The organism is Lactococcus sp. EKM203L (genome assembly GCF_011800585.1).
Taxonomy (GTDB): domain Bacteria; phylum Bacillota; class Bacilli; order Lactobacillales; family Streptococcaceae; genus Lactococcus; species Lactococcus lactis.
Genome location: NZ_JAALEQ010000002.1, coordinates 57,672 through 288,357, shown reverse-complemented (window position 1 = coordinate 288,357; position 230,686 = coordinate 57,672). Strand labels below are relative to the sequence as shown.

At 35.4% G+C, this 230,686-nt stretch carries 231 protein-coding genes, 5 tRNA genes and 2 riboswitches (1 of these 238 running past the window's edge); of the genes, 175 read left to right on the top strand and 61 right to left on the bottom strand.

Features of this window, described 5'->3' with window-relative positions; all coding sequences use genetic code 11:
* From cps2T to HFD15_RS04570, 18 genes are all read left to right on the top strand, one after another.
* Positions 1 to 989, top strand: the 3' portion of a protein-coding gene (gene cps2T / locus HFD15_RS04655) for a beta 1-4 rhamnosyltransferase Cps2T (RefSeq protein ID WP_025016598.1). Its footprint begins 220 nt before the window's first position; the window shows 989 of its 1,209 coding nt (coding positions 221-1,209); its start codon lies off the left edge, out of view; it ends in the stop codon at positions 987 to 989.
* Positions 979 to 1,917, top strand: a complete 939-nt coding sequence (locus tag HFD15_RS04650) for a glycosyltransferase family 2 protein (protein ID WP_058208239.1) — start codon at positions 979 to 981, stop codon at positions 1,915 to 1,917. The genes cps2T and HFD15_RS04650 overlap by 11 nt, the downstream gene beginning before the upstream one ends.
* Positions 1,918 to 2,727, top strand: coding sequence for an ABC transporter permease (locus HFD15_RS04645; protein WP_025016596.1), 810 nt, complete (start codon positions 1,918 to 1,920; stop codon positions 2,725 to 2,727).
* Between the two features lie 13 nt (positions 2,728 to 2,740).
* Positions 2,741 to 3,934 (top strand): ABC transporter ATP-binding protein, encoded by a 1,194-nt coding sequence (locus tag HFD15_RS04640; RefSeq protein ID WP_011675427.1) that lies wholly within the window; start codon positions 2,741 to 2,743, stop codon positions 3,932 to 3,934.
* Positions 3,912 to 5,303, top strand: a complete 1,392-nt coding sequence (locus tag HFD15_RS04635; protein WP_058208240.1) for a DUF2142 domain-containing protein — start codon at positions 3,912 to 3,914, stop codon at positions 5,301 to 5,303. The genes HFD15_RS04640 and HFD15_RS04635 overlap by 23 nt, the downstream gene beginning before the upstream one ends.
* An 8-nt stretch (positions 5,304 to 5,311) precedes the next feature.
* Positions 5,312 to 6,277 (top strand): glycosyltransferase family 2 protein, encoded by a 966-nt coding sequence (locus tag HFD15_RS04630; protein WP_058208241.1) that lies wholly within the window; start codon positions 5,312 to 5,314, stop codon positions 6,275 to 6,277.
* On the top strand, positions 6,267 to 8,033 hold the full coding sequence (locus HFD15_RS04625; protein WP_058208242.1) for a rhamnan synthesis F family protein: 1,767 nt from the start codon (positions 6,267 to 6,269) through the stop codon (positions 8,031 to 8,033). The genes HFD15_RS04630 and HFD15_RS04625 overlap by 11 nt, the downstream gene beginning before the upstream one ends.
* Positions 8,034 to 8,126: 93 nt before the next feature.
* A complete protein-coding gene (locus HFD15_RS04620) occupies positions 8,127 to 8,846 on the top strand; it encodes a glycosyltransferase family 2 protein (protein WP_032943221.1) in 720 nt (239 codons plus the stop codon).
* Positions 8,846 to 9,211: a DUF2304 domain-containing protein gene (locus tag HFD15_RS04615; protein ID WP_025016592.1), complete on the top strand. Its 366-nt coding sequence runs from the start codon at positions 8,846 to 8,848 to the stop codon at positions 9,209 to 9,211. The genes HFD15_RS04620 and HFD15_RS04615 overlap by 1 nt, the downstream gene beginning before the upstream one ends.
* Complete coding sequence (locus HFD15_RS04610) at positions 9,195 to 10,136, top strand: NAD-dependent epimerase/dehydratase family protein (RefSeq protein ID WP_025016591.1); 942 nt, start codon at positions 9,195 to 9,197, stop codon at positions 10,134 to 10,136. The genes HFD15_RS04615 and HFD15_RS04610 overlap by 17 nt, the downstream gene beginning before the upstream one ends.
* Positions 10,136 to 11,563 (top strand): lipopolysaccharide biosynthesis protein, encoded by a 1,428-nt coding sequence (locus tag HFD15_RS04605; RefSeq protein ID WP_025016590.1) that lies wholly within the window; start codon positions 10,136 to 10,138, stop codon positions 11,561 to 11,563. Before HFD15_RS04610 ends, HFD15_RS04605 begins: the two co-directional genes overlap by 1 nt.
* Positions 11,560 to 12,699, top strand: a complete 1,140-nt coding sequence (locus HFD15_RS04600) for a glycosyltransferase family 4 protein (protein WP_044009729.1) — start codon at positions 11,560 to 11,562, stop codon at positions 12,697 to 12,699. Before HFD15_RS04605 ends, HFD15_RS04600 begins: the two co-directional genes overlap by 4 nt.
* A complete protein-coding gene (locus HFD15_RS04595) occupies positions 12,699 to 13,544 on the top strand; it encodes a phosphorylcholine transferase LicD (RefSeq protein ID WP_058208243.1) in 846 nt (281 codons plus the stop codon). Before HFD15_RS04600 ends, HFD15_RS04595 begins: the two co-directional genes overlap by 1 nt.
* Positions 13,528 to 14,655 (top strand): glycosyltransferase family 1 protein, encoded by a 1,128-nt coding sequence (locus HFD15_RS04590; protein ID WP_174231350.1) that lies wholly within the window; start codon positions 13,528 to 13,530, stop codon positions 14,653 to 14,655. The genes HFD15_RS04595 and HFD15_RS04590 overlap by 17 nt, the downstream gene beginning before the upstream one ends.
* 1 nt (position 14,656) lies before the next feature.
* Positions 14,657 to 15,556, top strand: a complete 900-nt coding sequence (locus HFD15_RS04585) for a glycosyltransferase family 2 protein (RefSeq protein ID WP_058208244.1) — start codon at positions 14,657 to 14,659, stop codon at positions 15,554 to 15,556.
* A gap of 33 nt (positions 15,557 to 15,589) precedes the next feature.
* Complete coding sequence (tagD, locus tag HFD15_RS04580) at positions 15,590 to 16,000, top strand: glycerol-3-phosphate cytidylyltransferase (protein ID WP_032943240.1); 411 nt, start codon at positions 15,590 to 15,592, stop codon at positions 15,998 to 16,000.
* A 109-nt stretch (positions 16,001 to 16,109) separates the two neighbouring features.
* Positions 16,110 to 17,753: a surface protein gene (locus HFD15_RS04575; RefSeq protein ID WP_238785285.1), complete on the top strand. Its 1,644-nt coding sequence runs from the start codon at positions 16,110 to 16,112 to the stop codon at positions 17,751 to 17,753.
* Between the two features lie 8 nt (positions 17,754 to 17,761).
* Positions 17,762 to 19,141, top strand: coding sequence for a DUF2142 domain-containing protein (locus HFD15_RS04570; RefSeq protein ID WP_044009727.1), 1,380 nt, complete (start codon positions 17,762 to 17,764; stop codon positions 19,139 to 19,141).
* A gap of 67 nt (positions 19,142 to 19,208) precedes the next feature.
* Here the strand turns inward: HFD15_RS04570 and HFD15_RS04565 are convergent, their stop codons facing one another.
* The gene (locus HFD15_RS04565; protein WP_167593303.1) at positions 19,209 to 20,579 is read right to left on the bottom strand and encodes a GH25 family lysozyme; all 1,371 of its coding nucleotides are present in this window, start codon (positions 20,577 to 20,579) and stop codon (positions 19,209 to 19,211) included.
* 381 nt (positions 20,580 to 20,960) lie between these two features.
* Between HFD15_RS04565 and guaB the strand changes: the two genes are divergently transcribed.
* From guaB to HFD15_RS04490, 15 genes are all read left to right on the top strand, one after another.
* Positions 20,961 to 22,442, top strand: a complete 1,482-nt coding sequence (gene guaB, locus HFD15_RS04560; RefSeq protein ID WP_003129822.1) for an IMP dehydrogenase — start codon at positions 20,961 to 20,963, stop codon at positions 22,440 to 22,442.
* A 175-nt stretch (positions 22,443 to 22,617) separates the two neighbouring features.
* Positions 22,618 to 23,793 carry a ribosome biogenesis GTPase YqeH gene (yqeH, locus tag HFD15_RS04555; RefSeq protein ID WP_238785283.1) on the top strand — a complete coding sequence of 392 codons (1,176 nt, stop codon included), beginning with the start codon at positions 22,618 to 22,620 and terminating at the stop codon, positions 23,791 to 23,793.
* A gap of 69 nt (positions 23,794 to 23,862) precedes the next feature.
* Positions 23,863 to 24,366, top strand: coding sequence for an NUDIX hydrolase (locus HFD15_RS04550; protein WP_167593304.1), 504 nt, complete (start codon positions 23,863 to 23,865; stop codon positions 24,364 to 24,366).
* An 83-nt stretch (positions 24,367 to 24,449) separates the two neighbouring features.
* Complete coding sequence (gene hflX, locus HFD15_RS04545) at positions 24,450 to 25,694, top strand: GTPase HflX (RefSeq protein ID WP_010905219.1); 1,245 nt, start codon at positions 24,450 to 24,452, stop codon at positions 25,692 to 25,694.
* 44 nt (positions 25,695 to 25,738) lie between these two features.
* Complete coding sequence (gene yhbY, locus HFD15_RS04540) at positions 25,739 to 26,053, top strand: ribosome assembly RNA-binding protein YhbY (RefSeq protein ID WP_058208246.1); 315 nt, start codon at positions 25,739 to 25,741, stop codon at positions 26,051 to 26,053.
* Positions 26,054 to 26,099: 46 nt separating this feature from the next.
* Entirely contained in the window at positions 26,100 to 26,699 is a 600-nt protein-coding gene (locus HFD15_RS04535) for a nicotinate-nucleotide adenylyltransferase (protein WP_012897052.1), read from the top strand.
* Positions 26,692 to 27,282 (top strand): bis(5'-nucleosyl)-tetraphosphatase (symmetrical) YqeK, encoded by a 591-nt coding sequence (gene yqeK / locus HFD15_RS04530; RefSeq protein WP_017864046.1) that lies wholly within the window; start codon positions 26,692 to 26,694, stop codon positions 27,280 to 27,282. The genes HFD15_RS04535 and yqeK overlap by 8 nt, the downstream gene beginning before the upstream one ends.
* 45 nt (positions 27,283 to 27,327) lie before the next feature.
* A complete protein-coding gene (locus HFD15_RS04525; RefSeq protein ID WP_021469173.1) occupies positions 27,328 to 27,753 on the top strand; it encodes a GNAT family N-acetyltransferase in 426 nt (141 codons plus the stop codon).
* A gap of 165 nt (positions 27,754 to 27,918) precedes the next feature.
* Positions 27,919 to 28,278 carry a ribosome silencing factor gene (gene rsfS, locus HFD15_RS04520; RefSeq protein ID WP_003129832.1) on the top strand — a complete coding sequence of 120 codons (360 nt, stop codon included), beginning with the start codon at positions 27,919 to 27,921 and terminating at the stop codon, positions 28,276 to 28,278.
* Positions 28,279 to 28,378: 100 nt separating this feature from the next.
* Positions 28,379 to 29,113, top strand: a complete 735-nt coding sequence (locus HFD15_RS04515; protein ID WP_012897056.1) for a class I SAM-dependent methyltransferase — start codon at positions 28,379 to 28,381, stop codon at positions 29,111 to 29,113.
* A 50-nt stretch (positions 29,114 to 29,163) separates the two neighbouring features.
* Positions 29,164 to 30,333 (top strand): nucleotidyltransferase, encoded by a 1,170-nt coding sequence (locus HFD15_RS04510; protein WP_021723333.1) that lies wholly within the window; start codon positions 29,164 to 29,166, stop codon positions 30,331 to 30,333.
* Between the two features lie 69 nt (positions 30,334 to 30,402).
* Positions 30,403 to 30,828: a hypothetical protein gene (locus HFD15_RS04505; RefSeq protein ID WP_012897058.1), complete on the top strand. Its 426-nt coding sequence runs from the start codon at positions 30,403 to 30,405 to the stop codon at positions 30,826 to 30,828.
* A gap of 155 nt (positions 30,829 to 30,983) precedes the next feature.
* On the top strand, positions 30,984 to 31,700 hold the full coding sequence (locus tag HFD15_RS04500; protein ID WP_010905223.1) for a YebC/PmpR family DNA-binding transcriptional regulator: 717 nt from the start codon (positions 30,984 to 30,986) through the stop codon (positions 31,698 to 31,700).
* Positions 31,701 to 31,765: 65 nt separating this feature from the next.
* Entirely contained in the window at positions 31,766 to 32,407 is a 642-nt protein-coding gene (locus tag HFD15_RS04495; protein WP_010905224.1) for a GyrI-like domain-containing protein, read from the top strand.
* Complete coding sequence (locus HFD15_RS04490) at positions 32,404 to 33,063, top strand: uracil-DNA glycosylase (protein WP_003129839.1); 660 nt, start codon at positions 32,404 to 32,406, stop codon at positions 33,061 to 33,063. The genes HFD15_RS04495 and HFD15_RS04490 overlap by 4 nt, the downstream gene beginning before the upstream one ends.
* Positions 33,064 to 33,095: 32 nt before the next feature.
* Here HFD15_RS04490 and HFD15_RS04485 read toward each other — a convergent pair whose 3' ends face one another.
* Entirely contained in the window at positions 33,096 to 34,007 is a 912-nt protein-coding gene (locus HFD15_RS04485) for an NADP-dependent oxidoreductase (protein WP_039114525.1), read from the bottom strand.
* 149 nt (positions 34,008 to 34,156) lie between these two features.
* Between HFD15_RS04485 and HFD15_RS04480 the strand changes: the two genes are divergently transcribed.
* The gene (locus HFD15_RS04480) at positions 34,157 to 34,702 is read left to right on the top strand and encodes a TetR/AcrR family transcriptional regulator (protein ID WP_058208247.1); all 546 of its coding nucleotides are present in this window, start codon (positions 34,157 to 34,159) and stop codon (positions 34,700 to 34,702) included.
* Positions 34,703 to 34,812: 110 nt separating this feature from the next.
* Here the strand turns inward: HFD15_RS04480 and HFD15_RS04475 are convergent, their stop codons facing one another.
* Entirely contained in the window at positions 34,813 to 36,234 is a 1,422-nt protein-coding gene (locus tag HFD15_RS04475) for an MDR family MFS transporter (RefSeq protein WP_167593336.1), read from the bottom strand.
* 228 nt (positions 36,235 to 36,462) lie between these two features.
* Here HFD15_RS04475 and HFD15_RS04470 point away from each other — a divergent pair, with 228 nt between their 5' ends.
* The 5 genes from HFD15_RS04470 to dhaQ all read left to right on the top strand — a co-directional run bounded on the left by HFD15_RS04470 (position 36,463) and on the right by dhaQ (position 40,457).
* Positions 36,463 to 36,825, top strand: a complete 363-nt coding sequence (locus HFD15_RS04470) for a MerR family transcriptional regulator (protein WP_058208248.1) — start codon at positions 36,463 to 36,465, stop codon at positions 36,823 to 36,825.
* Between the two features lie 85 nt (positions 36,826 to 36,910).
* The gene (gene rpsU, locus HFD15_RS04465) at positions 36,911 to 37,087 is read left to right on the top strand and encodes a 30S ribosomal protein S21 (protein WP_003129844.1); all 177 of its coding nucleotides are present in this window, start codon (positions 36,911 to 36,913) and stop codon (positions 37,085 to 37,087) included.
* Between the two features lie 107 nt (positions 37,088 to 37,194).
* Positions 37,195 to 38,007, top strand: a complete 813-nt coding sequence (locus HFD15_RS04460; protein WP_021723338.1) for a Cof-type HAD-IIB family hydrolase — start codon at positions 37,195 to 37,197, stop codon at positions 38,005 to 38,007.
* Positions 38,008 to 38,196: 189 nt separating this feature from the next.
* Positions 38,197 to 39,393: a phosphoglycerate kinase gene (gene pgk, locus HFD15_RS04455; protein WP_012897069.1), complete on the top strand. Its 1,197-nt coding sequence runs from the start codon at positions 38,197 to 38,199 to the stop codon at positions 39,391 to 39,393.
* Positions 39,394 to 39,470: 77 nt separating this feature from the next.
* Positions 39,471 to 40,457, top strand: coding sequence for a DhaKLM operon coactivator DhaQ (dhaQ, locus tag HFD15_RS04450; protein WP_058208249.1), 987 nt, complete (start codon positions 39,471 to 39,473; stop codon positions 40,455 to 40,457).
* Here the strand turns inward: dhaQ and dhaS are convergent, their stop codons facing one another.
* Positions 40,458 to 41,000 carry a dihydroxyacetone kinase transcriptional activator DhaS gene (gene dhaS / locus HFD15_RS04445; protein ID WP_003131158.1) on the bottom strand — a complete coding sequence of 181 codons (543 nt, stop codon included), beginning with the start codon at positions 40,998 to 41,000 and terminating at the stop codon, positions 40,458 to 40,460.
* Positions 41,001 to 41,100: 100 nt separating this feature from the next.
* Between dhaS and dhaK the strand changes: the two genes are divergently transcribed.
* The 4 genes from dhaK to HFD15_RS04425 are packed head-to-tail and all read left to right on the top strand — an operon-like array spanning position 41,101 to position 43,774.
* Positions 41,101 to 42,093, top strand: a complete 993-nt coding sequence (dhaK, locus tag HFD15_RS04440) for a dihydroxyacetone kinase subunit DhaK (protein WP_023163701.1) — start codon at positions 41,101 to 41,103, stop codon at positions 42,091 to 42,093.
* A gap of 9 nt (positions 42,094 to 42,102) precedes the next feature.
* Positions 42,103 to 42,681, top strand: a complete 579-nt coding sequence (gene dhaL, locus HFD15_RS04435; RefSeq protein ID WP_167593305.1) for a dihydroxyacetone kinase subunit DhaL — start codon at positions 42,103 to 42,105, stop codon at positions 42,679 to 42,681.
* Positions 42,678 to 43,049, top strand: coding sequence for a dihydroxyacetone kinase phosphoryl donor subunit DhaM (gene dhaM, locus HFD15_RS04430; RefSeq protein WP_003131161.1), 372 nt, complete (start codon positions 42,678 to 42,680; stop codon positions 43,047 to 43,049). The genes dhaL and dhaM overlap by 4 nt, the downstream gene beginning before the upstream one ends.
* Before the next feature lie 14 nt (positions 43,050 to 43,063).
* The gene (locus HFD15_RS04425) at positions 43,064 to 43,774 is read left to right on the top strand and encodes an MIP/aquaporin family protein (RefSeq protein WP_167593337.1); all 711 of its coding nucleotides are present in this window, start codon (positions 43,064 to 43,066) and stop codon (positions 43,772 to 43,774) included.
* 38 nt (positions 43,775 to 43,812) lie between these two features.
* Here HFD15_RS04425 and HFD15_RS04420 read toward each other — a convergent pair whose 3' ends face one another.
* Positions 43,813 to 45,192, bottom strand: a complete 1,380-nt coding sequence (locus HFD15_RS04420) for a C69 family dipeptidase (RefSeq protein WP_058208250.1) — start codon at positions 45,190 to 45,192, stop codon at positions 43,813 to 43,815.
* A gap of 177 nt (positions 45,193 to 45,369) precedes the next feature.
* On the opposite strand from HFD15_RS04420, the gene HFD15_RS04415 reads away from it, so the two are divergent.
* From HFD15_RS04415 to HFD15_RS04395, 5 genes are all read left to right on the top strand, one after another.
* Positions 45,370 to 46,017 (top strand): TetR/AcrR family transcriptional regulator, encoded by a 648-nt coding sequence (locus HFD15_RS04415; RefSeq protein WP_058208251.1) that lies wholly within the window; start codon positions 45,370 to 45,372, stop codon positions 46,015 to 46,017.
* An 86-nt stretch (positions 46,018 to 46,103) separates the two neighbouring features.
* Positions 46,104 to 46,850 carry an ABC transporter ATP-binding protein gene (locus tag HFD15_RS04410; protein ID WP_167593306.1) on the top strand — a complete coding sequence of 249 codons (747 nt, stop codon included), beginning with the start codon at positions 46,104 to 46,106 and terminating at the stop codon, positions 46,848 to 46,850.
* Positions 46,847 to 47,989 (top strand): ABC transporter permease, encoded by a 1,143-nt coding sequence (locus HFD15_RS04405; protein ID WP_058208252.1) that lies wholly within the window; start codon positions 46,847 to 46,849, stop codon positions 47,987 to 47,989. The genes HFD15_RS04410 and HFD15_RS04405 overlap by 4 nt, the downstream gene beginning before the upstream one ends.
* Before the next feature lie 97 nt (positions 47,990 to 48,086).
* Positions 48,087 to 49,256 carry a class I SAM-dependent rRNA methyltransferase gene (locus tag HFD15_RS04400; protein WP_167593307.1) on the top strand — a complete coding sequence of 390 codons (1,170 nt, stop codon included), beginning with the start codon at positions 48,087 to 48,089 and terminating at the stop codon, positions 49,254 to 49,256.
* 190 nt (positions 49,257 to 49,446) lie between these two features.
* Positions 49,447 to 51,369, top strand: coding sequence for a fructose-1,6-bisphosphatase (locus tag HFD15_RS04395; protein WP_033899336.1), 1,923 nt, complete (start codon positions 49,447 to 49,449; stop codon positions 51,367 to 51,369).
* A gap of 79 nt (positions 51,370 to 51,448) precedes the next feature.
* On the opposite strand, the gene HFD15_RS04390 is transcribed toward HFD15_RS04395, so the two are convergent.
* Together HFD15_RS04390 and HFD15_RS04385 are read right to left on the bottom strand one after the other, a co-directional pair.
* A tRNA-Leu gene (locus tag HFD15_RS04390) sits at positions 51,449 to 51,534 on the bottom strand.
* 63 nt (positions 51,535 to 51,597) lie between these two features.
* Positions 51,598 to 52,875 (bottom strand): NAD(P)/FAD-dependent oxidoreductase, encoded by a 1,278-nt coding sequence (locus HFD15_RS04385; RefSeq protein ID WP_058208254.1) that lies wholly within the window; start codon positions 52,873 to 52,875, stop codon positions 51,598 to 51,600.
* Positions 52,876 to 53,015: 140 nt separating this feature from the next.
* Here HFD15_RS04385 and HFD15_RS04380 point away from each other — a divergent pair, with 140 nt between their 5' ends.
* The 5 genes from HFD15_RS04380 (at position 53,016) to HFD15_RS04360 (ending at position 59,035) form a co-directional block, all read left to right on the top strand.
* Positions 53,016 to 53,843: an NAD(P)H-hydrate dehydratase gene (locus HFD15_RS04380; protein ID WP_058208255.1), complete on the top strand. Its 828-nt coding sequence runs from the start codon at positions 53,016 to 53,018 to the stop codon at positions 53,841 to 53,843.
* 148 nt (positions 53,844 to 53,991) lie between these two features.
* Complete coding sequence (locus HFD15_RS04375; RefSeq protein ID WP_003131176.1) at positions 53,992 to 54,405, top strand: DUF1398 domain-containing protein; 414 nt, start codon at positions 53,992 to 53,994, stop codon at positions 54,403 to 54,405.
* 170 nt (positions 54,406 to 54,575) lie between these two features.
* Positions 54,576 to 56,411 carry an ABC transporter ATP-binding protein gene (locus HFD15_RS04370; protein WP_010905248.1) on the top strand — a complete coding sequence of 612 codons (1,836 nt, stop codon included), beginning with the start codon at positions 54,576 to 54,578 and terminating at the stop codon, positions 56,409 to 56,411.
* Positions 56,408 to 58,285, top strand: a complete 1,878-nt coding sequence (locus HFD15_RS04365) for an ABC transporter ATP-binding protein (RefSeq protein WP_021723426.1) — start codon at positions 56,408 to 56,410, stop codon at positions 58,283 to 58,285. The genes HFD15_RS04370 and HFD15_RS04365 overlap by 4 nt, the downstream gene beginning before the upstream one ends.
* Before the next feature lie 96 nt (positions 58,286 to 58,381).
* Positions 58,382 to 59,035, top strand: coding sequence for a YcjF family protein (locus HFD15_RS04360; protein ID WP_010905251.1), 654 nt, complete (start codon positions 58,382 to 58,384; stop codon positions 59,033 to 59,035).
* Positions 59,036 to 59,080: 45 nt separating this feature from the next.
* Here the strand turns inward: HFD15_RS04360 and HFD15_RS04355 are convergent, their stop codons facing one another.
* The 3 genes from HFD15_RS04355 to HFD15_RS04345 all read right to left on the bottom strand — a co-directional run bounded on the left by HFD15_RS04355 (position 59,081) and on the right by HFD15_RS04345 (position 60,915).
* On the bottom strand, positions 59,081 to 60,100 hold the full coding sequence (locus tag HFD15_RS04355; RefSeq protein ID WP_017864067.1) for a Gfo/Idh/MocA family oxidoreductase: 1,020 nt from the start codon (positions 60,098 to 60,100) through the stop codon (positions 59,081 to 59,083).
* Positions 60,084 to 60,251 (bottom strand): hypothetical protein, encoded by a 168-nt coding sequence (locus tag HFD15_RS04350; protein ID WP_003131184.1) that lies wholly within the window; start codon positions 60,249 to 60,251, stop codon positions 60,084 to 60,086. The genes HFD15_RS04355 and HFD15_RS04350 overlap by 17 nt, the downstream gene beginning before the upstream one ends.
* 187 nt (positions 60,252 to 60,438) lie before the next feature.
* Positions 60,439 to 60,915 carry an S-ribosylhomocysteine lyase gene (locus HFD15_RS04345; RefSeq protein ID WP_058208257.1) on the bottom strand — a complete coding sequence of 159 codons (477 nt, stop codon included), beginning with the start codon at positions 60,913 to 60,915 and terminating at the stop codon, positions 60,439 to 60,441.
* Between the two features lie 213 nt (positions 60,916 to 61,128).
* Here HFD15_RS04345 and HFD15_RS04340 point away from each other — a divergent pair, with 213 nt between their 5' ends.
* The 5 genes from HFD15_RS04340 (at position 61,129) to HFD15_RS04320 (ending at position 64,129) form a co-directional block, all read left to right on the top strand.
* A complete protein-coding gene (locus HFD15_RS04340) occupies positions 61,129 to 61,593 on the top strand; it encodes a GyrI-like domain-containing protein (RefSeq protein ID WP_010905253.1) in 465 nt (154 codons plus the stop codon).
* Positions 61,594 to 61,657: 64 nt separating this feature from the next.
* Positions 61,658 to 62,503: an aldo/keto reductase gene (locus tag HFD15_RS04335; RefSeq protein ID WP_021723425.1), complete on the top strand. Its 846-nt coding sequence runs from the start codon at positions 61,658 to 61,660 to the stop codon at positions 62,501 to 62,503.
* Between the two features lie 165 nt (positions 62,504 to 62,668).
* Positions 62,669 to 63,181 carry a cysteine hydrolase family protein gene (locus HFD15_RS04330; protein WP_021723424.1) on the top strand — a complete coding sequence of 171 codons (513 nt, stop codon included), beginning with the start codon at positions 62,669 to 62,671 and terminating at the stop codon, positions 63,179 to 63,181.
* Between the two features lie 118 nt (positions 63,182 to 63,299).
* Positions 63,300 to 63,848 (top strand): DUF6036 family nucleotidyltransferase, encoded by a 549-nt coding sequence (locus tag HFD15_RS04325; protein WP_003131191.1) that lies wholly within the window; start codon positions 63,300 to 63,302, stop codon positions 63,846 to 63,848.
* Positions 63,845 to 64,129 carry a hypothetical protein gene (locus tag HFD15_RS04320; RefSeq protein ID WP_003131192.1) on the top strand — a complete coding sequence of 95 codons (285 nt, stop codon included), beginning with the start codon at positions 63,845 to 63,847 and terminating at the stop codon, positions 64,127 to 64,129. Before HFD15_RS04325 ends, HFD15_RS04320 begins: the two co-directional genes overlap by 4 nt.
* 38 nt (positions 64,130 to 64,167) lie before the next feature.
* Here the strand turns inward: HFD15_RS04320 and HFD15_RS04315 are convergent, their stop codons facing one another.
* Positions 64,168 to 65,487, bottom strand: a complete 1,320-nt coding sequence (locus tag HFD15_RS04315; protein ID WP_012897088.1) for a LysM peptidoglycan-binding domain-containing protein — start codon at positions 65,485 to 65,487, stop codon at positions 64,168 to 64,170.
* Between the two features lie 343 nt (positions 65,488 to 65,830).
* On the opposite strand from HFD15_RS04315, the gene nrdD reads away from it, so the two are divergent.
* Both nrdD and nrdG read left to right on the top strand, forming a co-directional pair.
* Positions 65,831 to 68,074, top strand: coding sequence for an anaerobic ribonucleoside-triphosphate reductase (nrdD, locus tag HFD15_RS04310; protein WP_010905257.1), 2,244 nt, complete (start codon positions 65,831 to 65,833; stop codon positions 68,072 to 68,074).
* The gene (gene nrdG, locus HFD15_RS04305; RefSeq protein ID WP_025016575.1) at positions 68,071 to 68,676 is read left to right on the top strand and encodes an anaerobic ribonucleoside-triphosphate reductase activating protein; all 606 of its coding nucleotides are present in this window, start codon (positions 68,071 to 68,073) and stop codon (positions 68,674 to 68,676) included. The genes nrdD and nrdG overlap by 4 nt, the downstream gene beginning before the upstream one ends.
* A 108-nt stretch (positions 68,677 to 68,784) precedes the next feature.
* On the opposite strand, the gene HFD15_RS04300 is transcribed toward nrdG, so the two are convergent.
* Positions 68,785 to 69,291: a DUF2325 domain-containing protein gene (locus HFD15_RS04300; RefSeq protein ID WP_058208258.1), complete on the bottom strand. Its 507-nt coding sequence runs from the start codon at positions 69,289 to 69,291 to the stop codon at positions 68,785 to 68,787.
* A gap of 139 nt (positions 69,292 to 69,430) precedes the next feature.
* Positions 69,431 to 69,503: riboswitch (Fluoride riboswitch) on the top strand.
* Between the two features lie 78 nt (positions 69,504 to 69,581).
* On the opposite strand from HFD15_RS04300, the gene eno reads away from it, so the two are divergent.
* Entirely contained in the window at positions 69,582 to 70,850 is a 1,269-nt protein-coding gene (eno, locus tag HFD15_RS04295) for a phosphopyruvate hydratase (protein WP_058208259.1), read from the top strand.
* A 67-nt stretch (positions 70,851 to 70,917) separates the two neighbouring features.
* On the opposite strand, the gene HFD15_RS04290 is transcribed toward eno, so the two are convergent.
* Positions 70,918 to 71,005, bottom strand: a tRNA-Ser gene (locus HFD15_RS04290).
* Between the two features lie 143 nt (positions 71,006 to 71,148).
* On the opposite strand from HFD15_RS04290, the gene HFD15_RS04285 reads away from it, so the two are divergent.
* The 13 genes from HFD15_RS04285 (at position 71,149) to add (ending at position 83,914) form a co-directional block, all read left to right on the top strand.
* A complete protein-coding gene (locus HFD15_RS04285) occupies positions 71,149 to 71,982 on the top strand; it encodes an energy-coupling factor ABC transporter ATP-binding protein (RefSeq protein WP_167593308.1) in 834 nt (277 codons plus the stop codon).
* Between the two features lie 185 nt (positions 71,983 to 72,167).
* Entirely contained in the window at positions 72,168 to 73,034 is an 867-nt protein-coding gene (locus tag HFD15_RS04280; RefSeq protein WP_015425751.1) for an energy-coupling factor ABC transporter ATP-binding protein, read from the top strand.
* Positions 73,034 to 73,834 carry an energy-coupling factor transporter transmembrane protein EcfT gene (locus tag HFD15_RS04275; protein WP_004255779.1) on the top strand — a complete coding sequence of 267 codons (801 nt, stop codon included), beginning with the start codon at positions 73,034 to 73,036 and terminating at the stop codon, positions 73,832 to 73,834. The genes HFD15_RS04280 and HFD15_RS04275 overlap by 1 nt, the downstream gene beginning before the upstream one ends.
* Positions 73,835 to 73,857: 23 nt before the next feature.
* Entirely contained in the window at positions 73,858 to 74,469 is a 612-nt protein-coding gene (locus HFD15_RS04270; RefSeq protein ID WP_010905259.1) for a thiol-disulfide isomerase, read from the top strand.
* 209 nt (positions 74,470 to 74,678) lie between these two features.
* Positions 74,679 to 75,449 (top strand): 2,3,4,5-tetrahydropyridine-2,6-dicarboxylate N-acetyltransferase, encoded by a 771-nt coding sequence (gene dapD, locus HFD15_RS04265; protein WP_023189982.1) that lies wholly within the window; start codon positions 74,679 to 74,681, stop codon positions 75,447 to 75,449.
* Between the two features lie 136 nt (positions 75,450 to 75,585).
* Entirely contained in the window at positions 75,586 to 76,740 is a 1,155-nt protein-coding gene (locus HFD15_RS04260) for an N-acetyldiaminopimelate deacetylase (RefSeq protein ID WP_058208260.1), read from the top strand.
* A 122-nt stretch (positions 76,741 to 76,862) separates the two neighbouring features.
* Positions 76,863 to 77,981 carry a polysaccharide deacetylase family protein gene (locus HFD15_RS04255; protein WP_021723048.1) on the top strand — a complete coding sequence of 373 codons (1,119 nt, stop codon included), beginning with the start codon at positions 76,863 to 76,865 and terminating at the stop codon, positions 77,979 to 77,981.
* A gap of 141 nt (positions 77,982 to 78,122) precedes the next feature.
* A tRNA-Arg gene (locus tag HFD15_RS04250) sits at positions 78,123 to 78,196 on the top strand.
* A 304-nt stretch (positions 78,197 to 78,500) separates the two neighbouring features.
* Positions 78,501 to 78,574, top strand: a tRNA-Pro gene (locus HFD15_RS04245).
* 591 nt (positions 78,575 to 79,165) lie between these two features.
* Positions 79,166 to 79,777, top strand: a complete 612-nt coding sequence (gene rpsD, locus HFD15_RS04240; protein ID WP_004255752.1) for a 30S ribosomal protein S4 — start codon at positions 79,166 to 79,168, stop codon at positions 79,775 to 79,777.
* Between the two features lie 126 nt (positions 79,778 to 79,903).
* Entirely contained in the window at positions 79,904 to 82,042 is a 2,139-nt protein-coding gene (locus HFD15_RS04235; RefSeq protein WP_167593309.1) for a Tex family protein, read from the top strand.
* 96 nt (positions 82,043 to 82,138) lie between these two features.
* On the top strand, positions 82,139 to 82,582 hold the full coding sequence (locus tag HFD15_RS04230) for a SprT family protein (protein WP_010905264.1): 444 nt from the start codon (positions 82,139 to 82,141) through the stop codon (positions 82,580 to 82,582).
* Between the two features lie 273 nt (positions 82,583 to 82,855).
* Positions 82,856 to 83,914, top strand: a complete 1,059-nt coding sequence (gene add / locus HFD15_RS04225) for an adenosine deaminase (RefSeq protein WP_081042643.1) — start codon at positions 82,856 to 82,858, stop codon at positions 83,912 to 83,914.
* 31 nt (positions 83,915 to 83,945) lie between these two features.
* Here the strand turns inward: add and HFD15_RS04220 are convergent, their stop codons facing one another.
* The 3 genes from HFD15_RS04220 to HFD15_RS04210 form a co-directional block, all read right to left on the bottom strand.
* Positions 83,946 to 84,599, bottom strand: a complete 654-nt coding sequence (locus HFD15_RS04220) for a hypothetical protein (protein ID WP_033900404.1) — start codon at positions 84,597 to 84,599, stop codon at positions 83,946 to 83,948.
* 219 nt (positions 84,600 to 84,818) lie between these two features.
* Positions 84,819 to 86,501 carry a ribonuclease J1 gene (gene rnjA, locus HFD15_RS04215; protein WP_003131712.1) on the bottom strand — a complete coding sequence of 561 codons (1,683 nt, stop codon included), beginning with the start codon at positions 86,499 to 86,501 and terminating at the stop codon, positions 84,819 to 84,821.
* Positions 86,502 to 86,673: 172 nt separating this feature from the next.
* On the bottom strand, positions 86,674 to 86,904 hold the full coding sequence (locus HFD15_RS04210) for an RNA polymerase epsilon subunit (RefSeq protein WP_003131711.1): 231 nt from the start codon (positions 86,902 to 86,904) through the stop codon (positions 86,674 to 86,676).
* Positions 86,905 to 87,213: 309 nt separating this feature from the next.
* Here HFD15_RS04210 and tsaB point away from each other — a divergent pair, with 309 nt between their 5' ends.
* The 5 genes from tsaB to HFD15_RS04185 are packed head-to-tail and all read left to right on the top strand — an operon-like array spanning position 87,214 to position 90,172.
* Positions 87,214 to 87,939, top strand: a complete 726-nt coding sequence (gene tsaB, locus HFD15_RS04205) for a tRNA (adenosine(37)-N6)-threonylcarbamoyltransferase complex dimerization subunit type 1 TsaB (protein ID WP_167593310.1) — start codon at positions 87,214 to 87,216, stop codon at positions 87,937 to 87,939.
* Positions 87,893 to 88,462, top strand: a complete 570-nt coding sequence (gene rimI / locus HFD15_RS04200) for a ribosomal protein S18-alanine N-acetyltransferase (protein WP_010905268.1) — start codon at positions 87,893 to 87,895, stop codon at positions 88,460 to 88,462. The genes tsaB and rimI (HFD15_RS04200) overlap by 47 nt, the downstream gene beginning before the upstream one ends.
* Positions 88,459 to 88,929, top strand: coding sequence for a ribosomal protein S18-alanine N-acetyltransferase (rimI, locus tag HFD15_RS04195; RefSeq protein WP_012897153.1), 471 nt, complete (start codon positions 88,459 to 88,461; stop codon positions 88,927 to 88,929). The genes rimI (HFD15_RS04200) and rimI (HFD15_RS04195) overlap by 4 nt, the downstream gene beginning before the upstream one ends.
* A 2-nt stretch (positions 88,930 to 88,931) precedes the next feature.
* A complete protein-coding gene (gene tsaD / locus HFD15_RS04190) occupies positions 88,932 to 89,972 on the top strand; it encodes a tRNA (adenosine(37)-N6)-threonylcarbamoyltransferase complex transferase subunit TsaD (RefSeq protein WP_003131705.1) in 1,041 nt (346 codons plus the stop codon).
* Positions 89,972 to 90,172 carry a DUF4649 family protein gene (locus HFD15_RS04185; RefSeq protein ID WP_003131704.1) on the top strand — a complete coding sequence of 67 codons (201 nt, stop codon included), beginning with the start codon at positions 89,972 to 89,974 and terminating at the stop codon, positions 90,170 to 90,172. The genes tsaD and HFD15_RS04185 overlap by 1 nt, the downstream gene beginning before the upstream one ends.
* 40 nt (positions 90,173 to 90,212) lie before the next feature.
* Here the strand turns inward: HFD15_RS04185 and HFD15_RS04180 are convergent, their stop codons facing one another.
* Together HFD15_RS04180 and HFD15_RS04175 are read right to left on the bottom strand one after the other, a co-directional pair.
* Positions 90,213 to 90,503 (bottom strand): hypothetical protein, encoded by a 291-nt coding sequence (locus tag HFD15_RS04180; protein WP_023189972.1) that lies wholly within the window; start codon positions 90,501 to 90,503, stop codon positions 90,213 to 90,215.
* 99 nt (positions 90,504 to 90,602) lie between these two features.
* Complete coding sequence (locus HFD15_RS04175) at positions 90,603 to 91,391, bottom strand: hypothetical protein (protein WP_058208266.1); 789 nt, start codon at positions 91,389 to 91,391, stop codon at positions 90,603 to 90,605.
* 299 nt (positions 91,392 to 91,690) lie between these two features.
* Between HFD15_RS04175 and HFD15_RS04170 the strand changes: the two genes are divergently transcribed.
* The 7 genes from HFD15_RS04170 (at position 91,691) to HFD15_RS04140 (ending at position 100,323) form a co-directional block, all read left to right on the top strand.
* Entirely contained in the window at positions 91,691 to 92,740 is a 1,050-nt protein-coding gene (locus HFD15_RS04170) for a phosphate/phosphite/phosphonate ABC transporter substrate-binding protein (RefSeq protein ID WP_039114560.1), read from the top strand.
* 118 nt (positions 92,741 to 92,858) lie between these two features.
* Positions 92,859 to 93,599 carry a phosphonate ABC transporter ATP-binding protein gene (gene phnC / locus HFD15_RS04165; protein WP_010905272.1) on the top strand — a complete coding sequence of 247 codons (741 nt, stop codon included), beginning with the start codon at positions 92,859 to 92,861 and terminating at the stop codon, positions 93,597 to 93,599.
* Positions 93,600 to 94,412 (top strand): phosphonate ABC transporter, permease protein PhnE, encoded by an 813-nt coding sequence (gene phnE / locus HFD15_RS04160; protein ID WP_021722397.1) that lies wholly within the window; start codon positions 93,600 to 93,602, stop codon positions 94,410 to 94,412.
* A 14-nt stretch (positions 94,413 to 94,426) separates the two neighbouring features.
* Positions 94,427 to 95,236, top strand: a complete 810-nt coding sequence (gene phnE / locus HFD15_RS04155) for a phosphonate ABC transporter, permease protein PhnE (protein WP_010905273.1) — start codon at positions 94,427 to 94,429, stop codon at positions 95,234 to 95,236.
* 5 nt (positions 95,237 to 95,241) lie between these two features.
* On the top strand, positions 95,242 to 96,801 hold the full coding sequence (locus tag HFD15_RS04150) for a bifunctional UDP-sugar hydrolase/5'-nucleotidase (RefSeq protein WP_023189961.1): 1,560 nt from the start codon (positions 95,242 to 95,244) through the stop codon (positions 96,799 to 96,801).
* A 326-nt stretch (positions 96,802 to 97,127) separates the two neighbouring features.
* Positions 97,128 to 97,610, top strand: a complete 483-nt coding sequence (locus HFD15_RS04145) for a peroxiredoxin (RefSeq protein ID WP_017864087.1) — start codon at positions 97,128 to 97,130, stop codon at positions 97,608 to 97,610.
* A gap of 172 nt (positions 97,611 to 97,782) precedes the next feature.
* Positions 97,783 to 100,323, top strand: a complete 2,541-nt coding sequence (locus tag HFD15_RS04140; RefSeq protein WP_058208267.1) for a M1 family metallopeptidase — start codon at positions 97,783 to 97,785, stop codon at positions 100,321 to 100,323.
* Between the two features lie 38 nt (positions 100,324 to 100,361).
* Here the strand turns inward: HFD15_RS04140 and HFD15_RS04135 are convergent, their stop codons facing one another.
* From HFD15_RS04135 to HFD15_RS04125, 3 genes are all read right to left on the bottom strand, one after another.
* Positions 100,362 to 101,555 carry an MFS transporter gene (locus HFD15_RS04135; protein ID WP_058208268.1) on the bottom strand — a complete coding sequence of 398 codons (1,194 nt, stop codon included), beginning with the start codon at positions 101,553 to 101,555 and terminating at the stop codon, positions 100,362 to 100,364.
* A gap of 326 nt (positions 101,556 to 101,881) precedes the next feature.
* On the bottom strand, positions 101,882 to 102,355 hold the full coding sequence (locus HFD15_RS04130; protein ID WP_003131690.1) for a MarR family transcriptional regulator: 474 nt from the start codon (positions 102,353 to 102,355) through the stop codon (positions 101,882 to 101,884).
* Positions 102,356 to 102,357: 2 nt separating this feature from the next.
* Positions 102,358 to 103,635 (bottom strand): cation diffusion facilitator family transporter, encoded by a 1,278-nt coding sequence (locus tag HFD15_RS04125; RefSeq protein WP_058208269.1) that lies wholly within the window; start codon positions 103,633 to 103,635, stop codon positions 102,358 to 102,360.
* 274 nt (positions 103,636 to 103,909) lie between these two features.
* Between HFD15_RS04125 and HFD15_RS04120 the strand changes: the two genes are divergently transcribed.
* Positions 103,910 to 104,260, top strand: coding sequence for a PadR family transcriptional regulator (locus tag HFD15_RS04120; RefSeq protein ID WP_003131688.1), 351 nt, complete (start codon positions 103,910 to 103,912; stop codon positions 104,258 to 104,260).
* Positions 104,261 to 104,670: 410 nt separating this feature from the next.
* Here the strand turns inward: HFD15_RS04120 and HFD15_RS04115 are convergent, their stop codons facing one another.
* Positions 104,671 to 104,919 (bottom strand): bacteriocin, encoded by a 249-nt coding sequence (locus tag HFD15_RS04115; protein WP_012897166.1) that lies wholly within the window; start codon positions 104,917 to 104,919, stop codon positions 104,671 to 104,673.
* Between the two features lie 78 nt (positions 104,920 to 104,997).
* A complete protein-coding gene (locus tag HFD15_RS04110; RefSeq protein ID WP_226898150.1) occupies positions 104,998 to 105,324 on the bottom strand; it encodes a helix-turn-helix transcriptional regulator in 327 nt (108 codons plus the stop codon).
* Positions 105,325 to 105,411: 87 nt separating this feature from the next.
* Here HFD15_RS04110 and HFD15_RS04105 point away from each other — a divergent pair, with 87 nt between their 5' ends.
* The 4 genes from HFD15_RS04105 to HFD15_RS04090 all read left to right on the top strand — a co-directional run bounded on the left by HFD15_RS04105 (position 105,412) and on the right by HFD15_RS04090 (position 110,855).
* Positions 105,412 to 107,151 carry an ABC transporter ATP-binding protein gene (locus HFD15_RS04105; protein ID WP_017864090.1) on the top strand — a complete coding sequence of 580 codons (1,740 nt, stop codon included), beginning with the start codon at positions 105,412 to 105,414 and terminating at the stop codon, positions 107,149 to 107,151.
* 3 nt (positions 107,152 to 107,154) lie between these two features.
* On the top strand, positions 107,155 to 109,149 hold the full coding sequence (lmrD, locus tag HFD15_RS04100) for a multidrug efflux ABC transporter LmrCD subunit D (protein WP_081042644.1): 1,995 nt from the start codon (positions 107,155 to 107,157) through the stop codon (positions 109,147 to 109,149).
* A gap of 176 nt (positions 109,150 to 109,325) precedes the next feature.
* Positions 109,326 to 110,591, top strand: coding sequence for a UDP-N-acetylglucosamine 1-carboxyvinyltransferase (locus HFD15_RS04095; RefSeq protein WP_058208270.1), 1,266 nt, complete (start codon positions 109,326 to 109,328; stop codon positions 110,589 to 110,591).
* 45 nt (positions 110,592 to 110,636) lie between these two features.
* On the top strand, positions 110,637 to 110,855 hold the full coding sequence (locus tag HFD15_RS04090; protein ID WP_058208271.1) for a YdbC family protein: 219 nt from the start codon (positions 110,637 to 110,639) through the stop codon (positions 110,853 to 110,855).
* 26 nt (positions 110,856 to 110,881) lie between these two features.
* Here HFD15_RS04090 and HFD15_RS04085 read toward each other — a convergent pair whose 3' ends face one another.
* The 4 genes from HFD15_RS04085 to thiT form a co-directional block, all read right to left on the bottom strand.
* Positions 110,882 to 111,238: a DUF3397 domain-containing protein gene (locus HFD15_RS04085; RefSeq protein WP_015425786.1), complete on the bottom strand. Its 357-nt coding sequence runs from the start codon at positions 111,236 to 111,238 to the stop codon at positions 110,882 to 110,884.
* A 23-nt stretch (positions 111,239 to 111,261) separates the two neighbouring features.
* Positions 111,262 to 111,810 (bottom strand): biotin transporter BioY, encoded by a 549-nt coding sequence (locus HFD15_RS04080; protein WP_003131681.1) that lies wholly within the window; start codon positions 111,808 to 111,810, stop codon positions 111,262 to 111,264.
* Between the two features lie 110 nt (positions 111,811 to 111,920).
* Positions 111,921 to 112,397, bottom strand: a complete 477-nt coding sequence (locus HFD15_RS04075) for an aminoacyl-tRNA deacylase (protein ID WP_167593311.1) — start codon at positions 112,395 to 112,397, stop codon at positions 111,921 to 111,923.
* 92 nt (positions 112,398 to 112,489) lie between these two features.
* The gene (thiT, locus tag HFD15_RS04070) at positions 112,490 to 113,038 is read right to left on the bottom strand and encodes an energy-coupled thiamine transporter ThiT (protein ID WP_021722388.1); all 549 of its coding nucleotides are present in this window, start codon (positions 113,036 to 113,038) and stop codon (positions 112,490 to 112,492) included.
* 46 nt (positions 113,039 to 113,084) lie between these two features.
* A riboswitch (TPP riboswitch) is annotated at positions 113,085 to 113,184 on the bottom strand.
* A 581-nt stretch (positions 113,185 to 113,765) separates the two neighbouring features.
* On the opposite strand from thiT, the gene HFD15_RS04065 reads away from it, so the two are divergent.
* From HFD15_RS04065 to HFD15_RS03995, 15 genes are all read left to right on the top strand, one after another.
* A complete protein-coding gene (locus tag HFD15_RS04065; RefSeq protein ID WP_010905280.1) occupies positions 113,766 to 114,626 on the top strand; it encodes a MetQ/NlpA family ABC transporter substrate-binding protein in 861 nt (286 codons plus the stop codon).
* A gap of 143 nt (positions 114,627 to 114,769) precedes the next feature.
* Positions 114,770 to 115,630, top strand: a complete 861-nt coding sequence (locus HFD15_RS04060) for a MetQ/NlpA family ABC transporter substrate-binding protein (RefSeq protein ID WP_058208273.1) — start codon at positions 114,770 to 114,772, stop codon at positions 115,628 to 115,630.
* Positions 115,631 to 115,746: 116 nt separating this feature from the next.
* Positions 115,747 to 116,607 carry a MetQ/NlpA family ABC transporter substrate-binding protein gene (locus HFD15_RS04055; RefSeq protein ID WP_010905281.1) on the top strand — a complete coding sequence of 287 codons (861 nt, stop codon included), beginning with the start codon at positions 115,747 to 115,749 and terminating at the stop codon, positions 116,605 to 116,607.
* A gap of 18 nt (positions 116,608 to 116,625) precedes the next feature.
* A complete protein-coding gene (locus HFD15_RS04050) occupies positions 116,626 to 117,486 on the top strand; it encodes a MetQ/NlpA family ABC transporter substrate-binding protein (RefSeq protein ID WP_058208274.1) in 861 nt (286 codons plus the stop codon).
* Positions 117,487 to 117,589: 103 nt separating this feature from the next.
* Entirely contained in the window at positions 117,590 to 118,696 is a 1,107-nt protein-coding gene (locus HFD15_RS04045; protein ID WP_003131670.1) for a methionine ABC transporter ATP-binding protein, read from the top strand.
* Positions 118,696 to 119,391 (top strand): methionine ABC transporter permease, encoded by a 696-nt coding sequence (locus HFD15_RS04040; protein WP_003131669.1) that lies wholly within the window; start codon positions 118,696 to 118,698, stop codon positions 119,389 to 119,391. The genes HFD15_RS04045 and HFD15_RS04040 overlap by 1 nt, the downstream gene beginning before the upstream one ends.
* Positions 119,392 to 119,438: 47 nt before the next feature.
* Entirely contained in the window at positions 119,439 to 119,987 is a 549-nt protein-coding gene (locus tag HFD15_RS04035) for an ECF-type riboflavin transporter substrate-binding protein (RefSeq protein ID WP_012897180.1), read from the top strand.
* Positions 119,988 to 120,095: 108 nt separating this feature from the next.
* Positions 120,096 to 121,793 (top strand): ABC transporter ATP-binding protein, encoded by a 1,698-nt coding sequence (locus tag HFD15_RS04030; protein ID WP_058208275.1) that lies wholly within the window; start codon positions 120,096 to 120,098, stop codon positions 121,791 to 121,793.
* Positions 121,786 to 122,607 (top strand): energy-coupling factor transporter transmembrane protein EcfT, encoded by an 822-nt coding sequence (locus HFD15_RS04025; RefSeq protein ID WP_021722383.1) that lies wholly within the window; start codon positions 121,786 to 121,788, stop codon positions 122,605 to 122,607. The genes HFD15_RS04030 and HFD15_RS04025 overlap by 8 nt, the downstream gene beginning before the upstream one ends.
* A gap of 164 nt (positions 122,608 to 122,771) precedes the next feature.
* Entirely contained in the window at positions 122,772 to 123,065 is a 294-nt protein-coding gene (locus tag HFD15_RS04020; RefSeq protein WP_167593338.1) for a helix-turn-helix transcriptional regulator, read from the top strand.
* A complete protein-coding gene (locus HFD15_RS04015) occupies positions 122,989 to 123,768 on the top strand; it encodes an ABC transporter ATP-binding protein (protein ID WP_014570376.1) in 780 nt (259 codons plus the stop codon). Before HFD15_RS04020 ends, HFD15_RS04015 begins: the two co-directional genes overlap by 77 nt.
* Positions 123,761 to 124,711: an iron ABC transporter permease gene (locus tag HFD15_RS04010; RefSeq protein WP_058208276.1), complete on the top strand. Its 951-nt coding sequence runs from the start codon at positions 123,761 to 123,763 to the stop codon at positions 124,709 to 124,711. Before HFD15_RS04015 ends, HFD15_RS04010 begins: the two co-directional genes overlap by 8 nt.
* Position 124,712: 1 nt before the next feature.
* Positions 124,713 to 125,651 (top strand): iron ABC transporter permease, encoded by a 939-nt coding sequence (locus HFD15_RS04005; protein ID WP_058208277.1) that lies wholly within the window; start codon positions 124,713 to 124,715, stop codon positions 125,649 to 125,651.
* Between the two features lie 84 nt (positions 125,652 to 125,735).
* Entirely contained in the window at positions 125,736 to 126,677 is a 942-nt protein-coding gene (locus HFD15_RS04000) for an iron-hydroxamate ABC transporter substrate-binding protein (protein ID WP_003131659.1), read from the top strand.
* 61 nt (positions 126,678 to 126,738) lie between these two features.
* Entirely contained in the window at positions 126,739 to 127,644 is a 906-nt protein-coding gene (locus HFD15_RS03995) for a LysR family transcriptional regulator (protein ID WP_012897186.1), read from the top strand.
* A 57-nt stretch (positions 127,645 to 127,701) separates the two neighbouring features.
* Here HFD15_RS03995 and HFD15_RS03990 read toward each other — a convergent pair whose 3' ends face one another.
* Complete coding sequence (locus tag HFD15_RS03990; protein WP_010905287.1) at positions 127,702 to 128,883, bottom strand: MFS transporter; 1,182 nt, start codon at positions 128,881 to 128,883, stop codon at positions 127,702 to 127,704.
* A gap of 12 nt (positions 128,884 to 128,895) precedes the next feature.
* A complete protein-coding gene (locus HFD15_RS03985) occupies positions 128,896 to 129,714 on the bottom strand; it encodes an aldo/keto reductase (protein ID WP_039114578.1) in 819 nt (272 codons plus the stop codon).
* A 141-nt stretch (positions 129,715 to 129,855) separates the two neighbouring features.
* Here HFD15_RS03985 and HFD15_RS03980 point away from each other — a divergent pair, with 141 nt between their 5' ends.
* The 21 genes from HFD15_RS03980 to recA all read left to right on the top strand — a co-directional run bounded on the left by HFD15_RS03980 (position 129,856) and on the right by recA (position 156,254).
* Positions 129,856 to 130,203: a helix-turn-helix domain-containing protein gene (locus HFD15_RS03980; protein ID WP_003131654.1), complete on the top strand. Its 348-nt coding sequence runs from the start codon at positions 129,856 to 129,858 to the stop codon at positions 130,201 to 130,203.
* 25 nt (positions 130,204 to 130,228) lie between these two features.
* Positions 130,229 to 130,621, top strand: coding sequence for a VOC family protein (locus HFD15_RS03975; protein WP_058208278.1), 393 nt, complete (start codon positions 130,229 to 130,231; stop codon positions 130,619 to 130,621).
* A gap of 176 nt (positions 130,622 to 130,797) precedes the next feature.
* Complete coding sequence (locus HFD15_RS03970) at positions 130,798 to 131,499, top strand: phosphoglycerate mutase (protein ID WP_003131652.1); 702 nt, start codon at positions 130,798 to 130,800, stop codon at positions 131,497 to 131,499.
* Positions 131,500 to 131,672: 173 nt separating this feature from the next.
* Complete coding sequence (ahpC, locus tag HFD15_RS03965; RefSeq protein ID WP_003131651.1) at positions 131,673 to 132,236, top strand: alkyl hydroperoxide reductase subunit C; 564 nt, start codon at positions 131,673 to 131,675, stop codon at positions 132,234 to 132,236.
* Between the two features lie 65 nt (positions 132,237 to 132,301).
* Complete coding sequence (ahpF, locus tag HFD15_RS03960) at positions 132,302 to 133,831, top strand: alkyl hydroperoxide reductase subunit F (protein ID WP_021722378.1); 1,530 nt, start codon at positions 132,302 to 132,304, stop codon at positions 133,829 to 133,831.
* Positions 133,832 to 133,996: 165 nt separating this feature from the next.
* Positions 133,997 to 136,162 (top strand): penicillin-binding transpeptidase domain-containing protein, encoded by a 2,166-nt coding sequence (locus HFD15_RS03955; protein WP_058208279.1) that lies wholly within the window; start codon positions 133,997 to 133,999, stop codon positions 136,160 to 136,162.
* A gap of 138 nt (positions 136,163 to 136,300) precedes the next feature.
* Positions 136,301 to 136,897: a recombination mediator RecR gene (gene recR, locus HFD15_RS03950; protein ID WP_003131648.1), complete on the top strand. Its 597-nt coding sequence runs from the start codon at positions 136,301 to 136,303 to the stop codon at positions 136,895 to 136,897.
* A 116-nt stretch (positions 136,898 to 137,013) separates the two neighbouring features.
* Entirely contained in the window at positions 137,014 to 138,063 is a 1,050-nt protein-coding gene (locus HFD15_RS03945; protein ID WP_012897191.1) for a D-alanine--D-alanine ligase, read from the top strand.
* Between the two features lie 74 nt (positions 138,064 to 138,137).
* On the top strand, positions 138,138 to 139,460 hold the full coding sequence (gene murF, locus HFD15_RS03940) for a UDP-N-acetylmuramoyl-tripeptide--D-alanyl-D-alanine ligase (protein ID WP_021722376.1): 1,323 nt from the start codon (positions 138,138 to 138,140) through the stop codon (positions 139,458 to 139,460).
* A gap of 169 nt (positions 139,461 to 139,629) precedes the next feature.
* The gene (locus tag HFD15_RS03935) at positions 139,630 to 141,282 is read left to right on the top strand and encodes a peptide ABC transporter substrate-binding protein (protein WP_058208280.1); all 1,653 of its coding nucleotides are present in this window, start codon (positions 139,630 to 139,632) and stop codon (positions 141,280 to 141,282) included.
* A gap of 307 nt (positions 141,283 to 141,589) precedes the next feature.
* Positions 141,590 to 143,227: a peptide ABC transporter substrate-binding protein gene (locus HFD15_RS03930; RefSeq protein ID WP_023189938.1), complete on the top strand. Its 1,638-nt coding sequence runs from the start codon at positions 141,590 to 141,592 to the stop codon at positions 143,225 to 143,227.
* A 77-nt stretch (positions 143,228 to 143,304) separates the two neighbouring features.
* Entirely contained in the window at positions 143,305 to 144,216 is a 912-nt protein-coding gene (locus tag HFD15_RS03925) for an ABC transporter permease (protein ID WP_003131640.1), read from the top strand.
* A gap of 15 nt (positions 144,217 to 144,231) precedes the next feature.
* Positions 144,232 to 145,263 carry an ABC transporter permease gene (locus tag HFD15_RS03920; protein ID WP_003131638.1) on the top strand — a complete coding sequence of 344 codons (1,032 nt, stop codon included), beginning with the start codon at positions 144,232 to 144,234 and terminating at the stop codon, positions 145,261 to 145,263.
* Between the two features lie 2 nt (positions 145,264 to 145,265).
* Complete coding sequence (locus tag HFD15_RS03915; protein ID WP_003131637.1) at positions 145,266 to 146,315, top strand: ABC transporter ATP-binding protein; 1,050 nt, start codon at positions 145,266 to 145,268, stop codon at positions 146,313 to 146,315.
* A complete protein-coding gene (locus HFD15_RS03910) occupies positions 146,312 to 147,253 on the top strand; it encodes an ABC transporter ATP-binding protein (protein WP_025016563.1) in 942 nt (313 codons plus the stop codon). Before HFD15_RS03915 ends, HFD15_RS03910 begins: the two co-directional genes overlap by 4 nt.
* 229 nt (positions 147,254 to 147,482) lie before the next feature.
* Complete coding sequence (locus tag HFD15_RS03905; protein ID WP_015425810.1) at positions 147,483 to 149,054, top strand: peptide chain release factor 3; 1,572 nt, start codon at positions 147,483 to 147,485, stop codon at positions 149,052 to 149,054.
* Between the two features lie 263 nt (positions 149,055 to 149,317).
* Positions 149,318 to 150,961, top strand: a complete 1,644-nt coding sequence (locus HFD15_RS03900; RefSeq protein ID WP_012897199.1) for a DEAD/DEAH box helicase — start codon at positions 149,318 to 149,320, stop codon at positions 150,959 to 150,961.
* 363 nt (positions 150,962 to 151,324) lie between these two features.
* On the top strand, positions 151,325 to 152,236 hold the full coding sequence (era, locus tag HFD15_RS03895; RefSeq protein ID WP_058208281.1) for a GTPase Era: 912 nt from the start codon (positions 151,325 to 151,327) through the stop codon (positions 152,234 to 152,236).
* Between the two features lie 96 nt (positions 152,237 to 152,332).
* Positions 152,333 to 153,925, top strand: coding sequence for an asparagine synthase B (asnB, locus tag HFD15_RS03890; protein WP_010905297.1), 1,593 nt, complete (start codon positions 152,333 to 152,335; stop codon positions 153,923 to 153,925).
* Between the two features lie 193 nt (positions 153,926 to 154,118).
* A complete protein-coding gene (gene mutM / locus HFD15_RS03885) occupies positions 154,119 to 154,937 on the top strand; it encodes a DNA-formamidopyrimidine glycosylase (protein WP_021723369.1) in 819 nt (272 codons plus the stop codon).
* A 153-nt stretch (positions 154,938 to 155,090) separates the two neighbouring features.
* Positions 155,091 to 156,254, top strand: a complete 1,164-nt coding sequence (gene recA / locus HFD15_RS03880; RefSeq protein ID WP_023189932.1) for a recombinase RecA — start codon at positions 155,091 to 155,093, stop codon at positions 156,252 to 156,254.
* A gap of 12 nt (positions 156,255 to 156,266) precedes the next feature.
* Here recA and HFD15_RS03875 read toward each other — a convergent pair whose 3' ends face one another.
* Complete coding sequence (locus HFD15_RS03875; RefSeq protein WP_003131627.1) at positions 156,267 to 157,640, bottom strand: amino acid permease; 1,374 nt, start codon at positions 157,638 to 157,640, stop codon at positions 156,267 to 156,269.
* Positions 157,641 to 157,708: 68 nt separating this feature from the next.
* The gene (locus tag HFD15_RS03870; RefSeq protein ID WP_012897204.1) at positions 157,709 to 159,088 is read right to left on the bottom strand and encodes an amino acid permease; all 1,380 of its coding nucleotides are present in this window, start codon (positions 159,086 to 159,088) and stop codon (positions 157,709 to 157,711) included.
* A gap of 146 nt (positions 159,089 to 159,234) precedes the next feature.
* Here HFD15_RS03870 and HFD15_RS03865 point away from each other — a divergent pair, with 146 nt between their 5' ends.
* From HFD15_RS03865 to HFD15_RS03855, 3 genes are all read left to right on the top strand, one after another.
* A complete protein-coding gene (locus HFD15_RS03865; RefSeq protein ID WP_010905299.1) occupies positions 159,235 to 159,615 on the top strand; it encodes a YlbF family regulator in 381 nt (126 codons plus the stop codon).
* The gene (locus tag HFD15_RS03860) at positions 159,602 to 159,916 is read left to right on the top strand and encodes a YlbG family protein (RefSeq protein WP_003131624.1); all 315 of its coding nucleotides are present in this window, start codon (positions 159,602 to 159,604) and stop codon (positions 159,914 to 159,916) included. Before HFD15_RS03865 ends, HFD15_RS03860 begins: the two co-directional genes overlap by 14 nt.
* Before the next feature lie 229 nt (positions 159,917 to 160,145).
* On the top strand, positions 160,146 to 160,664 hold the full coding sequence (locus HFD15_RS03855; protein ID WP_058208282.1) for a hypothetical protein: 519 nt from the start codon (positions 160,146 to 160,148) through the stop codon (positions 160,662 to 160,664).
* A 64-nt stretch (positions 160,665 to 160,728) separates the two neighbouring features.
* Here the strand turns inward: HFD15_RS03855 and HFD15_RS03850 are convergent, their stop codons facing one another.
* The gene (locus HFD15_RS03850; RefSeq protein WP_010905301.1) at positions 160,729 to 161,322 is read right to left on the bottom strand and encodes a CYTH domain-containing protein; all 594 of its coding nucleotides are present in this window, start codon (positions 161,320 to 161,322) and stop codon (positions 160,729 to 160,731) included.
* A 216-nt stretch (positions 161,323 to 161,538) separates the two neighbouring features.
* Here HFD15_RS03850 and HFD15_RS03845 point away from each other — a divergent pair, with 216 nt between their 5' ends.
* The 4 genes from HFD15_RS03845 (at position 161,539) to HFD15_RS03830 (ending at position 164,872) form a co-directional block, all read left to right on the top strand.
* Positions 161,539 to 162,345 (top strand): DUF817 domain-containing protein, encoded by an 807-nt coding sequence (locus tag HFD15_RS03845; protein WP_021723375.1) that lies wholly within the window; start codon positions 161,539 to 161,541, stop codon positions 162,343 to 162,345.
* A 187-nt stretch (positions 162,346 to 162,532) separates the two neighbouring features.
* Positions 162,533 to 163,192 (top strand): GTP pyrophosphokinase family protein, encoded by a 660-nt coding sequence (locus tag HFD15_RS03840; RefSeq protein ID WP_025016557.1) that lies wholly within the window; start codon positions 162,533 to 162,535, stop codon positions 163,190 to 163,192.
* Positions 163,179 to 163,991 (top strand): NAD kinase, encoded by an 813-nt coding sequence (locus tag HFD15_RS03835; protein WP_003131619.1) that lies wholly within the window; start codon positions 163,179 to 163,181, stop codon positions 163,989 to 163,991. The genes HFD15_RS03840 and HFD15_RS03835 overlap by 14 nt, the downstream gene beginning before the upstream one ends.
* Positions 163,991 to 164,872, top strand: coding sequence for an RluA family pseudouridine synthase (locus HFD15_RS03830; RefSeq protein ID WP_017864117.1), 882 nt, complete (start codon positions 163,991 to 163,993; stop codon positions 164,870 to 164,872). Before HFD15_RS03835 ends, HFD15_RS03830 begins: the two co-directional genes overlap by 1 nt.
* A gap of 41 nt (positions 164,873 to 164,913) precedes the next feature.
* Here HFD15_RS03830 and HFD15_RS03825 read toward each other — a convergent pair whose 3' ends face one another.
* Positions 164,914 to 165,744: a peptidylprolyl isomerase gene (locus HFD15_RS03825; RefSeq protein ID WP_003131617.1), complete on the bottom strand. Its 831-nt coding sequence runs from the start codon at positions 165,742 to 165,744 to the stop codon at positions 164,914 to 164,916.
* 310 nt (positions 165,745 to 166,054) lie between these two features.
* Here HFD15_RS03825 and HFD15_RS03820 point away from each other — a divergent pair, with 310 nt between their 5' ends.
* The 3 genes from HFD15_RS03820 to HFD15_RS03810 all read left to right on the top strand — a co-directional run bounded on the left by HFD15_RS03820 (position 166,055) and on the right by HFD15_RS03810 (position 169,392).
* A complete protein-coding gene (locus tag HFD15_RS03820) occupies positions 166,055 to 167,488 on the top strand; it encodes an amino acid permease (protein WP_010905304.1) in 1,434 nt (477 codons plus the stop codon).
* Between the two features lie 114 nt (positions 167,489 to 167,602).
* Complete coding sequence (locus HFD15_RS03815) at positions 167,603 to 168,415, top strand: NADPH-dependent FMN reductase (protein WP_021723379.1); 813 nt, start codon at positions 167,603 to 167,605, stop codon at positions 168,413 to 168,415.
* On the top strand, positions 168,415 to 169,392 hold the full coding sequence (locus tag HFD15_RS03810; RefSeq protein WP_058208284.1) for an FAD:protein FMN transferase: 978 nt from the start codon (positions 168,415 to 168,417) through the stop codon (positions 169,390 to 169,392). The genes HFD15_RS03815 and HFD15_RS03810 overlap by 1 nt, the downstream gene beginning before the upstream one ends.
* A 95-nt stretch (positions 169,393 to 169,487) precedes the next feature.
* Here the strand turns inward: HFD15_RS03810 and lysS are convergent, their stop codons facing one another.
* Positions 169,488 to 170,972: a lysine--tRNA ligase gene (lysS, locus tag HFD15_RS03805; RefSeq protein ID WP_017864120.1), complete on the bottom strand. Its 1,485-nt coding sequence runs from the start codon at positions 170,970 to 170,972 to the stop codon at positions 169,488 to 169,490.
* A 198-nt stretch (positions 170,973 to 171,170) separates the two neighbouring features.
* Positions 171,171 to 171,989 carry a LysR family transcriptional regulator gene (locus HFD15_RS03800; RefSeq protein WP_021722006.1) on the bottom strand — a complete coding sequence of 273 codons (819 nt, stop codon included), beginning with the start codon at positions 171,987 to 171,989 and terminating at the stop codon, positions 171,171 to 171,173.
* A gap of 163 nt (positions 171,990 to 172,152) precedes the next feature.
* Here HFD15_RS03800 and HFD15_RS03795 point away from each other — a divergent pair, with 163 nt between their 5' ends.
* On the top strand, positions 172,153 to 173,148 hold the full coding sequence (locus HFD15_RS03795) for a YeiH family protein (protein WP_080703400.1): 996 nt from the start codon (positions 172,153 to 172,155) through the stop codon (positions 173,146 to 173,148).
* Between the two features lie 212 nt (positions 173,149 to 173,360).
* Here the strand turns inward: HFD15_RS03795 and HFD15_RS03790 are convergent, their stop codons facing one another.
* Positions 173,361 to 174,305 carry an L-lactate dehydrogenase gene (locus tag HFD15_RS03790; RefSeq protein WP_003131609.1) on the bottom strand — a complete coding sequence of 315 codons (945 nt, stop codon included), beginning with the start codon at positions 174,303 to 174,305 and terminating at the stop codon, positions 173,361 to 173,363.
* A 295-nt stretch (positions 174,306 to 174,600) separates the two neighbouring features.
* On the bottom strand, positions 174,601 to 175,422 hold the full coding sequence (locus HFD15_RS03785) for a LysR family transcriptional regulator (RefSeq protein ID WP_167593312.1): 822 nt from the start codon (positions 175,420 to 175,422) through the stop codon (positions 174,601 to 174,603).
* Between the two features lie 154 nt (positions 175,423 to 175,576).
* Between HFD15_RS03785 and HFD15_RS03780 the strand changes: the two genes are divergently transcribed.
* The 5 genes from HFD15_RS03780 to HFD15_RS03760 all read left to right on the top strand — a co-directional run bounded on the left by HFD15_RS03780 (position 175,577) and on the right by HFD15_RS03760 (position 180,974).
* The gene (locus HFD15_RS03780) at positions 175,577 to 176,551 is read left to right on the top strand and encodes a TDT family transporter (protein ID WP_167593313.1); all 975 of its coding nucleotides are present in this window, start codon (positions 175,577 to 175,579) and stop codon (positions 176,549 to 176,551) included.
* A 289-nt stretch (positions 176,552 to 176,840) separates the two neighbouring features.
* Positions 176,841 to 178,061, top strand: a complete 1,221-nt coding sequence (thiI, locus tag HFD15_RS03775; RefSeq protein ID WP_058208483.1) for a tRNA uracil 4-sulfurtransferase ThiI — start codon at positions 176,841 to 176,843, stop codon at positions 178,059 to 178,061.
* Between the two features lie 213 nt (positions 178,062 to 178,274).
* Positions 178,275 to 179,678, top strand: coding sequence for an MFS transporter (locus HFD15_RS03770; protein ID WP_058208484.1), 1,404 nt, complete (start codon positions 178,275 to 178,277; stop codon positions 179,676 to 179,678).
* A 160-nt stretch (positions 179,679 to 179,838) separates the two neighbouring features.
* Positions 179,839 to 180,444, top strand: coding sequence for an FMN-dependent NADH-azoreductase (locus tag HFD15_RS03765; RefSeq protein WP_015425833.1), 606 nt, complete (start codon positions 179,839 to 179,841; stop codon positions 180,442 to 180,444).
* Between the two features lie 95 nt (positions 180,445 to 180,539).
* Positions 180,540 to 180,974 carry an OsmC family protein gene (locus HFD15_RS03760; RefSeq protein ID WP_003131602.1) on the top strand — a complete coding sequence of 145 codons (435 nt, stop codon included), beginning with the start codon at positions 180,540 to 180,542 and terminating at the stop codon, positions 180,972 to 180,974.
* Between the two features lie 35 nt (positions 180,975 to 181,009).
* Here the strand turns inward: HFD15_RS03760 and HFD15_RS03755 are convergent, their stop codons facing one another.
* The 3 genes from HFD15_RS03755 to tyrS form a co-directional block, all read right to left on the bottom strand.
* Positions 181,010 to 183,052 (bottom strand): sodium:proton antiporter, encoded by a 2,043-nt coding sequence (locus HFD15_RS03755; RefSeq protein ID WP_021721997.1) that lies wholly within the window; start codon positions 183,050 to 183,052, stop codon positions 181,010 to 181,012.
* Between the two features lie 90 nt (positions 183,053 to 183,142).
* Positions 183,143 to 183,613, bottom strand: coding sequence for a hypothetical protein (locus HFD15_RS03750; RefSeq protein WP_010905310.1), 471 nt, complete (start codon positions 183,611 to 183,613; stop codon positions 183,143 to 183,145).
* Positions 183,614 to 183,735: 122 nt separating this feature from the next.
* Entirely contained in the window at positions 183,736 to 184,995 is a 1,260-nt protein-coding gene (gene tyrS / locus HFD15_RS03745) for a tyrosine--tRNA ligase (protein ID WP_058208485.1), read from the bottom strand.
* A 144-nt stretch (positions 184,996 to 185,139) separates the two neighbouring features.
* On the opposite strand from tyrS, the gene HFD15_RS03740 reads away from it, so the two are divergent.
* The gene (locus HFD15_RS03740) at positions 185,140 to 187,545 is read left to right on the top strand and encodes a transglycosylase domain-containing protein (protein ID WP_023188998.1); all 2,406 of its coding nucleotides are present in this window, start codon (positions 185,140 to 185,142) and stop codon (positions 187,543 to 187,545) included.
* A gap of 57 nt (positions 187,546 to 187,602) precedes the next feature.
* On the opposite strand, the gene pepA is transcribed toward HFD15_RS03740, so the two are convergent.
* Positions 187,603 to 188,670, bottom strand: coding sequence for a glutamyl aminopeptidase (pepA, locus tag HFD15_RS03735; protein ID WP_058208486.1), 1,068 nt, complete (start codon positions 188,668 to 188,670; stop codon positions 187,603 to 187,605).
* Between the two features lie 102 nt (positions 188,671 to 188,772).
* Between pepA and HFD15_RS03730 the strand changes: the two genes are divergently transcribed.
* The 7 genes from HFD15_RS03730 (at position 188,773) to groL (ending at position 194,231) form a co-directional block, all read left to right on the top strand.
* On the top strand, positions 188,773 to 189,057 hold the full coding sequence (locus HFD15_RS03730; RefSeq protein WP_012897223.1) for a hypothetical protein: 285 nt from the start codon (positions 188,773 to 188,775) through the stop codon (positions 189,055 to 189,057).
* Positions 189,058 to 189,098: 41 nt separating this feature from the next.
* Positions 189,099 to 189,416, top strand: coding sequence for a thioredoxin family protein (locus HFD15_RS03725; RefSeq protein ID WP_003131595.1), 318 nt, complete (start codon positions 189,099 to 189,101; stop codon positions 189,414 to 189,416).
* An 85-nt stretch (positions 189,417 to 189,501) separates the two neighbouring features.
* Complete coding sequence (gene ytpR / locus HFD15_RS03720) at positions 189,502 to 190,128, top strand: YtpR family tRNA-binding protein (protein ID WP_003131594.1); 627 nt, start codon at positions 189,502 to 189,504, stop codon at positions 190,126 to 190,128.
* Positions 190,129 to 190,290: 162 nt separating this feature from the next.
* Positions 190,291 to 191,631 carry a H2O-forming NADH oxidase gene (gene nox / locus HFD15_RS03715; protein ID WP_023188995.1) on the top strand — a complete coding sequence of 447 codons (1,341 nt, stop codon included), beginning with the start codon at positions 190,291 to 190,293 and terminating at the stop codon, positions 191,629 to 191,631.
* Positions 191,632 to 191,720: 89 nt separating this feature from the next.
* On the top strand, positions 191,721 to 192,110 hold the full coding sequence (locus tag HFD15_RS03710; RefSeq protein WP_167593314.1) for a single-stranded DNA-binding protein: 390 nt from the start codon (positions 191,721 to 191,723) through the stop codon (positions 192,108 to 192,110).
* A gap of 119 nt (positions 192,111 to 192,229) precedes the next feature.
* Entirely contained in the window at positions 192,230 to 192,514 is a 285-nt protein-coding gene (gene groES / locus HFD15_RS03705; protein WP_003131589.1) for a co-chaperone GroES, read from the top strand.
* Between the two features lie 88 nt (positions 192,515 to 192,602).
* Positions 192,603 to 194,231 carry a chaperonin GroEL gene (gene groL / locus HFD15_RS03700; protein WP_003131585.1) on the top strand — a complete coding sequence of 543 codons (1,629 nt, stop codon included), beginning with the start codon at positions 192,603 to 192,605 and terminating at the stop codon, positions 194,229 to 194,231.
* A gap of 45 nt (positions 194,232 to 194,276) precedes the next feature.
* Here groL and HFD15_RS03695 read toward each other — a convergent pair whose 3' ends face one another.
* The 3 genes from HFD15_RS03695 to yycF all read right to left on the bottom strand — a co-directional run bounded on the left by HFD15_RS03695 (position 194,277) and on the right by yycF (position 197,394).
* Positions 194,277 to 195,089 carry an MBL fold metallo-hydrolase gene (locus HFD15_RS03695; protein WP_003131583.1) on the bottom strand — a complete coding sequence of 271 codons (813 nt, stop codon included), beginning with the start codon at positions 195,087 to 195,089 and terminating at the stop codon, positions 194,277 to 194,279.
* A 168-nt stretch (positions 195,090 to 195,257) separates the two neighbouring features.
* Positions 195,258 to 196,700 (bottom strand): cell wall metabolism sensor histidine kinase WalK, encoded by a 1,443-nt coding sequence (locus tag HFD15_RS03690; RefSeq protein WP_012897229.1) that lies wholly within the window; start codon positions 196,698 to 196,700, stop codon positions 195,258 to 195,260.
* Positions 196,693 to 197,394, bottom strand: coding sequence for a response regulator YycF (gene yycF, locus HFD15_RS03685; RefSeq protein WP_003131580.1), 702 nt, complete (start codon positions 197,392 to 197,394; stop codon positions 196,693 to 196,695). The genes HFD15_RS03690 and yycF overlap by 8 nt, the downstream gene beginning before the upstream one ends.
* Before the next feature lie 177 nt (positions 197,395 to 197,571).
* Between yycF and tmk the strand changes: the two genes are divergently transcribed.
* From tmk to rsmI, 5 genes are all read left to right on the top strand, one after another.
* The gene (gene tmk / locus HFD15_RS03680; RefSeq protein ID WP_058208487.1) at positions 197,572 to 198,207 is read left to right on the top strand and encodes a dTMP kinase; all 636 of its coding nucleotides are present in this window, start codon (positions 197,572 to 197,574) and stop codon (positions 198,205 to 198,207) included.
* A gap of 132 nt (positions 198,208 to 198,339) precedes the next feature.
* Positions 198,340 to 199,200: a DNA polymerase III subunit delta' gene (locus tag HFD15_RS03675; protein WP_012897231.1), complete on the top strand. Its 861-nt coding sequence runs from the start codon at positions 198,340 to 198,342 to the stop codon at positions 199,198 to 199,200.
* Positions 199,201 to 199,251: 51 nt separating this feature from the next.
* Positions 199,252 to 200,034 (top strand): stage 0 sporulation family protein, encoded by a 783-nt coding sequence (ricT, locus tag HFD15_RS03670; protein ID WP_023188991.1) that lies wholly within the window; start codon positions 199,252 to 199,254, stop codon positions 200,032 to 200,034.
* The gene (gene yabA, locus HFD15_RS03665) at positions 200,027 to 200,353 is read left to right on the top strand and encodes a DNA replication initiation control protein YabA (RefSeq protein ID WP_011675472.1); all 327 of its coding nucleotides are present in this window, start codon (positions 200,027 to 200,029) and stop codon (positions 200,351 to 200,353) included. The genes ricT and yabA overlap by 8 nt, the downstream gene beginning before the upstream one ends.
* Positions 200,353 to 201,228 (top strand): 16S rRNA (cytidine(1402)-2'-O)-methyltransferase, encoded by an 876-nt coding sequence (rsmI, locus tag HFD15_RS03660; RefSeq protein ID WP_058208488.1) that lies wholly within the window; start codon positions 200,353 to 200,355, stop codon positions 201,226 to 201,228. Before yabA ends, rsmI begins: the two co-directional genes overlap by 1 nt.
* Before the next feature lie 76 nt (positions 201,229 to 201,304).
* Here the strand turns inward: rsmI and HFD15_RS03655 are convergent, their stop codons facing one another.
* From HFD15_RS03655 to HFD15_RS03580, 16 genes are all read right to left on the bottom strand, one after another.
* Positions 201,305 to 201,496, bottom strand: coding sequence for a hypothetical protein (locus tag HFD15_RS03655; RefSeq protein ID WP_012897234.1), 192 nt, complete (start codon positions 201,494 to 201,496; stop codon positions 201,305 to 201,307).
* A 1,028-nt stretch (positions 201,497 to 202,524) separates the two neighbouring features.
* Positions 202,525 to 202,857, bottom strand: coding sequence for a hypothetical protein (locus HFD15_RS03650; protein ID WP_023163756.1), 333 nt, complete (start codon positions 202,855 to 202,857; stop codon positions 202,525 to 202,527).
* Positions 202,857 to 203,168 carry a hypothetical protein gene (locus HFD15_RS03645; RefSeq protein WP_058225857.1) on the bottom strand — a complete coding sequence of 104 codons (312 nt, stop codon included), beginning with the start codon at positions 203,166 to 203,168 and terminating at the stop codon, positions 202,857 to 202,859. Before HFD15_RS03645 ends, HFD15_RS03650 begins: the two co-directional genes overlap by 1 nt.
* 248 nt (positions 203,169 to 203,416) lie before the next feature.
* Complete coding sequence (locus tag HFD15_RS03640) at positions 203,417 to 203,989, bottom strand: hypothetical protein (RefSeq protein WP_023163758.1); 573 nt, start codon at positions 203,987 to 203,989, stop codon at positions 203,417 to 203,419.
* Between the two features lie 13 nt (positions 203,990 to 204,002).
* Positions 204,003 to 204,317 (bottom strand): hypothetical protein, encoded by a 315-nt coding sequence (locus tag HFD15_RS03635; protein ID WP_023163759.1) that lies wholly within the window; start codon positions 204,315 to 204,317, stop codon positions 204,003 to 204,005.
* Positions 204,318 to 204,438: 121 nt separating this feature from the next.
* A complete protein-coding gene (locus HFD15_RS03630) occupies positions 204,439 to 204,588 on the bottom strand; it encodes a hypothetical protein (protein WP_023163760.1) in 150 nt (49 codons plus the stop codon).
* Positions 204,589 to 204,611: 23 nt separating this feature from the next.
* Positions 204,612 to 205,355: a hypothetical protein gene (locus HFD15_RS03625; RefSeq protein ID WP_167593315.1), complete on the bottom strand. Its 744-nt coding sequence runs from the start codon at positions 205,353 to 205,355 to the stop codon at positions 204,612 to 204,614.
* Positions 205,352 to 206,101 (bottom strand): phage replisome organiser protein, encoded by a 750-nt coding sequence (locus HFD15_RS03620; protein WP_167593316.1) that lies wholly within the window; start codon positions 206,099 to 206,101, stop codon positions 205,352 to 205,354. Before HFD15_RS03620 ends, HFD15_RS03625 begins: the two co-directional genes overlap by 4 nt.
* 11 nt (positions 206,102 to 206,112) lie before the next feature.
* Complete coding sequence (locus tag HFD15_RS03615; RefSeq protein WP_023163763.1) at positions 206,113 to 206,439, bottom strand: HTH domain-containing protein; 327 nt, start codon at positions 206,437 to 206,439, stop codon at positions 206,113 to 206,115.
* Complete coding sequence (locus tag HFD15_RS03610; protein WP_081199233.1) at positions 206,426 to 206,689, bottom strand: hypothetical protein; 264 nt, start codon at positions 206,687 to 206,689, stop codon at positions 206,426 to 206,428. The genes HFD15_RS03615 and HFD15_RS03610 overlap by 14 nt, the downstream gene beginning before the upstream one ends.
* Entirely contained in the window at positions 206,686 to 206,874 is a 189-nt protein-coding gene (locus HFD15_RS03605) for a hypothetical protein (protein WP_081200226.1), read from the bottom strand. Before HFD15_RS03605 ends, HFD15_RS03610 begins: the two co-directional genes overlap by 4 nt.
* 66 nt (positions 206,875 to 206,940) lie before the next feature.
* Positions 206,941 to 207,183, bottom strand: a complete 243-nt coding sequence (locus tag HFD15_RS03600; RefSeq protein WP_054247183.1) for a hypothetical protein — start codon at positions 207,181 to 207,183, stop codon at positions 206,941 to 206,943.
* A gap of 38 nt (positions 207,184 to 207,221) precedes the next feature.
* The gene (locus HFD15_RS03595; RefSeq protein WP_023163767.1) at positions 207,222 to 207,491 is read right to left on the bottom strand and encodes a hypothetical protein; all 270 of its coding nucleotides are present in this window, start codon (positions 207,489 to 207,491) and stop codon (positions 207,222 to 207,224) included.
* Positions 207,488 to 208,006, bottom strand: coding sequence for a hypothetical protein (locus HFD15_RS03590; protein ID WP_167593317.1), 519 nt, complete (start codon positions 208,004 to 208,006; stop codon positions 207,488 to 207,490). Before HFD15_RS03590 ends, HFD15_RS03595 begins: the two co-directional genes overlap by 4 nt.
* A 4-nt stretch (positions 208,007 to 208,010) precedes the next feature.
* Positions 208,011 to 208,205, bottom strand: a complete 195-nt coding sequence (locus HFD15_RS03585; RefSeq protein ID WP_167593318.1) for a DUF1655 domain-containing protein — start codon at positions 208,203 to 208,205, stop codon at positions 208,011 to 208,013.
* A gap of 245 nt (positions 208,206 to 208,450) precedes the next feature.
* The gene (locus tag HFD15_RS03580; protein WP_164976560.1) at positions 208,451 to 208,624 is read right to left on the bottom strand and encodes a hypothetical protein; all 174 of its coding nucleotides are present in this window, start codon (positions 208,622 to 208,624) and stop codon (positions 208,451 to 208,453) included.
* 152 nt (positions 208,625 to 208,776) lie between these two features.
* Here HFD15_RS03580 and HFD15_RS03575 point away from each other — a divergent pair, with 152 nt between their 5' ends.
* Both HFD15_RS03575 and HFD15_RS03570 read left to right on the top strand, forming a co-directional pair.
* Complete coding sequence (locus tag HFD15_RS03575; RefSeq protein WP_167593319.1) at positions 208,777 to 209,490, top strand: helix-turn-helix domain-containing protein; 714 nt, start codon at positions 208,777 to 208,779, stop codon at positions 209,488 to 209,490.
* Positions 209,491 to 209,546: 56 nt separating this feature from the next.
* Positions 209,547 to 210,746 carry a site-specific integrase gene (locus tag HFD15_RS03570; RefSeq protein ID WP_167593320.1) on the top strand — a complete coding sequence of 400 codons (1,200 nt, stop codon included), beginning with the start codon at positions 209,547 to 209,549 and terminating at the stop codon, positions 210,744 to 210,746.
* Between the two features lie 94 nt (positions 210,747 to 210,840).
* On the opposite strand, the gene mvk is transcribed toward HFD15_RS03570, so the two are convergent.
* Positions 210,841 to 211,773 (bottom strand): mevalonate kinase, encoded by a 933-nt coding sequence (mvk, locus tag HFD15_RS03565; RefSeq protein WP_047686423.1) that lies wholly within the window; start codon positions 211,771 to 211,773, stop codon positions 210,841 to 210,843.
* A gap of 304 nt (positions 211,774 to 212,077) precedes the next feature.
* Here mvk and mvaD point away from each other — a divergent pair, with 304 nt between their 5' ends.
* The 17 genes from mvaD to HFD15_RS03480 all read left to right on the top strand — a co-directional run bounded on the left by mvaD (position 212,078) and on the right by HFD15_RS03480 (position 230,664).
* The gene (gene mvaD, locus HFD15_RS03560; protein WP_023188990.1) at positions 212,078 to 213,034 is read left to right on the top strand and encodes a diphosphomevalonate decarboxylase; all 957 of its coding nucleotides are present in this window, start codon (positions 212,078 to 212,080) and stop codon (positions 213,032 to 213,034) included.
* Positions 213,021 to 214,010 carry a mevalonate kinase gene (locus HFD15_RS03555; RefSeq protein WP_021721904.1) on the top strand — a complete coding sequence of 330 codons (990 nt, stop codon included), beginning with the start codon at positions 213,021 to 213,023 and terminating at the stop codon, positions 214,008 to 214,010. Before mvaD ends, HFD15_RS03555 begins: the two co-directional genes overlap by 14 nt.
* Before the next feature lie 52 nt (positions 214,011 to 214,062).
* Positions 214,063 to 215,106, top strand: a complete 1,044-nt coding sequence (gene fni / locus HFD15_RS03550; RefSeq protein WP_033900479.1) for a type 2 isopentenyl-diphosphate Delta-isomerase — start codon at positions 214,063 to 214,065, stop codon at positions 215,104 to 215,106.
* Positions 215,107 to 215,263: 157 nt separating this feature from the next.
* Positions 215,264 to 215,884: a superoxide dismutase gene (locus tag HFD15_RS03545; protein WP_003131560.1), complete on the top strand. Its 621-nt coding sequence runs from the start codon at positions 215,264 to 215,266 to the stop codon at positions 215,882 to 215,884.
* A gap of 246 nt (positions 215,885 to 216,130) precedes the next feature.
* Positions 216,131 to 218,485, top strand: coding sequence for a carbon starvation CstA family protein (locus HFD15_RS03540; protein WP_058208490.1), 2,355 nt, complete (start codon positions 216,131 to 216,133; stop codon positions 218,483 to 218,485).
* A gap of 301 nt (positions 218,486 to 218,786) precedes the next feature.
* Positions 218,787 to 220,127, top strand: a complete 1,341-nt coding sequence (locus tag HFD15_RS03535; RefSeq protein WP_017864136.1) for a DEAD/DEAH box helicase — start codon at positions 218,787 to 218,789, stop codon at positions 220,125 to 220,127.
* Between the two features lie 3 nt (positions 220,128 to 220,130).
* Positions 220,131 to 220,715: a YdcF family protein gene (locus HFD15_RS03530; RefSeq protein ID WP_039114639.1), complete on the top strand. Its 585-nt coding sequence runs from the start codon at positions 220,131 to 220,133 to the stop codon at positions 220,713 to 220,715.
* 155 nt (positions 220,716 to 220,870) lie between these two features.
* Positions 220,871 to 221,617: a MurR/RpiR family transcriptional regulator gene (locus HFD15_RS03525; protein ID WP_010905323.1), complete on the top strand. Its 747-nt coding sequence runs from the start codon at positions 220,871 to 220,873 to the stop codon at positions 221,615 to 221,617.
* Between the two features lie 241 nt (positions 221,618 to 221,858).
* Positions 221,859 to 222,185, top strand: a complete 327-nt coding sequence (locus HFD15_RS03520) for a PTS sugar transporter subunit IIB (protein ID WP_003131553.1) — start codon at positions 221,859 to 221,861, stop codon at positions 222,183 to 222,185.
* 84 nt (positions 222,186 to 222,269) lie between these two features.
* Complete coding sequence (locus tag HFD15_RS03515) at positions 222,270 to 222,620, top strand: PTS lactose/cellobiose transporter subunit IIA (protein ID WP_003131552.1); 351 nt, start codon at positions 222,270 to 222,272, stop codon at positions 222,618 to 222,620.
* A gap of 90 nt (positions 222,621 to 222,710) precedes the next feature.
* Positions 222,711 to 223,442: a MurR/RpiR family transcriptional regulator gene (locus tag HFD15_RS03510; RefSeq protein WP_012897241.1), complete on the top strand. Its 732-nt coding sequence runs from the start codon at positions 222,711 to 222,713 to the stop codon at positions 223,440 to 223,442.
* A gap of 291 nt (positions 223,443 to 223,733) precedes the next feature.
* A complete protein-coding gene (locus tag HFD15_RS03505) occupies positions 223,734 to 225,071 on the top strand; it encodes a PTS sugar transporter subunit IIC (RefSeq protein ID WP_167593321.1) in 1,338 nt (445 codons plus the stop codon).
* Between the two features lie 81 nt (positions 225,072 to 225,152).
* The gene (locus HFD15_RS03500) at positions 225,153 to 226,589 is read left to right on the top strand and encodes a 6-phospho-beta-glucosidase (RefSeq protein WP_167593322.1); all 1,437 of its coding nucleotides are present in this window, start codon (positions 225,153 to 225,155) and stop codon (positions 226,587 to 226,589) included.
* A gap of 285 nt (positions 226,590 to 226,874) precedes the next feature.
* Complete coding sequence (locus HFD15_RS03495; protein ID WP_058208493.1) at positions 226,875 to 227,156, top strand: hypothetical protein; 282 nt, start codon at positions 226,875 to 226,877, stop codon at positions 227,154 to 227,156.
* A 157-nt stretch (positions 227,157 to 227,313) separates the two neighbouring features.
* Positions 227,314 to 227,384: transfer RNA gene (locus HFD15_RS03490), tRNA-Cys, on the top strand.
* Between the two features lie 133 nt (positions 227,385 to 227,517).
* Positions 227,518 to 229,482, top strand: a complete 1,965-nt coding sequence (gene ligA / locus HFD15_RS03485; protein ID WP_058208675.1) for an NAD-dependent DNA ligase LigA — start codon at positions 227,518 to 227,520, stop codon at positions 229,480 to 229,482.
* A 153-nt stretch (positions 229,483 to 229,635) separates the two neighbouring features.
* Positions 229,636 to 230,664 (top strand): diacylglycerol kinase family lipid kinase, encoded by a 1,029-nt coding sequence (locus HFD15_RS03480; protein WP_012897243.1) that lies wholly within the window; start codon positions 229,636 to 229,638, stop codon positions 230,662 to 230,664.
* The last annotated feature ends 22 nt before the right edge of the window (positions 230,665 to 230,686 follow it).

Here is a 230,686-nt window from a genome sequence, read left to right as displayed (position 1 = left end):
CACGTGTGATTGCTTATGATATTTTAGCCATTAATGCGGCACTTAAATATTGTAAAAAAGAAGAAATCAAAGCGCCTATTTTTTATATTCTTGGGAATACAGCAGGTGGATTTATTGGCCACTATGCCAATAAAATCCATAAACTTGGTGGAAAATTATTTGTCAATCCTGATGGATTGGAATGGAAAAGAACCAAGTGGGCAGCACCAATTCGTTCTTATTTGAAATTTGCTGAGAAAAAAATGGTGCGATATGCTGATTTGATTATTTCAGATAACGCAGGAATTAAAGAATATTTAACAAGTGAATATGGACAAGTTGAATCAGAAGTGATTGCTTATGGAACAGAAAAGTTCAAGTCCGATTTGACAGAATCAGAAACTCTGGTAAAATATAAAGTTAATGATTATTATTTGATTGTAGGGCGTTTTGTGCCTGAAAATAATTATGAAACGCTAATTAGAGACTTCATGAAAAGTTCAACAAAACGAGACCTTGTGATTATTACTAATCACGAAGGGAATGCTTACTTCAAAGAATTGCGCGAAAAAACGCAATTCGACAAGGATGCACGAATTAAATTTGTTGGAACAGTCTATAATCAAAACGAATTGAGATATATTCGTGAACATGCCTTTGCTTATTTACATGGTCATGAGGTAGGGGGGACAAATCCTGGATTGCTTGAGGCCATGTGGTCAACAGCGGTCAATGTTGTTTTAGGAGTCAATTTCAACCGGACGACAGCAGGCGATTCCGTCATTTATTTTGACAAGGAAAATTTACTGACAACTTTGTCAGAAGTTGAAAATTTGACCCCAGATGAAGGTCAAAGATTACACGAAAAAGCTCAGGCAATTATCGAAGAAAAATATACTTGGGAGCATATTTGTGCTCAATATGAGGACCTTTTCGCTCCAAAGTTTACTGATGAGTCTGAGCCTTTAAGAAAAATGGAGAACCTAGCCAGAGGCGGAGATGAGAGTTAATATTTTAATGTCAACCTACAACGGCGAGAAGTTCGTCGCTGATCAGATTGAGAGTATTCAAAAACAAACTTATACTGACTGGAATTTAATTATTCGTGACGATGGTTCAATTGATAGAACCTGCGAAATTGTTGATGATTTTGTCAGTAAAGACAACAGAATTAAATTAATTCGAGCTGAAAATGTTGGGGTGATTAAATCCTTTCATGAGCTTGTAACAGATAATAACAATGCTGACTTCTATTTTTTTGCTGACCAAGATGATTATTGGTTGCCAGAGAAGCTGTCAGTAATGCTAGAAGAAACTAAGAAACATGATAATAGTAAACCGGTTATGTATTATACAGATTTGAAAGTTACTGACAGAAACCTTAATGTGACTTCGGAATCCATGATACGCAGTCAGTCTGACCATGCAAATACAAAGCTTGTTCAAGAATTGACCGAGAATACGGTCACAGGCGGAGCGAGTATGATTAATCATGAGCTTGCACAACTTTGGCAAAGCACAAATGATATTATTATGCATGATTGGTATTTGGCAATTGTAGCAGCTGCACTCGGTGAGTTGGTTTATATTGACCAACCTACTCATCTTTATCGTCAGCACGATTCTAATGTTTTGGGAGCAAGAACCCTCTCAAAACGGATAAAAAAATGGATACACCCAAACTTATGGTTTGAAAAATATTGGTGGCTCATTACAGCCAGTCAAAAACAAGCTCAAAAATTACTGACAGAAAATTTGTCACTAATGTCGGAAGATGACAAAGCGCTTGTGACAGCTTATGTCAATATTTTAGCAGAACCGAAAGCAAAGCGTCGTCAAATTCTTGAACAATATGATTTACGTAAAAATAAAAATTATCATACAAGAATTTTTCGAACACTTATCATCACAAAATTTGCATATAAAGGAAAAAAATAAATGAATTTCTTCAGCCGTAGAAATCAAATTCTACTTAAAGAGTTAATTAAAACTGACTTTAAACTTCGTTACCAAGGAAGTGTCATAGGTTACCTATGGTCTATCTTAAAACCCCTTTTACTTTTCTTGATTCTCTATCTCGTCTTCGTAAGATTCATGCGTTTTGGGGAAGCAATTCCTCACTTTGCTGTTGCTCTGTTACTCGGGATTACAATCTGGAATTTCTTTAGTGAAGCAACAAATATGGGAATGCTCTCAATTGTCAGCCGTGGAGATTTATTGCGAAAAGTTAACTTTTCAAAGCCTGTCCTCATCTTCTCAGTTGTTGCCAACGCTTTTATTAATTTAATGATTTCTTTAGTTGTCGTTATTATCTTTGCTTTAATTAATGGCGTACAAATGAGCTGGACAGTAATATTCGCCGTTCCTTTACTTCTAGAATTAATCATCTTCACGATGGGAATTGCCTTTATCCTTTCAACCCTTTTTGTTTATTTCCGTGATTTAGGACCAATTTGGGAAGTAGTAATGCAAGCAGCTTTCTACGGAACACCAATTATCTATCCAGTAACACAAATCTCAACTTCACATCTTGAAATTGCCAAAATATTGATGCTTAATCCAATGGCTCAAATTGTTCAAGATATGCGTTATATTTTAACTTTTAGTAACAATGCCAATCCAACACTATGGCAAATGTGGCACAATCCTTTTGTAATTATCGTTCCATATATCTTGCCGATTCTTGTATTCGGACTTGGACTTTGGATATTTACTAAAAACTCTAAGAAATTCGCAGAAGTTATTTAATTAAGGAGACAAAATGGCTGAATTAGCAGTAAAAATTGATCATGTAAGTAAGTATTTTCGTCTTCCGACAGAAGCGAGTACAAGCCTTCGGACAACTCTTGTCAATCGATTTAGAGGAATCAAAGGTTATAAAGAACAACATGTCCTAAAAGACATTGATTTTGAAGTAGAAAAAGGTGATTTCTTTGGGATTGTTGGTCGTAATGGGTCAGGTAAATCAACACTTTTAAAAATCATTTCTCAAATTTATGTTCCAGAAAAAGGAAAAGTTACCGTTAATGGTAAATTAGTTTCTTTCATTGAACTTGGTGTTGGTTTCAATCCCGAGCTTACAGGCCGTGAAAATGTTTATATGAACGGTGCGATGCTTGGATTTTCAACTCAAGAAATTGATGAAATGTATGACGAAATTGTCGATTTTGCAGAGTTACATGAGTTTATGAACCAAAAACTCAAAAATTATTCTAGTGGAATGCAAGTTCGTTTGGCTTTCTCAGTTGCTATCAAAGCAAGAGGAGATGTTCTTGTTTTAGATGAAGTTTTGGCTGTTGGGGATGAAGCATTCCAAAGAAAATGTAATGATTATTTCTTGGAAAGAAAAAAATCTGGATTAACAACCATTTTAGTTACCCATGACATGAATGCCGTAAAAAAATATTGTAATAAAGCGGTACTTATCGAAGATGGTCTAATTAAAGTTGCAGGAAATGTAGATAAAGTTGCTAACCAATACAGTTTGGACAATTTAAAACGTCTTAAAGCGGCTCAAGAAGAATCAACAGAAGAAGTTGAAGAGTTTGTCAGTGATTTAAAAGTAAATTTATTATCACCAGTACAAACAACGCCAGAACAACCCATTAAATTTGAAGTTTCTTATAATGTTAAAGAAGATATTAAAACTTATGTTGCTTTCTCATTAACCGATGCAGACCGTAATATCTGGATTTATAATGACAACTCAATGGATTACCTGACCGAAGGTCAAGGTGAAAAACGAGCTGTTTATGAATGCAAACTAGACCAAGTTAATAATTTAAAACTCAAGCTACAAGTTTCAGTGCGGAATGCCAAAGATGAAATGGTTGCTTATGATATCGATGAAAAAATCATTATTATTAATCGTCTCGACATTCCAAAAGATGACCTCAGTGCTAAAGATTCAGCAAGCGGCCTAATCTTGCGGAATGGAGATTGGAATTTTGGTTAAAGAAAAGACTCAAACTAAAAAATTAATGAAACCAGAGCGACTTTTTTTAATTGTTACTCTTGTTGCTGGCTTGATTTTTGCGATTGCTCAACCACTTTTTATTGAGCCGGATTCAAGTTATCATTTTGATAAATCGTCTTATCTTTCAAATACAGTTGTGGATAGAACAAAAATTGGCTTTCCTGCTGAGGATTATCAATCAGCACCCCTTCCTTTTACAACGGTCACAACGAAAATGAAAGATGGAACTTATTTCAAAGATTTTTTTGAAACAAAACTTCCACTGGTTTCTAAAAGTAAAGTAACAGATAAGCGTGCCTTAGGAAAAAAATGGTATCAGGATATCATGCATTTGATTCCTGCTTTGGGCGTAAAAGTGGGTTATATGATTTACCCATCAGTAGGTTCGATGGTCTTGGTTGCTCGGTTATTTAGTTTAATTTTCTTTGTTTTGACGATGTATTTTATCATCAAAAAACTAAAAGCTTACCAAATGATATTCACAATCATATCTGTCACTCCTGTTGCTATTCAATTTGCTACAAGTTTAAGTTATGATTCTTATAATTATATTGTTTTTGCTTGGCTAAGTGCAACCTTGATTAACTTGGCAGTAGAGTTGCAAGAAAATAAAGAAATTCAGCTAAAAGATTTTTTCTTAAGAATTATTCTTCCGTCGATTGCCTTGTATTTTTCAAAGGCCAACTCACGCTTACTTTATTTAATTGTTTTGGCAGTATTTATAGTAATAGTTGCGAAAAAATTAAAACTTAGCTTAACAAAACTACAAGTTCTTATTGGAAGTGGTGTATTAATTGGCCTAGGAGCTTTGGTTTATATTTTTAGATATCATGACCAATTATGCCTTGTAGTAAGTAAGTTCCTTTACACGTTCATGGAGCCTTATTACTCAGTATTAACAACTCAAGTTATCAGTGGAACTTCAACAGCAGCAATACCTGCTTGGTTTTATCCAATCCAATATGGTGCATTAATTCTTTTATTCTTATCTTATACTAAAGAACAAGTGCCGCGTTGGTTTGCATGGTTAGGTTTACTTATTAACTTGATTAATCTGTTTGGAGTATTATTTAAATTTGCCATTGACCCAGCTTTTACTGAACACGTAATCACAGGGCCACAAGGAAGATACTTCACAGTCTTTATCTTACTCTTGGCACCAATTTTGACCCTTCTAGCCCAAAAAATTTCAGTTAAATCAACTGGAAGTTGGTTGAGAAGAATCGTACTTTTTGTTAGTTTAATGGCCCTTGCCTTGAACTTAGGTGTTACCACACTTAGGTCTTACCACTTGCATCTACCAATGGATGAATACCGCTCAGGAATAGAACATTATATCTTTAAATAGGTGAAATTATGGATAAAAAAGTATCAGTCGTAGTGACATGTTATAATCATGAAAAATACATTGAGGAATGCTTGCGCAGTATCTTTGGGCAAACTCATCAAGAAATAGAACTCTTAATTTTTAATGATGGTTCAACAGATGCTTCTGGAGAGGTAATTTCAGAAGTGTTGCAAGATTCTCCGTTTACAGAAACACATTATTTTTCAGAAAAAAATAGAGGTTTGGCCTACGTCCGAAATGATGCTTTGAGTAAAATGACTGGCGATTTTCTGTTGTTCGTAGATAGTGATAACTTTTTAAATGATGATCATATCGAAAAATTACTGACAGAATTGTCAGTAACAAATTCAGACATTGCTTATTGTCAACTTTGGGATTTTAATGCCCAAAGAGACGTTTTACGTCCAGACTTAGAATACAGCTTTGAAAAAGAAATTGTTGGGAATTTAATTGATGCCTCATCACTTGTCAGGACTTCTAAGATTGTTGATGCAAAATTTGATGAATCTTTGAATAACCAAACTCTTGAAGATTACGACTTTTGGCTTAATTTAATTATAAACAATGAAGCAAAACCAGTTTATGTCTCCACTACAAAGTTAAATTATAGAGTATTAAATGAGTCCTTAAGTAAGCGCGGCAATTGGGAAAATTATTATAAATCCTATTTCTATATCATCAACAAATATATTCAAAAAATTCCAGCAGAATTGATAGAAGCCTTACAAAAAAATTTACTACTTTGGGTAGAAAACTACCAAAATCTAGTAATTGATAGTGAGCAAAAACTTGCTGACAAAGAACAAGAACTCATTAATCATAATACCCAAGAAGAGATAATGAGAAAAATCATAGCTGACAAAGATACTCATATTGCTAACCAAGAAAAAATGATTTCTGATATCACCAACTCCCTAGCTTATCGAATATTAAACAAACTTCTACACCCCTTAGGAAAGAAACATGAACAATAAATTATTACTATACGTACATTTTAACCGAAATAACGAATTAAGCGACCATGTTATATATCAACTAACCCATTTACGTCAGAATTTTAAAGAGATTTTCTTCATTTCAAATAGTCAGATGGATGAGAACGATTTATCAACATTAACAGGGCAAAATCTTATTGACGGTTTTATGCAACGTGAAAACAAGGGGTATGATTTTGTCGCTTGGTCAGACGCGATGAAGCATTATGGATTTGATAAATTGGCTTCGTATGATTCAGTTACTGTTATGAATGATACATGTTTTGGTCCTGTTTATGATTTTGAAGGAATTTTAGCAAAATTTGACAAAGATACAAGCGTTGACTTTTGGGGAATTACTAATAATCGAAGCCATAAGGTAAAACCTTGGGAAAATCGAGAAGCGATTGTATTACCAGACCATATTCAAAGCTATTTTGTCAACTATAAACAAAAAATTGTAAAGAGTGGAGCATTTGAAAATTTTTGGGCAAATATTGAAGTTTTAGATGATGTTGTAGAAGTTATCGTAAAATACGAAACAGCAATGACCAAGTATTTTGAAGATGCTGGATTTAAGTCAGGAGTTGTATTTGATACACGTAAAGAAGAGTGGGCAGGCATGCTTGTCCATGATTTTTCCGTATTCAATTTACCAGAATTGTTGAAAAGACACATTCCTTTCCTAAAAATAAAAGCTTTCAGCTATGGTGCAGAAAATATTTATACTCCTTTAGTGATTGAACGTTTAAAACAAGAAACTTCTTTTCCGGTTAAACTTATTGTTAATCACATGACAGAAGTAGATTATCCGGACCGTGAATACATGTTAGAAGAAAAAACACTGAAATTCACAAAAGAAGTAAGTTCGAAAACTAATTTGAAAATTGGTATTCACCTTCATGCATTTTATCTTGACCTAATTCCTGAATATCTTAATTATTTTGATAAATATGTTCAAAATTATGATTTATATATCACCACAGATACAGAAGAAAAGTATGAAGAAATTCTTAAAAATTATCCTCTTCCACAAATAAAAAAAGTTATCGTAACCGGTAATAAAGGAAGAGACGTTCTTCCGTGGATGCAAGTTTCAAAATTAATGACAGATTATGACCTTTGCGGACATTTTCACACTAAAAAATCAAAAGATAATGATTGGATTGTGGGAGAATCTTGGAGACGAGATATTGAATATTCTTTATTAGAACCTGCTCAAGCTATTTTTCATGAATTTGAAAAAAATCCAAAGCTTGGCTTAATGATTGCTGACGTTCCATCATTTTTTGAACATTTTTATGGGCCAACATACATCACCGAACGTGATATTTGGCCAGATATGCAAGAAATTTGGCAAAAAATAGACTTTGAAAATTTCAAAGAATTGAAGCAGAAAGATAGCTATGTAATGAGTTACGGCACAATGATTTGGTATCGTCCTCAAGCTTTGAATAACTTATTAAATGTTAATATTCAGGCTGACGTTCCAGAAGAGCCTTTACCATATAATAGTATTTTACATGCATTTGAACGCCTTCTTGTTTATGTTTCGTGGGCAAATGGCTATGATTTCCGTATTTCTCAAATACAAACAAATAATGGGTTTGTTGCGAACATTTCAGCAAATCGACTCTTACGTTCTGTAGAGACTGATTTAACACAGACAAAATTACGGGATCTGGTTAAAATGATTTTTAAAAAGATTAAAGTAATTATTGTATACCGTTTAGGACTTAATAAAAAAAATAAGTAATTTATGGTAAAATTTATATTAGAAAACTGTATAGAAAGTTGTACAGCGCAAATATTATGAGGAGAACTTGGCACTGTGTCCGAAGACAAGAAAATGAAAATTTTACTAATTATCCCGGCTTATAATGAGGGCGAAGGAATATTAGAAAATCTAAAAATTGTAGAGGACTATCAAGCCACTTGTCCTTATCAATTAGATTATGTAGTAATAAATGATGGATCCACTGACAACGAAGAAGAAATTTTGATGGCAAACAACATTAACCACGTTGAATTGATTCAAAATCTCGGAATAGGTGGAGCCGTACAAACAGGTTATCTTTATGCCCTACAAAATTCTTACGATATAGCCGTTCAATTTGATGGAGATGGTCAGCATGATATCCATTCTTTACCAAATCTGGTAGAGCCTATTTTGAATGATGAAGCTGATTTTACCGTTGGTTCTAGATTTTTAGACGAAAGCAATTCTGAATTTAAGTCTTCAAAATCACGTCAAATGGGTATAAAAATTCTATCATCTTTAATTTATATGTCTTCTAAAATAAAAATTAAAGATGTTACCAGCGGTTATCGAGCAGGAAATCGTAAAGTGATTGAGCAATTTGTTAAAAGATATCCAAGACAATATCCAGAACCTGAAAGCTACATGCACCTCTTTTCTAAAAATATTCGTGTAAAAGAAGTGGGAGTAAGGATGTTTGAGCGAACTACTGGAGTTTCAAGTATTAATATGCTTAAAGGCGTGAACTATATGGTTAGCGTATCTCTAGCAATTTTAGCAAGCTCTGTGTTAGGAAAGGAGAAACCATAATGCCGATACAACTTCGGATATTAGCCATCGTTCTTGCTGTGCTTTTCTTTGTCTATACCATAAGATTGGTTAGAAAAGATAAGGCAGAGGTAAGGCATATGTTGAAATGGCTTATCTTGGCTCTCATCATGTTGATCGGAGCTATATTTCCGGAAGTGGGAAGTAATATTGCCCACTTCTTCGGAATTGAAACTCTAACAGCACTTACTTTATTCATGTTGGTAGGTATTCTTCTAATTATTTCCTTAAAGTATCAAATGTCTTTAATATCAGCTGAAAAACAGATTAAGAATTTGATACAAGAGGTATCCTTGTTGAATAAGAAAATAAAAGAGCTGGAGAGAAAAAATGATAAAAAAGAATAATGTATTAATAACGGGTGGGGCAGGATTTATTGGCTCAAGTTTAGCCAATGTGTTATTACCTCAAAACAAAGTTACTGTTATTGACAATCTTTCAATGGGTGATTTTAAAAATCTGCACGAGTCAGCTAATCTGACGAAAATTTTAGGTGATGTTACGGATAAAAAACTTTTGACAAAAGTTTTTGAAGAAAATGATTTTGATTATATTTTTCACTTAGCGGCAATTGCCTCAGTAGCAGATTCAGTTGCTCGCCCTTATGAAACTCATCAAGTTAATTTTGACAGTACGATGATGATTTTAGAAATTTTACGTCAAAATAAAAAATCATTGAAACGATTTGTTTTCTCCTCAAGTGCTGCTGTTTATGGTGACGAACCTACGCTCCCTAAAACTGAAGAAAGTACAATTCGTCCTCTTACTCCCTATGCGATTGATAAATTTGCTTCTGAAAAAATGGCGATGATTTATTATAATTTATATGATATTCCTGCCAGTGCAACACGCTTTTTCAACGTTTATGGACCTAATCAAAACCCTAATTCTCCATATTCAGGTTTTATCTCCATTCTTGTTAATCGTTTACGAGAAAATACAGAATTAACCATTTTTGGAGATGGAGAACAATCTCGAGATTTTGTTTATATAGAAGATGTTATTCAAGCATTACTGTTAATAGCAACCTCTAATCAATCTTTGGGGGAAGTCTACAATGTTGGAACAGGAATCAAAAATACTATAAATGATTTGACGAAATTTGCTCAGAAATTTACAGATAAAGAATTATCAATAAAATATGATGCTGCACGTCAAGGAGATATAAAGGATTCATTATCAGATGTTTCAAAACTTGAAAGCATAGGATATAAACCTAACTTTGATTTAGCTGACGGAATGAAGAAGTATCTCAACTACGAGTTTAAATAATGAAAAACGAATTTAAAACAGGAATCTTTTTTACTGCAATTGCCCAGTATAGTACAGTTATTGTACAACTTATAATTAATATGATTCTTTCACGATTATTAACTCCTGAAGAAATTGGGATGGTTACTATCGTGCAAGTTATTATATTTTTCTTCCAACTTTTAGCCGGATCAGCAATTGGACCTGCTATCATCCAAAACAAAAATTTGAATGAAAAAGACTACGGAATAATTTTTAACTATTCTGTTATTTTTGGTATATTTTTGGTTCTTGCTTTTGGCTTTGGAGGGGGAATAATCCTTAGCACTATTTATAGTAATCCAATATATATCCCACTATGCTGGGCAATGACGCCTATTATTATGATGAGTTCTATGGTACAAGTTCCTAATGGAATTCTTGGTAAAGAAAAGCGATTCAAAGAAATAAGTATTCGTTTACTTTTATCAGGTATTTTGGGAGCGATTTTTGGTATTACGGCAGCTTTTCTACACGCTGGAGTTTATGCAATGGTTCTTGTCTATGTTGTCACTGACTTAACAAGTTTTCTATTGACCTTTAAAATTGTTAAGATAGATTATACTAGATCTCTAAATTTTAAACCAGTTAGAGAAATTTTACCTTTTGTTAAACATCAGACAGGATTCTCCGTTATCAATTATTTTTATCGAAATTTGGACAATTTATTAGTTGGGAAATTTCTTGGCACTACACTGCTAGGAAATTATTCAAAGAGTTATCAACTTTTATCTTTCCCAATTACAATTTTTTTGAATGTTATCAATCCAGTGATGCAACCTATTCTGGCTGAACATGAAAAAAATGTTGTATTAATTAGAGATACCTACCTCAAAGTTTGTCGCCTCCTTGCAATTGTTGCTATTCCAGTTTCAATTTTCTTTTCATTAAATGCGGGTCCTATTATTTATTTACTTTTTGGTAAGCAATGGAGTATGGCAATTCTCCCACTTTCTATACTAAGTTTAAGTATTTGTCCCCAAATGTTGTCACAGTCAATGTCTGCAATTTGGCAATCTCGTAACCTTACTAAAATTCAATCAGTAAGTGGTTTTATTTCTCTTGGAATCATCAGCTTATGTATTTTCATAGGGATTTTAGGTGGTAACTTAACTAGTGTTTCAATTGCCGTTTCAGGAGCATATTTCTTGAATTTTATTGTTTCTGGAAGTCTATTGATGAGACGTGCCTTAGATAGTAACTTTTTCCAACTTTTTAAAGTGATTATTAAACCACTATTTTTAGGAATCATTTTGAGTGTTATTGTCATTTTAACCAATCCATATATTAGTTTTTCAAATCTGTTTATCACTCTGTTACTGAGAGGGATTATTTGGCTAATTATTGTTGCACTATTTTTAGTCGTAACAGGAGAACTTAAGAAAATTAAGGAAATGGTAAAAAAATGAAGGAAAAAACAGTTGCAATTTTTAATGGTTATTATATTCCCCATCTTGGAGGAGTAGAACGTTATACTTATAATATCGCTAAGAAGTTGACTGAAAAGGGTTACCGTGTTATTATCATAACAACCCAACATGATGAAAACTTAACTAATGAAGAAATTCAAGAAGGAATAAAAATTTATCGCTTGCCCATAAAAAATCTTTGGAAAAATAGATATCCTTTTTTGAAAAAAAATCGAATTTATCACTCATTAATAGAAAAAATTGAAACAGAATCAATTGATTATTATGTTGCCAATACTCGCTTCCATATTCCAGCTATTCTTGGTGTTAAAATGGCAAAAGCAAAAGGAAAAGAAGCTATTGTAATTGAACATGGTTCGTCTTATTTGACATTAAATAATCCTATTTTAGACTTTATATTGAGAAAAATAGAACAATGGCTTATTGGAAGGGTGAAAAAAGATACAAGTTTATTCTATGGTGTTTCAAACGAAGCATCCGAGTGGTTAAAAACTTTTAATATAAAAGCTAAAGGGGTCTTATCTAATGCAGTTGCTGTTGATGAGTATCTTAATCAAAAAATCGAAAAAGATGAAAATAAGATTACTATATCCTATGCAGGTCGTCTGATTCCTCAAATGAAAGGTGTAGAAATACTCCTATCTACTTTTTCTAAACTCTCAAAAGAACGAAAAAATTTAGAATTAATTATTGCAGGGGATGGTCCACTTTTAAAAGAGGTTCAAAGAAATTATTCACAAGACAATATCAAGTTTTTGGGGTATGTTCCTTATGAGAAAGTATTAGAAATTGATGCAAAATCAGATGTGTTTGTACTCATGTCTCGTAGTGAAGGTTTTGCAACGGCGATGCTAGAAGCGGCGATGTTAGAGAATGTTATCGTAACAACTTCGACTGTTGGAGGGGCTAAAGATATTATGCCCGATGAAACTTATGGCTATATTATTGAAAATAATGAAACAGAATTATTTGAAACATTAACAAAAGTTTTAGATAATAAAGAGCAGATGAGATCAATGCAGAAGAAAATTTCTAAAAATGTGTTGGAAAATTTCACATGGGAGCAGTCTGCAAAACGGTTTATAAAAGTTTTTAACGAATTGGATGAAAAATAATGAAAGAACTTACTAACGAAGAACTTCGAGGAATACAATTAGAACAATTAAAATATATCGACAGTATTTGTCGAGAAAATGGAATTGAATACACACTTGCGGGTGGTTCTTTGATTGGGGCAATTCGTCATGGCGGCTACATTCCATGGGACGACGATATTGATATAGAGTTAACGCGCCCACATTATGAACATCTAATTAGTGTTTTAATGAACCAGCTACCAAATGAAAAATATGCGCTCTTACATTATAAAGTAAGGGAAACTTATCTCCCTTTTGCTAAACTTTATGATACTCGGACGAGTTTTACAAGTAAAATTGATAACTTAAATCGAGGGACTGGTGTCTTTTTAGATATCTTTCCAATGGATATTTTACCTGACAATGAAGAAGAAAGACAACTCTTTAAAAAAGAGTTTTTGAAAAAGGCAATTCAACTAACGGCTTCCAATCCTCATGGCTTAGATTTTGCAAGTTCAAGTAAAAAAATATATTTTTGGGGTAAACTTGTTTTATGGATGCCTCAACACATTCGTTTCTATGGAAAATATCGAATTTTGGCTGAAAAATTGGATAAATTCATGCAAAAATATCGTAATAGCGATAACCAATTAATTAGCTATCTTTATACTGGCTATAAAAAAGCTATTTTCCCTAAAGACATTTGGGAAGAATACGAAGATGTTAAGTTTGAGGGGTTAATCGCTCGAAAACTTAAAAATCATGAAGCGTATTTAACTCGTCAATATGGGGACTACATGAAACTCCCACCAGAGAATGAACGAGTGAATCATGATTATTACAAATGGTATTGGAAAGGGGACGAAAATGGAGGAACCAATTAGGATTCTGCATGTTATTGGGAAAATGGACCGCGCTGGTGCTGAAACAATGATTATGAATCTTTATAGAACGATTAATCGTTCAAAAATCCAGTTTGACTTCATGGTTCACAGCTCGGAAAAAGGAGACTATGACGACGAAATACTCGCCTTAGGTGGAAAAATTTATCATGTACCTTATTTTAATGTCGCAAACTACTTTGACTATACCAAAAAGTGGAAAGAGTTTTTTAAAAGTCATTCAGAACACAAAATTGTTCATGGGCATATCGGTAGCAGTGCCGCGATTTATTTAAAGATAGCTAAAAAATTTGGAAAGTATACCATTGCACATTCCCACGCATTAAACAGTACGATATTTAGCGAGAGAATAAAATATGGTATCGTTTCTTATCCTACAAGACATATTGCGGACTACTTTTTGGCCTGTTCGTTGCTAGCAGGTCAGGACAGATTTGGGGAGAAGGTTGTCAAAGGAAATCGTTTTTCTGTTTTGAAAAATGCAATTCAATCTGATAATTTTTCTTATTCAGATGAAGTAAAAGAAAAAAAGTTACAAGAATTAGGATTGAAAGATAAGTTTGTAATTGGTCATATAGGAAGACTAGCACTCGCGAAAAATCACACCTTTTTATTAGATGTTTTTAAAGAAGTTGCTTATAAAAAAAACAACGCTGTTTTAGTTCTTGTTGGTATTGGTCCCCTGGAAGACAAAATAAAACAAAAAGTGAAAGATTTAAAAATTGAGGATAAAGTCATTTTCTTAGGTTTGAGAAAAGATATTCCAGAGTTACTGCAAGCAATGGATATATTTGTTTTTCCATCTTTATATGAAGGCTTAGGAGTGGTGGTTGTAGAAGCTCAGGCAACTGGAATTAATTGCATTATTTCTGATACGGTACCTGATGAGGTTGATATTCATGCTGACTTGCTACAAAGTCTCCCCTTGACTAAACCAGCAAGTTATTGGGCAAAGAAAATATTAGAAACTAGAATTAATAATCGTTATTCAAGACAATCAGAAGTAATTGAAAGTGGCTACGATATAAAGGCTACTGTCAACTGGCTCCAAGATTTTTATTTAGAGCAAGAAATAGATAGGATAAGGAACTAAAATGAAATACACAAAGGATTATACTTTATCTATTTTAACCCCTACATACAATAGAGCGTATACGTTAGACAATCTATATAGAAGTTTGATTGGACAATTAGATAAAGATTTAACCTGGGTTGTAGTGGATGATGGAAGTACAGATAATACTGAAGAACTCATTTCAGAATATATAAGACAAAATCTAATTAAAATAGAGTATATCAAACAAGAAAATTCAGGAAAACATATTGCTATTAATTCTGGAGTGAATATTATTGCAACAGATTTGACTATGATTGTTGATAGTGATGACGTTTTAACAGTAGATGCGGTTAAATCAATAAAAGAATATTGGAAAAAAGCTGACAAAAATAACTGTGTAGGAGTAACTTTTCTTCGGGGTTATTCAGAGACTGAAGTTATTGGAAAAAAATTTCCTAAAAATGAAATGATTGACAATGCAAATAAAGTAAGATATAACTTAGGAATAAGTGGTGATAAAGCAGAAGTTGTCCGTACTGACATGTTAAAGAAATACCCTTTTCCCAAATTTAATGGTGAAAAGTTTTTGAGTGAAGGGATTTTGTGGAAACAGCTTGGTTCTGGTACCAGGACACTATTCATAAATGAGATTATTTATATTACAGAGTATCTATCAGATGGTTTGACAAACTCTGGAAGAAAATTATTAATAAAAAATCCTCTTGGAGCAGGGTTAAATGCTAAACTGGCAATGACTAAGGAGTTCTCATTCAAAATGAGGCTACAAAATACTCTTCTTTATACAGCTTATGGATTTTTTGCAAAAAAAAAGCTATCTGAAATTGTACATGAGAGTGGACAATCAGGGTTAGTAATAACTAATCTTTTATTTGGTTGGCTGATTTATCGTTATTGGAAAAACAAGTATAAATTATAGGAGAGAGTTTTGAAAGAAAAAGAAAAAATTGTAATGGTCGCTGGTACCTTTGATATTTTGCATGAAAGTCACATTAATTTATTAAAAAATGCACGTAATCTTGGAGATCGTCTGATTGTTATGTTGTCTACAGATGAGTTCAATTGGAGTGAAAAACAAAAAGTTTCTTACCAAGAGTATGATACAAGAAAATATATCTTGGAGGCTATAAGATATGTTGACTTGGTAGTTCCAGAGCAATCTTGGGAAGATAAAGCACTTTATATTGATATGTTTGATGTAGATGTTTTTGCGATGGGAGATGATTGGAGAGGAAAATTCGATGTCTTAAAAGAACAATTTCCTAATCTCAAAACAATGTATTTTCCAAGAGGTAAGACATCTTCATCAAAAATAAAGGAAGATCTTTGGAAATTATATCAAGAAAAGCAAAATATAAAATGAAAATTTTCGATAGGGGAATAATATAATGATCGAAAGCACTCGAAAAGTTTTCAAAGGTAAAGATTTTAAACTAACTTTCCTTTTTTTTATTGCTAGTTTTATTCTGATTTTGGGAGCAGTAACTCCAATTAACGTATCGGCTAAACAATCAGAAGATGTATTGACTAAAATATTGGTAAAAAATAATGGGGTACCAGTTATCAACACTTCGTACAATGCCTTGAATGTCGAAATGGCATTAAAGGAAATAGAGAGTGGAGAATTTTCACAGCAATTTCTTGAAAGTAGCACATGGAAAGATTTTTTACAAAATGCTCCAACATGGATGAATGTTGAAGATAATGTTATCATTTTTGAAAATGGACTAAAATTTGGTTTAAATATTAAAAATAATGAAGTAGATGCCAAAAGAATTATTACTAGTATTTTAGTTTCTAATGGTCAAGCAGTGATTGACGAATTAAACAAGGATATGGAAGGAAACAAAGTATCACCTATTCCTTTCTACCAACCAGGAAAAATAACAAACAAATTTACCAATCAAAGTGGAATAGCTGAAACTTTTTTAAGCCCAGGGCTAACAGCAATACTAGATGCTAATTTGAACTATGTTAAGCTGGTTGAAATTAACTCCAATCCTCAAAAGTTAAGTATTGATTTAGGAAACACAAGCAAAAATCTAAAGTTTAGCTTGGAAGGAAATTATTCTACCCAAAAGACAAATTTTGAAAGTTATGTTATTTCTTTGAATCAGGGTATTGAATATCATTTACTTATCAATAAGAAACTTGCTCAATCTACCAATACAGTTAATATAACCATTCCAGCAAATTCTCAATTGGAGATAGATTCTGTAGTAACTGATAATTTAAGTGCAATTTTAAATACTAATAAGGTGGCTTTTAATCCGTCTCCTTCTAATAATTCTCAACCTATGGTTGTTGCAACAATTGGATTCGATAAAAATTTAACAAGTGATATTATAGTGGTAATAAAAGCTCATATGAATATGGGATTGATTTCGAACTTTTCACTTCCACCATTAAATCTAGGTATGACTGCTGTTACTAGTCAAATGGGAAGTGGAGTAGATACTGCAACCACGCCTAAGCTGGTCACTTCAGGAATAAATTTTGCGATGGTCAATGGAAAAACTGATAGTTTGGCCAGTGGTGCAGAGTATCTGTTGACTCGTGAAGACAAAGGGAAAAAAGAAGTTTATCTACAAGACAATAGTTGGGGAGAGGTAGAGAATATAGAGAGTGATGGGCCAATAAATGGTAAAGTAATCACGGGAGGACAGAGATATATTATTGGATTTGGGGAAACTGACATTCCTCTTGATCTGAATCGCTTTAACTTTAACGCAAAAAGAAGTGAAGAGATTAATCATTCTCTGATTCAACTTTACGGTTTAAGCAAAGGATACAATTATTCTTTGTATCAAATAACTGAGGCTAAGGGATTTACAATAAAAGATAAAGTTCATGATTTTAAAATTGATTATGAAAATTTCGTTTCTCCAAATGGTACTTTTTTGGTGAAGAGTTCAATATCTAATGCGAGTGCTCCGATTCCATCATTGAATAGTTTAATCCCAGATTTTTCTTCTGGACTAAATGAATATAATGCCTTACTTGTCAGTGATTCTCCTATGAAAAAAGGAACTTTACTTAGAAATATTCTCATTGCTTCTTTCATTGCTATTTGTGTTATCTTATTAACAATTATTTTAGTTATTAAGTTTGTGTGAGGAGAATAATGAAAAAAAGAATAAATAAAAAAATCGATAAAAAAGAAATTTTAGAAAATAAAATTCATAAAATTTACTTTGTTTTAGCGGTGGTGATTGGAATTATTCTCTCCGTTGGTATGCCTTTATTTAGTGAACCAGATGGTCAGTGGCATTATTCGGTAAGTACAAATATGGTACATCTAAGTAATGACCTCTCAGCTTATGGAGAGCCTGTTGGGACAGGGTTGAATGTTCAAAAATCGGCTTATCAACGAGGAAATCATTTTGAACAGTATTTTGAAAATAAAATTGTCAAAATGCCCATTCAAAATATTCCTCGAACAAATAGTATTCCCCCAGTATTGAGTTCTAATTTTTTAGGTCACTTGATACCAGCAATAGGTGTGTGGATAGGATACCATATCTACCCTTCTGCTGGGGTAATGATCGTTGTAGGACGTTTATTTTCAAGTATAATTTCAAGTTTTATAATTTGTTTAATTATTAAAAAAATCCAAAAAGGTAAATTGGTTGTTTTTGCTTTATCTTTGACTCCAGTTATTGCTGGGACATTGGCAAGTCTAACTTATGATACGTTTTCATATCTACTTGCTCTGCTTGTTTTTTTAATTACTACAAATTTACTTGTAACGAAGCAGATTACATGGAAGAGGATAGCCTCTATTGGGATTGTTTCTGTTTTGATAGTGCTTGGGGCAAAAACTAATGTAAAATTACTATTACTACTTTTTCCTTTGGTATTATTTATTTTAGTATTTGAAAAATTTAAAGATAAAAGAAAAATTCATTTTGAATTTAGGGGTAGGAAATTATGGATTTTTTCCATGGTTATCTTAGGGTTTATAATTATTGCTATGGGAATTATTTTTACGATAAAACCTAGCTTGATTTTTTCAATTTATCGTATTATTATTAATTTTTCAGTAAATTTGTCCCCAAGTCTTTCAATGAATAATATATTCTTAGGGTTACTTGCGTCACCTTATCCAAGTTATAATTATATGCCTTATTGGGTTGCTGGAGCTTGGTATGTTATTATTTTACTGTCAATGCTCGTTGATAAGTACCCTATTTCTAAATGGGTTGGGTTAGGAGCAATAGCTATCTTCTTTATTAATTTTCTAGGAGTTTATCATGGCTTTTTGACATTTCAGGGAGGTGGATATGCTCCAGCGCCTCGTAGTGTAATAATGGGTTCAATTTATGGGCAACAGGGACGTTATTTTACTCCTTTCCTTCTGGTACTAGCCTTGGCTTTAGCGAGTTCAAAGATACGATTACAGGTCGTTTCTGGACAAGCAGTACTCTGGCTCTCGGCTATGCTGGCCATAGTTTCTAATATTATTTTGCTATTTGCGACCTTGTTTGGAATCTATTATCTATAGTCGGCATGGTATATAAAATATCAATAAAATATAAAAAAACTAAGAAAATTTTCTTAGTTTTTTTATTTTAATTAACTTTCCACGCGACTGCACCATACTTCCAACCAAGTCTGAGGAGGTTGTCTTGTTCATAGGAATTTGTGGTGTAGTTGTGTGATCCTGAAGAAGCATTTGGGTTGTAGGCAACATAGAGATTTTTGGAACCATTTGAGTAAAAAGCTGCTCCTCCATTATTGTCCCAACGCCAACCTTTGCTAACGAGTTGCTGTGCTTCATATTTGCTCATGGTGTAATAATGGTCTCCACCTTTTGCATTAGGATTATAAACTCGATAAACGGGTGAACCAGTTGAGGAAGAAAGCCAACCGATTCCTTCGTAACGCCAACCAACATTTTGAAGATTAGTTTTTTCGGCAAAATTTAATGTATAAAAATGTTCACCTGTGTTGGCATTGTAGAGACGATAGACATCTTGTAAGTTTTGTGAAGGAGCACCGAAGATATTATTATAGTCAATTGAAGTATCTAAGTCATTATTTAAAAGATTTGCTGTTCCACCTTTGAAACGCATTTCGCTGGTATACTGCCAAGCGCCGTAAGCGGAGTTTATTGTATTTGAGTTTTTCCACATTGCAGCATAAGTACTGGGTGTCCCGGGTGGATATTGTGCTACCCACATGTTCTTAGCTCCAAGAGTTGAAGTATTTATAACACCGGACGTTATCCAACTTTGGCTAGTATAGTAACGAATATTATGGAAACCATGGCTAGCCATGGTATTTTTAAAAACGATTGAAACGTTTGTCCAATTATAAGCGGTAGAGGGAGCTTCAGCGTCTTCAATCATAACAGTATTACTAGAGAGACCAAGTGTTTTTGCAGTCTTAGCGTAGTATGCGGCTTCGTACTGGATACGTGTTGGATCACTTACGAAGTGATAAGTGGCGATAGTCAACCCAGCCGTTTTAGCCATATTAATTTGACTTTTAGCGTAAGGATTAGTGTAATTTTCTCCTTCTGTTAATTTTACAACGATTGTCTTAACACCAGCCGATCTTAGAGCATAAAAATCGGCTTGATTCATCCAATTTTGGTAGCTGGAAATATCAACGGCATCACGCCTAGGTAGAGAGCTTGTGTTAGAATTTAGCATGGGAGCAGCAGTCGAGAGCATACGGACATGAATAGCTGAAGAAGGTAAAGTTTGGGTAGGGGTTACAGTATTTTCAGACTCATCCTCCTCTGGAGTTGCTGGAGCAACCTGTGTTTGTGGTGCAGGAAGGTTCTTTTGGGCGAGGAGGGCCTCTTGCTCTTGTTTGATGTAGTAGCCCATTGGATGGTCATCTTGACTAACATTATCTTCAGCAAATACTGGTTTGGCGATTAATAGCCCTGACAATAGAATTAGGGGAATAATGTGGGATTTTTTCAGTTTCATTTCTAAATTTTCAGCTTTCCTTTATGTGGATGAAAAATAAATGGTTTCATATAATATTTTACAATGAGGACAACAAAGCTTTGTTGCGTTTTAGTAAAAAATAACTAACATTTTAATGAAAATGTTTTCTTTGGGTTTTAGATGTAATTTTAAACAGTATTTTTTTACCCTGTATAATATATGTTACCATATTTAAGGCGAGTTTATGAAATAATAAGGTAATTATGAGTTTAAATTTTGCATATTTTTTATTTAATCTGTTTTCTACTGTTGAAATGCTTTGGGAATAGTGGTAGAATAGTAAAAATAAAAAATTGGCGAATGCCATAGAAATATAGCTATATTGCTTATATATAGCACGATAATGGAGGAATATTTTCGATGTCAAACTGGGAAACTAAGTTTTTGAAAAAGGGATTTACTTTTGATGATGTATTGCTGATTCCAGCAGAGTCTCATGTTTTACCAAATGAGGTGAGTATGAAGACAAAGTTGGCTAAAAATTTGACTTTGAATATTCCAATTATCTCTGCTGCCATGGATACTGTAACTGACTCAAAAATGGCTATTTCAATGGCGCGTCAAGGTGGACTTGGTGTAGTTCATAAAAATATGTCTGTTGAGGAACAAGCTGAAGAAATTCATAAAGTGAAACGTTCAGAATCTGGTGTTATTACAGATCCGTTTTTCTTGACTCCAAATCATAAAATTGAAGAAGCTGAAAACTTGATGGCAACTTACCGAATTTCTGGTGTACCAATCGTTGATACGCTTGAAAATCGTAAATTGGTAGGGATTATTACTAACCGTGATTTGCGTTTTATTACGGATTATAATCAACAAATCAAAAATATGATGACTTCTGAAAATCTGATTACTGCTCCGGTTGGAACAACTTTAGATACAGCTGCTCGTATTTTGCAAGAGCATAAAATTGAAAAATTACCTTTGGTTGATGAAGCTGGTAAATTGGCTGGTTTGATTACAATTAAAGATATTGAACGGGTGATTGAATTCCCAAATGCTGCTAAAGATGAGCAAGGTCGTTTGCTTGTTGCTGGAGCAGTTGGTGTATCTTCTGATACTTTTGAGCGTGCGGAAGCTTTGTTCGCTGCAGGGGCTGATGCGATTGTTATTGATACGGCTCATGGACATTCAGCTGGTGTTTTACGTAAAATCCGTGAAATCCGTAATCATTTCCCAGACCGTACTTTGATTGCTGGTAATATTGCTACTGGTGAGGGTGCTCGTGCTTTGTTTGAAGCTGGTGTTGATGTGGTTAAAGTTGGGATTGGTCCTGGTTCTATCTGTACGACTCGTGTTGTTGCTGGTGTAGGTGTTCCGCAAATTACAGCCATTTATGATGCGGCAAATGTGGCGCGTGAATTTGGTAAAACAATCATCGCTGATGGTGGGATTAAATATTCTGGTGATATTGTTAAGGCGCTTGCTGCTGGTGGAGACGCTGTTATGCTTGGTTCAATGCTTGCAGGTACTGACGAATCTCCTGGTGAATTTGAAATCTTCCAAGGTCGTAAGTTTAAAACTTACCGTGGAATGGGTAGCTTGGCAGCAATGAAAAAAGGTTCTAAAGACCGTTATTTCCAAGGGGCTGTTAATGAAGCTAACAAACTTGTTCCAGAGGGAATTGAAGGACGTGTGGCTTATAAAGGAACAGCGACAGATATCGTTTTCCAAATGCTTGGCGGTTTGAAAGCAGGAATGGGATATACTGGTGCGGCTGATATTACTGCTTTGCATGATTCAGCACAATTTATCGAAATGTCTGGTGCTGGTTTGAAAGAATCACATCCGCATGATGTACAAATTACTAAAGAAGCACCTAACTATTCTGTACAATAAAAATTACTGACAATAATTCTGCCAGTAAAAAAAGGGAATTGACAAGTTGTCGTTCTCTTTTTTATTTTGAAATTTACTGACAGAAAAATTTGTCAGTAAAAAGATGATAAAAATAGGTCTTTTATTATAGGAAAAAAGGCTAAAAATGCTGTTGAAATGTGGTATAATAAGCAATATGATTGAAAATGAAAATACAATGGAAGATTTGTACTGTATTGGTTGTGGTGCAAAAATTCAAACTGAGGATAAAAATGCACTTGGCTTTTTGCCTGCGGGTGCTTTGAAGAAAAAAATAGCTGAACGCGACCAAATGGAAGCTGTTCAGGCTGGAGATGAGGGAAGCGAAGCTTCTATCAAAACTGAGGATTTATACTGTCAGCGTTGTTTCCGCTTGCGTCATTATAATGAGATTGCACCGACAAGTTTGACGGATGCAGATTTTTTGCGTTTACTTAAAGAAATTGGTCAACATGATGCTTTGATTGTCAATGTGGTTGATATTTTTGACTTTAACGGCTCTTTGATTCCTAACCTTCATAAATTGACTGGTGGAAATGATTTACTCATGGTTGCCAATAAACGTGATGTTTTACCAAAATCACTAAAAGTCGGGAAATTAACTGCTTGGTTGACAGAACAAGCGGCTTCACGTTCGCTTAAACCTAAAGATATTTTAGTGACCTCGGCTCAAAATAAAGATGATGTGGCTGAATTGATGGAAGCTATTGAATACTACCGCCGTGGGCGTGATGTCTATGTGGTTGGGGTAACGAATGTTGGTAAATCAACTTTGATTAATGCAATTATTAAATCAGCTTCAGGTTCTGAGGATGTGATTACAACTTCACGTTTCCCTGGGACAACCCTTGATAAGATTGAAATTCCGCTTGATGAAGATTCGGCATTGATTGACACACCGGGGATTATTCACCGTGGGCAAATGGCTCATTATTTGGAACCAGAAGATTTGAAATACGTGTCACCGCGTAAAGAAATTAAGCCGAAAACTTATCAGCTCAATCCTGAACAAACATTGTTCTTTGGTGGTTTGGCACGTTTTGATTTTATAAGTGGCGAACGTCAAGGAATGACGGCTTATTTTGACAATGAAATCAATGTTCATCGGACGAAACTTGAAGGTGCAACTGAATTTTATGAAAAGCATAAAGGAGAACTCTTGGCTCCTGCTTTAGTTGGTGCTAAATTGGTTCGTCGTGAGTTTAAAATTACTGACAAATCGGATATTGTCTTTTCTGGTCTCGGCTGGGTTCGTGTGCCACAAAAAGCAGTTGTGGCAGCTTGGGTGCCAGAAGGTGTGGATGTAGTTGTTCGTAAGGCTTTGATTGGGTAAAGAATATTCACAGTTTGTCTTGTAAAATTACTGACAGAATTTCTGTCAGTAAAATCTTGGAGAATTAAAATGGAAGAGACTAGTCAGGATATTGGTTTTACGCGTAATAATCAGTGGTTTCGATATCGGGCAGCTGGAATTATTATTAAAGATGATGCTGTTTTGATGGTTGGCAATGACCACAATGATTATTATTATTCGGTTGGTGGTGCCGTGCAACTGGGTGAAACGGCCGAGAAGGCTTGTCTGCGTGAGCTTTATGAGGAAACTGGTTTACAACTTGAAATCGAAAGATTAGCTTTTATCCATGAAAATTTTTTTACAGGTCAGGAAAGTGATTTTTTAAATAAGGTCAATTGTCATGAATTGAGTTTTTATTTTCTGATGAAACCACTGACAGAAAATCTGTCAGTAAAATCGGAGAGTTTTGGGACTGATGGTAGCAAAGAATTTTTGAAATGGATTCCAATTGCTGAGTATAAAAATTACAAAGCTTTCCCGACATTCTTTGCTGACGAGCTGAAAAATCTGTCAGTAAATTCTCAAATCAAAAGAATTGTGACAGCTGAATAAATAAATGAGCAGAGTTTGACTCCATAACAATTTTAGTCTAAACTCAGCTGACAAAAATAAAAAAGGAAAATTTTACTAAAAATTTGATAGATTTAGAAGAAAAACAAGAAAGAGTTCTCCTTGCAGGAGTGGAAACAGCTGAAAATTTTCAGGCTTTTGAGTCATCAATGATTGAACTTGCTGAACTGACAAAAACAGCTGGCGGCTTGGTTATTGACCAATTCACTCAAAAAAGAGAACGTCCAGATAGTCGGACAATGATTGGTTCTGGAAAATTAGAACAAATGCGTTGGGCGATTGAAGTGGGTGAAATTGATACGGTTATTTTCAATGATCGCTTATCACCAAGGCAAAATGTCAATTTAGAAGAAGCTTTGGGTGTCAAAGTCATCGATAGAATGCAATTGATTTTGGATATTTTTGCTATGCGTGCGCGCTCGCATGAAGGAATGCTTCAAGTTGAAGAAGCCCAGCTCAATTATCTTTTGCCTCGTTTGGTGGGACAAGGGATTATGCTCAGCCGTCAAGGTGGGGGAATTGGTTCTAAAGGGCCGGGTGAAACCAAGCTTGAAACAGATCGACGTTATATTCGCACTCGAATTGAAAACATTGATAAAGCCCTCAAAAAAGTTGAAAAAACAAGGGAAAATATTCGTCAAAAACGCTCGAAATCAGGAATTTTTCGGATTGGTTTAATTGGTTACACCAATGCCGGAAAATCCAGCATTATGAATGCTTTAGTTGGGCTTGATAAAGAACAATATGAGCAAAATGAACTTTTTGCGACTTTGGATGCCACAACAAAAGCAGTTAAACTGGTTGAAGATTTTACGGTGTCACTGACCGATACTGTCGGTTTTATCCAAAACCTGCCAACAGAGCTGATTAAAGCATTCAAATCAACACTAGAAGAATCAGCTAATGTTGATTTACTGATTCATGTTGTGGATGCCAGCAACCCTCATCACGAAATTCATGAACAAACAGTTTTGAAAATCATGGAAGATTTGAAGCTTACCAATATTCCTGTGCTGAATGTTTATAATAAAATGGATATAGCACCAAGTGATTTCTTGCCAACTTTATCGCCAAGTTTACAACTCTCAATTAAATCTGAAAGTGGCGTGCAATGGCTGAAAACAGCAATTTTGGAAAAATTACATGAACTTTTTGATGCTTTTGAGTTAGAGTTACCTTACGAAAAAGCCTATCAGTTACCTGAATTACGAAAAAGTGCCTTGGTGCAATCAGTGGTTGAGGGTGAAAAAGGATATCTGATTAAAGGATTGATTGCGCCTGAATTGAGTTGGAAATTACCCAATAACTAAAGGTTGCCGGAAATTTTAAAAATAGAAATAGGAAAAATTAAATCATGGAAATGAACGGAAAACAAAAACGCTACTTGCGTAGCTTGGCAGTTAATATTAAACCAATTGTTCAAATTGGCAAAAGTGGTTTGTCTAATGAAATTTTGACAAGCATTCGTAATGCTGCTGATGCACGTGAACTAATCAAAGTTAATATTTTACAAAACTCAGATGAAGTGGCAACAGATGTGGCAGAAGCAATTGAAGAAATGGGACTTGATGTGGTTCAAATCATCGGTCGAAATCTCATTGTGTTTAAAGTTTCTGACCGCAAAGAAAATCGCAAAATTTCGGTTGAAGTTAAAAATATTGGGAAATAAAGTGTTCTAAAAAATAATCAAAGACTAAGATATAATGGGTGAACAAATGGCAATAGATTTATTGACTCCTTTTACAAAGGTAGAATTAAAAGCTAAAGAAGACGAGAAACGACGGGCAATCGGACTTTTTTGGGGTAATTTTAATCCTGTTCATGTTGGCCATTTGACAATTGCTGACCAAGTGCGCCAAGAACTTAATTTGGAAAAAGTTGTCTTTTTACCAGAACATAATACTGACGGGCATGTTGCAGCTATGCTGACCGCAGCTATTGAAGATTGTCCTGGTTTAGAAGTAGACGCTTGTCGCCTGAAAGCTAAAGATGGCGCTGATATTTATCAAACGGTACTTGAGCTTCATGAAGAAAATCCAGATTGTGATTTTTATTTTATTATCGGTGGTGACATGATTTCTGGTTTAGCTCATTGGGCACATATTGATGAGTTATTAGAATTAGTTCAATTCGTTGGGATTCGTAGGCCTCGTTATCGGGCAGGAACTTCTTATCCGATTATGTGGGTGGATGTTCCAATGATGGATATTTCTGGAAATTTGATTCGGGAACAATTGCACCGTGGAATTAAACCACATTTTCTTTTGGCACCGAAGGTTTTAGATTACATTTTGAAAGAAGGCTTATATGTTTGACTTTTATCCAGAAGTGAATTTATCAAGAGAGGATTTGTTAGCGAAAATTGCTAGCATGGTCAAAAAATCACGTTTTGAACATATGCTCGGTGTGGAAAAAGCAGCAATTGCGTTAGCGCAAAAATATGAAGTTGACCCGCATAAAGCAAGTTTAGCTGGACTTTTACATGACTATTGTAAAGAAGTGGATGATGAAACTTTTCTAGCCTTGATTGATAAATATGGCTTAGATGCTGATTTGAAAAATTGGGATAATAATATTTGGCATGGAAAAGTCGGAATTTATAAAATGCGTGAAGATTTCGGACTTGAAGATGAAGAAATTTTAAGGGCGATTGAGATTCATACGGTCGGAGATAAAGAAATGTCTGGTTTGGCTAAGGTGTTGTATGTAGCAGATTACATTGAGGAAGGTCGAACATTTCCTGGGGTCATTGAAGCCCGTGCCGTTGCTAATCAAGATTTAAATCAAGCAGTTGCTTTTGAAACCATGCGTTTGGTTGAGTATTTGGCAGAACGTCGTTTGACCATTTATCCTCAAACTTTTGAAGCCTATAATGCTTTTATTGGTTATTTGTCTTGAAATATCGTTAGAGATAAACTGCTTATTATGAACAGAGGAAAATGAATGATTAGAAAAGCTGAAATGAAAGATTATCTTGACATTGCTCGCCTTTCTGGAGTACTTGGTTATCCAATTTCTGAAGCGGCTGTCAAGAAAAATCTTGCACGTATTTTAAAAGATGCTGACCATGAATTTCTTGTTTTTGAATTGGGAGAAAGAGTGACAGCTTTCATCGAAGCAGAAATTTATGCTCCGGTTTATGCTGAACAAGTGATGCTAAATGTCTTAGGTTTAGTTGTGGATGAAAAAAATCAAGGACAGGGAATTGGTGCTCAATTACTTAATGCCTTAGAAGAAAAGGCTAAAGCGAGAGAGATTAAAGTTATTAGACTGAACTCCGGAGTGCAAAGGCATGAGGCGCATCAATTTTATGAACATCAAGGTTATACCAGTAATCATTCACAGAAGCGTTTTTTAAAATTTCTCTAAAAATAATGAATATAACAGGCAACTTTTGGTTGCTGTAACTTTTTATGTTAAAATAAGTGGGTCTAGTTTTTACATTTGATTGTAAAGGATCTAGAGAAAATGAATAATAAATCTTAAAAAGATTTTTAATGAATAAAAAGAGGCAAAAAGTCTCGGAGGAAAGAATTGGATTCAAAAAAATTACTTGAAGTGGTTGTAAAAGCAGCCGATGATAAAAAAGCACTTGATATTGTGGCCTTAGATATGTCTGAAGTGACATTTGTTGCAGATTATTTTGTGATCATGGAAGCAATGAATAGCCGTCAGTTAGATGCAATTGCTGATAATATTGCTGAAGCGGCTGAACTTGCTGGAGCAAAAGCAGCAGGTCATATTGAAGGCGATGCAAAAACAGGTTGGGTTTTGATTGACCTTGGTGATATCGTAGTCAGTGTCTTTGGCCATGATGAACGTGGACACTTTAATTTAGAAAAACTTTGGTCTGATGCACCAATGGTAGATATTTCTGGATTTATGGCTGAATAATTAATAGCTTTGTCGGTCTTACTGACAGAGCTCTTATTTATTTTAAAATTTACTGACAGCCCTATTAAAAGAGCTGTCAGTAATTCTAGAAAGGGCTGAAATGGCATTTTACGAAGATTTTTCGAGAGTCTATGATCAGGTCATGGACCAAGAACTTTATGAGCAATGGCTTGATTTTACAAAAAGACATTTACCAAAAGAAACAAAATCAGTTTTTGAATTAGCTTGTGGCTCTGGTGCTTTATCAGTTCGTTTGGCCCAAGAAGGCTACAAAGTGACTGGACTTGATATTTCTGAAGAAATGTTAACTTTGGCCAGTAAAAAAGCTCGACAAGCTGGTTATCAACTTGATTTTACTGCTGGGGATATGCGCGAACTTTCTGGACTTGGAAAATTTGATGCGGTAACTTGCTATTCTGACTCACTTTGCTATTTGGAAAATTTGGATGAATTACAAGCTACGTTTGATGGTGTTTTTGAAATACTAAATGAAGGTGGAACTTTTATTTTTGATGTGCATTCAACTTATCAAGTAGATGAAGTTTTCCCCAATTACTCTTACCATGAAAATGCGGAAGATTTTGCTTTTTTATGGGACTCATTTGGAGGAGAAGTTCCACATTCTATTGTCCATGAATTAAGTTTTTTCATTCAGGGTTCTGATGGGAAATTTACACGAAAAGACGAAGTTCATGAAGAACGGACTTATCCAATCGACGATTATCTCGCACGCTTGGCAACTGCTGGCTTTAAAGAAGCGATGGTCTGTGCAGATTTTACTGACGAGGCGCCGAGCGAAGAAAGTGCGCGTTGGTTCTTTGTCTGTAAAAAATAATCGAAAAAATATTTCTGTCAGTTACTGACAGATTTTTTTAGAGGTAGAAAATGAATAAGATTACAGGAATTATTGCCGAATTTAATCCATTTCATAAGGGACATGAATATCTTTTGGACCAGATTGAGGGCATAAAAATAGTAGCCATGTCAGGGAATTGGATGCAGCGAGGTGAGCCTGCTATTTTTGATAAATGGACGAGAGCACAAATGGCTTTAGCTTGTGGTGCTGATTTAGTGGTTGAATTACCTGTCACTGTTTCGGTACAGGCAGCTGATTTTTTTGCAAGTGGTGCTGTGGCTATTTTAAAAAATCTTGGAATTACTGACCTGGCTTTTGGTTCAGAATCAGCAATTGATTATAATGAAATTGCTGATATTTATGAAAAAAGAGGGGAGGAAATGGAAAGTTACATTCAATCATTAGCTGACCAGTTTTCCTACCCTGAAAAAACTCAAAAAATGTGGCAGCATTTTACGGGAATTGAATTTGACGGGAACACACCAAATCACGTCTTAGCTCTTGCCTATGCTAAAGCAGCGGCAGGTAAACAAATTAATTTACAAGCGATTAAACGCGTCGGAAAATTTCATTCACTAGAGCTGACAGAAGGATTTGCTAGTGCAACCGCACTCCGTCAGGAGTTATTTTCACTGACAGAAAGGCAAAATTTACTGACAGAGCAAACTAATCAATCTGTCAGTAATAAATCGGTGCTGACAGACTTGTCAGCAATAAAAAATCATGTTCCGTCAGCCATTTTAGCGACTTATGCAAGTCCAAAAACTAATTGGGCAGCTTATTTTCCACTTCTGCAATATAAAATTCGAGTTGATGAGCACTTGGAAAATATTTTTCAAGTCAATCAAGAACTTTCTGTCCGCTTAAAAAAGGCGGTCAAATCTGCTAAAAATCTTGATGAATTGGTCGAACAAGTTTATACCAAACGTTATACGAAAGCGCGTGTTCGTAGGCTTTTAACTTATATTTTGTTAAATATTCCAAAGCAGTTTGATTTACCAGAACAAATTCATGTGCTAGGCTTTTCAAAAACTGGTCAAGAAATTTTAGCTCAAAATCGGGGAAAAATTATCAGTAAAATTGGGCAAAACCCATGGGACAACTTGACACAGAAAGCTGATGAAATTTATCAATTAGGAAATGTTCAATTTGAAGAACAAAATTTTGGTCGAAAACCAATTCGTTCATCAATCAGATAGACATTTACGATAAATATTTGTAAATAACGTAAAAAATATGTTATGATAAAAAGAAAAGGAATTTTTATTATGACTGAAAAAAGCATGAAGAATCTTGTCAAAGTGACGGGGATTCTTAACATCATTGGTGCTGCCTTGGTTGTGCTTTCAACCATCGTTTCAATGGCTTCACTATCGCAAGCACTCAATTCAACTGGTTCAAACAGCTTTGAAGCCGGATTTAATGCAGCAAATTCTGGCCCTGCTATGTTTATCAAAATTATTATTGGGTTTGTGGGAATAGCAACATTTGTCCTTGCGATTATTTTACTTCGCCAAAATAGAAGATTCAATTTGAGCAATGCAGCAGCAATTTTAACACTGATTGCAGGAATCTTTGCTTGGGTTATTATATTTGTTTCGCTTGTTTTATGGATTATTGCTGCCGTGTTCTTATTAAGAATGAAAATAAAAGAAGGTGAAGAAAACTCTAATGAAATTTCCTCACAAGAATAATCCCTGATGAAATTAAAGTAAAATCCCGTAAAATCGGGATTTTTTTGATTTCTCATAGACGAGCCTTTACAAATTGTGATATAATATGATAGAAAAAATCATGCAGATTAATCCTCTGCCAATAATTTAAATAAAATTTCAAGGAGATTATTCCAATGGGACGTAAATGGGCCAATATTGTTGCTAAAAAAACCGCTAAAGACGGTGCAACTTCTAAAGTATATGCAAAATTCGGTGTTGAAATCTATGCCGCTGCTAAACAAGGTGAACCAGATCCAGAATCAAATTCATCATTAAAATTCGTTATTGAACGTGCCAAACAAGCGCAAGTTCCAAAACACGTTATTGATAAAGCAATCGATAAAGCTAAAGGTGGTGGTGATGAAACTTTCGTTCAAGGACGTTATGAAGGATTTGGACCAAATGGTTCAATGGTTATCGCCGAAACTTTGACTTCAAATGTTAACCGTACAATCGCTAATGTCCGTACTACTTTCCACAAAAATGGTGGGAATATCGGAGCAGCCGGTGCTGTCAGCTATATGTTTGACAATACAGGGGTGATTGTTTTTGAAGGAACTGACCCTGACCATATCTTTGAAATTTTGCTTGATGCTGAAGTTGATGTTCGTGATGTGACCGAAGAAGAAGGAAATATTGTTGTTTATACAGAACCAACAGACCTTCATAAAGGAATTGCAGCACTTAAAGAAGCTGGAATTACTGAGTTCTCAACAACAGAATTAGAAATGATTCCTCAATCAGAAGTTGAACTTTCACCTGAAGATTTAGAAATCTTTGAAGGACTCATTGATGCTCTTGAAGATGACGATGACGTCCAAAAAGTTTATCATAACGTTGCAAATCTCTAATTTGAAAATAAAAAATCTGTCATTAAGGCAGGTTTTTTTATTTATAAATTTGATATAATAAAAGCATGTCTAGCCCGAAAATTGATTATAAAAAATCTGATAAAAATTATTATTTACCAAAAGGAATTTCTTTAATTGAGCTGCCTGCCCTTAATTATCTAATGATAGATGGCAAAGGAGCACCAACAAGTCCAGCTTTTCAAGAAGCCATTCAATATTTGTATGCGACAGCCTATATGATTTCAATGTCTTATCGAAACCCAGACTTTATAATTGAAAATTTCCAACCTTTTGTGGTTCCACCTCTTGAAGGTTTATGGACCAGTAAAAATGAACCTAGAGCTGGTAAACTAGATAAAAATGACTTTATTTGGCGATTGATGATTAGAATGCCCGATTTTGTGGATTCTGAAATAGTTGAAAAAGCTAAGAAGTTAGTTGAGAGTAAAAAAGGATTTGATTTATCAAAAGTTAAATTTGAAGCTATTCAAGACGGATTATGTCTGCAAACCATTCATTTAGGTTCTTTTGATGACGAAGGGGAAAGCTTTGAGAAACTCTTTGAGTATGCTAAAGAACATGATTTAAAAGCTGTTCACAAAGAATTTCATCATCGAGAAATTTATATCAGTGATTTCAGAAAGACAGCAACAGAAAAATTGAAAACAACCCTCCGAATTTTTGTGGAGAGAGGACAAGAAAAATGAAGAAAACAGATTGGTCACAACCCTTACGCAATCGACTAGCAGAAGATTATTTTCCTAAAATGATTGAATTTATCAATCAGACTTATCAAGAGGGCAAAGTATATCCACCAGAAAATCAAATTTTTCGGGCGATTGAATTGACTCCTTTGGCACAAACAAAGGTTATCATTGTTGGGCAAGACCCTTACCCTCAGCCCGGGAAAGCTCAAGGCTTGGCTTTTTCTTATCCTGCTACTTTCAAAGTGAATCGTCCAGACTCGATTGTTAATATCCAAAAAGAATTGCGTGAGGAAGGTTTTTCTAAAGATGACAGTGATTTGACGGCTTGGGCCGAACAAGGTGTTTTACTTCTAAACGCAGTTCTGACCGTACCTGAGTTTGCTTCAAATGCCCATGCTGGTAAAATTTGGGAACCGTTGACAGACGAAATTATCAAGATTGCCTCAGATGATGAGCGACCAAAAGTTTTCATTCTTTGGGGGGGGTTTGCTAGAAAGAAAGCCAAACTAATTGATGGAAGTAAGCATCTCATACTAGAAGCGGCGCATCCGTCACCTTTGTCAGCAAGTCGTGGATTTTTTGGTTCGCATCCTTTCTCAAAAACCAATGAATTTCTGGTTGAATCTGGTCAAAGTCCGATTGATTGGAGTAAATAAAAACAGTCTGATTTGACTGCTTTTTTATTTATTTAAAAATAAAGAACGATTTTTCCATGTGCGTGACGATTCATCTGTAAGTTGATTGCTTCCAAATAGTCATCGATAGAGTACTTAGCTGCAATTGGAACCGTCAGTTGATGATTAGAGATGGCATTTAAAATCATTTCCATATCAGAAGGAAGAGCTTCGCCACCTGTAGCCGTTGGAATCCCAGCTGGAGGCTCTGGATACATGATGACAGTCGACATCTTATCAGCTTTGACTTCTAATTCGAGAGCAGCTTTAAGCGTTTCATGGCTGAATAGATCGATAGCCGCCGTGATTTCTTTATTTTTCAAACGGTCAGCCAGACCCGGGCCATAACTTATTTGTTCGGCACCTAAATCTTGTAGGAAGTCAGCGGTAGAGTCAGAAGCAGTACCGATTACTTTAGCGCCTAAAATTTGAGCAAGTTGAACCGTAAAAATCCCTACGCCACCGGCTGCACCACCAACTAAAAGAGTATCCCCTGCTGTTACGTGAGCTTTTCGCAGAGCAACTGCCGCAGTATGGCCAGCCACGGCAAGAGTAGAGGCGACGTCATCTTCTACAAAATTGGGTCTATGAAAAAGTCCACGTTCTTTCGTTGAAAAAATGAGTTGTTCGGTTGCTGCACCTCTCATTGTTGTTCCAAAAACATGGTCGCCAACTTTAAAGTCGGTCACTTCTGGACCAATTTCATCGATTATTCCAGCAAAATCATAGGCAAAAGTTTGGGGAAGTTTGACACCAAAATTTGGAGCCACTTCAGGATTTCCCATAATAGCCCAATCCATTGGATTGAGTCCAACATGACTGACTTTGATAGAAACTTCATCAGCTTTTGGATGGACGAGAGGAAGGTCCACGAGTTGAAGAACATCGGGTTTACCAAATGTTTTGTATTGTAGTGCTTTAACCATTTATTTTCTCCTTAATGTGCTTTATCAACTTTTCTTGACAGTTTTAAAGGCATTTTATATAATGTCAGTAACTGACATTTGAGAATAGTATAATCCTTTAGAGGAGTCTTGTCAAGGGAAATGTCACAAACTGACATTTAGGGGAAGAGATGAAAAAAACAAGTCAAGAAAAATTATATGAAGCAGCCTTGGAATTGATTACAGCGCAAGGTTATGAGAATACAACTGTTCTACAAATTGCCACCAAAGCTGGTTTAACAGAGCGAACATTTTTTCGTAAATTTAAAAATAAAGCAGATATTTTCTTTGCTGGCGTTGAGCAATACAGCCAAATGTTACTGACGAAAATGAAAGAATCAGAAGCGAATAATCCTATGGCTATTGTTCTTGAAAGTTATTTTTACGCTGCAGACTTCTTTGATGAACATCGAGAAAGAACAGTCAAAAGACAAAAAATAATTGCCAGTCACCCAGATTTGGAAGAACGTGAACTTTTAAAACAAAGTAAAATCGAAGAACTATTAGTTGAATATTTACTGACAGCTTATGGTGAAAGAAGTGCAAGATTAGCTGTTCGCCTAGCTCGAGCAGTTTATAGTGTGGCTTGGGAAGAATGGTTAGAAAATGATGCTGACAGTTTACATCATTTATTAGAAAAAGCAATTGCAGACTTTAATGAACTCAAAAATTACTGACGGAAATACTAGCATATCCGTAAATGCGCTAAAGCGCAAACGGCTATCCTATGACAGAAGTTTTGTCAGCAAAATAAAAACTACTGACGAGCCTGTCAGCAGTTTTTTTCCTATTCTAATCCTTTTTTCCAAGGGTCGAGCCAATTGACAAAAAGAGCGATGAAAAGAAGTAATCCTGAGATAAGAGCAAGCAAGTGCATGCCGTTAAATAAGGTGTGACGCAAAGGGGCAATAAGATTTACTGGAATATTTTTTAAAGCTTTTGCATCAGAAATTTGATTAAGAAGTGTTGTTGTAAGTTTTGGATTATGTGCTGTTGCCTCAGTAAATGTACGATTAAGGGCAATGGATAGCCCAGATAAAACAAGCGTTGTTCCCATTGTTCTTAGTAGTGCATTAACCGCGGTCGCTGCACCAATCAAATGCTTAGCAACACTTTCTTGAACCGCAACTTGCAAGGTGATATTGACAATTCCAAAGGCAGTTCCAAGAATTGCTGTTGCCACAAAGAGCATCATAATTGAGGCATGTTCAGGCAAGCTAAATAAGAAAATTGCCCCTAAAACCATAATGGAAAATCCAATATAGATTGTTTTCTTTTCTCCCACTTTTTGAATGAGATGATTGACATTTCTAGTGCCTATAACCAGCATGATTGCTGATGGAATCAAAACCATTCCGCCGACTAAAGCCGTTGCGCCCATGACTCCTTGTCCCCAAGTAGGCAGATAATTTGTGTAAAAACCAAAGAAGCCATATTGCATGAAAAACATGATATTTTTAGCGATAAATGAAGGGTTTTTGAAAAGTTCAAGTGGAACAATTGGGTCAACTGCTCGTTTTTCAGCAAAATAAAATCCGATGAAAAAGAGAAAACTTACAACTAATAAAGTAAGGAGGAGAGGAAGATTAATGACTGCATTTCCCATCATTTGGAAAAGCAACATTATTACAATGACAGCGATGGATAAAGAAGCAGAGCCAGCAAAATCAATTGATTTTTTAGTATGGTCTGTTTTCAAGTCGAAATTTTTCCAAACAATAAAAGCCATATAAATCCCAATTGGAATATTGATGAAAAAGACCCAACGCCAGTCAAGTAAAGTGACAATCAGCCCCCCGACAATTGGTCCTGCAATAGTTGAAAATGAATAAGCAGCGACAGTATTTCCAATCACTCGTCTTCGCTCATCGGCTTGATACATCATTCCATAGATGACAAAAGGAAGTTGAATCATCACACCAGCACCAAGTCCCATGAGCGCGCGTGCGACAATAACCATTAGCATATTAATGGCTAATCCTTCGCCGAGAGAACCTATTGTAAATAAGAGTGTGCCAAGCACAAACATTTGTTTATATCCAAAGCGTTCGGCTAATTTCGTCCAAATGGGAGAAGAAACCGCCATGAGAAGCATATAAATGGTTACAACCCAACTCATTAATTTAATTCCATGTAATTCCGCCATCATTGCAGGTAGAGCGGTCGCTACGATTGACCATTCTAAACCTGCCATCACATTGGAGAGCATAAAGGCTCTTATGGAACGTTTTTCTTGTATTTTATTCAATTTTTACTCTTTTCTATTTTAAAATAAGATTCAAAATGCGGTGGTTGACACTTTGAAATCAACATGCTATATTATAGCAACTTAGAGTTACTCTAAGTCAAGAGAATAAATTGACTTTTTATTAATTAATAAAATAAAAAAGTAAAATTGCCATAAAAAAGTGATTTTTATAAGTTCAAAGGAGAAAAAATGGTCACGATTGCGACAGTTACAGGGAGAACAGGAATTTCAGCCTACAATCTACGATTCTATGAAAAAGAAGGATTGATCTCAGTTCCACGCACTAAAGCTGGAATTCGTGATTTTGACGAGGCAACAGAATCAAGAATTAATGCCATTCGCCATTATCGCTGTGCCGGATTGAGTCTAGCACAAATTAAAGAAGTTTTTGCCAATACAGATAAGCATGAAATGATAATTGGAGTTTTAAAAGCTCGTAAAAAGGAAATGGAAAAAGAATTAGCCGAACTTGAAAAATCGATGGCTTATTTGGATAAAAAAATTAATATTCATCAAGAACGCTTAAATGAGGAGGCGACAAAGCTAGTCTAGTTTGACAAGGTCTTTTCCATTTGATATAATAGGAAAGTCGTGTGAAAGACCACGAACTCTCGAGCTGGAAATGGGGTGAAAATCTATGTCAAAAACACTTGTACGCAAAAATGAATCACTTGACGACGCACTCCGTCGCTTCAAACGTTCAGTAACAAAAGCTGGAACTCTTCAAGAGCTTCGCAAACGTGAACACTACGAAAAACCTTCTGTAAAACGTAAACGTAAATCAGAAGCAGCACGTAAACGTAAAAAATACTAATTAGAATTTTTAATCACTGACTTCTGTCAGTGATTTTTTTATTCATTAGCTTTTACTAACAAAGCTGTCAGTAAATTTTGTTAAAATAGAGGATAGAGGGGGATAAGATGACTAAGATTAAACATATTTTTTCTGACCTAGACGGGACTTTACTTGATGACCAAGGTAAAATTTCCAAAAAGACTCAAGAAGTGATTGAAAACTCTAATCTTCCGTTTTCTTTGGTTTCAGCAAGAGCACCTCAAGCGATGGAGAGTCTAATTAATCAATTGAATTTAAAAAGCTCACAAGTTGCTTTTAATGGCGGGCTTATTTTTGCTAAAAATAAAGTTATTAAGGCAAATCCATTGGTTCATGCTAGCACTCAAGAATTAATTAAGACAATCAAAAAAGATTATCCTGAAATAAATCTATCCCTGTACAGTTTAAGCGATTGGTATGTTGAAAAGATTGATAAAGACATCGAACAAGAAATGCAATTTACTCCACAGGTTCCTAAGTTAGTAGATTTGGAAACATTGATAACTGAGCGACCAAGACTAGAAATATTTAAAATTCTTTTGATTACACCAAATGAAAGTAAGTTAGAAGAAATTAAAAAACATTTAGAAAAGCTAAATTTTCCTGATATAATCATTCAAAAAACTTGGGAAACGTATCTTGAGATTACACATCTTGAAGCTCAAAAAGCTAAAGCAGTCCAATTTATTGCTCAAAGAGAACAGTTAGAGCAAAGCGAACTTGCAGCATTTGGCGATAATGAAAATGATTTAAGTATGTTAAAAGCTGTTGGGTTACCAATTGTCATGGCAAATGCTTCTGATGACTTAAAAAAAATAGGAAAAGTGATTACGAAAAGCAATACAGAAGATGGTGTCGCTTATGGAATTCAAAAATATATTACTGACAGCCCTTTTTAAATTCATTTTTAAAAATAAAAAAATCTGTCAGTAAAAATCTTTTAAAAGTAACCCTTTACAAGCTAAAAGTAAAATTCTCAAAGCCAAATTATTCGAATTTGTGATATAATTAACCTATCGATTTGAATTGAATCAGCATGGTGCTTTTTCAATCTCAACAAAAATATCTTATAAGGAGAATTTTTCCAAATGGCAAAATTGACTGTAAAAGACGTTGAACTTAAAGGCAAAAAAGTCCTCGTACGTGTTGACTTTAATGTTCCAATTAAAGATGGCGTAATCACAAATGATAACCGTATCACTGCTGCGCTTCCAACAATTAAATACATCCTTGAACAAGGTGGACGTGCAGTCCTCTTCTCTCACTTGGGACGTGTTAAAGAAGAAGCTGACAAAGCTGGTAAATCACTTGCACCAGTAGCTAAAGCTCTTTCTGAAAAACTTGGTCAAGATGTTGTTTTCCCAGGAACTACTCGTGGAGCAGAACTTGAAGCAGCAATCAACGAACTTAAAGATGGAGAAATCCTTCTCGTTGAAAACACTCGTTTTGAAGACATCGACGGTAAAAAAGAATCTAAAAATGACCCAGAACTTGGTAAATACTGGGCTTCACTTGGTGACGGAATCTTCGTTAATGACGCATTTGGTACAGCTCACCGTGCTCACGCATCAAACGTTGGTATCTCAGCAAATGTTGATAAAGCCGTTGCTGGTTTCCTTCTTGAAAACGAAATTGCTTATATCCAAGAAGCAGTTGAAGCTCCAGAACGTCCATTCGTAGCAATCCTTGGTGGTTCAAAAGTTTCAGATAAAATCGGTGTTATCGAAAACCTTCTTTCAAAAGCTGATAAAGTTATCATCGGTGGTGGGATGGCTTACACATTCTTGAAAGCTCAAGGTTACGAAATCGGAACTTCACTCGTTGAAGATGACAAACTTGATCTTGCTAAAGAATTGCTTGAAAAAGCAGCTGGAAAATTGATTTTGCCACTTGACCACAAAGTTGCTAACGCATTTGCTGGTTACACAGAAGTTAAAGAAACTGCAGACCAAAATATTCCTGCAGGCTTCATGGGACTTGACGTAGCAAGCAAAACAATTGCTGACTACAACACACAACTTGAAGGTGCTAAAACAGTTGTTTGGAATGGTCCAGTTGGTGTATTTGAAAACCCAGACTTCCAAGCAGGTACTGTTGGATTGATGGAAGCTATCGTTAAACAACCAGGTGTTAAATCAATCATCGGTGGTGGTGACTCAGCAGCAGCAGCAATCAACCTTGGCTATGCAGATAAATTCTCATGGATTTCAACTGGTGGTGGAGCTTCAATGGAACTCCTCGAAGGTAAAGTACTTCCAGGACTTGCAGCTTTGACTGAAAAATAAATCTAAAAGCTAATAAATAAAAAGAGTTTGATTTTTTAAATCAAGCTCTTTTTGTATCTGTGCTATAATTTGGTTATATGAAATTCTATACTTCAACAAATGAAATTCCAGAGGAGATGTTAAAAGGGATTGATTTGACTTACCCTCAGTTGACTTATCTACCAGAAACTGGAATTCTCTATGATAATACATATAATGAAAAAACAGTTCCAATTATTTCAGGTGGAGGAAGTGGTCATGAACCGGCCCATGTAGGTTACGTTGGGTCTGGAATGCTTGCGGCAGCTGTGACTGGTCCTCTATTTATACCACCAAAGTCTAAAAATATTTTAAAAGCTATTCGCCAAGTTAACTCAGGCAAAGGCGTTTTTGTGATCATCAAAAATTTTGAAGCTGACTTAAAGGAATTTAATGAGACAATAAAAGAAGCGAGAAATGAAGGAATTGATGTAAGATATATTGTCAGCCATGATGATATTTCGGTGAATGCTTATAATTTTCATAAAAGACATCGAGGAGTTGCTGGAACAATTTTACTTCATAAAATTCTTGGTGCTTTTGCTAAAGAAGGCGGAAGTATTGATGAAATTGAACAATTAGCTCTGTCACTTTCCCCAGAAATTTATACTTTGGGTGTTGCCTTAGCACCTGTTCATTTTCCTCATCAAAAGACTTCATTTGTTCTAGCTGAAGATGAAGTTTCTTTTGGAATTGGAATACACGGAGAACCCGGTTATCGTGTTGAAAAATTTGAAGACTCAGAGCGTATTGCCGTAGAGTTAGTAAATAAGTTAAAAGCAGAAATTAACTGGCAAAAAAAAGCAAATAAAAATTATATTTTGCTTGTAAATGGTTTGGGTTCAACAACATTAATGGAACTTTATAGTTTTCAATATGATGTGATACGCCTTTTAGAACTTGAAGGCTTATCTGTTAAGTTTTGCAAAGTTGGAAACCTAATGACAAGTTGTGATATGTCAGGAATTTCATTAACACTTTGTTCTGTTAAAGATCCTAAATGGTTGGACTATCTGAATGCTCCAACGGGAGCTTTTGCATGGTAATCAGCTTTCAAAAATTTTAATTTGAGCAAGTAAAAGATTTACAATCTGAGAATAAAGCTTTTCTAAAGAATTTCCTCTAATGATTGATTCTCTAGTTATTGCACAAATTGCTGCAGCATTATAACGACATATAAAAGATTTTTCTAAGTCTGACCAATGATAGTCAGACTTTTTTTCTTGGTCAAAAATAACCTTATCAAGTAAGTTTTCCCATTGAATAAGGAAAAAGTGTTCAAAATTTTTATCTATAACAAATATTTTTTGATAAAAAATTTGATTTTCATCTAAGTAGCGTAATAAGAGTAAGAGTTCATTTTGCCAACCATAATAATCCGAATTATCATTAATTAATTCGGCAAAATCATTCTCAAAAATCCAAGATAAAAGCTCTTCTTGGTTCTGAAAATAATTATAAAAAGTTTGTCGTCTAATTTTTGCAGTTTGCATGATATCACTGACAGAGATCTGGTGATAAGCATTACTTTGCATCAGGTCTTTAAAAGCTTTAGCAATAATTTTTTGTGTAATGATTGATTTTTTCATATTTAAAAAGAAAGCGGACACATTTTGCGATTTGTCCCTTATTTTTATGGACTTTATATTTTATACTAAGTATAACATAAGAAACTCAGGAGGATGAGTGATGAAAAAAATTATTAATCAACCACAAGATGTGGTCTCAGAAATGTTAGACGGATTAACCTATGCTTACGGGGATTTGATTGAAAAAGTTCCAGATTTTGAAATTATTCAACGTAAAAGTCCTAAAAGTGGAAAAGTTGCCTTAGTATCAGGCGGGGGTTCTGGACACGAACCGGCTCATGCTGGATTTGTCGGGGAAGGAATGCTGTCAGCAGCTGTTTGTGGAGCTATTTTCACATCACCAACGCCTGATCAAATTTATGAGGCAATCAAATCTGCTGACGAAGGAGCTGGAGTACTCTTAATTATCAAAAATTATTCAGGCGATGTGATGAATTTTGAAATGGCACGAGAAATGGCTGAGATGGAAGAGATTAAGGTTGAGCAAATTATTGTTGACGATGATATCGCCGTTGAAAATTCGCTCTATACTCAAGGAAGACGAGGAGTTGCTGGAACAGTCCTTGTTCATAAAATATTAGGCGCAGCTGCCCATCAAGGGGCTTCTTTAGATGAAATCAAAGATTTGGCTGATAAGGTCGTCAAGAATATCAAGACTATTGGCTTAGCTTTGTCAGCCGCAACAGTTCCAGAAGTTGGAAAACCTGGTTTTGTTCTTGATGATAATGAAATTGAATATGGCGTAGGAATTCATAGTGAACCCGGATACCGTCGGGAAAAAATGAAAACTTCTTATGAGCTAGCAACAGAACTGGTTGGAAAGTTGAAAGAAGAATTCAAATTTGAAGCTGGTCAAAAATATGGAATTCTTGTAAATGGTATGGGAGCGACGCCACTAATGGAGCAATTCATTTTTATGAATGATGTTGCAAAATTACTGACAGAAGAAAATATTGAAATTCTTTTTAAAAAAGTTGGGAATTATATGACTTCAATTGATATGGCAGGCTTGTCACTTACAATGATTAAGTTGGAAGATGACCAATGGCTCAAAAATCTTAATGAAGACGTGAAAACTATTTCTTGGGGATAAGGAGAGAGAATGTTAACAATAGATACAACCATTGAATGGTTAGGAAAATTCAACGAAAAAATACAAGAAAATAAAGCTTATCTAAGCGAACTAGACGGACCTATTGGTGACGGGGATCATGGTGCAAATATGGCTCGTGGGATGTCTGAAACAATGAAAGCATTGGAAGTTTCAAACTTTGGAAATGTCTCAGAAATCTTTAAAAAAGTGGCTATGACCCTAATGTCAAAAGTAGGAGGAGCTTCTGGTCCTTTGTATGGTTCAGCCTTTCTAGCCATGAGTAAGACTGCCACAGAAACTTTGGATACAAGTGAATTAATTTATGCTGGACTAGAAGCTATTCAAAAAAAAGGAAAAGCTCAAGTCGGTGAAAAAACGATGGTTGATATCTGGTCAGCATTTTTAAATGACTTACAAACTGATTCAGCTTCCAAAGATAATTTAGAAAAAGTTGTTAAAGCAAGTGCAGGACTTTTAGCTACAAAAGGACGAGCTTCTTATCTTGGAGAACGCTCAATTGGACACATTGACCCTGGAACACAATCAAGTGCTTATTTATTTGAAACACTTTTGGAGGTAGTAGCATGACTTATGGAATTGTAATCGTTTCTCATTCCCCTGAGATTGCCTCAGGACTAAAAAAATTAATTCGTGAAGTCGCTAAAAATATTTCGCTAACCGCTATAGGTGGTTTAGAAAATGGCGAAATAGGCACCTCATTTGACCGAGTTATGAATGCTATTGAAGAAAATGAGGCAGACAATCTCTTAACATTTTTTGATTTAGGAAGTGCTCGAATGAATTTGGATTTGGTTTCTGAAATGACAGACAAAGAATTAACCATTTTTAATGTCCCGCTCATTGAGGGAGCTTACACAGCGAGTGCTCTCTTAGAAGCAGGAGCAACTTTTGAAGCAATAAAAGAGCAGTTAGAAAAAATGATGATAGAAAAATAAGGTAAAGCAGTGACATTGAAATATTGGGAGAATTTCTGGGCACTTTCATCCTTGTATTATTAGGAAATGGGGTTGTCGCAGCAAATGTTTTAGGTAAAACAAAATCGGAAAATGCAGGTTGGGTGACTATTGCAATTGGTTGGGGCTTAGCAGTTGCTGTCGCTGTCTGGGTAGTTGGCTTCTTTTCACCCGCTTATCTCAATCCAGCCTTGGTCATTGGTTTTCTTGTCTTAGGGAAAATAAAGATTGGCTTAGCATTTGCTTTTATTGTAGCCGAATTTTTAGGTGCTATGTTAGGTGCTGTTGCCGTTTGGTTACATTATTATCCTCATTGGGAAGAAACAAAAGATTCTTCTCTAATCTTGGCAAGTTTTGCCACAGCACCCGCTATTCGTCATTCTTGGTCCAATTATTTAGGAGAAGCTTTTGATGGGGCGCTACTCATGATACTGATTATGGCAATGGGCCATTATCGTCTGGAAGGTGGTTTTGGTCCAATTATTGTCGGTTTTCTTATTATGGCAGTTGGTTTTTCTTTAGGACCAACAACTGGCTACGCGATGAATCCAGCACGTGACCTAGGTCCGAGAATAATGCACGCCCTTTTACCAATCAAAAATAAAGGAACTTCCGGCTGGGGCTATGCTTGGATTCCAGCAACTGGTTCAATTGTTGGTGCTGTAATTGCTGGACTACTCTATCAATGGATGTTGACGCTCCATTGATAGTATCTAAAAAATACGGATAATCCATCCGTATTTTTTTAATCATTAAAATCAAAGCGAAGTTTCATGTGATTGGAACCAGAAATAACCATTTTACCAAGAAGTTCAGTTTGAGCAGTCAGAGCAATCTGTGCAAGTTTTTCGTTCACTGCTTCAAGTGATTGGTCACTTCCTTTGTCGGTTTCGTTTTGTAAGGCTCTTAATTTTGCCATTGTGTTTAGGTCAAAATTGTCTCTTTTATCGACATAGCCTTGGAAATTACTATCTCCTAGAACAGCGGTCATTGTAGTCAACCAATACATTTTGGTTGGGTCAAAGTCGGCTTTTGTATCGCGATAACAAGTAGGGGTATCACTTACTCTAGCATAAAATGGAACGAGGCTATTGAAACTGTTAGGTCCAAAAGCAAGCCAATGAATGCCAGCAAGCTCCTTGTCTATATTATCTCGAATTTGTAAAACATGAAGTTCCAAATTACGATTGAGTCCAATTGGTCGAATCAATTTTTGTTCTGCGGCGCTTGATGTTGTGCTGTATGGGTCATAAGCTGTATTTTCATAATGACTTGACATGACAAACTTAATTTCTTCAATGGAAATTTTGCGATTGGCATGGCAGATGAAAGGTAAATCTTGGTTAAATGGATCGTCATTTCCTGTGGTTTCTGGAGAAAAATAGTTTTGTACATACCAAGCGCGTGGATTGTTGTAGCGCGTGTCTTTAATGGTACTTGAACCAAAAATATGACGAAGGTTATAACCATCAAAGTCTGGATTAAGCTTGTTCTTATCAATAAATTCTTTCAAACCAGTTGAATAAATCGTGTCAGAACTTTCAAAATCATACCAATCGATATTAAGACGATTAGGAGCAATAACATAAGCGTCGTCGGGGATACGAATAGCTGCCCATTGATGTCCACCTAGTGTTTCTAACCACCAAATTTCATCTTTATCAGAAAAAGCCATCCCGTTTGATTCATAAGTTCCATATTTTTCTAAGAGTTGCCCCATCCGTTCAACACCCTCACGCGCACTCTGGATATAAGGGAGGGTAATTGTTGTGAAGTCTTCTTCACCTAGTCCTGCTTCAACATAAGGGTCCAATCCCAAGATACGACTATTTGTTGTTGAGGTTTCTGTCGCAGTCATGGCAACATTCTCACTATTAATTCCAGCCGCTGCCCATATACCATAGGTTGAATCCGCATCAGGTGTAGAAGTATATGATAGGGGATTTTCTGGTAAGTCAAATTCACAAGCTGTGGCGATAGAGCGATAGTGCTTGGGTTGATTTTCAGGATTGATGACAACAAAACGTTGGGGATTAGGTTTATCTCCACCATCTTCGTTTCGTGCAATTAAAGTTGTGCCATCTAATGAGGCTTTTTTACCGACGAGAAATGTTGTACAGGTCATATGAACTCCTTTATAAAGATATAAGTGATTTGTGCTAAGTTCCTCAAAGCGTAAAGTTCTTATCATTATACTACAAAATGCTATTTTTATATAGCTTTATTAGACTTTATTTGATGTTCATTCTTCAAAATATTATAATGAATGAGTAATCATTTATTCAGTTTAAAAGGAGATATCATGTCTGAAGAACAAACATTAAATGAGGTTTATGCTGATACCCTAAAAAAAATGGAAAATTTGACAGAAAAGCAAAAGAAAGTTTTACAGGCGTCATTAGAGCTCTTTGCATCACAAGGCTTTGAAGCGACAACTTCTCAACAAATTGCAAAAAGGGCGGGAGTTTCTGTTGGTTCTGTTTACCACACTTTCCCCACGAAACAAGCCATTCTTGTAGCGGTACTTGCACCTATCTTTGAGGTGACAATGGATACTGTCGCCAATCAATTTAATGATAATACATTTGGCAAAGGATTTGAAAGCGTGGAAGAGCTCGTTAAGGTAACCATTGCTGACCGTTTTTATTTTGCCGATAAAAATATAAATGTGATTCGCTTGATGTTGGGACAAATGCTTGTTAATTCCGTTTTTGTTGAAGACTTAAAAAAATTTTTCGAGCAACAGGCCAAACAGTTAGTTTTACCAACAATTGTTCGCCTCCAAGCGGAACAAAAAATAAAAAATCTTCCGATTGAAAAAATTCTACAGATTCTTTTTTATCCTTTAGCGACCTATATAGGTAAAAGAGTTTTGGGAATTAACAATATGTCATTAGAGGAAGAAATAGAATTTGCCACTGAAATTACTATAAAGACACTCAAAGTTTAATTTTTGACAATCATGAATTGAAGTGATAAAATTACTTCAACAAGAAAAATGAACGAGCACTCATTCATTGTTTGAGGGAGAATAATATGAAATCACCGATTGCTATTAATGATATTAGTGTGAAATTTGGCGATAAGGCAATATTAGACCATTTATCCTATGAATTTGAAAGTGGAAAAATTATTTGTTTGATTGGACCTTCTGGAGCTGGTAAGTCAACCTTTATCAAGGCCATTGTTGGAATGCAAAAATTGGATTCTGGCAATGTTAAGATTCTTGAAAGAAAAATTCCTGACAGAGAAGTATTAGGGAAATTAGGCTATATGGCGCAAGAAGACGCCCTATTTAAGGAATTGACCGGCAAACAAAATTTAGAATTTTTTGGTTCTTTGCAAGGAATCAAAAAAAAGGATTTACAAGGAAAACTTGATAAGGCAGCTGCTACAGTAAATCTGACTAAGCAGTTAAATCAATCAATTTCTAATTATTCAGGAGGAATGCAAAGGCGCTTATCACTCGCTATTGCTCTGCAAACGGATGCTCCGATTTTACTTTTAGATGAACCAACTGTTGGGATTGATCCAGAATTGCGTCAAGAAATTTGGGAAGAGCTGCGAAATCAAGCAAATCAAGGGAAAACAATATTAATTACGACGCATGTTATGGATGAAGCTGAACGTTGTGATGTCGTACTGATGCTTAGAAATGGTAAATTTATAGCAGGAGGTTCGCCAAAGGAAATTAAGGAAAAGTATCAAGTTGCCTCGGTTGAGGAAGCCTTTATTGTTGCGGGAAAAAATTTAGAGTTAGAAAATAAGGGGGCAGCGAAATGAGAACACTTGCTATCTTTAAACGAATTATGCTTCAACGGCGTGGTGACCCTAGGACGCTGGCAATGATGTTTTTAGCTCCAATATTTATTTTGACGCTCATGTACTTTCTCTTTCAAGTACCGTCAAATAATGCTTACAGAGTGGGTTTGAAGTCTGATAATACAGAATTAACAAGAGCTTTGAAGGATATGCCAAATGATAAAGCACATCTGAAAGTGATTAGTGTTTCTGAAAATAATCGCTCAACAATGAATGAGAAAGATTTGAGTGCAATTGTTAGTATTTCGGGAAAAAATATTGATGTTAGTTATGCTAATCAGTCAAATGGAACAAGTTCTGCGATTAAGCTACTTTTAACACAAGTCATTCAAGAAAGCCAAGTTAAGGCAACTAAAGAGGAGACTAAGCAGGCTCTGCAAAATTTGATAAGTAAGTTACCTCAAACATCAGGTCAAAGTTTTTCAACAAATTTCAGGGTTGATACAGAGCAGTATAAAGTAACGAGTCACTATTTGTACGGAGATCCTAGTAGTACAAATGCTACTTTTGATGATTTAGCACCGATTTTAGTTGGAGCCTTTGCTTTCTTCTTGGTGCTTCTAATTTCAGGTATTTCATTAGTGAACGAGCGAACCTCAGGGACGCTGGGGAGAATGTTAGTCACTCCTGTGAAACGAACTGAAATCGTGACGGGCTATACTTTGAGTTATGGAATTCTTGCAATGATTCAAACAACACTCATGGTTGTTTTTACTTATTGGATTTTAGGGGTTCATAATAACGGAAATATTGGTTGGGTCTTTGTCATTAATTTCTTTATCGCCATCATCGCTTTATTGTTTGGATTACTTTTATCCACATTAGCAAAAACAGAATTTCAATTTGTACAGATGATTCCTTTAGCGATTGTTCCCCAATTTTTATTTTCTGGTTTGATTCCTGTGGATACGATGCCGGTCATTCTTCAAGCAATCGCTCATTGTATTCCGGTTTATTATGGAATTTCTGCCATGCAAGAGGTAGTTAAAAGAGGAGTAGGATTCTCTGGAATCTGGTTTGATTTGCTCATTATGCTACTTTTTGCGGCTCTGCTCTATCTTGCGAATGTTTTAGCTTTGAAAAATGTTCGTCGGACTTAAAAATATGCTTTTGACTGTATAACTACTGGATAGTCTATCTGGTGGTTATTTTGGTTTTTAAAAGAAAAAGAAAGTACTTTTTTGTTATAATTAAAGCATGAAAAAAATTACAGTACGGACAAAAGCAGCAAAGAAATTGCGGGCTGGTTATCCACTTTTGGTGGCAGAAGATTTAAATTCACCCCTTTTGGGGGATGATTTTGCACAATTTTTTGATGAAAAAGGGCAAGCGCTTGGAACAGGTTATCTTTCAAAACAAAATAAAGGAGTGGGTTGGCTTTTAGATTCTTCGTCAGTAAAAATTGACCATCATTTTTATGTGGAAAAATTTGTCAATGCACGCGCTTTACGGGCGAACTTCTATCAGGATGAATTAACGAACGCCTTTCGTCTTTTTAATGGTGAAGGAGATGGATTAGGCGGCTTAACCATTGATTTTTATAATGGTTTTGCTGTCTTTTCTTGGTACAATCAATTTATATATAGTCAAAAAAAAGCGATTGTTAAGGCTTTTCAAGTCGTGTTCCCAGATATTAAAGGGGCTTATGAAAAACTTCGTTTTTCTGAGGCTGCTTTAGAAAGTCAACATATTTTTGGCCAAGAAGCGGCTGAACCTTTGTTGGTCATGGAAAATGGCGTGACTTATGCGACTTATCTAAATGAAGGGTTAATGACAGGAATTTTTCTTGACCAAAAAAATGTTCGCGGGGCACTTGCGGGCGGTCTTTCAACTGGTAAAACTTTACTAAATATGTTTAGTTATACAGGCGCTTTTTCAGTTGCAGCAGCTTTTGGAGGGAGCAGTCAAACAACGTCAGTCGATTTGGCGAAACGTTCGCTTGATAAAACGAGAGAACAATTTTTGGTCAATGGAATTGAACCAGAGAGTCAAAAAATCTATGTGATGGATGTTTTTGGTTATTTTAATTATGCTAAGAAAAAAGAATTGACTTATGACATGATTGTCCTCGACCCTCCTTCATTTGCCAGAAATGGTAAAAAAACATTCTCAGTAGCTAAAAATTATGGCGACCTTGTTAAAGAAGCTGTTGAAATTTTAGAAAATAATGGGACATTAATTGCATCAACAAATGCAGCAAATGTTTCTGATAAAAAATTCCGTCAAATGATTGAAGAAGCGCTCAAAAATAAGGGAGTAAAATTTACCGTTTTCCAAGAAGAAAAATTACCAGCTGATTTTCATATTGCTGACAGCTTTCCAGAAGGAAATTATCTTAAAGTATTATTTATTAAAATCAAAAAATAGTCTGTCATTACTGACAGATTTTTTTGTCAGTAAAAATTTTACTGACAGAAATAATGATTAATTACAAATGTGAGCGCTTTACTATCTGCTTTCTATATGATAAAATGCAAGAATAAGTCTAATAATTCCCGACTTTTTTAGATAGAAAGCAGAGTGTGAATGAGGGATCGAAACCTCATTTACTTTTATTATGGATAAAAAATATTATCAATTACTAAAAAAACAGTTTTCGTCAAAGGAAGCAGTACTGACAGAAATTATTAATTTGAGTGCTATTTGTGAACTACCAAAAGCAACAGAGCATTTTATGAGTGATGTGCATGGTGAATATGATGCTTTTAATCATGTTTTGAGAAATGGTTCTGGCAGTATCAAAGAAAAACTTAGAGATTGTTTTCCAGAATTTTCTGCGACAGAAATATCATCACTTGCAACCTTGATTTATTATCCACAAGAAAAACTAGATTCTGAGTGTCAACTAAAAGAGACAGAAGAATTTGAGAACTATTGTCAAATCAATTTAGTTTATCTTTTAAAGACTGTAAAATTTGTCGGTCAAAAATATACTCGATCAAAAGTCCGAAAAGCTTTTCCAGAAAAATTTCGATATATCTTAGAAGAGTTAATCAATGAAGTGGATTCGACGACTGATAAAAGAGATTATTTTGATTCAATCCTTTCGCAATTGCAAAATTTGGGTGAACTTACTCGCTTAATTGTTGCACTTGCAGATACGATTCGCAGATTGACGGTTGACCACCTTCATGTGGTGGGAGATATTTATGATCGAGGACCTTATCCAGATAAAATCATTGACCGCTTAATAAAAATGCCCTCAGTTGATGTTCAATGGGGCAATCATGATATTGTATGGATGGCAGCTTTTAGTGGTTCACCTTTAGCCATGATGAATGTAATTAGAATCTGTGCCCGCTATGGAAATCTCGATATTCTTGAAGAATCTTATGGGATTAATTTACGGATGATTTTAGAGTATGCTGAACGTTATTATGAGCCAAGTGAGGCTTTTCAACCACGCTTGGTCGACGGGGTTCGTTTGTCAGATGATGAAAAGGCACTCCTTAATAAATTACAAGAAGCCACAGCCATTTTACAATTTAAGTTAGAGAGTCAGTTGATAAAACGCCGACCTGATTTTCAACTTGAACATCGTGATGTCCTTCATTTCATTGATTTTTCCGAAAAAACAATAAAATTGGGAACTGAAGTTTATGAATTAACTGATTTTCAAGCGCCCACAGTAAATCCTGAGCAGCCTGAAAGTTTGACCGCTGAAGAAGAAAAAATAATCAGTCATTTATTAAATAATTTTAGAAGTTCTGATAAACTTAAACGTCATGTTGAATTTTTACAAGAAAAGGGAGCCATGTATCTTTCTTACAATGGAAACTTGTTGATTCATGGCTGTCTTCCCTTACATGAAAATGGTGATTTTAAATCATTTACGGTTAACAAAGAGGCTCATGCTGGCCGTGATTTACTTGATTTCTTTGACCAAGAGGTTAGAAAATGTCTTGCTCATCCAGAAAACTCGACGGATTTAGCAACAGATTTGATGTGGTATCTTTGGGTGGGAGAATGCTCTTCATTATTTGGTAAAACGGCAATGACAACCTTTGAACGCTATTATATCAAGGATAAGAAAACGCATGTGGAAAAGAAAAATCCTTATTATCAATTGCGTGAGGAAGCTGAAATTATCAGGAAAATTTTAGAAAACTTTGGTTTAGATGAAGGGGGACATTTGGTGAATGGGCACACCCCTATCAAAGAAAAAAATGGTGAAAATCCAATCAAGGCAGATGGAAAGTTGATTGTGATAGATGGTGGTTTTGCAAAAGCTTATCAAAAGGAAACAGGAATTGCTGGGTATACTCTTCTTTATAATAGTTTTGGCATTCAACTGGTTGCGCATCAACCCTTTTCAACCGTTAAAGAAGCAGTTGAAAAAGGGACGGATATTATAAGCCTGAAACGCCTGGTAGCCGAAGTTGACCAAAGAAAACGAGTCAAGGATACAAATGTTGGCCAAACTTTGTTAAGTGAAATAGCAGATTTAGAAGTACTTTTTGAACATTATGAGGAATTTTAAAAGTACCAGTGTTGGTACTTTTTATTTGTTTTCCAAAAAAGACAATAAAAAAACTCAGCCTTAGCCGAGTTAATATTAGTGCGGTGGGCGGGACTTGAACCCGCACCAAGAAAATTCCCGACAGGATCCTTAATCCTGCGCGTCTGCCAATTCCGCCACCACCGCAAAACAGTACTTTAATATAGTACCATTTCTATAAAGAATGTGCAAGCCTGAGCTAGGGCTGACTTATTGTTGGAAATAAGATGCGATTTGGGCAGCGTGTTTTCCAGCAACAAAACCTGTCACAAAGGCGCAGGTAATATTATAACCGCCAGTGTATCCATTAATATCTAAAAGTTCACCGGTCATGAATAAACCTTGGGTTTGTTTACTCTCCATACTTTTAGGATTTATTTCTTTGAGAGAAACACCGCCACCTGTTACAAAAGATTTCTCAATTGGTAAAGTTTTGCTAATTGTGATTTGCCAATTTTTGAAAAGATTAGCGATTTTATCAATTTGCTGCTCAGATAGCGTCTTGGCAGAAAGACTAGGGTCAATTCCAGCTTTTTCAAGGATAAATAGAAGCATACGTTCTTGGGTCAATCCTGAGAAGGCATTTTTAATTGATTTATCTGTTTTAGAAAGGCTAGTCAGTTCATTTTTCAAAGAGCCCAACTTTTTTTCGGGGAATTGGTCTAAGCTGACTGTGACCATTTTTTCACCTTTAGCAAGAAGTTGGTTAATGAAACTTGAACAACGCAGAGCAGCTGGACCAGAAATTCCGAAATGCGTAAATAATAAATCATGCTGATGAGAGATGATTGCTTTTCCCTTAGAATTGAGTACTGAGAGTTTGATTTCGCGTAGGGAAATGCCTTGAAGACTTTTGTCTAAAATGAATGGTTCGTCAGAAATCAGGGCAGATTCAGTGGCATAGAGTTGTGAAATACTATGCCCTGCTGAGCGTGCTAAACGATAGCCATCACCAGTTGAACCTGTGGAAGGATAAGCGCGTCCGCCTGTTGAGAGGATAATTGTAGGGCTTAAAAAGCTCTCGCTATCCGTTTCAAGACCAATTACCGCTCCGTTTTCAATGAGAAGCTTATCAACCGCTTGGCTTGGAAAATAAGAAACATGGAGGCTCAAAATTTTATTGAAGAGGGCATCAACAATTGTTTTTGATTTGTCGGTTATAGGGAACATGCGCCCGTGGTCTTCTTCTTTTAATTTAACACCATTGCTTTCAAAAAATTCGATAATATCAAGGTTAGAAAATTGAGAAAAGGCTGAATGAAGAAAACGACCATTTCCAGGAACATTTGTTAATATTTCGTCAACAGAGCGGGCATTTGTCACATTACAGCGTCCGCCACCTGTCATTAATAATTTTTTTCCGACTTTTTTATTTTTATCAATAAGAGCAACTTTTGCTCCATTTTGCGCGGCTGAGATGGCAGCCATCATTCCAGAAGGGCCTGCGCCAACAACAATAACGTCAAATGTTTTAGCTGATTTTGTCATGCTTTAATTTTAACATGATGTGAGCAGAAATAGGGGAAAGAGTATTGAAAAATAGTAAATTTAAATTCAGCGAGCGATAAGGCTTTTAAATATTGATATTTGATATTGGAAATCGATATGAAATGCGGTAAAATAGCATTATGATTGAACTGACTGATGAAATTTTAGCAAAAGTAATTAAAAAACGTAAAAAAGCTTCTTACAAAGGAACTTATGGTCGCTTATTAGTGATTGGCGGTAATCGTCAATATGGTGGTGCGGCTATTTTGGCGACGACAAGTGCAGTTTATTCAGGTGCGGGCTTAGTTTCTGTGACACTGGCTAAAGAAAATCATAGTGCTTTACAGGCAAGACTTCCAGAAGCAATGACTTTAGATTTTGATGATTTGATAAAGCTAAGAGAAGTAGCAAAAGCTGCTGACGTTATTGTTATTGGTCCAGGATTGGGCTTAGAAAGACTAGATTTACTGACAGAAGTTTTGAATTTACTGACAGAAAATCAAAAGTTGGTCATTGATGGTTCGGCACTGACCCTTTTTGCTAGAGAGCATTTAGACTTACTATTTCCTGAAAATACGGTTTTTACACCTCATGAAATGGAATTGGAACGACTTTCTGGTTTGAAAATTGGTCAACAAACCAAAGAAGAAGTTCAAGATTTTGTTAATCAACTCGGAGCGATTGTCGTTGCTAAATCTTCAGAAACACGAATTTTTGCGCCAAATCGGGAATCATTTATCTTGAAAATAGGAAGTCCAGCTCAGGCAACTGGGGGAATGGGGGACACTTTAGCCGGGATGGTTGGTGGCTTTTTAGCTCAGTTTCATGGAGAAACAGAGGAAGTAGTTGCTGCTGCAACTTATTTGCATAGTTTAATTGCAAGCGTCTTAGCTCAGAAATCATATGTGGTCTTGCCAAGTCGATTGATTGAAGAAATTCCATTATTTATGAAAAAATATGAATGCTGATTAATTCTGTCAGTTCAATGCGACAAGGGGAGTATTGAAGTTGGGAATAAAAAAATTACTGACGAAAATTTCAGTCCTCCGTCAGCATTTTTTTCTTAGAATTTTTGTTATAATTAATCATCAAAATAAATGAAGATGAGGTCAAAAGATGAATGCAATTGAACTTGTGCAAGGCGCCATGAAAAAAGCAGAGAAAATTCGTCCAAAAGTAGGTGGTTTTCCATACTTGGCTGAATGTATGCGAGAAGCTGGAGTTTTAAAAAATGTTTGGACCCTTCCTGCCGGACAAAGTACGTTTTGGACAAGCGCTGGCGTAATTAGCGTGACCAATTCACCAATGGTGAGTGGTTTTCATGAGGTGCCAGTTTTTGACCAAGAAGCTTTGATTAAGGCCTTGCGGGCTGACCAAGCTGGACAAACGACTTTTCCGGAATTCTTGAGTGCCACTTGGGAAGCTGGTGTGATTTCTTATGAAGCTGATTTTTCAGAAAGAAAAGTCACTTATCTAGGAAGTCAAGGAGAAAGCTATGTTGAGGCCTATCCAGCAGTCGAAATTCATTAAAAAGTTACTGACAGAATGATTAAAATATTTGGTAAAATTATTTACTAAATTAATCATTCTGTCAGTAACTTTTCTGTTAATTTCTGATAAAAGTGCTATAATATTTGAATGAAAACTAAGAAAAATAAAGAAAAACTACTAAGGGTAGTTTCTGGGGAAAAGGGGAAATTATGCTAACGATTGGAAGGCGATATTTAAATTTTTGGCCTGTATTTTGGGCACTTTTTTTGTTAGTTATTCAAGTTGTGACTAATCTTTGGCTTCCAACGATTACAGCGGATATTATCAATAAAGGTATTGGTCAATCTGATATGAAATATATCTGGTTTATGGGTCTAATTATGCTTTTCGTTTCTCTGGCCAGTTGGCTTTCGGCAATTGGAAATGTTTATTTTGCTTCCAAACAATCTCAAGGATTGGGCCTGAAATTACGCCATGATTTATTTAAGAAAGTTTTATTCATGGACGAGCGCAACTTTCAGGAATTTGGTGATGCAACTTTAATTACACGTACAACAAATGATGTGACTCAATTGCAAAATGTCTTTCAAACGATGTTACGAATGATGCTCATGGCGCCAATGATGCTCATTGGTTCTATTTTCATGGCTTGGAAATTATCACATGATTTACTGCTGGTTTTTTTGATTGCCCTGCCTATTTTAACTTTGGCTGTCGTTATTAATATTGCTATTTCCATGCCACGGTTTCGGTCAATGCAAACAAAAGTTGATAAAATTAATCTGATTTTTCAACAAGGTTTAACTGGTGTTCGGGTGATTCGTGCTTTTAGACGAGACCAATATGAAATTGATAAATTTGATGAGGCTAACCGTGATTTGACACATACCAGTCAAGTGGTTTTGACGACGATTGCGATGTTAATGCCAATTATGACAGTTATTCTCAGTTTTACAAATATTGGAATTGTTTGGTTTGGCGCTCATCTTATCAGTAAAAATATGATGGAAATGGGTTCATTAGTTGCCTTTTTGACCTATGCCACACAGATTTTGATGTCATTTATGCAATTATCAGCAGTTGCTGTCATGGTGCCACGAGCTCAGGTTTCAGCTGTTCGAGTTCGAGAAATTTTAGAATCTAAAGATAAAATTACTGATGAAAATTCGAGCATATCCGTAGAGGCGCTAAAGCGCCAACGGCTATCCTCTGACGGAAATGACAAGTTGTCTGAAAGCAATTCTGTCCGCAATTCTCTAGCTCTTAATCATGTATCTTTCAAATTTGATGAAGCAAAAAGACAAGCGCTAAGTGACTTGTCAGTAAATGTAGCAGCTGGTCAGACCTTAGCAATTATTGGGGGGACTGGTTCTGGTAAATCAACGATTTTGAATTTGATTGCCAGATTAATTGACCCAACAAATGGAAGTGTCACAATTGATGGTACTGATATTCGCCAAATTTCACAGTATGACTTGCATGAAAAAGTTTCTTTTACGCAACAAAAAGCTCAACTTTTTTCGGGAACTGTCCGCTCGAATCTTCAATTTGGGAAAAGTGATGCAACAGATGAAGAAATGTGGCAAGCTTTGGAAATTGCACAAGCTGCTGATTTCGTTCGTGAACAAGGTGGACTTGAGCTGGCGGTCGAACAAAATGGCGCAAATTTCTCTGGTGGTCAAAAACAAAGAATTTCGATTGCTAGAACCTTGATTAAAGAGGCAGAAATTTATCTATTTGACGATTCATTTTCGGCCCTGGACTTTGCTACTGACAGACAATTACGAACAGCTATTAATCATTCGGAAAAACATAAAAATAAAATCAAGGTGATTGTGGCTCAAAGAATCGCAACCGTTATGTCAGCTGACCAAATCTTAGTTTTAGAAAATGGAATTGCCGTAGGACTTGGTACTCATGAAAGTTTGGCAAAATCATGTCCGCAATATCAAGAAACAATGCAATCTCAACTCTCGGATGATGATTTGGTCAAGATGGGTGTTTCAATTGCACATTTGACCGCCAGAGGAGGTGATGACCAATGATGAGAGGAAATTATCTCAATCGAGGTGGCAAAGGGGCTGACCGTTTTCAAAAAGGTCGGCGAGCTCAAAATTTCTTTCCAACGATTATTCGACTTTTCAAATATATGCGCAGAGATTTATGGGGACTTCTTTTTTCAATTTTAATTGCTTCGCTGTCAGTCATTTTGTCGGTTCAGGCACCCAAAATTTTGGGAAATGCAACCACAGTGATATTTGATGGCGTAACAAAAAGTCTAAAAAATCATACCGCAATTCAAATTGACATGGCTAAGGTCGAATCTATTTTGCTTTATGTCATGGTCATTTATCTGATTTCATTTATCTCTGGGATTTTGCAACAAAGCATTATGACACGCATTTCGCAACGAACAGTTTATACTTTACGTCGTGAATTTAAAAACAAAATGAAAAAATTGCCAGTTTCATATTATGATAGCCATAGTAATGGGGATATCATGAGTCGAATGATAAATGATATGGATAATATTTCAGGGACTTTAAATCAAACTTTGATTCAGCTTATCACAAGTCTCTTGCAATTTGTTGGAACTATTTATTTCATGTTGACAATTTCTTGGCAGTTGGCACTCGTCGCCTTTATCACAGTTCCTTTGGCAATGATTACGGTAAGGATTGTCGCACCTTTATCGCAAAAATTCTTTGCTGAACAACAAAAAAATCTGGGATTATTGAATGACCAAATTGAAGAAAATTATGCAGGGCATGCGGTCATTAAAACATTCAATCATGAAGCCTCAGCTGAAAAAGAATTCGCAAAAAGAAATGATAATTTTTATAAATCAGCTTGGAAAGCTCAATTTGTATCGACTTTGATTTATCCAACCATGCGATTTATCAATAATTTAGATTACTTAGCCATGGCCGTAATTGGTGGTCTTAAAGTTATTTCAGGGACGGTTAATCTCGGAGATGTTCAAGCCATGTTGCAATATACCAATCAATTTGCACAGCCAATCACAAATATCTCGAATATGCTCAATACCATTCAGGCTACAGTTGCGTCAGCCGAACGAATTTTTGAAGTATTAGATGAAAAAGAAATGACTGACGGAATTCCTGTCAGTGAAAAAGTTGCTGACGAAAGTTCAAAAAAAGCTGTCAGTAATTTAGGAGCGACTGACAAGACTGATTTCATCAATTTTGACCAAGTCGCATTTTCTTATAATGAAAATCAATCCTTAATGACAGATGTTAATTTTTCCGTTGAAGTTGGGCAAATGATTGCCATTGTGGGACCAACTGGAGCAGGTAAAACAACAATGATTAACTTGCTCGAACGATTTTACGATGTCACTTCGGGAAAAATTTTACTTGAAGGAAAAGACATTCGCGAAATTGACCGTGAACAATTACGTGGACGAATGGCAATGGTTTTACAAGAAACCTGGTTGTTCTCAGGGACAATTATGGATAATTTACAGTATGGTCGTCTTGAAGCAACACAAGAAGAAGTGATTCAAGCAGCTAAAATGGCACATGCTGATGAATTTATCACCACTTTACCTCAAGGTTATCAAACCCTTTTGAATGAAGCCGCAAGCAATATTTCTCAGGGGCAAAGGCAGTTATTAACCATCGCCCGTGCCTTTTTAGCAAATCCAGAAATATTGATTTTGGATGAAGCCACATCCAGTGTAGATACAAGAACGGAGCGCCTGATTCAATCAGCGATGAATCGTCTATTAAAAGGACGGACAAGCTTTGTCGTTGCTCACCGTTTATCAACTATTCGTGATGCCAATCAGATTTTGGTTATGGAAAATGGAAATATTGTGGAAATGGGGAACCATGAAAGTCTCCTTAAAGAAAACGGATTATATGCCAGCCTTTATAATTCGCAATTTGCAAAATAAGATATCGAAAAAATCAGTCTCTTTTTGATTGATTTTTTTGTTTATTAAGCGCCTATTTTGTTATAATGAGTTAAAAATAGGCGAGAAGGAGCGATAATGTTTAAAAAATCAGACAAGAAAATAAAAGAAAATGATCAAGAAAGCAATGCAGCTTTTGAGGAGTTTTTTAATCAAGTGCTCAAAAAAATGCCTGCTCGTTCCGCAAAAATAATCAGTTCTTCTTTAACTGTTTCAAAAGCGAAAGCAGAGCAGTTTTTAGCTAGCAATTCTCAGAAATTTGACCACCTCTTTGATGAATTTTTGGTTGGAGTGGACAGTCAAACGCGAAGGAAATGCCATGAAACCATTCATTTCGCTACCTTGACGGCGGCAATTGTTGGCTTTTCACCAATTCCCTTTTCAGATGCCGTCTTGCTTGTTCCGATTCAATTGACAATGATGATGCGACTTTATAAGATATTTGGGGCTTCTTGGTCAGAAGCATTGGCAAAAGGAATCACTAAGGAATTAGTTGTTGTTGGTTTAGGTCGAAGCCTTGTAGGGAATGTTTTAAAATTTGTTCCTGCGGTGGGAACAATTGCAGGTGGAGCAATTAATGCCACAGTGGCGACAACAATTACAGAAGCCTTAGGCTGGGTAACTGTCAAAATGCTTAATGATGGCGAAGATATTTTCAATAATGTCCTGACTTTTGAAGGTCAATTCAAAGGTTTGGTCAGTAAATTACAAAAAGCCAATAAGAAAAAATAGGCTGTCAGTAAAAAAAGACTTATCAGTTGATAAGTCTTTTTATTATTATTTAGAAAAACCATTTTCCAAAGTTTTAATGACAGCCAAAATTTGTTCATCGGAAACCAACTTGTCAGCTCCATTAATAATTGATTCATAAGCTGAATCATAAACTCTACCATAATCACCAGCAACCGTTGGAATATGCTTCACAATGCGGTCACCATTTTGATTGAAATAGGTAAGTTGCCCAAAATCAGCTGGACTGTCTTGCCCAAAACCTTCATCACCTGGGAACATGCCAACTTTTAAATCATTTTCTTGTTGGTCAACATCCATTTTGATGAAAGTTCCTCTCGTACCATAAACAAGCCATTTTGGATGTGGTAGAGCAGCGACTTCAGTAGCAGCAACAGTTGCTCGCAAGTTTGGATAAAGAAGATTGACAGAAAAATAATCATCGACACTGTCATAATCTCTTGTTGCTCGAATATCATATTGAACTTCTTTGGGAGCACCAAAAAGTGAAACCATTTGGTCCACTAAATGAACACCGTGACCATACCAAGCGCCATCAAAATTTCCACCTTGACTGGCATCATTAGGTCTAAAGTGGTCCATATTGACAGTGATATCTACCAAATCACCCAAATAACCTTGCTCAATCACTTTTTTGACGGTTAAAAAGTCGCTGTCAAAGCGTCGATTTTGGAAAGGCATGAAGAAAAGATTTTTTTCTTTGGCAAGAGCTACCAATTCTTTAGCTTGTTCCAAGGTTTCGACTAATGGTTTATCACAGAGTACATTTTTTCCAGCTGAAAGGAGTTCCTTAGCATAGTCATAGTGAGCAAAAGCTGGAGTCACAATGACTACTAAATCAATTGAATCATCATTAATAATATCAGCGATGTCAGTGGAGAACAAAGTTCCATTTGCTTCTAATTCTGCTTGTTCAGGACGTTTTCCTAAAGTCCGGTTGACAATTCGTTTAATCACAATATTCTCACGTTCTTTCACGTAAGGAATATGATAGCGATTTGTTGATTTACCAAAACCAACATAGGCAATATTAAGCTTTTTTGTCATTCTTTTTATTCTCCATTTTGGCACGGAGGGCTTCAATTTTAGCTTGAGTGGCATTCTTTGTATTAATGCCTTTTCCGCCTACCGTTGAGTTTTTTTCGTGAAATTTTCCGACAGATTTCTGTCCTTTATTATCAAGTTGATATTTTCCCATAAGATAAATTAGGTTTCAGTAAGTAAAGTGCCTACTGAATTCAGTTCCTTTCTAAGTGGATTTGACTGATAAAAGTCAAAAAGTTACTGACAAGAGCTGTCAGTAAAAATTTGACCGATTAAATTCCTTACTAAAGGAAATGAAGTTGCACTTGTAATTTAAAAATGCTGAACTTTTGGAGTAAACTTTAAATTACTTTACGTTCGTAAGGGTCAGTAGAAATTCCTTCAGAAAGAATTTTCTTAGACCATTCTTTAGCACCGAAAAGTGAGTGATTACGGTAATTTCCGCATTCTTTTTCAGCAACACCAGGGACATTATCCCAACCAAATTCGTCACTTGCAAGCTCTTCTAGAGAAGATTTAATTATTTTAGCAATTTCTTCTGAACTATGTTCACCCCACATAATCATGTGGAAACCAGTTTGACATCCAAAAGGTGAAAAGTCAATCATGCCATCAATTCTATCGCGAATTAAACTAGCCATGCTATGCTCAATAGTGTGTAAAGCGGCCATTCCAATGGCATTCGCATTAGGTTGAACAAAACGAACGTCAAAATTAGTGATAACATCGCCTTTAGGCCCAGTTTCGCTACCGATTAAGCGGACATAAGGGGCAAGTACTTTTGTGTGGTCTAATTGAAAAGATTCTACTTCAGCCATAAGATATAGGATACAAAACTCAGCTGATAAAAGTCAGCCTTATTAGTATCTCCTCCTTTATTTTAAATTCTAATTCTATTCTATCATTTTTTGAGCGAAATATTTTTTCATTTTAATTATAAAGTGGTAAAATGACTTTATAACGGTTTCAAAAGAAGCCTTATTGCTTAAAAAAGCAAGAAACATCATTGTCAAAAAGAGTGAGGAGGGGAAGTGAACATCAGAGAAGTTGAAAAGTCATCTTTCTCCATCATTGGAAAAGAAGGCTTAGGTAAAGCACAAGAAGCTGACATTTGGATTCCACCACTCTGGCAAGAAGCAACCAACGCTTTTGAGGAAATTATTCATTTGATTAAGCAGCCACTCACAATTTGGGGGGCCATGTCTGATGAATCAGGGCAATTTAAACCATGGAATAATGGTGGACTCTATCTGGCAGGTGTTGAAGTTGAAAATTCAGCGCAAAAGCCTGAAAATTGGACTAAATGGACACTTCCAGGCTTTCGTTATTTCGTTGTTGAAACAACAACTTATGAAATGAACAAGACTTATTCAGATATGTGGAATTATTTAACTCAAAATGATTTAAAAATTGTTGGAGCAGTACAAGAACATCAATCAATTTCAGCAGAAAATCCTGAAGAGTTAGAACTATGGTTTCCAATTGAAAGAATATAAAAGTCCAAATAGTTTCATTGATGACGAGTTGTTGTATTTCAAAAATTACTAAGGAGAAAAAATCATGACATTAACAGACACTTACACACTAAACAATGGCATTAAAATTCCAAAAGTTGGCTTTGGAACTTGGCAATCTGCGAGCGGAGAAGAAGCTTATAATGCGGTAAAAACAGCACTTGAAGCAGGATATCGTCATATTGATACAGCGGCAGTTTATAAAAATGAAGAATCAGTCGGTCAAGCAATTGCTGATTCAGGAATTCCCCGTGAGGAACTTTTCGTTACAACAAAACTTTGGGGTGTAGGAACAACAGAGGACGCTGCGAAAGCCTTGGATGAATCCTTGAAAAAATTGGGACTTGATTATGTTGATTTGTACCTCATTCATTGGCCAAATCCTAAAGCATTCCGCCCTGATTTTGAAACACGTAATCTTGCAGTTTGGAAAGCCATGGAAGCAGGCGTAAAAGCTGGTAAGATCCGTGCAATTGGTGTTTCAAACTTCCACCCACGTCACCTAAAACCATTGTTGAAATTTGCTGAAATTAAACCAGCAGTTAACCAAATTATGGTCAACCCAAGTGATCAACAAGAAGAAATTGTAAGTTTTAATGTTGACAACAATATCTTGACTGAGGCTTACAGCCCACTTGGAACAGGTAAAATCTTTGAAGTTCCAGAACTTGCAGACTTGGCAAGTAAATACAACAAGAGTATTGCTCAAGTGGTATTGCGTTGGTCTCTTCACAAAGGATATTTACCACTTCCTAAATCAGTAACCCCTGCAAGAATTAAAGAAAATGCAGAAATCTTTGATTTTGATTTAAGTATTGAAGATATTGCTTTTATTGACAGCCTTCATGGAAAAGCTGGTTTGGCTAAAAACCCTGATGAAGTTGATTTCTAAAGAATAATTATGAACATATTTTACTGACAGATTGTTTACATCTCTTAAAAGACAGCAGAGAATTTGGTCAGTAATTTAAAAAAGGTCTGTCAGTAAAATTTTGCTGACAGGCTTTTTAGATTTTTGCTATAATAAAGAAAAATGATCAAATATCAAGGAGAAATGATGAAAAAAGCACTTGTTTTAGTTGATTTTCAAAATGATTTTATTGATGGAAGTTTGGGCACAAAAGAGGCACAAGCCATTATCCCAAATGTCATTGAAAAACTCTCTCAATATTCTAAAGAAAATCGTCTAGCAACCCAAGACACCCATTTTGAAGATTATTTAACGACACAAGAAGGCAAAAATCTGCCAGTTATTCATTGTCAAAATGGTACTTTTGGTTGGGAAATTCGTAAAGAAGCTCAAGTTGGCTTTGCTAAAATTTTTGAAAAAACAACTTTTGGTTCCAGAACATTGGCAGAATTTATTCGAGATGAAAATTATGATGAAGTTGAACTTGTCGGAATTTGTACGGATATTTGTGTTGTTTCCAATGCCTTGTTAATCAAAGCCTATGCGCCAGAAGTAAAAATAAGTGTTGATGTTTCTTGCTGTGCTGGAGTTTCACCTGAAAAACATTTGGCAGCACTTGAAACAATGCGTTCTTGTCAAATAGAAATCACGAATGCCTAATTTTGCTAAAAAGTTACTGACAGGTCTGTCAGTAATTTCAACTTGACAAAATCCTTATGATAATTGATAATGGAGTGAGAAATAAGAAAAATTTTGAAGGTGAGTGCGAGGTATAAATTTGGATTATCATCAATTATTTTCCCGCTTGAACGAAAAACTTTCAGAAGAAAATTTGCAACTTCACTTACATTGTGTTGGTGGTTTCGTGCTTGAATATTATGGAATGAAGGCAACAGAGGATATAGATGCCTTTTATGAAAGTACCGAAAAAGTTGAAAAAATCATTCAAGAAATTGGTGAAGAATTTCATGTCGGAACCTCTAATGAACCTTGGTTGAGTCAAGCAGTCGGCGAAGTCATGTCTCATTCAAAAACAGATGAAACAATTATTTTTGTGGAAAGTCATTTGACTGTTGGTCTGTCATCACTCGAATCTATTCTTATCGATAAAATACAGGCTGGCCGAACCAAAGATGTTCCAGACATCGCAAAAATAATGAAAAAATTAAAAATTGAAAGCCCAGATCCTCTCTTAGAACGATTTAAACATACAGATGGTTCAGCAGACCCAGCGGTCATTTTAGAGGCTTTTAGTTTAGCTTATGGCGAAGAAGCCTTAAAAAATTATTTACGAAAAAATCCAAAAATACTGAGGTTATTGCAATGACGTGGATTGAATATCTCCTGAATGCTGCTCAAAAGTCTAAATGGAATTTAGAACTTTGGGTCCGTTATTTAAATAAAGTGATTCAACGGGACAAAATTTTACTTTCAAAAACAGATATTGACTATTTAATGAGTTCTGAAGAATTAACTTCTTTTCAACGCGTTTTTCTTGAACTCGCGCTTGAAAAAGAAACAACACCTTGGGAAATGACTGTTGGCATGTCTGAACCGACTCAATCGATTCATCTTCAGTCTGTTTTAAAAGAATTAAAAAAAGAATGAATTAACTTTCATTCTTTTTTTATTTTATAAATTACAATTTATTTAATACGAAGATATTGACCAATTAAAATGGTATCACTTGATAAATGATTCCAAGCCTTAATTGAAGCAATTGGGCTACCAGATTTTTGTGAAAGTCCCCAAAGTGTATCTCCTTTAACAACCTTATGGATAGAGGTATTTGAAGCTGCAGAAGAGTTAGAAGTTGAACTCGTAGAGGCTGAGCTTGAACCTGTTGAAGAACTTGAAGAACCGGCAGATTGTGAAACAATCAAGTTTTGTCCAATGAAAATTGTATCAGAATTCAAATGATTCCAACTCTTGAGTTGAGCAATCGTCGTTTTATATTTGACAGAGAGTCCCCAAAGCGTATCACCAGATTTAACCTTAATCGTCGTCTGTGAAGCTGGTTTGGCAGGAGTGACCGAAGTAGTAGGCGTTGTAGTTGCGGCAGAATTTCCTGAAGAAGTTGAACTATTTGTATTAGACGAAGAACTTGAAGTTGTCAATACAAGCTTTTGCCCAATATAGATGACTGTACTTTTAAGATTGTTTGCGCTTTGAATTTGAGCAACACTAATTCCATATTTTTGCGAAATTCCCCAAAGTGTATCGCCAGATTTAACTGTATAAGTGGTTGAGCTTGTATTTGAATTATTATTGGTATTTGTAGCTGTTGAACCCCCGGAATTAGAAGTACCAGCAGAAGAAGCACCGTCAAAACGAGTCAAATTATATTGAGAAATAATTCGATTCAGGGAAGCACCATAATTAGGGTCAGTTGCATATTTTCCTGTTAAGGCTGCGGTTGCAGCTTGATAGGTTGCCGCGTTTGCTCGCCAAGCTTTAGCATAATAAGGACCATTTCCAAAGTTTGTAGTTTTTAAAACATAAGCATTATCTTGGAAACTTTGATTAAAGGAAGGATAAACCCTAAATGGCATATCTTTTGTGACCCATTTACCATTGAGATATTCTTGAGTTTTAAAAACAACACTTTTTCCTTGATAAGTTCCTTGAATACCGAATAAATTATAATAGGGGGCACGAGAAAGTTGGCTTGAACCCCAGTTACTTTCCAAAATAGCTTGAGCAATCATAACTGAAGGATAAAGACCATTACTATCGGCAACTGGTTTTGCTGATGCAGCAATACTTTCAATAAAAGCTTCTGTCGAATTGGTTGCAGCCTGAACCATTGGGCTTGTTTGTTGGAGCAAAAGCTCATGAGTGGTCGTCAAAGTTCCTGCAATGAGAACAGCGCCAGCAAATTTGGTCGCTGGTTTATAAAAAGCCAGTGGTTTTTTGGCTTTCTTTTTTAAATGTCTATTTTTAACTTTAATACGAGAAACTGGCATAAATAATTCCTTTCCTGAAAATACAGAATAAAATAAGTACTACCCTATTTTACCACGGTTAATGGAAGAAAAAGATGACAATTATGTGGCGGTTTGTAAACGTTTTTTATTTAATGTTTTATATTGGCTAGAAAATGTGAGAATTTAGATAAAAAATCTGATTTAAGACGCAATGATTACATTTTAAATACAAAGAGATTATATTTTGCTTTGCGAAATTGAGAAAAGGGAATGAAAACAAGCAACACAAGATATTGTGTGTGTTTACATAATTTAACCTATATATTGTGTCATTTTCGAGAATTTGATAAAATAGATGATGTAATTGAAGAGGATGGTTAATATGAAAAGTGAAGTAAAATATCAAGATGTAACACTAGAAGAAATTAATGTGATAAAGCGTGACGGACGCTCAGTGAAATTTAACAGTGAGAAAATTTTTGATGCTTTGACTAAAGCGGCTAAAAAAGTCGAACTGACAGATATGTCGGTTCTTTCAGAACTTACTGACAGAGTAGTCAGTGAAATCTTTACTCGTTTTTCTGAAAATGTCAAAATTTATGAAATTCAATCGATTGTTGAGCAAGAACTCCTTGAGTCTGGTGAAACTCAATTGGCTGAAGAATATATCTCTTATCGTGCTAACCGTGATTTGGCCCGTACCAAAGCAACGGATATCAATTTCACGATTGAAAAATTAATTAATCGCGACCAAACTGTCGTTAATGAAAATGCCAATAAAGATTCTAACGTTTTCAATACTCAACGTGATTTGACAGCTGGTGCGGTTTCCAAAGCAATTGGTTTGAAACTTCTTCCGCCACATGTGGCAAACGCTCACCAAAAGGGTGATATTCATTATCATGACCTTGATTATAGTCCATTTACTACAATGGCTAACTGTTGTTTGATTGACTTTAAAAATATGTTTGAAAATGGTTTTAAACTTGGAAATGCGCAAGTAGATTCGCCAAAATCAATTCAAACAGCAACTGCGCAAGCCAGTCAAATCATCGCTAATGTGGCTAGTTCACAATATGGTGGTTGTTCATTTGACCGTGCCGATGAAGTATTGGCGCCTTACGCGAAATTAAATTATAAAAAACATTTAAAAGATGCACAAAAATGGATTGATGGTGCTGAAAAACAAGAAGCTTATGCTCGTGAAAAAACAGCCAAAGATATCTATGATGCAATGCAATCTTTAGAATATGAAATTAATACTTTGTTTACTTCAAATGGTCAAACGCCTTTTGTAACAGTTGGTTTTGGTCTTGGAGACGATTGGTATGCGCGTGAAATTCAAAAAGCAATTTTGAATGTCCGGATTGGTGGTTTAGGTTCAGAACACCGTACTGCCATTTTCCCTAAATTAATTTTCACACTCAAACGTGGACTTAACCTCGAAGTAGGGACACCAAACTATGACATCAAAGAACTTGCACTTGAATGTTCAACAAAACGGATGTACCCTGATATTTTGAGCTATGATAAAATTGTTGAATTAACAGGTTCATTTAAAGCTTCAATGGGTTGTCGTTCATTCTTGCAAGGCTGGAAAGATGAAAATGGGAATGACGTGACTGCTGGACGTAATAATCTTGGAGTTGTTACAGTTAACCTTCCACGTATTGCTCTTGAAGCCGCTGGAAATAAAGAAAAATTCTGGGAAATCTTCAATGAAAGAATTGAAATTGCTCATGATGCCCTTGCTTTTCGTGTTGAACGTGCTAAAGAAGCACAACCTAAAAATGCACCTATTCTCTTTATGAATGGTGCATTGGGACGCCTTGATGCCGAAGGTTCAGTTGATGAATTGTACAATAAAGAACGTGCAACTGTAAGTTTAGGTTACATTGGACTTTATGAAGTGGCGACTACTTTTTATGGCCCAACTTGGGAAAATAATCCTGAAGCTAAAGCTTTTACAATTGAAATTGTGAAACGAATGCATGAAGATTGTGAAGATTGGTCTAAAGCCTCTGGTTATCATTATTCTGTTTACTCAACACCGTCAGAAAGTTTAACTGACCGTTTCTGCCGAATGGATAAAGAAAAATTCGGTTCAGTTGCAGATATTACTGACAAAGATTACTATACTAATTCTTTCCACTATGATGTGCGTAAAAATCCAACTCCATTTGAAAAATTAGAGTTTGAAAAAGACTATCCTGTTTATGCCAATGGTGGATTCATTCATTACTGTGAATATCCTGTTCTTCAACAAAATCCGAAAGCTCTTGAAGCAGTCTGGGACTTTGCCTACGATCGTATTGGATATCTTGGAACAAATGCACCAATTGACCACTGCTATGCTTGTGGCTTTGAAGGAGATTTTGCGGCAACGGAACGTGGATTTAAATGTCCACAATGTGGCAATGATGATCCTAAAACCTGTGACGTTGTCAAAAGAACTTGTGGATATCTTGGAAATCCGCAAGCACGTCCAATGGTTCATGGTCGTCACAAAGAAATTTCATCACGTGTAAAACATATGAATGGTTCTGTCGGAGCTTTGAACGATGGAAATTTGATTGATTCAGTCGAAGTTGACGAAGCGAAATCAAAATATTTTGCGGAGAAATAAGTATGAACAATCCAAAACCAGGAGAATGGAGAGCTGATGAACTCTCACAAAATTATATTGCAGATTATAAACCCTTCAATTTCGTTGATGGTGAAGGGGTGCGCTGCTCACTTTATGTGAGTGGCTGTATGTTTCATTGTGAGGGCTGCTATAATCAAGCCACTTGGTCATTTCGTTATGGAACGCCCTATACCAAAGAGCTTGAAGATAAAATTATGGCTGACCTTGCTCAGCCTTATGTCCAAGGACTGACGCTTCTTGGTGGGGAACCTTTCTTGAATACGACATTTTTGATTCCTTTGCTCAAACGGATTCGTCGTGAGTTACCGGATAAAGATATTTGGTCATGGACAGGTTATACATGGGAAGAGATGCTACTTGAAACAGATGACAAATTAGAAATGCTTGATTTGTTAGATATTTTAGTTGACGGTCGTTTTGAATTATCAAAGAAAAACTTAATGCTCCAATTCCGTGGGTCATCAAATCAGCGGATTATCGATGTACCAAAATCTCGAAAACAAGGACAAGTTGTCATTTGGGAAAAACTCAATGATGGTGAAAAAACTTTTGAACAAATTCATAAAGAAAAATTAATTTAAAAGTTACTGATGGACATTTGAGTATATCCGTAAGCGCTAAAGTGCCAACGGCTATCTTCTGACAGAAATTCTGTCACTAAAAATAAGCACTGACAAATGCGTCAGCGCTTATTTTTTAAATAATTTTGTAAAATCAGGTTCGTCGTCAGTAATTTTGAAATCTTTTAGCGCCGATTTTAGAGGGAGATGTTTCTTTTTTCCTTTTAAATAATTTTGACTTTCTTTGCTTTGGGCACTTTCGGCTAAAGAATTTTGCTTTTGTATAACTCTATTTTCAATTTTTCTTTTGCTTTTCTTATTTTGGTCGATGCTTTCAAAAGATTCATCTGGAAAAGTTTGAGAAAGTTGCTTGATAATGGTTTCTAAACCAAAGTTACTACTAATCCAAAAGGGTGTATCGGTTGCTTTACAAGCTTCTTTAGCAAATTGAACTGAATGATGAGCCACATTTCGGTTTCTCATAACGACGAAATCAGCTTTGGCAACAAGTTGGTCAATCTCAAATCGATTAGGTTTTTTCTTATCAAAACCAAGAAAAGAAACGCCAACTTTTGCCAAGCCCTCTCTAAAATCATGCCAATATTTAACTTCACATAGAACAAGTAGTGTTTTCATGTCATTCCTTACTGATGCTCTGTCTTTACTGACAGGAGCGAATTATAGTGATTATAACACAATTTTGCTTAATGATAAATGTATTTTTTTAAATATAAGTTTCAAAAATTTGACCTCATAAAAATAAAGTGGTAAATTAATAGTAGATGGGTATGGTGCACACCCGAAACCGTTTCAAGAAATAGCTTGAATCTAATGGCGCCTACAAAGCAAAGTCTTTTTTTGCCTTGTAGTCTGCCATTTTTTCTTTGACTTACAAGGCATTAAAGGCAAAGAAAAGGAGATTTATTATGACAGTCACAATCGAAAACATCCACGCAAGAGAAATTTTTGATTCTAGAGGAAATCCAACCGTTGAGGTAGATGTTAGATTAACAGATGGAACATTAGGACGCGCAGCAGTACCCTCAGGAGCATCAACTGGAGACCGTGAAGCAGTTGAATTAAGAGATGGTGGAGACCGCCTTCAAGGGAAAGGCGTTTCTAAAGCCGTCGCAAATGTCAATGGCGAAATTTATGAAGCCTTGAAAGGACAATCACCATTTAATCAAGCAAAATTAGATCATTTGATGATTGAGCTTGACGGGACAAAAAATAAATCTCGTTTAGGGGCTAATGCAATTTTAGGGGTTTCAATGGCCATTTCTCGTGCGGCAGCGAATAGTGAAAAAATTCCACTCTATCGCTATCTTGGTGGAGTTGATTTGGAACTTCCACAACCATTTTTTAATGTCATTAATGGTGGAGTACATGCCGATTCAGGAATTGACGTTCAAGAATTTTTGATTACACCAGTCAAACGGGACAGCTTTCGCGATGGTTTAGAAAAAATTGCAAATATCTACCATACTCTGAAGAAAATTTTAGCTGACAAAGGGCTAGAAACAGCCGTAGGCGATGAAGGTGGCTTTGCCCCTAAACTTGGTTCTACTGAAAATGCAATAGCTACACTTTATCAAGCAATTGAAAGTGCAGGATATGTTCCTGGTGAAGAAATTGCGATTGCCATTGACCCAGCTTCAAGCGAATTTTATGATGATAAAGAAAAAGTTTATCGTTTTGAAGGGCAAAAATTGACTTCTAAAGAACTATTGACTTACTATGAAAATTTAGTTGAAAAATATCCAGCACTTATTTCTATTGAAGATGGATTTTCTGAACATGACTGGGAGGGCTTTGCAGCTCAAACGAAAGCTCAAGGTCAAAAAATTCAATTAGTAGGTGATGATATTTTTGTGACAAATCCTAAAATTTTCAAAGAAGGAATTAAAAAAGGTGTAGCAAATGCTATTTTGATTAAACTTAATCAAATCGGAACAGTAACTGAAGCGATTGAAGCCATTAGTTTAGCGAGAAAAGCAGGCTATAAGACAATGATTTCTCATCGTTCAGGTGAAACAGTTGATAGCTACATTGCCGATTTTGCGGTAGCCATGCATGCTGGCCAAATAAAAACAGGTTCAATGGCTCGAAGTGAACGGGTTGAAAAATATAATCAATTCTTGCGAATTGAAGAAGAATTAGGAAAAGATGTAGCTCTTGCTAGTTTTCCAGAATAGATAAAAATAAAAAAACATTAATTTTTATAATTAATGTTTTTTTATTTTTAAGAATGTGAATTTATAAAGGAGAAGAGGGGATTCGAACCCCCGATACGCTTGTGACGTATACACACTTTCCAGGCGTGCTCCTTCGGCCACTCGGACACTTCTCCGATTACTTTAATATTATAACAAAATCCCTTCTCGTTTAGCAATGACTTTTGAATGTTTTGTTTTGGCGATAAAGAATGTCATTTTTAGTAGAAATATAAAACTAAATGCTTAAAAGTGTCTAAAATTTGGTATAATAAGGGCTATGAATAAAATTCTCGAAGTAGAAAATTTAGTTTTTAAATATGAAAAAGAAAGCGATGTAAATCAGCTTAATGGTGTTTCCTTTTCGATTACAAAAGGGGAATGGGTTTCGATTATTGGCCAAAATGGTTCTGGTAAATCGACGACTGCTCGACTGATTGATGGTCTTTTTGAAGAATTTGAAGGAAAAGTCAAAATTGATGGAGAACTTTTGACTGCTGAAAATGTCTGGAATCTTCGTCGAAAGATTGGGATGGTTTTTCAAAATCCGGATAACCAATTTGTTGGGGCAACGGTTGAAGATGATGTCGCTTTTGGTATGGAAAATCAAGGAATTCCACGGGAAGAGATGATTAAACGAGTTGACGAAGCTTTGCTTGCTGTCAATATGCTTGATTTCAAAACCCGCGAACCCGCGAGACTTTCTGGTGGACAAAAGCAAAGGGTAGCTGTGGCCGGAATTATTGCTTTGCGACCTGAAATCATTATTCTTGATGAATCAACCTCAATGCTTGATCCGACCGGGCGTCAAGAGATTATGCGCGTGATTCATGAAATTAAAGAGAAATATCAACTGACCGTTTTATCTATTACTCATGACCTTGATGAAGCAGCAAGCTCTGACCGAATTTTAGTGATGAAAGCAGGAGAAATAATTAAGGAAGCGGCACCGTCTGAACTCTTTGCAACGAGTGAGGATATGGTTGAAATTGGACTAGATGTTCCCTTCTCTTCAAATTTAATGAAAGACCTGCGAAAAAATGGCTTTGATTCACCAGAAAAGTATCTGTCAGAAGACGAATTGGTAGAGCTTTTGGCTGATAAGTTGCGCTAAATTTACTGACAGAATTTCTGTCAGTTACACGCGATTAACGTGAGTGTGAAATTGGCGGATAAATGAAGTTTCTGTCAGTTCAAGGCGATTAATGAGAGTCCTTGAATCGGTGACTTAATAAAATTCTAGTATGCTAGAATTTCTGTCATTAAAATGGATATTATTGGATTTGAGAAAAAAGAAAAATGATTAAATTTGAAAAAGTAAATTATACTTATCAGCCCAACAGTCCCTTTGCCAGTCGTGCCCTTTTTGACATTGATTTAGAAGTCAAAAAAGGAAGTTACACGGCTTTGATTGGGCATACTGGTTCTGGTAAATCGACACTTTTGCAACATCTGAATGGATTGTTGCAGCCTACACAAGGGACGGTTAGAGTAGGTGATATTGTTGTCACTTCAACAAGTAAACAAAAAGAGATTAAACCTGTCCGCAAAAAAGTAGGTGTAGTCTTTCAATTTCCTGAAAGCCAACTTTTTGAAGAAACGGTTTTAAAAGATGTCGCTTTTGGACCACAAAACTTTGGAATTTCAAAAGAAGAAGCTGAGAAAATTGCTGCTGAGAAACTGGAAATGGTCGGTCTTTCAAAAGAATTTTGGGAAAAATCTCCTTTTGAACTTTCAGGAGGACAAATGCGTCGTGTGGCCATTGCTGGGATTCTCGCGATGGAACCAGAAGTTTTGGTACTTGATGAACCAACAGCGGGCCTTGACCCAAAAGCTAGAATTGAGATGATGAAACTTTTTGAGAGTATTCATCAGACGGGTCAAACCGTTGTTTTAGTCACTCATTTAATGGATGACGTGGCCGATTATGCTGACTATGTTTATCTTCTTGAAAAAGGACATATTATCAGCTGTGGTACTCCGTCAGATGTTTTTCAAGAAGTTGATTTTTTGAAAGCACATGAATTGGGAGTGCCAAAAGCGACTCATTTTGCTGACCAACTTCAAAAAACAGGAGCCTATACTTTTGAAAAATTGCCAATCACACGAGCTGAACTTGTTAATTTACTGACAAGTCTGTCAGTAAAATCAGGAGGTGAAAACTGATGCAAAATATGCTGATGGGACGTTATATTCCAGGTGATAGTATCATTCACCGCATGGACCCGCGTTCAAAACTTTTGGTGATGATTGCTTTTGTTGTCATTATCTTTTTGGCTCACGATTGGTTAGGTTATCTTCTTTTAGTGCTTTACACTTTAGCGGGTGTTTTATTATCCAAAATTTCAGTTTCCTATTTTTTAAAAGGCCTACGGCCAATGATTGGTTTAATTCTGTTCACAGTTATTTTCCAAATGCTTTTTACTAATGGTCAGCATGTCATTTTTAGTCTATGGTTTATCAAAATTTCAACAGAATCTTTGATTAATGCTGTTTATATTTTCTTTCGTTTTGTCTTGATTATTTTTATGTCAACAATTTTGACGCTGACCACGCCACCATTGACCTTGGCTGATGGAATCGAAAAAGGCTTAGGACCTTTGAAAAAAATCAAAGTCCCTGTTCACGAATTAGGTTTGATGTTATCTATTTCTTTACGCTTTATTCCAACATTAATGGATGACACAACAATGATTATGAATGCTCAAAAAGCCAGAGGAATGGATTTTGGTGAAGGAAATTTACTGAAAAAAATTAAATCAGTCATTCCAATTTTAATTCCATTATTTGTCAGTTCTTTCCGCCGTGCGGATGACTTAGCAGTCGCAATGGAAAGCAGAGGCTATCAAGGGGGAGATGGACGTACAAAATACCGTCAACTCAAATGGAAAATGCGAGATAGCTTGCTCGTTGTATCTATTATCATAATGACAATTTTACTTATTTTATGGTCAAAAGTTTCCTAAATAAATGCTCAAGAGGAGAAAAAATGATTACTTTAAACGTAAATAGCTTGGAAAATGCAGAAATTTTTTGGAAAGAATTAGGTTTGGAAGATGAAGTAGCACTTAATGAAACCTATGACCCAAATCCTGAAACTTTAGCAATTTCAGTAGAAACAATTGATGAAATTCATGATAAAATCATTGAACTTGGACTTCCTGTAAGTCCAATTACGCCAGCTGTTGATGGAAGATTCATGTTTTCTTTTATTGCTCCTGAGGACAATACCTTTATTGTTATTGGTGAATGGGTCGAAAGACCTTACACTGGAGAAATGCGCACTGAATTTTTTGAAAATGTAAAAGGACTAATTCCACTTGCGCCAGAACGTCTGTCAGAGCTGACAGAAGGCCAATTTGTACTTTTTGGACGTGTCACTTGTCCTTGGACCAGAAGATTTGTTAAGGCTCTTCCTGACTATGCTGACAAAATGATTTATTACGTTGACACAGAAAATACAGACCTCAATCCAGAATTACAAGCGATTCGTAAAGCTCACGAAGTAGAAACCGTTCCAACATTTATGAAGAGAAGTGCTGACGGAACTTTTATCAAATTTGATAAAAAGAAAGAAAGTCTTTCTGAGTTTATAAAATAAATGCTGACAGTTCTGTCAGTAAAAAAACAGTTTCGGCTGTTTTTTCTTTAAGCAGAATTGAAAATTTTCCAAATATTTGATAATTTGCTATAATATAGAACAATAATATTGTAGGTAAAATGATTCTGTCAGTAAATTTTTACTGACAGAATCATAAAAAGGCCTATAAAGTGTCATCAATAACTGAATGGCCCTAGAATGGAGTAAAAATGGAAGCACAAAAACTATCAGCACAAGAAATAATTCAATTTATCGGGAACGCTGAGAAAAAAACACGTGTCAAGGTAACCTTATCAGGAATGCCTAGTTTTAAAGCAGCTGGTTTTCTTGCTGAAAATGGGCGTCCAAATTTTAAGGCACTAGCCAATAAAGGAATCCAAGTTCTGGGAGATTTTCACACACATTACAGCTTAAAAATTATCATTGGAGATTGGCAAGAAGTACGTCCATTGCTTTCTGGCTTGACTGAGAATAAAGATTACACCCTAGAACTTGAAGGCCGAAATTCAGCTGTGCCTCTCCTTGATACCAGAGAAACCAATGCTCGAATTGAGCCAGGAGCAATTATTCGTGACCAAGTAACTATTGGCGATAGTGCGGTCATTATGATGGGCGCTATCATCAATATCGGAGCTGAAATTGGTGAAGGCACAATGATTGATATGGGGGCAATTTTGGGTGGCCGTGCGACGGTTGGTAAGAACTCTCATATTGGTGCTGGAGCTGTTTTGGCTGGTGTTATTGAGCCTGCAAGTGCTGAACCTGTTCGTGTTGGGGATAATGTCCTTGTGGGAGCCAATGCTGTTGTAATCGAAGGAGTACAAGTCGGTTCAGGTTCTGTTGTTGCAGCAGGGGCAATTGTTACCCAAGATGTTCCAGAAAACGTTGTTGTTGCTGGTGTTCCAGCTCGAATTATCAAAGAAATAGATGAAAAAACACAACAAAAAACGGCTTTAGAAGATGCCCTTAGAAATTTGTAAAATTAAAGAAATAGCTTATTTCTGAACTTTTGTTAATCTTAGCAAAAGTTTTTTTGTTAAAAAGAGCAATATACAGCCAAAAAAGAGTAAAATAAATAAAAAAGATTGAAATTAAGCTTAGTAACGAGGAAAAAATATGATAAATTTAATTGAAATCAGACGGCAGCTTCACCAAATTCCTGAAATTGGTCTTGAAGAATACGAAACTCAAAAGTATTTACTAGCCATTATTCAAGAACTGACTCAAAATAAACCATTTATTCAAGTGAGAACATGGCAAACCGGTATTCTAGTTTATCTAGCAGGAAGTCAGGGTCAAAAGACAATTGGTTGGCGGACAGATATTGACGGTCTGCCTATTGAGGAATCAACCGATTTACCTTATGCTAGTAAAAATGGACGAATGCACGCTTGTGGACACGATATTCACATGACCGTTGCTCTTGGTTTATTGGAAAAAATGAGTGAAAGCCAACCAAGAGATAATCTCCTCTTTCTCTTTCAACCTGCTGAAGAAAATGAAGCGGGCGGAAAATTAATGTATGATGCTGGAGCATTTGAAAATTGGCTTCCTGATGAATTTTATGGATTACATGTCCGACCAGATTTAAAAGTAGGTGATATCGCTACGAATCAGCATACGCTTTTTGCAGGGACTTGTGAAGTTGAATTATCCTTTATTGGAACAGGAGGACATGCTGCTTTTCCCCACACAGCAAATGACGCTTTGGTAGCAGCCGCTTATTTTATCACTCAGGTTCAGACGATTGTAAGCCGTAATGTGGATCCATTAGCTTCAGCAGTGGTTACATTTGGAAAAATGGAATCTGGGACAACGAATAATATTATCGCTGAACGTGCTTTTTTACATGGAACTATCCGGAGTCTGACCCAAGAAGTCAATGAATTGACCCAAAAACGTTTAAAAGAACTTGCAAATGGAATCGCGCAATCTTTTAACATGGAAATTGAGCTTAAACTTAAACAAGGCGGCTATCTTCCAGTTGAAAATCATCCTGAACTTGCTAAAGAACTGATGGAATTTTTCAAAAAAGAAACTAAGGCTAATCTTATTGACATCTCTCCAGCCATGACTGGTGAAGATTTTGGTTACCTTTTGAGCAAAATTCCTGGAGTCATGTTCTGGTTAGGAATTGATAGTGATGCTCCCCTTCATTCACAAAAAATGAATCCAGACGAGCATGTTCTCAATTTTGCTGTTGATACAATTAGCCAATTTTTACAATTTAAAGTTAATAGGTTATCAGAAGATGAAAAAACAATAAATTAATGGCTTTAATCTTAAGAATGGATATGTTAAGATAGGAGGATAGAGTTTTTTTAAATCATTCAGTAGTTAAATTGTTACAATTGAACTTTTTTGAAATGATAAAAGTTATTTAGGGAAGAATAATGAAACAAAGAAGATTAAAATCAAAAGGAGCAAAAAAAGCTTTTTGGAAGCTTACCTTGCTTATAGGTGCGTTATTAATAGTGGTAGCGGGAGTAGGAACCTATTATTATGATCAAGGAGTTCAAAAGCAAAAAATTGCTTATGAAAAACAAGTAGATGAGGCGAGAAATGCAAAAGACAAGGCCTATGATTCAAGAAAAGCAAACGATATTGAACAGGCTCATAAGTTAATTGATAAGCTTCATGTTAAAGATAAAACTTCTTTAGATAAATCAATGAGCCAATTGACAAACTATTTGTCAGAGATTGACAAAGTGAACCAGATTGTTGCAAAAGCCCATGAAAATATAAGTGAAGAAGGAATAAAAAGCTCTGAAGAGGCTTTAGAATTATTAAAGGCTCCATATGAGAAATCAGACAAAGAAGCATTGGCAAAACAAGTAAATGCTGACAAACAAATACTTATTGAACGTCAAAAAGAAGCGGAGCGTATTGCGAACGTTCAAAATCAATATGCAAATAAAAAATTGATTGCCTTGACCTTTGATGATGGACCAAACCCTAATACGACCCCTCAATTATTAAAAATTTTATCAGATGCACAAGTTCCAGCAACCTTTTTTGCTTTAGGAAAACAAGCCCAAGCCTGCCCCCAAATTATTAAAGAAGAAGCTGATAGAGGAAATGAAGTCGCTTCGCATACATGGGACCATAAAGACTTGGTAACACTCTCACCAGACCAACAAAAGCAAGAAATTGAGAGTGCAAATCAGTTAATTAATAAAATTACAGGTAAAAACGTAACACTCTTCCGTCCACCTTATGGAAGTTATAATAAATCTGTTTTAAGTCAAACAAATTTAAGTGCAGTTAATTGGACTGTTGACACAAATGACTGGCGTTATCGTACAAGTGCTCCAGTTGTTCAAAATGTTTCGACTTACGCTCATGATGGAGCAATCATTTTGATGCATGATATTCACCAATGGTCAGTAGATGCTGTGCCGCAGATTATTCAAAATTTGAAAGCACAAGGTTATACCTTTGTAACGGTCAGCACTTTGCTAACAGTACAAGATGGGGGAGCTAAGGCTCAACAAGTTTATTTTGGTAGATAATAAAATAAGAAGAGGAGAAGTGATTCTGCTCTTTTTATTCGTTTTTAACGAAGGTTTATTCTAAAAAATTCATATCCAATGAGTTTATTCTTGACAACTTATGGGAAACTTGATATACTAATATAGTCGTTTGAGAGAAACGCAGGCGTGGCTCAACTGGATAGAGTACCTGACTACGAATCAGGCGGTTGTAGGTTCGAATCCTACCGCTTGCATAAACAGAATATGGCGAAAGTCATTTTTTTGTTTGATACTGATATTTTAGATAAAATGAGAGAAGTATCGGTAAGAATTTAAAAATTCTAAAATAATATTTGGAACTTCGTGATAAGCGCGAAGAACTGAATTGCTAAACGCTAAAGCGTCAAGCACTTCATGTCCGGGAATTAGCTCAGTTTGGTAGAGCTCAAAGCATGCTTTGAGGCTGTGGATAGGAATTTGCGAAGCAAATTTACTTTACAAGTACTTTTAAAAGTGGAGATACTGAACAAAGAAGTTTCAAAAATTTAATATTAGCTACGGGAAGTAGCTCAGCTTGGTAGAGTACTTGGTTTGGGACCAAGGTGTCGCAGGTTCGAATCCTGTCTTCCCGATTACCGACTAACCCTAACTCATCTTTCGTGGATGAGTTTTTTTTGATGTCAAAATTAAATAATCTTCCATAATTCTTGAAAGTGTTATCAAGATATGATAAAATTCAAGTGATAATGTGAGTTTAGAAAATTATTAAAAGCGAGCATTAAATGAAAGGAGCCATCATGGCATATAAATCACATAAATTTGGTAAACGTAACGGTAAAAAACATTTCAACGCAGTAGGCGTAAGAACTGCACCAAAACCAGAAGCTAAAAAAGAAGAAAAATAATTTTTGTTTAGGAATTTTAGATTAATTAAAATTGAATCCTAATCTCTTGATTTTCTAACTCATCTCTTACAGATGAGTTTTTTTATTTAAATCACTTGTTCTAATGTGAAAAATATTGACAAAATAAGGATTTTTGGTATAATAGAAAAGTTGAATATAGCAGTCAGCTAGAAAGCTCGTCAACATTTTGCTGTTATGTCAGGGAGCGTAAGCTATTATACTCCTTGTGTCAAGTAACTGAAGCTATAAGCGAAGGTAAAATGAACGAATTCGAGGCTGTCAATATTCTTCAAATAAAATATTTGGAGGACATAAATTATGTCACGTTACACTGGTCCATCATGGAAACAATCACGCCGTTACGGTATCTCACTTTCTGGTTCTGGTAAAGAAATCGCTCGTCGTAACTACGTACCTGGACAACACGGTCCAAACAACCGTTCAAAACTTTCTGAATACGGTCTTCAATTGGCTGAAAAACAAAAACTTCGTTTTTCATACGGTCTTTCTGAACGTCAATTCCGTAACTTGTACATTGCTGCAACTAAAGTTAAAGAAGGAACTGTTGGTTTCAACTTCATGACTTTGCTTGAACAACGTCTTGATAACGTAGTTTTCCGTCTTGGTCTTGCGACTACTCGTCGTCAAGCACGTCAATTCGTAAACCACGGACATATCCTTGTTGACGGAAAACGCGTTGATATCCCATCATTCCGCGTACAACCTGGTCAAGTGATCTCAGTTCGCGAAAAATCTATGAAAGTTCCTGCAATCCTTGAAGCTGTTGAAGCTACTAAAGGTCGCGCTAACTTCGTATCATTTGATGCTGATAAACTTGAAGGAACTCTTGTTCGTCTTCCTGAACGTGATGAAATCAACCCAGAAATCAATGAAGCATTGATCGTTGAATTCTACAACAAAATGATGTAATTTCTTATTTGCATTTTGAAATCGCTCCTGTTTGGGAGCGATTTTTTTGTGACTTTTTTGGTAAAATAGAGGTAGGACACTGTCCTTTAAAATTGATGACAAAAACTAGTTAAGGATTATTTCTAAGTGGAAAATGTTAAAAAAATTGCTGAATTGTTGAATATTAAAAATTCACAAGTTGAAAAAGTATTAGAACTGACGGCAGAGGGGAACACAGTTCCGTTTATTGCTCGTTATCGTAAAGAAGCAACAGGTTCACTTGACGAAGTTGAAATCAAAAAAATTATTGATGAAGATAATTTACTGACAAAATTATCAGAACGTAAAACGGCTGTTTTGTCAAAAATTGAAGAGCTTGGTAAGTTGACTGATTCGCTAAAAGCACAAATTTTGGCTGCTGAAAAACTAACAGAAGTTGAAGATTTATATCTGCCTTACAAAGAAAAACGGCGCACAAAAGCAACGATTGCAAAGGAAAATGGTTTATTTCCTTTGGCTCAATTGATTGTAAAAAATTCAGCGAATCTTGAAGAAGAAGCTGAAAAATTTGTCAATGAGAATTTTACAAGCCCTCAAAAAGCTTTGGAAGGTGCTGTGGATATCTTGTCAGAAGCGATTTCTGAGGATGCACGTTTGCGCTCATGGCTGACCGGTGAAATCAAAAACAATAGTTTACTGACAAGTAGTTTGAAAAAAGATGCCGTTGATGAAAAGCAAGTTTTTCAAATGTATTATGAATTCTCAGAAAAAGTTTCAGAATTACCAAATTATCGTGTATTGGCTTTAAACCGTGGTGAAAAATTGGGGATTCTGTCAGTAAAATTTGAAAATAACGAAGATAAAATTTTACGTTATTTTGCCGCCCGTTTTGCTGCTCAAAATAATCCAATGATGCAAGTGGCGATTAAAGATGCTGTCAAGAAAAAATTGATTCCGGCTATGGAACGTAGTATTCGGACTGAATTGACAGAAAAAGCTGAAGCATCTGCCATCGAAGTTTTTGGCGAAAATTTGAAAAATTTATTATTGGTGGCTCCGCTTAAAGGGCGTGTAGTCATGGGATTTGACCCTGCTTACCGTACTGGAGCAAAGCTTGCTATTGTTGATGAGACAGGTAAATTATTGATGACAACGGTCATTTATCCTGTGAAGCCAGCAAATGCAGGTCAAATTGCTCAAGCGAAAAAAGATTTAGCAAAATTCATTCGAGAATATGGTGTGAATATGATTGCGATTGGGAATGGAACTGCCAGTCGCGAATCTGAAAGTTTTGTTGCAGAAGTACTCAAGGAAAATAATTTTTCTGATGTTTATTATGTGATTGTCAGTGAATCTGGAGCCTCTGTTTATTCAGCGAGCGAGTTGGCACGTGAAGAATTTCCAGAATTGACTGTTGAAAAACGTTCAGCAATTTCGATTGCACGCCGTTTGCAAGATCCATTGGCTGAACTTGTAAAAATCGAACCAAAAGCCATTGGTGTTGGTCAATATCAACATGATGTTTCTGAGAAAAAATTAACAGAAAATCTTGATTTTGTCGTGGAAACAGTAGTTAACCAAGTTGGTGTTAATGTCAATACAGCCAGTCCTAGTTTGCTTTCACACGTAGCTGGCCTTAATAAAAGTTTGGCACAGAATGTAGTAAAATATCGTGAAGAAAATGGTGCACTCAAAACAAGAGCGGAACTAAAAAAAGTCCCACGTTTGGGAGCTAAAGCATTTGAACAAGCGGCAGGTTTCTTAAGAATTCCAGAAGGTAAAAATTTCCTTGACAACACCGGTGTTCACCCAGAATCTTATAAAGTGACGGAACAACTTTTGGCGGAAATTTCCGCTGATAAACCTGTCAGTAACGAAGAATTGCTGACCAAACTTTCGTCAGTAAATATTCCTGAAATGGCTGAAAAACTTGGTCTTGGTCAGGAAACATTGACTGATATTATCAATGATTTACAAAAACCAGGCCGTGATTTGCGTGATAGTTTTGATGCCCCAATTTTAAGACAAGATGTTTTGTCAGCTGGAGATTTACAAATTGGTCAACAACTTGAAGGTGTAGTTCGTAATGTTGTTGATTTCGGTGCCTTTATTGATATCGGAATTAAAAATGATGGCTTGGCACACGTTTCTGATTTGAGCAAATCTTTTGTCAAAAATCCAAGTGATGTTGTCGCTGTAGGACAAATCGTAACGATTTGGGTTAAATCTCTCGATTTACAAAGAGGGAAAATTAATTTAACCTTAGTGAACCCACGAGAAAAATAATCTGTCAGTAAATTTTTTTGATTCTAGTTTCATTAAGCGAAGCTGTCAGTAAAATTTACTGACAGTCGTCTGTGCGAGCCTGTCAAAGGAGGAAAAGTGTTAACTAATCAAGAATTGACAGCAAAAGTAAAAGAAATATCACTCACATATTTTAAGCAATCATTTGACCACGAAGCAAAATGGAATCAACGCCTACGGACAACTGGTGGTCGTTTCTTTCCCAAAGATTTACATCTTGATTTTAATCCTAAAATGGCTGAACTTAAAGATTTTGAAGGAGTGATACTTCATGAATTAACTCATTATCATCTGTATCGGTCTAAAAGAGGTTATAAACATCGAGATGCTGATTTTAAAAGGCTTCTGTCACAAGTTGGTGGCTTACGATATGCTCCCTCAGTGATTGATAAGAAGATAAAATATTATTATAGCTGTCAAAATTGCGGCCAACTTTATCCTCGACAAAGAAAAATTGATACAAAAAAGTATCGCTGTGGAAAATGTCGAGGAAAATTAATCTTAAAAACAAGCGGAAATTAAAAATTCCGCTTGTTTTTTATTAAGAATTAAGAAGTTTATCCACATTTTCTTCACTTTTTCCCCAAAAATTGTGAATAAGTTAAGAAAAATTGGGGATAATTACAAAAAAATGGCTTAATTGAGCCAAAAAAATCTTATCCACAAGATAAAATAAATGCGTAAAGATGATAATTGCTTTTTCTCACAAAAAAGCGTAGAATAGTAAAAATACATTTTTGAAGGACTTCGAGCTATTTAGCTCGAAATCTTTTATATCATGTAAAATAATATTGGATGAAAAAGAAAAGGGAGAAACTCGTGCTTAAATCAGAAATTATTGCTCAAATACCAAAAGTTGAACTTCATTGCCATCTTGATGGTTCGCTTAGCTTGTCAGTCATTAAAGAACTCGCTAAAAATGCTGGAATTCATATGACAATGTCCGATGAGGAAATTTTAGAAAAGGCACAAGCCCCAGAAAATACAAAAAATTTGCTAGAATACCTGCAACGTTTTGATTTCGTCTTACCACTTTTGCAAACTTATAAGAATTTAGAGTTAGCTGCTTATGATGTTGTCAGACAGGCAGCAAATGATAATATTAAATATATTGAAATCCGTTTTGCTCCAAGTCAACATCTCTTAGAAAATCTAACCCTTGAAGAAGCAGTAGAGGCTGTCATCGCCGGCCTTTCTCGTGCAGAAAATGATTTTGATATAAGAGCAAATGCACTCGTTTGTGGATTAAAACAAGAACCAATTCAAAAATTACAAAAACTGCTGCCACTTTTTGATAAGATTCCTAATGAACATTTTGTCGGATTTGATATGGCGGGTGATGAATTAAATTATCCACAGGAAAAATTTGTAGATTTGATTCATGATATAAAAATTAAGGGTGTCAATGTGACGCTTCATGCTGGAGAATGTCCAGCATGTGAGAAAAATATTTTAGATTCAATTGCAATGGGGGCAAGTCGCATTGGACATGGAATTATGACTAAAAATCTGTCCGAAGCCGAACAAAAAATGATGATTGAAAAACAAATTGTTTTAGAAATGGCTCCGACTAGCAATTTTCAAACAAAAGCGGTGACAGAGCTTGCGCAATATCCTTTTAAAGAACTTTATGACAAAGGAATACACGTGACATTAAATACCGATAATCGAATGGTTTCGGCTACAAATTTAAGCAAAGAATATGAGAAAATCTCAGCTTGGTACCCAGATTTTTCTCTTTCTGATTTTGAAAAAATAAATCATTACGCAATTGATGGCGCCTTTATTGGTCAAGAAGAAAAAGAAGAACTTCATCAAAGATTTACCAAAGAATACAAAAAAATCTCTGAATAATCAGAGGTTTTTTAGATTAGATGAATTATTATTATTTAATTTCTATCTTAGAAATGATTTGAGCAGCTTGTTCATCAAATGAAGTTGGAATGGCAAGCGTTTGGCTACTGTCCAATAGTTTTTGAGATTCTTCTTTTACCCAAGCAGAATCTTTAAGATATCTTTCGTCTTGGTAATGATTTGGGTCTTTATAGAAATTGATTGACCCATTATGATTAGAGCTATAGGTAACAATAGTGGTTCCAGCCATTGTATTATCAGAACTAAAAGATAATGTTACTGTGTCCTGAGGAACAACTACAGAACCGGAAAAAGGAAAGACTTGGTGATTAGCTCCATTTTTAGTAACACTGATAGAAACAGGTTGATAATCATATTTATAATAACTTAGAAGGGTTTCGGTTACGCGTGCATACTCAACCTGTTCAGCGCTATATCCAGATAAAGGCGAAGAACTTTTTTGTACTTTTTCAGAATTATTGGTATTTGCTTGACTGCTTGAAGGAGAAGTGTTCGTAGAATGAGTAGCAGAATTTTTACTATTGCTAGTTTTTGAACTTGAGGTAACTTTAGAACTAGAAGTATTTTCTTTTTTGGTCTGATTTTCAGAACTTTTAGAATTTGAACAGGCAGCTAAGGCAAATAAACTCAAAAATGTAGCTGACCAAAGGATTGTTTTTTTCATAAGATTTATTCTCCATTTTTATTACTTTATAATAATACCATTAAATTTTTATAAAGTAAAATTTAGCTATGATTACTATAATCTTAGAATATATTTCTACTTGGGTATAATCTATTGTTGGAATGAGCTTTATTTAGGTATTTTTATTTTTAAGGTGTTGCTTTAGGACAATAAAAAAAACTGAATCATTATATATTCAGCCTTTTTTATTAATAAATATTATTCATCAGGTGTCATAATCATTGGAACAACAAGTGGTGAACGTTCAGTTTGTTTATAAAGGAATGGTGAGAGTGCTTCACGCATCGCACGAGCCACAGAAGCTTCATTTGCATTTTCTTCATGCATCGCTTCACGAATGGCATTGAAAAGGACACGTTGACCACTACGAATCAAATCACCAGACTCACGCATATAGATAAATCCACGCGAAAGCATGTCAGGGCCAGCAAGAACGGTTTTCTTTTCAAAGTCAACGGTTGCAACCGCAAGGACAATTCCATCTTCTGAAAGTTCATGACGATCGTGGAGAACGGCATTTCCGACATCACCAATTCCTGAACCATCAACGTAAGTGTCAGAGGCTGGGAAATGGTCGGCATATCTTGCGCTGTCAGCAGTTAATGCAAGGACGTCACCATTTTCTTGAATGAAACAATTTTCTTTAGGGACACCAGTATCTTGAGCAAGTCCAGCGTGAATTTTGAGCATTCGATATTCACCGTGAACAGGCATAAAGTATTTCGGTTTGATGAGACGTAACATGAGTTTTTGCTCTTGTTGCCCACCATGACCAGAGGTGTGAATGTTGTTCATTTTACCATAAATAACTTCAACACCAGCTTCAGCGATTTTGTTAATCAATTGGTTAACACCGTGGGTATTCCCAGGAATAGCATTTGATGAGAAGACAACCGTATCGCCCATTTGTAAGGTAATATGACGGTGCATTCCGTTGGCAATTCTTGAAAGTGCAGCCATTGGCTCACCTTGCGAACCTGTACACATAATCAAAAGTTCATGTGAAGCGTATTGATTAACTTCATTTGGTTCAATGAAAGTTCCTTTAGGAGCTTTGATATAACCGAGTTCCAAACCATTCACGATTGCTTTTTCCATTGAACGACCGAAAACGACAATTTTGCGTCCAGTCTTAACTGCTCCATCAACGGCTTGTTGCAAACGGAAAATATTTGAGGCAAATGAAGCGAAAATAATTCGACCTTCAATACGTTCAAAAATTTTCATGATGCTTGCACCAACGACTTTTTCAGAATGTGAAAAAGTTGGAATTTCAGCATTGGTTGAGTCAGAAAGAAGGAGTAAAACGCCTTCGCTTCCAAGTTCAGCCATTCGGTGAAGGTCAGCAGGTTCACCCACTGGTGTGAAGTCAAACTTGAAGTCACCAGTAGCCACAATTTTACCTTGAGGAGTATTTACAACAATCCCTAAAGGTTCTGGAATTGAGTGAGTCGTGCGGAAGAAGTCAAGACTTAAATGATTAAATTTAATGACTGAATCTGCATGAATTTCATAAAGTTTAGCATCACGTAAAAGTCCGTGTTCTTCGAGCTTTCCACGAATGAGCGCAAGTGACAATGGTCCAGCATAAATTGGAATATTGGCCTGTTTCAAGAGGAATGGAATTCCTCCGATGTGGTCTTCGTGTCCGTGAGTGATGAAGAGACCTTTGATACGATCAATATTTTCAACGATGTAAGTATAATCAGGAATGACGTAGTCAACACCTAATAAATCGTCTTCTGGGAATTTAATTCCGGCGTCAATGATGATAATTTCATCTTTATACTCAACGCCGTAAGTATTTTTACCGATTTCGCCCAGTCCGCCAATGGCGTAAACTGCGACTTCATCAGCTTTTATTTTAAGTTGCTTTGGCATGTTTCTCCTATTCTTTGGATTTTTTATTTTATTTTTTGACTGACAAGTTGGTCAGTTCGGTTTTTTAATGTAATATTTACTGACAGAATTTTAAAGGTACAAGAAAATCACTTTAGATTGCTGTCATTTTTGACAAAAATCTAAAGTGCTCTCCTTTATACTCCAGTCAGTCTTAGAAGCTTGTGATTTCAAATACGCCAGTTTCTTTTTCATATTCGACAGATTCATCAGAAAGTGAGTCAATAAACTCTACATGGTAGGCAGTATTTTTAGCAAGAAGTTCGCGTGCAAGGATAACTCCTTCTTCTTTAGTAGCAACATCAAGGTCGAGGTAAAGAGCCTCAGTAGTCTCACGACGTGGTGAGCGGGTATTATCTTTTTGGTAGAAAACTTTAAAAATCATTCTATAAATCACGAGCAAAAGCTCGTTCCTTTCCTAATAGTTCGTGTTTGCTGTTCTTTGCAATTACTATCATTTTAGCATATTTGCAAGGAAATGGAAAGTTGAGTTCATTAATTTTATAAATGAAGCGCTTCCTAAAAAATAATGGTGGAACTTGCAAGGCAAGCGTGGTAAAATATAAGGAAGTAGAACTGATGACAGAGAAGATAAAAATTATTTGTAGATAGGTCGCGTTGGATAAGTGGCTGTCAGTAAAAGTCTATCAGTAATTAAAAAATAACATACTTTCAGAAATATTATAGGTAAAAAATGAAAATATTAGCATTTGATAGCTCATCAAAGGCTTTGTCAGTAGCTGTGGTTGCTGACGGAATATTACTTGGTGAAGTAACATTAAATTTGAAAAAAAATCACAGTACAACTTTGATGACAAGCATTGATTTTTTGATGGCTCAAGTTGGTCTTGAAGCCAAAGAACTTGACCGGATTGCGGTAGCACAAGGACCTGGTTCTTATACAGGTTTGCGACTTTCTGCGACAGTTGGAAAAACATTGGCTTTTAGCTTAAATAAAGAGCTTGTTGGTCTATCAAGTTTATTGGCAATTGCTAATCGTGTTCAAGACAAAAATGCTTACGTGCTTCCGATAATTGATGCAAGACGTGGAAATGCCTATGCAGCTCTTTATAAAAATGATCAGCAAATAATTGCGGATCAACATTGCAATTTTAGTGAATTTTTGGCTGATTTATTAGAAAAAGTTTCTTCATTTGAACAAATTATTTTCACAGGAGAAACTGATAATTTCGTTGAAGCAATTCAAAATGCTGGTTTCTCTGAAGAACAAATCATTTCTGACAGTTTAAAAAAGCTCCCGTCAGCCTATGAAATTGCTAAGATTGCTGAAAAATTAACTCCTGAAAATGTGCACGCTTTTGTGCCAAATTACCTCAAAAAAGTTGAGGCCGAAGAGAAATGGTTGGAAAGTCATGAAAAAGCTGAAAACACTCCTGACGACTACGTTCAAAGGGTTTAGTGGAAAAAAATTTAATCCTCGTCGTTATTTAGAAATGGCTGACATTGAACTTGAACATGACCGAGAAGGTGTTCACTATCGATTGGCAGACAGAGTTGATATTGTTGCTTTGCTTGCGATTGAACGAGATGTTTACAATGGAGATATTCCATGGACCTTCTCTCATTTTGAACATGAAATTGTCAAAAATGATGAAGCCTTTTTCATTGTGGCCGAAATTTCTGGCAGTGTCATTGGTTTTATTGGAACTAGAATCAATCACCATGGTCAAGATGCACATATCACTAATCTCGCAGTGTTTAAAGCCTTTCAAGGACAACAAATTGCTTCAACTTTGATTGAACAACTGATTGTATTGATGAGCGCACTCGGAAAAAATGAGATGACTTTGGAAGTCCGTCGTGACAATACTAAAGCACAAGGACTTTATCGTAGGCAAGGTTTTGTCACTGACAAATTATTGCCAGAGTACTATGAAGACGGTGCTGATGCCATTTGGATGATTAAGAAATTGAAAAAATGAAACTAAAACATCTCTCTTACTTTGAAGAAAAATTAGAAGATAAAAAATATTTTCCAACCATAGAAAACCTATCAGCTCAGATTTATGAACTTTTGTCACTTGCTTACGAAGAATCACCGTGGACACGAGCTTACATTTTAGCTGATATAATCAATGAAAATTCCGATTATTTCTTCCTAGAAGAAGAGGGGCAAATTGTTGGTCTTTTAGCAATTTCAACAATAATGGATGAATTAGAAATTACAAATATCGCTATTCATCCTGATTTTCAGGGGCAAGGACTAGCGAGTTTTTTACTGACAGAAGTGTCAACATTTAGTGGGACTTTATTTTTGGAAGTTCGGAAGTCCAATCTTGCCGCTCAAAAATGTTATGAAAAATTTGGTTTTAAGATTTATCATACAAGAAAAAATTATTATGACAAACCTCTTGAAGATGCTTTGTTAATGAGAAAAGAGCAATTTTAAAAATGAAAGATAATTATATATTAGCCTTTGAAACTTCATGTGATGAAACTTCAGTGGCAATTTTAAAGAATGGAAATGAATTATTATGTAATATCATTGCCAGTCAAATCAATAGTCATAAACGCTTTGGTGGAGTTGTGCCAGAAATTGCCAGCCGTCATCACGTCGAACAAATTACTGTTTGTATTGAAGCAGCACTTGAAGAAGCAGAAATTTCGGCTGACCAACTGACGGCCGTTGCGGTGACCGAAGGTCCAGGCTTAAATGGCGCTTTGTTAGTTGGAATCATGGCAGCAAAAACTTTTGCATGGGCAAATCATCTTCCTTTGATTCCAGTTAATCACATGGCCGGTCATTTGATGGCTGCAAGTTTAGTGGATACCATTGAATATCCAGCTATGGCCCTTTTGGTTTCAGGTGGACATTCTGAACTTGTTTACGTAGAAAAAGAAGGAAGCTATAAAAAAGTTGGTGAAACTCGTGACGATGCTGCCGGTGAAGCTTATGATAAAGTTGGTCGAGTGATGGGCCTGACTTATCCGAGTGGAAAAGTCATTGATGAATTAGCACACAAAGGAGCTGATACTTACAATTTCCCACGAGCAATGATGAACACACATGAAGTAGAATTTAGCTTTTCAGGCTTAAAATCAGCCTTTATTAATCTCGTTCATAACGAAAATCAAAAAGGAAATGACGTGATTGCTGATGATTTAGAAAATTTAGCTGCTTCCTTTCAAGCTGCGGTCGTCGATGTCCTTATGGCCAAAACCAAATTAGCCATGGAAAAATATCCAGTTAAAACGCTAATTATTGGCGGTGGAGTATCAGCAAATCAAGGCTTACGCGAACGTTTGTCAGCAGAAATTACTGACGAAAAGTTAATTATTCCTCCTTTAAGACTCTGTGGTGACAATGCTGGAATGATTGCAGCAGCAGCATATATCGAATGGAAAAAAGGTTTAGAAAATGTTCAAGCAGGATTAGATTTAAATGCAAAACCTAGTCTCGTTTTTGAAGACATAGAAGAAGGAGAAGTTTAATGATGAAATTAATTGGAAAACTTCAAAATGGTATGACCTTTACTGAAGAATTTGACGGAGTCAACGATTTCCTAGCCCTTCAACAAAGCGATTATAATGCCATTGCTGATGAAATTGAAGTTGTTGAAGTAAAAATTGCTGATGAAGTCCTTGATTTTAAAGGAAATATGGGCCAACTTTACTATGAATTAATGAAATAAATAAAAAGTTACTGACAGTTCTGTTAGTAACTTTTTTTATTTAGAGTTGATTAATCATTAATATTTTTGTCTGTGGAAAACTTTCTTTAAGCTCTTTCAGATGAAGTTTGAGCTCTGGATAACAAAAGATATAATCAATTATTTCATTTTTTTTCGTCAGTAATTCGGACAAATATATTTTTTGGAGTTGAATGTCATTGCCAACTATCACTTGAGCTTTTTTTAACCAAAGTTTTTCCATTTCTTTGTAAGCAAACATTTTTCCAATTTGTAATCCCGCGGGTGTTTCTAGCGATTTGTCATTGCCAAGTAGCAGATAAGCAGTAGTCATATAACCGCCTCCTTTTCTATATTATAACTCCACAAAAAAAGATTAGCAAGGGGAACTTCACAGATTGGGAGTCCTATTGTCATCTTTTAGTAAGAATTACTAAACCACAGATAATTCATGAATTGTCCGTCCTTCTTTATCGACCAATTGTAACCAGCTATTCGTTCCAGCGAAGTAAAGGAAATGTCCCACTTCATTGACTGATTTTAAGACAATATCCTCAGTAGTTGTGAATGTTTTAGCATCCCAATTGGCTTTTTGTTCTTCTCTTAAAGTCTGTGTAAAACGATAGGCTAAACCTGGTGTACCATCAGATTTCATTCCACCGCTTTCGGCGATTTTTGCTCCGGCTTTTATCACGAGTTGATTGGATTTTTCCCAAATAATGGTCGCTTTACTGTCGGAACGATTAACAAAAAATTCAACTTCAGAAAGTCCTTTTTTCCAGCGATGTCGTGCTTTAGGAGAAAAAGCTTTTTTCTTTTCTAATTTAATGCCAAAAGCAGTTAAAGCAGTCAAAAACTCGTCAGCAGAAGTGGCACAAGCTTTTTCGATATTGCTTGGAATTTTAATTGGCTCGGCTTTATCACGTAAAATAATGCCAGCTTCCTCAGCCAAGTTAACTAAATATTGCGTTAGATATTCCAGCTCTAAATCATAGGCAGCCATATTTAAAATCACGACTTTATCAAATTCTAACTTAGGAATTAATTCTAAATCATTGGCAATCATTTTAATCTGTCCTTTTTTTAGTAAAAAGAAAAGCTCATCATTTTGCAAATCAAAACGTGCATTATTCTGATCAAAAATACGTAAAAAGGCAGTTGATGGAAGACGAATTTCTAAACCAAGGTCAGACATGCTGACCGTAAAAGTTAAATTTTTCATAACTTTATTATAGCAGAAAGTTTGACAGCCTTATTAAACAATACATCATCAAGCTAAAGTTTGGTATATACAAACTATGTAAGCTGTTTTTTTGTATTTTATAAAAAATTAATCTATAAAAAAACAAAATAATGTAATTTTATAAAATAAAGTTCGGTATTTACGTACAATAGTAACTGTTAACAGAATATTTACAAAAAGGTCATTGTCAGATAAATTAAAATGGGTTAGAATTATTTTGTGAAGCACACCGATTCATCAACCGATTGATAAAAATCTTAAGGAGATTCATTTTTATAATGAAAAAGACATCGAAGAAAGTCATTGGACTTACAGCAAGTGCACTAATTGCAGTATCATTACTTGCAGCTTGTGGAAATAGTAGCTCTGCATCAAAATCTGATAGCAAAACCATTTCAAATTTAAAGATTTCATTTATTCCATCCAAAAATCCGGACGATATTACCACAGCGACTAAACCAATCGCAAATATTTTGAAATCTGAATTGAAAAAACAAGGCTATACAGTAAAAAATATTGATACTAGTGTTGGTACAAATTATCAAGCGGTTGGTGAAGGGCTTGATGCTGGTTCAGTTGACGTCGGTTATGGAATGTCAGCGACAACTTATGCCATGTATCAAGATGGTTCAACTCCACTCTTGATGGCAACACGTAAAGGACTTTCAAATGATGGCTCAGATTCTGCAAAATATTGGAATGAGCATAAACCAACAACTAAAACCGATAAAGAAGTGACTTCTTACCGTTCGCTGATCATTGCTGGTAATTCTCCAATGGGCAAAAAGTTAGCTAAAGAAGCTAACGACGGAACTTTGACATGGAAAGATTTAAACGATGCAAAATGGGGGCTTGAATCAACTTCATCTGCGGCAGGCTATATGTATCCTTCGCAATGGTTAACTGAGAACTTTAAACATTCAATTCGTGATTTAAAAAATACAGTTACTATGGATTCTTATGATTCAGCAATGGCTCAACTTGCTTCAGGTCAAATTGATGTAATGCCAGAATATGCTGATGCACGAATGGATGACGCTACTAAGTGGACCACAACTTTCGGTGCAAAAGAAAGTATTTGGGATGATACAAATGTGATTGGTGTGACACCTGCCATTGCCAATGATGGAATCATGGTTTCAGAAAAATCAAAAATCATGACGGCCGACTTCAAAAAAGCACTCTCAGCAGCAATTAAAGATATGGCTAAAACTGATGAAGGAAAGAAAGTCATTGCCATTTATTCACATGATGGCTATGTTGATTCAACAAAAGCTGACTATAAAACAGCCATTAAAGTGGCAAATTCAATGAGTAAAGCCAACTAATGAACAAATAAATCATTTAATAAGGGTCTGGGTTACTCAATGAGTTCCAGACTCTTTTTGTGGAAATTGACTAATATTAATTAAAAAGCCTTCATTATTGAAGAAGGATGGAGAAGTAATGATAAAATTTGAAAATGTGTCAAAAATTTATCCAAATGGCACAAAAGGTTTGACGGATGTTAATTTACAAATCAATCAAGGAGAATTCGTAGCTATTATTGGAACATCAGGAGCAGGAAAATCAACTCTGATTCGTTGTGTTAATGGTTTAAATGATATTACTTCAGGCTCGTTAATTGTGAATGATACAGAAGTGTCAAAACTTAAAGGAAAAGAGTTAAGAAAATTTCGAAGACATGTGGGAATGATTTTTCAATCCTATAATTTAGTTCCTAGAGTGACGGTTTTGAAAAATGTAATGTTTGCTCGTGTACCAGATATGAGTTTATTTAAGGTCATTTTTGGTTTGTTTTCAAAAGAAGATAAACTTGTTGCCTTAGATTCTCTGAATAAGGTAGGAATTTTAGATAAAGCTTATATCCGAGCAGATCAACTTTCAGGTGGACAACAGCAACGTGTATCACTCGCTCGTGCTCTTAGTCAAGAAAGTGAAATTTTACTCGCTGATGAACCTGTTTCAGCACTTGACCCAGTCACAGCTAAAGAAGTAATGGATGATTTTAAAAGAATTAATGAAGAATTCAATAAAACAATTTTACTGAATATTCACCATGTTGAACTTGCTTTAGAATACGCTTCGCGGATTATTGCTGTAAAAAAAGGGAAAATTGTTTATGATGGTCCTTCGCAAGAGGTAACCAAAGAAATTTTGGATGAAGTTTATAGAAAAGAGGCCTAAATGTACGATAAAATTTTTAAGCCTAAAAAAATAAAACTTATTACAGGAGAAGTTGTTGAAGAAAAAGTCAGTCGAACTTGGTTGACTTGGTTAATTATCATCTTACTGATTGCTTTTTCTGTTATTCTTACAAATTTTGATTTTAGTGCGCTTAACAGAAGTGGTCTCTTTTTTCAAAAATTAGCAAGTATGATTCCCCCAAATTGGGCTTACTTTCATAAAGTTCTTCCCCCACTATTAGATACGATTAAGATGAGCTTTTTTGCTTCCTTACTTGGAGCAATTTTGTCAGTTCCATTTGCGATATTAGCGGCAAATAACATCCTTAAAAATCGTTTTGTTAATGGCATCATTCGTTTGATTTTTATGCTAGCAAGAACTTTGCCAACTTTGGTTTTGGCTTTAATTGCAACCTATATTTTTGGTCTAGGAACTTTTGCTGGAGTTGTTGCAATTTTTGTATTTACCTTTTCTTTCATAGGAAAACAATTGTTTGAGGTGATTGAAACCGTTGATATGGGACCTTTTGAAGCGGCAGAAGCTTTAGGGGTCAGTCCTTTAAAAGCCTTTTTCATTGCTGTTTTTCCTCAAGTCCTACCTACTTATCTTTCAACTGCTCTTTATGCATTTGAGGGAAATGTCCGCTATGCTGCAATTTTGGGATATGTTGGGGCTGGAGGGATAGGAAATATCTTAAATGACCGAGTGAATTTTCGCGACTTTTCCTCTGTTGGTATGATTTTAATTTCTATTCTAGCTACAGTCATGATTATTGATTCAATCAGCGCATTAATTCGTAAGAAAATTGCCTAGGAATGAGAGGAAAAATGAATTCACAAATTATTGAAGAATATAATCATAGACCTAAAAACTGGTTTTATTATCTTTTGATATTTATTGTTTTATTAGCAGTTTCGATTTGGTCGACTTCAGTCGTCCATTATCATGGCGTTTCAGAACATGGAGCTTTAATCGCCAAAAATATTTTCACAGGGATTTTCCATCCAGACACCAGTTTAATGTTTAACCTAACTGAAACTGGCTTACCCTATCTCTTGCTACAAACTTTTGCAATTGGTTTGCTTGGGACTTTGGTTGGTGCAATTGTTGCCATTCCACTCTCTTTTCTTGCAGCGACTAATTTGGTTCCGAATTGGTTAGCTTATCTGATTCGTTTTGTCTTGATGGCGATTCGGACAATTCCTTCTTTTGTTTATGCCCTTTTATTTATTCCAGTCGTTGGTTTAGGTTCTTCAGCTGGTGTAATGGCGCTTGGTTTTGAGTCAATTGGGATGATTGCAAAACTATTTATTGAAGCTATTGAAGATTTGGATATGGGTGTTATTGAGGCTATGGACGCAGCTGGTGCAACAACATTTCAAAAAATTCGTTTTGGAGTTTTACCCCAATTATTACCAGATTTATATTCGATTTTACTTTACCGTTTAGATATGAATCTGCGTGATGCAGCCATTTTGGGATTAGTTGGTGCCGGTGGAATTGGTGCGCCATTGAGTTTTGCAATGTCTGGTTATAAATGGTCAGCCGTTGGTGCAATTTTGTTGGGACTTTTAGTTTTAATTATCCTTGTTGAACTCATTTCATCAAGAATTCGGAAAAAATTAGCAAAGGGATAAATAATATGAAAATAAAAATTCTAGAAACGAGTGATTTACATGGTTTTGTTCTCCCAACAAACTTCACCGAAAGAGAAATGAATTTGCCTTTTTCAATGGCCAAAGCCAAATCTAAAATAGATGAACTGACAGCAGTGGCTCAAGAGCAGGGTGAAATTATTGTAAAAATTGAAAATGGTGATTTATTGCAAGGTTCACCCTTGGCTTATTATCTAGCTAAAAAATCAAGTCGCGGTATTAAAGACTTGGTCAATGTCACTAATTCTTTTGGTTATGATGTGGGATTGCTTGGTAATCATGAGTTTAATTATGGGATTGATTATTTAAAAAGTTATGTTAATCAGGTAAATTATCCTATTTTGGCTGCGAATGTATTGAATAATGAAGGTCAACCTGCTTTTGGCCCTGCTTATAAAATCATTGAAGCGCAGGGGGTGAAAATTGGAATTGTTGGTTTTTTGACACAATATATTCCACATTGGGAAAAACCGTCAATTATCAAAGATTTGACTTTCCAATCTATTCTGACAACTGCAAAAGATATTCTGCCCGATTTGCGCCAATCAGTTGACCTTTTGATTGTTGCATATCATGGAGGCTTTGAGCGAGATTTACAGACAGGTCTTCCGACAGAAAGTTTGACAGGGGAAAATGAGGCTTATCAGTTAGTTGAAGAGTATAAAGATTACATTGATGCCTTAGTGACTGGACACCAGCATCGTGAAATTGCTGACCATCTTTTTGGAGTTCCAGTTATTCAACCAGGCTATCGTGGTGCTTTTGTTGGCGAAATAGAACTTGAATTAGATAATCATAAAAAAGTTGTGGCTTCAAACGCTAGACTTCATAAAACGGAGAATTGCAAAGTCTCATCGGAGGTCAATCAGCTGATATCCGTTGTGAGTGAAGAAGCAGAGGATTGGTTAGACCAGCCAATGGGAGAAGTTCATGGAGAAATGATTATTCGTGATCCAATGACTGCTCGATTGATTGAACATCCTTATATTGAATTAATTAATAAAATACAAATGGAAGCGACAGGGACCGAAATTTCTGGGACTGCACTTTTTAATAATGAAGCGAAGGGTTTTGCAAAAGAAATTACGATGAGATCGATTCTGACAAATTATATTTATCCCAACACTTTAGCTGTTTTAAGAGTGACAGGTGCAGATTTAAAGGCTGCCTTAGAGCGGACAGCGGAACATCTTGAACTTGACGAAAGTGGCGAAATTGTTTTTAGTCCACGATTTATTGAACCAAAACCTGAATATTATAATTATGATATGTATGAAGGGGTTGAATATGCTATCGATTTGCAAAAAGAAATTGGTCAGCGAATTGTACGTTTAAATTTCAAGGGGCATCAGGTAAAGGATGACGATATTTTAGAAATTGTCGTCAATCAATATCGCGCAGTTGGGGGTGGAAATTATCCAATGTTTTCTGCGGACAAGATTGTTAGAGAAATTACTGTTGATATGACCGAATTGATTGCTGATTATTTGAAGAAACATCCGATAATTGAGGCAAGTGTGAATCATAACTTCACAGTTCTAAAATAAATTTACTGACAGAAATTTTAGCAGAATAATAGGTGCTAAAAAAATCTGTCAGTATTTATTTTATTAAGTTATACTTGAGAATGAGCTAAGTTTTTCTAAAGTTTTTACTGATATACTTTTATTTATCAAAAGGAGGAGCCTAGCATGAAACATACAGTAATAATTCCAATAATCAATTATCAATTTGTGAAATCAGAAGATGACTCACTTTTACTTCCAAGTCCTTTAGAAAGTCAATATTTAACAGTAAAATATGAGCAATAAGAGCCAAATGAGTTGAGATTCTATGATAAAATGAAGTCATAAAGATTAACAAAGGAGCATTAATGACAATGAATATCACATCTCATGGTGAAAAAATAGCAACACTAAATCCGACAATAAGTGGTGATGCACCTGATTTTGAACTGACAGATTTAAAAGGAAATAAAATTAAATTATCAAAACTTGAAAAACCTGTTTTGATTAGTGTTTTTCCTGATATTAATACTAGAGTTTGTTCACTTCAAACCAAACATTTTAATCTTGAAGCAGCAAAACATTCTGAAATTGACTTTTTGAGTATTTCAAATAATACAGCAGATGAGCAAAAAAATTGGTGTGCAGCCGAAGGTGTTGACATGACAATTCTTGCTGATGATGGAACTTTTGGAAAGGCTTATGGTCTTATTTTAAATGGTGGTCCTCTTGAAGGACGTCTTGCCAGAAGCGTCTTTGTTGTGAAAAATGGTCAAATTGTCTATAGTGAAGTTTTGTCAGAGCTTTCTGATGAACCAAATTATGAAAAAGCACTAGCAGCTACTAAATAGTTATAACTGACAAAATAGGGGATAATTGCAATTGATGCTTGTCTTCTATTTATAAGCTGTCAACAGGCAGCTTTTTTAGTAGTAAAAAGAATAGATGTAATTTTTCTTTGTACTCGAAATTTTCTATTCAATTTGATATAATTAGATTAATACTGAATATTTAGGAGAAAACATGGCTGTAAAACGTTTAATTGAAACTTTTGTTCCGGAGAATTATAAGATTTTCCTCGATATTGACCGTAAAACCAAGAAAATAAAAGGTCAAGTGGCAATTACTGGGGAAGCAAAAGATAGTGTTATTGCCTTTCATGCCAAAGGTTTACACTTTAGTAAAGTTCGTGCTTTTAGTGTCGACACAAACTTCATTGAAAATGAAGAAGATGAAGAAATCGTTGTTAAAATTGGTGAAACAGGGCGCGTGACTGTTTCATTTGAATATGAAGCTGAATTGACTGACAACATGATGGGAATTTACCCTTCATACTATGAAGTCAATGGCGAAAAGAAAATGCTCATTGGTACACAATTTGAAAGCCATTTTGCTCGTCAAGCCTTTCCTTCTATTGATGAACCAGAAGCAAAAGCAACCTTCGATTTGTCAGTAAAATTTGATGAAGAAGAAGGCGACATCATTGTTTCAAACATGCCAGAACTCTTGAATATTAACGGAATTCACGTTTTTGAACGTACTGTCAAAATGAGTTCTTACCTTTTGGCTTTTGTATTCGGTGAACTTCAATTTAAAAAAGGAAAAACAAAATCTGGTGTTGAAGTAGGTGCTTTTGCAACGAAAGCTCATAGTGAAGCTGCGCTTGATTTCCCGCTTGATATTGCTATTCGTTCAATTGAATTTTATGAAGATTACTATAAAACGCCATATCCACTCCCACACAGTTGGCACATTGCCTTACCTGACTTTTCGGCAGGAGCAATGGAAAACTGGGGATGTATCACTTATCGTGAAGTCTGCATGCTTGTTGACCCTGAAAATGCAACCATTCAAAGCAAACAATATGTAGCAACCGTTATTGCACACGAATTGGCACACCAATGGTTCGGTGACCTTGTAACAATGCAATGGTGGGATGATTTGTGGCTCAATGAATCATTTGCCAACAACATGGAATATGTTTGTATGGATGCTTTGGAACCAAGTTGGAACGTTTGGGAATCATTCTCAATCTCAGAAGCCAATATGGCACTGAATCGTGATGCAACTGATGGAGTTCAATCTGTCCACGTTGAAGTGACTCACCCAGATGAAATTGGAACGCTCTTTGACCCAGCAATCGTCTATGCCAAAGGTTCACGTTTGATGGTTATGCTTCGTAAATGGCTTGGAGATGAAGATTTTGCTGCTGGCCTAGCCCTTTACTTCAAACGCCACCAATATGGAAATACAGTCGGAGATAATCTTTGGGATGCCTTGGCTGAAGTCTCTGGAAAAGATGTGGCAGCTTTCATGCATTCATGGGTTAACCAACCAGGATACCCTGTCGTTACTGCCGAAGTCATTGATGATACTTTAGTTTTGAGTCAAAAACAATTCTTCGTTGGTGAGGGTGCTGATAAAGGACGTTTGTGGAATGTTCCTTTGAATACAAATTGGTCAGGATTGCCAGACTTACTTTCTTCTGAAAAAGTTGAAATTCCTGGTTTTGCTGCTTTGAAATCAAAAAATAATGGTAAGTCCCTCTTTTTGAATGATGCAAATATGGCTCATTACATTATTGATTACAAAGGACAATTGTTAACAGACCTCCTCTCAGAAGTTGAGACTTTGGAGAATGTCACTAAATTCCAAATCTTGCAAGATCGTAAATTATTGGCTAAAGCAGGTGTAATTTCTTATGCTGATGTCGTAAATATCTTGCCGGCATTTACTAATGAAGAATCTTACCTTGTCAATACTGGTTTGAGTCAACTCATTAGCGAATTGGAACTTTTTGTTGATGAAGATTCAGAAACTGAAAAAGCTTTCCAAAGCTTGGTAGGAAAACTTTTCGCTAAAAACTATGCTCGCTTAGGTTGGAATAAAGTTGCTGGCGAATCTGCTGGTGATGAGAGCCTTCGTGGAATTGTTTTGAGTAAGACTTTGTATGCTGAGAATGCAGATGCCAAAGCAAAAGCCAGCCAAATCTTTGCAGCACATAAAGAAAATCTAGCAGGAATTCCGGCTGATATTCGTCCAATTGTTTTAAATAATGAAATTAAGACGACAAATTCTGCTGAATTGGTTAAAACTTATCGTGAAACTTATGTTAAAACTAGCTTGCAAGAATTTAAACGTGAGCTTGAAGGGGCTGTCGCATTAATCAAGGATGAAAAAGTCATTGCTGAATTGCTTGAAAGCTTCAAAAATGCTGATATTGTTAAGCCACAAGATATTGCTTTCTCTTGGTTCTACCTTTTGCGCAATGATTTCTCACAAGATGCTGCTTGGGCTTGGGAAAAAGCAAATTGGGCATTCCTTGAAGAAAAATTGGGTGGAGATATGAGTTATGATAAATTTGTTATCTATCCAGGAAATACTTTTAAAACTGCTGATAAATTAGCAGAATATAAAGCTTTCTTTGAGCCAAAATTAGAAAATCAAGGTTTGAAACGTTCAATCGAAATGGCAATCAAGCAAATCACAGCACGTGTTGCTTTGATTGATAGCCAAAAGGCTGACGTTGATAAATCAATCAAAGAAATTTCTGAAAAATTATAATAAATAAAAAATCACCTTTTTGAGGTGATTTTTTTTATTCATTCTTGGTCTGACTTTGTTTTTGATAGCACAAGTAGAGCGATAATTAGAAAGATAAATCCCATGAGTGCTGGAGCGAAATGACTAAGGCTGATATAGATTTGTCCACCAATTAAAGGGCCTATCACGCGAGTAAGTGCTTGAAGTGCTTGACTGCCACCTTGAAGTTTACCTTGTTCGGAAGAAGTCGCTGATTTTGAAAGTTTACCGTTAAAGGCAGTTCCAAAAATACTATCTCCAAAAGCAAAGATAAACATTGCCAGAATGAAGAAGGGCCACATTTTAGAAAAAGCAGAAAGTGCGAAAAGAAGGTAAGCAATAATTTCGCAGACTAGTGCCAAACGGATGAGTTTATCTTCATTAGCTAATTTTAGAAGTCTTGGCATGATAAAGATTTGAGTCAAGATATCCATTAAACCCATGATGGATATGGCTAGACCAATTAATACAGGCGTCCAAGCAAAAGAATCTAATGAAAATTGACTAATAATTGCTTGGAGTGCACCATTTGGTAGCCAAAGTAAGATACCGGCAAAGAGCAGACGATTGAGATTTTTCATGCGTAAGAGCTGAAAAAGTTGAGTGAAAGGATTGAGTTGTTTAAGGGAAAAATTACGTGTGCGATGAGTTTCGGGCAAGCTCTCGTTCATTACGAATGCACCGTAAAGAAGATTGGCGATTGAGATTAGGGCGCCGAAGTAAAAGGGAACTGAATTGCCAAAATGAGCTAGAAGTCCTCCAACTGTTGGGCCAGAAATTGTTCCAACACCAACAGCGGCGGCTGTCCAACCAAAAACTTTAGTTCGATTTTCTTCATCAGTAATATCAGCGAAGTAAGCAAAAAGGGTCACGATATTTCCACCAGTTAAACCATCAATGATTCGTCCGAGAAAAAGCATCCAGAGACTACCAGCTAAGCCAAAGATAAGATAACCAAGAGCAGAGCCAGCTAAAGAAATCAGTAAGATAGGTTTACGACCAAAGCGGTCTGATAAAGAACCAAGAGCAGGAGCGGCAAAGAAAGTACATAGTGCATAGATTGCCATTAAACTAGTAACAATGAGTGCTTGGTCATGAGCATTAGCAAAAGGTGCGACCATAAAAGGAACGACTGGTGAGATGATTGTAAAACCAAGTCCTGTCAGGAAAGTGGTGATAAGCCCAAAAGTGAGGGCGTGTTTATTAATTTTCATAGGTAAAACCTCCATAAGATATGAGCCCGACTGGGTTGAAGCGATGAAATTTAGAAAAATTGGTGGTTCTGCCCAGCAGGCAGGTTCAAAATTTTGTCTTTTTCATAAACTTCTAGCGGTCTGAACTCAATTACAATAATTGATGATGATTTCTTAGGAAGTTTTTTGCGCAGACTTGCGTCTGCTAAAGTGAAATCTATAGACTTGTGATTTCACTTTTCTACACAGTTTCCCTGGAAACAAAAATAGTATATCATAACATTGTTTCCGTGTCAACAAAAAACAAACAAAAAAAACTGTCAGTAAAAATTAATTTACTGACAGAATTATTTTTCAATATTATTCCGAATAGCAGAATCAAGATGATTATTGTATTTATTGAGAAATTCTAAAATATTGCTGACAGACTCATCAGTTAATTCATCGAAGATAACTTGATCCTTTTCTGAAAATTTTTGGTGCAAACTTTCGTGACGGTCATTAATTTCTTGACCCTCTTTTGTTAAGCGAAAATAGATTTCCTTTTTATTTTGAGGAATTTGATAAGATTCAACGAGATTTTTTTTGAGCAGTTTTTTAGCGATTTTACTGGCAGCACCACGTGTCATGTAGAGATGATGCGCTAATTTGGTCACATTTGGATAAGGGGTTTTAGCAATAAATTCAATCGTTTCAATTTCTGATAACGAAATATTTGAGAATTCAGCCTCCATTTGCGGCTTGTAATAGGCATCAATCTTATTAAATAAATCAGTTAAAGAAGTCATGATTTGTTCCTGATTTTGTTGAAGATTGGTCATAATCACTTTTCCTCTCTTTTTAAAGTTGTCTGTCTATAAATACAGCGCCAATAGTCATTGCGTCGCCAGATACTTGTAACCACAAAATTTTGTTCATTTTTCCAGTAATCATAAGTTAAAATGAATGTTTTCTTGCTGACTTGTGAACTACTATAGTGATTTATTGCTAATGGAATTACTGACAGACTTGTCAATGAATTTTTAGAGTCATTATTTTTACTGACAGAATTTTCGTCAGTAATTTTTGCAAAATCTTTCAATTTATCAGAAGCATTGATGATTTTTCCATCAGCAAGAATTTCTTGAAAAGTACTGTCAGTTAATTTGTCCAAATTTTCCAGATTTAAAAACTGTTCTTCTTTTGCCAAAAGTTCAAGTGAGCGACTGGCGTAATGTTCCTCTTCAGGTAAGGCAGCAGGTTCAACGTGGACATCAACATCATAAACACCATAATTGTCAATTAACATTTTCTCAATGAACTCGGTCGCTTCATGACTCTCGAAAACACTTAAATCAGGAGACATTTCAACCACTACATCAAGGAAAATATTACTTCCATAAGAACGACCTCGGACAAGCTTAACCCCTTTTACCTTTGGAACTAAGCAAATCGCTTCGCGATATTCTTCGACAAGATTTTCATCAAAGCCATCAGAGAGACTAAAAACAGATTCATGGAAAATATCATAGGCAGTCTTTAAAATGAAACCACAAATAACTACAGCCATCGCAGTATCAAGCCACTCCCAGCCTACACTACTTGCTAAAATAGCAACCACAGTTCCAATAGAAGTCACCGCATCAGAGAGATTGTCCTTACTTGCTGCTGACAGTGCTTGTGAGTTCGTTTTTTTAGCCAATGCCCGATTATAAAGATAAACGCCCAGCATGACAAAAGCTGAGAATAAACCAACAAGAGCTCCCAGTGGGTCTATGGCTTCTTCTTTACCAGAAAGAAGTGTCATAACTGTTTCTCTTAAAACCTCAAAACCAACGAAAAACATGATAAAACTAGAAATTAAGCTAGCGATTGATTCAATTTTCCAGTGACCATAAACATGATCACTATCTGCTGGAATTCGAGCAAGTCGAAGACCAATCAAAATTGCAATATTTCCCATAATATCAGTCACGTTGTTAAAACCATTGGCTTGAAGAGCACTAGAATGCACAATTGCTGCAAAAGCAATTTGTCCAATGGATAAAACAATATAAGCGATAATAGAAACCCAAACTCCTTTTTCAGCGAGTTTCAGATTGTTTGTACTTGAAGCTGCCATATGAATCCTCCCAAATTTACATCATTCCATTATAACAAAATTTTGAATGAAAGTTTGTATCTATTGCCAAAAAACGCTTTTATAACAAGGGCTCACAAAATATAAATAAAAAATAAGGGCTGACTAATTTATATAAAAATGCCACTTTCTACTATATTAATGTAGTAGAAATCAGTCAAAAATAAAATAATTATATAAAAAGTTAAAGTACCTTGACTTACATAGTAATGTGAAGTATAATATACTTTGTTTAAAATGATAGAAAGGAAAAAGAATGGCAGAAATACCAAAGGAAATGTTACGCGCCCAAACCAATGTCATTTTGCTCAATGTCTTAAAACAAGGGGATAATTATGTTTATGGCATTATCAAGCAAGTCAAAGAAGCCTCAAATGGAGAAATGGAGCTTAATGAAGCCACGCTCTATACAATCTTTAAACGACTTGAAAAGGATGGGATTATCAGTTCTTATTGGGGAGACGAAAGCCAAGGTGGCCGTCGTAAATACTACCGCTTGACAGAAATTGGTCATGAAAATATGCGACTTGCTTTTGAATCTTGGTCTAGAGTCGATGAAATTATTGAAAATTTAGAAGCAAATAAAAAAGATGAATCTAATAAATAATTTCCAATTAAAATTTAAGTTACTAAATAAGGGATGAAGGTAAAAAATATTCGTCGCAAATTGTTGACTTAAACTTTGAAAGCGTTACAATATTTTTGTTAGTTTATCTTTCGTGAAACTAACTATTGTAATATTTAACAGCATTAACAATTAATGCTTGTTTACTAAAAAAAAATAATGTTATAATTATTTTCTCAAAAAATTTATTGAAATTATTTTGAAGTAAAATGAAATTGGAAATTCAATTTAATGTAAACTTATTTACATTATTTAACTCTAGAAAGGAATTTTATGATTTTCAAATCAATCATGAAGCAAACAAACTGCTAAGAGCCTACAGAACCATATCTTACTATTGGAAAATAAAAAAAGTGCTCATAAAGAGCACTTGAAAATTTACTTATTTGGGCTTAGTATGGATAAAATTTCATCATCGTATTGTAGGCGCTAGAAGCATAGCCACCCATGCTAACACTTTTAACAGCAGCTGATGCGGCTTTTCCCGTTTGGGTAATTGAAGCTAAAGTGCTAGCTAGGTTAGAACCACCAGTAAATGCAACATTGGCACCACCAGCGATATCTTGAAGTTCTTCGGTTGACAGTTCTTTGAATGAAGATAGAGGTTTATCGGTATTGATTGATTGAATTTTTTTACTCATAATTGAATTCTCCTTCTAATCGTTTGTAAGCTTACAAATAGATTGTACCACTTATAATTTGGTTGTACAGCCAAAAAGTTAGTGATTTTTATATTTATTTTCAGCATCCCAAAGAGTATCGATACTGATGCCGAAAAGTTGACTTGAATTGAATAAATCAGTCCCCTTAGGTATGGTTTTATTTGACTCCCAATTTCTAATAGTATGAGTATCCACATCAAGAAGTTCGGCAAGTTGTTCTTGTGTATAGTGATTTTCGAGTCTGTGATATTTGAACGAAGTTGAAAAGTGTCCACCAGTAATTTTAAAAAGTTCTGTTTCATCAAGTAATTTGAAGTTAGATAAACAAGAAAAGTGGTTAGCATCAATATAGGAATGACGAAACATTGAAAGAAGTTTATTCATGTTTTAAATTATATAATATTTTTATTATAATTTAAAATAGACTGAATATTAAAAAATAATTTATATAAAAAGAAAAGAGGATAATTGATGATTGGAAAAGCAATATGGCGTCATAAATGGTTAGCATTGTTTTCAATGTTTGCTACATTCATTTATGCCGGCGTTCAATTGTACCAACCGCAGATAATCAAAGATATCATGACGATTTTGGCTAATTCTACCTTAACTCGCCATCAAATGTCTGATAAAATCCAAAATGATGGAATTTTAATACTTGTTGTTTCAGGTATAGGAATAGTATTTGCTATTGTATCAACTCTAACGGCCGCTAAACTTGCTCAAGAAGTTGGTGCTGTGGTTCGTGAAGATACCTACAAAAAAATTAATACCTTCTCTTATGAAGATATCGAGAAATTTAATGCTGGAAACCTTGTTGTTCGGATGACAAATGACGTCACACAAGTTCAAAACTTGATGATGATGGTTTTCCAAATTTTAATGAGAGTACCTGTCCTTCTAATCGGAGGAATTATCTTATCAATTACGACTATGCCTCGTCTTTGGTGGATTACTCTCCTTCTTTTAGTGCTTATTATTGTAGTTACTGTTGTGATAATGGGACGCATGGGCCCTCACTTTATGGCTTTCCAAAAATTGATGGACCGTATTAACGCCATTGCTAAACAAAACTTGCGTGGTTCACGTGTCGTTAAATCATTCGTTCAAGAAAAAAATCAAATCAAAGATTTTGATGAAACTTCTGATGAACTTTACGATCATAACTGGGCAGTAGGAAAACTCTTCTCGGCAATGATTCCACTCTTTACAATTATTGCTCAAGGAGCGATATGGCTTGCCATCTACTTTGTATCAACCTATGTTACAAAGTCACAAAGTATTGCGACTGATAGTATCGGTGGGATTACAACATTTATAACTTATATGGGAATGATTATGTTTGCCATTATCATGGGTGGTATGATTTCAATGTTTGCTTCACGTGGTATGGTATCAATTGGTCGTATTAATGAAGTGTTAAATACTGATCCAGCCATGAAATTTGATGAAAATGCTAAAGATGAAGTTCTTTCAGGTTCTGTCAAATTTGACCATGTGTCATTCTCTTATCCAAATGATGAAGAACCAACACTTAAAGATATTAGCTTTGAAGTAGAACCTGGTCAAATGGTTGGGATTGTCGGAGCGACTGGTGCTGGTAAATCTACATTGGCACAATTGATTCCAAGACTCTTTGACCCAACAGAAGGTACCGTTTCAGTTGGTGGAAAAGATCTTAAAACAGTTAGCCGTGGAACATTGAAGAAAAATATTTCTATTGTTCTTCAAAAAGCCATTCTCTTCTCAGGAACAATTGCTGGAAATATTAAACAGGGGAAAGCCGATGCAACTGATGAAGAAATGACTCGTGCTGCACGCATTGCCCAAGCCGCAGAATTTATTACAACTAAAGATGGTCAATATGATTCTGAAGTTGAAGAACGCGGAAATAACTTCTCAGGTGGTCAAAAGCAAAGACTTTCAATCACACGTGGAGTTGTTAAAAATCCAAATGTCTTAATTTTAGATGACTCAACATCAGCCCTTGATGCTAAATCTGAAAAACTTGTTCAAGAAGCTTTGAATAAAGACCTTAAAGACACAACCACAATTATTATTGCTCAAAAGATTTCATCAGTGGTTCATGCAGATAATATTTTGGTTCTTGACCAAGGAAAACTTGTTGGTCAAGGAACTCACCAAGAATTAGTTGCTGAGAATAAAATTTACCAAGAAATCTACGACACACAGAAAGCACAGGAGGACTAAGACATGGGAAATACCAAATCAACAAGAAAAATGTCTGACACCACACGTGCCATCCGATTTTTTTACCTCTATCTGAAAAGATATAAACTCCAATTTGCTGTAATTATGATTTTCATCATTTTAGCAACTTGGTTACAGGTTGTTTCTCCATCACTTTTGGGGGACGCCATCACTAATTTGACTAAATATGTGACTGACTTCTTTACACATCAACATGCTGGTCAATCCCAAGATGCACTACAACAAATTGCTCAACAATTAAGCCAACAAATGCACCAAACAGTAGATTGGCACAATGTTCCTGAAGTTGTGAAATCTTTGCCACAAGCAGCACAAGACCAAATCACTGCTAATCTTCCTAAAGGAACAACTTTAGAAACACTTAAAACAGTGGCAACTTCACATGCAGCCAGCACTTCTACATTCATGAAAGGAATGTGGCAATTGCTTGCAGTTTATGTAGCAACAGGTGTATCAATGTTGATTTATACCTTGCTCTTTAGCCGTATCGTTGCTCATTCAACAAATCGCATGCGTAAAGGTTTGTTTGGTAAACTTGAACGTTTGACAATTTCATATTTTGACCGTCATCAAGATGGTGATATCCTTGCTCGTTTCACATCTGACTTGGATAACATTCAAAATACTTTAAACCAAGCACTCGTTTCAGTTATTTCAAATGCTGCGGTCTTTGTGGGTGTCATTATCCAGATTTTCAATAAAGATGTGACATTTGCTTGGTTGACAGTTGCCGCTTCTCCAGTTGCCATTTTATCTGCTGTTATTATCATTCGTCAATCGAAAAAAGCAACAGACAAACAACAAGAAGAAGTTTCACATCTTAATGCCTATATGGATGAAAAAATCTCTGGGCAAAAAGCAATTATCGTTGAAGGTTTACAAGAAGATTCTATTAATGGATTCTTGGAACACAATGAAAATGTTAAAAAACGTACCTTTGCTGCTCAAGCATGGTCTGGTATGATTTTCCCATTGATGAATGGTTTCCAACTTTTATCAATTGCCATTGTTATCTTTGGTGGAACGGCCTATGTTCTTAACGATGATAGCATGTCAATTGCCACAGGTTTAGGGCTTTTGGTTGCCTTTGTTCAATACGTTCAAAGTTACTACAACCCAATCATGCAAATTTCATCAAACTTTGGTCAACTTCAACTTGCCATCACAGGGGCAACTCGTCTGAATGTCATGTTTGATGAACCAGAAGAAGTTCGTCCTGAAAATGGTAAGAAATTTGATACGATTAAAGACGGAATTCAAATCGAAAATCTTGATTTTGAATATCTTCCAGGAAAACCAGTCCTCAAAAAAGTTAATATTGATGTTGAAAAAGGACAAATGGTTGCCCTCGTTGGTCCAACTGGTTCAGGTAAAACAACAGTTATGAACTTGATGAACCGTTTCTACGATGTTAATGGTGGAGCGATTAAATTTGATGGAACTGATATTCGTGAATTTGATTTAGATAGCTTGCGTTCAAATGTCGGAATTGTTTTGCAAGAGTCTGTTCTCTTTGATGGAACGATTGCTGATAATATCAAGTTTGGTAAACCAAATGCTACTCAAGAAGAAATTGAAACAGTGGCTAAGACAACTCACATTCATGATTTCATTGATAGCTTGCCTGACAAATATGAAACACATGTTTCAGATGATGAATCAGTCTTCTCAGTTGGTCAAAAACAACAAATTTCTATCGCACGTACCATTTTGACAAATCCAGAACTTTTGATTTTGGATGAAGCAACTTCAAATGTGGATACAGTAACTGAACAACAAATTCAATGGGCGATGGAAGCGGCTATTGCTGGTCGTACTTCATTCGTTATTGCTCACCGTTTGAAAACAATTCTTAATGCAGACAAGATTGTTGTTCTTAAAGATGGTGAAGTTATCGAAGAAGGAAATCACCATGAACTCGTTGCTCAAGGTGGCTTCTACTCTGAACTTTATCACAATCAATTTGTTTTTGAATAAGAGATTATTCAGTTAAGCAATGGAAAATAAAATCACAGTTAAAATTTTAGCTGTGATTTTTTATTTAGATAAAAAAGTCTATGAAAAACTACTATAAAATGTTAAAATAGAGAGCGGTTCTTAAAAATATAATTTTTTTAAGACAATAAAAATGTGAAAAGTGATTTTGAAATAATATGAAAAAAATAGTAATTAATGGTGGGAAGCGTATTTCAGGAACCATTCCAATTTCTGGCGCAAAAAATTCAGTAGTTGCTTTGATTCCAGCAACTATCTTGGCTAACGATGTTGTAACGCTTGAAGGAGTTCCAGATATTTCTGATGTCACAAGTTTAGTCGAAATCATGGAAATCATGGGAGCAAAAATTGAACGAAATCTTGAAGAAGGACGACTTGTGATTGATACACGCAGTGTTGTTTCTCGTCCCCTTCCTTATGGAAAAATCAACTCTTTACGTGCTTCTTATTATTTCAATGGGGCACTTTTGGGACGTTTTGGTCAGGCGACAGTAGGCTTGCCTGGTGGCTGTGATTTAGGCCCTCGTCCAACGGATTTACATGATAAAGCCTTTAAAGCTTTAGGGGCTAAGAAGATTCAAGAAGAAGAAGCTGAGCACTTAGAAGTGATTGGTGATTCATTAGTAGGAACAACCATTTATATGGATGTTGTTTCTGTTGGGGCAACAATTAATACAATGCTTGCTGCTAGTCGTGCAAAAGGTTTAACTATCATTGAAAATGCTGCCCGTGAACCTGAGATTATTGATGTGGCGACACTTCTAAATAATATGGGCGCACAAGTTCGAGGAGCTGGAACTGACATTATCCGCATTACTGGAGTGGATGAAATGCACGGTGCTCAACATACAGTGATTCCTGACCGTATTGAAGCAGGAACTTATCTTGCCTTAGCAGCTGCTATGGGAGATGGTGTCATCATTGAAAATGTTATTTATGAACACTTGGAATCTTTCATTGCTAAACTTGAAGAAATGGGTGTAGGTTTGACCATTCGTGAAGATAGTATTGAAGTTCATAAATCAGAAAATCTAAAATCAGTCAATATTACTTCTGTTCCTTACCCAGGGTTTGCGACGGATTTGCAACAACCAATTACACCACTTTTATTGAAAGCAAAAGGTCGTGGTTCAATTGTTGATACGATTTATCAAAAACGTGTCAATCATGTCCCTGAATTAGCTCGTATGGGTGCTAATATTTCTGTTTTAGATGATCGAATTATTTATGACGCTCCTAATGAATTAACTGGCAGTTGTGTTCAAGCAACTGACTTACGTGCTGGTGCGGCTTTGGTTACTGCTGGAATTATTGCCAGTGGAACTACAAAAATCTCTAATATTGAGTTTATCCTACGTGGTTATGACCACATTATTGAAAAATTGACTGCTGTTGGTGTAGATATTCAATTGATTGAAGAGTGACAAAAGTGATTTATTTTCGTATAGACTAATGAGAAAGGAAATAAGATGGCTAATAAATTAAAATTTGAAATCATTGAAGAATTGATTGTTCTCTCTGAAAATGCAAAAGGTTGGCGTAAAGAATTAAATCGTGTTTCTTGGAATGATGCTGAACCTAAATATGACATTCGTACTTGGTCACCTGACCATGAAAAAATGGGTAAAGGAATTACTTTATCTGAAGAAGAATTTGGCGTTCTCTTAAAAGAATTAGGAAATAAATAAAAGCCCTGAGATTTCAGGGCTTTTTTTTAATGGGTAAATGTTATCACAATAAGGATAAGATAAATAATCAAAGTAATAAAGAAGGTCAAGCGCCACCAGAGTTTTAAAAAGCGACGATAGGTAAATTGTTTATAATAAAGCAAATCAAGCAACAACAAAACAAGCGCTAAGCCAGAAATGATTAGCAGGTAGTATGGAATGATGCTGATACTTGTAACATTTTTAGAAAAAATTTGCATCCCTAAGATGAGAAAGATTGTAAAAACATCTGGAATTTTTAGTTTGCGATTGGTTAAGTGACGAAGTCTAAAAAACTTGAAAATGAAAACCAATGCAATAAAGACAATAAGGGGATAAAGCGCCATAAGTACTTTTATAAACATAGACTAATTGTATCGGTTTTGCCTTAGTTTGTAAAGTATTTATTTGTGTGAGAAAGTGCACGAATAAGTGCTAAGCCAAAGATAGTGACAAGGACAGCTTTAATAATTTCAACAATGACAAAGGGTGTGAATCCAAGCTTTAAGGCCAATGACCAGTCGACATTGGTAAAAAATTTGAGCCACAATGTTCCGATAACTAACATAAGCAGGTGTCCTACAATATTTATGATAAAAGCAGGGATGGTCTTATAATTAATTTGATGAAGGCCAAAAGAAATAAGGGTTCCCATTATTAAAAAGGCAATTAGAAAACCACCTGTTGGACCAAAAAGAACCGCAATTCCTGATGTCCCACCAGTGAATACGGGAATTCCAATAAATCCTAGCAGGAGATAGAGTAAGATAGCAAAAAAAGTTTCACGCGCTTTTAGTACTGTGGCAACAAGTCCTACGGCAAGTGTTTGTAAGGTGACGGGCACAATACCAATTGGGATAGACAGAGGAGAGAGAACCGCAATAATTGCTGCACCAAGAGCAATTAGGGTTAAAGAATATAATTTTGTATTTTGCATTAAGAATCCTTTGTTTTATGTATAAAATAAAATATACTAAAAAAGAAGAATTTTTGCAAACTCTTGTTTTAATAAACAAAAAATTACTGACAGAAATTCTGTCAGTAATTTTATTCTCTAATTTCGACAAATTGAGCATGAACAAAGTCAGCAAGGACTTTAGGAGCGATTTTTATGCTACGCCCAACTTCGCCAGCTGAACAAACGATAAAGCCGTGCTCTAAGGCAATAGAATCAATGAAAATCGGGAATTTTTTATTTTGCCAAATCCCCACAGGATTATTTGCACCGTGAATATAACCTGTCGTTTTTTGCAAGTCTTTTTGAGGAATCATGCTTACTTTTTTATTGCCCGAAACTTTGGCCAATTTTTTTTCTGACAAATGCTCTGTCAGTGGAAGAATACCAATGACAGGGCCAGTTTTATCGCCGATTAGTGCTAGGGTTTTATAAATATCACTGCGGCTGATATCCTCAGGGAGGCTATTACTTTCTAAAGCGTTAATAGCAAGTCCAGTATGCTCAATTTTTGCCTTATCAAGAATTTGTTCTACAAGTGTTTTCTTTAATTTTTGCTTTTTAGACATAGCTTTATTATAGAAGAATTTGTGCTGACTGACAAGATAAAATAATTTTACTGACAGATTTATTTTTTTGTAAAAGTTACTGACAGATTTTATTAGTAATTGCTATAAATGAAAAGTTTAGGGAATTTTTTGACGAAAATGATCAAAATGACAAATGCAGCAATAGCAGTCAAAATTGCACTGATTCCATTGACAGCAAGAGAATAAGCAACGGCTCCCCAGCCTTTCCAAGCGTATTGGCTCCAGAAAATGATTCCGGCAATAAAATGGAAGAAGTATTTAAGAAGAACAGCAACAAAAGTTCCCAAAAGAACTGGTGCAAGTTTTAGAGGGGCTGTTTTTTGGCGGAAAAGTCCAGCAATTCCAAGTGAAACAGGGGCGATGAGATATTCAAGAAAAGCTTGAGACAAGGTTAAAATATAAGCGTGTCCAGTAATCATTGACAGAATTCCCCAGATTAATCCACCGACAAGTCCAGCTGTTAGGCCGCGACGAAAACTGAGAATAAGAATTGGGATACAGGCGATTTCAACAATAATCCAGCCATAAACAGTATTTGGAATAAGGCTGATGATGAAGGCGAGTGCCGCCATGAAGGCAATTTCCGTTAATAAACGGACATTGAACTTAGAATTAGACATAAAAAAACTCCTTTTTGATGCGCACAAAAGGAGGGTTAGAAATTAGACATTTGTCTTAACACATTCCTACGCTGGCATTACCCAGATCAGGTCAGATGGTATTTCTCGCTACTGACAGTTTTGTCAATAGACCCATTGTGCAAATATTTATTTTTACTCATTAAGTTTAGCATATTTTAAGTTGAAAAGCATTTTTTTAAGATTGTTAATCTATTTTATAAATTAAACTTAAAAAATATTTAAGGCAACATAAAAAATCAATAATTCAAAAGAAACGAAAGTCTGTTAGAATAAGTCTATACACAAATTCGGACAAAATAAAAGCGGTCGAGTAAGTAATTGTGAAGGTCAGCACAGAGAGCTTGTAGCGGTGAGAGCAAGCCTGAGTGAAGCGATGAAAATGGCTTGATAAGCGTAGCAAGAGTGAGGTTTAACTAAGCTCTTGACGGAATGGTTCTCGTTATTGAACTTGAAAGTTGCCTTTGGGATCTGAAAATTTTCAGTGAACTAAAAAGTGCTTAAATCAAGAATGGTACCACGATATAGCTCGTTTCTTTATATGAAATGAGCTATTTTTATTTAGCATGAACGCTTTATCTTGAAGAATTTGTTTAGATTTAGAAAAATTAACAGGTGCACGGTTAATTTTTCTAATAGATGTAAAAGTTTATCAAAAGGGGAATAATTGATTTTGAAAAATAAATCAATTAGAAAAAAGGGAGAAGAAATGAATCCAAGAAACAGAAATATTTTAATTGTCGTTATTGTTGTTGTAATTGTTGCTATCGCTGCATTTTTCGGTTTTAATCATAAATCTGGTGAAAGTAAAACGGCAAATAAAACTGTGAATATTGGAATAATGACAGGAACAAAAGAAGATGATGCCATTTGGTCAACTGTTTCTAAAACAGCTAAAGATAAATATGGAATTACTTTAAAATTCACTCATTTTACAGATTATACACAACCAAATACAGCTTTGAAAAACGGCGATATTGATTTGAATGCCTTCCAACATTATGCTTTCTTGAATGCTTGGAATAAAGCTAATGACGGTGATTTGAAAGCAATTGGTAATACAACAATTTCACCAATTCGTCTTTATTCTAAAAAAATTACTTCATTGAGCCAAATTAAATCAGGAGATACAATTGCAGTACCTAATGACGCTTCAAATGAAAGTCGTGCACTTTATGTCTTGAAGAATGCTGGTTTGATTGGCCTTTCTGTATCAGGTGATACACTTGCGACAGTCAAAGATATTAATTCAAATCCAAAAAATTTGGTCATTAAAGAATTAGATGCGGCACAAACACCGCGTGCGCTTGATTCAATTACAGCGGCAGTAATTAATGACGATTTTGCAACAACAGCAAAATTAACGGTTGAAGAGTCTATTTATACTGAACCTGTAAACAAAGATAGCGAGCAATGGATTAATATTATCGTTGCAAATAAAAAAGATGCTAATAACAAAATTTATAAAGAAGTTGTGAAAGCCTACCAAACTGAAGCAACGAAAAAAGCAATTGAGAAAGCTTATCCTGATAAGAGAAAAATTGCTGCTTGGGGATTGAAACTCGACTAAGTAATTTCGTTAAAAAGTAACGGTTAGGTGAAAACTTTGGAAATTTCTACTTTAGAAATTTCTGCCTTAGGGCTAATAAATTTTACTGACAGAAGACTCAAACTGATTACGAACGGTTTGGTCAGTAGAAATTGGAGAAGATTATGAATCCTAGAAATCGTAATATAATTATTGGAATAATTGTTGTTGTTATTGTAGCTATTGCTGCATTTATCGGCTTTGGTCAAAAATCTCAAGCAAATAAAACGGTAAATAAAACAGTGAAAATTGGGATAATGACAGGAACAAAAGAAGATGACAGCATTTGGCAAACGGTAGCTAAAACTGCTAAAGATAAATATGGAATTACTTTGAAATTCACACACTTTACGGATTATACTCAGCCAAATACAGCATTGAAAAATGGCGATATTGACTTAAATGCCTTTCAACATTATGCTTTTTTAAAAGCATGGAATAAAGCAAATAATGGCAATTTAGTGGCGATTGGGGATACAGTGATTTCGCCAATCAGTGTTTACTCAAAACAACTCGAAAATATTTCAGATATCAAAGAGGGTGGAACCATTGCGGTACCAAATGATGCTTCTAACGAAAGTCGTGCCCTTTATGTCTTGAAGTCTGCGGGCTTGATTAAATTGGATGTTTCTGGTCAAACACTGGCGACGGTCAAAGATATCACATCAAATCCAAAAAATTTGGTCATTAAAGAACTTGATGCTTCACAAACTGCGCGTGCTTTAGATTCAGTCGATGCAGCAGTTATCAATAATAATTATGCCGTTACTGCTGGTTTAAAGAAATCTGATGCCATTTTTACAGAACCAGTTAATAAAGATAGCCAACAATGGATTAATATTATTGTTGCTAATAAAAAAGACGAAAACAACACTGTTTATAAAGATGTTGTCAAAGCTTATGAAACAGAAGCAACCAAAAAAACTATTGCTAAAGCTTATCCGGACAAGAGTACAATTCCTGCTTGGGGCTTGAAATTAAAATAATTGTTTTTAATACTCAAATAAGTCTCTCTTCATTGAGAGACTTATCGTTCAAAGAAGGTCTGGACACTTGTGAAATAGAATATTTTATAAGTATTCAGTAGAATTTGGGGAAAAATTTGAATCCGAAAAATAGAAATATTATTGTTGCACTTGCAGTGATTATCGTTGTTGCTTTGGTTGCTTTCTTTAGTTTAAATCATCAAGCAAGTAAAAAATCAACCGCTCAAAAAACAGTTAAGGTTGGAATCATGAGTGGGGACAAGCAAGACCAAGAGGTTTGGAAATCAGTAGCTAAAACCGCCAAAGAAAAATATGATTTAAAGCTAAAATTTGTTTATTTTTCTGATTATAATCAACCTAATGAAGCACTTCTTTCGGGAGATATTGATGTCAATGCCTTTCAATCTTATAATTATGTGAAAACTTGGAATAAAGCACATAAGAGTGATATTGTGGCAGTAGGAAATACTTATATTACACCAATGCACATTTATTCAAAAGAAGTCAGCAAATTGTCAGATTTAAAAGAAGGGTCAACCGTTGCAATACCAAACGATGCTTCAAATGAAAGTCGGGCATTGTTCGTGCTCCAAAGTGCAGGTTTGATTAAATTGACAACAAGTGATTCTAGCAAATTAGTTGGCTTACCAGATATCACAGAAAATCCGCATCAATTGAAATTCAAGGAAGTGGATGCAAGCCAAACACCGCGTGCGCTTGATTCTGTTGCTTTGTCAGTGGTTAACTATAATTATGCAACCGCAGCTAGCTTACCAAATTCTGAATCTGTCTATATGGAACCTCTCAACAAAACTTCTGCTCAGTATATTAACTTTATTGCTGCGACAAGTAAAGAAAAAAATAATAAAGTTTACAAAGAAGTTGCCAAGGCTTATGCTTCAAAAGCGACAGAAAAAGCAATCAAAGAACAATATCCAGATGGCGGAGAATTGCCAGCTTGGAACTTGAAACTTTGAAAATGAAAGGATTTATTTATGAATCCAAGAAATCGAAAAATTCTTTTTGGAAGTTTGCTTTTGCTGGTTATTATCGTTGGTTTAATCACTTTTACTTTAAGGCAAGGAAAAAGCAAATCTACTTCTGTCAGTAAAATCGTAAAAATAGGTTTGATGCCTGGTGGGAAACAAGAAGATGCCATTTGGAAACAAGTTCAAAAAAATGCAAAAGACCAATTTGGGATTACTTTAAAATTTGTCAATTTTACTGACGGAGATCAGCCCAATAAAGCTTTGGCTAACCATGAAGTGGACCTCAATGCCTTTCAACATTACGCTTACTTGAAATCATGGAATAAAGCTAATAATGGAAATATCGTATCAATTGGTGATACAATTATTACGCCGATTCATTTGTATTCGACAAAGTATAAAAATGTGACGGAAATTCCTGATAAAAGTACGATTGCTATCCCAAATGATGTTACCAATGAAAGCCGCGCCCTTTATGTTTTAAAAAATGCAGGACTCATTAAACTTGATACTTCTAGAGGAGCATTAGCAACGGTTAAAGATATCAGAGATAATCCTAAAGGCTTAATTATCAAAGAAATTGATGCAAGTCAAACCCCACGTGCGCTTGATTCTGTTGCTGCAGCAGTCATTAATTATATTTTTGCTATTTCAGCAAAAATTTCGGAGAAAGAATCAATTTATCAAGAACCTTTAAATGAAGATTCAGCTCAATGGATTAATTTTATTGCGGCAAATCAGTCTGATAAAAATAATAAAGTTTATAAAGAAGTGGTCAAAGCTTATGAGCAAAAAAATATCGCTGATACCATTAAAAAAGAATATCCAGATGGTGGAGAACTCCCCGCTTGGAATTTAAAATTGTAACTAAGAAAACTCGTCAGAGACGAGATTTTCTGTCAGTACTGACAAAAGAGAAAATAACTTTGTCAGTACTGACAGAGAATGAAAAAAGATAAAGGAAAACAATATGACAGCAATTATTGAATTAAATAATCTTTCTGTACAATTTCATCAGAAAGGACGATTAGTCACAGCAGTAAAAGATGCTACTTTACACATTGAAAAAGGGGATATTTATGGAGTAATTGGTTATTCTGGGGCTGGTAAATCAACTTTGGTCAGAACCATTAATCTCCTTCAAAAACCGACCAAAGGTCAAATTGTGATTAATGGTGAGAAGATTTTTGATAGTGAAAATCCTGTAAAATTTACTGGCGCGAAATTACGTGAGTTTCGTCAAAAGATTGGGATGATTTTTCAACATTTTAATCTTTTAAGTGAAAAAACCGTTTTTAATAACGTGGCTTTTGCTTTACAGCATAGCCAAATCGAAGATAAAAACGGGAAAAAACGTTATCTTACAAAAAAAGAAAAAACGGATAAAGTGACCGAATTATTAAAATTAGTTGATTTAGAAGAGCTTTCTGATAAGTATCCAGCTCAGCTTTCTGGGGGACAAAAACAAAGAGTTGCTATTGCGCGTGCACTTGCTAATGACCCTGAGATTTTGATTTCAGATGAAGGAACATCAGCACTTGATCCAAAAACAACCAATCAAATCTTAGATTTACTTAAATCTCTTCATGAAAAATTGGGAATCACAGTTGTTTTAATTACACATGAGATGCAAGTGGTTAAGGAAATTGCTAATAAAGTAGCTGTTATGCAAAATGGTGAAATCATTGAACAAAATTCATTAATTGATATTTTTGCACAACCTAAAGAAGCTTTAACAAAACAATTTATTGAAACAACAAGTTCGGTCAATCGTTTTATTGCCAGTCTTTCTAGAACAGAACTTCTGGCACAATTAGCAGATGACGAAGAATTAATTCACTTAGATTATTCAGGTTCAGAGCTTGAAGACCCTGTGGTTTCTGATATTACGAAAAAATTTGATGTAACAACCAACATTTTCTATGGTAATGTTGAGTTACTTCAAGGACAACCTTTTGGTTCATTAGTTTTGACCTTAAAAGGTTCAAGTGAACATCGGGCTGCCGCAAAGGCATATTTTGTTGAAAGACATTTAAAATTTGAAGTTTTAGGTAAAATTGAAAGGACGGTAGACTAATGGCAGAATGGTTTGCACATACATTTCCTAATGTGGTTTATTTAGGATGGACAGGTGAGACGGGTTGGTGGACAGCAATTGTTCAAACGCTTTATATGACATTTATTTCAGCACTTATTGGTGGTTTATTGGGATTGATATTTGGAATTGGTGTTGTGGTGACTGCTGAAGATGGGATTACACCTAATCGACCATTATTTTGGATTTTAGATAAAATTGTTTCTATCGGACGGGCTTTTCCCTTTATTATCTTATTAGCAGCAATTGCTCCCTTGACTAAAATTTTGGTGGGGACGCAGATTGGTGTTACTGCGGCTTTAGTTCCATTGGCTCTAGGAGTGGCTCCTTTTTATGCCAGACAAGTTCAAGCTTCGCTTGAGTCTGTTGACCATGGAAAAGTTGAAGCAGCTCAAACGGTGGGAGCTGATTTTCTCGATATTGTTTTCACGGTCTATCTTCGTGAAGAATTAGCTAGTTTAATTCGTGTTTCAACCGTTACTTTAATTTCCTTGATTGGTTTGACTGCAATGGCTGGTGCGATTGGAGCTGGTGGACTAGGAAATACGGCCATTTCTTATGGATATAATCGCTTTGCCAATGATGTGACTTGGTTTGCAACCATTTTAATCTTGATTTTTGTTTTATTGGTTCAGCTTGTTGGTGATTTCTTAGCTAGACGGGTTTCACATCGATAATTTATCAAATAATTTTAGATAAAAATATTTTATAAAAAGGAGAAACAATGAAAAATAACTCTGTAAAAATTGTTGTTGCCACTGGGATTGGGGCTGCTTTGTTTGTGATTATTGGTTGGCTAATTAATATTCCTACACCAATTCCAAATACTAGTATTCAATTGCAATATGCGGTCCTTGCCCTATTTTCAGCCTTATTTGGCCCTTTAGCTGGTTTCTTGATCGGATTTATTGGTCATGCCCTTAAAGATTCATTTCTCTATGGTGCGCCTTGGTGGACTTGGGTTTTAGGCTCAGGTTTAATGGGCTTATTTCTAGCTTTTGGAGTCAAAAGAGAAACTTTGACTCAAGGAATTTTTGGAAATAAAGAAATCATTCGTTTTAATATTGTTCAATTTTTAGCCAATGTCGTAGTTTGGGGAATTATTGCTCCAATTGGGGATGTTTTAGTTTATAGTGAACCGGCAAATAAGGTCTTCACACAAGGAATTGTTGCTGGTTTAGTAAATGCATTGACTATTGCCGTAGCAGGAACTTTACTACTCAAACTCTATGCTGCTACCAGAACCAAATCTGGCTCACTCGATAAAGAATAAAAAGCTCCAGATATGCTAAAATAAAAGCAGCAAATATTTGCTGCTTTTACGCTTGTATCGGTTTAATAAAGCACAAAAAATAAAGTATCTCTAAAAAGAAGGATAAAAATGGAAGCCTTAATTTCGTTCAAAGATTTTACATTTAAATATGATTTACAAAAAAATCCAACTTTAAAAAAGATTAATTTGGAAATATTTCCTGGGGAAAAAGTACTGATTGTCGGTCCTTCTGGTTCAGGTAAATCAACGATTGGTTCTTGTCTTAATGGGATTTTGCCTCATTTACATAAAGGAGAAGCAAGTGGTGAACTCTCAATTGCTGGTTTGCCCTTTGGGACTTCAATTGCTGAATTATCTGAAAAGGTGTCGACGATTTTGCAAGATACTGATGGCCAGTTTATTGGTTTGAGCGTTGCTGAGGATATTGCTTTTGCTTTGGAAAATGATGGTCTGATTCATGATGAACTGGTCAGTAAAGTGGCCTATTGGTCAGACAAAACAGAAACAAATAAACTCTTGAATCATCGCCCCCAAGATTTGTCGGGAGGACAAAAGCAGCGGGTTTCTTTAGCTGGTGTTTTGATTGATGAATCGCCAATTTTGCTTTTTGATGAACCTTTAGCCAATTTGGACCCGCAAACTTGCTTAGAAACAATGGCTTTGATTAAGGATATTCATGAAAATAATGAAGTCACTACGATTATCATCGAACACAGAATCGAAGAAGTTTTACCGCTTGGTATTGATAAAATTGTCGTGGTCAACGACGGCGAAATTGTTGCAATTGGAAGTCCTGCTGAATTATTAAAAACAGAAATTTTTAATGAAAATTCATTACGCGAGCCCCTCTATCTCTCAGCATTAAAAGCTGCAAATGCTACAAAATTACTGACAGATTTTTCTGACCTAAAAAGTTTGGAAGTCCTGTCAGCAAAAAAATTACTGACAGATTTTTTAGACACCTATAAATTTACTGACAAGGCTGTCAGCAAAAATAATATTCTGTCAGTAAAAAATTTATCAGTAAATTTTGCTCAACATGAAGTTCTAAAAGGTATTAATATAGAAGTTCAAGAAGGAGAAAAAATTTCAATTGTCGGGAAAAATGGAGTTGGTAAGTCAACCTTTGCCAATGCACTCTGTCATTTTGTTGAAGCGAGTGGCGAAATTTTATACCGAGGGCAATCGATTATTGCTGATTCTATTTCTGAACGTGCGAAAAAAATTGGCTATATTATGCAAAATCCAAATCTGATGATTTCGCAAAATATTGTCAGTGATGAGGTGGCAGCTGGTTTACGACTCCGTCATGTTGATGAAAAAATGATTCAAGATAAAGTTGAAGAAATTTTGAAAGTTTGTGGGCTTTATCCTTTTAGAAATTGGCCAATTTCTTCTTTGAGTTATGGTCAGAAAAAAAGAGTAACGATTGCTAGTATTTTAATACTAGAACCTGAAATTTTAGTCCTTGACGAGCCAACAGCTGCTCAGGATTTACAATCTTATCGGGAAATCATGGATTTTCTTGACGAACTTAACCGCCGTCTTCATTTAACAATGATTATGATTACGCACGATATGTATTTAATTACAGAATATAGTGACCGGACCCTTGTTTTTGCTGACGGGAAAATTATTGCTGACAGCAGTCCTTATCAAATTTTAGAAAATGAAGATTTTGTAAAAATGGGCAATTTAAGTCAACCAAGCCTTTATCAACTTGCCAGACAAACAGATACCAATCCCGTTTTACTGACAAAAGCTTTCATCAATTTTCAGAATCAGGAGAGATTAAAGCATGAATAATCAACTTAGTGTTCTAGGCTATCAAGCTGGAAATTCTTTTATTTACCAACTGAATGCAACAGCAAAACTCCTTTTCTTTCTATTAATTTCTATCAGCAGTATGGTGACTTATGACACGAGATATTTGGCTTTTGTTGCTTTATTTTCGGTAATTTTATTTTATTTTTCTAAAATTCCTTTTTCATCAGTAAAAAGGGTTGCCCAATTTGCAGCAATTTTTGCGATTTTAAATCTGCTTTTTGTATTTATTTTTGACCCTGGATATGGCGCGCGACTTTATGATTCAAAAACAATCCTTTGGGGACCTCTTACTTTAGAAGAACTTTTTTACCTTTTTAATCTCGTCTTGAAATATTTTTCAACCATTCCGCTCGCTTTACTCTTTATCTTAACTACTAATCCGAGCCAATTTGCCAGTAGTTTAAATAAAATTGGTCTGCCTTATCGTTCCTCATATTCGGTTTCCTTAGCGCTGCGCTATATTCCTGATATGCAAGAAAAATTTTTAGCAATCCGTAATGCTGGACAGGCCAGAGGAATGGATTTATCAAAAAAAGTAGGACTTTTTTCGCGAATAAAATTAAATGTTCAATTGTTACTCCCTTTAATTTTTTCCAGTTTAGAACAAATTGATACTATTTCCACAGCTATGGAGCTTAGACGATTTGGTAAAAAGAAGAAAAGAAGTTGGTATTCTTATCAACCTTTGAATGTTAAAGATTACTTGGTTATCTTGCTTGCGCTTTTAGGAGTGGTGATTGTTATTCTTCTCTTCTTTGTAAATCAGGGCCGATTTTTTAATCCATTTCATTAAGAAAAAAGCAGGTTTTCTGCTTTTTTCTTATCTTGCAAAAATGGGTGGAAAATGGCATAATAGGACTTGTAAAAAACTTTTGACAAGCCAATTGTTTGCAAAAGATAATAAAATTTGAATTAAATCTTAAAAAAGAACTTCCAAAAGAATTAGAAGGGAAAAACATGGAAAATAAAATACGTGAATTGCGCCGATTATCTCATCTTTCACAAGAGGATGTTGCACATATCGCTCACGTCTCGCGTCAGACGATTAATGCGATTGAAAATGACAAATACGACCCAGAGTTAACGCTTGCTTTCAAACTTTCGGAAACCCTAGGGACAACCGTTGATGAGCTTTTTAACTATCAACCAACCGTTGTGAAAAGGAAAGAAAACGATGTATTTTGGTGCGAAAAATATCAATGTGTCTTATGGAAAAGAGCAGGTATTGAAAAACGTAACGCTGTCGATTGAAAAAGGAAAAACGACAGCTATTATTGGAGTCAATGGTTCTGGGAAATCAACGATTTTAAAGGCACTTGGACGTTTAATTAAATCGGATGGACAGGTTATCTTTGATAATCAACCTTTAAGTCAACATTCTAATCGTGAAATTGCTAGAATTTTAGCTCTCTTGCCTCAATCAATTACTGCCCCAGCTGATATTACAGTCTATGAACTTGTCAGTTTAGGACGTTTCCCACATCAAAAATTAATGCAACAACGTCTCTCAAAAGAAGATATTTTGTTCATAGAAGAATTGATGAGAGAAACAAAGATTTGGGACATTCGAGAAAGTAAGATATCAGAACTTTCTGGTGGACAAAAACAAAGAGTTTTTATCACGATGATTTTAGCTCAAGATAGTGAGATTATTTTATTAGATGAACCAACGACTTATCTAGATTTAGCTCATCAGTTAGATATTTTATGTTTATTAAAAGATTTGGCGACAAAGAGAAATAAAACCATTGTTTACGTCATTCACGATTTAAACCATGCCGCTCGTTTTGCTGACAATCTAGTCCTTGTAAAAGACGGAGAAGTGGTTGAAGAAGGAACTGTTGATGAGTTATTTACTCAAAAAACGTTGAAAGAATGCTTTGGATTAGATGTCACTTTAGGATGTGATACCTTTACCAAAAAGTTAATGATTACTGGGGTGAAAGATGCCTAAAAAACATTTTCTGACAATCTTTTTTGCCCTAGTTTTTTCTTTACTTTTTTTGTCAGTAATATACCTGATGCTTGGGAATAAAAATGTTCCTCTGACAGAAATTTTAGTAAATAAAATGGTCTTACAATTAAGATTTCCAAGATTAATAAGTCTATATCTCACAGGATTTCTCTTATCCGTCAGTGGATTTATTGTTCAAATTATGACTAGAAACCCAATTGCCGAAATGGCAACTTTAGGGATTTCTGGCGGTTCGAGCTTGGCTTTATCACTCATTTTAACTTTGGGTTGGTCAACAAATGATGGGATTTCAGTTCTAGTTTCATCACTAGGAGCATTTATTGCTTTAGCAGTCGTCATGCTTTTGACTTCGAGAACGCATTTTCAGCCATTAAAAGTTGTACTAGTTGGAACATCAGTTGGACTTTTTGCAACTAGTTTGGCCAGCTCCTTGACTTTTGCCAGCCACGATACACAGGCCTATTTTCGCTGGATTGTGGGTTCTTTTTCAGGGATAACTAATACTAAAGTTCTTTTGATGGCAGTAGTAAGTCTTATTTTTCTTATCCTCTTGCTTTTATTTTCAAAACAAATTTATTTATTGAATTTTGGTGATGAGCTTGCTCAATCTTTTGGGATTTCTGTCAATTTTGTTCGTTTAGTCATTATGTTTTTAGTTGCGCTGGCTTCTGGTGTAACTGTTGCCTCAGTTGGGGTGGTCAGCTTTGTCGGTTTGATTGCTCCACATATTGCCAAGAAGCTTGTCAGAGCTAATTTTTGGCAAAATGTAATTCTGTCAGTACTGACAGGAATGTTATTGCTTGTTTTAGCTGATTTGATAGCCAGAAATTTATTTAAACCTTACGAATTTCCAGCAGGAAGTCTAACCATGCTTTTAGGCGCTCCCTTCTTTCTTTGGGTTATTACAAAGGAGGCAAAATAAAATGAAAAGAAAATTCACTTTACTTTTTGTCCTGCTTTTGGTTTTGATAGTGGTTGATTTGACGCAATTTTCAACAAATCCTCAAATTCTATCAATCCTAATTCCTAATTTTCGTCTTCCTCGTTTAATAACAATCCTGTCAGTTGGAATTGCTCTTTCCTTATCAGGCTTTATTATCCAAAATATTACAGAAAATCCTTTAGCTGATAGCGGAACAATTGGGATAACCTCTGGTGCTTCGGCAGGAAGTGTTGCTTTTTTACTGATTGCTGACCATTTTAAGCTGACAGGGCTTTGGAATTTTTCCTATCCTATTTTTGCTTTAATAGGTGCCCTTCTTTCATTTGTCTTAATTTACTTTTTTGCCTTAAGAAAGCAAGTTTCTTCTGTCAGAGTTTTACTGACAGGAATTGCAATTACCGCTTTTTTCCAAGCATTAATCACAATTGGTCAGCTTTCAGTCAATGCCTTTGACTTTCAGAAAGTTGCAGTTTGGCTGTCAGGAGATATCTGGCAAACGGGAAGCACTTATTTGTTCATTTGTGTTCTCTTATTAGTAATTGGCTTGATTATTTTGCCATTTTTCTTAAGAAAACTTGAAATCCTCTCACTTGGCGAAGAAATGGCAACTACTTTAGGATTAGAAGTTCAAAAAACGAAAATCTATCTTTACTTGTTAGCGCTCCTTTTTGCAGCTGTAGGTGTTTTATTGGTTGGAGGATTAGCATTTGTTGGTTTAATTGCCCCTCATATTGCTCGTGAAATCGCTGGTTTTAAATCACGAAAAAGTTTAATTGCAACCGCACTTTCTGGTATGATTATTTTATCTTTTGCTGATATTATTTCACAAACAATCATTGCACCATCAAGTTTACCTTTAGGTTTTGTAGTTGCCTTTATTGGCGCTCCATACTATATTTATCTTATTCAAAAAGTTTAAGAAATTAATTTACTTTTAATAAATTTCTTATAAAAAAATATCGGCTTATTTTTAAAAAATAGCCTAAAAATAGAGGAGAATCTTTTGAAAAAAGTACTCACAACCCTAATCGCTGCAGGAGCTTTACTTACTTTAGCTGCCTGTTCATCAAATTCATCATCAAAAAAAGCGACATCAAGCGATGATAAAGTGACCTTTCACGCTTTAAATGGGGACGTCAAAGTTCCTAAAAATCCTAAACGTATTGCTGTTCAAAATTATCCAGATGAAGTCGCTTCATTAGGTGCAAATGTTGTTGGAACAGATTCATGGGCCTTTCCAAATACCTTCTTATCAAAAGACCAAAAGAAGAATATGGTTGATTTAGGAGCACCAAAATTCAATATGGAAAAATTGATTGCTCAAAATCCTGATTTGATTATTACAGTTGATAAAGACCAGGTAGCAGACTATCAAAAAGTAGCCCCTACTGTTCTTGTCAATTATAAGGACCTCTCAGGAATGAATAAATCATTGGATTACTTTGCTAAACTCCTTAATCGCGAAGATGAAAAAGCAAGTTTCCTTAAAAACTTTAAAAAAGAAGCCGATAAGCAAAAAGAAAAATTGGCAAAGGTTGATGTTAAACCAGCTAAAAACACAATTTCACTTCTTGAACTCCAAGGAGATAAGGTTTATGCCTTCGGTGACAATTTTGCTCGTGGCGGACAAGCTTTGACGACTGGTTTAGGCTTTAAAGAATCAAGCAAAATGGCCGAACTCTCAAAAGGCGTAGGTTATGCTGAAGTAAATACTGAAAGCTTAGGAGAATTCGATGCAGACTATATCTTTATTGACTTTGCAGATAAAGATAAAGAACAATATGCTGCATTAAAAAATAATCCAGCTTGGCAAAACCTCAAAGCAGTTAAAGAAGGACATGTGATTACAATGGACTACGACAAAGTTTACTTCTTTGGCGGACCAACAGCGGCTAAAGAAGAGCTGTCACTCTACACTGACGCTATCATTAAAGCTACAAAATAAAAAGAAAAAGTGTATAATCAACTTATACACTTTTTTTGTAAAAAATTAAGGACTTTATGACATGAATATTAAACAATTACGGTACGTCGTCGCCATTGCTAATAGTGGAACTTTTCGTGAGGCTTCAGAGCAACTCTTTGTTAGTCAACCCTCAATGTCGATTGCGGTTAAAGACTTGGAGCAAGAACTAGGTTTTCAAATCTTTGAGAGAACAAATACAGGTGCGACTTTAACTATTGAAGGCGAACGTTTTTATGAACAAGCACAGACTGTTTTACGTAATTTTGAAACTTTTGAATCAAAATATTCTAAGCCAAAAGAGTCTGATAAGACTTTCTCAGTTGCCAGTCAACACTATGATTTTCTAGCACCAGTTGCAGTGGAATTTGCAAAGAAAAATCCTGAAATCAAAAATTTTAGAATTTTTGAGTCAACCACTTATAATATTTTGCAAGAAGTGGCGCAAGGTCACAGTGAACTTGGAGTGGTTTATCTCAATAAACAAAATCGCTCAGGGATTTTAAGAATGCTCAATAAACTTGAATTAGATTACGAAGAAATTTTCTTATCGCAAACGCATATCTATATTCGCAAAGGCCATCCCTTAGCTCAACGTGAAACAATTTCAGATGATGATTTAAAACCGCTAGATCGTGTGCGATTTACACAAGAAAATGAACAGTTTCTTTACTATTCTGAAGATTTGGTTGAGACTTTTGAAAATACCTTGATTTATAACGTCACTGACCGTGCAAGTTTAAATGGAATTTTGGAACGGACAGATGCCTACGCAACAGGTCTTGGTTTTATTGATAAAGAGAGCGTCCATAATGTAACAGTTGTCCCTATGGAGGGAGACAATGGAAATAGTTTGATTTTAGTCAAACATCGTGGACATTTATTATCAAATGCGGCGACTTCTTATAAACGTAGTCTTGAAGTCTACTTTGAAAACTATGAATTTTAAACAATAGCTAAAATAAATACTCTCTGAATAATTTTCAGAGAGTATTTTTATAACTTATTATAATTTACTTGCTTGGTCTTTTTGAGCCAAACGAATGAGGAACATTGCAAGGAGGATGATAATGATTCCCCCAAGTGGAGTAAAGACAACACTTGAGCCTTTAGAAATTTGTCCTCCAACAAATGAGCCTAAAGTAATTCCGACATTGAAAGCTGCAATGTTAAAAGCTGAAACTAGAGTAATATCTTTTGGCGTAAATTTCTCTGCCAATTGAACAACGTATAGTTGTAAACCAGGGACATTCATAAATGCAAATAAGCCCAAAAGTAAAGTCGCAATCAATCCCAAAGCTTGCGAAGCCAAACTTGCACTGATAAAAAGAAAAAGTAAACTCAAAGCTAAAGCCGCAAACATTTTTTGAAGGGCAGGTAGGATATTTTTATTTGCTAGATGTCCACCTAGTGAATTACCAATGGCAACCATCACACCATAAGCAACCAGAATAATCACTACTGTACTTGCTGAAAATCTAAAAGTTCCTTCAAGGATTGGTGTAAGATAAGTATAAGCCGCGAAAGTTCCTCCATAACCAAAAGCGGTAATAAAAAGAGACATTAAAATTGATTTGTTAGTAAAAATTCTAGCAAGCCCACTTAAATTAATTTTTCCGGGAATTGGAAGCCCTTTTGGAACAAGAATACTAGTAGCAATCAGTCCAATTAAGCCAATAACAACAATGAAAACAAATGACATATGCCAGTTAGAGTGCTGACCAATGAAAGTCCCTAAAGGAACACCAATGACAGTAGCAACGGTTAGTCCTGTAAACATGAGGGCGATTGCTGAGGCCCTTTTCTCAGGTCGAACAACATCAGCAGCAATGACTGTGGAAATTGACATGAAAATACCATGAGCAAGTGAGGCAAGAACCCGTCCTACTAAAAGTAAAAGGAAAGTTGGAGCGAAAGCTGACAGTAAATTACCAAGAATAAAGAGACCCATAATCGAAACCATCAAAGTTTTTCGATTCCAAGTTCCTGTAAGAATAGTTAATAAGGGAGCACCAACCGTTACCCCTAAAGCATAAAGAGAAACGGTTAAACCCGCTTGAGATAAACTAATATTAAAGGTGTTGACAATCATTGGCATTAAACCAACACTGATAAATTCGGTTGAGCCGATAGCAAAAGCATTAATTGCTAGAGCTAGAAGAGTGAGACTGGGAGATATTTTTTTCATTATGCTTCTTTCTTAAAAATTAAAATGTTCTGGATCTGGACCGACACGAAGTTCTTCATTGAGTGAATTGATAGCTTTCATATCTTCAGAGTCAAGTGAAAAATCAAAAATTTGACGATTAGCTATCATTCGTTCACTTTTAATAGATTTTACATTTACTAAAATATCTTGTTGAATATCCCAACGAAGAATAATTTGAGCCACAGATTTTCCATGTTTATCAGCAATTTTTTTGAGGACTTCATTGTCTAATAATTGACCTTGCATCAAAGGTGACCAAGCTTGAACCTTGATATCATGAAGTTCTAAGAAATTACGAAGTTCTTCTTGTGATAATTTTGGATGGAGTTCAATTTGATTTAAAACGGGAGTGATTTCAGCATAGCTAAGAAGTTCTTCTAAATGTGATTTTTGAAAGTTACTGACACCAATCGCTTTTATTTTGCCTGCTTTATATAAATCTTCCATTGCTTTCCAAGCTTCTTTGTAAGCATAATGTGTGCCTGGCCAGTGGATAAGATATAAATCTAGATAATCTAAATCCAATTTTTTCAAACTTTCTTCAAAGTTTTGAACTGTTTCTTCATAAGAATGATTATCTCCCCAAAGTTTTGAAGTGATGAAAAGATCGTCACGAGAAAGTCCTGTCAAGGCCAAACCTTCTTTAATTCCTTGACCAGTTCCTTCTTCATTTTCATAAATTTTAGCTGTATCAATTAAACGATATCCGTTAACAATTGCGTTTTTGACAACATCAGCGGTTTCGTCATTTGGAATTTGAAAAACTCCCAAACCAAGTTCCGGAATTTCAATCTGATTATTAAGTTTCATTTTTTGCTCCTCATATATTTTATTTTGGCAGAAAATTAGTATATAATAAATAAAACCTCTTGAACAGTACCTACTTTTTTGTGTCATACATACTAAAAAGTAATAATTGGATAAAATAAGGGATTAGAAAGGAAATTAATTTTGAAAAAAATTTATAATATTGGTGTCGAAGCGACAATGGATGTTATTGGTGGAAAATGGAAACCAATTATTTTGTGTAATTTAAGACATAATCCAAGTCGTCCAGGAGAATTGAGACGTCAAATTCCAGGAATCAGTCAAAAAATGCTGACTCAGCAATTAAGAGAATTAGAAATTGATAATATTATCGTCCGTAAGGTTTATAATCAAGTTCCACCGAAGGTTGAATATTCTCTGAGCCCTTATGGTGAAACTTTAAATGGTTTATTAGATATTCTTTGCTCGTGGGGTGAAGGTCATGTCCAAACTTTAAAAAGTATGGGTGAAGAAGTTCAAATTTTAGAATAAGAGAACTTAGAAGAGGAGCCGCAAGATGTACCAACCAGCTTTCAATAAAATTCATCACATCGCTATCATTGCCGCAGATTATGAAAAATCTCGTCAGTTCTACGTTGATATTTTAGGATTTTCAATCATTCGAGAAAATCATCGTCCAGAAAAAGGAGATATCAAGCTTGATTTAAAGATGAATGAAGAAACAGAAATTGAATTATTTATCAAATCTGATGTCCCTAAACGCTTAACTTATCCAGAAGCAAAAGGCTATCGCCACTTAGCTATTAAAACGACAAATATTGAAGAAGATAGAAATTATTTAATAAGTCAAGGAGTCAAAGTGGAGGAAATTCGTCAGGACGAAATTACTGACAGAAAAATGCTTTTTTTCTATGATCCAGATGACTTACCAATAGAACTACATGAGTAATTTTTAAAAAATGGAAATGAAGAAATGGTTTTTAGGTTAGCCAAAGCTTCTGTCAGTAAATAAAAGGGCTTACAGAAAATAAAAGCTAGAAAAAAAAGGAAAAATGTAGTAAAATTAACTTTGTAAATGAACGAACTAAATTTCGTTCAAGTAAAAATAAACGGAGAATACACAAAATGCCAAAATTAGTATTTGCACGTCACGGTGAATCTGAATGGAATCTTGCTAACCTTTTCACAGGTTGGGCTGACGTTGACCTTTCTGAAAACGGAACTAAACAAGCGATTGAAGCTGGTAAATTGATTAAAGAAGCTGGAATCGAATTTGATATTGCTTACACTTCAGTATTGAAACGTGCTATCAAAACAACTAACCTTGCTCTTGAATATTCAGATCAACTTTGGGTACCAGTTGTTAAATCATGGCGCTTGAACGAACGTCACTACGGTGGTTTGACAGGTTTGAACAAAGCTGACGCTGCTGCAAAACATGGTGATGAACAAGTTCACATCTGGCGTCGTTCATATGATGTATTGCCACCAGCAATGGATCATGATGATAAATATACAGCTCACGGAGACCGTCGTTACGCTGGTCTTGAAGATTCATTGATTCCTGATGCTGAAAACCTCAAAGTTACTTTGGAACGTGCTCTTCCATTCTGGGAAGACCAAATCGCTCCAGCTTTGAAAGAAGGAAAAAATGTCTTCGTTGGTGCTCACGGTAACTCAATCCGTGCACTCGTTAAACAAATCAAAAAACTTTCTGATGACGAAATTATGGATGTTGAAATCCCTAACTTCCCACCACTTGTTTTCGAATTTGATGACAACTTGAACGTTCAAAACGAATACTACTTGGCTCCTAAAAAAGCATAATATTTGAATGAAAATACTCTAAGTTATAATAGATACTCATCTATTTAGGACTTAGAGTATTTTTTTGTAATCAATGCAATAGTTTGTAAGTTTTTGAACAAATTAATTGATTCTTCATTTTATTCTTGAGATAATTTAATAGTAAAGCTTTAAAGAAGAAAAAGGAGAATCTTATGTCATTAGTAGGTAAAAAAATAGAAGAATTTTCAACAGATGCTTATCTTGGTGGGAAATTTATTAAAGTTTCCGATAAAGACTTTTATGGAAAATGGTCTGTGCTTTGTTTCTATCCAGCAGACTTTTCATTTGTTTGTCCGACAGAGTTAGAAGATTTAGAAGAAACTTATCCAACCTTGAAATCGCTTGGTGTAGAAGTTTACTCAGCTTCAACTGACACCCATTTTGTCCATGCTGCTTGGCATGAACATAGTGATGCTATTTCAAAAATTACTTATCCAATGCTTGCAGACCCTTCACAAAAAATTTCACGTGCTTTTGATGTTCTTGATGAAGAAGCAGGATTGGCTCAACGTGGAACATTTATTATTGACCCAGACGGTGTGATTCAAGCGCTTGAAATTACGGCTGATGGTATTGGACGTGATGCAAGTCAATTGGTCGATAAGATTAAAGCTGCTCAATATGTGCGTAATCATCCAGGGGAAGTTTGTCCCGCTAAGTGGAAAGAGGACGGAGCAAGTCTTCACGTTGGTATTGACCTTGTAGGTAAAATATAGAATAAAAAAGTGAGTCTTGGCTCACTTTATTTGTCTTTAGAAACTTAATGACAGAAAGGTTTAATATGATTTTAGATGAAACTCTTCGTGCTCAGTTGATGCCTTATATGGATTTGTTGGAAAATCCAATTATTTTAAAAGTTGATGCAGATTTAGAGAGCGAAAATGGGAAAAAAATAGTAGAATTTACAGATGAACTTGCAAGTTTGTCCGAAATGATTTCAAAAGAAACAGCAAAACTCAATCGAAAAACAGCTTTCTCTATTGAAAGAGAAGGTGTTTCTGGAGTCCTTTTTTCAGGGCTACCATTAGGTCATGAGTTGAATTCATTGGTCTTGGCGCTTGTCCAAGTAAGTGGACGCCCTCCACGGATTGAACAAGAATTAGTTGAGCGAATTCAAGCGATTCAAAATCCACTTCACTTTGAAACTTATGTGAGTTTAACTTGTCATAACTGTCCAGATGTTGTCCAAGCATTAAACACAATGAGTATTCTCAACCCCAATATTAGTCATACAATGATTGAGGGGGGAATGTTTCAAGAAGAAGTGGAAGCAAAAGGAATTATGGCGGTTCCAACTGTTTTCAAAAATGGTGAAGAATTTCATAATGGACGAGCTAGTCTTGAAGAATTACTAGAAAAAATTACTGGTCCAGAGAGTTCGGAAGCTTTTTTTGATAAAGACCCTTATGATGTTTTAGTTGTGGGTGGAGGCCCTGCTGGTGCAAGTGCAGCTATTTATGCTGCACGTAAAGGGATTCGGACAGGTTTAATCGCTGAACGCTTTGGCGGTCAACCACTAGAAACTTTAGGAATTGAAAACCTCATTGGAACGCCTTATGTTGAAGGGGTTCAACTTGGTCGTCAGCTTGAAGAACATGTGAAAAAATATCCTGTCGATTTGATGAACTTGCAAAAAGCAGTTAAGCTAAAGAAAAAAGATTTGATTGAGGTGAGTCTTGAAAATGGGGCACTTCTAAAAAGTAAGTCAGTCATTATTTCAACGGGCGCTCGTTGGCGAGATTTGGGAATTCCAGGAGAGCAAGAATTTAAAACCAAAGGAGTCGCTTACTGTCCACATTGTGATGGTCCTTTGTTTGCAGGAAAAGATGTAGCGGTTATCGGTGGCGGAAATTCAGGAATCGAAGCAGCAATTGATTTAGCTGGTTTGGTTAGACATGTTACTGTTCTTGAATTTTTACCTGAACTTAAAGCAGACAAAATTTTACAAGAAAAACTTGCGACCCTAAATAATGTTACTGTCCTCACCAATGTAGAAACAAAAGAGATTTTAGGAGATGACAAGGTTAGAGGTTTGAATTATCAAGTTCGCGGTTCTAAGGAAACTGTTCATTTGGAACTTGCTGGTGTCTTTGTATTAATTGGTTTAGTTCCGAATACTCAGTGGTTGGAGGGAACAATTGACTTATCCGCACGTGGAGAAATTTTGACTGATAAAGTTGGAGCGACAAATCTTCCTGGTGTTTTTGCAGCGGGAGATTGTACGGATAGTGTTTATAAGCAAATTATTATTTCAATGGGGACTGGGGCGACCGCTTCTCTAGGTGCTTTTGATTATTTAATAAGAAACTAAAATTTTAGATGACAAAAAAGAAAACGTATTTGAGTTTTCTTTTTTTATTTGATTAAATTGATAGGAATCAAAATTGTAAGGAAAAGTTTTCATAAATGTGGTAAAATGTTTAAGTACAAATTTTGAATGTAAAAACTATTTATAAAACTCATTCTTGGAGTCGAAATGTCAGATAATAAAAGAAAAAATGATAAGCGCAAGCAATCCGATAAGTCTAAAAAATCACATAAAGAAGTAAAAATTTTAAAAGATCCAACTAAATTAATTCCAAAACGAGTGAATCTCTTGTTTTTTGTTATCTTTGTTTTGTTTATGATTTTAATTGGAAAGCTCTTCAATATGCAGGTATTGAATTCACATTTCTACGCCGAAAAATCAATTAGTGCAGGCGGAGATGTTCAAATTATTGAAGGTGCGCCTCGCGGAAATATTTATGATGCAACAGGAAAAGCTTTGGCATCTACAGTTGCGGTTCAGGCTGTTGAATTTACAAGAAGTCAAAATGCTACTGCTGATGAAATGTATCAGGTAGCCAATAAGTTAGCGACTATTTTATCTAACAACATTGATGTTGCTGATTTGACAACGCGTGATAAAAAAGACTATTTCTTGGCTAATTCTAAAAATCTAGAAAAAATAGCTAATAGTTTATCTGAAAAGGAAAAGAAAGATAAACATGGTAATGATTTAAGTGGTTCACAAATTTATGATGTCGAATTAAGTAAAGTTAAAGATAGTGACTTGAATTTTACGGCAGAACAAACTTTTGCCGCAAAATTATTCAAAGAAATGAATAGTACTACTACTTTTAACACTACTAAAATTGCTACTGGAAATATTACAGCAGAGCAACAAGCGACAATTGCCGAACAAGAAGGCGATTTACCAGGAATTACAATTGGAACTTCTTGGGACCGTTCATATGCTCAAAATTCTTTGACACCACTTATGGGAACTATTACTTCACAAAAATCAGGAATTCCAGCAGAGGATTTGGATGCCTATCTTAAAAAAGGTTATCAACGTAATGACCGTGTGGGAACTGGGCTTCTTGAAAAGGGATACGAAAGTGAACTTCAAGGAACACATAATATCAGTAAGGTTAAATTTGACAAAAATGGTGATGTTTCTGGAACAAAAACAATCCAAAAAGGAAAACGTGGGGATGATTTAAAATTAACTATTAACCTAGATTTCCAAAACGGGGTTAATAATATCGTTAAAACACAATTAGATCAACTGATTGCCCAAGGCTATGGTCAGTATAATAGAGGGGCTTATGCTGTTGTGTTAAATGTTAAAACAGGGGCAGTCTTAGCTTTATCTGGCTATCAACGAGATCCTAATACAGGAACAATTACGGAAAATACTTTAGGGACTTTCCAAAGTGTCTTCACACCGGGGTCTGTTGTCAAAATGGGAACATTGACTGCTGCTTGGAATGCTGGTGTAATTTCTGGAAATGACACTTTAACGGCACAGTCTATTCAATTTAAAGATTCTAATCCTATCAATGACTGGTGGGGAGACGCTTCACCAATGGCTTTAACAGCTGTTGAAGCTTTGCAATATTCATCAAATACTTACATGATGCAATTGGCAATGAGAATGTTAGGTGCTCCTTATACGGCAGCTAATCAATTTTTGGATGATACCAACCGAGTAAAAGTTTATGAGCAGTTTCGTAAGGCTTTTGCTTCTTATGGTTTAGGGGCATCAACTGGTTTTGATATTCCTGGAGAATCAACTGGATATCTCCCTTCAGCTAAATCTGAAGCGGCTTCTGGGGTCAATGTATTGTATGAATCATTTGGTCAGTATGATAACTATACGCCGCTTCAGTTGGCGGTTTATGCGGCAACTTTAGGAAATAACGGAACTCGTTTGTCACCACACATTGTCCAAGGAATTTATGAAGGTGGAACTGACGGACAACCTGGCACGCTTATCAAAAATATTACTCCTAAAATCATGGATAAGGTAAATATCACTCCCGATAATATGGATGTTCTTCATCAGGGGATGTATGCTGTTGTTCATGGGGCTGGTGGATTGACTACTGGTCGTTCAATGGATTCATCAAAGGTTTCTATCTCTGGTAAAACAGGGACTTCCGAAAGTACAAAAGTATTGGCAGATGGTAGTCAAGTTATTGTAACAGCTAATAATGCAGTGGCCTTTGCTCCTTCTGACAACCCAGAAATTGCTATTGCGGTTGTACTTCCAGATAATACTGAAAGTAATGCTTCAAGTGGAACAAAAGCAAACCAAAGTATTGTAACGGGAATTACTGATTTGTATTATTCAAATGAGGCTTTTCGTAAAAATTAAAAAAAGTTCTCTCTGATAGGAGAGGCTTTTTATTTATAAGTGATTGAGAATTCTATCACCTTTCCTTTTCATTTTCAGTCTTTTATAGTAAAATTAATAAATTGAATAAAATATTTACAAGTGAAGAATTGGTGAAATATGTATTATCCTGAACCTATTGCTCGCCTGATTGAGTCGTTTTCAAAATTACCAGGGATTGGTCAAAAAACAGCGACTCGATTGGCTTTTTATACGATTGGCATGGAAGATCAAGATGTCAATGAATTTGCAAAAAATCTTCTGTCAGCAAAACGGGATTTGAGTTTTTGCTCGATTTGTGGGAATTTAACAGAAAGTGATCCTTGCGCCATTTGTACCGACCCAACGCGTGATCGAACAACTATATTGGTCGTTGAAGAATCTAAAGATGTTCTTGCTATGGAAAAAATTCGGGAATATCGAGGACTTTATCATGTTTTGCATGGTACGATTAGTCCAATGAATGGGATTTCTCCTGATGAAATTAATGTTAAAACATTGATTACAAGATTAATGGATTCAGAGGTTAAAGAAGTGATTATCGCAACTAATGCCACTTCTGACGGAGAAGCAACCGCCATGTATCTGGCTCGAATGATTAAGCCTGCAGGAATTAAAGTGACTCGCTTGGCTCGTGGATTAGCTGTAGGATCTGATATAGAATACGCAGATGAAATTACTTTATCAAAAGCGGTAGAGAATCGGTTGGAAATTTGATTTTTTCTGTGGTAAAATAAAAAAGACAATTACTGACAGAATTGTATTGTAAAAATATCGCATGCTGTCAGTAAAAAGAAGTGTCTGACAAAGCTGTCAGTAAAAAAGGAAGAAATATGTCAAAAGAAACATTAATTTTGTTGTATGGTGGTCGTTCTGCTGAGCGAGAAGTATCAGTTTTATCAGCAGAATCGGTGATGAGAGCTGTTAATTATTCTCGTTTTGTTGTAAAAACTTACTTTATCACTAAGGGTGGTGAATTCATAAAAACGCAAGAATTTACTGACAAACCTGCTGAAGAAGAAAAACTACTGACAAATGATTTGGCAGAATCTTATCCAAAGATTTCACCAGCAGCAATTTACGAAAAAGATGCCGTTGTATTCCCAGTTTTACATGGACCAATGGGTGAAGATGGCTCGATTCAAGGATTTTTAGAAATTTTACGTTTGGCATATGTTGGTCCAAATATTTTATCTGCTTCAAGCACAATGGATAAATTATTGGCAAAACACGTTTTTGAAGCGGTTGGTGTACCCCAGGTTCCTTATGTTGCAGCTTTTGCTGACGAAAATCAAGGAGAAATTGCTCAAGAAGTAGTCGAAAAATTAGAATTTCCAGTTTTTGTTAAACCTGCTAATATGGGTTCTAGTGTTGGAATTTCAAAAGTTGATGATTTAGCAGACCTTCAACCTGCGCTAAGCGAAGCCTATAAATATGATAACCGTGTTGTCATTGAACAAGGGGTGGATGCACGTGAAATTGAATGTGCTGTTTTGGGAAATAATAGTGACGTGTCTGCAACGCTTCCAGGTGAAGTTGTGAAAGATGTTGAGTTTTATGATTACAACTCAAAATATATTGATAATAAAATTCAAATGGACATTCCAGCAAAAGTTCCTGCTGATTTAGCTCAAAAAATGCAAGAATATGCTATAAAAGCGTACAAGGCAGTTAATGGGACGGGCTTGTCACGTTGCGATTTCTTTGTGACTAAGGATGGAAATGTTTATCTCAATGAAATTAATGCCATTCCAGGATTCACACAATGGTCAATGTATCCATTGCTTTGGGAAAATATGGGCTTATCTTATTCTGATTTAATTGAAAAGTTAGTTGATTTAGCTAAAGAAACTTTTGAAACACGTGAAAATCATCTTTTATAAAAAATACAAATCTGTCAGTAAATCGATTGCTGACAGATTTTTTTGTCAGTAAAAAGTGTTATAATGGAGTCACTATGAAACTCACAATTCACGAAATCGCCCAAGTCGTTGGCGCAAAAAATGATTGGTCGCAACTGGCAGATTTGTCAGTCAATAAAATTGAATTTGACAGCCGTTTGATTGAAAAAGGGGATATCTTTTTGCCACTTAAGGGGGCACGAGATGGTCATGATTTCATCAAAATCGCTTTTGATAATGGAGCAATAATCAGCTTTTCAGAAAAAGAAGTCGAACAAGCTCATCTCTTGGTTGACGATAATCTGCTTGCTTTCCAAAAATTAGCAAAATATTATCTTGAAAAGACAAAAGTTCCAGTCATTGCGGTGACAGGTTCAAATGGAAAAACAACAACCAAAGACATGATTGCTGCTGTTTTGTCTAAGAAATTTAAAACATACAAAACACAAGGAAATCACAATAATGAAATCGGCTTACCCTACACCATTTTACATATGCCGGACGATACTGAAAAATTAGTTTTGGAAATGGGAATGGATCACCCTGGTGATATTGATTTTTTATCAGAACTTGCTAAGCCTGAACTTGCTGTCATTACCTTAATTGGTGAAGCACATCTTGAACATATGGGAAGTCGCGAAAATATTGCTAAAGGGAAAATGGGGATTACGGCTGGTTTGCATGGTGAGCTTATTGCCCCTGCTGACCCAATTATTAATGCTTTTATCCCAGACAATCAAAAAATTATTCGCTTTGGTTTGCCCGGTGAAGATTTATTTATTACAAAATTAGTCGAACACAAAGAAAAATTAACTTTTGAAACTAATTTTTTAGATGAATCAATTACTATTCCAGTTCCTGGTAAATATAACGCGACGAATGCTATGTTAGCTGCTTTTGTTGGCTTACATTATGGACTTTCAGAAGCCGAAATAAAAAAAGCTTTGAAAGAAGTAGAGCTGACCAGAAATCGGACAGAGTGGAAAAAAGCAAAAAATGGTGCAGACCTTTTGAGTGATGTTTATAATGCCAATCCGACAGCAATGCGTTTGATTTTGGAAACTTTCCAAGCCATTCCTAAAAATGAGAATGGTCGAAAGATTGCAGTTCTTGCTGATATGTTAGAACTTGGACCCAGTGCAGCCCAACTCCATAAAGATTTATTGAAATCTATTGATTTCAATAAAATTGATAAAGTCTATCTTTATGGTGAAATGATGAAAAACTTGGCAGAAATTTCGACTGACAAAGCGGTCAGCTATTTTACAGATTTAGATTTACTGACAGAAAGTCTGTCAGCAGATTTGAAACCAACTGACCAAGTATTATTCAAAGGTTCAAATAGCATGAAACTTTCAGAGGTTGTTGAAAAATTATAATGATAAAAAATACTGACAGAAAGTTAGTATTTTTTTATTTTCATTAAATTATCAGAAAAATACAACAATATTCTTGACAATGTATTTTTGAAAAAGTATAATAAGTCCACATTTAATTTTCAGAATAATATGAAAATTCAATAGTATCTTTACGATTTGGAGAAAGCAGATGAAACAAGGAAAAATTATTGGACTCACCAGCATTATTGCCCTGTCAGGAATTATTTTAGTGGCCTGTGGCACAAAAACAAGTGAGCAAAAAAACATCAAATTTTCAATTCCCACAGATGTGGCATCACTTGATACTACAATTTTAACTGACCAGTATTCTTATGATGTTGCTGGAAATGTGGAAGAAGGATTGACACGCGTTGACTCTAAAGGAAATGCTGCCTTAGCACTTGCAAAATCAATTGACGTTTCAAAAGACGGCTTGACCTACACGGTTACTCTTAGAGATAATTTGAAATGGTCAAACGGTGACAAGTTGACTGCTAAAGATTTTGTTTATTCATGGAAAAGAGCAGTGGACCCTAAAACTGGTTCAGAATATGCCTATTTGATGGGGGCAGTTTCTGGGGCTAATGATATTATTTCTGGTAAATCATCACTCGATAGTCTAGGAATTAAAGCCGAGTCAGATACAGAATTTACAGTCACATTGGCACAACCAACACCATATTTTAAATTTCTTTTGTCAGAACCTGTTTATTACCCCCTTGACCAAAAAGTTGTTGATAAATATGGCAAACAATATGGAACGTCCTCAGATAAAACCGTTTATAATGGACCATTCATGTTCAAATCAGATAAAGGTTGGACAGGAACCAATAAAACTTTTTCAATTTATGCCAATCCAAACTACTATGATAAGTCGGCAGTCAAATCTAAACAAATTGATTTCCAGGTCATTTCAAATGCGAATACGGGAGCACAACTTTATAAACAAGGAAAACTTGATTTTACACTCCTTTCAACAACTGATTTGATTAATGCCAATAAAAAGACGAAAGGTTATACTGTCTTTAAACAAGCACGGACAGACTATATTGAATACAATCAATCCGGTAAAAACGCCTCAAGTCCAGACGCTCAAAAAGCACTATCTAATCAAAATATTCGTGAAGCCTTAAATTTGGCAACTAACAGAGCAGGAGTCGTCAAAACAGCCCTACCAGGTTCGACCGTTGCGACAAGCTTTACACCAGTGGGAATGAGCAAGACCTCAACAGGAGAAGATTTTGCAACTTATGCAAAACAAGATTATCGCTATGACCCGACAAAAGCAAAAGACCTCTGGGAAAAAGGATTAAAAGAGCTTGGCTTAACCAAGCTCACCCTTACCCTTGAAGCTGCTGGAGATTTAGCACCGTCAGAAGCAACAGCCAACTTTTTACAAACAGCCTATCAACAAAATCTACCAGGCTTGACTGTCAATTTAAAACTTGTTCCATTCAAACAAAGATTGAATGACGCTCAAAATGGAAATTTTGATATGGTTCTCTCAGGTTGGGGTGGAGATTACGCTGAACCTTCAACTTTCTTGCAACTCTTTACGACAGGCCAATCATATAATGACGGTAAATTTTCTAGTAAAACTTATGATGATGCCTTTAAAGCAGCAACAACAACGCCAGACGTTCTTGAACCAGCCAAAGTAGATGAACATTACAAAGCGGCAGAAGCAGCCCTCTATCAAGGGTCCTACATCAATCCAGTTGATTTTCAAGCCAATCCAGCTTTAATGAATCCTAAAATTACAGGCCTAGAATTTCATTCAACCGGTTTAGCTTACGACCTAAAATCGGCTTATGTTAAATAAAAAATACAAAAAGATAAATTTTCTGAAAATTTATCTTTTTTATTGAATATTCTTTCTGCAAAAATAAAACACGAACCAGTCAGAGCCCAATTAAATGAAAGGGTTTTAAATAAAAGTGTAGTAATAAATCTTTTTCAAAAGTTTGTGAAAACTTTCCGCTATTTAAAAATTAAATGTTAATTTTCAGAAAACATAACCATTATACTTTACAATTCAGGTTGAATTAAGTATAATACCAATATAATAAATTTTCTGACAATAATAAAAATTGCGAAGTCAGACACAATTCATGAAAGAGGGAAATTACATGAAGACTTGGAAAAAAGTTACCTTAGGTACAGTTGCACTTGGTTCGGCAGCTTTGCTTGCAGCATGCGGCAATAGCGGTTCTAGCTCATCGTCATCATCAAAAGACATTCAATGGAATTTGACATCACCTATTCAAACATTGGATTCATCACTCGCGACAGATACATATTCAAATATCATTATTGGTAATACCAATGCTGGTTTGACACGTGTGGACAAAGATGGTAAAGCACAGCCAGAATTGGCAAAATCAGTTGATGTATCAAAAGATGGCTTGACATATACTTTCCATCTTCGTGATGGCTTGAAATGGTCAAACGGTGATGCTTTGACAGCTAAAGACTTCGTTTATTCTTGGCAACGTGCGGTTGATCCAGCGACTGCTTCAGAATACGGATACCTCCTTGGCCCAGTTAAAAACGCCAACGAGATTAATGGTGGTAAAGCTGATAAATCAACACTTGGTGTTAAAGCAACTGATGACAAAACATTTGTTGTTACCCTTGCACAACCAACACCATACTTTGAATTCTTGACAGCTAACTCTGTTTATTACCCACTCAACCAAAAAGTGGTTGAAAAATATGGGAAACAATACGGAACATCTTCAGAGAAAATGGTTTACTCTGGACCATATAAATTTGAAAAATCAAAAGGTTGGAACGGTTCAAACCAAACATTCTCAATCGTGAAGAATGACAATTATTGGGATAAGAGCGCAGTTAAAACTAAAGAAATCGACTTCCAAGTGGTTCAAGACCCTAAAACTTCATTTAACCTTTATAAACAAGGTAAGATTGTCCAAGCAAGTATTGGTGACCCAGACCTTTTCAAAGCAAATAAAAATAATAAAGATGTCGTATCTTTGGATGAAGCAACAACAGCTTACATTCAATATAATCAATCTGGGAAAAATAAAGCTCTTGCTAACAAGAACATTCGTGAAGCCTTCAACCTTGCTACTGACCGCCAACAATATGTTGATACAGTAACGCCTGCTTCGAATCCTGCGACAGGCTTAACACCAGCGGGTATGGCTAAAACAAATACTGGTGAAGACTTTGCTAAGTATGCAGCACAACCATATAAATACGATGCCACAGCAGCTAAAGCAGCTTGGGCTAAAGGATTGAGCGAAATTGGCGAAACTAAACTTACTTTGACTTTAACAACTGATGATACATCAGCTTCTAAAGACTCAGCAACTTTCCTTAAACAAGCATGGGAAAAACAACTTCCAGGTTTGACTTTGAATATCAAATCAGTACCATTTAAACAACGTTTGAATGACTCTACTACTGGTAACTTTGATATGGTTATCTCACTTTGGGGTGGTGACTATGCTGAACCGTCAACTTTCCTTGATTTATTTGTAAAAGATGGACCAAATAATAATGGTAAAATCAATAACGTTACTTATGATAAAGCCATTAAAGCAGCTGAAGTAACAGATGCGCTTGATCCTGAAAAGCACTATGCAGACTATAAAGCGGCTGAAGAAGCACTTTATACAGAATCAAATCTCAATCCGCTGTACTTCCGTACAACTCCAGTCCTCCGTAATCCTAACCTTAAGGATGTACGCTTTGGTTCAACTGGTTTAATGTATGACTTCAAAACAGCTTACCTCAAATAATAATAGAGTTTTAGAGCAAGAAAGTTAGGATTGGCAGATTGCCAACCCTATCTTTTGCTTAGATTAGGAAATTTTTTATGATTAAATATATTCTTAAACGTTTGGGGCTTTTGCTTCTGACTTTGTTCCTGATTGTGACATTGACTTTCTTTATGATGCAAGTCATGCCCGGAACACCTTTCTCAAATCCCAAACTAACGCCAGATCAACTGGAAATTTTAAAACATGCCTATGGTTTAGATAAACCGCTTTGGCAACAATACTTTATCTATGTAGGACACATGTTCACAGGTAATTTTGGAACATCATTTGTTTATACAAACCAACCTGTTATTACAATGATCGCTCAACGTTTACCAGTTTCAATGCAACTTGGAGTTCAAGCGCTTATTCTTGGGACAATTCTTGGAGCCTTTATGGGAAAAGCTTCCGCTCGTCGTAAAAATGGCATCCTTGATGGAATTTTCGGTTTTGTTTCAGTCCTTGGGATTTCAGTTCCTTCATTCGTAATTGGTACCTTAATCCTTCTTTACTTAGGATTTAATTTGAATCTTTTCCCAATTTCTGGTTGGGGAACCTTCTCACAAACAATTATGCCAACAATCGCTCTTTCTTTTGCTCCAATGGCTGTGGTAACTCGTTTTGTTCGTTCTGAAATGATTGAGTCTTTATCTTCTGACTACATCTTGTTAGCTCGTGCTAAAGGACTTTCTGAAAAAGAAGTGGTCAATAAACATGCATTGCGTAATTCATTGATTCCAATGTTGACTTTGATTGGGCCAATGGCTGCCAATCTTTTGACAGGGTCGGTCTTGATTGAAAAAATCTTTTCAATCCCCGGGATTGGTTCACAATTTGTTGATTCAATTCCAGCCAAAGACTTCCCAGTTATTATGGCAACAACAATTGTCTATGCAGTAATCTTGATGCTATTTATCTTAGTTACAGATATTCTGACTGCAATTGTTGATCCACGAGTTCGTCTCTAGAAAGGGTTTGTCGAAATGGAAAATTTAAATAAAGACTTCACCCTTGTTGGTTCAAAGGGTTCAGATTCAACAGAAAAAATTGCGAAACCTGCCTTGAGTTTTTTCCAAGATGCTTGGCGTCGTTTTAAGAAAAATAAAGTAGCTTTGGTTGCCATGTGGATTATTGCGATTACATTGGTTTTCTCAGTAATCTCAGCATTTGTTGTACCACAATCAAAGGCAAATTACTTTGATCCAAATAAATCACAAGTTTATGGAAATCTTCCGCCAAAACTATCAGGTGATTTACCATTTTGGAATGGTGAATTTAAAGCACCGGGTTCTACTGAAAGAACAGATGTCTATAAATCACAAGATGTTCCAAGCAAAGACAAATATGTCTTCGGGACTGATAAATATGGTCGTTCATTAGCTAAACGAACAATTGTTGGTTTGCGTATTTCATTGATTATTGCCCTTGCTGCCGCCTTGATTGACTTAGTAATCGGGGTGACCTATGGGATTATTTCCGGCTGGATGGGCGGAAAAGTCGATATGGTCATGCAACGGATTATTGAAATCATCCAATCTGTACCTAACTTAGTTGTAGTAACAATGCTTGCTCTACTTTTGGGACAAGGAATTTCATCAATTATTATTGCGATTGGTCTATTTGCATGGACCGGGATGGCCAGGCAGGTACGGAACATGGTTCTCTCCTATAAGGAGCGTGACTTCGTCTTGGCCTCAAAAACTTTAGGACAATCTACTTGGAAAATTGCAGTAAAACATTTGTTGCCAAACGTTTCAGGGGTTATTGTTGTCCAAATCATGTTTGATATTCCAAGTATGATTATGTATGAGGCTGTTTTATCAGCGATTAACCTTGGGGTTAAACCGCCAACGTCTTCTTTGGGGACTTTGATTAATGATGGGATTGCAAGCTTGCAATTCTATCCATTCCAATTGATTATTCCAGCAGTAGTATTGTCTGTGCTTTCACTCACATTTATCTTCTTTGGAGATGGTTTGCGTGATGCATTTGACCCTAGAGCAAGTGAGGATTAGAAATGGCAGAAGAAAAAGTATTAGAAGTTAAAAATTTGCATGTCAATTTCCACACCTATGCTGGAGATGTTAAAGCGATTCGTGATGTTTCTTTTGATTTAGAAAAAGGACAGACCCTAGCGATTGTTGGTGAGTCTGGCTCTGGTAAATCAGTAACAACAAAAACTTTGATGGGCTTGAATGCGAAAAATGCGGTAATACCACAAGGTGAATTATTATTTAAAGGGCGTAACCTTCTTGATTTAAAAGAGGAAGAGTGGCAAAAAATTCGTGGAAATGAAATTTCAATGATTTTCCAAGACCCAATGACTTCTCTTGACCCAACAATGCGTATTGGAAAACAAATTGCTGAACCTTTGTTGAAACACAACAAAGGAATGAGCAAAGCCGATGCCATGAAACGGGCCCTCGAATTGATGCAACAAGTCGGAATTCCTGATGCCGAAGTGCATATTAATGATTATCCACACCAATGGTCAGGCGGGATGCGTCAACGTGCAGTTATCGCGATTGCCTTGGCTGCTGACCCTGAAATCTTGATTGCAGATGAACCAACAACTGCGCTTGACGTTACAATTCAAGCACAAATTATGCATATGATGGCTGAATTGCAAGAAAGAATTAATTCATCAATTGTCTTCATTACCCATGACTTGGGAGTTGTTGCTGGTTTTGCACATAAAGTGGCGGTAATGTATGCGGGTGAAATTGTTGAATACGGAACAGTTGAAGAAATTTTCTATAACCCACAACATCCATATACTTGGGGACTCTTAGATTCAATGCCAACGGTTGATTCAAGTGTGGACCGATTGGTTTCAATTCCAGGAACTCCACCTGATTTATTGAATCCACCAAAAGGGGATGCCTTTGCAGCACGTAATAAATTTGCCTTGGCAATTGATTTTGAAGAAGAACCTCCATACTTTGAAGTATCTCCAACACATTTTGCCAAAACTTGGCTTTTAGACCCACGAGCACCAAAAGTAACGCCTTCCGATAATATCTTGGCACGCTGGAAACGCTGGGAAGAATTGAAAGGGGATAAATGATGACAGAACCTAAAAAAGTAATTGAAATAAAAAACCTTGATTTGACTTTTAATAAAGGAAAGAAAGGGGCTAATAAGGCAATTAATAATGTTTCTTTAGATATTTATGAAGGAGAAACATTTGGTCTCGTTGGAGAATCTGGTTCTGGTAAAACGACGATTGGTCGAGCAATTCTTAAACTTTATGATAATTTCATTACTGGTGGAGAAATTCTCTTTGAAGGTAAAGATGTTCGTAATTTAAAAGGTTCGGAGTTGCGTGAGTATCGTTCAGAAGCACAAATGATTTTCCAAGATCCACAAGCTTCATTGAATGGACGGATGCGCGTTAAAGATATCGTTGCTGAAGGACTTGATGCTAATGGTTTAGTAAAAACAAAGGCTGAACGTGATGCTCGTGTATTGGAACTCTTACGTTTGGTTGGATTGAATGATGATCATTTGACACGTTATCCGCATGAGTTTTCTGGTGGACAGCGTCAACGGATTGGGATTGCACGTGCACTTGCCGTAAAACCTAAATTTGTCGTAGCTGATGAGCCTATCTCAGCACTTGATGTTTCAATTCAAGCTCAGGTTGTTAACTTGATGAGAGATATTCAAGCAAAAGAAAACTTGACTTACTTGTTTATCGCTCATGATTTGTCAATGGTTAAATATATTTCTGACCGAATTGGTGTCATGCACTGGGGGAAAATTTTGGAAGTTGGAACTTCTGACCAAGTTTACAATCATCCAATTCATCCTTATACTAAGAGTTTGCTAAGTTCAATTCCGTCACCAGACCCTATTTCTGAGCGGGAACGGACTCCAATTATTTATGACCCAACGGCTGAATTGGATGGACAAGAACGTGAAATGCGGGAAATTACCCCAGGACATTTTGTCTTCTCAACAGAGGCAGAGGCAGAAATTTACAAGAAAAACGCTACTGTATAAATAAAAAATTTAATGATAAAACAATTAGTTGTGCTGATTGTTTTTTCTTTTGGTTAATTACCAATCGAATGAATTTTTTAACTCTTTAGTTTGTTGGTAAGATTTGTAAAAATCAACTATAAAATCAGGGCAAATTTTGATATAATTAAAAGAACTATTTTTTTGAGGCTTAACCAATGTAAAATAAATTAAAAATATAAATGAATAATTAAAGAAAAAGAGAGTATAAATGACTTTACAAGAAGAAATAAAAAAACGCCGGACTTTTGCCATCATCAGTCACCCAGATGCTGGTAAGACGACGATTACAGAACAATTATTGAAATTTGGGGGAGCCATTCGGGAAGCGGGGACTGTAAAAGCTCGTAAAACTGGTAATTTTGCTAAGTCAGACTGGATGGATATTGAAAAAGAACGTGGAATTTCTGTAACAAGTTCTGTCATGCAATTTGATTATGCAGGCAAACGTGTTAATATCTTGGACACGCCTGGGCACGAAGATTTCTCAGAAGATACTTACCGAACATTGATGGCAGTTGATGCTGCGGTCATGGTTATTGACAGTGCTAAAGGGATTGAAGCACAAACGAAAAAACTTTTCCAAGTTGTAAAACGCAGAGGGATTCCGGTTTTCACTTTCATTAATAAACTTGACCGTGATGGACGTGAACCGCTTGATTTACTTTCTGAATTGGAAGAAATTCTTGGGATTGCGAGTGTACCAATGAATTGGCCAATCGGAATGGGGAAAAATTTCCAAGGACTTTATGATTTTACGCATGGTCGTGTGGAAGTTTATCAACCTGAGGATGGCAAACGTTTTGTTGAATTTGATGAAAATGGGGAAGTGCCGGCTAGTCATCCTTTGACAAAAAATCCATTCTTTACTCAAGCTTTAGAAGATGCTGAATTACTTTTGGATGCTGGGAATCAATTTTCTGAGGAAGAAGTTGTTGCAGGGCAATTGACACCAGTTTTCTTTGGTTCGGCTTTAACTAGTTTTGGGGTAGAAACTTTCCTTGAAACATTTTTAGAATATGCACCAGAGCCTCATTCACACAAAACGGTGGACGAAGAAGAAATTGAACCTTTAAATCCTGATTTTTCTGGTTTCATTTTCAAAATCCAAGCAAATATGGACCCACGTCACCGTGACCGAATTGCTTTTGTTCGGATTGTATCTGGTGAATTTGAACGAGGAATGGATGTTAATCTTGTTCGGACGGGTAAGAAAGTGAAACTCTCAAATGTCACACAATTTATGGCTGAATCGCGAGAAAATGTTGAGAATGCTGTAGCTGGTGATATTATTGGGGTTTATGATACTGGAACTTATCAGGTTGGGGATACATTAACCACAGGTAAATTGAAAAAATCTTTTGAACCATTGCCAACATTTACCCCTGAGCTCTTTATGCGTGTCCAAGCGAAAAATGTGATGAAACAAAAATCTTTCCAAAAAGGAATTGACCAATTGGTACAAGAAGGAGCTATTCAGCTCTACAAATCTTATACAACTGGTGATATTATGCTTGGTGCGGTTGGGCAACTTCAATTTGAAGTCTTTAAAGACCGGATGGAGCGTGAATATAATTCTGAAACAATCATGACACCCATGGGGACAAAAACGGTTCGTTGGATTAAAGAAGAAGATTTAGATGAAAAAATGTCTAGTTCACGTAATATTTTGGCACGAGATCGTTTTGACCATCCTTTATTCTTGTTTGAAAATGAATTTGCCATGCGTTGGTTTAAAGATAAATATCCAGATGTTGAATTAATGGAACAATTTTCAGTATAAAATTACTGACAGATATTTTATATAGTAGAAAAGCTTATATTCTTTAAAAAATATCATAAAAATTTACTGACAGCTTTGTCAGTATATTTTTTATGAAAATATTTTAAAAAAAGTAAAGGGCGTAAGCATTTTCAGTCAAAAAATTATGCTATAATAGATAAGTTACGTCAGGCGAGTCACATAAATTTCGCCTGTAGCAAGGGTTTCGTACCCTGTAATAAAAAGTTTGGCGTGGGAACACGCAGTAGAAATATAGGTAAAAAATGAAATTTAGTGAACTCGGCCTGTCAGAAGGAATCGTAAATACACTTACAGAGATTGGTTATGAACAACCAACACCAATCCAAGAACAAACAATTAAACTTGCACTTGAAGGGCGTGACGTTCTAGGTCAAGCGCAAACAGGAACTGGTAAAACAGCAGCATTTGGTCTTCCAACAATTGAAAAAATTGATGCTTCTAATCCAGCTATTCAAGCACTCGTTATTGCTCCAACCCGCGAACTTGCGGTTCAAGGACAAGAAGAACTTTTCCGTTTTGGTAAATCAAAAGGGCTTAAAGTTCGTACTGTTTTTGGTGGTTCAAGTATTGAAAAACAAATTAAAGGTCTTAAAGCTGGTGCACATATTGTTGTGGGAACACCAGGACGTTTGGTTGACTTGATTAAACGTAAAGCAATTAAATTGGATCAACTTGAAACTTTGATTCTTGATGAAGCTGATGAAATGTTGAACATGGGATTCTTGGAAGACATTCATTTCATCATTGAAAAAACACCAGAAGCTCGTCAAACATTGCTTTTCTCAGCAACAATGCCAAATGACATCAAAAAAATTGGTGTGAAATTCATGAAGAATCCTGAACACATCAAAATTGCAGCCAAAGAAATGACTGCTGACCGTATTGATCAATATTTTGTAAAAACAAAAGAATTTGAAAAATTTGATGTTTTGACTCGTTTGCTTGATGTTGAACGTCCAGAACTTGCAATTGTTTTCGGTCGTACAAAACGTCGTGTTGATGAATTGATTCGTGGTCTTAAATTGCGCGGTTACCGTGCTGAAGGAATGCACGGAGATTTGGACCAAAATAAACGTTTGGCTGTTTTGCGTGATTTCAAAGCAGGACATATTGACGTTTTGGTTGCAACTGACGTTGCTGCTCGTGGACTCGACGTGTCAGGAGTTACTCACGTTTATAACTATGACATTACTCAAGACCAAGAAAGCTATGTTCACCGTATCGGTCGTACCGGCCGTGCTGGTAAATCAGGACGTTCAGTAACATTTGTTTCATACAATGAAATGGGTTATCTTCGTGCCATTGAAAATATGACTAAAAAGCCAATGAAAGGCTTGAAACCACCTACAAAAGAAGAAGCTTACCAAGCGTCACTCTCAGTTGCTATGGATGATGTCCTTCGTGATTTGTCTGATGATTCAGCTAAAGCAAAATTGGCTAAATTTGACAAACAAGCAGCGAGCCTACTTGAAAAATTTGATGCTAAAGAATTGGTTGCTTTACTTCTTCAAGGTCGCGTAAAAGACCCTGATAATCAAGAAGAAGTTAAGATTACAGCTGAACGTCCATTGCCATATAATGGTGAAGGAAAAGGCTTCAAGAAAAAAGGTAAAGGTGGCGGCGGACGCTACAAAGGTCGTGGAAACGGTGACCGTGATGGCAACCGTGGCGGTTACCGTGGAAATCGTGATGGTAAAGATGGCGAACGCGGTGGAGATCGTAAACGCAACTGGAAAGACCGTGATGATAACCGTGGAGGTTACCGTGGAAAACGTGATGACCGTCGTTTTGACGATCGTAAACAAGGAGAAAAAACTCCTCGTAAACGTACCACAGGAACTGAAAAATCAGCTGGCTTCGTAATGCGTAGCCGTGGTGACAAATAAAAATAATCAAGAAATTTCGGTAAATAGAGGAATCATCAGTTAGCTGATGATTTTTTATTTTGTCAGCTGTCAGTAATTTTATTGTTTGAAAGTTAAACAATAAATCTGTCAGTAGTTTTTGAATACAAGATTATTCTGTCAGTAAATTTGCACTGAACATAATTGGATTTAACAAGCTGACGGAGATGACAAATGATTTTTAAAAACTCTGTCGCTTTCCGTCAGTTTAAAGCGATTGCTTAATGAGCTTTAAATCGGCGAATAAAGAATTTGTCAGCTTTACTGATGATTCTGTCAGTAATTTTCTCAATCATTTTTTAGAATTTTACTTAAAAAGGACTGATTTTATGCTATAATAGCGCTATGACAAATAACAAATTTAAATCAGGATTTGTGGCGATTTTAGGTCGTCCAAATGTTGGAAAATCAACATTTATGAACCACGTGATGGGACAAAAAATTGCCATCATGTCAGATAAACCTCAAACAACAAGAAATAAAATTCAAGGAATTTATACTACAGAAAATGAACAAATTGTTTTCATTGATACGCCAGGTATTCACAAACCACACAATGCTTTAGGCGATTTCATGGTTCAATCTGCTTATTCGACTTTACGTGAATGTGATGTCGTTTTGTTCATGGTTGCGGCTGATGAACCACGTTCAACCGGTGAAAATATGATTATTGAGCGCTTGAAAAATGCAGAAGTTCCTGTCATTTTGGTCGTCAATAAAATTGATAAAATTCATCCTGACCGTCTTTTTGAAATTGTAGCCGATTATACTTCACAAATGGAGTTTTCTGAAGTGGTTCCAATCTCAGCTAAACAAGGGAATAATACAGAAAGATTAATTGATACGCTCTCTGAAAAATTGGACGAGGGTCCTCAATATTTCCCAGAAGATCAAATCACTGACCATCCTGAGCGTTTTCTTGTTTCAGAAATGATTCGTGAAAAAATCTTATTATTAACTCGGGAAGAAGTTCCACATTCAATCGCAGTCACTACTGACCAAATGACTCGAGATGAAGAAACTGGAAAGATTCATATCATGGCAACAATTATTGTTGAACGCAAGAGCCAAAAAGGGATTATTCTTGGTAAAGGCGGCGATATGATTCGTAAAATCGGGAAAATGGCTCGTCGAGATATTGAAATTATGCTTGGGGATAAAGTTTATCTTGAAACTTGGGTCAAAATCAAAAATGACTGGCGCGACCGAAAAATGGATTTAGCTGACTTTGGCTACAATCGTGATGATTATATGTAATGAAAATAGCGAATTGTCGCTATTTTTGTTTTATTATGAAATTTCCAGACAATTGTGATATAATATTGAAAATTATAATTATTATTGGGGGAAATTATGTGCGGTTTTTTATTTATGGAAACATCTGATTTAACGATAGAAGAGTTTAAAAGTAATTTGGAATTGATTGAGCATCGAGGACCAGATGACCAACAGCATGTTCGTGATACTTTGGGAAATGATTTTGGTTTTTGCCGACTTTCAATCATGGATTTATCAGACTTGGGACGTCAACCCTTTGGTTTAAATGGCAAAAGAGTTATGTGTAATGGTGAAATCTATAACTTTTTAAGTCTCCGTAAGTTCTTGGAAACAAAAGGTTATAAATTTACTGGTGATTCTGACTGTGAGGTTCTTTTACCACTTTTTGAAACTACTGGAATCGAAACAATGGTAAAAATGCTTGATGCTGAATTTGCTTTTGTCTTGGTTGATGAAAACACTGCTGAAATTTTTGCCGCTCGTGACCCATTTGGGATTCGTCCACTTTTTTATGGTTATAATAAAGTAACAGGCAAAATTTCGTTTTCATCCGAAGCCAAAGCACTAATTTCAACATGTAATGATGTGACACCATTTCCTCCAGGTTACTACTATGCCAATGGTGAATTTCATGTTTTTAATGACATTGCTGAGGTTTCAACAATTGTTGAAGAACCTTTGGCTGAAATTTCAGGACATATTCGTCGCAAATTGGAACGTGCAGTCAAAAAACGTCTTCATGCTGATGCTCCAATGGGATATCTCTTGTCAGGTGGTTTAGATTCATCATTGGTTTGTGCGATTGCAGCTAAGGAATTAGAAAGTCCAATCAAAACCTTTGCTATTGGAATGGAAACCGATCCGATTGATTTGAAATATGCTCGTGAAGTGGCAGATTTCTTACGAACTGACCATACCGAAATTCTGATGACAAAAGAAGATGTACTTTCAGCAGTCCGTGAAGTGATTTGGCACTTAGAAACATGGGATATCACAACTATTCGGGCTTCTATTGGCATGTATTTAATCTGTAAATATATTCATGAGAATACAGAACTGAAAGTTTTGATGACTGGTGAAGTTTCTGATGAAATGTTTGGTTATAAATATACTGACTTTGCTCCATCAGCGGGTGCCTTTCAAAAAGAAGCTCAAAAACGAGTGCATGAACTTTATATGTATGACGTCCTGCGGGCTGACCGCTGTTTAGCGGCTCATTCTCTTGAAGCGCGTGTTCCTTTTGCTGATTTGGATTTTGCGGCCTATGTCATGTCTATTAATCCCAGCAGAAAATTGAATACTTATGGCAAAGGGAAATATCTCTTGCGTCATGCTTTTGAAGGGACTGAACTATTGCCAGATGAGATTTTATTCAGAGAAAAAGCTGCTTTTTCTGACGCTGTTGGTCACTCAATGGTTGACTATTTAAAAGAATTTGCTGACGAAAAATATTCTGATGAAGACTTAGCAAAGGCCAGTGAAAAGTATCCAAAACATACACCATTTACCAAAGAATCATTGATGTATCGTGAGATTTTTGAAGAATTTTATCCAGGATATGAAGATTGGATTCTTGATTTTTGGATGCCAAATCGCGATTGGGTTGGGGCAGAAGTTACTGACCCATCAGCTCGCGTCTTATCAAATTATGGTGATTCTGGAAAATAAATTTTGAAATCTTTATCATAAAAAAATGAATGAGAAATGTTAAAATAGTCACTGATGAAACTTATCTAATGATAATTGTCAGTGATTTTTTTATATTTAAATTTAATTAAGAATACAAAAGAAAGTTATCAGTAAAAAATGAATTAAAATTTACTGACAGACTTGTTAGTAAATTTTTTGATGTGAGGGAAAAATGCCAGAGTTACCAGAAGTTGAAACGGTGAGAAGAGAGCTTGAAAAAAGAATTGTTGGACAAAAAATTGTATCTATAGAAGCCACTTATCCAAGAATGGTTTTAACTGGTTTTGAGCAATTGAAAAAAGAATTGACAGGAAAAACCATTCATGGCATTTCACGTCGCGGGAAATATTTAATTTTTGAAATTGGCGAGAAAGATCGTTTGATTTCTCATCTGCGGATGGAAGGAAAATATCGACTTGCAAGTCTCAATGTTCCAATGGAAAAACATGACCATTTAGCCCTTAAATTTACTGACGAACAATTAATTTATGCTGACGTAAGAAAATTTGGGACTTGGGAATTGATTTCTACTGACCAAGTCCTTCCATATTTTTTGAAGAAAAACATTGGTCCGGAGCCAACTTATGAAACTTTTGATGAACAGATTTTCCGAGAAAAATTGCAGAAATCGACAAAGAAAATTAAACCTTTTCTACTTGAACAAACATTAGTGGCTGGACTTGGAAATATTTACGTTGATGAAGTGCTCTGGCTAGCAAAGATTCATCCAGAAAAAGTGGCAAATCAACTGACAGAAAATTCTATTCATCTTTTACATGATTCTATCATTGAAATTTTGCAAAAAGCAATTAAATTAGGCGGCTCAAGCATCAGAACTTATAGTGCCTTAGGTTCAACAGGAAAGATGCAGGACGAATTACGAGTGTATGGAAAAACAGGGGAAAAATGTGTGCGTTGTGGCAATGAAATTCAAAAAATAAAAGTGGCTGGTCGGGGGACCCACTTTTGCCCATTCTGTCAGCAAAAATAATGACTTGATTTTTACTGACAGCTTTTAAAAATTAATTTAAAAAACTCAGTGACAAAGTTAATAAAAAAACGTATAGATAGAATATAGGGGCTTATAAAAAATCCTGAAAAATGCTATAATTAAACAATAAATAAAGAATAACGGAGATAAAATTTGGCAACAAAGAAAAAAACAAATTTTGATGATATTACCAAAAAATATGGCGCTGAACGTGACAAAGCTTTGGCAGATGCACTTGCTCTGATTGAAAAAGACTTTGGGAAAGGTTCACTTATGCGACTTGGCGAAGCAGCCAACCAGAAAGTGTCAGTAGTAAGTTCAGGCTCACTTGCACTTGATATTGCGCTTGGTGCAGGTGGATATCCTAAAGGACGTATCGTTGAAATCTACGGACCAGAATCTTCTGGTAAAACAACAGTCGCTCTTCATGCCGTTGCAGCGGTTCAAAAAGAAGGTGGAATTGCAGCCTTTATCGATGCTGAAAATGCGCTTGACCCAGAATATGCAAAAGCGCTCGGTGTCAATATCGATGAACTTTTACTTTCACAACCAGACTATGGTGAACAAGGGCTTCAAATTGCTGAAAAATTGATTACATCTGGTGCAGTTGACTTAGTTGTTATTGACTCAGTTGCAGCTTTGGTACCTAAAGCCGAAATTGACGGTGAAATTGGTGACAGTTCAGTTGGGCTTCAAGCTCGTATGATGTCACAAGCCATGCGTAAACTTGCAGGACATATTAATAAAACAAAAACAACAGCTATTTTCATCAACCAATTGCGTGAAAAAGTTGGGGTTATGTTTGGTTCGCCAGAAACAACACCTGGTGGTCGTGCATTGAAATTCTACGCTTCTGTACGTCTTGATGTACGTGGTTCAACAAAAATCGAAGAAGGTTCTGGAGATAACAAGACCCAAATCGGTAAAATCACAAAAATCAAAGTCGTTAAAAATAAAGTGGCTCCACCATTCAAGGTTGCTCTCGTTGATATCATGTTTGGTGAAGGAATTTCAAGAACCGGTGAACTTTTAAACATTGCTGTTGATGAAGGAATCATCAAAAAATCAGGCGCTTGGTTTGCTTACAATGACGAAAAAATTGGTCAAGGAGCAGAAAAAGCGAAGAACTATCTCAAAGAACATCAAGAAATCTTTGATGAAATTGACCATAAAGTTCGTGCCGCACACGGTCTTCTTGATGAAGCAGAAGTAGCAGAAACTACAGAAGATACTTCAACAAAAGCTAAGGCAACTAAAGCTAAAAAAGAAGAAAAAGTAGTCGAAACTGAAGAAATTGAACTCGAACTTGAAGATTAAAAAAACAGCTGATTATTCAGCTGTTTTTATTTTTTTAAAGAAAGTAAATAGTCCAAAAATAAGAACCCAGATCACAGAACCAATAGCCGGAACAATTGTATCTTTAAAGCAGAATAGTGAAATAAAGATTAAGACAAATCCAGCAATGGCTAATGGAATAAAGATGTGTGCTGCAGGTAAAACAAACCCTTTAGGATCAAAATCGCTTGATTTCCGATATTTAAGATAAGTAATTAAGGTCATCAGATAAACCACTAGAAAAAGATTGGTTGCGACACTGGTAATAAAGACAAAAGAATTAGAAATCGCAGGAATCATCGAGATGAATGGAGTAAATAGAATTAATAATGAGGTGAAAAGTAAAGCATTTACTGGTACACCAGCTTTTGAAAATTTAGTAAATGGTTTAAGTATTTTATCATTATTGAGTTTTGATAAAGAATAAAGATTACGAGTGATTGAAAAGAGGGCAGAGTTTAAAGCCGAAGCAGCAGAAGTTAGTACGACAAAGTTCACTAAAGCCGCTGCCCACTTAATTCCAATGAGTTGGAAAATGGTAACAAATGGTGATTTATCAGCCGGAATATCGCGCCATTGGTAGATACTCATAATTGCCAACAGTGCCCCAACATAAAAGAGGACAATCCGAATTGGAATTTGGTTGATCGCTTTTTTCAAAGTTGGTCTAGGATTATCTGTTTCTGCTGCAGTCATTCCGATGAATTCCATCGAAACAAAAGCAAACATGACCATCTGGAAGCTTTCAAAGAAATTAGAAAGCCCATTTGGGAAGAACTCGAAGCCTTTGGTGATATTAGTTACACTTACAGTATCAGTTCCTGTATGATAATGACTAAAAATGAGGATTATTGCCGTTAAAATCAAACCAATAATCGCCACAATTTTAATCATCCCAAACCAAAATTCGGTTTCTCCAAAAAATTTTGGATTTAAAGTATTCAATAAAGTTAAAAGAACTAATACAAAGACTTCTGTCATCCAAATTGGTAAATCCGGCAACCAAAAATTAATATAAGTCCCAATAGCAATTAGCTCAGCCATAGCTACAAAAACAACAACCAGTAAATAAGACCACTGAATAAAGTAACCAGGTTTTTCACCGAGATAACGTGACACAAAATTTAAAAAGGAATGTTGATTGGGATCTTGGTAAAGCATCTCCCCGATAGCTCTTAGGAGAATATACATAAGCGCACCGATTATTAAATAAACAAAAATAATTGATGGGCCGGTGAGGTGAATCGATTTTCCGGCACCGAGGAATAATCCCGTACCAATTGTTCCAGCAATGGCAATAAGTTGAATATGCCTATTTTTTAAACCACGTTGTGAGGGCTTATTTTCTTCATTTTGATTTGTATTCATAATATTATATTATACGCTTTTTCATTTAGTTTTTCAGAAGTCACTCTGTCTAGGAAAAGATGACTCGCTTAGATTTTTTTATAGTGCGAGTAGAGTCCAAAGAAAATTGTCCAGACAATTGCTCCCAAGGCCGGATAAAAGGTATCAGCATTGAAAAACAAAGAAGCAAAGACAATTGCAAAGATAGCTACGATAAAGGGAACGGTAATTTGAGGTTTTGGTGTCAAGAAACCTTTAGGATTGTAATCTTCAGATTTGCGATATTGCCAATAAGTGTAGAGGGTAATAAAGTAAACCACTAAAAATAAATTAGTCGTACAAGAGGCTGCAAAATCGAAAGCATTTTTTATCTGAGGAATAAGAGTCAGGACAGGAGCCAAAAGCGAGAGAGCAGTTGCCATATAAAGGGCATTGATAGGAATTCCCGCCTTAGAAAGTTTTGTAAAAGGAGTTAATCTTCCTTTGTCATGCTGTTGAGCAAGTGAGTACATATTTCGTGTTGCTGAAAATAATGAACTATTAAGCGCTGAAGCAGCAGAAGTCAGGACAACAAAGTTAATGAGCGCCGCTGCCCATTTGATTCCAATAAGTTGAAAAACCATAACAAATGGAGATTTATCAGCCGGAATATAGTGCCAGTTGAAAATAGCCATAATAGCCAAAAGTGCTCCAACATAGAAAAGTAAAATACGTACTGGAATTTGATTAATTGCTTTTGGTAAACTCTTTTTAGGATTAACTGTTTCTGCCGCAGTCATTCCAATAAATTCCATAGAAGTAAAGGCAAACATAACCATTTGTAAGGCACCCACAAAGTTCCAAGCACCGTGTGGGAAGAGTTGAAAGCCATCAAAAATGTTGTTTAGTGAAGCAGAGTCATGAACGGTTTTTCCGCTTAAAACAGTGCTATAGTGAAAATTACCAGCTACTAAAATAATCGCAGTGACAATCATTCCAATGATTGCTGCTACTTTAATCATCGCAAACCAAAATTCAGTTTCACCAAAAAAGCGAGAATTTAAAGTATTAAGTCCAAAAAGAAGAGCTAGCATGACAATTTCAATCAACCAAAGTGGAACTTGAGGAAGCCAAAATTGAATATAAGTTCCGATTGCTGTCAATTCAGAGATACAAACAAAAACAATAACTAACCAATAAGACCACTGAGTGAAGTAACCTGTCCTGACGCCTGAATATTTTGTGACAAAATTTAAAAATGAATGCTGACTAGGGTCGTTGTAAAGCATTTCTCCGATTGTTCTTAAGAAAAAGAACATCGCAATCCCAATAAGAATATAAGCAAAGATAACGCTTGGACCAGTCATTTGAATGGTTTTCCCAGCTCCTAGAAAAAGTCCGGTACCAATCGTTCCAGCAATAGCAATAAGTTGAATATGTCGGTTCTGTAAGCCCCGTTGAGCTTCATGTTTCTCTTGAAGATTTTCCAAAAGTTTTCCTCCCTTAAATTATCAGATAATTCCAATAATGTGTTAATTATTATACCAAATTAATAAATTTGTATCAAGAGTCATATTCTTTTTTGCTAAAAATAACAGTAAAGTGTATCATTTGATATTTATGATATAATAAAAATATGTTAATAATCGACCAAAATCTATTAGAAATAGATAATTTGTTGGAAAAGATAATGGACGAGTTTTTGAAATTTCCAGAAGTTGAAGCTTATCAGAAAGCTAAAGCTGATTTTATGGCAGATGAAAATTTACAAAGTCAGCTTAAAACTTTACAGGATAATTCTGAATATATCGCTTTTCGCCCAGAGCTAAGAGCGCTTCAGCATGAAATAAATTTGAATGAGAAGGTTTATGCCTTTCGTTTGGCAGAAAATGACCTTCAACAAATTTTGACAGCTTTGACTAAGAAAATTACAAATAGTATTTCGGAACAGATTTATGTTGATGAGAATTTACCGTTGAAAGGAGGGCAACATGGACGACATCATGGAAAGCATTGAGAAAAAAGAAATTCGCCCCCTTTTTATAAAGGAGCGAATTGCAGTTTATGTTTATTGCTATTCATATAAAGGAACAAGACAATTAAGTAAATTTGGAGATGTGGTTTATACAAGCCAAAAATCAAATTATAGTTTACTCTATGTCAATAATGAAAATCTTTCAGATTTATTGAGTAAATTAAAAGATTTGAAATTTGTTAAAAAGGTACGTGTGGGTCATATTAAAGAACTTGACCAAAACTTTTCTGAAGCTTTTGCTCAAACTAATCTTGCCGTTAAAGAGGAAATTGAGCGCTTGTAAGTAAGGGAATAAAAGTGAGCTCACGTGTCAATAATGTAATTGGTATTGTGTATTATTTGAGTGAGCAGACTTTTTTTGTTAATATAGTAAAAAAAGAGAGGAGACTTGGTAGAGTAATACTGCTTCATTAGATGAAGTTTGGAATTTGTAAAAAAGTTGTATTCTATAGATTCTGATTATCACTTCTTCTCAACCATGAAACGATACCCAAAACCAAGGAAGAAAAACTATGTTGGAGACTCATTATTACTTCACTCCCATTTTAGACCATTTAGAACCATTTGATCATAATGATTGGCATTTATATCCGATTGTCACTTTACCTGCGGCTAAGCAACTACGGGATGCAGAAGATTTGCCTAAAAATATTGTTTCGTTAAATGCTTGTTATGACCGTTTGCGAAAAGTATCACTTGATTATCTAACTGTAAATCTTTACGGACGAAAACAAGGAAGAGCTTTTCTCTTATTGTTGCAGGATGTTTTAGAAGAAACGACGATTTTAGATTATACAGTTCAAGTTCGTCAGCAGATTTTGAAAGAAATCGGCGTGTCTACTCTGAATTTTATGGAATATCGTTCTTTTGCTAAAAGACATCTCTCTTTAATGTTAAAAGATTTTAGAAAAAATGATTTTCAAGCCTCTCCAGCAAGTCTGATTATGACTAATGAGGAATGTTTGAAAATTGAAGATTGTCCTCATGCCCTCTTACAACAATACTTAGAACAAATTGAAAAAACTGCCTGATACTTGTCAGACATTTTTTTTATAAAAAAATACTGACAGGATTCTGTCAGTAAAATTTTAAAAATTATTTTCGTAAATGTCTTAAACAGTCTAAAAAACGAACAACTTTGGATTTTGAAAAACGATATTCAACTCGATTTTTATCTAAAAAGTCAAAAAAGTCTTTTTTCCCTTGTTTGCTGTCATCTACTTCAAGCTCAAGCTCATAATCAGTATGCCCTAGATAATCATTCTTGTCTAATGCAGCAAGCCCAATTGGAAGATGTTGCTCATAACGAATCGTCGTCAAACTTCCAATTAAAGTGATTTCCTCAAGATTAATATCTCTTGCAGTCAGTAACTCACAGATTTCACTTAAATCAGTCTCTCCACAGACAATATTTCGCTCGCCAAGGAGTTGTTGAGCTTCTTCAAGACTGAGATCAATATTATATTCAATATTTCCAACTTCTTGCGGAACTTTTAAAGTCATTTCTGCGGACTTATCAAAAGTTCTAATACGCAAAGCCAATTTTTTCTTGCGTAATTTAAAATCTTTTGAATCTAAGTAGTGGTTAGTTTGCCTAACAGGGGTTACGTGAGTAAAGAGTTTTTTGAGCTGGTCATACTCAGCCAGCGACAATAGCGACTTATACTCAATCTCCAAATTCGTACTCATTAATTAATTTTTAAGATAATTTTCTAAAGAAAATATCTTTCCTTTCAGTTGGGTTAAACGATATATTAATTAAAAGTATATCAAAAGGCTGACTATAAGTAAAGTTGCGCCCTAAGTTGAAGAAAGAGAAAAGCTGGCTCAAAGCAGAGAAACAAAGGGAAGTTTTAAAAATGAAGGAGACTAGACAAGGACTGAAAATATGATAGAATTAAGGCTATGGAAAAAGTAGAAGAGAAATATCATTTAAAAGATTTTTGGGATTTTGGTTTGAAACAATTTCGGTCAGCAATTTTTGGAATTACCATTATTCTGTCATTAATTGTGACTACCTTCATCAAAATTCCACATCTTGCACGTTATGACACTTTATTGATTTGTGTCATCGTCATTCAAATGATACTTTTGGTCAGCAAATATGAGCGAGCTTATGATTTAATTCCAATCATGGTCTTCCATGTTTTGGGAATGATTTTAGAAATATTTAAAGTAAAGCATGGGAGTTGGTCCTATCCAGATGCCGGCTTATTTAAAATTATGGATGTTCCCTTATACAGTGCTTTTATGTACTCGGCAATTGGCTCATATATTGTTCGGGCAATAAAAGAGTTTGATTTAGAAGCAATCAATTGGCCGCATTGGTTGATGTCCATTGGTATTTCTGTTCTTATTTATCTCAACTTTTTTAGTGGAACATTTGGCTTTGATTTCAGAAATATCTTTTATCTCTTTATTTTAATGATTTTCTGGAAAACTAAATTTTCTTTTGTATTGCGGACAAAACGTTATCAAATGCCGGCAATTTTGAGTTTCTTTTTAATCGGTCTCTTTATTTATTTTGCAGAGAATATTGGTTCTTATTTTAGTGCTTGGACTTATTCTTATCAGTTAAAAGCTTGGCAATTTGTTGATTTAGGTAAAATCTCTTCATGGACTTTATTGATTATCGTTTCAATCATTATTGTTATTGAACTACAGAGATATTTTTCAAAAAAGATAAAAGTAAAAAATATAATTAAGAACTAAAAAGGGCAAAATGATTGCTCTTTTTTTATTGAAATTTAAAGCATTTAAGTAGCAATAATGTGAATAAAGCAAACTTATGTTAAAATATTAGATGTGATTCTAATAAATATAGAAGTCAGAAATCGTTTAAGATTTAAATACTCAAAAAAGGAGTATGTGAGAGCAATTGCTTTTGCAAAGTGAAAAAATGTTTAATTGGGAAGAATTCTTGGACCCTTATATCCAAACAGTTGGTGAGTTAAAAATAAAATTTCGGGGCGTTCGTAAGCAATATTTGAAGAAAGGACTTTATTCTCCGATTGAATTTGTTACGGGGCGCGTGAAACGTCGAGAATCAATCAGAAATAAGGCCAAACTTCGTGGTTACACACGAGAAAACTTAGCTGAAATGGAAGATATTGCTGGTGTTCGAGTGATGGTCCAGTTTGTTGATGATGTTTGGGATGTATTGGAGCTTTTACGTAAACGCAAAGATTTTAAAATTATTGAAGAACGTGATTATATTAATAACCAAAAAGCTTCTGGTTACCGTTCTTATCATGTAATTGTTGAATATCCAATTGATACAATTGATGGTTTCCAAATTGTCAATGCTGAAATTCAAATTAGAACTTTAGCCATGAATTTTTGGGCAACGATTGAACACTCCCTTAATTACAAGTACGGGGGCTTGATTCCTGAGGATGTCAAGGCAAGATTGACTAATGCAGCGCGTGAAGCTGCTCAACTTGATTTGGAAATGGGTGAAATCCGTGAGGATATTCAAGAAGCACAGTTACTTTTTGATAGTCCTCAGCAAAAACAAGACTTTAAAAAAGAAAATGGTGAAGAAAATGAACTTTGGTAAAAAAGTCTGGCTTATTGGAAATTCGAGTGAAAAATCCAAAAAAACGCTCAATAAATTGAGCAAGATTTTGAAAGCTGAACATTTCGTTTTTGATGATATTAATCCTGAAATTGTGATTTCAGTTGGAGGAGATGGGACGCTTCTAAGAGCAATGCACATGTACGAATATCAGCTAGATCGTGTGCGATTTTTGGGTGTTCATACGGGGCATTTGGGCTTTTATACTGATTTTACTGACGAAGATTTGTTTGAAGTCGTAGAGGCTCTTTATGATGAAAATCCAGCTCAAGCGATTCACTATCCACTCATTCGTGTTCAAGTTAGTTTTACTGACGGATATCAAATTGTACGACATGTTCTCAATGAAGCAACGATTCGACGTGCAAGTAAAACGATGGTTGGGGATGTTAGAATTTCTGATTATCTTTTTGAACGTTTTCGTGGGGACGGCTTGTCAATTTCAACTCCAACAGGTTCAACGGCTTATAATAAATCAATTGGAGGAGCCGTTGTTCATCCGCGGGTAAAAGCAATGCAAGTTGCTGAAATTGCAAGTTTGAACAATGTCGTTTATCGAACATTAGGTTCACCAATGATTGTAGCTGAGAAAGATACAATTACCGTTTGTCCTGCGCCAGAGGATGATTATAGTTTGACTTTTGATCAGTTGACTTTTGAATACAAAAATATCAAATCAATTGAGTTTTCTTTGGATGGAACAACGATTTCTTTTGCAAATTGTGCTCACACACCATTTTGGGAACGGGTCAGTAAGTCCTTTATTGGGGAGGTTGAGTAATGCAGTTTGCTTTTAGAAACGAGATTGAAGGAAGCATGGTTAAATCAATGCTAAGCCGTCACGGTATTTCTAGGAGATTGCTGACAAAAGTAAAATTTGATGGTGGAAAAATAACAGTTAATGGTCAGGAAAAAAATGCCATTTATCGTCTGGAAAAGGATGATTTGGTGACGGTCACAGTCCCAGATGAGCCAGATAATGAAAAGTTAATTCCTGATGATTTTCCACTCAATGTCCTATTTGAAGATGACCACTATTTAGTGGTTGAAAAGCCAGCAGGCAAGCCATCAATTACAGGGTCCTTGCATCCGACTGGTGCCATGTCAAATGCTGTCAAAGGATATATTAGTCAAAAAAATTATGCTAATCAAACGGTGCATATTATCACTAGACTAGACCGTGATACCAGTGGAATCATGTTTTTAGCTAAACATCGTTATGCACATGCTTTAATGAATCAACATAAATTTCGCGACACGATGGAAAAACGCTATTTTGCTATTGTAAATGGCCAAGATTTGCCAGATTCTGGTCGAATTGATTTACCAATTGGACGTCGTGATGATTCGATTATTCAAAGGCAAGTTCGCTTTGATGAAAAAGCAAAAGATGCCCTGACTTCTTACGTTGTTGCTGAGCGAAAAAATGATTTAGCCCTTCTTGATATTATTTTGCATACAGGCAGAACTCACCAAATTCGTGTTCATTTTTCTCATTTGGGTTATCCTTTAATTGGTGATGATTTATACGGTGGAAATCATGATTTGATTTCACGTCAAGCCCTTCACTGTCATCATTTACAGTTCTTAAATCCTTTTACTGACGAAATGGTTCATGTTGAATTAGACATGCCAGAAGATATGAAAAACTTATTGAAATAAAAAAGTTACTGACAGATTTTCTGTCAGTAACTTTTTATTTATTAAAATTTCCAGTTTTTAAGAATTTTAACAGATTTAATTTTTACAGGGTCAACAGGAGATGAAGCTTCGCCAGAACCACTTGATGTAACCTCGGCTTTAGCGATTTTATCAACGACATCCATTCCTGAGATAACTTGACCAAAGACAGTGTAACTTCCGTCTAAACTAGGGTATCCCCCTTTTTTATAAGCATCAATTATTTTTTGAGGATATTTAGTCTTGTCTTGAATTTGACTGGTCATATCTTGGGAATTTTGCACAATGAAAAATTGTGAACTGCTAGAGCTTGCTTGGCCGGTATTTGCTAAAGCAAGTGCGCCGCGGATATTGTACAGTTGATTAGAAATTTCAGTATCAAATGTTTTCCCACCAAAAATTGAAGCAGTACCAGTTCCTTGATTAGAAGGGTCACCAGATTGAATCATGAAATCTTTGATGACACGGAAGAATTCATTGTTTTTGTAGTAACCATTTTTGGCAAGAACAAGGAAATTTTGAACCGCATTAGGGGCCAATTTAGGGAAAAGTTTAATATTGATATTTCCAGCAGTCGTTTTAATTTCGACCTCAGCTTCATCCTCAGCAACAGTTGTAGAAAGTTGTGGCAAAGTCAAATCATTAAGGGCAGTTGTAGAATTTTTTACTGCATCATGTAATTTATAATTTGTTGGATAATCAACTTTTTGGCTTGAAGAAGTGCTTGTACTACTTGCTGTATTATCAGTTGTTTTTGGACGATTTGCAAAGAAAACAAGGAGTCCAACGACAATAACTAAGACAATCCCAAAGATTGTAAAAAGAATTGTATTATTTTTTTTATTCGTATTCATAGGAATATTTTAACATAAAAATGAGTAATTATAAATTTTTATCAAATTAATTCTTGCAATTTCCAAAAAAAAGGTATAGAATATAGAAAAATCACGAAAGGAGAATCACGAAATGAATAACTTCTCATTACGCCATCATCATTTGCATAGATAAGAGTTGTGTCATACAGTAGGTATAGATACAGCTTTAGAGTACGCTCAAGTATCTATGCCGGTGATTCTCAAGAGACCGGTTGTAAAGACAACTGGTCTTTTTATTTGTTCGTGCTCTGGTTTGTAGAAAAAAACAAGAGATTAGAAAGCAAAGATTATGGAAAATCAAAATCAGGTCAAGCGCAACCTTAAACAGCGCCACATCACCATGATTGCATTGGGTGGTACAATTGGAACAGGTTTATTTTTAACCTCAGGAGCAACAATTAGTCAAGCAGGTCCCTGGGGCGCAGTTCTTGCTTATTGTTTTATTGGTATTATGGTTTACTTCGTAATGACTTCCTTAGGTGAGATGGCGACATATTTGCCTACCTCAGGTTCATTCTCCGATTATGGCGGTCGTTATGTTGATCCTGCTTTTGGCTTTGCATTAGGGTGGAACTATTGGCTCAATGGAGCGATTACCATTGCCGTGGATTTAACGACAGCAGGATTGATTACGCAGTTTTGGTTCCCGCACCTTCCGTCTTGGATATTTTCAGGAATTGCGACGGTCTTAATTTTTATTATTAATGTTATGGCGGTTGGAGCATTCGGGGAAACAGAATATTGGTTATCAACGATTAAAGTGATTACGATTGTCCTCTTTTTAGCTATTGGTTTACTTACCATTTTTGGAGTTTTGGGACAAGGAAATGTTGATGTCGTTGCCAATTTAAGTGCTGGCAATCATGGCTTTGTTGGTGGAATTTCAGGATTTGTTGGAGTTTTACTTATTGCCGGATTCTCTTTTCAAGGAACTGAGCTTTTAGGGATTACCGCAGGTGAATCTGAAGACCCAGGTAAGTCAATTCCTAAAGCAATGAACTCTATTTTCTGGCGTATCTTACTTTTTTACATCTTTTCAATCATTGTGATTGCTGCAATTATCAATTTTAAAGACCCTCGCTTGTTAAATCCAAATTCGACAGCTGTCATGAGTCCATTTACTATTGTCTTTAAAAATATTGGCTTTGCAGTTGCAGCTTCAGTTATGAATGCGGTCATTCTTACTTCGGTAATTTCATCAGCAAATTCAGTAATGTATGCTTCAACACGTATTCTTTATTCATTGGGACAAGAAAAAGGCGCACCAAAATTCTTTGGACGAACAGCAAAAAATGGAATTCCTTTTTATGCCCTATTAGCCACAACAATTATTTGTTTTATTGCTTTCTTAACTGGAATATTTGGAACGCAAATTTATCTTTTCTTGGTTGATTTATCATCACTAACAGGATTTCTTGCTTGGCTTGGAATTTCTATCAGTCATATCCGTTTTAGAAGAGCCTATATTGCTCAAGGGAAAAAATTGGAAGATCTTCCTTACAAAGCTAAATGGTTCCCATTTGGTCCAATTGTTGCGCTCTTGATGACTGCGGCAATTGCCATTAATCTTGACCCAGCCATGCTCTTTAGTGAGCACTGGGGTGAAGGCTTAGCTTTATACGCTGCAATTCCTATTTTCATTATTCTTTATTTTGGTTATAAATGGAAGTATAATACAAAAATTATTCCACTTGAAGAAGTAGATTTGAGTCGGGAAAAATAATATCTGAATCACAATTCGTATAGAGTTGTGGTTTTTTATTTATAATATAAAGAGAAGTAAGGACATTTTTTAAGAGTTACTTACCCAAAATTACCAAGTGAAAGAGGAAATGGGATGAAGTTTATCGCCATTGTTGGGACCAATGCTAGTTTTTCTTATAATCGAAAACTCCTTTGGTACATGAAAAAACATTTTACAAAAGAAGCACAAATTGAAATAGTAGAAATTACAGACCTGCCACTATTTTCTGAGGATATCAGAGAAATTCCTGAAGGGGTTCAGAAAATTGCAGAGGCAATAAGAGAAGCGGATGGTTTGATTTTTTCAACGCCTGAATATGATCATGCGATTACTGCTGCTTTGAAATCATTGATAGAATGGCTGTCATGGATAAAACCTCAGCCATTGAACAGTCTACCGGTTATGATTGTTGGGGTTTCTCTTGGAAATATGGGAACTGTTTTTGCCCAAGAAAACCTTCGACAAATTTTGAGTTCACCGGGTCTGGATGCTTTTGTTTTACCTTCCAATCAATTTCTTTTAGGACGAGCAGCTGAAGCATTTAATCAACAAGATGAATTGATCGATGAACGGACAATTAGCTGGTTGGAGCATTGTTTTAATAATTTTATGATTTACAGTAAAACATTAAAACCGATGAGATTTCCTTCGCCAAAAAAAGAGAATAATAAAGAAATAATTGAGAGTGAGGAAAGTAAAAACTCTACAGAAACCGATGAAGTTTGGTGGACTAAAGAAACGAATCAAGGATTGCCAGTTCTTTCCGATGCAGATACAGGAGCTTCTGAGTATGAAGAAGTGATTGAACCTGAAAATTCGGCCTATCTACAATTTTTGGAAGAGGGAGAAACTTGGGAGTTTGATGATATTGGAGAATTAAGAGGAAAATCGGAAGAAGAAGACTGATGAAAATTTTAGAAAAAAAGTCAACCTTGAAAATTTCCAAAACTTATCGAGCTTTAGGGACAGTCATTAGCTTAACAATTTATGGTCATCAAGACGAGGAGCTATTAGATAAAACTTATCAATTAATCAAGTATTATGAGCAGCTTTTTACGGTAAATCGTGACCAATCAGAATTGATGGCTGTCAATCATAAAGCAGGAATAGAGCCTGTTCAAGTATCAGGAGTAGTTTATGGCTTAACAAAAATAGCGCTTGAAAAAAGCAAGGAAGCATTTGGTTTTAATGCAGCAATTGGTCCTCTCGTTAAACTTTGGCATATTGGCTTTTCAGACGCTAAATTGCCAACTCAAGCAGAAATAGATGAAAAGTTAAAAATAATTAATCCAGATAGGATTATTCTAAGGGATGATGAATTTTCAATATTTTTGCCAGAAAAAGGGATGGAAATTGACTTAGGAGCGATAGCAAAAGGTTATATTGCCGACCGGATTAAAGATTTTTGGGATGCTTACGCTATTTCCTCCGGCATCATTAATCTAGGAGGAAATCTTCTATTGGTGGGAGAAGCTCCGCATCAGACAGATAAAAAATGGCGCATAGGCATTAGAAATCCTTTAACTAATGATAAAAAACCTGTGCTACAGCTTTTGTCTGGTGAAGGTTCTGTTGTGACTTCGGGAATTTCTGAGCGTTACTTGAAAGTGAATGATAAGATTTACCATCATATTATTGACTCCAAAACAGGTTATCCACACCATAATCAGCTGGCCAGTGTTACTGTTTTATCCCAAAAATCAATTGATGGTGAAATTGAAACGACCCGATTATTTTTTGCTGACGGTCCAATTGGAAATTGGCTGACAGAAAATCCGGAAGTTTATGGCGCTATTTTTATTAGTAAAGATAAGAAAATAAAAGCCGTTGGAATTCCCCAAAGTCAGATTTATGTTGCTGATCAAAGTTTTGAATTTGAATAAGTTAAAATTTAAGTGTAGATAATTTCTGTCAGTACTTTTGCCAATAAAAATTTACTGACAGAAATAAAAAAACCGCCAAAAGCGGTTTTTATTTTTTATTTCATAGTTGGGAAAAGCAAAACGTCACGGATTGAAGTTGTGCCAGTAAAGAGCATCACTAAGCGATCAATCCCGATACCGAGTCCACCTGTTGGTGGCATACCGTGTTCGAGTGCTTCAACATAATCGTAATCGACACCAGTTGCTTCATCATCCCCAAGTTCTTTAGCTTTAGCTTGAGCTTCAAAACGTTCCAATTGGTCAATTGGGTCATTCAATTCGCTGAAAGCATTGGCGTATTCTTTACCGTTGATGAAAAGTTCAAAACGGTCAGTAAAACGTGGGTCTTTTTCATTCATTTTAGCAAGTGGTGAAATTTCTTTTGGATGACCAAAAACGAAAGTAGGTTGAATCAAAGTTTCTTCAACATATTTTTCAAAGAATTCGTTAATGATATGACCAACAGAAGTGAAATGTTTTTCAACATGAATATCATGTTCTTTAGCAAGAGCTGTTGCTTCTTCAAAAGTCATCTCAGGCCAGAAATCAACTCCAGAAACTTCCTTGATGGCATCAACCATGTGAACACGTTTGAATTTTCCACCAACATTAATTTCTTTACCATCGTATTCAAGAACATCTTGACCAACCACTGTTTTAGCAACATGTTGGAAGATTCCTTCTGTCAAATCCATGATATCTTCAAAATCAGCATAAGCTTCATAAGATTCCATTGTTGTGAATTCTGGATTATGAGTCATATCCATTCCTTCGTTACGGAAGACACGGCCAAGTTCATAAACTTTTTCCATTCCACCAACAATCAAACGTTTCAAGTGTAATTCAGTTGCAATACGAAGCGCCATATCAATATCAAGACTGTTATGATGTGTGTAGAATGGACGAGCAGCAGCACCACCGGCTTCGTTGTTAAGTACTGGAGTTTCAACTTCAAGATATCCACGACCATCCATATAACGACGGATTTCACTGATAATTTTAGAACGAGTGACAAAACGATTGAAGCTTTCTTTATTTGAAATCAAATCCAAATAACGTTTACGATAACGTGTTTCAGTGTCAGTCAAACCATGGAATTTTTCAGGCAAAGGACGAAGCGCTTTTGAGAGGAAAGTCAATTTTTTTGCTTTAATTGACAATTCACCCATGTCAGTTTTCATGATTTCGCCTTCAACACCAAGGAAATCTCCGAGGTCAGCTTTTTTGAAAATTTCATAATTTTCTTCGCCGACTTCATCTTTACGAACATAAAGTTGAATTTGGCCTTCGCGGTCTTGAAGATGGGCGAAACCGACTTTACCTTTACCACGTTTAGTCATCAAACGACCAGCGACAATTCCTGAAAGTGCAAGTTCATGCAATTCTTCTTTCGTCTTTTCGTCATAAGCTTCGTGTAGTTCTTGTGAGTTGTGCGTACGTGTAAATTTATGTCCAAATGGGTCAATTCCCGCTTCGCGCAGGTTTTCCATTTTTTCACGTCGGACTTTCATTTGGTCATTAAGTTCTTCGATTTCAGCCAAAATAGTACTCCTTGTAATTTTTTATTCTCTCTATTTTAACATATTTTCAAAAAATTAACAGAAATTTTTTTGTCAGTAAACGCTTTAAGCATAGGCTTGAGAAGATTTTTTTACTGTCAGTAAAAAATGCTGATAAAATGACTGACAGAAATTTAGAAAATGATGAATGACCTTAAAGAATTTCTGTCAGTAAATTTTTTAAAACTCACTTAAATTTTTGATTTTTTTAATCACAGTTTTGAGCAATTTGTCTTGTTCAGACAAAAAAGAAAGACCATAAAAAATGCGTTGATAACGTTCGCCAAGACCTTGAAAAGCAATATTTTCATTAATAAATCGTTTTGAAATCAATGACAGGCCAATGCCAGCCTTAAGTTGACTGACAATCATATCATTGTTATTGACGCTGACCAAATTCTTTGGATTAAGATTATTTTCTTTAAGATAATTATGTGTATAATGAGCCACACCAGACCCTGCTTCGCGAATAAAAAAGATGTCACTTTCTGGATTGCCAGCAAGAACGAGTTCATCTTTAAAAAGTGGGAAAGTTTCGATGGTTTCATCCATCATCGGTTTTTCAATAATTCCAAAATGAATTTCATGATTACGAATTAAATCAAAAACCTCTTGAGAATCAAGCATCATTAATTCAATGTTAAGTTGTTCAAGTTCAGGAATTAAATTTTTAAAAATCAAAGGTAAAACAGTAGTTGCTGAACTATGGGAAGCAGCAATTTTAAAAGGTTTACGACTAGGTGTCTGATTTTTTAGGGAAAATTGTAATTCATTCCAATCATTGAGCGTTTTTAAAGCCTTAGGATAAAGAAGGTGGGCACTTTCTGTGGGAATTACTTCTTGGTGTTGCCCTCTTGAAAAAAGGTGAACTTTTAGTTCTTCCTCCAATTTTTTAATTCTAACAGTTGCGGTTGGCTGTGAAATAAAACATTGATTAGCAGCTCTGGTAAAGCTTTTGGTTTCAAACACAGCAATAAAAGTTTCGAGTAAAGCGAACATAAATCTTCCTTTAATTAATAAAAGTAATTTTAAAAATGATAATAATTTATTTTACAAAATAAAGGAGATTGTGTAAACTAATTGATGCTAGACAATTAAAAAAGGAAAAAGTAGAAAAATGTTAAAATTAAAAAATTATATTAAAAATGATAGACAGGCCATAATGAGTATTTTGCCAGGCTTTCTGCTCTCCTTTGCCATTGCTATAGTAAGTTATTTACTCAATCGTTTCATCTTCCATAGTTTAGGTTCAGCAACCATTGCAATATTATTAGGAATTATTTTAGGTAATTTGTACTTCAAACAAGTCACTTTGTTTGCAGGAACAGCTTGGTCAGAAAAAAAACTTCTGGAATTTTCAGTGATGTTTTTAGGGGCCACAGTCACTTTCCAAACCATTGGTAAGTTAGGATTCTCCGGAGTAGGATTTATACTAATACAAATGATTTCAACAATTATTTTTGTTTTGTTTATGGGTAAAAAACTAGGATTTTCTGCTAATGTTTCTGCCCTAATGGCTTCTGGGAATGCAGTTTGTGGTTCATCAGCAATTGCCGCAGTTGAACCAGTTATTGGAGCTGAAACCAGTGAGAAAAGAACATCGATTGCGATGGTCAATCTTATGGGAACTATTTTAATGCTAAGTCTTCCATTTTTAGGAACTTGGATATTCGGTAATAATGATTTATTAAGGGGGGCACTGATTGGTGGAACAGAACAATCTGTTGGTCAAGTCGTTGCTTCAGCAACAATGGTAAATCCAAACACAACAACCTTAGCCACTCTATTTAAAATTATGCGAATTATCATGCTCGTTTTTGTTGTTTTATATTTTGGTTTCAGAAGTAAAAAACAAAAAATAAATGAACAAGGACCTACTCAAATAAAAATTAAAAGAAATTCTTTTTTACCATGGTATGTTCTTGGTTTCTTAGTGCTTTGTACTTTAGATACATTGATTCATTTTGTGCCGGAAGTTTCAGCTACCGCAAAATTTCTATCCGGTTGGTGTGAAACCATTGCCTTAGCTGCTATTGGTTTACGACTAAATTTGGTTGAATTTATAAAAGCAGGAAAAAAATTACTGATTTATGGTTTATCTACTTTAGTCTTTCAAGTAGTTCTTGCACTTATTTTAATAAGCCTTTTAATCAAATAATTAGAATTAAAACAATAATAAAGTCATTAAACCAGATATTTAGTGACTTTTTTGTGCTAATTATTATCAGTTAAATTTTTGAACCTAGTAAAAAATTATTAATCAATCGGACTCATTAATGTTAAACCAGATTAATCCCCAAAGTGAAGCAATGACTAAAAAGAGTAGAGCAAGCATTTTATTTTCCTTTATATTTGTAAGGTTTGGATAGATTACTTAATAGATTCTATTACCTCTTTAAGTTGACTGACAGATTTTTCAAATTGTTTCTTTTCATAAGCATCAATATTTAGTTCAATGATTTCTCTAACACCATTTTGATTTACAATAGATGGAACACCGGTAAAGACACCTTCTTGACCATATTCACCACGTAAATAGGCAGAAACTGGTAGAATTGCTTGTTCATTATTTAAGATGGCTTTGACAATTCTAGCTGTACTCATTCCAATGCCGTAATAAGTAGCCTGTTTTTTATCAATAATCTCATAGGCAGCATTTTTTACCTTATTTGACAAATTAGACAAATCTTCAACCCCTATTTTTTTATTTTTAACAATAAATTCAAGAATAGGTTTTCCACCTACCGTCGTGTGTGACCAAACTGCAACTTCAGAATCGCCATGTTCGCCAATAATATATCCATGAACGCTCCGTGGATCAATTTCTAGCTTTGTGGCCAACTCTTTTCTAAAACGAGTAGTATCCAAAGTTGTACCAGTTCCGACAATTCGAGATTGATCAAGACCAGAAGTTTCCCAAGCGACATAGGTAAGAATATCCACAGGATTTGAAGCAATTACAAAAATACCATCAAAACCTGAGTCCATAACCTGAGTCACGATTGAGCGCATAATTTTAGCATTTGTATTAACCAAATCTAAACGTGATTGACCTGGTTTTTGATTCACACCAGCCGTAACGACCACAATATCAGCATTTTTACAATCCTTGTAATCTCCAGCTCTCACAATAACATTTTCTTGCCCCCAAGAAACGCCATCTAATAAATCTAAGGCTTCACCCTCAGCTTTATCCTGATTAACATCTATCAAAACCAACTCATTAACAAGTCCTTGATTAATCATTGAATAAGCAATACTTGTTCCAACAAAACCTGTTCCTATAACAACTACTTTTCTGCTTGTAATTTTCATTTTTAGCTCCTTTTCAATTTATGTATATTTTTTTTATAAAGCCTATCTGTTAAAAAGCCAAAGATAACTAATCATAGTACATAAAATTAAAATGATAGAAATTACAAAACTAATGATGATAAAAGCCAATTCTATCTCCTCCTTCAACCCCTTTTTCTGATGTCTTTTATAAAATCTATAATTATTTTATCTCTATTTTTATAATGTGTAAAATGAATTTATTTTATCATTATTATTAATAAAAATAATAAAAAAACAAAAGCAGTTTGCTCATGTTTTTCTATTTTTATTAATTCTAATGAATTTCGGTTTCTTTTTTTATTTTACTAATTAATTTTTGAATCATAGGGTCTTTTTCTTCATCAAAAGAAACTCCTAGAAACTCTCTATGATAATTACTCCCAAGTTCTTGATAAGGGATATCATCAGTTAAAAATGATTTAGAAATTAAAGAAGAACCTAAGCCTGCTTTGATATGGGAAATAATCATCTCATTGCTATTCATACGAACAATGTTTCTTTGAGCAGAAGGAGCGGATTTGAGATATCTTTTGATATAATATCCAATTCCTGAACCAGATTCTCTGGTAAAGAATGTTTCTGAATCCGTATTTCCAGCAAGTACTAATTCATCTAAAAATAAAGGAAATGTTTCGGTTTGATCGCTAATGAGTAATCGCTCAATGATTCCAAAATGTAAATCATGATTTGCAACTAATTCAAATACTTTTTCTGAGTCATACATATTAATTTCTACATCTAAATGTTCCAACTCGCCTTCAAATACTTTAAAGATTCTTGGCATAATACTTAGAGCAGCACTGTGTGAAACCCCAATTTTGAAAGGATGTTTTGCAAGAGATTTTTTTTGAACTTCAGCTTGGTCTTCCTCCCATTTTTTTAGATAGGCAATAGCTTTGGGATAGAATAATATGGCGGCTTCAGTCGGAATGATTTCTTGGTGTTTTCCTCTTAAAAATAATGTTGATTTTAATTCTTCTTCGAGTTTCTTAATTCTCACGGTTACAGTGGGTTGGGAAATAAATAAATATTTTCCAGCTAAGGTAAAACTTTTAGTTTCATAAACGATGATAAAGGTCTCAAATAATGAAAACATGTGATTTTCTCCCTAAAATACAAAAATAGCAAATTATTTTTTTTAATTTATATGATTATAATAATTTATTTTACAAATTAAATCAACTATTATATATTATTAATAGAATCAATTATTTAAGACGAATTAATAAAAAATATAGAAAGAGAAGTCTATGATGTATTCAAAATTCATATCATTTTTAAAACAAATTCCCCTCCCGATATGTGGCTTAATTTTGGGTTTAATATCCTTAGGGAATCTCCTTTACAGTAAAGGTTACCCTATTTTAGGAAATTCTTACGATATGTTAGGTTTATTCCTGATGTTTTTAATTTTGCTCAAGATAGTACTGGCAATGAAACATACAATTTCGACTTTGAATGACCCAATTGTAGCCTCTGTTTCACCAACTTTTACGATGTCTTTAATGGTACTAAGCGTATTTTTAAAACGTTTGTCCGGCTTTGGTCTTCTTGCGAATGTTACTTGGTGGACTGCTTTAATCTTGCATCTTATCTTAATGATGTATTTTATTTATCTTCATGTGCTACCAAAAGAATTAAAAATACATGATGTTTATCCAAGCTGGTTTATTACTTTTGTAGGCATTGGAGTAATATCGGCAACATCACCAGATTTCGGTCTTGAAGTGGGTAAAGTTGTGGTTTGGATAACATTACTCTTTTACTTTATTCTTCTTCCTATTGTTATGCATAGAGTTTTCATTTTACGAAAAATGCACAAATCTTTACTTCCTTTGATTATAATTATCACGGCACCAGGTTCACTTGGTTTAGTAGGATACCTCACTGTTGTAGAAGCAAAATCTAAAATATTCGTTATCTTTTTATTTATTTTATCGCAAGCTATCTATTTTATAACTTTAGGCTTGCTGACAAAACTTTTGAGAAGTGCCTTTTATCCTAGTTATGCTGCCTTTACATTTCCTCTCGTTATTTCTGCAACTGCGGTAAATTTAACAAGTAAACTCAGCGTTTTTCAGTTCCTGAATTTAGAATTATTAGCGAATATGGAAATCCTTATAGCAATTGCAATCGTTACTTATGTGCTCATCAGATACTGTATTTTTTTAGGATCAAAATTAATTCAGATTATGTCTGAAAAATATTCTCCTGAAAGTATATAAAAATAAATCATTGATAAAAATTACCACTAGGTTAATAATCTAGTGGCTTTTTATTTTGCTTTAAAAATAGAGTATATCAAGCTCAATAGAGCCTTAAGAAATCCTTTATAAATGAGACAATAATTTTAAAAATGCCTATAAAAAAAGGGACACATTGTGTTATAATTAGAACGCTGCGTGCTTTTTTTCTTTAAATAAAGAAGATTTGACTGGTTTTTTAACTTAAATCATTCATTTTTTTGAAGTATTTAATGATTAAAAGTATGCAAAAGAATATAGGAGAATAAAAATGACTGTATTATATGATGAAATCATGGTTCGTTATGGTGAACTTTCAACCAAAGGAAAAAATCGTGGTTACTTTATCAATCGTTTGGCAAAAAATATCCGCGAAGTCCTTGCAGATATGCCTGAATTAAAAATTACAGCAGTAAGAGATAGAGCACACATTGAACTTAATGGAGAAGATTATGCTGAAGTTTCAAATCGTTTAACAAAAGTTTTTGGAATCCAAAATTTTTCACCTTCAATCAAAGTCGAAAAATCAATGCCCATTATCAAAGAAGAAGTTGTGGCACTTTTTAAGGAGATTTATAGCGAAGGGCAGACTTTTAAAATTGCTACCAGACGAGCTGACCATAACTTTGAATTAGATTCAACAGAATTAAATATTGCTTTAGGAGATGTTGTTTTTGATAATTTCTCTTACGCAAAAGTACAAATGAAAAAGCCTGATATCACATTGCGCGTTGAAATCAGACAAGATGCGACTTATCTTAGTTTTGAAGATATAAAAGGTGCTGGAGGAATGCCAGTCGGAACAGCAGGACGTGGACATCTAATGCTCTCAGGTGGAATTGATTCACCAGTTGCAGGTTATTTAGCGTTGAAACGCGGAGTTGAGATTGAGGCTGTTCACTTTGCTAGCCCTCCTTACACTTCACCAGGAGCTTTGAAGAAAGCCAAAGACTTAGCAGCTAAATTAACCGTTTTTGGAGGTTCAATTACCTTTATTGAAGTACCATTTACCGAGATTCAAGAAGAAATAAAAGCCAAGGCTCCACAAGCATATTTGATGACAATTACACGCCGTTTTATGATGCGCGTGGTTGATCGGGTTCGTGAAGAACGTGGTGGAAAAGTGATTATTAATGGAGAATCTTTGGGACAAGTTGCTAGCCAAACGCTTGGCTCAATGTCTGCCATTAATGAAGTAACTAATACTCCAGTTATTCGACCAGTAGTAACAATGGATAAAAATGAAATTATTGAAATAGCTGAAAAAATCGATACTTTTAATTTATCAATTCTACCATTTGAAGATTGTTGTACTGTCTTTGCACCACCTTCTCCAAAAACAAATCCAAAACTTGAAAATTGTATTCAATATGAAAAGAGAATGGATGTTGAGGGGATGGTTGACCGTGCGGTCAAAGGAATTATGCTCACAACAATTACTGGTGAAAACTGGGACCAAACTGAAGAAGAAGAGTTTGCTGATTTCTTATAATAAAAAATGCTACTTATAATATTATGAGTAGCATTTTCATTTGATTAGGAAACTACGATTGATAGTCTAAACTTGACAAAGATTGGAAACAAGGATATAATTACCAACGTTATTTATAAACTTAGAAAAAATTAATTGAGTTCATCAGTATAGCAAGACTTATTAGGAATTTTATTTAAAGAAGATGATACTCAATTTATAGGAAAGGATTTTATGTCAGACAGAATAAAGGCTTTAATTGCCTTAGGGATATTTACATTTATGTCAACATTGGATGGTTCAATTGTTAATATTGCTCTACCAACAATGTCAAAGGAGCTTCATGTCTCTACTTCTCAAATCACTTGGGTGGTGACAATCTATTTAATTGTAATTTCAGCGATTGTACTGATTTTTGGCCGTTTAGGCGATTTAATAGGTAAATCACGAATTGCCCGCATTGGTTGGGGAATTTTTATTTTAGGCTCTGCACTTGCTGGGTTAAATTTTGGTTGGGGCTTAGGTTTTCTTCTTTTTGCACGGGTGATTCAGGCTATTGGGGCGTCAATGTTTATGGCAACCGCTTTTGGAATTATTTCAGAAATTTTCCCACCTGAAAGTCGAGCAAGAGCACTTTCCATTTCAGCGATGTTTGTATCGGTTGGCTCAATCGCTGGACCTGCCCTTGGAGGACTGATTTTACAGGTCGCTTCATGGAATTATATCTTTTGGATAAATGTCCCTATCGGAATTTTAGCATGGATTTTTGGAAATCATGCTTTGCCAAAAGAAAAAACCAGTGGAAAATGGTCGGATATTGATTTTAAAGGTGGAACATTAATGACTTCTGTTATTGTTTTACTTTTCTTAGCTCTTAATTTTGGGCAAGCTTTGGGTTGGACCAATCCATTAATTATTATTGGTGCATTGCTTGGCTTTATTCTCTTTGGAATATTTATTTTAACAGAGAAAAAGGTCGCTCAGCCTTTGCTTGATTTAGGAATTTTTAAATCAAAATTATTTTCAATGAGTATTATTATGGCTCTCTTTAATTTTACAGTAGCGATGTTCTCAAGTATTTTGTTACCATTCTACTTACAAGATTTTAGAAATTATGGGCCAGGCTTGGCAGGGATGATTATGATGGCTTATCCTGTTGCTATGCTGATTGCTAGCCCTTTAGCAGGTTCGGCAGCAGATAAAATGGATAAAGAAATTGTTACTTTTGTAGGAATTTCAGGGATTGTTTTGTCACAGCTCGGCTATTTACTGATAAATCCGCATTCTGCTCCATGGCTAGTTGTTGTTATTCTTTTGATTCAAGGAATGTCTATGGGGATTTTCCAAAGTCCGAACAATGCTTTGATTATGGAAACTGTTGACCGTAAGTATTTAGGAATTGCTGGGTCAGTTAATTCTCTTGCCCGTAATATGGCCTTTGTTTTAGGGACGTCTTTAGCAACATTGATTTTATTCACAGCGATGTCTAATCAGTTGGGGTATAAGGTAACAACTTATTTGCACAATCAACCAGATGTCTTTTTACACGGTTTCCACGTGGCCTTCTATTTTTCAACATTTCTTGTTTTAGTAACTTGGGTTCTTGGCTTATTCCGCTTGTTGGGACGTAAAAAGTAAAATAAAAACAATCTAAATGATTGTTTTTTTACTGACAGAATTTCTGTCAGTAAAATGTTTACATGTGTAAATTTTCACGTACTAAATATATTGATAATTTAGAAAAGTTTGCTATAATAATTTTTATAACACAAAAATAATTTCTATAAAGGAACAAAATATGTCTAAACTTCTTGTTGTAAAAGGTCACCCACTTACTGCTGATTATTCACTTTCACTCAAAGGTCTTGATGCTTTCGTCAAAGCCTATAAAGCTGCTCATCCAGAAGATGAAATTGAAGAACTAGATGTTTTCAGTGCTGATATTCCAACTTTGAATACTGAATTGGTCAGTGCAATGTTCGCAGGTGAGAATGCTGAACTTACAGCTTCACAAAAAGATAAATTGGCTCGTTTTGCTGGTTTTACAGAACAATTTTTGTCAGCTGATAAAGTAGTCATTGCTAATCCAATGTATAACTTGATGATTCCTGCTGAACTTAAATCTTGGGTTGATACAGTCAATGTTGCCGGTAAAACATTCAAATATACAGCCGAAGGTCCTGTTGGTTTAGCAAATGGCAAAAAAGTCTTGCACTTACAAGCTAATGGTGGAGTTTATGGAGCACAAGATCCAGCAACAATTTACATGTCAGCAATCTTCAATTTTATCGGTAGCGATTTTAGACAAATTGCTGTTGAAGGACATGCTTATGATCCAGAAAAAACAGAAGAACTTCTTGCTGAATTCATTAATAAAGTAGAGTTAGAAGCTCAAACATTCTAAAGAAAAGTCTGTCATTGAACAGACTTTTTATTGAATTTACAGACAGAAAATAGGAGAGTCATATTTTTTCTGTCAGTAAATTGAAAGGATAAAAAATGGTAAAACATCTTTTTAATTCACATATTGATTGGGTAGGGGGAAGAAATTCCATCGGTGACTTACAGGCTGGGGCGCTGAATGAAAAAATTTCAATTCCTAAAACTATGGATGGACCAGGAGTCGGAACAAATCCTGATGAAATGCTACTCGGAGCAGCCAGTACCTGTTATTCGATTACATTAGCTGCCATGCTTGAGCGAAATGATATTCTCCTGGAACATCTGAAAGTAGATGCTAAAGGAATAGTTGATGTGACAAAAGGAACCTTTACTTATGAAAAAATAACTTATCATGTCGCTATGAAATTGACAAAAGAGTCAGATGAAGTTAAAGCAATTAAACTTGCCAAACGGGCAGAAAGTTCTTGCATGATTTCAAGAGCGATTCAAGGAAATATTGAGTTAGAAACGATTATTAGAATTGAAAAATAAAAAGTTACTGACAGGTCTGTCAGTAACTTTTTATTTTAATTTTTATTTTTCCGACGTTCTAAGAAGTCAAAAAGTAATGTATGATGATTACTTGCAAGTGAATAATCTTCAAGAATATTAACATTAAGACGCATATCTTTGGCTTCTCGTGCAGTAATTGCTCCAGAAAGTTCATGTTCAAAAATGACTTTACGTTCCAAATAATAGGCCCGCATCATTTCGGTAATGTTGTTAGGCTGAGCCTTATTCATCATCCGTGAAATATGACCACCAGTTGCGACAATTTCAGATGTTCTTAAACGTTCTGATTGTAAGAAATTCAATAGTTGCTCATCAAAGACACCATTTAAATTATCAAGAGCTTGCAAGATAAGTTCGGTATTATTGAAATAAAGTTCAGTAATTTCATCTCGTGTTGTTTCCATTGCCGCCTTTGTTTTCTTGAAATAAAAGTCAACATGTAAGACACGAGAGGTAAGTAAATGAAAAGCACGCAAGGCAATAACATAAACAAATTGGATACTGGAAACCAGTGAATGGACAATACTTGTTTCTAATGAGCGAATATATCGTTGATAAGTTCGGTAAGTATACATTGAAATTTTATTTTCACGCAAGGCAACTTCAAGCCCTTCAGATTCAATTCGGATAATCAAAAGTTGCAAATCATTGTAATCAATCGCCATATCTGTTGACTCTTGTTCAATAATTAATTGTTGAATTCGTTCCTGATAAGCATCAATAGCGATATCATAACCCTGAGGGTTTTTAGCCGATTTCATATCGTGATGTAATTCATCAACTACCTCAGATAAAATCGCAATTTTAGAGATATTATTAACTTTAGAAACTTTTTTAACCGCAAAGAAAGGAAGAATGAACATTCCAACTAAGAAACTTAAGCCAGTTACCGCAGCGGCTAGAAAGACGAGAACGGGTTGAACATCTACAGTTCGTGGAACCAAAAGAATCGTTGCGATACTTACTGTTCCTTTAGAACCAGCAAAAGTGAGGAGAAATACATCATTCCAATAAGCAGAAAACGGTTGTTTTTGTTTAAGGGAGCGAAGCCAATAATAAAAAGCAATGACAATAAATCTGAGTGCAAATAATCCAGCAGTCAAGGCAAGAGCAAGAACAATTAAAAGTGCTGATGAATAAACAGGATCAACTAAAAGTGGAACTACAAGTTGATAAAGTTCAATTCCTAAGAAAAGAAAGACAAAGGAATTTAAAATAAATGTTAAAGTATCCCAAATTGTACTCTTGAGTTTTTCAACTTGAGCATCAAATAAAGTAGTTCTCTTAAGACCGTTTGCTGACATGACTCCAGCAACAACTGCAGCAATGATTCCAGAAACATGTAATTCTTCGGAAATGAGAAAGGCAGCAAGAGGAACAACCAGCTCTAAAAGAAGATAACCAGAAACATCCCGTGCGTCAACATCTTCCAGAAGTCTTAAGACAAGTCCTTTGATGTAAATTAAAGTAAAACCAATAGCAGCTCCACCAAGTGCTGAAATAACTAATTTCATTGTTGCATCTGGGAAAGAGAAATAACCAGTAACTAAAGCAACTAAAGCAATCTGAAAAGAAATAATTCCGGAAGCATCATTGAGCAAACCTTCACCTTGCAAAACACTCATAACCCGACGAGGGAAAGAGAAATTCTTTGATAAAGCTCCAACAGCTACAGCATCAGTAGGAGCGAGACTTGCTCCTAAGGCAAAGCAAGCAGCTAAAGGTAATCCCATGTAAATCCAATTAGAAATCAAACCCAATCCAAGGGTTGTAATGAAGACAAGAGGGAAAATTAAAACTAAAATAATTTTACTATGTTTTAAAATGTGTTTGACATCAGCTTCTTCGCTTTCTCTAAAAAGAAGAGGAGCAATAATAAATCCTAAGAAAAATTCAGGTGCGACATGTAAAACCTCGTCAGCACCAAAAAAGCCCAAAATAAGTCCTAAAACCACTTGAATAAGAGGGAGGGCAAGTTTTGGGAAAACTTTGTTAAGGACATTTGAAAAAACTAATACCAAAAGGAAAACAATGACATAAAAAATAATATGGAGCATAGAGTCCTTTCTGTGTAATTGACTAATGAGCGCTAAAAAGTACAAAGTAGAGCTATCAAAGCTAGCTCTACCGTACCTAATCTACATAATTTATTTCAAACGATTAATTGCTTTTTTCTTCAAAGCAATTTTTTCATTGATTTTTGAGCAGTCTTTTTTACCTAAAAGCGCTTTACAACGTTTGAGTTCCAAATCAGTGAGTTGACGTTTTACACGTTCTTTACGAGCAGCATCAAACTCACCATTTTTAATTAATTCAAGTTTTTGTTCAAGAATTAATTTTTTATTTTTAACTGCATCAATATAATATTTAAGCTCAGAAATATCATCGGCACTTGCATTTTTAGCCAACAAATCCCCTAATTTTTCATCAAGGGTAACGAGCTTATCAGTAAGTAGTTCAAGTTTAGCGTTGAGCTTTTCTTCTTTTTCTTCATCCGAAAGGGCCATGAAAGCTTCAAATTTCTTACTATCATCAAGTTTTTCAGATTCTTCAGGACGTTTATTGATGTACATCTCACGCAATTTATTTAACTTATCTTCAAATTTTTTATCTATCATTTTGATCACCTAAAAACATATTCAGTACAGTTATTATAACATATTATGGCCTAAAAGAAAGAGCAATGCTCAAATTTTTTAATAAAAAAATCTGTCCCATTTAGAACAGAATTTTTGTTTTATTAATAAGTCAAAACGAAGTTTTTCTTTTTCCCACGACGAATGACAGTTAAACGATTTTCAATTTTATCTGAATCTGTAATAATATAATCAAGTGCTTGAACACGTTCACCATTGATATAAATCGCACCATTTGTAATATCTTCACGAGCTTGTCTTTTTGAAGGAGCTATTCCAGCAGAGATTAAAAGTTCAACTAAAGTTAAATCTTCATCATCAGTAACTTGATGTTGTGGAGCTGCTTTAAGACCAGTTAAGATTGATTTAGCATCTAATTGACGCAAATCTCCGCCGCCAAATAAGATTTCTGATGTTTTAACTGCTTGTTCATAAGCTGCTTTTCCGTGAACTAAGCTGACAACTTCACGAGCCAAAACTTTTTGGGCCAAACGCTCATGACGAGCTGCTTCAAATTGTTCTTCAATTTCAGCAATCTCTTCTAATGAAAGGAAGGTGAAAATTTTCAACATTTTTACAGCATCTGCATCATCAACATTAAGCCAAAATTGGTACATTTCATAAGGAGATGTTTTATCAGCATCAAGCCAAATTGCATTTCCTTCTGATTTACCGAATTTTTTACCAGTTGAATCTGTAATTAATGGAATAGTAATAACATGACCTTGCTTGTTCGCTTTACGACGTAAAAGCTCTGTTCCAGCAGTCATATTTCCCCATTGATCAGAACCACCAAGTTGTAAAGTAACATTGTGCAATTGGTTCAATTCGTAGAAATCATAACCTTGCATAATTTGGTAAGCAAATTCTGTATAAGAAATTCCACTTTCCATCCGTGATTTTACAGAGTCTTTAGAAATCATGTAGTTAACGGTGAAATGTTTACCCACATCTCTGAGGAAATCAATAAAAGTCAGATTTTCAAACCAGTTGTAGTTATTGGTCATTTCTGCCTTATTTTCACCATTTTCAAAATCCAGGAAACGCTCAAGCTGACTACGGATTTTTCCAGACCATTTTGTTACAGTGTCTTTTGTTTGAAGTGAACGTTCTGAATCTTTGAAAGAAGGATCACCAATCAAACCAGTTGCACCACCAACAAGCGCATAAGGTTTATGTCCAGCCATTTGTAGACGTTTCATTGTCAAAATTAGTACAAGATTACCTAAATGAAGGGAATCAGCGGTAGGGTCATATCCTACATAATAGGAAACCATGTCCTCCGTCAGCGCTTTAGAAAGCGCAGCTTCGTCCGTTGTTTGGAAAACCAAACCACGTGCTTTAAGTTCGTCAAAAATGTTCATAAAAAAATCCTTTCTATAATGATTGAGCTGTCCACTTTGGATAAAAAGTAAAAAAATTAACAGCACTGTTTTACATTATAACAAATTAATAAAAAAAATTCTGAAAGTGGCGAAAAATTATTTTAAATTTGATATAATAAAGGCATGAAAAAATCCTCAATTGACTCGCAAGAAGAAGCACGTGCGCGTTTAAAAGAAAAAATGGAAAATAAGCGGCGGAAACAAAGTAAGTCTCTGTCCAAAAATCCTAAAGATAATGATGAAAAATCGGGTTGGTCAATCACTTTTAAGGTGGTCCGCGGACTAATTGTAATTTTTGGAATAATTTTTGCTTTAGTGGGTGTCTTTGGTGCGGCGACAGGTGTAGGCTATTTTGCTCGATTGGTTGAGCAAACGAAGACACCAAATAAAACGGAAATGCTTGCAAAAATTAATGATATTCATGGCGTTTCTGTCATTAATTATAGTAATGGTCAAGCAATCTCGGATATCTCTAGTGATTTGGTGCGTGTTACCGTCAAAAGTGACGAGATTTCTCCTAATGTTAAAAATGCTTTAATTGCAACAGAAGATGATAGCTTTAAAACGAATAAGGGCGTGGTTCCTAAGGCAGTTGTTCGTGGAATTCTTGGTTCAGTAGGTGGTGGCACAAGTTCTGGTGGTTCAACCCTTACCCAACAGTTAATTAAACAACAAGTTTTAGGAGATAGTGTTACCTTCCAACGTAAAGCTAGTGAAATTGTCTATGCTCTTAAACTTAATAGCTACTTGAGTAAAGACCAAATTTTGACTGATTATTTAAATGTCTCACCTTTTGGGCGAAATAATAAAGGACAAAATATTGCAGGGATTCAAGAAGCTTCTCTTGGTATATTTGGAAAATCTGCTAAGGATTTAACAATACCTGAGGCTGCTTTTATTGCTGGGTTGCCACAAAGTCCTATCGTGTATTCTCCTTATGCGGCTGATGGTTCTCTAAAGTCAAAAGAAAACATGAGTTACGGTCTTGAACGTCAAAAAGAAGTCTTGTTTTATCTTTATCGTGGGGGCTATATTTCAGAAGCTGATTACAAGAAATACAAAGCTTATGATATTTCAACAGAATTTTTACAACCAGGAGTAGCTCAATCACAAGAACATGGTTATTTATATAATGTTGTTTATAATGAAGCAATTACTGATATCTATAATTATTTGATTAAGCGAGATAAAGTTTCGGCGACTGATTTAGGAAATGATAGTACTAAACAACGTTATCGAGAATTAGCTGAACAGTCATTGCAAAACGGTGGTTATACAGTAACTACAACTATTAATCAACAAGTATATGATGCAATGCAAAATGCTGTAACCAATCACAGTGATTTGATGCAAGACGGTACGGGTCTTATTCAAACTGGTAATGTATTAATGGATAATAAAACAGGGGCTGTTTATGGCTTTATTGGCGGTTTGGATTTTTCACAAAGCCAAGTAAACCATGCCTTTGATACTAAACGTTCACCTGGTTCTTCAATCAAACCAATACTAGCTTATGGACCGGCAATTGACATGGGCTTGATGGGTTCTGCAAGTGTTCTATCTAACTATCCCGCAAAATATTCGAGTGGGCAAGACATCGAACACGTCGGCAATAAGGGAACGGAGATGATGCCATTTTCAGAAGCCTTGAATGTTTCTTATAATATTCCTGCTTATTGGACCTACCAAACGATTTTGAATAAAGGAAAATCTGTTGAACCTTACATGACGAAGATGGGATATGATGTTGCAGATTATTCTGTAGAGTCACTTCCTCTTGGAGGAGGAATTGATCCAACGGTGGTTCAACATACGAATGGTTATCAAACTTTAGCCAATGGTGGAAAATATGAACCATGGTATATTGTTGATAGTATCAAAGATGATACAGGAAATGTAATTTATCAACATCAAACTACTGGGGGGACTCAAGTATATTCTGAAGCAACATCTACCATTATGGAATATATGCTTCAAGATGCTATTAAATCTCAAAAAACAAGTAAGTTTTATGGTGAGTTACAAAGCCTTAATTCTTCTCTTGCAACTAATGTTCAATGGGCTGGTAAAACAGGAACAACTGATAATTATACAGACGTTTGGATGATGCTTTCGACACCTTCAGTGACACTTGGTAGTTGGGCTGGTCACGATGACAATTCTGCAATGTCTCAGAATTCAGGTTTTATTAATAACGCAAAATTTACAGCTAATTTGGTGAATGCAATTAATGCTGCCGATCCAAATATTTTCGGACCTGGTCAAAAATTTACTGACCCTAATAGTGATCCAAATGTGACTAAGAGTAAAGTATTAGTTTCTACGGGTGAAAAACCAGGAAAAGTTAATGTTAAATTATCAAATGGTAAGACACAAGAGGTTAGTCTCGGTGGAGACACTACGACAAGCTTCTGGGCTACAAAGTCTGGTGCCCCTACAACCACATATGATTTTTCTATTGGTGGTTCGGCAAGTGATATAGCTGCTGGTTGGAAAAAGATATTGCCTAATTATAACTTTGGTCAATAAAATACAAAAAATCACTAGGATAGGTTTCCTAGTGATTTTTTCTTTTGTTTTTTAAATTTAATAGTTTTTAATTTCAGCTACTTTTTCAGTACTAAGTGATGTTACGATATTTCTCAAGAAAGTTTGTGCTTGATTGAAATCATCAATATTGAAAATTGTTTGATGACTGTGAATATAACGAGCAACAACACCAATCGTTGTTGAAGGGACTCCATTATTAGCTAAGTGGGCAGCACCTGCATCAGTTCCACCTTTAGCCATATAAACTTGGGTTTTAACTTTAGCCTTATCGGCAGTTTCAAGCAAGAAATTTTTCATTCCAGGGAGCATAATATGACCTGGGTCAAAGAAACGAAGCGTTGTTCCTTCTCCAAGACGACCGTTGTCATCACCAAACGTATCACTAGCAGGTGAACAATCAACAGCAAAGAACAAATCAGGCTTGAACATAGTTGTAGAAACTTTGGCTCCACGAAGGCCAACTTCTTCTTGAACATTGGCTCCGATAATCAATGTAGCAGGTAATTCTTTGTCAGCTAAAAATTCAAGAAGTTCAAGAATCATTAAACAACCGTAACGATTGTCCCAAGCTTTAGAAATAATATTTTTACCATTAGCAGAGAGAATTGTTTCAGTTTCTGGAATGATTACATCACCTTGAGCGATTCCAAATTCTGCAGCTTCTGCAGCATTCTCAAAAGCTCCATCAAAGACAATATCAGAAATGGCAGGAATTTGAGGAGTAACACCAGTTCCACGAAGAAGATGTGGAGGAAGCCCACCAGTTACGACAGGAATTTTTTTACCTGTACGTGTGAATAATGTAAAACGTTGTCCAGAGACAACTAAAGGATTCCAACCACCAAGTGGAGCGACCCGGAATGTTCCGTCAGCTTTGATTGAGCTGACCATAAAGCCAACTTCATCCATGTGGGCTGCAATCATAATACGTGGGGCATTTGCTACTTTTGAAGTTTTAGTGACAAATATACCACCAAGACCATCAAATTCTGGTTGATAACCAAGAGCAATCATGCGTGTTTTTAAATAGTCACGAACAGATCCCTCAAAACCAGAAGTCGCTTGAATTTCTGTCAGTGCTTTTACTTTGTCGAATAGTTCCATTTTTCTCCTCCGGAATACTGAAAAATTTACTGACAGATTTGTCAGCAAAAATTTTGATGATTTACACTATAATTATACCAAGAAATATGTTAAAATTTCCATATGAAAAAAATACTAAAGTTTGGTTTGGGAATTATTGCGGGTGCAACAGTTGCTCACGTTGCTTATCATGGCTATAAAACTATGGAAGAAGAAGTGATTCATGAACTTACTGACAGAGCTCGGCAACATTTTTCAACAAGAAAAATAGACGCTTTTTGGATTTTTGAGGAGCCGACTACGGGTGCTCTTTTTGAGGGAGGACTTGTCAGTGAAAATAAGGCAATCACTTTTGAAATCAATGCTAAAACTTTAGAAGTCTTTGAAAAAAATGAAGAAATTCTGTAAGAATGCTTAGTATTCATTTAGAAATAAAAGGAGAATGTAGAATGATTATTCCAGAAAATATTGAAAATTTAGCCGAACTTGTAAAAGGACCGGAAAAGACAGTCTTCTTTTTCACGGCTGGTTGGTGCGGAGATTGTAATTTTATTAAGCCAAAAATGCCAGAAATTGAAGTAGAAAATCCAGACTTTAAATTTGTTGAAGTAGACCGTGATGAATATATGGATCTTGCGATTGAATGGGGAATTATGGGAATTCCAAGTTTTGTCGTGATTGAGGATGGCAAAGAAAAAGCTCGTCTAGTAAATAAATTACGTAAAACAAAAGAAGAAGTCAATACTTTCTTAGCGAGTGCGAAATAGTATCATCGCAGGACAAGCGTTGATATATTAAGAATTATATTCTATAATAATCAAAGTTAAGAAATTAAAAGGGAAAAATAAGAAAATGATTGCAACATACAACACAAATGTCGGTGACGTTTTAATGCTTATCACTGCAAATGATAAGGGAGAAAAAGTAAACTTCGAACGTAAGGGAAAAGTAGCTCGTGTTTTTATTGAAGAAACTGGAGCGACGGTTGCTTGGAATATTTTTGAAGCGAAATCTCTATTGGCTAATTTGTCAGGAAATGGTCAAGTCGTCTTATCATCTGATGATATTGAAACGTTGAACAAAGAGCTTGGTAAATCAGGATTTAGCGATGTTCTTGTTCACGATGCACAACCCAAATTTGTTGTCGCTGAAATTGTTGAAATGGAAGATCATCCAGATTCAGACCATTTACATATCTGTAAAGTTAATGTTGGTTTTGCCGATCCAGTACAAATTGTTTGTGGTGCTCCAAACGCAGCTCTTGGCTTAAAAACAGTTGCTGCTTTACCTGGTGCTATGATGCCTAACGGCTCATTGATTTTCCCAGGAGCCCTTCGTGGTGTTCAATCTTACGGAATGCTTTGTTCAGCTCGTGAACTTGAATTACCAAATGCTCCTGAGGTTCGTGGAATCATTGAATTATCATCAGATTTATCCGCTGGTAAAGCTTTTGATTCAGAAACAATGTGGCAAGCATAATAATAAAACTGTCAAAATAGTTTATTTTGGCAGTTTTTTTTATCTAAAAAAATAAAATAATTTTTTCACAAAGTTCACAAGCGCTTACAAAAGAAAATAGAAGGACTTATGCTAAACTGAATAATGTAAAAAGAATTTTACATTTAAAGGAGAATTATTAGCATGAAAATCGTAGTTATCGGTACGAACCACGCAGGCATTGCTACAGCAAATACATTAATTGATCAATATCCAGGCCATGAGATTGTTATGATTGACCGTAACAGTAATATGAGTTACTTGGGGTGTGGGACAGCTATTTGGGTCGGAAGACAAATTGAAAAACCAGATGAGCTGTTTTATGCCAAAGCAGAAGATTTTGAAAAAAAGGGAGTAAAGATATTAACAGAAACAGAAGTTTCAGAAATTGACTTTACTAATAAAATGATTTATGCCAAGTCAAAAACTGGAGAAAAGATTACAGAAAGTTATGATAAACTCGTTCTGGCAACAGGTTCACGTCCAATTATTCCTAACTTGCCAGGAAAAGATCTTAAAGGCATTCATTTTTTAAAACTTTTTCAAGAAGGGCAAGCCATTGACGAAGAGTTTGCTAAGAATGATGTGAAACGGATTGCTGTGATTGGTGCTGGTTATATTGGGACAGAAATTGCTGAAGCTGCCAAACGTCGTGGAAAAGAAGTTCTACTTTTTGATGCAGAAAGTACTTCACTTGCTTCATATTATGATGAAGAGTTTGCTAAAGGAATGGATGAAAATCTTGCCCAACATGGAATTGAACTCCATTTTGGGGAATTGGCTCAAGAGTTTAAGGCAAATGAAAAAGGTCATGTATCACAGATTGTAACTAATAAATCAACTTATGATGTTGACCTCGTTATTAATTGTATTGGATTTACAGCCAATAGTGCATTGGCTGGTGAACATTTAGAAACCTTTAAAAATGGAGCAATCAAAGTGGATAAACATCAACAAAGTAGTGACCCAGATGTTTATGCTGTAGGAGATGTTGCCACAATCTATTCTAATGCTTTACAAGACTTCACCTACATTGCCCTTGCCTCAAACGCTGTTCGCTCAGGGATTGTTGCTGGTCATAATATTGGAGGAAAATCAATAGAATCTGTTGGTGTACAAGGTTCTAATGGAATCTCTATTTTTGGTTACAATATGACTTCTACGGGCTTGTCGGTTAAAGCTGCTAAAAAAATCGGCCTAGAAGTTTCATTTAGTGATTTTGAAGATAAGCAAAAAGCATGGTTCCTTCATGAAAATAATGATAGTGTGAAAATTCGTATCGTTTATGAAACAAAAAGTCGCAGAATTATTGGTGCTCAACTTGCTAGCAAGAGTGAAATAATTGCAGGAAATATTAATATGTTTAGTTTAGCTATTCAAGAAAAGAAAACGATTGATGAATTAGCCTTACTTGATTTATTCTTCTTACCACACTTCAATAGTCCATATAATTACATGACTGTTGCAGCTTTAAATGCAAAATAAACCATAAAAATCTATCAATTGATAGATTTTTTATTTTTTTTGTGACAAATGTCCTAACTTTACGTATAAAAAGTTAGGAGGATTTTATTATGAATAAAACCATGTTAATTGGACGCTTAACCAGTGCGCCAGAAATTTCAAAAACAACAAATGATAAATCATATGTCCGTGTGACCTTAGCAGTCAATCGCCGTTTCAAAAATGAAAAAGGAGAACGAGAGGCAGATTTTATTTCAATTATTATTTGGGGAAAATCTGCAGAAACTTTAGTTTCTTACGCAAAAAAAGGAAGTCTTATTTCAATTGAAGGAGAAATTAGAACTAGAAATTATACGGATAAGCAAAATCAAAAACATTATGTCACAGAAATCTTAGGACTGAGTTATTATTTACTTGAAAGTAGGGCAACAATCGCTTTACGAGAAAGCGCTATAAAGACTGAAGAAACCTTACTTGATGCGGAAGAACTCCCTTTCTAATTTATTTCATAAAATCTAAATGTTTTCTCTTGACTAAATCTGACCATTGAGATAAAATAAGAATATGTTAGCACTCGTTTAATAAGAGTGCTAAAAAATAAAAAATGGAGGAAAATATAATGTTGAAACCTTTAGAGAATCGCGTAGTTTTACGTGTAAAAGAAGAAGAGGAAAAATCAATGGGTGGAATTGTGTTAACAAGCGCTTCCCAAGAAAAACCTCAAACAGCTGAAGTTGTTGCCGTCGGTGAAGGGAAAACAAATCATCATGGAACACTGATTTCTCCACTCGTAAAAGTAGGGGACACAGTAATTTTTGAAAAATTTGCTGGAACGACCGTAAAAATGGATGGTGAAGAATTCTTGATTCTCAAAGATTCAGACCTTCTTGCAATTGTAGAGTAAAATTATAAAAGCAATCATTTTTTTTGGTTGTCTTTTGTCTATCTTAAAATCTATAAAATTAAAAATATATTCTTAAAAAGGAGCTAAAATGTCAAAAGATATTAAATTTTCAAGTGATGCTAGAACAGCGATGATGCGTGGGATTGATATTCTTGCTGATACAGTAAAAACAACCCTTGGACCAAAAGGTCGCAATGTTGTTCTTGAAAAATCATATGGATCACCTTTAATTACAAACGATGGTGTAACGATTGCCAAAGAGATTGAACTTGAAGATCATTTTGAAAATATGGGAGCTAAACTTGTTTCAGAAGTTGCTTCAAAAACAAATGATATCGCAGGTGACGGTACAACAACAGCGACAGTTTTGACACAAGCTATCGTTCGTGAAGGTTTAAAAAATGTTACCGCAGGTGCAAATCCAGTTGGTATTCGCCGAGGAATTGAACTTGCTGCTGAAACAGCTGTTGCGTCAATTAAAGAGATGGCAATTCCTGTCCACGATAAATCAGCAATTGCGCAAGTAGCTACCGTTTCATCACGTAGTGAAAAAGTGGGTGAGTATATTTCTGATGCAATGGAACGTGTAGGTTCTGACGGAGTTATCACCATTGAAGAATCAAAAGGGATGCAAACTGAACTCGATGTTGTTGAAGGAATGCAATTTGACCGTGGATATTTGAGTCAATATATGGTTTCTAATACAGAAAAAATGGTTGCTGAATTAGATAATCCTTATATTCTTATTACCGACAAAAAAATCTCAAACATTCAAGAAATTTTACCGCTCCTTGAACAAATCTTGAAAACAAATCGTCCACTTCTTATTGTAGCTGATGATGTTGATGGAGAAGCATTGCCAACGCTTGTTCTTAATAAGATTAAAGGTGTCTTCAATGTTGTAGCTGTAAAAGCACCAGGATTTGGTGATCGTCGTAAAGCTCAATTGGAAGATTTAGCTATCTTGACAGGTGGTACAGTAATTACTGAAGAACTTGGTCTTGATCTTAAAGATGCTACTCTTGAAGCTTTAGGACAAGCAGCTAAAGCAACTGTGGATAAAGACCACACAACAATTGTTGAAGGTGCTGGTTCTGCTGATGCTATTTCTGATCGTGTAGCTATTATTAAAGCGCAAATTGAAAAAACAACTTCTGATTTTGACCGTGAAAAATTACAAGAACGTCTTGCAAAATTAGCTGGTGGTGTTGCAGTTGTTAAAGTTGGTGCTGCAACTGAAACAGAGCTCAAAGCAATGAAACTCTTGATTGAAGATGCACTTAATGCAACACGTGCAGCCGTTGAGGAAGGTATTGTTTCTGGTGGTGGTACAGCACTTGTTAATGCTATTGCTGCTTTGGATAAACTTTCAGAAGAAGGAGATATTCAAACAGGTATTAACATTGTTCGCCGTGCTCTTGAAGAACCAGTTCGTCAAATTGCTGCCAATGCAGGATATGAAGGTTCAGTTATCATTGATAAGCTTCGTTCAGAAGAAGTAGGTACAGGTTTCAATGCTGCAACTGGTCAATGGGTTAATATGATTGAAGAAGGAATTGTTGACCCTGCAAAAGTAACTCGTTCAGCTTTGCAAAACGCGGCTTCTGTTGCTGGTTTAATTTTGACTACTGAAGCAGTAGTTGCTAATAAGCCAGAACCAGCTGCTCCAGCTATGCCTCCAATGGACCCTAGCATGGGAATGGGTGGTATGATGTAATAAAAAAGAACCCTTAGGGTTCTTTTTTTATTTGCTGATGAGTAACTAAATATCGTAAAGTTGACTAGCATGTTCGTGACTAGTATCAAGGATCTTCAAGTCCTTTTTGGTATCGACATCATGTTGCTGTAAGTAACCATCCATAGTAAGATGAGCAAGTTCTTTGATATTATTATTTAAACTCAAGTGCCCTAGAAAAATTCGTTTTGTCTTATTACCATGAATACTAAAAGCAGCCTCAGCGCCGTCCTCATTAGATAAGTGGCCTTGGTCACTTAGGATACGTTGCTTTGTCCGCCAAGGATAGGCTCCCATGCGGAGTATCTCAATGTCATGGTTTGATTCCATAAGATAAGCATCTGCATTTTCAATGGTTCCACGCATTCTATCGGATACATAACCTGTATCAGTTAGCATAACAAAACTTTTGTTATCTTTCATGAAACGATAAAACTGTGGTGCGATAGCATCGTGACTCACGCCGAAAGATTCAATATCAATATCACCAAAAGTCATTGTTTTTCCCATTTCAAACAGATGTTTTTGTTCAACAGGGATTTTTCCTAAAGCATTTTTACTATCTAGTTCAGACCAAGTATCTTCATTTGCGTAAAGGTCAATACCATATTTTCTTGCCAAAACACCAATCCCTTTGATATGGTCACTATGTTCATGGGTAATTAATAAAGCATCAATATCATGAATGTCACGGTCAATTTCTGATAGTAAACTTTCTATTTTTTTTCCAGATAGTCCGGCATCAACAAGAATTTTTTTCTTTGGAGTTTCTAAGTAAAAAGAATTTCCTGTTGAACCAGAGGCTAAAATGGAATATTTAAAGCCATTTTGTTCAGTCATACAGTCTATTGTAGCAGAAAAATAGTGGGATTGCCATGAGCTTTTATATTTTATTTGAAAATAAATTTATCAGGAAACTCATTAGCTTAAGAGAGTTTTTTGTGGTAAAAGTCTAGGTTTATTCAAAAAATGAGTCCACAAATATGTATGGACTCTTTTTAGGGGAAATTATTCATTATCCTCAAATTCAAACTCATCAGTGCCATCATCCCAGTCATCTGCGGCTTCTAAAGAATATGGAAGAGTGAAACTAAAGGTCGTTCCTTTTCCTTCTCCTTCGGAGCTTGCAAAAATTGTTCCGCCATGTATTTTAACAATATCATGGACAATGGAAAGGCCTAAACCTGTCCCCCCAACTTTTGAATTTCTTGAAGCATTATCAACTCGGTAGAAACGGTCAAAAATCTTAAGTAAATCAGATTTTGGAATTCCCATTCCTTGGTCACTGATGGAGATTAGAACGTCACTTTCACGTTTTTCAACGGAAATTGTAATAGTTCCACCTTTAGGTGAATACTTAATTGCATTTCCGATGATATTGTCAATGACTTGAGCAATTTTATCGGTATCAATTTCGACCCAGATGGGCTGTTCAGAGTATTTTCTGACTAGAGTGAAATTAGAAGAGATTAAATCGTTTGATTCGGTTTCTAAAATTTGGTCTAAACGGTTAATTTGATAGTCTAAGAAGGCAATTAAATTAATCATTTCTTTATTAAGAACGATTCGGTCTTGATCCATTCTTGATAAAGTCAAAAGGTCGGAAATCATTCGAATCATCCGATTAGTTTCAGTAAGTGAAACATTAATAAAGGATGAAGCTGTTTCTTTATCCTCAATGGCTCCGTCTTCTAGTGCTTCCAAGTAGGCTTTTACTGAGGTGAGCGGAGTTCGGAGTTCATGAGAAACATTGGAAACAAAGAGACGGCGCTCTCGTTCGGCCTTGTCTTGTTCAGTCATATCATGTAAGACGGCAATAATTCCTGAGATGAAACCAGATTCACGACGAAAGAGGGCAAATTTAATGTGGAGCGAAATGGATTCATTCCCAGCATCATGTGTCTCAATAGTTATTTCAGGTTCTTTTTCTAATAAATCATAAAAATTATATTGGTCAGCAATTTTTAAAACTTCAACAATATTTTTTTGCATCAAGAGATCATTATCTGTATTCAAATAATGCAAAGCTGATTTATTGGCCATAATAATATTTCCACGACGATCGGTGGCAATGACGCCATCAACCATATATGCGAGAATACTATCTAATTGATTACGCTGATTTTCAAGATTGTTCTGCGTGCGAACAATATCTTCACCAAGTTTTAAAATTTCATCATATAATTCATTGATTTCACTCGTCCCTTTTGGGATTTTATCCCGATTTAAATAGCCATTTTTTATGTCATTCATCTGTTTAGAAACATTCACAATCATGCGATGTTGCTGATTGAGAAAGACTAAAACAAAGACGAGTGAAAATAAGTAATAACCAATAAAAGTACTTAAATGAGCAAAATTGTAATCAAAACTGCTCATAAAAAGGATGACAAAAAGAAGTAGGTGTGCAACTACTCCTTTAAAAATCATTGAATTAAAAAATTTAATCATGTGGGTTGCTCATGTAGTAGCCAACCCCGCGGCGTGTTGAAACATATTGTGGACGGCTTGGAGTATCTTCAACTTTTTCACGTAAACGACGAACAGTAACGTCAACTGTACGAACATCTCCAAAGTAGTCATAACCCCAAACGGTTTCCAAAAGGTTTTCACGAGTGATCACTTCGCCAAGGTGTTGAGCAAGGTAGTAAAGCAATTCAAACTCACGGTGTGTAAGGTCGAGTTGTTTATCATTTTTATAAGCCGCATAGTGTGCTGGATTGATACGGAGGTTTCCGATAATCAATTCTTTCTTGACATTGTCAGTAGATTCAGCAGGCGCGACATTGATACGACGCAAGTTTGCTTTAATACGAGCTAATAGTTCACGGTTTGAGAATGGTTTTGTGACATAATCATCAGCACCAAGTTCAAGACCAATTACTTTGTCAAATTCACTATCTTTAGCTGACACCATAATAATTGGAGTGTCAGAAGTTTTACGGATTTCACGTGCAACATCAAGACCATCAAGTTTAGGTAACATCAAATCAAGCAGAATAAGGTCAGGTTGTACTTCTTTAAATGCTTCAAGAGCTTCTTCACCATCAAAAGCTGTAAAGACTTCAAAACCTTCTTTGGTTAAATTAAATTTTACGATATCTGATATTGGTTTTTCATCATCAACAACAAGAATTTTTTTCATAGTTGTCCTTTCAAGTGGAAAATTTTTTATTGAATGTTACTCGTATTTATTTGAATTAACAAATCAAGTAAGCTGTTTCAGTTATATTATACAATTTTTAGTAAAATTACGCAAAAAGAGACCCTATTATTTTTAGAAAAAAGATAAAATATTTGTTTTTTTGGTATAATAGAGGCTATGAATGGAATTCTAATTTCCCTTGAGGGACCCGATGGAGCAGGAAAAACAACGGTTTTAAAAGAAATTTTACCTGAAATCCAAAAAATGAAGCGCGAAATTGTCCCAACTCGTGAACCAGGCGGTGTTCGAGTGGCGGAAGAAATTCGCCAAATTATTCTTGATCCAAAGAATACAGAGATTGATTCTAAAACCGAGTTAATGCTTTTTGCGGCGGCGCGTCGTTTACATATGCAAGAAAAAATGTTGCCAGCTTTACAAGCGGGTAAAGTTGTCATTGTTGACCGATTTATTGATTCATCTGTCGCCTATCAGGGGTATGGCCGTGATTTGGGTGTCGAAGTTGTTGATTGGCTTAACTATTTTGCAACAGATGGGTTGAAGCCTGATTTGACGCTTTATTTTGATGTTGATACGGATGTTGCCCTTGAGCGAATTATGAAAAATCGAGCTGATGAGGTAAATCGTTTAGATTTGGAAAGAGCTGAGATGCATCGTAAAGTTCGTGAAGGTTATTTGGAGATTATTGTAAAAGAACCTGAGCGTTTTGTAAAAATAGATGCAAGTCAACCTTTAGAAAAAGTGGTAGCTGATACACTTTCCGTCCTCAAAAAAAGATTTGTCAGTGAATTTTAAAGACAATTTAATCTGTCAGCAAAATTAAGAATGCTAAAAAATACTTACATTTTTCAAAAAATGAGGATGTTAAATAGTTTTTTTAATTTTGTTATTTAGACTAGATTTGGTAAATATTTAGAAAGGTTTCTTGTGGAAATAAAAGATATTCAGCCTCAACTTTATAAGCAGTTCTCAACGATTTTGCAACATGGAAAATTAAGTCATGCTTATTTATTTTCAGGGGGATTTGGTTCTTTTGAATTAGCAATCTGGCTGAGTCAAGCCTTATTTTGTGAGAATCCTGAAAATTCTTTGCCTTGTGGACATTGTCGTTCTTGTCGTCTTGTTGCCCAACAAGAATTTACCGACTTACATATCGTTGAACCTGATGGACAAACGATTAAAACAGCACAAATTCGGGAACTGACACAGGTTTTCAATGAATCTGGTTATGAGGGAAAACAACAGGTGATTTTAATTAAGGAAGCTGAAAAAATGCATCCTAATGCAGCAAATGCTCTATTGAAATCAATTGAAGAACCAGAAACAGAAATTGTTGTTTTTTTACTGACAGACAATGAAAATATGATTTTACAAACAATAAAATCACGGACACAAATTATTAATTTTCCAAAAAATGTTCAATACTTACAAGATTTTTTGGAAAAGAATGGTATTTTAAAAACACAAGCAGAACTTCTTGCGGAAATCTGTAATTCGACTGACAAAGCATTAGAATTAGCTCAGCAGAGCTGGTTTAACGAAGGGCTCCAAAGACTTCAACAATTTGTAAAACTTCTAAAAACATCTGCTGACGAGGCGTTCTTGTATTTGAAAGAATTAGTCGAAATTTTTGATGACAAAGAAAAACAAAATCAAGCGTTTGAACTTTTATTACAACTTTTTAATCAAGAAAGAATGAGTCAGGAACTTTTAAAAACATTTCAGGCAATAAAAATGTGGAAAAGCAATGTCCGATTTGAGTCAAGTTTAACTTTTCTTGTTTTATGAAACTTGTCAAACTTATCCTTTGATTGAAAAATCTTATATCAGGAGAATATTATGATTTATGAAATAAAATTTGCACATGGCGAATCAAATGTATTTGCAATAAGTGATATAGAACTTGCTCCACAAACAGAAGTTATCCTTCGTTCAGATAAGGGAAACTTTTACGGAAAAATTGTACGTGAAATTTCTGAAGAAGCTAATCTTGAAATTCACCACACGATTGTGCGTGAAGTAAATGAGGATGATCTCCAAGTTATTGCAAAACTTGAAGAACGTTCTAAACAAGCCAAAGATAAAGTTCGCCAACTTATCATCGAACAAGGTTTGGAAATGAAAATTATTGATGTTGCTTATAATTTCGACCAAATGCAACTTTTTATTTCGTTTACAGCAGAGAATCGTGTTGATTTTCGATTGCTTTTGCGTGAGTTGGCAACAACTTTTAGAATTAGGATTGAACTTCGCCAAATTGGGCCAAGAGATGCGGCTAAAATTCATGGTGGACTTGGACCTTGTGGACGTCCTTTGTGCTGTTCTGAGTTTGTTTATGAATTTCCAAATGTTTCAATCAAAATGGCCAAAAATCAAAATCTATCTTTGAAACAAAATAAATTGAACGGTCTTTGCGGTCGTTTGATGTGCTGTTTAACTTATGAAGATAGTTTTTATAAAGAAGCCCAACAACTTTTCCCAGATTTTGGTGAGTTTGTAACTACCTCAGAAGGAAAAGGAAAAGTTGTTGGCTTAAATGTTTTAAAAAATAGAGTAAAAATCCGCTTTGGAGAATATAGCAAGGATTTTGAACTTGCAGAAATTGAGGTGAATCATGGCTGATAAATATGATGTTTTCGACCAACTGGGCGAACTTGAAAATACATTAAATACCACATTAACGCAAATTTCAGGAATTCGCCAAGTGCTTGAAGCATCAATGACTGAAAATGCAACCTTACGCATGGAATTAGAAAAATTGCGTGACCGTTTGGCAGAATTTGAGAAAAAAGAAGTTAAAAAAGAAACGCCTAAAGACCAGCCAAATCCTAACTTGATTCAAATTTTTAATGAAGGTTTCCATGTTTGCCATCTGCATTATGCAGAACGATTGGCTGAAGGGGAATCTTGTTTAGATTGTTTGGAGCTTTTGTATCGCTGATGGAAAATAAATTTAATATTCAACGGTCATTTAAAGGCCTAAAAACTACTGGAAGTCTTTATTTGGTTCCAACACCAATTGGCAATATGCAAGATATGACTCTACGTTCTCTTGAAACTTTGAAAACTGTAGATTTGATTTGTTCAGAAGATACGCGAAATACTTTGCGCCTTTTAAACCATTTTGAAATTAAAGTTCCGCAAGAATCTTTTCATGAACATAATTCCCAAGAAAAAATTCCTAAATTAATTGATTTTTTGAAAAAAGGACAATCTATTGCACAGGTTTCTGATGCTGGAATGCCTTCAATTTCTGACCCAGGCCATGATTTAGTTTTAGCTGCAATTGATGAAGGAATTGATGTTATCGCTCTTCCTGGTGCCTCAGCAGGAATTACTGCCTTGATTGCCTCAGGATTAGTTCCTCAACCTCATATTTTTTATGGCTTCCTTCCTAGAAAAAAAGGGGAGCAGCAAAAGTTCTTGAAAAGTAAGCTTTCTTATCCAGAAACACAAATTTTCTATGAGAGTCCTTTTAGAGTTGGGGATACTTTGGCTAACATGCAGGAAATTTATGGGGATAGAGAAGTTGTTTTAGTTCGCGAATTAACGAAGATTTATGAAGAATATCGTCGTGGTAAGATTTCAGAGGTTTTAGAATCTTTAACGGACCAACCAATAAAAGGGGAATGCCTAATTATTGTTTCAGGAGCGGATGAAGTGGCTCAAGAAGTTCAAGAGCCAGAATTGACAGCGCTCGAAGCAGTTAAAGTTTTAGTTGAACAAAGTGTAAAACCCAATGTTGCCATTAAACAAATTGCTAAAGAACGAGGTCTAAATCGTCAAGAATTATATGCAGAATTTCATGATTTATAAGCAAAAAGTTACTGACAGGCAGTCTGTCAGTAACTTTTTTATATTTTTGATTGATTAAAATTTCTGTCAGTAAAATTTAACAGTGCCCGTCAACATTTTCGTTAATCCATTTTTGATTTTCCTCATCAAAAATTCTTAAAGAACGTTGTGAACGTACAAAATCAATGATTTCTTTACGATTTAGCTTTGTTTTACTGACAGCCGAGCCAACAGTAACAATTTCCATTTTTTCGATGAGTGATTGAAGAATTTCGTATTGATTTTCCATAAGTTATCCTTAGTGCAAATTGATAGATTCATTATAACAAAAAAAGATGGTCATCAACCATCTTAAAATGAGTAAATCCAAGTATTATTTTAGAGTATAAATCTGCATAAATATATTAGTATTTAAATAAGTAAAATCTAGGTTTCTATTAAATCGAATCTATATAAAAAGACTTAATAAAACTTCAAAACTCTGTTAAAATACGCTGTTAAAAATGCACCGCCGTGCGCAGAATTGAGAATCATGATAAGCACTTATTGAGTGCTTTTTATTTTTATTATTTTACAAGTGTACCTTCAGGTACGCTTGTTTTAAATATCCATATAACAAGCGTAGTTTCAACTACGGATGTTCAGAACAGTATGTAAATTTTGTATGTTGCTAGAATTTGCTGTGTATTTGTAACTACGGAGCTATGATATTTTTGTTTTGAATGGGTACACCTCAAAGTTACCCCATAAAAAACGGGAATGGGCGTTAAAATCTTTACACCCTTAACAGTATTTTAGTGGCATAGCTTTCTGCCACAAGTGGCAAAAACGAAAATTTCGTTGTATTCCTGAGGGGGTCGTGATTCGCGACTCCTTTTTAATAGGTCCGACAAGTCCGAATACTTTTGTGTTCTTCAACTTAGGACAGGTAATAACTTACCTATCCTGTAAAATGTTTACTGAGGGGACTTTTTCCTTTAGGAATCGGCCGAAAATTCGGCTCATTAACTATCTTAGGTTTTGTATCTAAATTAACAGAAGAAAGTTGATGTTGATAGGGTGTAGTTTGAAGTACACCCTATCCATTATTGATTAACTTAAAAAATCGCTCAGCGCAAACTTGCGCTCTCCTGAATCTTCTGTAAAGTAGCTCGCCACACTTTTGTGGTCAGCTATTTAGGACGAGCCAATTTTGGTTTCACCTCAACTATCAGAAATTTAGGAATACAAAAAAGCTCCCCTCGGGACAAGGAGAAACTTTTTCAACTTATTATACCACAGCGCATTTCTGCGACTTTTTATTGTAACTCTATTATATCATGCTTTGGCTATAATTTCCTTAGCTTTCTTCATGATTTTTCCTGTCCTTTTAGAAATTTGACTATTAGTTAATCCTGTGAGTTCTGCAGTATCTGGAATACTTAATAACTCAACATACCTAAGGCATAATAAAGCTATAGTATCAGTAGCTGTGTTATCAAATATTTCATCAAGCTCCTCCAATAGTTTGAGAAGTCTTGGTAAATTACCCGGTTCAGCGCCTGTCTTTTCAATATAGGTCTGTTTACTTGCTGCGCTTAAATGTAATATCCCTCGGAGGTACCATTTTATTACATCATTAGGTTTGCCCCAGTAATATCTTACTGCCATTATTTCTCCTTGCTGTTGTCGTATAGTTGTAAGAAGTAGTAAGCACCTTTCTTGGCTAACTTTCTAATGTATCCTTCTGACACCCCTTGCTCACGCGCTATGGTTGTATAATAGACATGTTTAAGATGATGACGGATAATAATTTTATATTCTCTGTGGTGTTCTGTACTGAATTTTTTGAGAACTTCGTTTATATGCTTAATTTCTTTATCTGTCAGGTCAGTCTCTCCGAACCGATAAACACGCCAGACTTTAAAAATAATGTTCTCAAACCGCCTGTATTCTTGCTCTGTGATTAGTGGCCTACTCATATCTTTATCCTTTCCGAGATTCCAACATTTTCCAACAAATCGTACCTTTTTAGGGACTCCCGAATCTACATTTTGCAATTTTTACCATACGCCACCGTGTCCGAAATGTCCGGATATCATCCTTTTTAAGGCCTCCAAAATCTCCAATATCGTACCCCGTATATTATTAGAAAATCTTTCAATTAGCCTATTACTACGGGCTTTTTTAGTAGAAAAACATAAGCCTACAAAATAGTAGGCCTTTTTTATTATCTAATCTCTTCTCGCACTTTGCGTTTAATTACATCCGCTTTTTCTCTAAAAGTAAAAGTATAGTTAAATATATGATTAAGGCTTGTATCCCACTCTGCCCCAGCTTTACCAAATTCAACTTTAATTTTTCCAAGAGCCGTTGTCAGATTACCTTGATACTCTGTTTGTAAAGCGTAGCGTTTTTCTAATACCGCCATCACATCTTGTATGAATTTGTCAGTAAGAGTATCTACATCATTTCCAAGATCCTCAATAGGTTTGAGATTATCTCTATCTTGATTTTGGGCTTTGTTCAACTTATGCTGTAAATCAAAGTCAGCAATTGCTTTTCGTTGCTCTGCATGTAACTCTGACAATTCTTTGTCTATTGATTCAACATCTAAGCTGTCGCTCTTTCGTTTTCTAATATTATCAATTGAAAAACGTTCTTCAATTGGTAGCTCCTCAATTTTTTTAGATTCCTCTCGCTGCATTAAGAGAGCTTGCTCGGCTTTGTTAAAGGGGGCCATTGCCTCTTGAAACTCAGAAACCACCTTCATAACATTTCCGTCTATAAATTTTTCTACCATTCCTAGCTCCTCTTTATTCCATATCATTGATTTGTAATTTCAAAAGTTCTGCTTGAGTTTTATCGCCATTCGCTACAGCTTTTTGCAATCGCGCTTTTAAAATTCCTTTTCTGTCAGATAGGTAGTCCTCTGTAAAACCTGCTTGAAAAATCGGTTCCTCAACTCCATTTTCAAAAGATTTACCTACAAGAATGCCACCTCTTGCAACCTCTTTTTTTATTTCTGCTTTTTTACTTTGTTTTTCTTCCAAAGCGTCCAATCGCTCATTAATCGGAGCGAGGAACTCATCTAGAGTTTCCTTAAAAACTTCTGGTGTAACGTTTTCCATTTTTTTCCTTCTTTCTTGCTATAAGAAAACAAAAGAGGCACTCAAACTTCCCCAGAAAGTTGGGAAAATCTAAGCGCCTCTAGTTATCTAGTCAGCATATAAATTTTATAACTCTATTATATCAATTTAAAGGCTTTTCTGCAACCTCTCTAATCACGCGCACAGCCTTTCCGTCTTGAATTTTAACCCTGATATCACAATATGGTTCTACCATTCTATTAATGATAATTTTGCCATCCAGCATAATGATGATTTCTTTTTGTTCAGCCAAGTTATCTCCTCTAATTCATTCTTTTATCTTTGAATTCCTTTACTGGATATATTCATTATTTGAGCTTTATTAATCCTTTTCCGTAAGCGAATTGGTAATTGTTCCAATCTGTAATCGCTCTCCGGAATCGTCAAAATAACGATAGTACCCGTTTCTTTTACACTTAGTAACATTGCATTGATATCCTCGAGTTCTTTATCTACAAAATCAGCTAATGAATTAAGAATTAGAATATCAGCAGTTTCAATATCATATTTGAGTTTTAAAAATTTTTGCTTTTCTTCCTCGCTCATGAAACGATTACGGCGTTGTTCTGCATATTTATCAGGTCTGATTACTTTAACTTTTACGCTTTGGCCAATATTATCAGTAATCCATTTAACAAAACTTTCAGCATTATTAACACTTAACTCATCAGCATAATCATATTTGACAACAACATCTTTTCTAAGGTCCACACCTTTTTGAAGCTTTATTTTTTCAAAATAATCAACCTCTTGTGGCTTAGTGACATCAGTACCATATTCTGGTGAGGCTCCCAATTCAACGAGCTTTCTATCTTTATATTCATTTTGGCATTGAGGGCAGAAACGAGGCTGATAAGTTCTTTTTTCTCCGGACTTAGAACTACCTGCCATTGAATTAACTTCTCTCTGTACCTGCCATAAGTTGCAATGATGTATGCTACAAGTTCCGACACCTTCTTTTATTATTTCTACCTCATAATTGGCAAAATGGTCTATTGCTTCTTTTTCTTCAATCATCAAATATAACCTCCCAGTCTAGGCTGAGTGCTTAGTTGAGGTAAAACTTGGAAATCATCAAAAGTCTCCTTATTACCATTGATAAAATTAATAGCATTAACAGAAAACTTTCCAGTTGAATCATCAGACTTTTCCCGCTTATACCATTGATAATAATTCTTAGCTCCGATTACTGCTTGTTCTTTCTGTGAATCTGATAATTTAACAAACTCAATTTTTACAGCTTCGCGCAATTTATTATTTTTCATTGCTAATTTGGTAAAAGTTTCAAAATAAACAGAAAGCAAAGAATTTGTATCTTTATCTATTCTTTCCTTTTCTGTCCTAACCTCTCCTGACCTATCCTTACCTAACCTATCCTTACCTGTGTCAACTTCTCGTGGACGTTCCGTGGACGATTTATTTATATCTAAAACATACGCCCCGTTTTCATCATCACTCAACTTAGATTTTTCAAGTTTATAGACTGTTGGATTATAGGTATCTTTCCTTATATAATTATGAATTTTCCAATCTTTTATTACGATAACTCCATTATCAAATGGAATAATAAATTGCTTGGCAATGAGTATTTTTAAATCATCATCAGTAGCTCCACTAATTAATTTAATTGTTTTAGGATTCCCAACAAAACCATCATCATCAGCGCTCATATTTAGGTAAAAATATAATATTTTTGCTGTCGGAGACATCTCCATAAACAGGTCTGTTTCAACAATTTTTTTGCTGAACATTCTTCTCTGTGCCATTTTATCCCCCTTTAATCAATCATTTTATCAAGCCAATCAAGAGAGGCACTGCGCACGCCCATAACTGCTTTTAAGGTACTGTATGCCATGTTTTCTTTTTTTGTAATGCCTTTGGTTCGCTCCTCTTCATTGAGCGGTGCAAAATAGCCAATATTATCAATTGAGCCAATGGCGCACCCTTTGCCTTGTAAGAACTCAATACGAGCTTGTAAGGTGCGTAGATTAACATTTAAGGATTGAGCCAATAATTCTCCGTCAATAGCTTTATCAATTCCCCTATGGTCTGCTAATATCTTAATAATGTTTTGGTCTAATCTTTGTAAATCAGTTATCTTCATTTTTGTTATCCTTTATCTGTAATTTTATAGCGGCTAGCTCCTTGCCCAAAACAGGGATTACTTGGGTGCATAGGTTGTTTCTCACTCCAACAGGAAAGTTGATACCTGTACTATCTTCAAACTGCTGTATAAGGTCATGTTTAACTGCGCGTGCGTTATGAATAAGTTTGAATGGGTGTTTCCCTATTGGTCTAAAACTATTCCGTCCGTAGCGTTTAACAGCCGTATAGCCTTGGTGGTGTTCTATCATTTTGCCACCTCTTCAAATAGATTAATCTCTCCGCCTGTTTTTTCCCCCTCGAATCGTGTACCAGTTTTTGTTCTATTTGGCTTATAAGTGTAACCGTATAAAATACCTTGATTCACGTTTAAAGGGTCAAATGCTTCAATCTGCTTGCCTGTAAGCTCTGAGTGGTAGGATTTCAAACTCCTCATACCAGGACTATCAACACCAACCACATAAGGACAAACTCTAATAATATTTGTATCCAAGATTATCCCTCACTTTTCTAAATCACTAATAATATTTCTGATGATTTGTAAATCTTTCGTTCGCAACTCCGCGTAGTGGTTTGGGGTTAATTCTGAATGGCTTAACACAGCGCTTTCTGTTTCATAATTTTTTATAATTCTAGCGTAAACATTAGAATTGGTACAAATTACCCAACCAATGTTTTTATCGAAATTTACACAAAGCTCGTGTTCGCAATCTGCGCTATTACAACACTTTTTGATTTTACTCATTTTATCCAACTCCTTTAGTTTTTCTCAGTAATTTTTTACTATTCTGCTAGTCTGTTCATGAGCTGTTCTAGTTGAATTTCTGACACCCAGACAGTTTTGTCATTTTCTTCAAGAATAACTTCACGTAAGCCAGCGGTCACTAATTTTTGATAATAAGCTTCATTGATTGATAATTTACGTTTCAAGTCAGCTTTTTTCTTATAGGGAAATTCACGGAGTTGCTCTACTCTTAACTCAACTAGCTTATCGGCTCGTTTTAGTACTGATTGAATAAGTTCTTGCTCCGCCTGTTCAGATAGTAAGCTCATAGCATGCCTCCATTCTTGCGCTTAGAGATAACTTCCATAACTGCAGTGGTTATTTTATCCTCACTAACTCCTAGCTCTTGAGAAAGCTCTCTAACATCATCAGCATTGATAATATTGAATGCTGACAGAGCTTTTTCTTTTAAGGTTTGGCGTTGCTTTCTAATTCCTCGAGCATACCCAGCCCAATAAGTATCTGTTGCAACCCAAAACGGGTCTTTGTCATTTTTAGCTTTATCAATGCTTATTTTTACTACTTCATTAAATAATGGGTCTAGTAAGCTTTTCCCTGTGATACATTTCAAGTCCTTTTTGGCTTGCTGTTTTGCTTTCCACTTTTCAACCATATTTGGTGTTATCTTTAGTTTCATTGGCTCTCTATTATTATTGATAAATAAAGTATTTGCATACGTATGCCCATTAATACTTGTTTTACCAAATGAACGGTGCTCGCTATCTTTTTCTAGCGGAGTTGATATAATCAGGATGTTTTTATTAATAGCAGCTACATTTTTCATATTCTTACCCCTTAACCATTTCTACTTGAATGTTATTTTCTAAAGTTGTGAAAGTCACTACTGGTTGACCGTCAAACAAGCGGTAGACATACTCATTTAGTTGGATAAAATGGCGTGCTTTGGCTTTTAACAAGTCCATAAGCTCAAAGGCGATTGAATCATCAAGGATATAAGTTTCCTTGTTTACTGGTTTGTTCATATTGAAAATTCCTCTCATTATGGTAAAATAGAGAGTAGAAAACGTATGATATTGCGCTTTCTACTCATGTTGATTAAAATCCCGCGGGTCGCCAAACTTTTGGGATTTTTTTGTGTTCTCAATTTTGTGTACTGGGCGGTACGTTTTCTAGTAATCATCCATTAATACTTGTCTCGGGGTTAACGTGACATACCCACGTTTAGCAGAAGCTATGCAATTGCTTACGTTCATTCTTGATAAGATGATTATTTGTTGATTAATTGGTCAAGTGCTTTTTCAACTCGTTCATGTCGCTCTTTATTAAGTTCTGTGCGTAGCCATACGCTTAAAGTTGAAGGGAAAATCCCAACTGCTGCAGCAAGCTCGTAGCTTTTGATATTATGTGTTAGCATTTTTTGACGAATTTCAATATTTGACATTTTGGTCTCCTTTTTATATTTTGTTTAACTAAAACAGTTTACAAATCTACTTTTTGATTTGTAACTATACTCTAGCAAACAATTTTTTGTTTGTCAAGTTGAAAGTATTTTGGTAAACTACTAGTAGTAAACATTTTTTTGGAGGAACTACAATGCTTGGAAAAAAACTTAAACAATATAGAGAGATTACTAAAGATACCGGGGAAACGATAGCGAATATAGCAGGAATAAAACGGGCGTATTTATCACAAATTGAGAATGAAAAAAAAGTACCTCCATTTGATACTTTTATAAGAATAGTTAAAGCGTTAGCTTCTAGGTCATTAATCACAACAGAAAATGCAAAAGTGATATTAACCGATGAAAACTATCAAGCTTTTTTGAAAAAATACTATGAAAGTGAGATTGGAAAAAAATCAAAGATATCGGAAAGTGAATTGAGAGAATTTTTCTTTAATTCATTCAATGCCAATAATTATTTTGATGATAATAATAAAATTGATGTTTTTATCATAATTTATGCAACTGATGAAATAAGAAAAGCTAAAGATGATTGGTGGTACAACTACTTTCTTTCAGATATAGTGAATTATTCTTTTCAAACTAAAGAACATATAACAGATAACGAATGGGAGATTCTTAATCAAATTAGTTCATTAAGAACTAACAATACATACACTACAAATGATACAAAAGTAGTTAATACCCTTAATGAGTTACTAGATAAAAAAACAGTTATTGTTGATTTAAATTCGATTGTTGACAAGAATATGAAATTGTTTTTAGGAGGACAAAGTCTAACTAATTCAGAGATGGTTATGCTGAAAGTTGCTCTAGACGCAATAAAATATAATCGACTAAAATAACTAACTTTCATGTTTTGACTTTTGCGTACTGGGCGGTGCTAGAAAGTAGAATCAACATGAACAAATTAAATATCAAAGAATACAAAACGAAAGGCGGAGAAGTGCGTTATATCCTCCGTGGCGCTTATATCGGTACTGATGTTCTAACTGGTAAGCAAGTTAAAACAGACGTCAGAGGGCGCACAAAAACAGGCGTCAAGAATGAACTTGAACGCCTTAAAAATGAATTTAAAAAGAATGGTAATACTAAAGGGAAAGTGTCTCTTGAAACATTTGGAGAAGTTGCTGAGAGTTTTTTTGAACTCTATAAGCTGCAGCATAAAATTGGAACTATCGACCAAATGAGGTCTAATCTTGATACTTACGCTTTGCCGGCTTTTGGAAATAAAAGAATCACCAAAATTACCACAGCACAGATACAGCAGCAAGTTATCAAATGGGCGAAAGGTGCGGCAGCTCCTTTAAATGGAAAGCATAAGCGTGTTTCAGGCCAAGGAAAAGACTATAAGCTACAGCTTAATGTTATCAACCGTATTTGTCAGCACGCGCTTTCTCTTGGAATCATTGAGACTAACCCTTGCCAGTCGGTTATTGTGCCTCAGGTAAAGATAGAGAAGTCCAGTAAAGAACTGAAATTCTATACAAAAGATGAACTCTCACAGCTATTTTCTTACGTTGAATCACTAGAGAGTGGCCAATGGTCAAATGAATATTTCAAGGCATTGCTGCGCGTGCTAGTGGCTACAGGCGTTCGGATTGGAGAGGCTATGGCGTTGTCTTGGTCTGATATTGACTTAGTTAATCAGACTATATCTGTCAGTAAAACTACAGTCCAGCGTGTAATAATACAAGATACGCCAAAGACTGATAAAAGTAATCGTGTTATTACCATAGATAGTAAGACGGTTTTATCATTGAAACGCTGGTACTTATTCCAAAAAAAGCACTTCATGAGTTTAGGTAATCCACAGCAAAAACTAGTATTTCCAAGTTACAAAGGGAAAGTAAAAGATTATAACCACGTTACTAAGTTTCTAAAGGACTGTGAGGAAGCAGCAGGGCTACCAGTATTATCGTTTCATGGCTTTAGACATTCACACGCTAGCCTCTGTTTAAATGCTGGAATGAGTTATAAAGTGATTCAAGAAAGATTGGGTCATTCAACCTTACAAATGACTATGGATTTATACTCACATCTTGAACCTGAGAAGAAGAACCAAGAGCTAGAACTTTTCTCAAAATACGCTAATTTTTGAGTGAAACTCTGTTAAAAGCTCTGTTAATTAAAAAAAGACAAAAAGAAAAGCCCTGTAACTCCAAATACAGCAAGGCTTTTTATGATTTATATTTTTAAATAGAGTAAATCCAAGTATTTTTAGCGCCATTTTTTAGAAGACGTTGACTGATACGAATAGCATCTTTTTCATTTTCAGCAAGGGCAACCATGACGCCACCTAGCCCTGAACCAGTTAATTTAGCACCAAGTGCACCATTTTTACGAGCGGTTTCGACTAAATTATCTAGACGTGGATGAGAAACTCCCAAATCAGATAATCTTTCGTGAGCTTTATTCATGACATGACCAAATTCTTTGAGTTTGTCTGTCATCAAAAAATCTTTTGAATCGGTCGCTAATTGACCTAAATGATTAATTGAATCTTGTGTTTTTTCTTTTTCTTCAACAAGTTTTTCGCGAACAATATTGATGGCTTGACTCGTAAAGCCGTGAACACCAGTATCGCCAATCACGATAAAACCATGAAGATTGAGTTCAAAGGGTTCAATTGTGCTGTCTTTAATAAACCACAAAGGGTGTTCAGAATTTACAGTTGCCACATCAATTCCAGAAGATTTTCCGTGAGTAATATTTTCTGAAAAGTTGGCATAAAAGAGTAAATCTTTTTGCGGAAGTTCAGCATCAAAGAAATCATAAAAAGCTCTGATAATGGCAGTTGCCAATGAAGCAGAAGCTCCCAAGCCACGTCCTTGAGGAATATTTGAATCAATTTCTAAAGAGAATGGCATTTTTGATGAATGAAATTTAGAGAGTAAGCGCATAATGAGTTGACGAATTCCTTCAAATTCATCTCCCATTAAATCAAGTCTTCTACGAAATTCGTTATTTTCAATGTATTGGCCATATTTTGATGAGGTAATTGTCACTGTAGTTTTAAGAATTGTTACAGGTAAGGCAATTGCTGGCTGACCATATACAACGGAATGTTCTCCAATTAAGATTAGTTTGGAATGGGCAATTCCCGTCCCCATTTTATTGATAGTCATTATTAACAATTCTCCTGCTAGATTAGTTTCTCATTTTGAAAATGTGAACTGCAAATTAGCATATTTTGGTTAAATTAAAGTCTTATCGAAGGAAAAATTCGATAAACTTTTTCCAATATCATAATTATGAATACAAAAACGTACCTGACAATTTTATAAAATTTCCTCTTGAAAATCAAGTTTTTGTTTCTCTTTTGGCTGTAAATTCATCATTTAGTCTGAAAAATGTATTTTTTAGTGTAAAAAATAACTTATTGAAATGATAGGAGAGAAGAAAGAATCAAATTTTTGATATAATAGTTTCATGAAAAATATTGTTACTGCAAGGGCGCATACAAATATCGCCTTGATTAAATATTGGGGAAAAGCGGATATCGCTCTAAATATTCCAACAACCTCTTCTTTGTCAATGACTCTGGAGCCATTTTATACAACAACCTCTGTTGAATTTACTGACAATGAGTCTGATTCCTTGATTTTGAATTCTGAAGTGGCAGATAGCAGCCGTGTCAGTCAATTTTTGGAAATGATGCGTGGACAATATGGAAATTTCCCTAAAGTAATGATTCAATCAGAAAATCATGTGCCAACAGCTGCTGGTTTGGCTTCAAGTGCTTCAAGTTTTGCTGCTCTGACAGCTGCTATGTTTGGACTTTTAGATTTAGAAAAAGATGATTCAGAAATGTCACGAATAGCTAGACGCGGTTCAGGGTCGGCTTCTCGGTCAATTTTTGGAAATTTTTCAGTTTGGAATAAAGGAGAAGATCATCAATCTTCCTTTGCGGAATCTTTTTACAACGAAGATATTGGTCTTTCAATGATTGTTGCTGAAATCTCTGCTGAAAAGAAAAAAATGTCGTCAACTAAGGGCATGCAATTGGCACAAACTGCACCAACTTACAGTGCTTGGGTTGAAAAATCAGCCATTCAACTGGAAGAAATGAAGCAGGCCATTTTAAATGCTGATATTGAAAAAGTTGGTCTAATTGCTCAGGATAATGCATTAGGTATGCATGAACAAAATCGTCTCTCTAACCAACCTTTTGATTATTTCACGCATGAAACAAGACGCGTGATTGACTTTGTGAATCAGGCTTACCAATCAGGATTGCTTGCTTTTGTGACTATCGATGCCGGTCCAAACGTCAAAATTATTACTGACCACGCGACTGAAAAAATTCTCTTAGCTAAATTACAAGCGGAATTTCCAGAATTAACATTTGATATCGCACGTGCTGGGGGCGCTTATGAATATCTCTGAGAAGAAAATGACAATCAAAGTGCCAGGAAAACTTTTTTTTGCGGGGGAATATTCAGTCACAAAAGAAGGAAATCTCGCCCTTATCACAACAATTGAAACAAATTTTGAAGTAAGAATTTCAGCTACTACAGGGAAATCAATTTTCAAAACAAATGTTGGACTGTCTGATTTTGAATTTTCTTTGTCTAAAATTGAATTTACTAAAGAAAATCCGTGGAATTTTGCACTGACAGCTTTAAAAAATACTTTGTCAGCTGCTGACAGCTTTGAAAAAAAATCTGTCAGTAAAATTTTATCATCATCTCCAGAAATTTCTCTTGAGATTGTCAGTGATTTAGGTTTTGGTGAAAATAAAAAAGGCTACGGCTCAAGTGCTTCAGTCGTTTGTGGTCTAGTTAATGCAGTCAATCAGTTTTTTGATTTGCAGTTGTCACTTGAAAAACGTTTTGAAATTGCCGCAAAAACGCATTTTGAAGTTCAAGGCTCAGGTTCAATGGGCGATATTGCTGCTATTATGTATGGTGGTTCTGTTTTTTATCAAAATCATAAGCGAGTCATACCTCTCGAAATTCCTTGGGCAACTTATGTGGTTCAAACAGGAAAAGCGGCAAAAACGAGTGAAAAAATAAAAATAAAGCTTTCTGATGAATTTTATCAAGCTTCAAATGAGCTGGTCATTGAATTGGCAACGGCGATTGACATTCAAGATTTTGCTTTATTCAAAGAAAAGTTATCAGAAAATCAACTTTTGCTTTTGGAGAATATTCCAGAAGGTTATATGACTAAAGAATTAGCTATTGCTTTAAACTTACTCAATAGCTATCCTGAATTTGCTGCTAAAATCTCTGGGGCCGGTTTTGGGGAGAATATTATTTTATTTGCTCAAAATACCCAAGCTATTGCTGAAGTCCAAAATAAATTATCGGAATATGGAATCAATCTTGAAAAATTTAAGGTTGCTCAAAAAAATAACTGAGATAAGTCTGCTAAAAAGCAGAGTTAGATTTTAATGAATTGAGAAATAACTGATGAAAACTGAAAAAGAAATCCATCAACATCGCAAAGATGAACACTTATCGTTAGCTTATAAATATTGGCGTGAAGAAAAAAATCAGACCTCGGGCCTGACTTTTTCTGATAGTCGAATCATTCCTAATAGTTTGCCAGAATTATCTACTGAAAAAATCAACTTTTCATCAGAAGTATTTGGACAGAATTTTGAATTTCCTTTTTATATTGAAGCTATGACTGGTGGAACAGAGCGAGCAGATAAAATCAACCGTCAATTAGCAGAAATTGCGAAAAATCAACATTTAGCTATGGCGGTCGGCTCTCAATCGATTGCTTTGAAGTTTCCAGAACTAGCTGCTGGTTTCAGTGAAGTTCGTAAAATACACTCTTCTGGTTTTCTTTTTGCCAATATCGGCGCAGGTCATTCTCTAGAAAATGCCAAGCGAGCGGTGGATATGATTGAGGCAAATGCTTTAGAAATCCATGTCAATACAGCGCAAGAATTGCCAATGGATGAAGGAGACCGTGAATTTTATTGGTTAGAAAATATTAATGAAATTGCAAGTCAATTAGAAGTTCCAGTCATTGTCAAAGAGGTCGGTTTTGGAATTTCACAAAAAACCTTCAAAGCACTCGCAAAAACAGCTGTCTCAGGAATAAATATTGGGGGAGCTGGCGGAACTAATTTTGCTTGGATTGAACGTAAACGGAGTAAAAATGGTTTTAACTTGGATGAATTTGGTTTGTCAACGCTTGAGAGCCTTTTAGAAGCTAAAATGGCTGATAATAGAAAAAGTTTGATTGCAACAGGTGGAATTACTTCGGCTCAAGAGATTTTTAAATCTTTAATTTTAGGGGCTGATTTGTCAAGTTCTGCTGGTTTTATCTTGAAAAATCTTATGCAAACAGGGCCTGAAAAAGTAGAAGAAGTTATTGAACAATGGAAACAAGATTTGAATAAATTATTTGTTTTAACTGGTTCAAAAAATATTGAAGAATGTCGAAAGGTTGAGCTCCTTTACTCGACTAATATGCTTAATTTTATCCAACAAAGAAAATAATAAATTACAAATCAAATCATTTGGCAATGGTTTCAAAAACGACTATAATGAGAATAGAATTAAAAAAATAAACTAACTGAATTCATTCTCAATCTAGTCAAAATACCAAAGTATTAAGACTTCAAAATGGGTTCACATCTTAAAAGGAGAAATTACTATGGCATTTACATTACCTGAACTTCCATACGCGCCAAATGCGCTTGAACCTTTCTTTGACGAAGCAACAATGCGTTTGCATCATGGAAAACATCATCAAACTTATGTGAATAATCTTAATGCAGCAATTGAAAAACATAATGAACTTGATGACCTTAGCCTTGAAGAATTATTGACAGATTTGTCAGCAATTCCAGAAGACATTCGTACAGCTGTTCGTAACAATGGTGGTGGTCATTTGAACCATAGTCAATTCTGGCTTTGGCTTCGTCCAAACACTGACGGTTCTGAAAACCATGCTGACGGCGAAATTGGGGATGCAATTGCGAAAGAATTTGGTAGTTTTGAAACTTTCAAAACAGAATTTAAAGCTGCAGCCACAGGTCGTTTTGGTTCAGGATGGGCTTGGTTAGTTGTTGATGAAGCTGGAAAATTGAAAGTTGTATCAACTGCAAATCAAGATAATCCAATTTCTGAAGGGTTGACACCAGTTTTAGGACTTGATGTTTGGGAACATGCTTACTATCTTAAATATCACAATGTACGTCCTGATTACATTGAAGCATTCTTTAATCTTGTAAACTGGGATAAAGTTAACGAACTTTATGCTAAAGCAAAATAAAATGATGAATGAGGCTCTCCTTTAAGGAGAGCTTTTTTTATTTTAGAGAAACCTTTTTTAATGTTAGACTATTCTTTTGGAAATTTATCTTATTTTTACAAAAAGATGTTTTAAGGAGATTTTTTTAAACTTAAATGTTTATATTTTTGATTAAATAGTGCTAAAATATTAATGTAATCGGTTACATTTTGTTTTAAAAAATATGGAAGGTCAAATGCATTAATAATTGCATAGGAATAGAGGATTATGAAAGATATTGGAAACTCTTCAAACTTTACCGAAGAAGAAGAGCTATTTTTGTTGCGGAATAAACAAGGAAAAATTGTCGGAATTAAAGATTTAAAGCAGGCAAATTTTCAAGAAACAATGAAAGACTGGAAAAAACATTTACCAAAACCCAGTCTTCTATCAATTATCATTTGGGTGGCGGTCGCTTTACTAGGTGGTCTTGCTTGGTCGTTGATTGCTCTGGCTCAAGGAGAGACGATTAATGCGATTTGGTTTGTTATTGCAGCAGTTTGTTCTTATTTGATTGGCTATCGTTTTTATGCTTTATATATTCAACGTAAGATTATGCGTCCAAATGATTTACGGGCAACTCCTTCGGAAAGCCATAATGACGGAAAAGAATTCGACCCAACCAATCGAGTTGTTTTATTCGGTCACCATTTTGCTTCAATTGCTGGAGCTGGGCCTTTGGTTGGACCAGTTTTAGCGGCACAAATGGGTTACTTACCAGGGACAATTTGGATTATTTTCGGAGTTATTTTTGCCGGAGGGGTACAAGATATGCTTGTTCTCTGGTATTCTCATCGTCGTCGAGCAAAATCTATTGGGGCAATGGCTCATGATGAAGTTGGTAGATTTGCTGGTGGCTTGACTTCATTTATTGTATTTATCATGACAATGATTGTTCTTGCTGTTTTAGCTTTGATTTGTGTGACGGCGATGGCAAATTCTGCTTGGGCAGTCTTTTCGATTGGGATGACCATCCCAATTGCCTTGTTAATGGGAATTTATTTGAAATATATTCGCCCAGGGCATGTGAATGAAATTTCAGCGATTGGTTTTATTCTCCTTTTAGTTGCTATTTTTGGTGGCCGTTGGGTTTCGGAATCTTCATTTGCGCATATTTTCATGCTTTCGCCAACTGCTTTAGTTTGGTGGGTCATGGGCTATACTTTTATTGCAGCCATTATCCCCGCTTGGATTTTACTTACGCCTCGTGATTACTTATCCATGTTTATGAAAATTGGTACAATTGCTGTTTTAGCAATAGCTGTAGTTGGTGTGCGTCCAGATGTTACGATTCCAGCTCTGACTAATTTTGCACATAATACAGATGGTCCTGCTTTTGCTGGTTCCCTCTTTCCCTTCTTATTTGTTACGATTGCCTGTGGAGCCTTGTCTGGTTTCCATGTAATGATGTCTTCTGGAACAACGCCTCATTTGATTGCTAAAGAGTCACAAACGCGAATGATTGGTTATGGTGGGATGCTCTTTGAATCATTTGTTGCTATTATGGCTTTAGTCGCTGCGATTTCTCTTAATCCTGGAATTTATTATTCTATGAATACCCCTCAAGCTAGTATTCAAAAACTCGCAGCTTCAAGTTATCAAGCAGATAAAAGTGCCGAATATAATGCTGCCAAAGCAATTCCAAATGTAGCCATGATGCCTGATGGTTCAAAACTCAGTATTGACTGGGAAGGAACGACTGGTGAAAAAGCACTTGAGCAAGTGGCAAAAGATGTAGGTGAACAATCAATCGTTTCACGGACTGGTGGTGCACCAACTTTAGCCGTTTCAATGTCAAATATTCTACATAAGGTTCCACTTATTGGTGGGACAAATATGATGGGATTCTGGTATCATTTTGCGATTATGTTTGAGGCGCTCTTTATCCTGTCCGCTGTTTCAGCGGCAACAAAATCGACTCGTTATTTACTTAATGATGCCCTGCGTGGCTTCAAAAAATTAGGTCGCTTAGGTGATGATGATTGGTTACCTAGTAAAATTATAACGACAGCAGTGATTGTTGGAGTTTGGGGTGCTTTGCTTTTGATGGGCGTTTCTGATCCGAATGGTGGAATAAAAATCATGTATCCGCTCTTTGGGATTTCTAATCAATTAATTGCGGCGGTAGCTCTGGCTATTGTTTGTGTCATGGTTATCCGTAAAGGTTATCTTAAATGGGTTTGGATTCCAGCACTTCCTTTAGTTTGGGATGTTTGTGTAACTTTTGCGGCCAGTTGGCAAAAAATCTTTTCAAGTGATGTCAATATTGGTTACTTTGCTTCTTATTCAGCAGCAAAAGCCCAAGTGGCTTCTGGTAAATTATCTGGTCTAGCATTAACGAATGCGCAAGCAACCATGCGTAATACAATGATTCAAGGAAGTCTGTCAGTCATTTTCTTACTTTGTGTGGCTATATTATTAGTCATCTGTGCCTTTAAAGTTACTAAAATTTTAAGAACAAATGAAGTTGGTGATAAATTTAGCTCAGAAGAAGTTTTTGAAGAATCAAATCTTTTTGAAACTTCAAGTTTCTGGCCTAGTAAGCTTGAACATAAGGTTTTAAAAAGTAAAGTTAATGAATAATGGAAAATAAAAGTTACTGACAGGATTTCTGTCAGTAACTTTTTATTTATAATATAATCACTGACTTCAACGTTGAACAGCTGTCAGTAATTTTTTCTAATTTTAGCGCCATCAGTAAATTTTAAAAATAAAAATGCTGACAGATTTTAAAAATGAGTTTAAATAGTGGCAAGAACTGGTTTCTTAAATGTTTTTTTTCTGATATAATAGAAAAAAGTCCCTTCCATGGATAAATCAGCAAAAACAGAGATTCGTCATTTTTTAAATGAAACGAATAATCCTCAACAAATGAAAGAAAAAAATGAAATTTACAGACTTTAATTTTAAAGATTATATTAACCAAACGTTAGAGAATATCAAATTTGAAAAACCAACTGAAGTACAAGAAAAATTGATTCCAATTGTTCTCTCAGGCCGTGACTTGGTAGGGGAATCAAAAACTGGTTCAGGAAAAACACACACTTTTTTACTCCCAATTTTCCAAAAAATTGATACTGATCTTGATGAAGTGCAAGCAGTCATTACGGCTCCTTCACGTGAATTAGCTACTCAAATTTACAAAGCAGCTCAAGAATTTACAAAAGTTAATGACAAGCTTCGTGTTTCAAACTTTGTCGGTGGGACTGATAAGGCCCGTCAAATCAAAAAATTGGAATCATCACAACCACATGTCGTAATTGGAACACCAGGTCGAATCCATGATTTAATCAATTCTAATGCTTTAATTGTGCATACTGCTAATACTTTTGTTGTTGATGAAGCGGATATGACGCTTGACATGGGATTTTTGGCAGATGTTGACCAAATTGCTTCAAGTTTTGGTAAACGCGTGCAAATGCTAGTTTTCTCAGCAACTATTCCTCAAAAACTTCAACCATTTTTGAAAAAATATTTGCATAATCCTGTCATGCAAAAAATCGCCAATAAGACAGTAATTTCAGATACAATCGAAAATTGGCTTGTTTCTACCAAAGGAAGTTCTCATAACCAACTTTTGCTCCAATTGACAAAAGCAACGAATCCATACATGGCAATGATTTTTGCCAATACCAAAGGTCGTGTTGATGACATTCATCATTTCTTGACAAGTAACGGACTTAAAGTTGCAAAAATTCATGGTGATGTACCGCCACGTGAACGTAAACGTATCATGAATTCAATTAAAAATTTGGATTATCAATATGTTGTGGCAACCGATATTGCCGCGCGTGGAATTGATATTGAAGGTGTGTCACACATTATCAATGATGAAATTCCAAAAGATTTAACTTTCTTTGTTCACCGAGTGGGTCGTTCTGGCCGTAATGGATTACAAGGAACAGCCATTACACTCTATAGTCCTTCTGATGATTCAAGTATTCGTGAGATTGAAAAAATGGGTGTTACATTCCAGCCAAAAGCTATTAAAGATGGTGAAATTGTTGATTCTTATGACCGTGACCGTCGTGAAAAACGGACGAAAAAACAAGATGAAATTTCAACAAAAACCATTGGTGCCCTTAAAAAAGGTAAAAAACACGTTAAACCAGGTTACAAACGTGCAATTAAATGGCAAATTGAAGAAGATAACAAGAAAAAACGCCGTGCTGAGCGTAATAAAAATGCCCGTAAAACACGTGATTCTCGTAAACAAAGTTTCTAATTAATGAAAAAGACTTTTAAGATTATAGGCGCTTTTGTTGGTCTGATTCTTTTGATTTCAGTAATTTGTCTTGCTTTGATTCTCAGCAAATCTACTGACAGAACTGCTGAAAACTCCACAGACATTAAAACAATTTTAGTCCTTGGCTCACGAATAAATCAAAATAAAAAACCAGCCAAGATTACTCAAGAGCGGCTAGATGCAGCGCTCTTGCTTGCTAAGAATAATCCGCAAGCCAAAATTATTGTGTCTGGAGCAAAAGGAGCTGACGAGCCTGTTAGTGAAGCTTTTAGTATGAAAAATTATCTGATAACTCATCATATTAGGGCTGACAGAATTATTAGTGAAGATAAGGCGGGTGATACCGCGGAAAATATCGCTTATTCCAAAAAATATTTTGACGGAAAAACTGTGATTGTCACTAGCGATTTTCATCTTTACCGAGCCTTGTATCTAGCAAAACAAGAAGGTGTAAAAGTAGAAGGCTTTGCTGCAAAGACAAAAGTCAATAATCTTCTTTATTATCCTAATTATTATGGTCATGAAATTCTTGGCTTAATCTATGCTTTCGTTTTTGGAAAAGGCTAAGAAAATTTCAATTATTATAAGGATAAAAGCTGTCAGTAATTTTTACTGACAGCTTTGCTAAAATTTGGCAAATCCTTTCAAACAATGATTCTGTCAGTAAATTTTTAGAAGAATTTGTGGCGGAGCTAAATATTTCCAAATACGGAGAGTAAAAAATGATGTTTCTACCCGAACAAATCAGTAAACTTAACGAGCTTGAAACGCTAGTTTTTGATTTTATCATTAAATCACCTGAAGAAGTCCAACAAATGACAATTCGTGATTTAGCAAGTCAAGCCCATGTTTCAACTTCGACAATTGTCCGACTATGTACAAAACTTGGTTTTGAAGGTTGGTCTGATTTAAAATTTTACCTCAAAAATCAACTCAAAGAAAAAACACCAGAAGAGCAACATTATGATAATATGCTCGAATTCAACATGTTTTTACGTCGAATGAATACAGATAATTATCAGGCAAAACTCAATAATGCTGCACAAATGATTGCTAAAGCTGATTATACCGTGTTTTTAGGTTTAGGAACATCTGGTTCATTAAGTGAGTATGCTACTAAATATTTTGTAAATACTGGATTACGAAGCTTCGTTATTTCTGACCCGTTTCAAGCTGTTCAAGTTCAGGGAATGGGAAATGTTGTGGCAGTAATCATGTCTGTGTCAGGTGAAACAGAACAAGTTGTTAATAAAGAATTGGAGTTTAAAGCGGGCGGAGCAAAAATTATTTCGATTACAAATAATGAAGATTGCACCGTTGCTAAACTTGCTGATTACCAACTCTCGTACAATCTTGTTAACGAATGGTCCAAACAGTATCCTTTAGGGAATTTGACCACGCAACTCCCAGTACTAGCTATTTTAGAAATTTTAGCTCATAAATCGATTGATTATCATCTTAAAAAATAATAAATTTGTTCCAAAAAGAGAAACAAATATTTCAAAAAGCTACTATTTGATAGTAGCTTTTTTATTTTATGACATAAAAGTCTCCTAAAGCTTGCTACAAAGCGAAAAATAAACTAATTAGTAAAATTTTTAAAGCACTTTCAAAAAATAGATAACGCTTGCATTATGAAAATGAAAACGTTATAATTATTTTTATAAAGAACGTTAAATTATAAAACGTTAAGAATAAGGAGAAATAATTATGGCAGATAAAGTTATTGCACTTGCATGTGCAGCCGGTATGTCAACATCACTTTTGGTATCAAAAATGCAAAAAGCAGCAGCAGATAACGGGAAAGATTACGAAATTTTCGCAAAATCAACAGCGGACATTGATAACATGCTTGCCGGAACAGGCTCACCAAAACCTGACGTTCTTCTTTTAGGCCCACAAGTTGCCTTCATGAAAGGTGAAGTTGCTAAAAAAGCTGAAATCGCTGGTGTTCCAATGGACGTTATCAAAATGCAAGATTATGGAATGATGCGCGGAGATAAAGTTCTTGCAGCAGCTGAAAACTTGATGAATTAAGGTTTGAAAATTTCAAACTTGTGAAAGAGCGAAAGCTCTTTTACTATGTAAAAATCTAAGCAAAGAGAAATGGGAAGATAAGAAATGACTGATAAATACGAGAATCCAACAAGTGATGACTACATGGGTGTTGTAATGGGCATTATCATGAGTGGAGGAAATGCCAAAGGTTTAGCCTTCCAAGCCATTCAACAAGCCAAAGCTGGTGAATTTGCCGAAGCTGAAAGTTCATTAAACGAAGCGAGCGAACAACTTCGTGAAGCACATGACGTTCAGACTGACCTTTTGACACGTTTAGCTCAAGGCGAAAAAATTGGTTGGAATCTTTACATGGTTCATGCTCAAGACCACTTAATGAATGCGATTACCTTTAAAGACCTTGCTGTAGAAGTTGTCGGTCAAGAACAACGCCTGCAAGCACTTGAAAACAAATAATATAGCTCCTAGCTTATTAGAAAAGCAAGATTAAAAGTTGCGGAGACGCAACTTTTTTCTAACCAAAAAGTTTAAAGAAGAAAGGAGAGAATGATGAGTTTTTTTGGAAATGTTGACTTTCAAAAATTAACCTACACGGAAAGAACTTGTTATAGTTATTTACGAGATAATGTTGATAAAATTCCTTATATGCGAGTCCGTGATATTGCTCTGGAAGCACATGTTGGAACTTCTAGCGTCATGCGCCTCATTCATAAAATGGGTTATGATTCATATACAGATTTTAAAGAGTACATTATTGATAAAAAAGAATTGGAAAAAGGAAGCTCAAATACGGCAATTCCCTTTTCACTAGATATTTTCTCTAACGATATTGAACAACGTTTGGATAATCTGGCACATCGAGTCATTGAAAGTGACAATATCATTTTTACAGGAGTAGGTTCCAGCGGTTTAATTTGCGATTATGCAGCCAGAAGATTAGCGGGAGTTGGAATTAATACCTTTTCATTTAGTGATGTGACTTATCCAATTGCTTCAAAATTACAAAATACAACCAACACTTTGGTAATTGCTTTATCCATCTCTGGGGAAACGAATGAAATCATTGAAGTACTGACCAGTCTGCGCTCTAATAAAGATGTCTATATTTCATGTATCACACCAAAATTGAATTCAAGTATTGCTGAACTGAGCGATTTTGTCCTTACTTATCGAATTAATGAACACCGAATCAATACGCATTATGATTTGACGAGTCAATTACCAACAGTTTATTTGACTGAGCGTTTAACAGATTTGGTTTATCAATTATCAAATTAAAAAGCCAAATTGGCTTTTTTATCTGCTCAGCCGTTCCTAATCATTTGATGGATAAAACAAAAAAAGTTAAATTGAGATAACAAATATAATTTGAAAGGCTAATTTTCGCAACCTTAAAGGAAACTTATATGACATTTTTGGCACATTAGTCTTCACGAGTGGTACAGAACCAAAGTTTTGGAAAAACAAGAAACCGCTTTCTTTCTTTTGCTCTTTAGTGTTATAATGAAAATGTAGAAAAGATGAACGTGAAACCAGTTCATCAAAAAAAGTAAAGGAGACTGTTCAACCATGAACAATTTTATTCAAAACAAAATCATGCCTCCAATGATGAAATTTTTGAATACCCGTGCAGTCACGGCAATCAAAAATGGTATGATTTATCCTATTCCATTTATCATTATTGGTTCAGTATTCTTGATTCTTGGTCAATTGCCATTCCAAGCAGGCCAAGACTTCATGAACAAAATCAAATTGGGCCCACTCTTTTTACAAATTAATAATGCTTCATTTGGTATTATGGCCTTGCTTGCCGTATTCGGTATTGCTTACGCGTGGGTTCGAGATGCAGGTTATGAAGGAGTTCCTGCTGGTTTAACTGGTATTATCGTTCACATCTTGTTGCAACCAGACACAATTCATCAAGTAACATCTGTTACTGACCCAACTAAAGTTTTAACTGCTTATCAAGTAGGGGGAGTAATTGACCGAGCTTGGTTAGGTGGGAAAGGGATGGTTCTTTCAATCATCGTCGGACTCTTAGTCGGTTGGATTTACACTGGCTTTATGCGTCGTAACATCACAATTAAAATGCCAGAACAAGTTCCAGAAAACGTTGCGGCATCATTCACTTCACTTGTTCCTGCAGGAGCAATCATTGCCTTAGCTGGAGTTGTTCACGGAATTACAACAATCGGATTCAACACAACTTTCATTGAATTAGTTTATAAATGGATTCAAACTCCATTACAACACGTAACTGATGGTCCTGTCGGCGTCTTCGTTATTGCCTTTATGCCAGTATTTATCTGGTGGTTCGGTGTTCACGGAGCGACAATCATCGGTGGGATTATGGGACCATTGCTTCAAGCCAACTCTGCTGACAATGCTGCCCTCTATAAAGCAGGACATCTCAGTCTTTCAAATGGAGCCCACATCGTTACACAATCATTCATGGACCAATACTTGACAGTTACCGGTTCTGGTTTGACCATTGGTTTGGTTATCTTCCTCTTAGTGAGTGCAAAATCAGTTCAAGGTAAAACTTTAGGACGTATGGAAATTGGACCTGCAGTGTTCAATATTAATGAACCAATTCTCTTTGGTCTTCCTATTGTCTTAAATCCTATTCTTGCAATTCCATTTATCTTAGCACCATTGATTTCAGGAATCTTGACTTACTTAGTGATTTATCTAGGAATCATTCCACCATTTAACGGAGCTTATGTTCCATGGACAACACCTGCAGTTCTTTCAGGATACCTTGTAGGTGGCTGGCAAGGTATGGTTTGGCAAGTTATTATCCTTGCATTGACATCACTTCTCTACTGGCCATTTGCCAAAGCTTATGACAATATTCTTCTTAAAGAAGAAGCTGAAACAGAAGCTGAAATTAATGCTGCTGAATAATAGCAAATTTTAGATGAGCTCAAGAATTCTTGAGCTTATCTTATTAAAAATGTTAATTCTAAAAATTTAAAAGGAGAAATTATGACTTTAAAAAAAGACTTCCTCTGGGGAGGAGCAGTTGCTGCACATCAACTTGAAGGAGGATGGAATACCGGCGGAAAGGGAGTTTCTGTTGCTGATGTCATGACAGCAGGGAGCAATGGAGTAGAGAGAAAAATCACAGATGGGGTAATTGAGGGAGAAAATTATCCGAATCATGAAGCTATTGATTTTTATCATCGCTATAAAGAAGATATTGCACTCTTTGATGAATTGGGATTAAATTGTTTTAGAACTTCCATTGCATGGACTCGTATTTTTCCAAATGGAGCTGAAGCAGAACCTAATGAAGAAGGATTGCAATTCTATGATGATTTATTTGATGAGTGTTTAAAACATGGGATTGAACCTGTAATTACTCTATCTCACTTTGAACTTCCTTATCACTTAGTGACAGAATATGGTGGCTTTCGTAATCGTAAACTCATTGATTTCTTTGTCCATTTTTCAGAAGTCGTAATGAATCGTTATAAAGATAAAGTTAAATATTGGATGACTTTCAATGAAATCAACAACCAAGCAAACTATTTGCGTGATTTTGCACCATTTACTAACTCTGGTTTAAAATTCCCAGAAGGAGCAAGCGAAAAAGAACGTGAAGAAATGATGTATCAAGCGGCTCATTATGAGTTGGTTGCTTCTGCCAAAGTTGTCGCTCTGGGACATAAAATCAATCCAGATTTCCAAATTGGATGTATGATTGCCATGTGTCCGATTTATCCTGCAACTTGTAAACCAGAAGATATGATGGCTTCAACCGTTGCTATGCAACGTCGCTATTGGTTTGCAGATGTTCATGTTCGCGGACATTACCCAAGCTATTTAAAAGCCTATTTTAACCGTAAGGAATTTAAACTTGATATTCTTGATGATGATTTGAAAGCATTGGAAGAAGGAAAAGTAGATTATATTGGTTTTTCTTACTACATGAGTTTTGCAATTAAAGACCATGGTAAAGCTCCTACTTTTGATTACAATGAAGATAAAGATTTAGTCAAGAATGAATATGTTAAAGCTTCTGAATGGGGCTGGCAAATTGATCCTTTAGGATTACGTTATGCAATGAATTGGTTCTATGAACGTTATGAAAAACCACTCTTCATTGTTGAAAATGGTTTTGGTGCTGTAGATGAAGTTGAAGCTGACGGAAGTATTCACGACCCTTATCGAGTAGATTATTTAAAAGCTCATATAGAAGCAATGAAAAATGCTGTAGATTATGATGGAGTTGACTTAATGGGTTATACTCCGTGGGGCTTTATTGACCTTGTTTCTGCTGGGACAGGTGAGATGAAAAAACGCTATGGCGTCATATATGTAGATAAGGATAACGAAGGAAATGGGACATTAGAACGTTCGAAAAAAGACTCCTTTACTTGGTATCAAAAAGTTATCGCAACAAATGCTGAAGAACTTTAAAAATAAAAGACACGAAAGTGTCTTTTTATTTTTATTGGAATGTAAAGAAAACACTCCAAAAGTGGAAAAAGTAGTATAAAGGGTACGTAACTGTATTTTATTAATTTTTTGGTGAACTTTAAAGCCTAATAAAGTAAAAATATCAGATTATAAGTTATTTTCATGTAAAAAACGTTTCCTATATGAAAAGAACAAGGGTTAAATTTCCAACTAGCTTTTGACAAATTTGTTCATTTTGCTAAAATATCTTTACTGAGTAGTTCATGTGTAACAGAAAGGGGTTTTATGCAAGCAAAATATAGGGGACAGCTTGTAGAAGTCTGGAAAATTTCGCATCGACCAATTCATGAAATATGGGTTAGGCAGGCTTTTGAACAAGAACGGCTTTCTTGGAATGAATTGAATAAAAACGTTTTAAATTTTGAGTCAATTTCAGGAGATTTGGCTTTAGTTGGCGATTTTTTGATTCAAAAAGATGGAAGAAGATTTCATGTTGTCAGCAGAGAAAATGTTCAGCGGGATTTGGTCTTTATGGACACAGAAACAAATTTTAAAATTGGTAATTAAAACAGAAAAGTTGCATAGCTCAAGTCATTTTTTATTGATTTGGAGTTAGTAAATGATTATTAAAGCCTATCAGTCTTGATTTAAATGATTTAACAGGAAGTAGAGTGAGCTCATGCTTGCCATAAATTTATTTTTCCGCTATAATAGTTAATGTTGTGGCGGCGTAGTGAAGTGGTAACACATGGCTCTGCAAAAGCTTAATCGTCGGTTCAAATCCGACCGTCGCCTTAATAAAAAAAGATACTTGCTTGGAAAAGCAAGTTTTTTTGTTTTAAATTACATCATTTTTTTAATAGAAATTTGCCTTTTTGATGTGCTTCGGTAATCATAATGACTGGTCTTTTGTGTTAAAATAGGAGCTATGAATATCGAGTCAAAAATTAAAGAGCTTACGGAAAAATTAAATCAGTATGCTTATGAATATTATACTTTAGATGAGCCTTCGGTAGAAGACAGTGAGTACGATCGACTCTATCAAGAATTGGTAAAATTGGAGGCTGAAAATCCACAACTAACTAGAGCGGATTCTCCAACGCACCGAACAGGTGGGGTTATTTTAGACGGATTTGTTAAATTTAGACACCCTTATAATCTCTATAGTTTAGGGGATGTTTTTTCGCGTGAAGAATTAGCAGTTTGGGAAGAACGAGTTCGCAAGGAAATTGCTAATCCAGAGTATATTTGTGAATTAAAAATTGATGGTCTTTCATTGTCTCTTTATTATGAGAATGGTTTGCTTGTGACTGCAGCGACTCGGGGCGATGGAACAACGGGTGAAAATATTACAGAAAATGTGAAACGGATCAAAGATGTTCCTTTAAAGCTTAAAGAAGCAATTGATATTGTGGTACGTGGTGAAGCTTATCTTCCACGTAAGAATTTTGCTAAACTGAACAAAGAGCGTGAACTTGAAGGAGCAGCTCCTTTTGCTAATCCAAGAAATGCGGCAGCTGGAACTTTACGTCAACTTGATACGAAAATAGTTGCCAAACGTGGTCTTGCAACTTTCCTTTATCAAGAAGCAAGTCCAGCAACCAATGACACTCAAGAAGAAGTCTTAGAATATTTTGAAGAACTTGGTTTCCAAGTCAATCCTGAACGTAAATTTGCTCGAAATATGGATGAAATTTGGGAATTTATTGAAGAGGCTACCCGTCTGCGTGACGAACTCCCCTATGATATTGACGGGGTTGTTGTAAAAGTTAATAATCTTGCTGAGCAGGAGGAATTAGGTTTTACGGTTAAGGCACCGCGCTGGGCGATTGCTTACAAATTTCCAGCTGAACAAGCAGAAACAGAAATTTTGTCTGTTGACTGGACTGTCGGTCGGACAGGAGTTGTCACCCCAACAGCAAATATGACCCCGGTTCTTTTAGCACAGACAACGGTTGCTCGAGCAACTTTGCACAATGTAGATTATATTGAGGAAAAGGATATCCGTATTGGTGATCATGTCTTGATTTATAAGGCAGGGGATATTATTCCGAAGGTTGGGAAAGTACTTTTGGACAAACGGCCAGAAGGTCTTGAAGGCTTAGAAATTCCAACGAAATGTCCAGAGTGTGGTTCGGAGTTAATTCATTTTGAAGATGAAGTGGCTTTACGCTGTGTTAACCCCTTATGTCCGGCGCAAATTCGGGAAAAACTAATTCATTTTGCTAGTCGTGATGCTATGAATATTGTGGGCTTAGGCCCGTCAGTCATTTCACAACTTTTTGATAAAAAATTGGTGGCTGATGTTGCTGATTTATATCAATTGACGATTGAAGATTTACTGACATTAGATAAGGTCAAAGAAACATTGGCTCAAAAAATTGTGTCAGCAATTGCGCAGAGTCGTGAAAATTCGGCGGAAAAATTATTATTTGGTTTAGGAATTCGTCATGTTGGTGGTAAAGCGGCTAAATTACTTTTGGAACGTTTTGCTAATCTTCGAGCGCTTTCTAAAGCAACAGAAGAAGAAATTTCTGAAATTCCATCTTTAGGTGGGGTCATTGCTACGGCTGTCGTTTCTTATTTTGAAACTGACGGAGCAAAAATTTTACTGGATGAACTTGAAAATGCTGGTTTAAATTTTGATTATTTAGGGGCTGTTAATGTTGAAGGAATATTATCAGGTAAGACAGTTGTCTTAACAGGTAAATTGACGACTTTGAAGCGCTCAGAAGCAAAAGAAAAATTGGAAGCGTTGGGAGCAAATGTTTCTGGTTCTGTTTCTAAGAAAACTGATTTGGTAGTCGCCGGAGAAGAAGCAGGTAGCAAACTGACAAAAGCTCAAGACTTAGGAATTGAAATCTGGTCAGAGCAAGATTTGCTTGATTTATAAACTAATTTGTATTGAATATTACTGACAGACTTTAGTGAGAGCGTAAATTTACTGACAGAAATTTGAACTTTGGTTCAATTGGTGGGGTCACTCTTTTGGGAGTTTGTCAGTAAATTATTTTTTAAGAATGGATGAGAGAAGGTTTCGGAGAAAATGATGAAGGCGAGATTGATTTACAATCCGACATCGGGTCAAGAAATTATAAAAAAACATATTGCAGATATTTTGGATAAATTAGAGCAATATGGTTATGAGGCCAGTGCTTATCAAACCACAGCAGAACAAGATTCCGCAAAAAAAGAGGCGGCAAGAGCAACAGAAGCTGGCTTTGATTTAATCATTGCGGCTGGTGGTGATGGTACTATTAATGAAGTTGTAGCTGGAATTTCTCCTTTTGAGAAACGTCCTCAATTAGCTATTGTTCCAACGGGAACGACAAACGACTTTGCTAGGGCTTTAAAAATTCCAAGAGGAAAACCGCTTGAAGCGATTGAAATTATTGGTAAAAATCAGATTCTAAATATTGATGTCGGTCATGCCGTAATCAGAGAAACACAAGATGAACAGTATTTTATTAATATCGCTGCTGGGGGCGGTTTGACAGAACTTACTTACAGTGTTCCCAGTCATTTAAAAACGGCTTTTGGTTATTTGGCCTATTTAGCAAAGGGTGCAGAACTTTTACCTCGTGTGCGTAAAGCACCGGTTCGTGTTGTTCATGATGAAGGCGTATTTGAGGGTGATATTTCAATGTTCTTTGCCGCACTTACTAATTCAGTTGGTGGCTTTGAAAAGATTGCACCTGATGCTAAATTAGATGATGGACTTTTCACACTGATTTTGGTGAAAACAGATAATCTATTTGAACTTATTGCTTTACTTGCGATTGTAGCTAATGGAAAACATTTGGATGATGTTAATTTGGAATACATTAAAACAAGTAAAATAGAAATCGAAGCCTTAGGCGGTCAAAAAATTCTTCTTAATTTAGATGGAGAATATGGTGGAGATGCTCCAGTTCAATTTGATAATCTCAAAGGTCATTTGGATATGTATGTAAACCTTGATGAAATCAACGATGACCATTACCTTGGAGACGAAGAAACCTTGGCATTAGAAGCAGTTGCGCAAAAATTTGCCGAAGAAGCCAATAAAATTAAAGATGAAGATGAAGAAGATTAAAAAGTTACTGACAGATCTGTCA

Bases quoted from the DNA above. Each gene is read 5' to 3' on its own strand.
- HFD15_RS04650 (WP_058208239.1), top strand. From the start codon at position 979: ATGAGAGTTAATATTTTAATGTCAACCTACAACGGCGAGAAGTTCGTC.
- HFD15_RS04645 (WP_025016596.1), top strand. From the start codon at position 1,918: ATGAATTTCTTCAGCCGTAGAAATCAAATTCTACTTAAAGAGTTAATT.
- HFD15_RS04640 (WP_011675427.1), top strand. From the start codon at position 2,741: ATGGCTGAATTAGCAGTAAAAATTGATCATGTAAGTAAGTATTTTCGT.
- HFD15_RS04635 (WP_058208240.1), top strand. From the start codon at position 3,912: ATGGAGATTGGAATTTTGGTTAAAGAAAAGACTCAAACTAAAAAATTA.
- HFD15_RS04630 (WP_058208241.1), top strand. From the start codon at position 5,312: ATGGATAAAAAAGTATCAGTCGTAGTGACATGTTATAATCATGAAAAA.
- HFD15_RS04625 (WP_058208242.1), top strand. From the start codon at position 6,267: ATGAACAATAAATTATTACTATACGTACATTTTAACCGAAATAACGAA.
- HFD15_RS04620 (WP_032943221.1), top strand. From the start codon at position 8,127: ATGAAAATTTTACTAATTATCCCGGCTTATAATGAGGGCGAAGGAATA.
- HFD15_RS04615 (WP_025016592.1), top strand. From the start codon at position 8,846: ATGCCGATACAACTTCGGATATTAGCCATCGTTCTTGCTGTGCTTTTC.
- HFD15_RS04610 (WP_025016591.1), top strand. From the start codon at position 9,195: ATGATAAAAAAGAATAATGTATTAATAACGGGTGGGGCAGGATTTATT.
- HFD15_RS04605 (WP_025016590.1), top strand. From the start codon at position 10,136: ATGAAAAACGAATTTAAAACAGGAATCTTTTTTACTGCAATTGCCCAG.
- HFD15_RS04600 (WP_044009729.1), top strand. From the start codon at position 11,560: ATGAAGGAAAAAACAGTTGCAATTTTTAATGGTTATTATATTCCCCAT.
- HFD15_RS04595 (WP_058208243.1), top strand. From the start codon at position 12,699: ATGAAAGAACTTACTAACGAAGAACTTCGAGGAATACAATTAGAACAA.
- HFD15_RS04590 (WP_174231350.1), top strand. From the start codon at position 13,528: ATGGAGGAACCAATTAGGATTCTGCATGTTATTGGGAAAATGGACCGC.
- HFD15_RS04585 (WP_058208244.1), top strand. From the start codon at position 14,657: ATGAAATACACAAAGGATTATACTTTATCTATTTTAACCCCTACATAC.
- tagD (WP_032943240.1), top strand. From the start codon at position 15,590: ATGGTCGCTGGTACCTTTGATATTTTGCATGAAAGTCACATTAATTTA.
- HFD15_RS04570 (WP_044009727.1), top strand. From the start codon at position 17,762: ATGAAAAAAAGAATAAATAAAAAAATCGATAAAAAAGAAATTTTAGAA.
- HFD15_RS04565 (WP_167593303.1), bottom strand. From the start codon at position 20,579: ATGAAACTGAAAAAATCCCACATTATTCCCCTAATTCTATTGTCAGGG.
- guaB (WP_003129822.1), top strand. From the start codon at position 20,961: ATGTCAAACTGGGAAACTAAGTTTTTGAAAAAGGGATTTACTTTTGAT.
- yqeH (WP_238785283.1), top strand. From the start codon at position 22,618: ATGATTGAAAATGAAAATACAATGGAAGATTTGTACTGTATTGGTTGT.
- HFD15_RS04550 (WP_167593304.1), top strand. From the start codon at position 23,863: ATGGAAGAGACTAGTCAGGATATTGGTTTTACGCGTAATAATCAGTGG.
- yhbY (WP_058208246.1), top strand. From the start codon at position 25,739: ATGGAAATGAACGGAAAACAAAAACGCTACTTGCGTAGCTTGGCAGTT.
- HFD15_RS04535 (WP_012897052.1), top strand. From the start codon at position 26,100: ATGGCAATAGATTTATTGACTCCTTTTACAAAGGTAGAATTAAAAGCT.
- yqeK (WP_017864046.1), top strand. From the start codon at position 26,692: ATGTTTGACTTTTATCCAGAAGTGAATTTATCAAGAGAGGATTTGTTA.
- HFD15_RS04525 (WP_021469173.1), top strand. From the start codon at position 27,328: ATGATTAGAAAAGCTGAAATGAAAGATTATCTTGACATTGCTCGCCTT.
- HFD15_RS04515 (WP_012897056.1), top strand. From the start codon at position 28,379: ATGGCATTTTACGAAGATTTTTCGAGAGTCTATGATCAGGTCATGGAC.
- HFD15_RS04510 (WP_021723333.1), top strand. From the start codon at position 29,164: ATGAATAAGATTACAGGAATTATTGCCGAATTTAATCCATTTCATAAG.
- HFD15_RS04505 (WP_012897058.1), top strand. From the start codon at position 30,403: ATGACTGAAAAAAGCATGAAGAATCTTGTCAAAGTGACGGGGATTCTT.
- HFD15_RS04500 (WP_010905223.1), top strand. From the start codon at position 30,984: ATGGGACGTAAATGGGCCAATATTGTTGCTAAAAAAACCGCTAAAGAC.
- HFD15_RS04495 (WP_010905224.1), top strand. From the start codon at position 31,766: ATGTCTAGCCCGAAAATTGATTATAAAAAATCTGATAAAAATTATTAT.
- HFD15_RS04490 (WP_003129839.1), top strand. From the start codon at position 32,404: ATGAAGAAAACAGATTGGTCACAACCCTTACGCAATCGACTAGCAGAA.
- HFD15_RS04485 (WP_039114525.1), bottom strand. From the start codon at position 34,007: ATGGTTAAAGCACTACAATACAAAACATTTGGTAAACCCGATGTTCTT.
- HFD15_RS04480 (WP_058208247.1), top strand. From the start codon at position 34,157: ATGAAAAAAACAAGTCAAGAAAAATTATATGAAGCAGCCTTGGAATTG.
- HFD15_RS04475 (WP_167593336.1), bottom strand. From the start codon at position 36,234: ATGCTCTCCAATGTGATGGCAGGTTTAGAATGGTCAATCGTAGCGACC.
- HFD15_RS04470 (WP_058208248.1), top strand. From the start codon at position 36,463: ATGGTCACGATTGCGACAGTTACAGGGAGAACAGGAATTTCAGCCTAC.
- rpsU (WP_003129844.1), top strand. From the start codon at position 36,911: ATGTCAAAAACACTTGTACGCAAAAATGAATCACTTGACGACGCACTC.
- HFD15_RS04460 (WP_021723338.1), top strand. From the start codon at position 37,195: ATGACTAAGATTAAACATATTTTTTCTGACCTAGACGGGACTTTACTT.
- pgk (WP_012897069.1), top strand. From the start codon at position 38,197: ATGGCAAAATTGACTGTAAAAGACGTTGAACTTAAAGGCAAAAAAGTC.
- dhaQ (WP_058208249.1), top strand. From the start codon at position 39,471: ATGAAATTCTATACTTCAACAAATGAAATTCCAGAGGAGATGTTAAAA.
- dhaS (WP_003131158.1), bottom strand. From the start codon at position 41,000: ATGAAAAAATCAATCATTACACAAAAAATTATTGCTAAAGCTTTTAAA.
- dhaK (WP_023163701.1), top strand. From the start codon at position 41,101: ATGAAAAAAATTATTAATCAACCACAAGATGTGGTCTCAGAAATGTTA.
- dhaL (WP_167593305.1), top strand. From the start codon at position 42,103: ATGTTAACAATAGATACAACCATTGAATGGTTAGGAAAATTCAACGAA.
- dhaM (WP_003131161.1), top strand. From the start codon at position 42,678: ATGACTTATGGAATTGTAATCGTTTCTCATTCCCCTGAGATTGCCTCA.
- HFD15_RS04420 (WP_058208250.1), bottom strand. From the start codon at position 45,192: ATGACCTGTACAACATTTCTCGTCGGTAAAAAAGCCTCATTAGATGGC.
- HFD15_RS04415 (WP_058208251.1), top strand. From the start codon at position 45,370: ATGTCTGAAGAACAAACATTAAATGAGGTTTATGCTGATACCCTAAAA.
- HFD15_RS04410 (WP_167593306.1), top strand. From the start codon at position 46,104: ATGAAATCACCGATTGCTATTAATGATATTAGTGTGAAATTTGGCGAT.
- HFD15_RS04405 (WP_058208252.1), top strand. From the start codon at position 46,847: ATGAGAACACTTGCTATCTTTAAACGAATTATGCTTCAACGGCGTGGT.
- HFD15_RS04400 (WP_167593307.1), top strand. From the start codon at position 48,087: ATGAAAAAAATTACAGTACGGACAAAAGCAGCAAAGAAATTGCGGGCT.
- HFD15_RS04395 (WP_033899336.1), top strand. From the start codon at position 49,447: ATGGATAAAAAATATTATCAATTACTAAAAAAACAGTTTTCGTCAAAG.
- HFD15_RS04385 (WP_058208254.1), bottom strand. From the start codon at position 52,875: ATGACAAAATCAGCTAAAACATTTGACGTTATTGTTGTTGGCGCAGGC.
- HFD15_RS04380 (WP_058208255.1), top strand. From the start codon at position 53,016: ATGATTGAACTGACTGATGAAATTTTAGCAAAAGTAATTAAAAAACGT.
- HFD15_RS04375 (WP_003131176.1), top strand. From the start codon at position 53,992: ATGAATGCAATTGAACTTGTGCAAGGCGCCATGAAAAAAGCAGAGAAA.
- HFD15_RS04370 (WP_010905248.1), top strand. From the start codon at position 54,576: ATGCTAACGATTGGAAGGCGATATTTAAATTTTTGGCCTGTATTTTGG.
- HFD15_RS04365 (WP_021723426.1), top strand. From the start codon at position 56,408: ATGATGAGAGGAAATTATCTCAATCGAGGTGGCAAAGGGGCTGACCGT.
- HFD15_RS04360 (WP_010905251.1), top strand. From the start codon at position 58,382: ATGTTTAAAAAATCAGACAAGAAAATAAAAGAAAATGATCAAGAAAGC.
- HFD15_RS04355 (WP_017864067.1), bottom strand. From the start codon at position 60,100: ATGACAAAAAAGCTTAATATTGCCTATGTTGGTTTTGGTAAATCAACA.
- HFD15_RS04350 (WP_003131184.1), bottom strand. From the start codon at position 60,251: ATGGGAAAATATCAACTTGATAATAAAGGACAGAAATCTGTCGGAAAA.
- HFD15_RS04345 (WP_058208257.1), bottom strand. From the start codon at position 60,915: ATGGCTGAAGTAGAATCTTTTCAATTAGACCACACAAAAGTACTTGCC.
- HFD15_RS04335 (WP_021723425.1), top strand. From the start codon at position 61,658: ATGACATTAACAGACACTTACACACTAAACAATGGCATTAAAATTCCA.
- HFD15_RS04330 (WP_021723424.1), top strand. From the start codon at position 62,669: ATGAAAAAAGCACTTGTTTTAGTTGATTTTCAAAATGATTTTATTGAT.
- HFD15_RS04320 (WP_003131192.1), top strand. From the start codon at position 63,845: ATGACGTGGATTGAATATCTCCTGAATGCTGCTCAAAAGTCTAAATGG.
- HFD15_RS04315 (WP_012897088.1), bottom strand. From the start codon at position 65,487: ATGCCAGTTTCTCGTATTAAAGTTAAAAATAGACATTTAAAAAAGAAA.
- nrdD (WP_010905257.1), top strand. From the start codon at position 65,831: ATGAAAAGTGAAGTAAAATATCAAGATGTAACACTAGAAGAAATTAAT.
- HFD15_RS04300 (WP_058208258.1), bottom strand. From the start codon at position 69,291: ATGAAAACACTACTTGTTCTATGTGAAGTTAAATATTGGCATGATTTT.
- eno (WP_058208259.1), top strand. From the start codon at position 69,582: ATGACAGTCACAATCGAAAACATCCACGCAAGAGAAATTTTTGATTCT.
- HFD15_RS04285 (WP_167593308.1), top strand. From the start codon at position 71,149: ATGAATAAAATTCTCGAAGTAGAAAATTTAGTTTTTAAATATGAAAAA.
- HFD15_RS04280 (WP_015425751.1), top strand. From the start codon at position 72,168: ATGATTAAATTTGAAAAAGTAAATTATACTTATCAGCCCAACAGTCCC.
- HFD15_RS04275 (WP_004255779.1), top strand. From the start codon at position 73,034: ATGCAAAATATGCTGATGGGACGTTATATTCCAGGTGATAGTATCATT.
- HFD15_RS04270 (WP_010905259.1), top strand. From the start codon at position 73,858: ATGATTACTTTAAACGTAAATAGCTTGGAAAATGCAGAAATTTTTTGG.
- dapD (WP_023189982.1), top strand. From the start codon at position 74,679: ATGGAAGCACAAAAACTATCAGCACAAGAAATAATTCAATTTATCGGG.
- HFD15_RS04260 (WP_058208260.1), top strand. From the start codon at position 75,586: ATGATAAATTTAATTGAAATCAGACGGCAGCTTCACCAAATTCCTGAA.
- HFD15_RS04255 (WP_021723048.1), top strand. From the start codon at position 76,863: ATGAAACAAAGAAGATTAAAATCAAAAGGAGCAAAAAAAGCTTTTTGG.
- rpsD (WP_004255752.1), top strand. From the start codon at position 79,166: ATGTCACGTTACACTGGTCCATCATGGAAACAATCACGCCGTTACGGT.
- add (WP_081042643.1), top strand. From the start codon at position 82,856: ATGAAAAAGAAAAGGGAGAAACTCGTGCTTAAATCAGAAATTATTGCT.
- HFD15_RS04220 (WP_033900404.1), bottom strand. From the start codon at position 84,599: ATGAAAAAAACAATCCTTTGGTCAGCTACATTTTTGAGTTTATTTGCC.
- rnjA (WP_003131712.1), bottom strand. From the start codon at position 86,501: ATGCCAAAGCAACTTAAAATAAAAGCTGATGAAGTCGCAGTTTACGCC.
- HFD15_RS04210 (WP_003131711.1), bottom strand. From the start codon at position 86,904: ATGATTTTTAAAGTTTTCTACCAAAAAGATAATACCCGCTCACCACGT.
- tsaB (WP_167593310.1), top strand. From the start codon at position 87,214: ATGAAAATATTAGCATTTGATAGCTCATCAAAGGCTTTGTCAGTAGCT.
- rimI (WP_010905268.1), top strand. From the start codon at position 87,893: ATGAAAAAGCTGAAAACACTCCTGACGACTACGTTCAAAGGGTTTAGT.
- rimI (WP_012897153.1), top strand. From the start codon at position 88,459: ATGAAACTAAAACATCTCTCTTACTTTGAAGAAAAATTAGAAGATAAA.
- tsaD (WP_003131705.1), top strand. From the start codon at position 88,932: ATGAAAGATAATTATATATTAGCCTTTGAAACTTCATGTGATGAAACT.
- HFD15_RS04185 (WP_003131704.1), top strand. From the start codon at position 89,972: ATGATGAAATTAATTGGAAAACTTCAAAATGGTATGACCTTTACTGAA.
- HFD15_RS04180 (WP_023189972.1), bottom strand. From the start codon at position 90,503: ATGACTACTGCTTATCTGCTACTTGGCAATGACAAATCGCTAGAAACA.
- HFD15_RS04175 (WP_058208266.1), bottom strand. From the start codon at position 91,391: ATGAAAAATTTAACTTTTACGGTCAGCATGTCTGACCTTGGTTTAGAA.
- HFD15_RS04170 (WP_039114560.1), top strand. From the start codon at position 91,691: ATGAAAAAGACATCGAAGAAAGTCATTGGACTTACAGCAAGTGCACTA.
- phnC (WP_010905272.1), top strand. From the start codon at position 92,859: ATGATAAAATTTGAAAATGTGTCAAAAATTTATCCAAATGGCACAAAA.
- phnE (WP_021722397.1), top strand. From the start codon at position 93,600: ATGTACGATAAAATTTTTAAGCCTAAAAAAATAAAACTTATTACAGGA.
- phnE (WP_010905273.1), top strand. From the start codon at position 94,427: ATGAATTCACAAATTATTGAAGAATATAATCATAGACCTAAAAACTGG.
- HFD15_RS04150 (WP_023189961.1), top strand. From the start codon at position 95,242: ATGAAAATAAAAATTCTAGAAACGAGTGATTTACATGGTTTTGTTCTC.
- HFD15_RS04145 (WP_017864087.1), top strand. From the start codon at position 97,128: ATGACAATGAATATCACATCTCATGGTGAAAAAATAGCAACACTAAAT.
- HFD15_RS04140 (WP_058208267.1), top strand. From the start codon at position 97,783: ATGGCTGTAAAACGTTTAATTGAAACTTTTGTTCCGGAGAATTATAAG.
- HFD15_RS04135 (WP_058208268.1), bottom strand. From the start codon at position 101,555: ATGAAAATTAATAAACACGCCCTCACTTTTGGGCTTATCACCACTTTC.
- HFD15_RS04130 (WP_003131690.1), bottom strand. From the start codon at position 102,355: ATGACCAATCTTCAACAAAATCAGGAACAAATCATGACTTCTTTAACT.
- HFD15_RS04125 (WP_058208269.1), bottom strand. From the start codon at position 103,635: ATGGCAGCTTCAAGTACAAACAATCTGAAACTCGCTGAAAAAGGAGTT.
- HFD15_RS04120 (WP_003131688.1), top strand. From the start codon at position 103,910: ATGGCAGAAATACCAAAGGAAATGTTACGCGCCCAAACCAATGTCATT.
- HFD15_RS04115 (WP_012897166.1), bottom strand. From the start codon at position 104,919: ATGAGTAAAAAAATTCAATCAATCAATACCGATAAACCTCTATCTTCA.
- HFD15_RS04110 (WP_226898150.1), bottom strand. From the start codon at position 105,324: ATGAATAAACTTCTTTCAATGTTTCGTCATTCCTATATTGATGCTAAC.
- HFD15_RS04105 (WP_017864090.1), top strand. From the start codon at position 105,412: ATGATTGGAAAAGCAATATGGCGTCATAAATGGTTAGCATTGTTTTCA.
- lmrD (WP_081042644.1), top strand. From the start codon at position 107,155: ATGGGAAATACCAAATCAACAAGAAAAATGTCTGACACCACACGTGCC.
- HFD15_RS04095 (WP_058208270.1), top strand. From the start codon at position 109,326: ATGAAAAAAATAGTAATTAATGGTGGGAAGCGTATTTCAGGAACCATT.
- HFD15_RS04090 (WP_058208271.1), top strand. From the start codon at position 110,637: ATGGCTAATAAATTAAAATTTGAAATCATTGAAGAATTGATTGTTCTC.
- HFD15_RS04085 (WP_015425786.1), bottom strand. From the start codon at position 111,238: ATGTTTATAAAAGTACTTATGGCGCTTTATCCCCTTATTGTCTTTATT.
- HFD15_RS04080 (WP_003131681.1), bottom strand. From the start codon at position 111,810: ATGCAAAATACAAAATTATATTCTTTAACCCTAATTGCTCTTGGTGCA.
- HFD15_RS04075 (WP_167593311.1), bottom strand. From the start codon at position 112,397: ATGTCTAAAAAGCAAAAATTAAAGAAAACACTTGTAGAACAAATTCTT.
- thiT (WP_021722388.1), bottom strand. From the start codon at position 113,038: ATGTCTAATTCTAAGTTCAATGTCCGTTTATTAACGGAAATTGCCTTC.
- HFD15_RS04065 (WP_010905280.1), top strand. From the start codon at position 113,766: ATGAATCCAAGAAACAGAAATATTTTAATTGTCGTTATTGTTGTTGTA.
- HFD15_RS04060 (WP_058208273.1), top strand. From the start codon at position 114,770: ATGAATCCTAGAAATCGTAATATAATTATTGGAATAATTGTTGTTGTT.
- HFD15_RS04050 (WP_058208274.1), top strand. From the start codon at position 116,626: ATGAATCCAAGAAATCGAAAAATTCTTTTTGGAAGTTTGCTTTTGCTG.
- HFD15_RS04045 (WP_003131670.1), top strand. From the start codon at position 117,590: ATGACAGCAATTATTGAATTAAATAATCTTTCTGTACAATTTCATCAG.
- HFD15_RS04040 (WP_003131669.1), top strand. From the start codon at position 118,696: ATGGCAGAATGGTTTGCACATACATTTCCTAATGTGGTTTATTTAGGA.
- HFD15_RS04035 (WP_012897180.1), top strand. From the start codon at position 119,439: ATGAAAAATAACTCTGTAAAAATTGTTGTTGCCACTGGGATTGGGGCT.
- HFD15_RS04030 (WP_058208275.1), top strand. From the start codon at position 120,096: ATGGAAGCCTTAATTTCGTTCAAAGATTTTACATTTAAATATGATTTA.
- HFD15_RS04025 (WP_021722383.1), top strand. From the start codon at position 121,786: ATGAATAATCAACTTAGTGTTCTAGGCTATCAAGCTGGAAATTCTTTT.
- HFD15_RS04020 (WP_167593338.1), top strand. From the start codon at position 122,772: ATGGAAAATAAAATACGTGAATTGCGCCGATTATCTCATCTTTCACAA.
- HFD15_RS04015 (WP_014570376.1), top strand. From the start codon at position 122,989: ATGTATTTTGGTGCGAAAAATATCAATGTGTCTTATGGAAAAGAGCAG.
- HFD15_RS04010 (WP_058208276.1), top strand. From the start codon at position 123,761: ATGCCTAAAAAACATTTTCTGACAATCTTTTTTGCCCTAGTTTTTTCT.
- HFD15_RS04005 (WP_058208277.1), top strand. From the start codon at position 124,713: ATGAAAAGAAAATTCACTTTACTTTTTGTCCTGCTTTTGGTTTTGATA.
- HFD15_RS03995 (WP_012897186.1), top strand. From the start codon at position 126,739: ATGAATATTAAACAATTACGGTACGTCGTCGCCATTGCTAATAGTGGA.
- HFD15_RS03990 (WP_010905287.1), bottom strand. From the start codon at position 128,883: ATGAAAAAAATATCTCCCAGTCTCACTCTTCTAGCTCTAGCAATTAAT.
- HFD15_RS03985 (WP_039114578.1), bottom strand. From the start codon at position 129,714: ATGAAACTTAATAATCAGATTGAAATTCCGGAACTTGGTTTGGGAGTT.
- HFD15_RS03975 (WP_058208278.1), top strand. From the start codon at position 130,229: ATGTACCAACCAGCTTTCAATAAAATTCATCACATCGCTATCATTGCC.
- HFD15_RS03970 (WP_003131652.1), top strand. From the start codon at position 130,798: ATGCCAAAATTAGTATTTGCACGTCACGGTGAATCTGAATGGAATCTT.
- ahpC (WP_003131651.1), top strand. From the start codon at position 131,673: ATGTCATTAGTAGGTAAAAAAATAGAAGAATTTTCAACAGATGCTTAT.
- ahpF (WP_021722378.1), top strand. From the start codon at position 132,302: ATGATTTTAGATGAAACTCTTCGTGCTCAGTTGATGCCTTATATGGAT.
- HFD15_RS03955 (WP_058208279.1), top strand. From the start codon at position 133,997: ATGTCAGATAATAAAAGAAAAAATGATAAGCGCAAGCAATCCGATAAG.
- recR (WP_003131648.1), top strand. From the start codon at position 136,301: ATGTATTATCCTGAACCTATTGCTCGCCTGATTGAGTCGTTTTCAAAA.
- HFD15_RS03945 (WP_012897191.1), top strand. From the start codon at position 137,014: ATGTCAAAAGAAACATTAATTTTGTTGTATGGTGGTCGTTCTGCTGAG.
- murF (WP_021722376.1), top strand. From the start codon at position 138,138: ATGAAACTCACAATTCACGAAATCGCCCAAGTCGTTGGCGCAAAAAAT.
- HFD15_RS03935 (WP_058208280.1), top strand. From the start codon at position 139,630: ATGAAACAAGGAAAAATTATTGGACTCACCAGCATTATTGCCCTGTCA.
- HFD15_RS03930 (WP_023189938.1), top strand. From the start codon at position 141,590: ATGAAGACTTGGAAAAAAGTTACCTTAGGTACAGTTGCACTTGGTTCG.
- HFD15_RS03925 (WP_003131640.1), top strand. From the start codon at position 143,305: ATGATTAAATATATTCTTAAACGTTTGGGGCTTTTGCTTCTGACTTTG.
- HFD15_RS03920 (WP_003131638.1), top strand. From the start codon at position 144,232: ATGGAAAATTTAAATAAAGACTTCACCCTTGTTGGTTCAAAGGGTTCA.
- HFD15_RS03915 (WP_003131637.1), top strand. From the start codon at position 145,266: ATGGCAGAAGAAAAAGTATTAGAAGTTAAAAATTTGCATGTCAATTTC.
- HFD15_RS03910 (WP_025016563.1), top strand. From the start codon at position 146,312: ATGATGACAGAACCTAAAAAAGTAATTGAAATAAAAAACCTTGATTTG.
- HFD15_RS03905 (WP_015425810.1), top strand. From the start codon at position 147,483: ATGACTTTACAAGAAGAAATAAAAAAACGCCGGACTTTTGCCATCATC.
- HFD15_RS03900 (WP_012897199.1), top strand. From the start codon at position 149,318: ATGAAATTTAGTGAACTCGGCCTGTCAGAAGGAATCGTAAATACACTT.
- era (WP_058208281.1), top strand. From the start codon at position 151,325: ATGACAAATAACAAATTTAAATCAGGATTTGTGGCGATTTTAGGTCGT.
- asnB (WP_010905297.1), top strand. From the start codon at position 152,333: ATGTGCGGTTTTTTATTTATGGAAACATCTGATTTAACGATAGAAGAG.
- mutM (WP_021723369.1), top strand. From the start codon at position 154,119: ATGCCAGAGTTACCAGAAGTTGAAACGGTGAGAAGAGAGCTTGAAAAA.
- HFD15_RS03875 (WP_003131627.1), bottom strand. From the start codon at position 157,640: ATGAATACAAATCAAAATGAAGAAAATAAGCCCTCACAACGTGGTTTA.
- HFD15_RS03865 (WP_010905299.1), top strand. From the start codon at position 159,235: ATGTTAATAATCGACCAAAATCTATTAGAAATAGATAATTTGTTGGAA.
- HFD15_RS03860 (WP_003131624.1), top strand. From the start codon at position 159,602: ATGGAAAGCATTGAGAAAAAAGAAATTCGCCCCCTTTTTATAAAGGAG.
- HFD15_RS03855 (WP_058208282.1), top strand. From the start codon at position 160,146: ATGTTGGAGACTCATTATTACTTCACTCCCATTTTAGACCATTTAGAA.
- HFD15_RS03850 (WP_010905301.1), bottom strand. From the start codon at position 161,322: ATGAGTACGAATTTGGAGATTGAGTATAAGTCGCTATTGTCGCTGGCT.
- HFD15_RS03845 (WP_021723375.1), top strand. From the start codon at position 161,539: ATGGAAAAAGTAGAAGAGAAATATCATTTAAAAGATTTTTGGGATTTT.
- HFD15_RS03840 (WP_025016557.1), top strand. From the start codon at position 162,533: ATGTTTAATTGGGAAGAATTCTTGGACCCTTATATCCAAACAGTTGGT.
- HFD15_RS03835 (WP_003131619.1), top strand. From the start codon at position 163,179: ATGAACTTTGGTAAAAAAGTCTGGCTTATTGGAAATTCGAGTGAAAAA.
- HFD15_RS03830 (WP_017864117.1), top strand. From the start codon at position 163,991: ATGCAGTTTGCTTTTAGAAACGAGATTGAAGGAAGCATGGTTAAATCA.
- HFD15_RS03825 (WP_003131617.1), bottom strand. From the start codon at position 165,744: ATGAATACGAATAAAAAAAATAATACAATTCTTTTTACAATCTTTGGG.
- HFD15_RS03820 (WP_010905304.1), top strand. From the start codon at position 166,055: ATGGAAAATCAAAATCAGGTCAAGCGCAACCTTAAACAGCGCCACATC.
- HFD15_RS03815 (WP_021723379.1), top strand. From the start codon at position 167,603: ATGAAGTTTATCGCCATTGTTGGGACCAATGCTAGTTTTTCTTATAAT.
- HFD15_RS03810 (WP_058208284.1), top strand. From the start codon at position 168,415: ATGAAAATTTTAGAAAAAAAGTCAACCTTGAAAATTTCCAAAACTTAT.
- HFD15_RS03800 (WP_021722006.1), bottom strand. From the start codon at position 171,989: ATGTTCGCTTTACTCGAAACTTTTATTGCTGTGTTTGAAACCAAAAGC.
- HFD15_RS03795 (WP_080703400.1), top strand. From the start codon at position 172,153: ATGAGTATTTTGCCAGGCTTTCTGCTCTCCTTTGCCATTGCTATAGTA.
- HFD15_RS03790 (WP_003131609.1), bottom strand. From the start codon at position 174,305: ATGAAAATTACAAGCAGAAAAGTAGTTGTTATAGGAACAGGTTTTGTT.
- HFD15_RS03785 (WP_167593312.1), bottom strand. From the start codon at position 175,422: ATGTTTTCATTATTTGAGACCTTTATCATCGTTTATGAAACTAAAAGT.
- HFD15_RS03780 (WP_167593313.1), top strand. From the start codon at position 175,577: ATGATGTATTCAAAATTCATATCATTTTTAAAACAAATTCCCCTCCCG.
- thiI (WP_058208483.1), top strand. From the start codon at position 176,841: ATGACTGTATTATATGATGAAATCATGGTTCGTTATGGTGAACTTTCA.
- HFD15_RS03770 (WP_058208484.1), top strand. From the start codon at position 178,275: ATGTCAGACAGAATAAAGGCTTTAATTGCCTTAGGGATATTTACATTT.
- HFD15_RS03765 (WP_015425833.1), top strand. From the start codon at position 179,839: ATGTCTAAACTTCTTGTTGTAAAAGGTCACCCACTTACTGCTGATTAT.
- HFD15_RS03760 (WP_003131602.1), top strand. From the start codon at position 180,540: ATGGTAAAACATCTTTTTAATTCACATATTGATTGGGTAGGGGGAAGA.
- HFD15_RS03755 (WP_021721997.1), bottom strand. From the start codon at position 183,052: ATGCTCCATATTATTTTTTATGTCATTGTTTTCCTTTTGGTATTAGTT.
- HFD15_RS03750 (WP_010905310.1), bottom strand. From the start codon at position 183,613: ATGATAGATAAAAAATTTGAAGATAAGTTAAATAAATTGCGTGAGATG.
- tyrS (WP_058208485.1), bottom strand. From the start codon at position 184,995: ATGAACATTTTTGACGAACTTAAAGCACGTGGTTTGGTTTTCCAAACA.
- HFD15_RS03740 (WP_023188998.1), top strand. From the start codon at position 185,140: ATGAAAAAATCCTCAATTGACTCGCAAGAAGAAGCACGTGCGCGTTTA.
- pepA (WP_058208486.1), bottom strand. From the start codon at position 188,670: ATGGAACTATTCGACAAAGTAAAAGCACTGACAGAAATTCAAGCGACT.
- HFD15_RS03730 (WP_012897223.1), top strand. From the start codon at position 188,773: ATGAAAAAAATACTAAAGTTTGGTTTGGGAATTATTGCGGGTGCAACA.
- HFD15_RS03725 (WP_003131595.1), top strand. From the start codon at position 189,099: ATGATTATTCCAGAAAATATTGAAAATTTAGCCGAACTTGTAAAAGGA.
- ytpR (WP_003131594.1), top strand. From the start codon at position 189,502: ATGATTGCAACATACAACACAAATGTCGGTGACGTTTTAATGCTTATC.
- nox (WP_023188995.1), top strand. From the start codon at position 190,291: ATGAAAATCGTAGTTATCGGTACGAACCACGCAGGCATTGCTACAGCA.
- HFD15_RS03710 (WP_167593314.1), top strand. From the start codon at position 191,721: ATGAATAAAACCATGTTAATTGGACGCTTAACCAGTGCGCCAGAAATT.
- groES (WP_003131589.1), top strand. From the start codon at position 192,230: ATGTTGAAACCTTTAGAGAATCGCGTAGTTTTACGTGTAAAAGAAGAA.
- groL (WP_003131585.1), top strand. From the start codon at position 192,603: ATGTCAAAAGATATTAAATTTTCAAGTGATGCTAGAACAGCGATGATG.
- HFD15_RS03695 (WP_003131583.1), bottom strand. From the start codon at position 195,089: ATGACTGAACAAAATGGCTTTAAATATTCCATTTTAGCCTCTGGTTCA.
- HFD15_RS03690 (WP_012897229.1), bottom strand. From the start codon at position 196,700: ATGATTAAATTTTTTAATTCAATGATTTTTAAAGGAGTAGTTGCACAC.
- yycF (WP_003131580.1), bottom strand. From the start codon at position 197,394: ATGAAAAAAATTCTTGTTGTTGATGATGAAAAACCAATATCAGATATC.
- tmk (WP_058208487.1), top strand. From the start codon at position 197,572: ATGAATGGAATTCTAATTTCCCTTGAGGGACCCGATGGAGCAGGAAAA.
- ricT (WP_023188991.1), top strand. From the start codon at position 199,252: ATGATTTATGAAATAAAATTTGCACATGGCGAATCAAATGTATTTGCA.
- yabA (WP_011675472.1), top strand. From the start codon at position 200,027: ATGGCTGATAAATATGATGTTTTCGACCAACTGGGCGAACTTGAAAAT.
- rsmI (WP_058208488.1), top strand. From the start codon at position 200,353: ATGGAAAATAAATTTAATATTCAACGGTCATTTAAAGGCCTAAAAACT.
- HFD15_RS03655 (WP_012897234.1), bottom strand. From the start codon at position 201,496: ATGGAAAATCAATACGAAATTCTTCAATCACTCATCGAAAAAATGGAA.
- HFD15_RS03650 (WP_023163756.1), bottom strand. From the start codon at position 202,857: ATGGCAGTAAGATATTACTGGGGCAAACCTAATGATGTAATAAAATGG.
- HFD15_RS03645 (WP_058225857.1), bottom strand. From the start codon at position 203,168: ATGAGTAGGCCACTAATCACAGAGCAAGAATACAGGCGGTTTGAGAAC.
- HFD15_RS03640 (WP_023163758.1), bottom strand. From the start codon at position 203,989: ATGGTAGAAAAATTTATAGACGGAAATGTTATGAAGGTGGTTTCTGAG.
- HFD15_RS03635 (WP_023163759.1), bottom strand. From the start codon at position 204,317: ATGGAAAACGTTACACCAGAAGTTTTTAAGGAAACTCTAGATGAGTTC.
- HFD15_RS03620 (WP_167593316.1), bottom strand. From the start codon at position 206,101: ATGGCACAGAGAAGAATGTTCAGCAAAAAAATTGTTGAAACAGACCTG.
- HFD15_RS03615 (WP_023163763.1), bottom strand. From the start codon at position 206,439: ATGAAGATAACTGATTTACAAAGATTAGACCAAAACATTATTAAGATA.
- HFD15_RS03610 (WP_081199233.1), bottom strand. From the start codon at position 206,689: ATGATAGAACACCACCAAGGCTATACGGCTGTTAAACGCTACGGACGG.
- HFD15_RS03605 (WP_081200226.1), bottom strand. From the start codon at position 206,874: ATGAGGAGTTTGAAATCCTACCACTCAGAGCTTACAGGCAAGCAGATT.
- HFD15_RS03600 (WP_054247183.1), bottom strand. From the start codon at position 207,183: ATGAGTAAAATCAAAAAGTGTTGTAATAGCGCAGATTGCGAACACGAG.
- HFD15_RS03595 (WP_023163767.1), bottom strand. From the start codon at position 207,491: ATGAGCTTACTATCTGAACAGGCGGAGCAAGAACTTATTCAATCAGTA.
- HFD15_RS03590 (WP_167593317.1), bottom strand. From the start codon at position 208,006: ATGAAAAATGTAGCTGCTATTAATAAAAACATCCTGATTATATCAACT.
- HFD15_RS03585 (WP_167593318.1), bottom strand. From the start codon at position 208,205: ATGAACAAACCAGTAAACAAGGAAACTTATATCCTTGATGATTCAATC.
- HFD15_RS03580 (WP_164976560.1), bottom strand. From the start codon at position 208,624: ATGTCAAATATTGAAATTCGTCAAAAAATGCTAACACATAATATCAAA.
- HFD15_RS03575 (WP_167593319.1), top strand. From the start codon at position 208,777: ATGCTTGGAAAAAAACTTAAACAATATAGAGAGATTACTAAAGATACC.
- HFD15_RS03570 (WP_167593320.1), top strand. From the start codon at position 209,547: ATGAACAAATTAAATATCAAAGAATACAAAACGAAAGGCGGAGAAGTG.
- mvk (WP_047686423.1), bottom strand. From the start codon at position 211,773: ATGACTATCAATAAAATGGGGACGGGAATTGCCCATTCCAAACTAATC.
- mvaD (WP_023188990.1), top strand. From the start codon at position 212,078: ATGAAAAATATTGTTACTGCAAGGGCGCATACAAATATCGCCTTGATT.
- HFD15_RS03555 (WP_021721904.1), top strand. From the start codon at position 213,021: ATGAATATCTCTGAGAAGAAAATGACAATCAAAGTGCCAGGAAAACTT.
- fni (WP_033900479.1), top strand. From the start codon at position 214,063: ATGAAAACTGAAAAAGAAATCCATCAACATCGCAAAGATGAACACTTA.
- HFD15_RS03545 (WP_003131560.1), top strand. From the start codon at position 215,264: ATGGCATTTACATTACCTGAACTTCCATACGCGCCAAATGCGCTTGAA.
- HFD15_RS03540 (WP_058208490.1), top strand. From the start codon at position 216,131: ATGAAAGATATTGGAAACTCTTCAAACTTTACCGAAGAAGAAGAGCTA.
- HFD15_RS03535 (WP_017864136.1), top strand. From the start codon at position 218,787: ATGAAATTTACAGACTTTAATTTTAAAGATTATATTAACCAAACGTTA.
- HFD15_RS03530 (WP_039114639.1), top strand. From the start codon at position 220,131: ATGAAAAAGACTTTTAAGATTATAGGCGCTTTTGTTGGTCTGATTCTT.
- HFD15_RS03525 (WP_010905323.1), top strand. From the start codon at position 220,871: ATGATGTTTCTACCCGAACAAATCAGTAAACTTAACGAGCTTGAAACG.
- HFD15_RS03520 (WP_003131553.1), top strand. From the start codon at position 221,859: ATGGCAGATAAAGTTATTGCACTTGCATGTGCAGCCGGTATGTCAACA.
- HFD15_RS03515 (WP_003131552.1), top strand. From the start codon at position 222,270: ATGACTGATAAATACGAGAATCCAACAAGTGATGACTACATGGGTGTT.
- HFD15_RS03510 (WP_012897241.1), top strand. From the start codon at position 222,711: ATGATGAGTTTTTTTGGAAATGTTGACTTTCAAAAATTAACCTACACG.
- HFD15_RS03505 (WP_167593321.1), top strand. From the start codon at position 223,734: ATGAACAATTTTATTCAAAACAAAATCATGCCTCCAATGATGAAATTT.
- HFD15_RS03500 (WP_167593322.1), top strand. From the start codon at position 225,153: ATGACTTTAAAAAAAGACTTCCTCTGGGGAGGAGCAGTTGCTGCACAT.
- HFD15_RS03495 (WP_058208493.1), top strand. From the start codon at position 226,875: ATGCAAGCAAAATATAGGGGACAGCTTGTAGAAGTCTGGAAAATTTCG.
- ligA (WP_058208675.1), top strand. From the start codon at position 227,518: ATGAATATCGAGTCAAAAATTAAAGAGCTTACGGAAAAATTAAATCAG.
- HFD15_RS03480 (WP_012897243.1), top strand. From the start codon at position 229,636: ATGATGAAGGCGAGATTGATTTACAATCCGACATCGGGTCAAGAAATT.